Genomic DNA, 180468 nt, shown 5'->3' with positions numbered 1-180468 from the left:
TTCAGGTACTAGCGAGTAACATCGTGGAGGTTCGAGTCCTCTCCTGGGCACCAAACATTAAAAGCCGCTGCGCAATCAGCGGCTTTTTTATTGCCCGAAGCAGGCCCCATTCCAAAGGGCCGATTACCACCCTTCCCAAGCAAAAAAAGCACAAAGCCGCCCTCGAGGCCAATGCCAGTCAGTTAAGCCCTGACCGGCAGCCTTTGAGGCCGCTTGAAACAAAAAAGGAGCGCATTTCGCGCTCCTTCTTGCAGGGTTGGCTGGATCGCAAACGCTTAACTGACTGGCATTGGCCCTCGAGGCGGCTTTGTGCTTTTCTGGCGCCCGGTATCCAGGCACCAGGAAAATTCCAGCAGGCCCGATGCGCGTGGCGTGGAAGGATTTCCCACGCCACCCGGCGGCGGCGCCTGCCGGATCAACGGCCCCACCGACGGGCTACGTGCGCAGCAGCACCTTGAGGGCGTTCTGCAGGCGGCGCGCATTGCCGGCATCGCTGGCGCTGGAGAGCACGCGCGCAGCATCCTGGGCCCAGGTCTGCGCGGGCTGCGGATCGTTGCGGCGGGTGAGCAACTGCAACTGGAGCGCGCGGCGCGCCGGCAGTTGATCCGCCGGCGTCGGCACCTCGGCCGCCATCTCCAGCCGCAGCAGCGCCTCGGAGGCATCGCCCGCCACCGCACCGGAGAGCGCCTGGACCCAGTTGCCGCGCACGCCGGCGGACACCCGCGAGCCCAGCTCCTGCGCGGAGGGCAGTTGCGAGGGGTCGCGCTTTTCCCAGGCCGTCAGCAGTTGGGTAAGCGCCTCGCCATGGGCCTGCGCCGCCAGCTTGCGCAGCGCCAACTGGGCATGCTCCACCGCGTCGCGCTGGGCACGGAAGGCGGCATCGCCCAAGCGCGGGCCCCGCGCTTCCATGGCGCGGTCCCCTCCGCGGCCACCCCGGTCTCCGAAGCGATCGCCCCCCTCGCGTCCGCCACGCGGATCCCTGCGGTCCCGCTCGCCGGGACGGCCCGGGCGCGCTGGGGCCGCGGGCACGTCGCGCTTGGCGCCGGGGCGATCGTCCCCGCGCACGGCCACCACGGGGCGTGCCGGCTTGGGCGCGGGCGCCGGAGCGGCGGAAGCCTCGTCGCCTGCTACATTTTCAGGAGCAGACTGTGCAGTGTTTTCGGCGACTACCGATTGATTTCCTTCGGAAGGGGCGGCTGGGGCAGCGGCTTGCCCCCGCATGGCGGCTTCCAGTGCCGCGAGCGCTGCACGGATCTGCGGCACGTCACCCGAGGCATTGGCCTGCTCCAGCGCCTTGGACGCATCGAGCACGGTGCGATCGCGGGCGCTGACCTCCCCGGCCACCTTGTCACGGTCCGCCGACTTGCGCTGGAACGCTTCGTCGATGGGCTTGCGGAAGGCATCCCAGAGTTTCTGTTCATGCTTGCGGTCGAGCGGCACCACCTGGGCCTCGGCCTGCCAGCGCTGCTGGAGGCCCTTGACGGCATCCACGCGCAAGGAAGGCGCCGCGCCCAAAGCCACCGCCTCGTCGATCATGGCGTGGCGCCGGGCCAGGCTTTCCTTCTGGGCGGCATCCAGCGGCGCGGACGCTGCGGCCAGCGCCTGCTTCCACTGCGGCTGCAGTTCGGCGAACGTCTTCTCGTTCACATGACCGCCTTCGCGCCAGCGGTCGGCGAACTGGTGCAGCGCGCGGTTGATCTGTTTCCAGTCGGGCTTGCCCTGCGCCGCCTGGGCGGCCGCCCAGTCCTGCACCTCCTGGATCAGCGCGAGCCGCTGGGCCTTGTGCTCGGCCGCATCGGCGCGCACTTTCTCCAGCCAGGCCTCCACCACCTTGTGGGCGGCATTGCAGGCCTCGTCGAACTTCTTCCACAGCGCATGGTTGGCCGTGCCACCCTGGTCGGTCTGCTTCCACTGCTCGCGCAACTGGCGCAGGCTCTCCTGGATCTTGCGGCCGCCCAGGGCCTGGCCTTCCGGCCGGTTGAGCAGGGCCTCGGCACGGGCCACCAGGTCCTCGCGCACCTGGTCGGCGCTCCAGCGCTGCCAGCCCTGCAGCTCGCCCGCGGCCACGAGCGCGGTGTGGACTTCGTGCTCCAGCCCGGCGTCGATGTGCCGGCCGTGCTGCTTGAGCACCGTGCGCAGGGCCGCGGCGGCACCGGCCGTGGCCTTGCCATGGCCTTGCGCGGTTTCATTCAGGAGTTTTTCCAGGGCCGCACGCACGGCCTGCACGGCTTTCTCGCGCACGGCCGGATCGGTCTTGGGCCCCCGCGCGGTCGGAGCACCGGCAGCGGCCGGCGCCGCGCCGCCCGCGCCTTCGGCCAGCGGCTCGCCGCCGCGCGCGATGCGCAGCTCCTCGGCCCACACGGGCACGGGCGGCAAGGGGGCCTCGGGGCTCTCGGCCGCAGCGGCCGCCTGGGCGATGGCCGGCTGGAACGCGTTCCAGACCACGAGCAACTGGGTGCGCGATGCGTCGAGCTGGGGCGGGAAGCGGGCCTCGACGCTGGGCCATGCGGCGTCGCCGGCCAGTTCGTCGGCCTGCTGCTGCCAGCGGTCCACGTCGGTGCGCAGGGCATCGAGCGCCGCCAGCGCATCCCGCCAGGGCTTGGTGGACAGCACTTCGATGCGCTGGGCCAGCAGCACGGCGGCCTCGCGCTGGACCTGCACGCGGTGCTGCAGGTCTTCGATGACTTTCATGCGCTCGGTCAGGCGGCCCTTGAGCGACGCGAGCGGCTCGCGCGACAGCGGCGCGCCCGCCTTGGCGGCATCGCGCTGCCAGGCCAGGGCATCGGCGATATGGAACCTGGAGCCCTCCAGCAGCGCCGTGGCCTTGTCGGCCCATTCGGCGGCGATGGCTTCCTGGCCCTTGGCGCGCCGGATTTCGTCGAGGCGTTCGCGCACCGCGCGCGCGGCGCCCTTGTCGCGGCCGCTGAGCTCTTTGAACACTTCCTGCAACTGCTCGGGTGCGGGCTGCGTGGCCAGCCAGTCGCGGATGCGCGAGGCGCGTTCACCCGACGTGGCCGCCGAGAAGGCGCCGCCCGTCAGCGTGTCCAGCGGATGCGGCTCGGAGGCTTTGGCCGGGGCCGGGTTCACTTCGGGTGCGTCGGACATTTTGTTGCGAGAAGAAAAAGGAAACATGGTTCGGATCAGGAGGAGGCCGGTGCCGGCGGCACCAGCGCCGGCACACGGCGCCAGTGGCTCCGCGAAACGGCAAGGGCGCTATTTTGGCCCGGTTTTGGCAGCCCCCTCGAACGGGACGGACTCGCCGGCCGGGGAATCGGCCCCGGAGCCTGCATATGGGGCGGACTCGGCGCACTGCAACCGGGTCTTCGGCGGGCACTGTCAGCCCCTCGCCCCTGTCAGCGGGTGGACAGCACCAGCTCCGCCTGCACGGCCCCCTGGGCGGCGGACTCGTCCACGCGGGGCGCGCCCACGAACAGCCGCTCCATGGGCAGGCCGCGCTGGGCCAGATAGTCCCGCACCGCCACGGCGCGCGCCTGCGCCAGCTCGCGCATCGCATCGGCGGGCACGGGCATCTGCGACAGCAGCAGCGCCTCCATTTCCGGCACCGGCAGATCCTTGGCCAGCCCCAGAAGGTTGCGCGGCTTGGCGATGTCGGAGCGGCGGTAGAGATCCTTGAGCGCATCGGCATACGCCGGGGCGTCGGCGGCCTCCCCCGGGCGCGCCGCCACGGCAGCGCCATCGGCCGACGCGCGCGCGGGCTGGCGCCGCTGCTGCAGGGCGAGCACCTGCGACTTCAGCCGCTCGCGCTTCCACGCGTCGCGCTCGCCGTCGGCCAGGGCATGGCCCACCACCGTCAGCCGCAGGGCCGGCCGCTCCCCGAGCACCCGCGCGACCTTGTCGAGCCCCTCGCGCGCGGCGCCATCGAGCGCGCTGCTGCCCGGAGCGAACGCCACCGCCCCCTGCTCCGCCTCGCCCCCCGCGAAGGCATTCGCGAGCAGCGAGAACGGCGAGGTGATGGCCTTCAAAACCAGGCTCCCCAGCGCCCGCAGGATGACGGGGCCCAGCCGGAACTGCGGGTCGTTGAGGGAGCCGCTGATGGGCAGGTCCAGGTCGATCACGCCGTTGCGGTCGGCCAGCAGCGCCGCAGCGAGCCGCACCGGCAGGCTGGCGGGCGCGCCCTGCACCGGCTCGCCGAAGGCCAGCTGGTGCAGCACGAGCTTGTTGCCGGCCGTGAGCTGCCCGTCCGGCAGCACCCGGTAGTTCACGTCCATGCTGAGCTTGCCGCGCTCGATTCCGTGCCCCGCGTACTTGACGGCGTAGGGCGAGAGCGGCGGCAGCTCCAGATCGCGCACACGCCCCTGGATGTCCAGCGCCATGGGCCGGGCCAGCGGATTGAGCCGCCCCGTGATCTCCAGCGAGGCCGAGCCCTGGGCACGCCCCCGCAACTCCAGCTCGGCCATCTCCGGCGCAGCGCCGCCGGCCTGCGGCTCGGAGGAGAAAGCGCTGAGCCGGCCGGCCAGCTCGCTCAGGTCGGCGGAGTAATTGGGCTCGATGAAATAGTCGGTGAACCGCACCGCCCCCGCGGACACCGCCACGGGGCCGAAGCGCACGATGGGCGCGGGACGTGCCGGCGCCGCGGCGGCCTGCGCCGGTGCATCGCCAGCCGTGGCGCCCGTGGCAGCGGGCCGCGCCTGCGCGCGCACCAGCTCCTGCAGGTTCAGGCGGCCGCTCTTCTGGAGCACCACGCGCGCGAAGAAATCGCTCAGCGCGGTCTCGCGCACATCCACGCGGACCGGAAGGCCCGGCGCGGCAGCCACCTCCACGCCCTGCAGGGCGAGGCTGCGCCAGCGCAGCAGCTCCTCCCCGCGCGCGGCCCCGGCCGGCTCGGCGCGCTCCGGCTGCTCCGGGGCCACGGCGCGCACGCGCAGTTCGTCGAGTGCCGCGTTGCCGCGCACCGAGACCGTGGGCCCTCCGGGCGTGCCCGCATAGCGGACGTCACCCTCGAAGCCGCCTTCTGCGCGCACGATGTTCACGTTCAGCCAGGGGGCCACATAGGGCTCGAAGGCATGCAGCGGGACATGCTGCGCCTGCAGCTTTCCCTGCGCGGCCCACGGCGCCATCGACAGGGTGCCCTCGTAGGCGATGCGGCCCGGCTCGCGGCGGCCCGCGCCGACCTGCGCGGAAAGGCTCACCTGCGCGGGCACCGCCGGGCCCTCGGAGCGGCCCGATGGCGGAACCACCGGCCGCGCCTGCAGCCGCAACCCCGACAACTGCACTTCCACCGCAGAAGCCGGCAGGGCATCGCGGAATGCCAGGGCGCCCTCGTCCACCGCCACCTCCTCCAGGCGGACCGACCACGGCATCGCGGCCGCCCCGCCGCGTGCCACGCCATGTGCCGCGCCCTCCGCCGGCGCGGTGGGCTGCCAGTCCTCGAACATCCAGCGCCCCTGAGCGCTCCGCTCGACGCGCAGCCGGGGCCCGCTGGCGCTAGCGCGGCCGATCGCCACCGTGCGCTCGGGCAGGCGGACCCAGGCCTCCTCGAACTGGAGCCGCCGGGCCTCGGCCCACGCTCCGGCCACCCGGGCCTGGGGCAGCGCGGCGGCCGGTGCCCCGCAGGGCCCGGCGCCTGGGCACGACAGCGCAACGCCGTCGGCGGACAGGCGGGCCACTTTCGCGACCATGGCGCCCGCGTTCCAGGCGAAGCCGCCATCGGCGTCCACCATTCCCTGGATCTGCGGCGCCAGCGCCCCGGCCCAGTAAGGGCCGAAGGGCGACAGGGGCAGGCCGCGCACTGAGACCGCCACCTGCCCCCGGCCCGGCAACGCCTGCCCGGCGATGCGCAGCGACGCCGCATGCGGCGCCTTCGCCGCAACCGTGCCCGGCGCATCGGGTGCGGAAGGCGCGCCCTCCACGGGAGCCGCCACCCGTGCGTTCAATGCGAAGGGAATGGCACGCTGCCAGGGCCATGCCACAGACGATGCACGCACCAGCACGCCGTCCAGCGCCAGCGCGACTGGCTTCGCGGCGCCCTCGTCCCGCCAGCCGATCCGGCCGCCATCCACCGCCACATGATCGACCGCGACGCGCCAGGGCGGCGATACCGCGGCAGCCGGACCGCCGGACGCCGCAGGCTGCCCGGCCCCGGGCCACGCGATGCGGCCCTGCGCATCGCGCCGCAGATCCAGGCGCGGCGCCGTCCATTCGACCGAGGCCAGATGGGCGATGCGCTGGAAGGGCTGCACCGACGCGGCCCGCACCCGCAGCGACTGGAACGACACGGGCCCGCCCCCGGCCCGCGCATCCAGGCGAACATCCGACAGCCGGACGTCGCCGCTGACCGTGAGCACGGGCTCTGCGCCCTGGGTGAACGCGAAGTCCAGGCGGGCATCGAGGGTGCCCGCGCCGGGCAGCAGCGGCAGCGCCGCGGGCCAGTAGGCGCGCAGCGGGGCCAGGTCCAGGGCATCGATGCGCAGGCGCGCCTGGGTGTGGCGGTCCTGCGCAAATGGAGTGGCGCGCGCGCCGGAATCGAAGGCGCTGCCATTGAGCGAGAAGGCCAGCCGGGGAGTCACCGTCACCTGCCGGTCCGCCGGCAGGTTGCTCAGGAACGGAATGCCCAGCTCCAGGGCGCGCAGTTCGTGGGTCCGACCAGTCGTGCGGTCGGTGAAGTCCACGGCGCCATCGCGCAGCAGGAGGTTGTAGAGGGCGAAGCGCGCGCCACCACCGCCCGCACCGTCTTCCGCCGCGGGGCGCGCGGCCCAGCGCTCCAGCAGGTCATCGATGTCGTAGCGGTTGTCCACCTCGCGGGTCAGGCGCAGCCGGGGGGCATCGACCTCGGCGGCGTCCAGCACGGGCCCCCATCTCACCAGGGACTGCAGCTCCATGTCTATATAGATGCGGCGGATCTCCAGCAAGGGCGGTGCACCGGGCCGGGCCGATGCGACGGCGATGTCGTGCAGGGCCAGCTCCAGGGTCCAGGGCGTGAAATCCACGCGCCCGATGGTGACGGCCCGCCCCGACCGCTCCGAAGCCCAGCCCTCGATGCCGGCCCGCGCGAGCGGCGGCACGGCCAGCCATGCGACGGCCCAGAACGCCAGCAGCCCCGCTGCGCAGAACGCGACCCACCGGGTCCAGCCCCTGCGCAGGACCCTCGCGCGCCAGCGCGCCCCCACCGCCACGAACTTCATCCTGATTCCCTGAGCACCCATACCCGGATTCCAGCAGAACTGGCTGCGGCGCAAAAGTAACAAAATGCAAAAAGAAAGCCCGGTAGGACCTGTCGGTCGGCTACCGGGCTTGACGGCTGACACAAAGGTCCTTAGCCATCTTTTTTGCTGCATGGAGGGTGAAGGTCCATGGAGCAGGAGGCAAGGTATTGCCTCCAGGGGTTTGCCTTGAAAGTTTCATCCTGCCCTGCCACGGCACTGCATGCCGTCGGCCGGTGGTTTAGCTTCGTCCGGCGATGCCTGATCGCTGTCAGGCACCTCCAATTTATCGGATCCAGCGGAACCGTCCAAATGAGATTGCCAATCATCCCGGAGCCCCCGATTGCCCCACTCTTGCGGGCCCGTTTCAGCCGTAACGGCCGGGCGTTTTCACCAGCGCCAGACCCCTCGGGAGCTGTGTTTGCATCCATTGATTCAAGAAGAAAATGATCTAACGATCAATTTCTTTAGTATTGACCTTGCATTTAGAGCCCCCCTAGAATCCGCCAGCTTCGAAAACCGAGGCTTTGACCACGATCTCCATCGCTGCCGAATCCGGCGAAGTCCGCTCCCGTTTCCCGCATGCCGCGGGTATCCCAGGCGCGCTTGATGGCGTACCAATCCAGGCGAGACGCCTGGCACGGCGGTCCCCCACGGGCTGCCGCAACAGGCCTCGACTCAGAAAGGAAGAGCTATGACAGCGTCAGGAAAGGTGATTGGCGGCGTGCGCACGTTTGCGTCCGACGTGATCGACGGTTTCCTCGAAATCACCCACAGCAGCTTTGCCCTGGTCGGACTGACCGTGGCCTTCGGCGCGATCACGCTCACGGCCCGGCCCGACCTGCGCCAGGCCGGCGAGGAACAGCTCATGGGCTGGCTGCAGGCCCGGCAGGTGGCGCTGATGGGCGTGCCCACGGAGCCGGAGGCCAGCGAGCGCGCCACGGCCACCAATCCCAAGGACCTGCCCAAGGAGCAGGCCGCCGTCGCGTTCTGGCTCAGCAAGAAATACCGCGTGGCCCCCGAGCCCCTGGCCGCGCTCGTCGCCGAGGCCTATGAGATCGGCAGCCGCACCAAGCTCGATCCCACGCTGATCCTGGCGATCATGGCGGTGGAATCCAGCTTCAACCCGTTCGCGCAGAGCGCCGTCGGCGCCCAGGGCCTGATGCAGGTGATGACGCGCGTGCACACCGACAAGTACGAGAACTTCGGCGGCCACTTCGCCGCCTTCGACCCCGTGAGCAACCTGCGCGTGGGCGTGCGGGTGCTGCAGGAATGCATCGCCCGTGCCGGCTCCGTCGAGGGCGGCCTGCGCTTCTACGTGGGCGCCGCGAACCTGCCGGACGACGGCGGCTACGCCACCAAGGTCATGGCGGAGCACATGCGCCTGCGGCAGGTGGCCAGCGGCCGCTCGGTGCCGATCTTCACGCCGCCCGTGCCCGGCGCGCCCATCGCGCCGCCGATGCTGTCCACGCAGGCCCCCGCGCAGACGGTGCCGGCCAAGGCCTCGGGCACCACCGCGGAGGCCGTCCCGACCGCAACGGCCGAAGACAAGGTGGCCCTGCTGTCGCCGGACCTCTGACCGGCGCCCACCAGCGCCATCCCTTGTTCACGGGGTTTACGCCGCCCGCACGGGCCGCCGTCCGCTACACTCGCGGGGTACGCGACTGGCGATAGGCGCGGCGCCCCCGGAACCCCGGGCCGCCGCCGCTGACGTGGAAACCGGCAGGAACTTCTTCCTGTGAACCACTGGGGAGCGTGCCGCGCGGGCTGCAAGGCCCGCTGTGATCCGCCGTTCGCCTGGGCAGCCCTTGTTTTCCAAGGGATACCAATTCACAGGACTGCCACGCCATGTACCAACGCAACAACCTCGTCGAGCAAACCGATCCCGAAGTGTGGGCCGCCATCCAGGCCGAGAACCTGCGCCAGGAGCAGCACATCGAGCTGATCGCCAGCGAGAACTACGCCTCCCCCGCCGTGATGGCGGCGCAGGGCTCGCAGCTCACCAACAAGTACGCCGAGGGCTATCCCGGCAAGCGCTACTACGGCGGCTGCGAACACGTGGACGTGGTCGAGCAGCTGGCCATCGACCGCGTGAAGAAGCTCTTCGGCGCCGATGCCGCCAACGTGCAGCCCAACTCGGGCTCGCAGGCCAACCAGGCCGTGCTGCTCGCCTTCCTCAAGCCCGGCGACACCATCCTCGGCATGAGCCTCGCCGAAGGCGGCCACCTGACGCACGGCATGCCCCTCAACATGAGCGGCAAGTGGTTCAACATCGTCTCGTACGGCCTCAACGAGAAGGAAGAGATCGACTACGACGCGCTGGAAGCCAAGGCCCGCGAGCACAAGCCCAAGCTCATCATCGCCGGCGCCTCGGCCTACAGCCTGCGCATCGATTTCGAGCGCTTCGCGAAGATCGCCAAGGAAATCGGCGCGATCTTCTGGGTGGACATCGCCCACTATGCCGGCCTCGTGGTCGCGGGCGTCTACCCCAACCCCGTGCCGCATGCCGACGTGGTGACCTCCACCACGCACAAGAGCCTGCGCGGCCCGCGCGGCGGCATCATCCTCATGAAGGCCGAGCACGAGAAGGCGATCAACTCCGCCATCTTCCCCGGCCTGCAGGGCGGCCCGCTGGAGCACGTGATCGCGGCCAAGGCCGTGGCCTTCAAGGAAGCGCTCACGCCCGAGTTCAAGGCCTACCAGGAGCAGGTCGCCAAGAACGCCAAGGTGTTCGCCGAGACGCTGGCCGCCCGCGGCCTGCGCATCGTGAGCGGCCGCACCGAGAGCCACGTGATGCTGGTGGACCTGCGCGCCAAGGGCATCACCGGCAAGGAGGCCGAGGCCGCGCTGGGCCAGGCCCACATCACCATCAACAAGAACGCGATCCCCAACGACCCCGAGAAGCCGATGGTGACCAGCGGCATCCGCGTGGGCACGCCCGCCATCACCACGCGCGGCTTCAAGGAAGAAGAGACGCGCATCACGGCCAACCTCGTGGCCGACGTGCTCGACAACCCGCGCGACGAGGCCAACCTGGCCGCCGTGCGCGAGAAGGTGCACGCGCTCACGAGCCGTTTCCCGGTCTACCGCTGATCCGGGCGCCCCGCCCCGCCCGCCGCCCCGATGAAGTGCCCGTTCTGCAGCCATCCCGAGACCCAGGTGGTCGAGACGCGCGTGGCCGAGGACGGGGATTTCGTGCGGCGGCGGCGCCAGTGCGGGGCCTGCGACAAGCGCTTCACGACCTATGAGCGCCCGGAGGTCAACTTCCCCGCCGTGGTGAAGAAGGACGGCCGGCGCATCGAATACGACCGCAGCAAGCTCATCGGCTCGTTCAGCATCGCGCTGCGCAAGCGGCCGGTGAGCACCACGCAGATCGACAGCGCCATCGAGCGCATCGAGGAAAAGCTCCTCAACCTGGGCCAGCGCGAGGTGCTGTCCAGCCGCATCGGCGAGCTGGTGATGCGCGAGCTGAAGAAGCTCGACAAGGTGGCCTACATCCGCTTCGCGAGCGTCTACCGCAGCTTCGAAGACATCGACGAGTTCCGCGCGCTCGTGGATGAGGTGCGCAAGTAGCCGCACGGTCCGACCGGCGCGGCCTTGCGCCGAGTTGCTACTAATTCGATAGCATAAAGCCCATATAAGACGGCGACCCCCGGCCGTTTCGCTACCGCAGGCACCGATCCCGCAGGAGCGACCGCCCCAGGCCCCCGCGCGTCGGGCATGGTCCTACGCGCCGCGGAAGCCACGCCCGGCACAATCGCCGGACGCACTGCCTTGGCCCGGCGGCCGGCGGCCAGCGGCCTCTCCCCCGGCCCGGCACGGCCCGCCACCCCGGCACACGCCGCGCTGCCACGGCCGCTTCCCTTGCCATGCCTTCCGCCCGCCGATCCATGCCGCCTTCCGCAACGCCCTCCTCCCACCCTCCCCACACCTGGCAATTCTTCCGCGCCGGCGGCGTGGACCAGGTCACCATCCGCACCGGCGCCGACATCGCCCATCTGGCCGAGCTGGACCAGAAGCTCTGGGTGGCGCTGGCCTGCCCCACGCGCGGTGTCGAATTCGATCCGCGCACGCTGGACCTGATCGACACCGATGGCGATGGCCGCATCCGCCCGCCCGAGCTGCTGGCGGCCTGCCAGTGGGCCTGCGCGCAATTGCGCGACCCGGACGAGCTGGCACGGCCCGGCGACACGCTGGCGATCGCGGCGCTGGACGACGCCGCCGAAAGCGGCGCGGCGCTGGCCGCGCAGGCGCGCCGCATCCTGGCACTGGCGGGCCGCGAGGGGGCCGGCACGCTGTCGCTGGCCGACGTGCTGGAGCGCAGCGAGCAGCTGAACGCGCAGCGGTTCAACGGCGACGGCGTGGTGGCGCCCGAGACCGCCGAGGGCGATGCCGAGGCCCGCGAGGCGCTGGAGCGCATCCTGGCCACCCAGGGCGGCGTGCCGGCCGTGGCCGGCCAGCCGGCGGGCGTGGACCGCCAGGCGGCCGAGGCCTTCTTCACCGAGGTGGATGCGCTCCAGGCCTGGGCGGACGGCGTGCAGGCGCAGCCGGAGCACCTGCCGCTGGGCGATCGCACCCTGCCGGCCGCGCAGGCGGTCCAGGCCGTGCGCCACAAGGTGGACGATTTCTTCACGCGCGCGCGGCTGGCCGCCTACGACCCGCGCATGCGCGCGGCGATGCACCCCTCGGACGAGGATTGCGCGGCGCTCGCCCGCCAGGAGCTGTCGGCGTCGTCGGAGGCCGTCGCCGCGCTGCCCCTGGCCCCGCCCACGCCGGAGGGGGCGCTGCCGCTCGCGCGCGGCGTCAATCCCGCCTGGAGCGCGGCCGTGCAGGCGCTGCGCGAGAAAGCGCTCAAGCCGCTGCTGGGCTCGGACGCCAGCACGCTCTCCGAGAAGGACTGGCAGCGCGTGCTGTCGGCGCTGCAGCCCTGCCTGCAGCAGCTCTCGGCCCGCCCTGCGACGCGCCTGGGCGCGCTGGACGCGCAGGCCGTGCGCCAGTTGCACGGCGGCGGGGTGCGCGAGCGGGTGATGGCGCTGATCGCGCAGGACGAGGCCGAGAAGGCGCACAACGACCACACGCTGGCGCTGGAGAAGCTGCTGCGCCTCAAGCGCGACCTGCTGCGGCTGCTGAACAACTTCGTCTCGTTCTCGGCCTTCTACCAGCGGGAAGGCGCGATCTTCCAGGCCGGCACGCTCTACCTCGACGCGCGCAGTTGCGACCTGACCGTGCCGGTAGCGGACGCCGGCCGGCACGCCAAGCTCGCGGGGCTGGCCAAGACCTATCTCGCCTACTGCGACTGCACGCGCCCGGGCCGCAAGACGGGCATCGTGGCGGCCTTCACGGCGGGCGACGTGGATTTCCTTTTCGTGGGGCGCAACGGCGTGTTCTACGACCGGGACGGCCTCGACTGGGACGCGACCATCACCCGGATCATCGAGAACCCCACGAGCATCGCGCAGGCCTTCTTCTCGCCCTACAAGAAGTTCCTGCGCATGGTCGAGGAGCAGGTGGCCAAGCGCGCCGCGGCGGGCGATGCGCGCGTGGAGAAGTCGCTGGGCGCCACGGCCGGCGGCCTGGCGAACGCGCCCGGCAAGACCCTGGCGGATGCCGCCGCCCCCGCTGCCGACGGGCAGCGCCGCATGGACGTGGGCACCGTGGCCGCGATCGGCGTGGCGCTGGGCAGCCTGAGTGCCGTGGCGGTGGGCATCTTCGCCAAGTTCGTGGACCTGGGCGCCTGGATTCCGATCGCCCTGCTGGGCATCGTGCTGGCCATCTCCGGGCCGAGCATGCTGATCGCCTGGCTCAAGCTGCGCCAGCGCAGCCTGGGGCCGATCCTGGATGCGAGCGGCTGGGCCATCAACGGGCGCATGCGCATCAACACGCGCCTGGGCGGATCGCTGTCGCAGACGGCCCGCGTACCGGCGGGCGCGCGGCGCATGCCGGGCGACCCCTTCCCGGAATCGCGCCAGCCCGCCTGGGCCGCGGCCCTGGTGGTGGTGGCGCTGGTGCTGTTCGGCGCGCTGGCCTGGCGCCTGGACTGGTTCCACCGGCCGGCGGCTCCGTCGGCGGCCGTGCCAGCCCCGGCGGCATCGCCCATGCCGGCCGCCAGCGGGCCGGCGGCTGCCGCCCCCGCACCCTGACGGGCGGCGGGCCGGTCCGGATTACAGGAACGACGCGCGGATCGGCGCCACCGCCGGCACCACGTCGCCGCACTGGGCGCGGTGCCGCAGGGCGTGGTCCATGAGCACGATGGCCAGCAGCGCCTCGGCGATGGGCGCGGCGCGGATGCCCACGCAGGGGTCGTGCCGGCCCTTGGTGACGACCTCGGTGCTGCGGCCGTGCACGTCGATGGATTCGCGCGGGCTGATGATGGAGCTGGTGGGCTTGATGGCGATCGAGACCTCGATGTCCTGCCCGGTGCTGATGCCGCCCAGCACGCCGCCCGCGTTGTTGCCGGCGAAGCCCTGGGGCGTGAGCGAATCGCCGTGCGTGGTGCCGCGCTGCGCCACGCTCGCGAAGCCCGCGCCGATCTCCACGCCCTTGACGGCGTTGAGGCCCATCATGGCGTGGGCGATGTCGGCATCGAGCTTGTCGTAGAGCGGCTCGCCCAGGCCCACGGGCATGCCGCTCGCCTGCACGCGCAGGCGCGCCCCGCAGGAATCACCCGCCTTGCGCAGCGCGTCCATGTAGTCCTCGAAGCGCGCCACGTCGGCCACGGGCGCGAAGAAGGGGTTGGCCGGCACGTGCTCCCAGCTCTCGAACGGGATCTCCAGCTCGCCCAGCTGGGTCATGCAGGCGCGCAGTTGCACGCCGTATTTCTCGTGCAGCCACTTGCGCGCCACGGCGCCGGCGGCCACGGTGGGCGCGGTGAGGCGCGCGGACGACCGGCCACCGCCGCGCGGGTCGCGCAGGCCGTACTTGTGCCAGTAGGCATAGTCGGCGTGGCCGGGGCGGAAGCTCTCGGCGATGTTGCTGTAGTCCTTGCTGCGCTGGTCGGTGTTGCGGATCAGCAGGGCGATGGGGGTGCCGGTGGTGCGGCCCTCGTACACGCCGGAGAGGATCTCGACGGCATCGGGCTCACTGCGCTGCGTGACGTGGCGGCTGGTGCCGGGGCGCCGGCGGTCGAGGTCGGCCTGGATGTCGGCCTCGGAAAGCGCCATGCCCGGAGGGCAGCCGTCGATCACGCAGCCGATGGCCGGGCCGTGGGATTCACCGAAGTTGGTGACTGCGAATAGGGTACCGAGTGTGTTGCCGCTCATGGGCCGGGATTATCCCAGAGCCTCGCATGGGCTCCGGCGCCCGGGCGGTGGCGACCGCGGGCCCCGCGGCCACTATATTTTCAATAGCAAACTCCATAGCGGGGACGCCGACATGGAACCCCCTGGAGCCTGCAAACCGCCTCAGACCGCCGGGCGGGCATCCTCTTGTTCAGGCCAGTCGCGGATATAGGCCTTGAGCATCTTGTTCTCGAAGTTCTGGCTGTCCACCACGGCCTTGGCCACGTCGTAGAAGCTGACCACGCCCATGAGCATCCGCTTGTCCATCACCGGCATGTAGCGCGCGTGGCGGTTGAGCATCATGCGGCGCACCTCGTCCATCTCGGTCTCGAGCGTGCAGGTGAGGGGCGCGTCGTCCATGGCCGAGCGCACGAGCAGCGTGCCCACGCCGCCGCCGTTCTTCACGACGGCCTGGATGACCTCGCGGAAGGTGAGCATGCCCACGAGGTCGCCGTGGTCCATCACCACCAGGGAGCCGATGTCCTTCTCGGCCATGACCTCGATGGCGTTCGCCAGGGGCTCGTCGGCAATGACGGTGTAGAGGGTGTTGCCTTTGACGCGAAGGATGTCGCTGACTTTCATGGGGGAGGTCTCCTGGGGGGCTCCGCGGCCGGGGCGCGGGCCAGAGGGGGTCGGGTTGTCCGCGCAATATAGCCCACAATGTTGCGCTGCGATCACACACAGGAGACAACGGATGCCCGGCCATTCCGACCCCGGCTTCGACACGCTGGCGCTGCACGCGGGCGCCGTGCCCGATCCGGCCACCGGCGCGCGCGCCGTCCCGATCCACCTCACGACCTCGTTCGTCTTCGAGTCGAGCGACCACGCGGCCTCGCTCTTCAACCTCGAACGCCCCGGCCACGTCTACAGCCGCATCAGCAACCCCACCAACGCGGTGCTGGAGCAGCGCGTGGCGGCCCTGGAGGGCGGCGTGGGCGCCATCGCGGTGGCCAGCGGCCAGGCCGCGCTGCACCTGGCGATCGGCACGCTGATGGGCGCGGGCGGGCACATCGTGGCCAGCACCGCCCTCTACGGCGGCTCGCAGAACCTGCTGCACTACACGCTGCGGCGCTTCGGCATCGAGACCACCTTCGTGCGGCCCGGCGACCTGGACGGCTGGCGCGCGGCCATCCGCCCCGAGACGCGCCTTTGCTTCGGCGAGACCGTGGGCAACCCGGGCCTGGATGTGCTGGACATCCCCGCCGTGGCCGACATCGCGCACGCGGCGGGCGTGCCGCTGCTGGTGGACTCCACCCTCACCTCGCCCTGGCTGATCCGGCCCTTCGAGCACGGGGCCGATCTGGTCCACCACTCGGCCACCAAGTTCCTCTCGGGCCACGGCACTGTGATCGGCGGGGTGCTGGTGGATTCGGGCGGCTTCGACTGGGACGCCTCGGGGCGCTTTGCCGAGCTGTCCGCGCCCTACGCGGGCTTCCACGGCATGGTGTTCTCGGAGGAGTCCACCGTGGGCGCCTTCCTGCTGCGCGCGCGCCGCGAGGGGCTGCGCGACTTCGGCGCCTGCATGAGCCCGCACACGGCCTGGCTGATCCTGCAGGGCATCGAGACGCTGCCGCTGCGCATGGAGCGGCACATGCGCAACACCGAGCGGGTGGTCGAGTTCCTGGCCGCGCACCCGTTCGTGGCGCGCGTGGGCCATCCGCTGCTGGAGTCCCACCCGAGCCATGCGCTCGCGCGGCGCCTGCTGCCGCGCGGCGCGGGCTCGGTGTTCAGCTTCGACCTGCGCGGCGACCGCGCCCAGGGCCGAGCCTTCATCGAGTCGCTCAAGGTGTTCAGCCACCTCGCCAACGTGGGCGACTGCCGCAGCCTCGTGATCCACCCGGCCAGCACCACGCATTTCCGCATGGACGACGAGGCGCTCGCGCAGGCCGGCATCACGCAGGGCACCATCCGCCTCTCGATCGGGCTGGAGGACGCGGACGATCTCATCGACGACCTGAAGCGCGCGCTCAAGGCCGCCGAGAAGGCCGGCCATGGAAAGGTGGGTGCGTGATGCAGGTGACCGTGAACGGCCACGCGGCCTACTGCTACACGGGCGGCAGGCCCTTCGACGCGGCGCGCCCCACCCTCGTGCTGGTGCACGGCGTGGTCAACGACCACAGCGTCTGGGGCTGGCAGAGCCGCCATCTGGCGCACCATGGCTGGAACGTGCTGGCCGTGGACCTGCCGGGCCACGGGCGCAGCCGGGGCGATGCGCCCGAAAGCGTGGAGCAGGCGGCGGATTTCGTGGTGGCGCTGCTGCGCGCGCTGGGCGTGGAGCGCGCCGCGCTCGCGGGCCACAGCTGGGGGTCGCTGATCGCGCTGGAGGCGGCCGCGCGGCTCGGGCCCGCCGCGAGCCACCTCGCGCTGGTGGGCACGGCCTACCCGATGAAGGTCTCGCCCGCGCTCATCGAGGCGTCGCTCCACGAGCCCGAGAAGGCGCTGCGCATGGTGAACGTGTTCTCGCGCGCCAGCCTCGCATCGCCCTCGGGCGCGGGTTTCTGGGCCTTCGGCGTGGGCCTGGCGCTGGGGCGGCGCGTGCTGCGTGGCAACCCGGCGGTGAACGTGTTCCACCGCGGCTTCGTGGCCTGCGACCGCTACGCGGGTGCGGAAGCCGCCATCGCCGCCCTCGCCTGCCCGGTGCTGTTCGCGCTGGGCGCGCAGGACCAGATGACGCCGCCGCGCGCCGCGCAAGGCCTGATCGACGCCGCGCGCGCGGCGGGGCTCGGCGTGCGGGTGGAAATGCTGCCCGTGGGCCACCACCAGATGACCGAAGCGCCGGAAGAGACGCTGGCCGCGCTGCGCGCATTCCTGGGCACGTAAGGCCAGCCGGCGGCACCGCAGATGCATGCTTGAAGCCAAACGAGCCCCATGCCGCCGTATCCATTCAATAATTTGCTATTAATTCAATAGCAATTCATTCTTACTCCGGCCTTCTGCCAGCATGGCGGGGCCGGGCCTGCGGTCAAACCCCTGCCCAACCGGCTGCTTCAAGGGAGTGCACACATGCCTTCATCCGATTCCCCCGTCGCCGCACTGTGGCGCCTGGCCGGGCTGCCCGGGCAGGCGCTCGAATGGCTCGACCTACCGGGGCGCGACCCGGTGTTCCCGTCGTCGTTCGCGGTGGGCACCGCGGCGCAGGCCTCCATCGCCGCCGCGGCATTGGCCGCCTGCGAGCTGGGTCACGTGCGCGGCGGTGAGCGCCAGCGCGTGTCGGTCGATGCGCTGCACGCGGCCGTGGAGTGTTCGGGCTGGTTCGCGCTGGACGGCGTGGTGCCCGACCCGTGGGACACGTTCTCGGGCCTCTACCGCTGCGCGGACGGCCATGTGCGGGTGCACGCCAACTTCGCCCACCACCGGGACGGTGCCCTGCGGCTGCTGGGGCTGCCGCCGGAGACCGCCGCACGCGCCGACGCCGAGCGGGCGATGGCCGGCTGGGGCGCGCTGGATTTCGAGACCGCCGCCGCCGAACGCGGGCTGGTGGCCACCGCGCTGCGCACCTTCGCCGGGTGGGACGCCACGCCCCAGGGACAGGCCATCGCCGCACAGCCGGCAATGTCGATCGAACGCATCGGCGATGCGCCGCCCCTGGCGCTGCCGCCGCTGGCGGACGGCGCGCGGCCGCTGGCCGGCGTGCGCGTGCTCGACCTCACCCGCGTGCTCGCCGGCCCGGTGGCCGGGCGCGCGCTGGCCGCGCTGGGCGCGGACACCCTGCTCATCAATGCGCCGCACCTGCCCAACATCGAGGCGATCGCGGACACGAGCCGCGGCAAGCGTTCGGCACACGCCGAACTGCGCACGCCCGAAGGGCGCGATGCGCTCTGGCAGGCGGCGGAAGGCGCGCACGTGTTCTCGCAGGGCTACCGGCCCGGGGGCCTGGGCGCGCTCGGGTTCTCGCCGCAGGCGCTGGCCGGGCGGCGCCCGGGCATCGTCTGCGTGTCGCTCACGGCCTATGGCACGCAGGGCCCATGGGCCGGCCGCCGGGGCTTCGATTCGCTGGTGCAGACCGCCATGGGCTTCAACCACGCCGAGGGCGAGGCCGACGGCAGCGGCCGGCCGCGCGCGCTGCCGATGCAGATCCTCGACCAGGCCAGCGGCTGGCTCATGGCCTTCGGCGCGGCGGCCGCGCTGCGCCGCCAGCAGCAGGAGGGCGGTAGCTGGCATGTGCAGGTGTCGCTCGCGCAGACGGGGCACTGGCTGCGCGGCCTGGGCCGCGTGCCCGGCGGGCTGCAGGCCGCGAAGCCGGATTTCGGCCCCTACCTGGAAGAAGTGGATTCGGGCTTCGGCCGGTTGCGGGCCGTGCGCCCCAGCGCCGTGCTGGAACGCACGCCGGCGCGCTACGAAAGGCGCTCGGAGCCGCCGGGCAGCTCGCCGCTGCGCTGGTGAGCGGCGCCCAGCGCGGGCGCGAGCAGGCGGCACAGGCCCGTGAGGTCTTCCACGGTGGCCGGGGCCTCGCCCCCGTGCGGCCACGCCGCGCCGCCCCGGTTGATCCAGACGGCCTGCATGCCGGCCTGCCGCGCGCCGCAGGCATCGAGCGTGGCATCGTCGCCCACGTGCAGCACCGCTTCCGGCGCCACGCCGAGGCGCCCGGCCGCCTCATGGAAGATGCGCGGATCGGGCTTGGCCACGCCGAACTCGCGCGCCGTCACGCTGCCCTGGAAGTAGCGGTCGATGCCGATCAGGCCCAGGTTGGCGTTGCCGTTGGTCAACGCCAGCAGCGGATGGCGCATGGCCAGGAATTCGAGCGCAGCGATGGCGTCGTCGTACAGCTCCACGCGCTGGCGCTCGGCGAAGAAAAGATCGAACGCCGCATCGGTGAGCGACTCGTCGTCGCCGGCCCGCCGCAGGGCCGCGCGGATGCTTTCACGGCGCAGGGCGCTCAGGTCGTGGCCGAGGTGGGCATGGGCCTGCACCACCTCGGCGCGGATCTCGGCGGCGGCCCCGGCATCGGCCAGCAGCGCCGCGGTGGCCGGCGCGCGCGGCGTGAGCCAGGCGCGCAGCACCTGTTCGGCACGGCCGATGGTGGGCCAGATCGGCCAGAGGGTGTCGTCGAGATCGAGGGTAATGGCGCGAATGCGGGCGGTGTCGAGCATGGTGGCCGAGAATAGCGCAGCCTTTTGCCACAATGCCTGCGGCCCTTGGCGCACGAACGCCCCTTTCCATTCCGACGCATTCCATGCCCGCACCCGCCGCAGACCGCTTCCAGCCCGCCCCGCCGCCCCGCACCGCCGTGCTGCTGTGCAACCTGGGCACCCCCGATGCGCCCACGGCGCCCGCGCTGCGGCGCTACCTGGCGCAGTTCCTCTCCGATCCGCGCATCGTCGAGATCCCGCGCCTGGCCTGGCTGCCCATCCTGCACGGCATCATCCTGCGCGTGCGCCCCGCCAAATCCGCCGCCAAGTACGCCAGCATCTGGATGCCCGAAGGCTCGCCGCTCGCCGTGTGGACGCAGCGGCAGGCCACGCTGCTGCGCGGCTGGCTGGGCGAGGCCGGCCTGCGCGTGCCGGTGCGCCACGCGATGCGCTACGGCCAGCCGTCCATCGCCGCGCAGCTGCAGGCCCTGCAGGCCGAGGGCGTGGAGCGCGTGCTGGTGCTGCCGCTCTATCCGCAGTATTCGGGCACCACCACGGCCAGCGTGGTGGACGACGTGTGCGCCTATGCCACGCGCACGCGGCGCCTGCCGGAGCTGCGCTTCGTGAACACCTACCACGACCACCCCGGCTACATCGCCGCGCTGGCGCAGAGCGTGCACGCGCACTGGCAGCGCGAGGGCGGCCCCGCCGAGCAACTGGTGATGAGCTTCCACGGCATTCCCGAGCGCGCCGTGCTGCGCGGCGACCCCTACCGGGATGAATGCCTGGCCACCGCGTCGCTGCTGGCCGGGGCCCTGGGGCTGCCGCCGGAGCGCTGGCGCGTGACCTTCCAGTCCCGCTTCGGCAAGGCGAAGTGGCTGGAGCCCTACACCGAGCCCACGCTCGTCGCCATGGCCCGGGGCGGCACGCGCAGCGTGGACGTGATGTGCCCCGGCTTCACCAGCGACTGCCTGGAGACGCTGGAGGAGATCAACCAGGAAGCGCGCGAAGCCTTCCTGCACGCGGGCGGCAGCGAGTTCCGCTACATCCCCTGCCTGAACGGCGACAACGCCTGGATCACCGCCCTGAGCCAGATCGCGCGGCAGCACCTCGCGGGCTGGGAAGAGCCCGCGCCCGTCGCCTAGCCCCAGGAGTCCCCATGTTCCGACTGCGCCTCTCCCTGGCCTTCGCCGCGCTGGTGGCGCTGGTGTGCGCCCAGGCCACCTTCGTCTACTGGGGATCGACCCGCGTCTACAACTTCACCCAGCACAGCCGCCTGGCGAGCGACATCCTCTCCGAGCTGAATGAGCTGGCCGCCAACAAGCAGCGCCTGCGCGTGTGGGCCTCGCAGCGGCTCATGAACGTCGATGCCTCGGTCGAGGTGCGCGACGCGCTGCTGGCCAGCATGAAGAAGAACGCGGCCCAGTTGCGCCAGCTTACGGAGCGCGACACCGCGCTCTGGGCCGAGATGGCCGAGCACGAGGGCATCGAGACACCGCCCGAGGTGCGCGAACTGAACGCCGCCGCGCGGCTGTTCGACAACAACATCGCCGCCGTGCAGGCGCGCCTCATGCTGCTGCAGCCGCTGCAGCCCGGGTCGGAGTTCGCCTCGGTGTGGCAGGAGCTGAACCAGGTGTTCGACATGGCGAACGGCCGCGACCTGCGCGAGCTGCTGAGCGGCGCCATCGAGCGGCAGCGCCGCGCCGTGCCCATCGCCCGCGCCGACACCGAACGCGGCCTGCACGAGCTGCGCACCCAGGCCGTGGGCCTGGCGGTGCTCACGCTGGCCACCGCCATCGTGCTCGCGGTGCACCTCACGCGCCGCCTGCAGCGGCCGCTGGACCGCCTGCTCGCCGGCACCCGCGCCCTGCAGGCCGGCGCGCTCGACCACCGGGTGGAGACCGGCTCGGGCGACGAATTCGACCGCGTGGCCGAGCACTTCAACGCCATGGCTGCCGAGCTGCAGGAGCACCACCGCATGGCCGACGCCGCGCGGCGGCGCCTGGAAGACGCCGTGGAAGCCCGCACCGCCGAGCTGCGCACCGCCCACGAGGCGCTGCAGCGCAGCGACGAGCGCCGCCGGCAGCTCTTCGCCGACCTGAGCCACGAGCTGCGCACCCCCGCCACCGCCATCCGCGGCGAGGCCGAGATCGCCCTGCGCGGCGGCGACCGTCCGGCCACCGAATACCGCCAGACCCTGGCGCGCATCGTGGGCGCCGTGGAGCAGCTCACCGGCGTGGTCGAGGACCTGATGCTCGTGGCCCGCGCGGAGGCCGACCGGCTCGCGATACGGCCCGGCCGCATGTGCCTGGGCGCCCTGCTGCGCGACGCGGCCGAGCAGGCCGAGGCGCTGGGCGCCCTGCACGGCATCCACGTGCGCCTGGAATCCCCCCCCGGCGGATCCCCCTCCCCGGACGACGACGAGCTGGCCGACGCCCCCCTGCTGCACGCCGACGCCGACCGGCTGCGGCAGGCGCTCATGATCGTGCTGGACAACGCCGTGCGCTATTCGCACGACGGCGGCACCGTGCGGCTGGGCTGGCAGCCCGGCGCGGACGGCGGGCTCGACATCGAGGTGCGCGACGAAGGCATCGGCATCGACGCGCAGGAACTGCCGCTCGTCTTCCAGCGCTTCATGCGCGGCAGTCGCGCGCGCGCGCACCGCGCGGACGGCACGGGCATCGGCCTGTCCATCGCCCAGTCGATCGTCGAGGCCCACCGCGGCGCCATCACCATCCACAGCACCCAGCCCGGCGGCACCGCGGTGCGCATCCACCTGCCGCAGGACTGCGTGGAAGCACCCGCCGCGCCGGCGCCCGAGCAACGTACCGCATGACCCCGACCACCCCCTCTCCCCTTCCCGAGCCCCGCCAGGAGGCGACCCGATGAGCATGGCGCACATCCTGATCGTGGAAGACGATCCCCGCGTGTCCGACTTCCTGCAGCGGGGCCTGCGCGCCGAGGGCTACGGCGTGCAGCTCGCGCGCACCGGAACCGAAGGCCTGGAGCTGGCGCGCGGCGGCGGGCATGCCCTGCTGATCCTCGACGTCATGCTGCCCGGCATGACCGGGCTGGACCTGTGCCAGTCGCTGCGGGCCGAGGGCGTGCAGGTGCCGGTGCTGATGCTCACGGCCCTGAGCACCATCGAGGACAAGGTCAACGGCCTGAAGCTCGGCGCCGACGACTACCTCACCAAGCCCTTCGCCTTCGAGGAACTGCTCGCGCGCATCGAGGCGCTGCTGCGCCGGGGCCGCGAGCAGCGGCCCAAGGCCACCTCCCTGCAGGTGGCCGACCTGGTGCTGGACCTGGAACGCATGCAGGCCAGCCGCGCGGGCAGGCCCATCGCCCTCACCGCCAAGGAGCTGGCCTTCCTGGAGCTGCTGATGAGCGCGCCGGGGCGCCTGTGCAGCCGCGAGCGCATCCTCTCCAACGTCTGGGGGCTGCACGAGGACCCGCTCACCAACGTGGTGGACGTGTACGTGCGCCGCCTGCGCGCCAAGATCGACGAGGGCCACCCGGTGGCCCTGCTCAAGACCGTGCGCGGCCTGGGCTACCGGCTCGACGACAGTACGGTTTAAGGGGGCAACCCCCTGTGGCGCTGCGCGCCTTCCCCCTTCTCTCGCGCTGCGCGCGGGAAGGGGGACGACGCCGGTGGCCGGGCGGAGCCCGCTCCACGGCGTCCGCTGGCGTGGCCTGCTCCGCGGCCATCGGACGGGAAGCGCAGCGCGGGCGCCATCCGCCGCGCCATGAAAAACCGAGGCGCGCCATCCTTCGTGCTGCGCGAGAAATGCCGGGCCGGGGGAGCGCGCGCATTCATCCTGCGTTCATGTGCGCGTCAGCGCACTTTCACGCGGCTGTCAGGGCTGGGTTAATGCGCGCGCCGAACAATGAAGTCCTGCCCCGATCGACGGGGCGGCGCCGGAAACGGCGACATCATCGACCTCAAGGAAAGTTTCATGACCATGATCCGCGCAGCTTCCATCGCAGCCACCGTGCTTGGCCTCTCGGCCCCTGTGTTCGCACAGGCCCCGGCCGCCGCAGCAGGCTGCCAGCCCGTCACCGAGCAACAGGTGACGGCCCTCTTCGACCGCTGGAACGCGTCGCTGCAGACGCTCGATCCGGACAAGGTCGTGGCCAACTACGCGCCCGATGGCGTGCTGCTGGCCACCGTGTCCAACCAGCCGCGCACGACGAGCCCCCAGATCCATGACTACTTCGTGAAGTTCCTGAAGGGCCATCCGCAAGGCAAGATCGACAGCCGCGTGGTCAAGATCGGCTGCAACGTGGCGCAGGACGTGGGCACCTACACGTTCACGTTCAAGGACGGCAAGAAGGTGCATGCCCGCTACACCTACGTGTACGAGTACACCGGCGGCGACTGGAAGATCGCCCACCACCACTCCTCGGCCATGCCCGAGAAGGTCGCCGCGAAGTAACGCCCGCCGGCACGGCGCGCCGCCTGGATGGGGCGGCGTGCCGGCCCCCTCCCCGCCCCAGGAACGGAAGACCGCCATGACCCCCGACAACCGGTTCCAGCCCCCCAAGGCCACTCCCTGCGCGCCCACGCGCTACCGCCACCTCTTTTGCGCGCACGCGCCCTGCCATCCCCAGCGCGCGCGCCACCACCAGCGGCCGCACGGCCCGCGCCCGGCCGACGACCGGACCTGACGGGCCCTGCCCTGCGGCTCCGCAATCCAAAAGATCACTGCGTTGCTTCGCTTTGCCGTGCTGCCGCACGGCCTGCCGCTTCGCGCCTGGTTTTCTCCTGGATGGCAAACCCATATCCATTTCCATAGCGCTGCGCGCCACCCGCGACGCATGAAACCGGCGCTGCGTCCCTCGTCCGGAGGCCGCGGAGCAGACCATGCCAGCGGACGCCGTGGAGCGGGCTTGGCCCGGCCACCGGCGTCGTCCCCCTTCCCGCAGGAGAAGGGGCTGAAGGCCGCGGCTCCAAGCCTGCCTGCGCAGGCTTGGACGGCACTGAAGAGCTGCTGCCTCTGGCGGCTGCACCGAGGCGCGCAACGCCACAGGGGGTTGTGGTTTCACCCCAGCGGCGTGCGCGACAGCCGGCGGGCATTCGCCACGGCCGTCTGCCGCACGGGCGCGAGGCCCTTGCCGAGCACGCCGGCGGCGGCATCCTGCCATTGCCGGGCCAGCGCCGGGCCGGCCGCGAGGCTCCAGGGCGTCCACCAGAGCCGCAGCATCGCGGCGCCCAGGGTCTGCTGCGCCCGCAGGGCCTGCATGCCCATGGCGGCCCAGGAGCGGGCGAACGCCCATTGCTTCTCGGCCACCATGCGGCCGAATTCGCGCTGGTCTCTCTCCGAGGGCATGGCGCCCGCCAGCGCCATGCGCGCCACGCGGTGGGCCACGACGGGCGGCACGGCCATCGCCAGGGCGGTGCCCTGGCGGGCCAGGGAGCGGGTTTGCCGGGAAGATCGGACAGGCATGGCGACTCTCCTGAAAGTGGGGCTGCCCCCACTCTAGCCCCGGCCCGCGCCCTGCGGGCCGCAGCAACCCCGCCCCGGGCGGGGGTTTGGCGCGCCCGCGGCGCCAGCGCGCGGCCGCTTCGGGTGCCGTGTCAGTCCGGCACGGAGATCGCGCCGCTCGTGACCGTGATCACGTTGCCCGCGGCCGGCGTGGCCGCGATGGCCGGCACGTTGGCCGCCGTGATGGCGGGCGCGGCGCCGGGCGTGCCGCCGCGCGGCACCGTGCGCACCACCTGGCTCGGCGGTAGGGGCTGGCCGTTGACCAGGTGCTCGTACATCGCGTCGAGCGCGCGGTTCAGGTACACGTGCAGCGGCACGTAGCGCGTGTCGTAGCCGGGCAGCGCGGCCGTGAGGCCGATGAAGCCGTCGAAGTGCTGGGCGTTCGTCACCTCGATGTAGCGCAGCTGGCTGGCCGCGCCCTCGACCCGGCGGTTGAGGGCCGTGTAGGGCCGCGACGTGTGGTTCACGGGCAGCAGCGCGTCGTCGCGGCCGTGCACGATGATCGCGGGCTTGCCGCGCAGGTTGCCGTTGCGCCGCGTCTCGTCGAGCCCCGCCTGCAGGCGCAGCGCCGCCGCGTCGGAGCCGGTCACGAGGTTGCGCAGGCACAGCGCGCCGTCGAAGTTCCAGGTCGGCACGCCGGCCGCGTTGAACGAGAACAGGTCGCGCGCGGGCGCGCCCCGGCTGCGGTCGTTGACGATCTGCACGCCCACCGTGGGCGGAATGCCGCTGCCGGTGGCGAACATGTCGGCCAGCACCGCGGGCGCGAGGGCCGTCACCGCCCCGGTGGCCGACGTGGCCGCGAAGCTGTAGCCGCAGAGGTTGTCCCTCACGCCGGTGCGCGACAGCGCGCTGGCGAAGGTGACGGCGATGGCCGGCGCCACCTCGAATGCCGCGAAGGACGCATGCTGCACGCCGGATTCGGGCTCCCAGCCGTAGGCCACCAGGCGGGCCAGGGCCTCCTCGGCCTGGGCGCTGGTGGTCGTGGCCGTGAGCAGGCCCTGCGCGCGCAGCGCCGCGCAGCGGTTGGGCGCCACGGGGAACGCCGGGTCAGCGAAGCTGGTCGCGAAGGTCGCCGCGAAGGGGGTGGAGGCGAGCGAGGGCGCGAGGGCCGCGCAGGACTGGTAGAGGTGCGCCTCGGTCACGAAGTCGATGAGCGGGCGGCCGTTGACGGCCACGTTGCGCCCGCCGCGCTGCACGGTGACGCCCGCGTTGGCGGGCATCTGCACCGCCGGCTCCGACACGGCCACGCCGTCGATCAGGCCCTGCGTGTCCTGCTCGGCCGCGGCGATGGCCGCGCCGCCGCCGTTGGAGAGGCTCGACGCGATCACGATGGTGTTGGCGGGCTTGTAGTTGCGCAGCCGCTGCCCCCCGGGCGAGAGATCGCCGAAGCGGTCGTTGATCATGTAGAAGGCGAACTCCACCGCCTGCAGCGTGGCGGTGCCCCAGTCCTTCTCGGGGTTCTGGCCCGAGTGTGCGTGCTTGAAGGCCAGCCGCCGGGGCGTGGCCGCGTTGAAGGCGGCCAGCTCGTCGGCCGAGAGGCCCGCGTTGAAGGCCGCGCGCGTGCCCGCGAGCGTGGCCGTCGTGCGGGTGCCGTCGATCAGGGCTACCGTGTCGTTCTGCAGGTCGTGCGGCGACGTGCCCGTGCCCTTGTCGGTGTAGGCCACCGCGCAGCCGCGCTTCAGGCCCCATTCGCCCGTGGCGATGCCGCCGTAGATGCCGCGCGAGCCCGAGGCGGTCGCGGTCACGATGCAGGGCCGCGCGCGGTCGAACGAATCGGGCACCTGGACCATGAGCGTGATGTTGCGCCGCCCGGTGCCGTCGTCCGAATAGGCGATGGCCTCCACGCCGGCGATCAGGCCCTCGCCCGTGGTCACCCGGCCCTGGGCATCCACGTTGGGGCCGTAGAGGGTGCCGTAGCCGCCCGCGTCGGTGATGTCCACCAGCGCGCGGTAGTTCGCGAAGATGGCGTTGCGCCGCAGCTCCTCGGCCGTGGGCTGGCTGCCCTGGTAGCCCGGCGCCTGCGTGTCCTGCAGGCCGGTGCGGCCCATGCCGGCGGTGAGCAGGTCGTCGCCCACGCCGTCGTAGGTGGTCTGCTGCAGCCCGGAGAGGTAGCTGGGGCGGACATTGAAGTCGTAATCGACGTTGGCGCCGCCCCCCCCGCCACACGATGACAGGGCCAGGGCTGCGAGCAGGAGCGGGGTGGTTTTTCCTATGGTCATGGATGGATTCCTCCAAAAAAGGGGGTGGCGGCCGCCAGGGCAGAACGAGCCACCGAACGGCCGACATTCAACCACGGCCGGAGGCGCTCGGCCAGAGCCGCGCACCGTGGAATCTGCCGCAATACCCGGATTTCAATGCGAACCATTCGCAATATCTTTTAGAATGACCGCCTTGCAAAACAGTGCCCTGGTGGGGAGCCCCGGCGGACCGGACGTCCCCGGGGCGCGCTGTGCCGATCCGTGCCGGCGCCTTCTCCTCCCCTCGCACGCCCAAGCCCCCGCCCATGCCTCCTTCCGATCCGACCCCGTCGCGGCCCGCGCCGTCCGCTCCCATGGCCTCCGCCACGCACCGCGCCGGGCGCCTGTGGGGCTGGCCCATCGCCCTGGGCGTGCTGACCACCAGCGGCCTGCTCAGCGCCCTGGTGTCCGAGGGCCTGGGCGACGTGTGGTCGTGGTTCGCGCTGGGCGTGCCGGTCGCCACCATGGCGTGGTTCGGCTGGGTCCAGCGGCCGCACCGGGCCTGACGCCGGTCCGCACCCGATCGCTCCCATTTCAATAGCAAGAAACCCAACAAATACGGCGACATGGAGCCTCCCAGGCACACAAGAAGCCCCGGTACCGCTCCAGCGCCCCTCCTCTTTTCCTCCCCCTCCCGCCCAGGCACCCCGACCATGAACCGCCACCACCCCATCGCCATCGCCGCGTCCCTCGCGCTCGCCCTCCTGGGGCAGCAGGCCGCCGCGCAATCCGCCACGCCGGCCGCGCCCGCCGCCGGCGCCGACACCCCGGCCCTGCCCACGGTGACCGTGGGCGCGAGCGCCGATGCCTCGGCCCAGGGCCTCTCGCCCGCGTATCCGGGCGGGCAGGTGGCGCGCGGCGGCCGCGCGGGCATCCTGGGCACGCGCGACGGCATGGAGACGCCCTTCAGCATCACCAGCTACACCAACGAGCTGATCCAGGACAAGCAGGCCAAGAGCGTCGGCGACGTGCTGCAAAACGATGCCGGCGTGCGCGTGGCGCGCGGCTTCGGCAACTTCCAGGAGTCGTACTTCATCCGCGGCTTCATCCTCGGCTCGGACGACACCGCCTACAACGGCCTCTACGGCCTGCTGCCCCGGCAGTACATCGCCACCGAGCTGTTCGAGCGCGTGGAAGTGCTGCGCGGCGCCTCCACCTTCGTCTCGGGCGCCGCGCCCGCGGGCGGCGGCATCGGCGGCTCGGTCAACCTGCTGCCCAAGCGCGCGCCCAACGAGCCCCTGTCGCGGGTCACGGTGGGCACGGGCTCGGGCGGCCGGGGCGAGGCGGCCGTGGACATCGGCCGCCGCTTCGGCCCCGACGGCGGCACCGGCATCCGCTTCAATGCCGCCTACCAGGACGGCGACACCGCCGTGGACCACGAGAAGGCCCAGCTCGGCCTCGTGGCCCTGGGCCTGGACTGGCGCAGCCGCGACGTGCGCCTCTCGGGCGACATCGGCTGGCAGGAGCACAAGCTCAAGGGATCGCGACCCAACGTGACGCTGAGCGGCCTCTCGTCGGTGCCCGCCGCGCCCGACGCCTCCGCCAACTTCTCCCAGCCCTGGGCCTACTCCAACGAGCGCGACGTGTTCGGCACCTTCCGCGGCGAGGTGGACCTCTCCCCGGACGTGACCGCCTGGGGCGCCTGGGGCCTGCGGCGCGGCGAGGAGGCCAACTCGCTCGCCAACCTCACGGTGACCAACGCCGCCACGGGCGCGGGCAACACCTACCGCTTCGACAACACCCGCAAGGACCGCGTGGACACGGGCGAGCTGGGCGTGCGCGGCAAGCTGCGCACCGGCGCGGTGGGCCATGCCTGGGTGGCCTCGCTGTCGTACTTCGAGGCCGAGAAGGACAACGCCTACGCGATGGACTGGCAGAACACCTTGCCCTCCAGCCTCTACCAGTACACCCCGCGCGGCCTGCCCGCGTTCAGCGCGAACACGCTCTACGGCGGCTCGCTCGCCAGCCCCAACCTCACCGGCCGCACGCGCTTCACGAGCTTCGCGCTGGGCGACACGCTGTCCTTCGCGCAGGACACGGTGCAGCTCACCCTGGGCCTGCGGCACCAGAGGATGGAGGTCTCCGACTACGCCTACGGCACCTCCGCCCTGCTCAGCCAATATGACCAGAGCCACAACAGCCCCCTGGCAGCCCTGGTGTTCAAGGTCGCGCCGCAGTGGTCGCTCTACGGCAACTACGCCGAGAGCCTGAGCCAGGGCGAAACCGCGCCGGCCACCGCCAACGGCACGCCCGTGACCAACCGCGGCCAGCAGCTCTCGCCCTACGTGGCCAAGCAGAAGGAAGTGGGCATCAAATACGACGGCGGCCGCCTGCGCGGCTCGCTGGCGCTCTTCAACATCACCCGGCCCCGCGCCTACGTGACCGCGGCCAACGTGTTCAGCACCGCCGGGCAGGACCGCCACCGCGGCGTGGAACTGGACCTGCAGGGCGAAGCCGCCCGGGGCCTGCGCGTGCTCGGCGGCGTGACCTGGCTGGACGCGAAGCAGCGCGAGACCGGCGTGGCCGCCCTCAACGGCAACCGCGTGATCGGCGTGCCGCGCCTGCAGGCCAATGCCGGCGTGGAATGGGACGTGCCCGGCGTGCGCGGCCTGGCGCTGGACACGCGCCTCGTCTATACCGGCGCGAGCTATGCCGACGCAGCCAACACCCTGCGCGTGCCCGGCTGGACGCGCCTGGACCTGGGCGTGCGCTACGCCACCGAGTGGAGCGGCCGCCTCGTGACCCTGCGCGCCCGCGTGGACAACGTGGCCGACCGCAACTACTGGGCCTCGGCCGGCGGCTACCCCGGCGCGGGCTACCTGGTGGTGGGCGCGCCCCGCACCTTCACGCTGAGCGCCAGCGTGGACTTCTGAGTTCCGCCCCTCCCTTCCACCCTCCCCACGCAGAACGAACGACGACATGACCCCCAGCGCCCTCAAGACCTGGTCCTGGCTGCACAAGTGGAGCAGCCTCGTGTGCACCGTGTTCATGCTGCTGCTGTGCCTCACGGGCCTGCCGCTGATCTTCCACCACGAAATCGGCCACCTGCTGGGCACCGAGGTGGAGGCGCCGGCCATGCCCGCGAACACGCCGCGCGTGAGCCTGGACAAGGTGCTGGAGGTCGCCCGCGCGCAGCACCCGGACCGCATCGTGCAGTTCGTCTCGCAGGCCGAGGACAGCCAGGACCTCTGGTTCGTCACGCTCACCCACACGCCGGAGCCCTCCACCGACTTCCGCTCGGTGGCGGTGGACGCGCGCACCGGGGAGGTGCTGGCGCAGCCGCGCTTCGACGAAGGCTTCATGTACGTCATGTACAAGCTGCACGTGGACCTGTTCGCGGGGCTGGCCGGCAAGCTGTTCCTGGGCTTCATGGGGCTGCTGCTGCTCGTGGCCATCGTGAGCGGCGTGGTGCTGTACGCGCCCTTCATGCGCAAGCTCGAATTCGGCGAGGTGCGGCGCGACCGCTCGGCGCGCGTGAAGTGGCTCGACCTGCACAACCTGCTGGGCATCGTCACGCTGGTGTGGGCCTTCGTCGTGGGCGGCACGGGCATGATCAACACCTGGGCCGACCTGGTCATCAAATACTGGCAGCACGACCAGCTCTCGGCGCTGCTCGTGCCCTACGCGGGCCAGCCGGTCACGCCGCCGGCCGAGCGCGGCTCGGTGCAGAAGTCGCTGGACGCGGCGCTCGAACGCGCGCCGGGCACCAAGCTGTCGTTCATCGCCTTCCCCGGCACGGCGTTCTCCAGCCCGCACCACAACACGTTCTTCCTGCACGGCAGCGAGCCGCTGACCTCCAAGCTCTACCAGCCCGTGCTGGTGGACGCCCGCACCGCGCAGGTCACGGCCGCGCCGGAGCTGCCGTGGTACCTCACGGCCCTGCTCATCTCGCAGCCCCTGCACTTCGGCGACTACGCCGGCATGCCGATGCAGATCCTCTGGGCGCTGCTGGACATCGCCACCATCATCGTGCTGGGCAGCGGGCTCTACCTGTGGCTCAAGCGCGGCAGCAGCGCCACCGCCCCGCAAAAGGACAAGGCCAAGGACAACGGGGCGCCCCAAGGCGCCCCGCTGGAACCGACCGCGGCCCGTACCGCTCGAACCTGAGCGCCGGTCAGGCCGCCTGCGCCATCTGCAGGCGGCGCGCCGCCCAGCCGCGCAGCAGGCGCGGCAGCACCAGCACCGCCACCACGATCACGATCAGCGCGAGCGACATCGGGCGGGTCACGAACACCGACCAGCTGCCCTCGCCGATCGAGATCGCGTTGCGCATCTGCGCCTCGGCGAGCGGCCCGAGGATCATGCCCACCACCACGGGCGCGGTGGGGAAATCGAAGCGCCGCATCATCACGCCCAGCAGGCCGATGCCGTAGAGCAGGAACAGGTCGAACGCGCTCTGGCGCATGCCGTAGGCCCCCACCGTCGCGAAGATCAGGATGCCCGCGTAGAGCTGCGGCTTGGGGATCTTCAGCAGCTTCACCCACAGGCCCACCATGGGCAGGTTCAGCACCAGCAGCATCACGTTGCCGATGTAGAGCGAGGCGATCAGCGCCCACACCAGCGCGGCGGAGCTGGTGAACAGCTGCGGCCCCGGGTTGATGCCGTAGTTCTGGAACGCGCCCAGCAGCACGGCCGTGGTGTTGGAGGTGGGAATGCCCAGCGTGAGCAGCGGGATCAGCGCGGCCGTCACCGTGGCGTTGTTGGCGGCCTCGGGGCCGGCCACGCCCTCGATGGCGCCCTTGGTGCCGAACTCCTCGCGGTTCTCGCCCTTGGCGAGCTTCTTCTCGGCGGCATAGCTCAGGAAGGTCGGGATCTCGGTGCCGCCGGCGGGAATGCAGCCGAACGGCGTGCCCAGCAGCGTGCCGCGCAGCCAGGCCGGCACCGAGCGCTTCCAGTCGCGCGCCGTCATGTGCACGCGGCCCATGGCGTTGCGCGTGTCCACCTGCCGGCCCTCGTACATGGCGGCGTACAGCACCTCGGACACGGCGAACAGGCCCACGGCCACCAGCACGATATCGATGCCGTCCAGCAGCTCAGGCTGGCCCAGCGTGTAGCGCGCCGCGCCGGAGATCTGGTCCATGCCGATGCAGCCCAGCGCCAGCCCCACGAACAGCGCCGTGAGGCCGCGCACCGTGCTCTGGCCCAGCACCGCGCTCACCGTGGTGAAGGCCAGCACCATCAGCATGAAGTACTCGGGCGGGCCCAGCTTCACGGCGAATTCGGCCACCGAGGGCGCGAACAGCGTCACCACCACCGTGGCGATGGTGCCCGCGACGAACGAGCCGATGGCCGCGGTGGCGAGCGCCGCGCCCGCGCGGCCGCTCTTGGCCATCTTGTTGCCCTCCATCGCGGTCACCATGCTCGCCGTCTCGCCCGGCGTGTTGAGCAGGATGGAGGTGGTGGAACCGCCGTACATGGCGCCGTAGTAGATGCCCGCGAAGAAGATCATGGAGGCCGTCACCTCCACCTTGGCCGTGATGGGCAGCAGCATGGCCACGGCCACCGCCGGGCCGATGCCGGGCAGCACGCCCACGGCCGTGCCCAGCGCGCAGCCCACCAGGGCCCACAGCAGGTTGGCGGGCGTGGCCGCCGTCGCGAAGCCCTGCAGCAGGGCGTTGAAAATGTCCATCATCACAGCCACCCCGTTTGCGTCAGGCCCGGCAGGTTGATCGCCAGGAATTGCGTGAACGCCCAGAACACGGGCGCGGAAATCGCCAGGCCCGTGAACGCATCCACGGCCCAGGTGCGCGCCGCGCCCGCCGCCGGCTGGTGGGCCGCGCGGCGCAGGCCCTGCACGGCGAGCAGGTAGCACAGCGTGCAGCTCAGGATGAAGCCCACGGTGCCGATCAGCGCGGCATTGAGCAGCAGCCCGGCCGACACCCAGACGAAGGCCTGCTTGTCGGCGCGCGCGGCACCGCCCGGCTCCCCCATGGAGCGGAAGCCGCCGGAGAGCGCCTCCCACAGCAGGAAACCACCGCACACGGCCAGCACGGCCGCCACCAGCCAGGGCAGGAAATTGGGGCCCACGCCGCCGTAGCCGGCATCGCCGGGGATCTGCAGCGCGCCCGCGGCGAGCGCGGCCGCCGTGAGCAGCACGCCGCAGCCCACGATGGTCTGGGCACGCCGGGAAGGCACGGCGCCCGCGTCGCCGTCGCTGGCGGACACGGCCGTGGGGGAAGGTGCAAGAGGCTCTGTCATGGTGGAAATGTCCTCCGGGGGGAAAACCCGCCCGGGCTCCATGCGCGCAGGCACGCGCCACGGCGGGGTGGCGGCCCTGCGCGCGGGGGCGCGGACGAAGCGGTGGGGGGTAGGCGGCCGGCCCGCGGGTCAGACCATGCCGGCCTTGACCATGGTGGCGCGCATGCTGGCGAACTCCGCGTCCACGAAAGTGCCGAACTCGTCGCCCGCCAGCCAGGCGGCGGTCCAGTCGTTCTTTTCCATGGACTCGGCCCAGCTCTTGCTCTTCATGGCCTGCGCGACCATGTCGATGAGCGCCTTGCGCTGCTGCGCGCTGATGCCGGGCGGGGCATAGACGCCGCGCCAGTTGCCGATCTCGACGTTGATGCCCTGCTCCTTCAGCGTGGGCACCGCGGAGCCCTTGAGGCGCTGGCCCGACGTGACGGCCACGGGCACCATCTTCTTGGTGTTGATGTACTCGGCCATCTCGCTGTAGCCGCCGCCGCCGATGGTCACGTTGCCGCCCAGGATGGCCGCGATGGATTCGCCGCCCCCCCGGAACGCCACGTAGTTGATCCGGGCCGGGTCCACGCCCACCTCGCGCGCGATCATCGCGGCCGCGATGTGCTCGGTGGAACCGCGCGAGCCGCCGCCCCACTTCACGCTGCCCGGGTCCTTCTTGAGCTGGGCGATCACCTCGGCCATGGACTTGTAGGGCGAGTTGGCGGGCAGCACGAACACGTTGTATTCGCTGGTCAGGCGCGCGACCGGCGTGGCCTGCGACAGGTTCACGGGCGGCTTGCCGGTGATGATGCCGCCCACCATCACCGAGCCCATCACCATCAGCGCGTTGGGATCGCCCTTGGCGGAATTGACGAACTGCGCCAGCCCGATAGCGCCGGCCGCGCCGCCCTTGTTGTCGTAGGTGACGGAGGACGCCACGCCGGCATCCTGCATCGCCTTGCCCAGGGCGCGGCCGGTGGTGTCCCAGCCGCCGCCGGGATTGGCGGGCAGCAGCATCCGGATCGCGCTGGCGGCGCTGGCCGGCAGCGGCAACGCCCCCGCTGCGGCGAGGGCCGCCAGGGATTTGAGGAAGGTATCGCGGCGCATGCTTGTCTCCTTGATTTCGTTGTATGCGGAACGGGGCCGATGATGCGCCCGCTTCCTGTCAAACGGCTGTCCTCCGACTCAGGGAAAACACCCATGCGATGCCTCCGCCGGGGCAATGCTATGGTCCCGCGCATGCAACTGCTTCTCGTGGAAGACGACCCCGCCATGCAGGCCACGCTGCAGCGCTCGCTGGCGCGCCGGGGCATGGAAGTGACGGCGCTCGGCGACGGCCGCGCGGCCCTGGCGCAATGGACGGCGCGGCCGCCCGATGCCGTGGTGCTGGACCTCACCCTGCCCGGCCTGGACGGCCTGCAGGTGCTGCAGCAGGCGCGCTCGCAGGGCCTGCGCACGCCCGTGCTGCTGCTCACCGCGCGCGGCACCGTGGGCGACCGCGTGCTGGGCCTCAATGCCGGCGCCGACGACTACCTGCCCAAGCCCTTCGACCTGGACGAGCTGGAGGCGCGCCTGCGCGCGCTGGTGCGCCGCATCGGCGACCTGCCGGAGGCCCGGCCCGCGCCCACCTCGATGGCCCTGGGCGCCATCCGCTACGAAAAGGAAAGCGGTGCCATCTACCTCGGCAACGAGGTCATGGAGCTCACCCCGCGCGAGCTGGCCCTCATGCACGCTCTGCTCGCCCAGCCGGGCCACGCCGTGGCCAAGGAGCGCCTCTACGAGCTGGTCTTCCCGGGCCAGCTCGACGTGCAGTACGAGGCCATCGAGGTGGTCGTCTACCGCCTGCGCAAGAAGCTCGCCGGCACCGGCCTCACGCTGATGACGCTGCGCGGCCTGGGCTACCTGCTCAAGGCCGATCCATGAGCGCCGCCGCACCGCCACGCCGCGCGCACTCGCTGCGCCGCCAGCTGCTGCTGGGCATCCTCGTGCCCGCGGCGCTCTTCATCGCCTACAACACCGCCAGCCTCTACCGACAGACGCTCGCCGCCCTGCACACCGCCTACGACCGCACGCTGCTCGCCTCGGCCAAGACCATCAGCGAGCAGATCGACGTGAACGGCTACGACGAAGCGGCGCGGCTGCGCGCCATCGTGCCCTACTCCGCGCTGGAGGCCTTCGAGGCCGACAACCAGAGCCGCATGTTCTACCGCGTCTCCAACCTGCACGGCGATATGGTGTCCGGCTTCGCGGACCTGCCCTTCTGGCGCGGCAGCATTCCCGCGCGCCCGCCGTACTCGGCGCTGGTGGACTTCTACGACGACGAATTCCGCGGCCGACCCGTGCGCGTGGCCGTGCTGCTGCAGCCCGTGGCCAGCGCCACGGGGCGCGGCATGGCCGTGATCCAGGTGGCCGAAACCCTGGAGCTGCGCCGCACCCTCGCGCTGCAGATCCTCTGGGCCACGCTCGCGCGGCAGGCGCTGCTCGCGCTGGTCATCGCGCTCATCGTGGTGGTGGTGGTGCAGCGCGCCATGCGGCCCGTGCGCCAGCTCAGCGACCACCTGCAGGAGCGCCCCGGCGACGATCTGCGGGCCATCGCCGCGCCGGCCGCGCCGCGCGAGTTGCAGCCGCTCATCGAGGCCACCAATCACGTCATGCAGCGCCTGGCGCACCTGCTCGCGCACCAGAAGCGCTTCGTGCGCGACGCATCCCACCAGTTGCGCACGCCCCTGGCCGTGCTCAAGACGCAGGTGCAGTCGGCCCTGCGCGGCGACGCGCCGCCCCAGCAGGCGCTGCGGGAGATCCAGGACACGGTGGAGCGCGCCACGCAGCTCGCCAACCAGATGCTCGCGCTCGCCAAGGTGGAGCAACTGCGCCAGCAGAGCGAGGCGCCCCGCACGCGCTTCGACGAAGTCCTGCGCAGCGTGGCGCTGGAGATCTCGCCGCTCATCGCCCAGAAGGACCTGGACTTCGGCATCCACACGGACGCGGCGCCCATCCAGGCGCACGAATGGATGCTGCGCGAGCTCACGCGCAACCTGCTGCACAACGCCATCCGCCATTCCCCGTGCTCGGGCGTGCTCTCGGTGGACCTGCGCTGCGATGGCCGGCACGCGGCGCTCACCGTCTCCGACCAGGGGCCGGGCATCGACGCGGAGCTGGCGCAGCGGCTCTTCCAGCCTTTCTCGGCCGGCGACGTGCGCACCGGCTCGGGCCTGGGCCTGGCGATCTGCCAGGAGATCGTGCAGGCGCTGGACGGACACATCGAACTCGCCAACCGGGAGGCCGGCGGCCATGTCATCGGCCTGGACGCCATCGTGCGGCTGCCGCTGCGCCCGGCGGCGGCCCCGGCCGATGGCACGGGCGCGGCGGCTCGGGGACAATCGGGCCCATGACCCCTCCCGAATCGATGCGCCTGGACAAATGGCTGTGGTGCGCGCGCTTCTACAAGACGCGCGCGCTGGCGGTGGAAGAAATCGGCAAGGGCCGCGTCACCGTGAACGGCCAGGCCGCGAAAGCGGCCCGCGAACTGCGCTGCGGCGACACCGTGGCGCTGCGCCAGGGCCAGATCCCGCGCACCGTGATCGTGCGCGGCCTCAGCGGCGTGCGCGGGCCGGCCCCCATCGCGCAGCAGCTCTACGAAGAAACGGCCGAGAGCCTCGCCGCCCGCGAGCGCGCGGCCGAGATGCGCCGCCTAGCCCCCGAGCCCGCGGCCAGCCTGCACGACGGCCGCCCCACCAAGCGCGACCGCCGCGAAATCGACCAGGCGCGCGACTGGGGCAGCCGCTGGAGCGCCGCGATCGACGAGTGATCCTCCACTACCCGAACAGCGCGACCGTCTGCTGGCCGCTCATCGCCAGCCGGCCCTGTTGATCCCACACCTCCATGGCCTGCAGGGTGTAGCCCGAGACGGAATGCACGCTGTGGGAGCGCAGGAGGAACCACTCGCCCGCGGCCGCGGGCTGCGGCAGCTCGAACGACCAGGTCATCGAACTCACCGGAACGAACTCGGTCAGGCACGCCAGGTCCGCTGGCGGCAGGCAATCCGCCAGGGCCACCAGCGCCACCGCGGGATCGACGTGGTCCGCGCCACGGTGCCGGACCCAGGCCACCAGTTCAGGCTCGGGACTGCCCGAGAGGGGGCGCGCCGCGCCCGCGAACCGGATCTCGAAATTCTGCAGCAGCGCGGGCCCCTTCCCGTCGTCGTCGTATGTCGGGCAGGCGTGCGGCGGCGCCACCACCGGGGCCGCGCAGGGCGCACGCTGCAGGCGGCTGGGCCTGGCCTGCGCGAACAGGAAGGTCGAACGCACCGCCACCCCCGAATCCCCCACGCAATCCACCGCCGCAGACCGGGACGACTTGCCCTCGCGCAGCACGGTGGGCTGGAATGTCAGCGCCCCCCCGGCCGGGCCGGCGAACAGGATCTGCGCGGCCTTCAACGGCGGCGCCGTGCCTCGCACGGCACCCAGCGCGGCCTGCAGCGACAGCGCCGCGGTCAGCCCGCCGTACACCGTGCGGCCCTGGGACCACGCCCCGGGCGGGTGAAAGACCAGGGCGGGATCGAAGTCCGCCACGACATGGGAAAGCGATGACATGGGAAAAACCTTTCGTGTGGATGAATGGAAGGACACAGCCTCGTCAGCGCACCACGGGCTGCGGACAGGCCCCGGCACCCGGGCCCTGCCGGATCTGCACGCATGTGGCATCCAGCGGCGGGTGCTGGGTGCCGGGCGCTGACCCGATCGAGGACGGAGTTCTCGCGGTCGCATGGGCCTTCGCCGCACCGGCCGCGAGCCATGCCCGGTCGAAAGCCTTGCCGAGGCCCCTGCCGGCCCCCTTCAACAGCGCCACGCCACCTTGAATCCTCATCGCTTCGCTCCTTCGATGGTTGTCATTGAATGACGTCAATAATATTATCACCATCATCCAAAGAAAAGTACGCACTCCATCCCAGGCGGACGGTGATAGGCTCCATGGCAGCAGTTGAATGACCCCAGCATGCGATACGACGCAGAACACAAGCAGCGCACGCGCGAACGCGTGGTGCGCGAAACCTCCGAAGCCCTCAGGGAGCATGGCCCCGACCAGATAGGTGTCGCCACCCTGATGGCCCGCGCGGGCCTGACCCATGGCGGCTTCTATGCGCACTTCGCCTCCAAGGAAGCGCTGGTGGCCGAGGCCATCGCCAGCATGTTCGAGGACCAGCGCGGCGCCTTCGATCGCGCGATGCAGGACTCGCCACCCGCCGAAGGGCTCGCGGCCTACATCGACAGGTACCTGAGCACGCGGCACCGCGACCACCGGGGACAGGGGTGCCCGGTGGCGGCGCTCTCCGGAGATCTGGCACGGATGCCGGCGAGCATGCGGGAGAGCTTCGACGCCGGCGTGGGCCACATGATCGACCGCATCGCCGGCATCCTCCACCAGTTGGCCCACGAGCATCCCCGGGAACAGGCCGCCTCGGCGGTCGCAGAAATGGTGGGCGCGCTGACCGTGGCACGCGCCATCTCGGACCCGAAGCTGTCGCGGTCCTTGCTGCATGCCTCGAAAGACGGCCTCAAGAAACGCCTGGGCCTCGCGTGAGGCACGGGGCGTAGCGTCTGCGGCACCACACCCGGGCGGTCGAACCGCCCCGGGCTCCGTGAACTCTCCGCGCGCTGCGAATGCGGCCTGAAAACAGAAAAGCCCCAGGTGATGACTCACTTGGGGCTTCTGCGTTTGGCGGAAACGGATGGTTCCGGACGCTACACCTTATTGCTCTTGAGATACTGGCAAGGCTTCGTGACACGGTACACCGCACGCTTAGCAACCTGCACGGACACGCCGTATTTGAGACCCAACGCATGGTAGGTATACAGGCCAGTCAGATACTCGCGCACTAACTCAGCCTCATCATCGACAGACAACGCACGCACACGCCCAGGCTTACGGCCACGATCACGAGCAGCAAGCTGGCCGGCAATTGATCTCTCCCGAATCATAGACCGCTCAAGTTGAGCAACAGCACCAAGCATCTGCAGCATAAAGACCCCCATCGGCGAACCAGTGTCCAATGGCTCAGTAACACTCTTGATAGTCGCCCCAACACGGTCTAACTGACGAAGTATCTCCAAGAGATCGAAAAGACTCCGCGCAATGCGGTCGATCTTGTAAACCACGAGCACATCACCACGCCCCAAACTAGCAAGACAACGCGCCAACTCTTGACGCCCGCGCCGAGTCGCACCACTCGCCTTCTCCTGGTAAATAACCTCACACCTCATCCGACTCAGCGCGTCCAACTGCAGCGCCGTGTCCTGATCCTGAGTGCTGACCCTCGCATACCCCACAAGCATTCTTGCCCCCCCACAAACCGAGCCGTCGCCAATCCCGGTTTGTCATAGCAAACCGAATCTGACTACTCACCAGCTCGTTACGTGAGCAGTCGAGAGCCGATGCTATTGACTGCAGGGCCTCAGCGGTCGAGGCAGGTAAGACCACTTCCACGCGCACATTGCGGGAACGATGCGCAGCAACCCGCGCAGAATCACTTGCATGGACACGGGGGCGCCCAGGCCCGGTAACGATATTCGCCGGATCAGCAGATAAGGTCATGGCACCACCTCACGTATCAGGGGCCTCTACGGCCTCATTTCCGGGCTCGGTGCTAAGCATCCAAAACTTGCCCCACCGACCCACCTTGTGCGCGGCGATACGGTGCCCATCAGGCACACCGAAGGCCAGTGCCACGAGCTCGGCCAAGCTCATCTCAGGCATGTCGTATGTGACTGGCTTAGCGACCTCGATGCCCTGCGTACTGCCCCACCTGTTGCGGCCCTCAACACCGTCAGCGTGATCCTTGGTCAGGTACTTAGACACGTAGCCGGCGAGCTTGGCAAGGGACTCGCTGGTCTTGTGATACTTGCCCGGCAGACCATGGCGCGTACGCCGATGGCCATCAACATCAATGTTGCCGTTGTCCTTGCCAACCACCGACTGCCACAGCCTGCGCAGATAGTCCCAGGACCGCACACGACCATCGACGGTATCCAGGTACACAGGCAGCTTGTCGATAGCCGCATGGACATGCCAAGCACCGCGTGATTGCCGTTCAAAGGCGAAGACAGCGCGGAACCCCGGAATGGCCCTGCGCAGCTTGCGCAGCATCGCCGCCCAGTCAGCCCGGACCCTGTTGAAATCCACCATGTTTTCGCGGTACGTGCAAGTGAGTAACGAGGCAACACCAGCAGACTTGATCTTGTACCGACAGGTACGCTTTGCCCTCGCGGCACTGCGCTCCAGAGCCAAGCGCTTACGCTCAGCCTCACGCTCTTTTTCCAGCTCGGTGCCAGACTGGTCGATCTCAGGAGCTCGCAAATCAGGATCGTCCCAATCGCCCAAAGGCACATAGATTTTGCGAGGCCACGCCATCAACTCAACCTGCCCGGTTTGGGGAGCGCGCCACTCCTTGACCCGCCAACCCTCCTCGAAAACTTGACAATAGACACCCTTGTGCACTACATATCGGTCCACAGCACCTCCCATTGATCTTGCTGTCGGCCCCCGGTGGATTCCAGTCCGCGCGGGGGCAATTTTTTGGATCAGACAAACGTCGCGATCCAGCCGCCTTGCTTGTGCCGCCACTCCCAGCGCCACAGCTCATCCAACCAGCACCACTCACCGTCAGGCCACTCCCACACCAAGGGGACACCAATACCAACCACCAACCGTGCTACGCACGGCAGACGGTAAGCAGGGCGGTAGACGTGGATTCCTTGCATCGGTCGAGATATGTCTTATTGATAAATCTAGGCCGCGCTGCGCGCGGCCCCTACGCTACGCTCCGCTCGCGACGGGGCCGCCGCTACGCGCCGCTATCACCGCTCATACGTGCCCCGGACCTGACTGTTGCGGAGGGCAAGGGACTCGGCCCACCCAGGACGCTGCTGGGCGTGCGGAGGAGCCTGCACAGGCATGTTGATGACCACCGACTGAGGCGCAGGAGTCGGAGAGGCCAAGGCAGCTTGATCAACCCTAGCCATGGGTGGGTCCTGCTTACGCCAATCGACAAAGTAACCGTGCGCCACAATCTGCCGACACACGTCCGCAGGCACCTGCATCAAGGTGGCCTGTTGCGTGTAGCACTTGCAGGCCTTGCCCATGGACATACACGCGGCGGGGTATGGAGCATCCGTGGGAGCGGTCACGCCGTCGTAAACGCCGGCAGTGTGCGGGAAGCCCTCAATACGCGGCACTCGCTGATCCAGATACTCAGCCTTAGTCATCGACTGGCCCCGGCTTGACCCACCACCAGCACCACCCGTGCCAGACACAGCACGCTGGGCAGACGAGGCAGCACTGACACCGCCAGCTTGCTCCGCTTGCTTGACAAGCGTGGACCGCTCACCGACTGCGCCAGATGCTTGGGCAGTCAAAATCCAGACCACGGCTATGACAGACGCAATAGCAGCCAGCAAAGCACCGACAGCCCACCAAACTTTCGCAGGTATGCCCTTCTTTGCGGTATGCAGGCTCGCCGACTCATACCACGCATACACCTCCTTTGGGAACGGCCGAGACTTGATCTCCCCACTCTTACCGCTTCCAGGCTTCTGCGGCTGGTCATTGACGCTGGTCCACCGCAACTCATTGGACGAGTCGCCCATGAACGACGCTTTGAAGTGCCGATGCCAGCCAGGGCTAGCAATCACACGCCGAATGAACGCATCCATGTTCATTGGGTGTTGAGTGATGAAGTAGATATCCATGCCCCGCTTGCGGTGGGTCACAGGAATCATTTCGATCCACTCAGGCGGCTTGCCAGCACCGCGCAAAGGCAACTTCAGGTGGCACTCATCGATGATGAGGATAGAGCCGTCAGGGCAGTCCTGCCAAAGTTCAGGCGCGAACTCCTGCCAACCAAAATCGAACAGCGGCTGTTTCGCAGTGAACCCGCTGAAAAAGACGGGGCGACTAGTCTCTAGCTGCAACGCGCGCACATCAAGCAACGTGAACAACGTCTTACCAGCGCCATTAGCGCCTGTGGACAGATAGAGGAACCCAAGCTGCCGACGCAGCGATCGCACGCGCCTCATTTCGTGACCCACTTCTTGATCGTGTCACCCGTCAGGCCCTGCAGCAACATGCGAGTCGTGATAGCGCTTATGACGATCGACAGGAACGAGCCGACCCCCATGGCAGACAACATGCCAACGACCTGGCCCGGCATGCCAGCGATCGACGACACGACATTGGACTTAGCCCAAGCAAGGGTGGCAGACACACCCGTGATGGTCACCACGCTCATGCCCAACGACAACAACACCCGGCCAGCGAGCGTGCCCGCGATGTTGATAAGCCCACCGAGCAAGGCCGCAAGAAAGACAGGCATGTAGTCACCCCCGGAAAACGATCACGAGCCAAAGCACCGCACCGAAGCCCATCAAAAGCAGGCGGATCATTTCGAGATGCGGGCAAACACGAGACAGCTGTAGCGTGAAAGGCTTGCCGACAACATCAAACGTGACGTCGCTGACGCAGGAGCCAGACAGCAGATTCGTGGAGTCGTAGCGCTGGGCCATCGAGACAGTCTCATTGCCTGGCAAGTCCTTTGTTTGATCGCCAGTCTTACCCTTTGACTCCCCGTACAGCTTGGCCTCTTGTGACTGGGCAGCATCCTCGAACATCTGGCAATTGCGCTGGTGTTGCTCTTTCCCGATAGCACACATGATCGCGTCACCCTCACACGTCCACGCACCACAGGACCCGCCAAACGACTTCTTGTCACCGTCGGCGCAATCGTGACCGACGCAATCACCAGGGGTAGATGCGCCGCCAGCTGGACCGGAGGCACCTCCAGAGGGCGCCGACGCACCTCCAAACGGAGCCGAGGCACTGCCAGACGGCGGACTTGAACCACCGCCCGAGCCGGTGCCGGTGCCGGTGCCGGTGCCAGTGCCCGAGCCGGTGCCAGTGCCCGAGCCGGTGCCGGTGCCGGTGCCAGTGCCAGTGCCGGTGCCGGTGCCGGTGCCGGTGCCAGTGCCAGTGCCAGTGCCGGTGCCGGTGCCGGTACCACTACCACCCGCACCAGTACCGCCGCCAGTACCACCGCCAGCGCCGGTGCCAGTGCCGGTACCACTACCACCCGCACCAGTACCGCCGCCAGTACCACCGCCAGCGCCGGCCCCAGTGCCAGTACCCGTACCAGTACCGCCACCCGTACCACCGCCAGTGCCACCGCCAGTGCCACCGCCAGTGCCAGTACCCGTACCGTTACCAGTACCACTCCCCGCACCACCAGCGCCACTGCCACCAGCCCCGCTACCACCGTTGCCGTTGCCATCACTACCATTGCCAGACCCCGAGCCGGAGCCAGTGCCCGTGCCGGACCCACTACCGGTGCCAGATCCAGACCCGGAACCACTGCCGGAGCTAGGGACACAAGCCTCCAGGCCGTTCACATAGCCGCCGGACATACCAGCAGGGCACGGCGGGGGGTTGCTTGTCGGAGGATCACCAGATGCAGCGTTGCAAGACTCGCCCGTCTGCACACCAGACATGCGGGTCTTGTACGTGCACGCGCTGGTGCTCGCCCCCGAGCACTCAAGCACAGGAGTGCTTGGAGTCATGTCTGTGATGCATCCCGCGACGCAACTGCGAAACGCCCCCCTGGAGCCTGGGTAATCCAAGTCACCAGTGGAAGAGCCGGGAACGCACTGCCGCACCATCGGCACGATGTCGGCCGACCCACCGTTGTACGGCCCGCAACCAATCCAGCAGGTCCGCCCATCGGGCGCAAGCGTAGAGCTGCAGGACTGGCCGTCCATCTTCATACCCGCAGGGACAGCACTACAAGCGGCGGCGGCACTCGAAAACTCACCCTTGCCCGGATGCCCAGCGATCACGTAGACAGTCGTTGCCGCGTAGGACGGCAAGGCACCGGCCAACGCCAGCACCACCGCAAGCATCAACCGGAGAACATGAGCCATGCCGCCCCCAGGATGGCCACAATCACGAACAGGCCCATATCACCCCCTTGACGATGCGCCGCACATCGGCGCATTGGCAAAGGCCCCCGGTCGGCCGCCCGGGGACAGGACGCGAATCAGATCAGCGCAGCACGCCGCGAATCCACGCGAACACGGCAGTCGCGCCACGAACCATCAGACCTGCATTGCCGACGAGCGCAATCGTCGCGATACCGGCGAGGATGTAGGCCACGACCTCAGTGACATCCGGCTGCGCAGCCGCGGCGAACGCGGGCAGGGTCAGAGCCGCCGTGACGGCCACGCCAGTGACGGCGGTCTTGGCGGCGCGTGCGAGCGCTGCGAGCTTGGAGCCCTTGACGGGCAGGGTTTGCAGGGTTTGCATTTCAGTCATCCTTTGAAAGAGCACCACCAGGAAAGAAGGCCCGAGCGACCTCACGGAAGAGGAAGCCCACGGCCCACACTGCGACGATGGCCATCGCAATAAGGCCCCCTTCCTGCAACGTCAACGTCGTGAAGGGAGGAAAAGAAAGCTCGTGCACGACCGTGACCGTGCACGACTGGGAACACTGAATAACGGACGGATCAGCCACGGTCAGCGCCCATAGCGCGGGTCTGGAGTGCCTGCGGCACGTTGTCCCTCAAGCGCGAATGAGCGCCGGGGAGTGCCGAGCCGCCCGGGCGCGGATCGGCGCCACGCTTGATCCAGCGCCCGGCACCATCGGCGGAGGCACCAGAGCCGCTGGCATGGGCACCCGGGCGCGCTGGGCACTCCCCGCCCGGTGGCGGCGGGTACGTCGCGCGGGACGAGTCCACCATGGGGCGTTGCCCCATACCCCGGGACCCAGGCAGGCACGAACTCTCGGGGATCGCATCGATGGCCCGGCACGCAGCGTAGTAGTTACGGAGCAAGCGCCACGCCATGCCAGCGACGACCCCCAAGAAAGGGACGTACAAGAGCCACACAGTACCCATGGTCAAGCGCCAGGAGCCGAGGGAGCCCTGGGAGCCGGAGGACGCTTGTACGGCGTCAGGGCCGTGAGGATCGCCGTGATACGGCGGTCACGCATGCCAGCCTGGAGCGCGAACGCGCCCATGTAGATACCGGGAACAGGGGCGGCATCACCCATGAGGGCCTTGGGCAGTTGCAGCACGCCAACTTGCTCCATCTCGCCTTCATCGGACAGCAAGACGCACTCGGCATCCTGCATCTCCCACGCGCGGCCGTCCTTCGAGCCGCTACGCTTATCGTTGACTTTGAGGACTTGAATCAGAGAAGTCAGAGCCATAAGGTTCCCTTGGTTAGTTAACTACGGCCAGAGCCGGAAATGAGCGACAGCGCTCTGACATACCTACGGGGCATGCCGCAGGGCTGTCAGGACCGCACGATTTGGACGCTGGAGCACGGGAGCCAGCGGGGAGGATCAAAGTGCCCGACGAACTGAACAAGGCAGCGGCCAGTCCGAACACGCAGAACCTCCGCACGCCAACCACCCCAGGACACGGTTAGGCCACGCTTGACCAGCTTGTCGCGCATGTCCAAGTTAGCCTTGGACACAAAGCTTGACTGAGCTTGAGGTTTTGAGGCCATGTCAGCACCCCGCACCAATTGCGTATTCAGCGTGACGACAGAGCCGGTCGTATGCAGCCACACGTTCGCTGTTGGAGAGGTAGCCGCACATATCAGCAGCCTGCTGGAGAGCTATCAAGACAAAACCGCCGGCACTGAAACAACCGTCATGACCGTCACGAGTGGCCCACGACAAACGGTCGAGCTCCCGGCACTCATCCAGCGCGAGCACCCGATCCTCCGAGGGGCACTCCCCACCGCCTACGCTGGACTGAGCTACCAATCCAGCATCCACGCTGGGATCAGGCAGGGACTCGGCGGGGGGAGTGCTTCCGTCGTTGGCAGCGGCGGCGCCAAAAAACTGAGCGGAGTAGGTATCCGGGAAAGACGACGTGACAGAGGACAGCATGGGTAGCTCCATGGATAATGTGTTATCAATCCGGCAACGTACTCAGATCGACAACACAATTTTAGCGGAGCGTACTCAAAATGACAACAGACGAACAATTGATTTTACTTATCACAAAAGCAGAATCAATAGCAGGAGGTATCCGCCCGTTAGCGCGGCTGCTGGACATGAATGCGTCCAACCTGATCGCGATGAAAAAGGGAGAGCGCCCGGCAAACTGGAGGGTACGAGGTGGGCTGCGCGCTATAACCGGCGAAGAACCAGCACGCGCATTCATGGCAGCTATCGCAGAGGACTTAGCCACGTCAGAAAAGCCAGACGAAAAAAAAGCCGCCGAGAGCTTTGCAGCAATCTTGGCAGCTTTCCCAGCAGGTACTGGCGGAAACGGAGGGATTCGAACCCTCGATGAGGCTCTACACCCCATACTCCCTTAGCAGGGGAGCACCTTCGGCCACTCGGTCACGTTTCCAATCTCGCTATTATGCCTCAGATCGAAGGCATTCCAGACGAAATCAGGCCGCTGCGGGCTGGTCGAGTTCGAACGCCTTGTGCAGCGTGCGCACGGCCAGTTCGACGTACTTCTCGTCGATGACCACCGAGGTCTTGATCTCGCTGGTGGAGATCATCTGGATGTTGATGCCCTCCTCGCTCAGCACGCGGAACATCTTGGAGGCCACGCCCACGTGGCTGCGCATGCCGATGCCGACGATGCTCACCTTGCAGATCTTGGCGTCGCCCACCACTTCCTGCGCGCCGAGGGCGGGCACCACTTTCTCCTTGAGCAGATCGACGGTGCGCGCGAAGTCGTTGCGGTTGACCGTGAAGCTGAAGTCGGTCTTGCCGTCCTTGCTCAGGTTCTGGATGATGACGTCCACCTCGATGTTGGCGTCGGCCACGGCGCCCAGGATCTGGTAGGCGATGCCGGGCTTGTCGGGCACGCCCAGCACGGAGATCTTGGCCTCGTCGCGGTTGAATGCGATGCCGGATACGACGGCTTGTTCCATTTTTTCGTCTTCCTCAAAAGTGATGAGCGTGCCGGAGCGGGCTTCTTCCTCGATGTCGATGTCCCAGGGCGTGAAGCTGGAGAGCACGCGCAGCGGCACCTTGTACTTGCCGGCGAACTCCACGGAGCGGATCTGCAGCACCTTGCTGCCGAGGCTGGCCATCTCCAGCATTTCCTCGAAGCTCACGGTGTGCAGGCGGCGCGCCTCCGCCACGACGCGCGGGTCGGTGGTGTAGACGCCGTCCACGTCGGTGTAGATCAGGCACTCGGCGGCCTTCATGGCGGCGGCCACGGCCACGGCGGAGGTGTCGGAGCCGCCCCGGCCCAGCGTGGTGATGTGGCCCTGCTCGTCGATGCCCTGGAAGCCCGTGACGATCACGACCTTGCCGCCGGCGAGGTCGGCGCGCACGCGCTGGTCGTCGATGGATTCGATGCGCGCCTTGGTGTAGGCGCTGTCGGTGCGGATGGGCACCTGCCAGCCCGCGTAGCTCACCGACTCCATGCCTTCGGATTGCAGGGCGATGGCCAGCAGCGCGGAGGAGGCCTGCTCGCCGGTGGCGGCCAGCATGTCGAGTTCGCGGTGGTAGGCGGACGAGGCGCGCGAGGGGGCGAGGTCCTTGGCGAGGCCGAGCAGGCGGTTGGTCTCGCCGCTCATGGCGCTGGGCACCACCACCATCTGGTGGCCCGCCCGCGCCCACTTGGCCACGCGCTTGGCGACGTTGCGGATGCGCTCCGTGGAGCCCATCGAGGTGCCGCCGTATTTATGAACGATCAATGCCATTGGATATCCGGGGTGACGGTACGAAGGCCGCGGCGCGAGAGGGGGAAAACGTCACGGGAGGCGGGCCCATGCGCAGGGGTGTTTTGGCGCGCCGCCGTTATTCGTGCAGTTATGGGGACCAAAACCCATCAATTGTACCAACCGAGCACTTCGCCCTCGCGCACCACGAAGCCCCGCCCCACCTTGATGCGGATGCGGTGGCCGCGCGTGGCGCAGGCCTCGATCTGGTCGAGCAGCTCGCCCAGTTGCGCCGCCGAGGGCGTGGTGCCGTGCGCGCAGCGCAGCCAGTGGCGCAGGGCGTTGGCCCGCCGCTCGCGACCCAGGGCCCGCAGGGCCGCGATGCGCGGGGGCTGGCCCGCCACGAGCAGGTCGGACTCGGCCAGCTCGCGCAGCAGCACGGCCGCCTCCGCCGCGTGCGACGCGCTGCGCGCGAAGGTTTCGCGGAACCGCGGAAACGCGGCGTCCAGCGCGGGCAGCAGGCGCGCGCGGATGCGGTTGCGCGTGTAGCGCTCGTCGGCGTTGGTGGGGTCCTCGATCCAGGCCTCGCCGCGCGCGGCCAGCCAGGCGCGCACGTCCGAGCCCGCCACGCGCAGCAGCGGGCGGTGCCAGTCGATGCCGCCGCGCCGCCAGGATGCGGGCATGGCGGCCAGCCCGGCCACGCCGGCGCCGCGCGAGAGCGCGAGCAGGATGGTTTCGGCCTGGTCGTCGGCGTGCTGCGCGATTGCTATGCTTTGTATAGCAGACTGTGCAGTATTTCCGGCGACCAGGAGCCGCAAAGCCTCATAGCGCGCGCGCCGGGCGGCGTCCTCGGGGCTGTCGCCGGCCGCGTGCCGGGCGTCCACGCGCGCCGTGCGCAGGGGCACGGCCTGGCGCGCGCACAGGGCCGCGCAGTGCGCCTCGAAGGCGTCGGCCGCGGCCTGCAGCCCGTGGTGCACGTGCAGGGCATGGACCTGCCCCGGCCAGCGCGCGGCGCAGGCCAGCAGCAGCGCCGTGGAGTCGGCGCCGCCGCTCAGCGCCACGCCCAGGGGCAACGCCGGCCGGAAGCGGCCGATGGCCGCGTCGAAGGCTTCGGTCATGGGCCGTCCCCGGGCGATGGCGGCGGGCCCCGGAAAACGAAAACGGCCCCGAAGGGCCGTGCACCGCGCGGGCGGAACGGGCTGCTGCCGGCGCGCGGCTCAGCGCTCCGCGCGCGTGTCGTTGAAACGGCCATAGCTCTGCAGGCGCTCGTAGCGGCGCTCCAGCAGGTCCTTGGGCTTGAGGTCGGCCAGCTGGCGGTGGGCATCGCCCAGGGCGCGCTTGAGGAAGGCCGCCATCTGCTTGGGGTCGCGGTGGGCGCCGCCCACGGGCTCGCTCACGATCTTGTCCACGAGGCCCAGGGCCTTGAGGCGGTGCGCCGTGATGCCCATGGCGTCGGCCGCGTCCTGGGCCTTGTCGCTGGTCTTCCAGAGGATGGAGGCGCAGCCCTCGGGGCTGATGACGGAATAGATGGAGTACTGCAGCATGACCACCTGGTCGGCCACGCTGATGGCCAGCGCGCCGCCGGAGCCGCCCTCGCCGATCACGGTGGTGATGATCGGCACTTCGAGCTGCGCCATCTCGAAGATGTTGCGGCCGATGGCCTCGGACTGGCCGCGCTCCTCGGCGTCGATGCCGGGGTACGCGCCGGGCGTGTCCACGAAGGTGAAGACGGGCAGCTTGAACTTCTCGGCCGTCTTCATGAGGCGCAGGGCCTTGCGGTAGCCCTCGGGGCGGCTCATGCCGAAGTTGCGCGCGGCGCGCTCCTTGGTGTCGCGGCCCTTCTGGTGGCCCAGGACCATGCAGGCATGGCCGTTGAAGCGCGCGAGGCCGCCGACGATGGAGAGGTCATCCGCGAAATGCCGGTCGCCGTGCATCTCGACGAAGTCGGTGAAGATCTCGCGCACGTAGTCGAGGGTGTAGGGCCGCTCGGGATGCCGCGCGATCTTGGTGATCTGCCAGGGCGTCAGCTCGCCGTAGATGTCTTTCGTGAGCTGCAGGCTCTTCTTGCTGAGCTGGTCGATCTCTTCGGAGATGTCCACCGCGCTCTCGGTCTGCACGTAGCGCAGCTCTTCGATCTTGGACTCCAGCTCCGCGATGGGCTGCTCGAAGTCCAGAAAAGTCTTTTTCGCCAATTGTTTTCTCCTTGGGCTGTATGCCTGTGCAGGTCCTGCGCGCGATGGGACGGGGCCATCCGCCCGGTCAATAGTCCACCGGCAGGGGGGCGAGCGACCGCCAAATATACCAACTCGCCACGCTGCACCACGGCTTCCAGGCCTCGGCGACCTCGCGGGCATCGCTGCGGCTGACCGGATCGCCCGAGAAGTAGTGCTGGCTGATGCCCTGCAGCAGGGTGGCGTCGTCCAGCGGCAGCACGTTGGGGCGCGCCAGGTGGAAGATGAGGAACATGTCGGCCGTCCAGCGGCCGATGCCGCGGATGGCGACCAGCTCGGCAGCGATGGCCTCGTCGTCCATGGCGTCCCAGTCCTTGACGTGCAGGCGGCCGGAATCGAAGTGCAGCGCGAGGTCCACGAGGTAATCGACCTTGCGCGCGGACAGGCCGGCGGCGCGCATGTCGTCCACCTTGAGCCGGAGCACGGCGGCCGGCGTCATGCTGCGCGGCAGCGCGGCGAAGCGGTCCCAGACCTTCTGCGCGGAGGCCACTGACACCTGCTGGCCGACGATGCTGCGCGCGAGCGTGGTGAACGCGTCGCCGCGCGCGGCCAGCGCCACGTCGCCCAGCTCGGGGATGAGGCGCTTCATGACGCGGTCTTTCTTGACCAGGTGGCGGCAGGCGTCCGCCCAGTAGCCGGGGGCGGCGGACGGCGTGGCCGTCCCCGCGGTTTTCTTGGAGGGGGCCACGGGCTTATTCCGCCTGCACGAGGAACTGGGGACGGTGCGGGAGATGGAAGCGGTGCGTCGTCACTGCGCGGCCTCCCAGGTCGTTCCGGCGGGGGAATCCTTGAGCACGATGCCCTGCGCGAGCAGGTCGTTGCGGATGCGGTCGGCCTCGGCGAAGTCGCGGGCCGCCTTGGCCGCCGCGCGCGCGGCGATGCGCTCGGCGATCGCGGCTTCGTCCAGGCGGGCGCCCGCCTTCAGGAAGGCCTGGGGATCGCCCTGCAGCAGCCCCAGGCAGCCGCCCAGAGCACGGAGCAGGCCCGCCGCGCGCGCGGACCGCGTGCGGTTCACCTCGCCCGCGAGGTCGAAGAGCACGGCGATGGCCTCGGGCGTGCCGAAGTCCTCGTCCATGGCCGCCTTGAAGCGCGCGGCGTGCGGGTCGGCCCAGTCGATGGCGCCGACGGCCTCGGGCGCCGCCAGCGCGAGCGCGGTGTAGAGGCGCTTGAGCGCGGCGCGCGCGTCCTGCAGGTGGACGTCGCTGTAGTTGAGCGGGCTGCGGTAGTGGGTGCGCACGATGAAGAAGCGCACGGTCTCGGCGTCGTACTGCGCCAGCACCTCGCGGATCGTGAAGAAGTTGCCGAGCGACTTGCTCATCTTCTCGTTGTCCACGCGCACGAAGCCGTTGTGCATCCAGAAGCGCGCCAGGGTCTTGCCCGTGGCGCCCTCGCTCTGGGCGATCTCGTTTTCGTGGTGCGGGAACTGCAGGTCGGCGCCGCCGCCGTGGATGTCGAAGCTCTCGCCCAGCGTGGCGCAGCTCATGGCCGAGCACTCGATGTGCCAGCCGGGCCGGCCCTTGCCGAACGGGCTGTCCCACTGCGCCTCGGGCGGCTCCTCGGGCTTGGCGGCCTTCCAGAGCACGAAGTCGAGCGGGTCGTCCTTGCCGTCCTGCACGGCCACGCGCTCGCCGGCGCGCAGCTCGTCGAGCGACTTGCCCGAGAGCTTGCCGTAGCCCTGGAACCTGCGCACGGCGTAGTTCACGTCGCCGCTGCCCGCGCGGTAGGCCAGGCCCTTGCCCTCCAGCGTGCCGATGAGCGAGAGCATCTGCGGCACGTATTCGGTGGCGCGCGGCTCCACCGTGGGCGGCTCGATGGCCAGCGCGCCGATGTCCTGGTGCATCGCCACGGTCATCTCGTCGGTGAGCTGGCGGATGGTGATGCCGCGCTCCACGGCGCGCTTGATGATCTTGTCGTCGATGTCGGTGATGTTGCGCACGTAGGTCACGCGCAGGCCGCTGCACCGCAGCCAGCGCTGCACCACGTCGAAGGCCATCATCATGCGCGCGTGGCCGATGTGGCAGAGGTCGTAGATGGTCATGCCGCAGACGTACATGCGGACGTGACCAGGCTCCAGCGGGGAAAAATCTTCCAGCGCACGCGACAGCGTGTTGTAGATGCGCAAACTCATGGAATGTCGGTGAAGAGGGGTGATCGGGTGCAGCCGGCGCACCCTTTCGGGGGAGGTCCGGCGCCGGGCGGCGCCTGGCGGGCGGGGACGTGCGCGGCGGACGCGCGGCACGGGAATCAGGAGCGGCAACAACGCACCGGCATGACAAAACCCCTCGGCTACAATCCGCCGCAGTATAAGGCCCGTTACCGCTAGACACCTTCACACTCCTGCAGCCACCGCCCATGACGCACGCCCGCCGCCCAATTCCCCATCTCCTGCGACTGCTCGTGCTGTCGGCCTTGCTGGGGGCGCCGCTGGCCCACGCGGACGATTACGCGGACATCACCCAGCTGCTGAAGGCCGGCAAGCCGGCGGACGCGCTCGCCAAGGCCGACCAGCGCCTCGCGGCCAATCCGCGCGATCCGCAACTGCGCTTCCTGCGCGGCGTGGCGCAGGCCGATTCGGGCAAGCAGGCCGACGCGGTGTCCACGTTCACCAAGCTCACCGAAGACTACCCCGAGCTGCCCGAGCCCTACAACAACCTCGCGGTGCTCTACGCCAACCAGAACCAGCTCGACAAGGCGCGCACCGCGCTCGAGATGGCGATCCGCACCAACCCGAGCTACGCCACCGCCCACGAGAATCTGGGCGACATCTACGCCAAGCTCGCGAGCCAGGCCTACAACAAGGCCCTGCAGCTCGATGCCTCCAATGCCAGCACCGTGCGGCCCAAGCTGGCGCTGATCCGCGACCTGTTCTCCGGCGATGCCGGCAAGGCCGTGCCGTCGAAGTCCACCACGCCGGTGGCGGCCGCGCCGGCCCCCGCCACGGCACGCGCCCCCGCGCCCTCGCCCGCCCCGGCGCCGTCCCGCGCCGCCGCGCCGGCACCCGCTCCCACGCCGGCCCCGGCTCCAGCCCCTGCCGCCGCGCCCGCGGCCTCCCCGGCTCCGGCCCCCGCGGCCGCACCCGCGCCGGCTCCGGCCGCCGCCGGCAGCAGCGCCGAGAAGGACGTGGCCGCCGCGGTGCGCGCCTGGGCCAATGCCTGGGAAGGCCAGGACATGCACAGCTACTTGGGCGCCTACGACCCGAGCTTCGCGCCGGCCGGCAAGCAGAGCCGCGACGCCTGGGAGAAAGAGCGCCGCGACCGCATCGTGGGCCGCGCCAAGATCAACGTCACCGTGCACGACCTGCGCATCACCGTCAAGGACGGCAAGGCCCAGGCGCGCTTCCGCCAGGGCTACAGCTCGGGCTCCTACAGCGTGAACAGCCGCAAGACCCTCGATCTGGTCCAGAGCGGCGGCCGCTGGCTCATCGTTCGCGAATCCACCGGCGGCTGATGGCGGCGCGGCGGGCATTGCCATTCCTCTCGCAAGCGCCATGCGCTGGCGGCGGCCGCGCGTGGCCGCGGCCCGGCGCGTCGCGCCCGGAACCGGCCCCCCCAAGGCCCACCCTCCGCTGAGCCACGCATGCACGTGGCGACCCCTTTCCGGAGCCGCGCCATCGCGGCGGCGGCGGCACTGTCGGTGCTCGTCGCCACGCTGCCGCAGGCCGCGCTCGCGCAGGGCGAGAAGGACCGGGCCGTGGCCCGCGCCAAGCGCTCGCATGCCAAGCCCGCGGCCCGGGCGCAGCAGGCGCCGCTGCGCGACGGCCAGGCCGAGCAGCGCCTCATGGAGGTCTATCGCCTGACCGGCGAGGGCCGCAGCCGCGAGGCGCTCGCCAAGGTCGAGAGCCTGGTGCGCGACTACCCCCATTTCCAGCTCGCGCAGCTCACGCTGGGCGACCTGCTCTCGGCGCGCGCGCGGCCCGTGCGCCAGCTCGGCGACGTGCCGGCGGGCCAGGGCGACGCGCCCCAGCCGCCCTCGCCCACCGCGGCCGAAGTGCTGGCCGAGCTGCGCGCCGAATCGCGCCAGCGCGCCGACGCGCTGCGCGTGCGGCCCGGCGCGCGCGCCATTCCCGCGCAGTTCCTCGAACTCTCGCCGCGCTCGCGCCATGCGATCGCGGTGGACGCCTCGCGCTCGCGGCTCTACCTGTTCCAGAACACCGAGCAGGGCCTGGAGCTGATCGCCGACTACTACGCCTCCGTGGGCAAGCTCGGCATCGAGAAGGCCGTGGAGGGCGACCAGCGCACGCCGCTGGGCGTGTACTTCATCACCAGCCGGCTCGACCCCGCCACGCTCAAGGATTTCTACGGCGCGGGCGCGCTGCCCATCAACTACCCCAACCCGCTGGACCTGAGCCGGGGCAAGACGGGCAGCGGCATCTGGCTGCACGGCACGCCGTCCGAGCAGTTCTCGCGCGCGCCGCTGTCCACCGACGGCTGCCTCGCGCTCGCCAACCCCGACCTGGAGCGCATCCTGCGCACGGTGGAGCCGCGTTCCACGCCCGTGGTGATCGCCCGGCAATTGCAGTGGGTGCAGCCCCAGGCCGTGCAGGGCGAGCGCCGCCAGTTCGAGGCCGTGCTCGACGCCTGGCGCGCCGCCAAGTCCCGGGGCGACTCGCAGCGCCTGCTATCGTTCTACGCGCCCGGCTTCCAGAGCTACGGCAAGATGCCGCTGGCCGACTACGCCAAGGGCCTGGAGGCCGAATCCCGCGCGCTGCGCGGCCGCAACCTGCACCTCAAGGACCGCTCGCTGCTGCGCTGGACGGATGCCTCCGACACCATGGTGGTAACGTTCGGCGAAGTCGCCGAAGGCGCCCGCACCGGCCCCGTCAAGCGCCAGTACTGGATGCGCAAGGGCCAGCAATGGCAGATCTTTTTCGAAGGAGTGATTGGATGATGACGACGTTTTCCAGACGACATGCCACCCTGGCCCTGGCCGGCCTCGCGTTCGCGGCACTGACCTCCGCGGCCTCCGCGCAGACCGCCGCGGCCGCGCCGAAGGTCAAGCTGGCGACCTCCCTGGGCGACATCGTCGTGCAGCTCGACCCGGCCAAGGCGCCCAAGACGGTCGAGAACTTCCTGCAGTACGTGAAGGACAAGCACTACGACGGCACGATCTTCCACCGCGTGATGGACGGCTTCATGATCCAGGGCGGCGGCTTCACGCCCGACATGCAGCAAAAGCCCACGCGCCCGCCGATCCCGCTGGAGGCCAAGAACGGCCTCAAGAACGATGCCTACACCATCGCCATGGCCCGCACCGGCAACCCGGACTCGGCCACCTCGCAGTTCTTCATCAACGTGAAGGACAACATCGCCCTCAACGCCCCCAACCCGGACGGCCACGGCTATGCCGTGTTCGGCAAGGTGGTGAGCGGCACCGACGTCGTGGACAAGATCAAGGCGGTGGCCACGGGCAACCGCGGCATGCACCAGAACGTGCCCGCGACCCCCGTGGTGATCAACTCCGCCACCGTGGTCCAGTGACCCGCTGATCCGCCCGGCCGCGCGGCCCCTTCCCCTGCCCGCGGCACCTCCCCGTTTTTTCCCGCAAGGAACCCCCATGAGCAATCCCCAAGTCGAACTCCACATCGCCGGCCACGGCGTGATCCTCGTCGAACTCGATGCCGAGAAGGCGCCCAAGTCCGCCGAGAACTTCCTCGCCTACGTGAAGAAGGGCCACTACGACAACACCATCTTCCACCGCGTGATCCCCGGCTTCATGATCCAGGGCGGCGGCTTCGAGCCCGGCATGAACCAGAAGGGCACCGACGCGCCCATCGACAACGAGGCGCAGAACGGCCTGAAGAACGACAAATACACCCTGGCCATGGCCCGCACCAGCGATCCGCACTCGGCCACGGCGCAGTTCTTCATCAACGTGGCCGACAACGGCTTCCTGAACCACACCGCGCCCTCGGCCCAGGGCTGGGGCTATGCCGTGTTCGGCAAGGTGGTGCAGGGCACCGAGATCGTGGAGGCGATCAAGGGCGTGAAGACCGGCCGCAAGGGCTTCCACGACGACGTGCCCAAGGACGACGTCGTGATCGAGAAGGCCGTCGCGCTGTAAGCCGCGCGGGCGCCTTCCCCACACCATGACCCCGGCCGTGCCCCGGTTCGAGGAGCTTGCCGCTCCTGCGGACTGGCGCGCGGTCGATTTCATTTCCGACCTGCACCTGCAGGCCGAGGAGCCCGCCACCTTCGAGGCCTGGCGGCGCTACATGGAGCGCACCCGCGCCGACGCGCTCTTCATCCTGGGCGACCTGTTCGAGGTCTGGGTGGGCGACGACTGCCTGGACGACGCGGGCGGCTTCGAGGCCCGCTGCTGCGAGGTGCTGCGCGCCACCGCGCGGCGCATGCCGGTGCACTACCTGCACGGCAACCGCGACTTCCTGGCGGGCGAGCGCTTCCTCGCGCACTGCGGGCTGCGCGGCCTGCACGAGCCCACGGTGCTCGCCTTCGGCCCCGGGGCCCGCCAGCGCTTCGTGCTGAGCCACGGCGACCTGCTCTGCCTGGACGACGTGGCCTACCAGCGCTTCCGCGCCGAGGCACGCGGCGCCGCGTGGCAGGCGCGCTTCCTCGCCCAGCCGCTCGCCGTGCGCCGCGAACAGGCGCGCGCCATCCGCCTGCAGAGCGAGGCGAAGCGGCAACAGCAGCAGGCCGGCCCGGGCACGGGCGGCCCCGGCGCCACGGGGCTGGACGGCACGACGGACTACGACCGCCTCGACCTGGACACCGACGCCACCCGCGCCTGGCTCGCCGCCGCGCGGGCCGGCACGCTGATCCACGGCCACACCCACCGCCCCGCCGAGCACGCGCTGGGCCCGATCGATGGCGCGGAGCCCTCGGCCCCGGGGCGGCGCGTGGTGCTCAGCGACTGGGACGCCGCCGCCTCGCCGCCGCGCGCCGAGGTGCTGCGCCTCGCCCTGCGCGAAAGCAGCGCCCCGGCCTTGGAACGGCGGCCGGCCGCCCTCAGCTAACGCCCAGGCGGCTCCCGAGGCGGCCGCGCCCCGGCCCCCGCCGCGAACAAAGCCCCCGCCCGCCGTCCCTTCCGGCCGTCCGCGGGCACACACACGGCAGGCAGGGCGCGCGCCACGGCGCCGCTCCATTTGTCCATCGATCGACCCGTCGTCTTCCACCCTTCTCTTTCCACCGCTCCATGCACGCCCCCTGGAAAAAGCTCTGGTCGCGGCTGCGCTCGCGCGTCGCGCCCGTGCCCGACATCCCCGCCACGCTCTGGCTGCAGACGCTGGAGCTCCACCGCTTCCTCGCCCGCCTGCCGCTGGAAGACCAGTCCAAGCTTCGCGCCCTCGCCGCCCTCTTCCTGCAGCGCAAGGAATTCACCGGCGCCCACGGCCTGGAGGTGACCGACGCCATGGCCATCACCATCGCCGCCCAGGCCTGCCTGCCGCTGCTGCACTGGGGCGATCCGGCCGAGGCCCTCGCCTGGTACGACGACTTCGTGGGCATCGTCGTGCACCCCACCGACGCCGTGGCCCCGCGCCAGAGCGTGGACGAGGCCGGCGTGGTGCGCGACTACACCGAGGTGCTGATGGGCGAGGCCATGGAGCACGGCCCCGTGATGCTGAGCTGGGAGGCCGTGCAGGGCGCGGGCCGCGCGCGGCACCCCGGCGGCGGCCCGGGCGGCGGCCTGAGCGGTACCGGCGCGGGCACGAGCGTGGTGATCCACGAGTTCGTGCACAAGCTGGACATGCGCAATGGCGGGGCGAACGGGTTTCCGCCGCTGCCGGCGGGTTTCATGGGGGCCGCCACGGCCCGCGCGGCGCGCGAGGCCTGGGCGGGGGCGTGGGAGCCGGCGTACGAGGCGTTCCGGGAGAAGGTGATCGTGGCGGAGCGCTTCGGGGGGGAGTGGCCGTGGCTGGATGCGTATGGGGCGACCGCGCCGGCGGAGTTTTTCGCGGTGGCGTGTGAGGCGTATTTTGTGGAGAGGGAGAGGTTTGGGGGGGAGTTTCCGGGGTTGGTGGGGGTGTTGGATGCTTTCTTCTTGAGGGATTGAGGTTCTTTTTTGGGGGGTGTCGGTGGTTTTGCTGGGTTCTTTGCTATTGTTTTTGTAGTTGCTGTTTAGTTAAGTTCCGGGGCCGGGTCTCGGCCCGGCGGCCGAGGTACTTTTCTTTGCTTCGCCAAAGAAAAGTACCCAAAAGAAAGGCGACCCTGCTGTCTGCGACCCCTTCGCTGCGCTACGGGGCAACCTGGGGTGCTCGGTCACGGGGTGCGCCGTGGAACTCGCTACGCGCTGCGCGCTTCGCTCGGACAACCCCGGCGAGCTAGACAACGAAGCGGGTGTGTCCTGCGGCACACCCGCCACCCCGCGCCCTGCGCGCCCCAGGCGCATCCAGAAGGGCGGGGAGCACACGGGCCATCGCTGCGCTCGGCCCCCGGTGCGCGAGCGCTGCGCGCCGCGCACCAGGCCGAGCGAAGCGACGGCCCGTATGGATGGAGGGCCGAGCAACGCGATGGCCCGTGTGGCAGCCTCCCTTCTGGATGCGCCGAGGAGCACAGGGCGCGGGGCGCGCGGGCGTGCCGAAGGACACGCCCGCTTCGTGATCTGACTGGCTGCGGTTGTCCGAGCGGAGCGCGCCAGCGCGCAGCGAGTTCCGCAGCCGCGCCCCGCGACCGAGCACCGCAGGTTGCCCGCAGCGAAGCGGAGGGACGCAGACAGCAGGGTCGCCCTTTCTTTGGTTACTTTCTTTCGGCGAAGCGAAAGAAAGTGACTCGCCCGCCGGGCCGAGACCCGGCCCCGGAACTTAACCAACCAGCAACTACAAAAACAATAGCGAAGAACCCAACAAACACAACGACCTCACCCCAAAACCCTTCTAACCCCCTCCAAAACCCCCTCCACATCCACCCCAAAAAACCCCCTCAACGCCGCCCGCGTATCACTCCTCCCAAACCCATCCGTCCCCAAGGTCACATACCCCCTCCCCTCCGGCACATACGCCCGCACCGCCTCCGGCACCGCCCGCACATAGTCCGTCGCCGCCACCACCGGCCCCCGCGTGTCCGCAAGCACCTGGGCCACCCACGGCACGGCCCCCTCCCGCCGCTCGCACGCCATCCCGTCCCGCGCCAGCTCGCTCCAGCTCGTCACGCTGACCACCGTGGCATCGACGCCCTCGGCCGCCAGCCGGCGGGCGGCCGCGATCACCTCGGTGAGGATCGCGCCGGAGCCCATCAAGGTCACGGCCGGGCGCTCCGGGGCCCCCGGGGCGGGTTTTGAGGGTGTTTTGGGCTCCACGTCGCCGGATTCATTGGCGATGTAGCTATTGAAAACATAGCAACCCCGCAGTACGCCTTCGCGCGCCGATTCAGGCAGGTCAGGCTGGGCGTAGCTCTCGTTCATGAGGGTGACGTAGTAGAAGACGTCCTTCTGCTCCACCAGCATCTCGCGCATGCCGGCGTCGAGGATCACGGCCAGTTCGCCCGCGTGGGCCGGGTCGTAGGCCTTGCAGTTGGGGATGGTGGCGGCCACGAGGTGGCTGGAGCCGTCCTGGTGCTGCAGGCCCTCGCCGCCGAGCGTGGTGCGGCCCGAGGTGGCGCCCAGCAGGAAGCCCCGCGCGCGCTGGTCGGCCGCCGCCCAGATGGCGTCGCCCACGCGCTGGAAGCCGAACATGGAGTAGTAGATGTAGAACGGCAGCATCGCCAGGCCGTGCACGCTGTAGCTGGTGGCGGCGGCGGTCCAGCTCGCGATGGCGCCGGCCTCGCTGATGCCCTCCTCCAGGATCTGGCCGTCCAGCGCCTCGCGGTAGGAGAGCACCGAGCCGATGTCCTCGGGCGCGTAGCGCTGGCCCACGCTGCTGTAGATGCCCACCTGCTTGAAGAGGTTGGCCATGCCGAAGGTGCGCGCCTCGTCGGCCACGATGGGCACGATGCGCGGGCCCAGGGCCCCGTCCTTCAGCAGCGCGCCCAGCATGCGCACGAAGGCCATGGTGGTGCTCATCTCCTTGCCCGCGGCCTGCAGCGCGAACTGCGCATACTGGTCCACGGCGGGTACGGGCACCACGTCGCAGGCCGTGTCGCGGCGCGGCAGGGCGCCGCCCAGGGCCGCGCGGCGCGCGCGCAGGTACTGCATCTCGGGGCTGTCCTCGGCGGGCCGGTGGAAGGCCAGGCCCGTGGCCTGCGCGTCGGTGAGCGGCAGGTTGAAGCGGTTGCGGAATCCGATCAGGTCGGCGTCGTCGAGCTTCTTCTGGCTGTGCGTGGTCATCTTGCCCTGCCCCGCCGTGCCCATGCCGTAGCCCTTCTTGGTGTGGGCCAGGATCACCGTGGGCTGGCCCCGGTGCGCGGCCGCCGCGGCGTAGGCGGCGTGGATCTTCACGAGGTCGTGGCCGCCGCGCTTCAGGCGGTCGATCTGCTCGTCGGTCATGCCCTGGGCGAGCGCGGCCAGCCCGGGGCTCTGGCCGAAGAAGTGGTCGCGGTTGAAGCGCCCGTCCTTGGCGGCGAAGGTCTGCATCTGCCCGTCCACCGTCTCGCCCAGGGTGCGCGCGAGCACGCCGCCGGGGTCGCGCGCGAAGAGGCCGTCCCAGTCGCTGCCCCAGAGCAGCTTGACCACGTTCCAGCCCGCGCCGGCGAAGAGGCGCTCCAGCTCATCGACGATGCGCCCGTTGCCGCGCACCGGGCCGTCGAGCCGCTGCAGGTTGCAGTTGACCACCCAGACGAGGTTGTCCAGCCCCTCGCGCGCGGCGAGCGTGAGCGCGCTCATGCTCTCGGGCTCGTCCATCTCGCCGTCGCCGAACACGCCCCACACCTTGCGGCCCACGCAGTCGAGCAGGCCGCGGTGCGTGAGATAGCGCATGAAGCGCGCGTGGTAGATGCTGCTGATGGGCCCGATGCCCATCGAGCCCGTGGGGAACTGCCAGAAATCGGGCATCAGCCACGGATGCGGGTAGCTGGAGAGCCCCTGCGCGCCCACGCCGGGCGCGGTGATTTCCTGGCGATAGTGCTGCAGGTCGTGCTCGGTTAGCCGGCCTTCGAGGAAGGCGCGCGCATACACGCCCGGCGCGCTGTGCGGCTGGAAGAAGACCAGGTCGCCCCGGTGCTGGCCCGGCCCTGTGCCCTCGCGCGCATGGAAGAAGTGGTTGAAGCCGGTCTCGAACAGGTCGGCGGCGCTCGCGTAGCTCGCGATGTGGCCGCCCAGCTCGCCATAGGCCTGGTTGGCGCGCACCACCATCGCGAGCGCGTTCCAGCGCATGAGCGAGGCCAGCCGCTCCTCGATGGCGAGGTCGCCCGGGAAGGCGGGCTGCGCCTCCACCGCCACGGTGTTCACGTAGGGCGTGTTGAGCGTGGGCTGCCAGCCCGTGCGCTGCTGGCGCGCGAGCCGCGCGAGTTCGTCCAGCACGAAGCGCGCGCGTTCGGGGCCCTGCGCGGCCAGCAGGGCCAGGAAGGCATCGCGCCATTCGGCGGTTTCCTGCGGATCGGCATCGGGCGTGGAGGCGGCCTGCGGGGCCAGGGCATGGAGCGGCGTCGGAGCGTTCATGCCTTGGCACTCTAGCGGGCACGGCCCGGCATGGGCAGCTTTTGCGTATCGGTATCGACCCCAGAATGCAGCACATCGTGCCGCCAGTTTCATAAACTGCGGCACATGAAGCTCGACACCACCGATCTGCGCATCCTGGCCGAACTGCAGGCCGACGGCTCGCTCTCCAACGTGGAGCTGGCGCGCCGCGTGCATCTCTCGCCCTCGCCCTGCCTCGCGCGCGTGAAGGCGCTGGAGACGGCGGGCGTGATCGCGCGCTACGCGGCCCTGGCCAACGCGGCGGCGCTGGGCCTGGGGCTGAACGTGTTCATCAGCATCAGCCTCAAATCGCAGGCCAAGGAGGCGCTGGCGCAGTTCGAGCGCCGCATCGCCGAGCACGAGGAGGTGATGGAGTGCTACCTGATGAGCGGCGACTCCGACTACCTGATCCGCGTGGCCGTGGCCGACATCGGCGCGCTGGAGCGCTTCATCCTGGAGCAGCTCACGCCCATCCCGGGCATCGAGAAGATCCGCTCCAGCTTCGCGCTCAAGCAGGTGCGCTACAAGACCGCCCTGCCCCTGCCGGGCGCGCCGGGCTGAACGCGCGGCGGGCCATGCCGCTCAAAGCGCGGCGTCGAACAACTCCAGTTGCGGCGGGCCCAGGTACAGATCGCGCGTCTGGCCCGCGCCCGCGTGCGCGGCGCGGAAGGCCTCCGAGCGCGTCCAGTCCTCGAAATGCGCGCGCGACTCCCAGACGGTGTGCGAGGCGAACAGCGTGCGCTCGGCCGTGGTGTCGCCGCGCAGCAGGTGGAACGACCGGAAGCCCGGCACCCCGGCCAGATGGCTGTCACGCCGGCGCCAGACCTCGACGAATTCATTCTCGCGGCCGGGGGCGATGCGGAAGCGGTTCATGGCGACGAACAGGGACATGGTCTCGGGTCTTTCTTTCGGTTGCGTTCCGGGAATGGATGGAAGAGCGATAAGCCGGCGCCTCAGAACGTGTTCACGATCTCAGGGCGCCGGGGCGTGCGCCATGCCGGCGGACGCCCCCGGGGCCGCGCCGCTGGCCGCCCGCGCGGGCATCTCGCCCGTGGCGATCCGCCGGCGCAGGTCGGCCAGTACGACCTTCACGCGGCGGGCATGCTCGGGGCCCAGGCGCAGCATGGCCTTCTGCCCGCTGGAGAGGGCCTGCAGGTGCGGGTCGGCGAATTCGTAGCGCACCCAGGGGCGCGTGGAGGGCACCTCCCCCTGCACACGGGTGAGCCGCACGCGCAGCGGCCCGGCCGGCTCGGGGGTCTGCAGCAGGTGGCCCAGCACGGCCACCAGCCGGTCGTTGAAGTAGCCCTTCGGATAGCCCAGATCCATGTAGGCCTGCTGGAACAGCGGGTAGAACTGCCGGTACAGCGCCACCGCGCGGTCGCGGGGCACGGCCTCGGCCAGGACCACCAGGGCCTCGTAGCGCGCCGCGTTGGCCGGGGCGATGGCGGCCTGCAGCGGGGCGCCGCCCTCGCCGGAGTCGTCCAGGGCCTCCTCCCGCGATGCGGCCGCATCCGCCTGCACCAGGAAATGCCCTGGCACCGGCTGCACCGGCCACAGCCGCGACGGCGCCTGCGCGCGCGGCAGGTTGTCCACGGTCACGACGATGCGGCGCACGAAGCTGTCCATGCGCAGCCTGTCGGCCACGCTGCGTGCGCCCAGCCATTCGGCCAGCGCGTGCTCGAACACGGCATCGGAGCCGTCCAGCGAAGGCAGGGCCGCAGAATCGTCCTCGGGCGGCGCCACAGGGTGCTGCGGCCAAGCCACGGGCGCGGGGGTCGCAGCCGGGGCCCGGGCAGACGGCGCCTGCGCCACGGGCGGCTGCGGCGCCTGCTCGCCCAGCGGCAGCCATCCGAACCACCACGCGGCCCCGGCCGCCGCCAGGACCGCGGCGCCGGCGGCCACCCAGGGCAGCGGCGAGGCCCTGGAGGAAATGGAGGAAGGCGGACGGAAGTCCAGCAGATCACGGTCGGGCATGCGGAATCTTTCACGAAATAGCGGAACTGGCGTGCCATGCCCGCCCATATGCCGAGACAACCAAGGCATGCAGCACACCAGCAAACCTTATTGTGAAGGCCGACCACCGCCTATCCGTAAAAGCATGTGACGGCAAAACCACTGCGCGACTCCAGATCGACTCATCTGGATCGCGGTCCTACTCCTGGTGCGCAGCCAGCGTCTCGATCGTCTTTTTCAGGTAATCGTGCCGTTTGTAGTCGATGGATGTGCTCGTCGTCTTCTGGCCTCTCTCCGTGGAGCGCCGGTCCGTGAACCGCTCCTTTCGCGCTGCGAGGGTTTCCGGCTTCCCATCACTGTCTCGGCCCACCACTGCCTCTGCCAGTTCCGGCCGAACTTCGAGAGGGCGTGTCAGCGAGTGCGCATGCTTGAAGAAACTTGCGGGCAGAAGCTTTTGTCCATCGAGCACCTCGACCCCGTTGGGCAATCGATCTCTGCGCAAATTCGTCCCCAGCGGCACATCCTGTGCCAGCTTCTCGTGCCAGCCCTCCAGCAACCCGGCATCCTTGTGCATGCGGGAGGCGAAGCTCAGCCCAAACATCACGCAATCAGCGTCCGACTTCTGGGCTTCCGCGTCGATCACGACCACCCGGGCCTCCTGCATGCCGGGAACACTTCGCAGCTGATCGACAAACTCGGAATAGCTGTCGATGTTGTCACCCGCGCCCATCGTGGCTGTCTCCATGGCGATCACCGTCGGGGGCATGTCCGGCTTGACACGGACATCCACCACCGCGTGGTGCATTCCCTGGGGACGATTGTCGATGCGGAAGATTGCCCTGAACTGATGGTTTTGGCTGGTATCGAGGTTGCGCATTGCATCGACCAGCGACTCGGAACTGCCGTGATATGAAAGCTCCAGCCCTGGCTTGCGCAAATTCTGCGCCTGAACGATGGACCGGATGTTGGAAAGATCAGCCTTCAAGGTATCGGCATCAGGCTGCCTGCGTGCATGGATATCCACCCGGACCTTCCGCATTTCCGTATCCAGTGCAGCGAGCTTCTCGGACTGCGCGCGCACTCTGGGAGCGATTCCAGGACTGGAAAGGGCAGGCAACGAGCCCGAACGCTGGCCACGGGGCTCTTCGACCGGAGGGCTCGGCAGGGACACAGGCAGTTGGATGGAAATCTTGAGGCCGAGGCTGTTGATTTTGCGCATCGTGGGTCATCGCCATTGAAGGCAGCGGAAGGCGGGAATGCAAGCATGCTCAGACACCGGCCGGCGCTGCGCACCACGATGCACGAACGGGCATCAGCTTCTGCGAAACGGGACACGGACTTCCCGTCCATTCCATGCCCACCCATGGAAATACATGAATGCGACAGCCATGCGCAAAGCGCTTTCGGAGCGTCGCCCCCCGCGCCGCATCAGGCACGGTCCGGAGCACCCGCCTCCATCGCATGCGAAGGCCGCAAGCCGTTCAGCCAGCCCATGGCGTCCTGCAATTCAGCGGGACGGATCTCGTGCATGCCCGGGTACTCGCGGTACGTGAGGGACAGCGGCAGCGCGCGCGCATGGTCGCGGATGGCCTGCGCGCTGGCGAGCGGGATCACGTTGTCCTGCACGCCGTGGCTGACCCACAGCGACCGCCCGGCCAGGGCCCCCGGCGCCACGGCATGCGGCAGCACCTGGGGCAGCAGCCGGCTGTGCCAGACCATGGCGGCCTGCAGCAGATCGGGCCGCGTGAGCAGCAGCGACAGGGCCATGATGCCGCCCTGGCTGAAGCCGCCCACCACCACCCGCGCGGGCGGCACGCCCAGCTGCGCGGCGGCCGACTCCACCGCCCGCGCCAGCAGGCTGCGGCTGGCGGCTTCCTGCGCCTCGTGGATCGTGCGGCTGCCGTCGGGGTTGACCGCGAACTCGAACCACGCATGCGCGCCGGGCCCCATGGCATAGGGCGCGCGCAGGCTCAGCAGATGGAAATGCCCGGGCACGTGCGGCGCGAGCGCGAAGAGGTCTTTCTCGTTGCTGCCCACGCCGTGCATGAGCACGAGCAGCCAGGGTTGCGTGGTGCCCGGCGCGGCCGGGCGGTGGAGGAAGGTGAGTGGCAGATCAGGCATCGAAAGAGGACCGGGGGTAAGAGGCGAAGTTCATCGGTCCCGTTGGAGCACGCGGGGCCGAGCGGAGTTTCACACGGCGGCGTGCAGCGCGAAGGCATCCATGGCCAGGTTGCCATGCATCACCTCGCGGCTCAGGTACTGCGGCACGCGGTCGTCGCCCGCCGCCCCCAGCGCGAAGAAGAGCGGCAGGAAATGGTCGTCGCTGGGGTGGGCGCGCACGGCGTGCGGGGCCTGGCGGCGGTAGTCCAGCAGCGCGTCCAGGTCGCCGCGCTGCAGCGCGGACTCGATCCAGCGGCTGAACTCGACCACGTAGGGCAGTGCCTCGCGCGCGCCCCCGAAGAACTCGGAGAGGTTGTGCGTCATGCTGCCCGAGCCCATCACCAGCACGCCCTGCCCGCGCAGGCCGCGCAGCGCGGCGCCCATGGCATGCACCTGCTCCGGCCCCGCCCCGGCGGGCAGCGCGACCTGCACCACGGGCAGGTCGGCCTCCGGAAAGAGGTGCATCAGCGGCACCCATGCGCCGTGGTCGAACGGCCGCCGCGCGTCCCCCTGCGCGGGGATGCCCGCCTCCTGCAGCAGGGCCAGCACCTCGTGCGCCAGTGCCGGCGCGCCCGGTGCCGGGTATTGCAGTTCGTAGAGCGGCGGCGGGAAACCGCCGAAGTCGTGCCACGTGGCCGGCCGCTCGCCGGTCATCACCCAGGCGCCGCGCGCCATCCAGTGGGGCGACATCACCACCACGCCGCGCAGTTGCGGAAAGCGGCCGCGCAGCCCCTGCGCCCAGCGGGCGAGCGCCGGCCCGGTCTCACCGGGCGCCAGCGCAAAGAGAGGCGCGCCGTGCGAAACGAACAGCGCGGGCACGGCCGCATCCGCGGGCAGCGGGGTGGCGGTGGACGACGGGGAGGCAATCGATGGCAGGCCGGACATGGCGTGAAAACCCGTGGATGAACAAAGACGATGTGTCTGAATGTAGGAGCATGGGGCGGGCTTACCAAGGCCCGCGTGGGCGACACATCGTTCCATCCATCGCGCCAATCCTGCCCGTGGACCCTCTCGCCTCCAGCGCGAGATTCAGTCGCGCACCGCGCCGCGCAGCGCCTTCGTGCCGGAGCGCTGGCGCTTGGACTCCAGCCGCCGCTGCTGCGAGCCGCGCGTCGGCTTCGTGGCCCGCCGTGCGCGCGGCACCTGCGCGGCGCCGTCCACCAGCGCCTGCAGCCGCTGCAGCGCATCGGCACGGTTGGCCTCCTGCGTGCGGAACCGCTGGGCCTTGATGAGCACCACGCCCGCCTGCGTGATGCGCGCATCGCGCACCGCCAGCAGCCGCGCCTTGACGGCCTCCGGCAGCGACGAGGCCGGCACGTCGAAGCGCAGTTGCACCGCGCTCGACACCTTGTTCACGTTCTGCCCGCCGGGCCCCTGGGCGCGCAGCGCGGTGAACGCCACCTCGCGCTCGTCCACCCGGGGCGTGCCCGCGTCCATGGCTCAGGCCCCGTGCGCCAGGGCCGCGCGCAGGGCCTCGCCGAACGCCCCGGGCTGCTCGAACTGCACCCAGTGCCCCGCGCGCGGCACCAGCGCCAGCCCCCGGAAATCCGGCGCGGCGGCGCGAAAGGCCCCCTCCAGCGCGGCGATCCAGCCCTTGTAGAGCGCATCGTGCGCGCCATAGACGGCATGCACCGGGCAGCGCACACCAGGCAGCGCGCGGGCCAGGGCATCGGTGTGGGCGAGGCGGCGGCGCGGCATGCGGTCGCGCGCCACGTTCGCCACATGCACCTGCAGGGCCAGCCCCTCGATGAGGGCCGGGTCCGACAGCATCAGCTCCGCGAGGTTGTGGCGGTGCACGGTCCGCTGCGCCTGCGGCGTGGGCAGGTGCCGCCAGGCCTGGAGCGTGAAGAGCTGCCTGGGCACCACGCCCATCGCCGGCGCGCCCACCAGCACCAGCCGCCGCGCCAGCGCCGGCTCGGCCTGCAGCAGCAGTCCGGCCACCAGCCCGCCGAACGAAAACCCCACCAGATCGCAGGGCGCATCGCCCCACAGCGCCCGCATGCCCTCGGCCAGCGGCTGCACCAGCGCATCCGCGTCCGAGCCGCAGGGCGGCACGGCCGAGTCGCCGAAACCGGGCAGGTCGGGCACCCACACCGTGCGCCCCGAGGACACCAGGGCATCGATATTGCGCACCCAGTGCGTCCAGCTGCCGCTGCCGCCGTGCAGCAGCACCAGCGGCGCAGCCCCCTTGGCGGAGCCCCGCCACACGCGCCAGACCATGGAGCCCGCGCCGCAGGGCGTGGCGAGCACCACCGAGCGAGCCGCCAGCGCGGCCACCTCGGGCGGGGCTTTGCCCGCCATGCCGATCGCCGTGGCCTGCGCCGCGGCGTCCGGGGGCGCCGCCCGGCAATCCGTCACCAGGACGCCACGCCGTCGATCGCCAGCGCGTAGCCGCGCACCCCGAAGCCGCACATCACGGCCCGCGCCGCGCTGGCGATATAGGAGTGGTGGCGGAAGCTTTCGCGGGCATGCACGTTGCTGATGTGCAACTCCACCAGCGGCACGCCCGTGCCCTTCACGGCATCGAGCAGCGCCACGCTGGTGTGGGTATAGGCCGCCGCGTTCAGCACCACGCCGGCCAGCTCGCCCGCCGCGTGCAGCCGCCCCGCCTCGTGGAGCCAGTCCACCAGATCGCCCTCGTGGTTGCTCTGGCGGAACTGCAGCGCCAGGCCGTGCCGGGCGCAGGCCTCGGCGCACAGCCGCTCCACGTCGGCCAGGGTCTGGGCGCCATACACCGCCGGCTCGCGCGTGCCGAGCAGGTTCAGGTTGGGGCCATTGAGGACGAAGACGGTACGGGGGGATGTCACGGGACGGTTACTCCAGATCCAGGGGCAGCGGCGAAAAACGCCGGATTATGCGGCCCCACGAAAAATGGCCCCGATCGGGGCCAGAGCAGCGTTCCGCGGAACGCCCCGCGCGGATGGCGGGGCGGGAAGGGTCTCAGCGCCAGTAGCCGCCGCGATGCCAATGCGGCCGACCATAGTAGCCATAGCCACCGCCATACACCACGGGCGGCGGCGGCGCATAGTAAATGGGCCGGGGGGCCACATAGGCCACGGGCGGGGCCGGGTAATAGACGGGTGCCGGGGGGTAGTACACGGGGGGCGGCGCATACACCGGTGGCGCGGCATACACCGGCGGTGCGGCATACACCACGCCCGGGCCGGAGCCGACCCCCAGTGCCACGCCGGGGGAATTGATGCCGATGGACCAGAACACGTCGCGCGCCTGCGCGGCGCCCGAGCCCGCCAGCAGCGCCAGCCCCACACCGGCCGTGGCCGCGATGGCAGCGAGAGAACGGCTTTTGGTCATGGAAATCTCCTTGTAAAGCGGGGGCCACGCTGCGAACGAAGCGCGGGACGCGCGGCCCGGTACGCCAACTAACGCACCACAGGCCCCAAAGGATGGCACAAAGGGCGAACGATCTTGTTTCCGGACGTAGCGACCTTTGTTGCAGAGGGTTACCACCAAGGGGTGCCGCCTAAAATGCGCCCATGAGTTCCCATGCCCCTTCCAGCTCCCCCGCAGAGACCGCCAAACCCAGCCATTTCCTGCGCCAGATCATCGAAGCCGACCTGGCCCAGGGCAAGCACGCGCAGGCCCGCTGGGCCGGCACCCCGGGCGATGCCGCCCACCACGCCGCCGGCCAGCCCGACCCGGCCAAGATCCGCACCCGCTTCCCGCCCGAGCCCAACGGCTACCTGCACATCGGCCACGCCAAGAGCATCTGCCTGAACTTCGGCCTCGCGCGCGACTACGGCGGCGTGTGCCACCTGCGCTTCGACGACACCAACCCCGAGAAGGAAGACCAGGAATACGTCGACAGCATCATCGACGCCGTGCGCTGGCTGGGCTTCGACTGGGCGCAGATCGGCCAGCCCCCCGGCAGCGCCGCGCCCTACCAGGCCAGCGACTACTTCGGCTTCATGTACCGCGCCGCCGAATACCTCGTCGAGGCCGGCCACGCCTACGTGGACGAGCAGACGCCCGAAGAGATGCGCGCCAACCGCGGCGACTTCGGCAAGCCCGGCGTGGACAGCCCCTTCCGCAGCCGCACCCCGGCCGAGAACCTCGCGCGCCTGCGCGAGATGAAGGCCGGCCAGCTGCCCGACGGCGCCGCCGTGCTGCGCGCGAAGATCGACATGGCATCGCCCAACATCAACCTGCGCGACCCGGCCATCTACCGCATCAAGCATGCCGAGCACCACAACACCGGCAACCAGTGGTGCATCTACCCGATGTACACCTTCGCGCACCCCATCGAGGACGCGCTGGAGCGCATCACCCACAGCATCTGCACGCTGGAGTTCGAAGACCAGCGCCCCTTCTACGACTGGCTGCTCGACCGGCTGGCCGAAGGCGGCCTCATCGCTACGCCGCAGCCGCGCCAGTACGAGTTCGCGCGGCTGAACCTCACCTATGTGGTCACCAGCAAGCGCAAGCTCAAGCACCTGGTGGACCAGGGCATCGTGAGCGGCTGGGACGACCCCCGCATGCCCACCATCGTCGGCCTGCGCCGCCGCGGCTACACGCCCGAGGCCCTGCAGCTCTTCTGCGAGCGCATCGGCGTGACCAAGGACTATTCCTGGATCGACTACGCCACGCTCGAAGGCTGCCTGCGCGAAGACCTGGAGAACCAGGCCCACCGCGGCATGGCCGTGCTCGACCCGGTCAAGCTCGTGCTGACCAACTGGGACGAGGTCTTCGGCGCCGGCCACCAGGAGCCCTGCCAGCTCCCTGCCCTGCCCCATCCGCCCGAAGGCACCGAGGCGCCCGTGCGCCACTTCACCCTGGGCAAGGAAGTGTGGATCGAGCGCGAAGACTTCGAGGAAACGCCCCCCAAGGGCTACAAGCGCCTGTTCCCCGGCAACAAGGTGCGCCTGAAGGGCGGCTACGTGATCGAATGCACCGGCTGCGAGAAGGATGCCGGCGGCCAGGTCACGCAGGTGCTCGCCACCGTGGTGCCCGACACCAAGAGCGGCACCCCCGGCGCCGACAGCGTGAAGGTGAAAGCCGCCATCACCTGGGTGGGCGCGGCCGACGGCGTGCAAGCCGAGGTGCGGCTGTACGACCGCCTGTTCACCGACGCCCAGCCGGACGCGGGGGGCAAGGATTTCCTGGCGCTGCTGAACCCGGACAGCCTGAAGGTGGTCACGGCCTACGTGGAGCCTTCGCTGGCGCAGGCGAAGCCCGACGAGAAGTTCCAGTTCGAGCGCTTCGGCTACTTCGTGGCGGACCGCAAGGACCATGCGGCGGGCAGGCCGGTGTTCAATCGGGTGACCGGGTTGAAGGATTCCTGGGGGAAGTAACGGGTCCGGTCGTCCGGCAGGAAAAGCCAGCAAGCCGAGGGGTTTGCTGGCTTTTTTGCTGAAAAGCCCTCCGCTTTTGGTCCATCGGCGACGCCCTCCGCCTGCTGCGAGAACCTGCATCCTGCGATCGCGGGAGAGAGGAAGGGAGACGCTCCGTGTCGGCCGCGCAACAAGCGTGACCACCGATTGACGGGTCCGTCTGGATGTCGCAACCTTCGCGCCCAGAGATACCCCGGATATCAAAGAAACGGCACGGGGCAAGGAGGGGGGGAATGGTAGACGAACGCGTCATCGAGTTCCGCGCGGGCGACGGCCGCGCGTGCAACCTGATCCACATCCGCGGGCCGCGCGAGCCGGACCGCGGTCCGGTGCTGCTGGTGCACGGCGCCGGCGTGCGCGCCAACATCTTTCGACCGCCCAACGACACGCATTTCGTCGATGCCCTGCTCGACCATGGCTACGACGTATGGCTGGAGAACTGGCGCGCCAGCATCGACCTGCCCCCGTGCGAATGGACGCTGGACGACGCCGCGCTGCACGACCATCCCGCGGCGGTGAACAAGGTGCTGGAGCTGACCGGCGCGCGCACACTCAAGGCCGTGGTGCACTGCCAGGGCTCCACCAGCTTCATGCTCTCCGCCGTGGCGGGACTGCTGCCGCAGGTCACCACCATCGTCTCCAACGCGGTGTCGCTGCACCCGCAGGTATCCTGGGTCTCGCACCGGAAGAGCCGCTACGCGGTGCCCCTCGTGGGCTGGATGACACCCTACCTCAATCCCCAGTGGGGCGACAGCGCGCAGGGCTTGGTGCCGCGCATGCTGCAGGGGCTGGTCAAGCTCACCCACCACGAATGCGCCAACGGCGTGTGCCGCTTTTCCAGCTTCACCTACGGCACCGGGTTCCCGGTGCTGTGGCGCCACGAGAACCTGAGCGACCGCACCCATGACTGGGTCCGCCAGGAATTCGCCAATGTGCCCCTGACCTTCTTCCGGCAGATGGCGCGCTGCCTGGACGCCGGCCACCTCGTGTCGCAATTGCCCGGCCTGCCGGCCGATCCGACCGCGGCGCCGCCGCGCACGGATGCGCGCATCGCCTTCATCGCCGGCGAGCTCAACGATTGCTTCCGGTGGCAAAGCCAGCAGGCCAGCTTCGACTGGTTCGAGCGCCACCACCCCAATCACCATTCGCTGCACGTGCTGGGGGGCTACGGCCACCTGGATGTGTTCATCGGCAAGAACGCCGGGCGTGACACCTTTCCGGTGTTGATCTCGGAACTGGACGCCCCGCACTGACTGTCCGGGGAGGGAGGAGAAGACATGGCGATTCCCGCCCGACAACGGCGCCTGGCCGGGCGCCACGCACTGGTCGACGGCATCCCGTTCACGATGCCGGTCAACTCGGAACAGTCACCGGCACTGATGGCGGTGTTCTCGATCGACGCCGATGCGGCCGCGCGGCTGCTGCCCGGCGGCGAGGTGCATCCGCTGCGCCTGTGGAAGCGCGCATTGCTGGTGCTGACCGTGATCCACTACAAGATCACCGACATCGGCGCCTACATCGAGTATTCGATCGCGATCGCCTGCACCCACGGCCGCAGGCCCGCACCGCGGCTGCTGCCCGGGCTGCTGATGAAGACCTTCGGCACCGGCCAGTACGTCTGGGACCTGCCGGTGTCCACCGAGGTGTCCGTCAAGGGCGGCAAGGGCATCTGGGGCATGCCCAAGCACCAGGCCAGCCTGGACTTCGTGGTCGGCGAACGCTGGGTGAGCAGCCAGTACGACCTCGACGGCCAGATGATGATGCGCGTGGACGTGCGCAAGCCCGCTTCGGCGTGGCTGCCGGTGAACATGGGCGCGGCCAATTACTGCGCCTTCCGCGGCATGCTGATGAAGTCCTACATCTACTTCCAGGGCAAGCTGGGTTTCTCGCTGTTCAAGCCGGGGGCGGCGCGCCTGCTGATCGGCGACCACCCGCGCATGGCGCCGCTGAAAACGCTGGACATCGACCCCGACCCGATCGCCGCGGGCTTCTTCCCCTCCACGGCCGGCGTACTGGACGACCACTTCGAGTGCTGGTTCCTGACCGAACAGCAGGTGCCCGCACAATCCATCCAGGGGCTGGAGACGACCTATCCGCTGGGCCAGTCGCAGCAATGGCTGGCGCCCCCCAACCGCCGGGCCGACTGGGAGGGCGCGCCATGAAGAGCCGGCTGCTGATGACCAACCACGTGCTCCTGCTGCTGTGCGCTTCCATGTACCTGGGAACGGGCGGCTCGCTGGTGCTGTTCTCCTTCCCCGTGGCGCCGCAGATGACGCCGGACAACTATTACCTGCAGTTCGTGCCGCAGGTGCAGGCAGCCACCGAGTTCTTCACCACCATGACCAAGCTGATGCTGGCCGCTGCGCTGGTCATGCTGTGGTCGGAATGGCGCCAGCCCACGCGCTGGGTGCCCATCGTGGTGCTGCTGGGCGTGCTGGCCGCCACGGGGCTCACGGTGAAGTGGATTTTCCCTCTCAATGCCGCCATGGCCGGCCACATCCAGGATGCCGGCGAACTGCACCGCGTGCTGGACGAATGGATGCAGCTCAACCGCATCCGGGTGGGCCTGTGGTCCGTGCAATGGGCGGCGCTGGCCTGGTTCTTCGCCCGCTGGGCCTACCGCAGCCGCTACTCGGCCCTGGGGCAATGACATGGACCTGCTGACACTGCAACGCCGCGCCGTCGCCGCCATTGCGGCCATCACCGTGCTGACCGGTGCCGCCCAGATGGCGGCGGGCGGGCCTCTGCTGGCGCTGATCTCCAACGCCCCTACCCCGCTGGGCGCCCACCTGTTCGCCACCGTCGGCATGTTCATGGTGCTGTTCGGCGGGGCCACGCTGCACGCGCAGCGCCAGCGCGAGGCCCTGCCCATCGTGCTGTTGTGGGGCGGCCTGCAGAAACTGCTGGCCGCCGCCCTGGTGGCCTGGGGCGTGGCACGCGGGGCCTTCGTCCCGCTGGCGCTGGCGGTGGCCGCCTTCGATTTCGCCAGCGGGCTGCTGTACTGGAGCCTGCGGCGCAAGGGGGGATGAGCGATGGAGTCGCTGGCACGCATCTTCTTCTGGGGCTACGCACTGATGCTCGTGGGCATCGGCGCCAGCGGCATGCTCATCGCGGGCTGGGAGCTGCCCACCGTGTTCGCCGTCGATCTGCAGGCCATGGGCGAGCCGCAGCGCGCCACGCTGCTGAACCAGTACCGCTTCCTGAAAGCGCTGGAACTCGCCTTCGGCCTGTTTTGCCTGGCCTACCGGCGCGACATCTTCGGGCAGCCGCGTGCGCTTTGCGTGTTCCTGGCCGGGCTGTCGGCCGGCGTGGCGGCACGCGCCGGCAGCTGGCTGGCCGACGGCACGCCGCGCCCCGTCTTCCTGGTCTTCATGGCGCTGGAGTTGGCCACTGGCGTGCTCGTGTGGCTGGCCGCGCGCCGCAGGAGCCCGGCATGAACCGCGAAGCCAGCCACCAGCCGTCCATCGCGGCGGGCGATCCCGGGCTGCGCCGCGCCCTCGTGCTGGCCGGCGGCGGCATGCGGGTGGCCTATCAGGCCGGCGCCGTCAAGGCGCTGTTCGACGACGGCTTGCGTTTCAGCCACGCCGACGGCGCGTCTGGCGGCACGCTCAACCTCGCGGCGCTGCTGTCCGGCGTGAGCCCGGACGCGCTGTGCGACCGCTGGCGCACCCTGCCCTTGGCCGGCTTCGCCGCCTTGCGGCCCGCGCCGGAATACCTGCACATGGCCCACATGCCAGCCCTGGGCAGCGCGCAAGGCATGGTGGAGAAGATCTACCCGGGGCTGGGGATCGACCTGGACCGCATTCGCGCCGCAACCGGCATCGACGCCAGCTTCAATGTCTGCCGCTTCGACGACAAGACCGTGGTGCCCCTGCCGCACGGCGAACTGGACCTGCCGCGCCTGGTGGCTGCGGCCTCGCTGCCGATCTTCCTGCCCGCGGTCCAGGCAGTCGGCAGCACATGGACCGACGCGGTCTGGATCAAGGACGCCAACCTGCTGTCCTGCGTGGAGCGCGGCGCGCGCGAGCTGTGGCTGGTCTGGTGCATCGGCAACACGCCGCAGTACCGCAACGGCGCCTTCAACCAGTACGTGCACATGATCGAGATGAGCGCGCTGGGCGCCTTGAACTGGGAGCTGGCGGCCATCGCCGACATCAACCGGCGCATCGCGGCCGGCGAGGCGGTGCACGGCAGCCGCGAGCCCATCGTGGTGCACGTGATCAAGCCCGAGGTGCCGCTGCCGCTGGACCCCGATTTCTTCCTCGGGCGCATCGATGCCGCCACGTTGATCGACATGGGCTACCGCGACGCCCGGCGCACGCTGCGCGAGCGACGCCCGGCACCGCTGGATCCCAGTGCCACGGCGATGCGCGAACCCGGCATGGGAGTGAGCTTCCGTGAAACCATGGCCGGGCCGTTCAGCCTGGGCCAGGCCGACCCGCAGGCGGGCGCACGCGGCGCCACGCGGCTGGCCATGCATGCCACCATCCACATCGAGGACGTCGCGTCCTTCGTGGCCGATCCGCGGCACCAGGCTGGCTTGACGGGGCACATCGACTTCGAGCCCTGGGGCCGGGCGATCCCCGCTCAGTCCGGCGTGTTCGGGCTGTTCAGCCCCAGCGGCGACCCGGCGCTGACCTACATGGTCTATGAGCTGGGTTTCCGCCACCAGGGCCAGGACTACTACCTGGCCGGCAAGAAGCACGTGCGGCTGGGCGGCCCCTGGCGCCTGTGGGGCGAAACCACCACGCTCCATACGCTGCTGCACAAAGGCTGCGATGCCGGCGGGGAAGTGATCGGCGCAGGAATCCTGAGCCTGGGCGTGGGCGACCTGCTGCGGCTGCTGCGCACCGTGCATTCCACCAACGCCCCGACGGCACGGGCGGGGGCCGGCGCCGTCGGGCGCTTCTTCGGCTTCTTCATGTCCGAGCTGGCGCGTACCTACCTGCGGCGCGCGCCGCGCCCCACGCCATGAAACCCAACGCCTCGCCCCACTCGCGCATCGAGTTCTACACGCACGAGCGCATGGTCAACTGGCTCGGCCCGCTGCAATTGCTGCAGACCGGGCTGCGCACCGCCGTGGCCGTCACGCTGGGTGCCTTCGCCGATCCACGCGAGGTGCAGGCGGCGCTCAAGCCCTCGTCCACCAATCCGCCGGTCGATGTGCCCGCCGACGCCGAGGGCGGCGTCTGGGTCGACTATCTGGCCGACACGGGCGACGGCTGGGATTCGACGTACTCGATGGCCCTGTGCGTCAGCCAGGACGTGCGGCTGCGCGAACCGGACCTGACCCTGCCGCGCGGCCGCGTGCTGCTGCTGGGCGGAGACCAAGTCTATCCCACGCCCGCACGCAACGGCTACCGCACCCGCTTCCTGGACCCGTTCCGCGCCGCATCGCCGGCGCCGGTGCCAACCGATCCGCCCAAAGACCCCGACGAGCCCGTGGCCGTGGCCGATCCGCGCGTGATCGTGGCCACGCCCGGCAACCACGATTGGTACGACGGCCTGCGCGGCTTCGCCCAGCTGTTTTGCAACGGCAAGCCGGTGGGCGACTGGCAGACGCGCCAGCGCACCAGCTACTATGCCTTGCGGCTGCCCGGCGGCTGGTGGGTGTGGGGGCTGGACCTGCAGCTGGAATCCGCGATCGACCGCCCGCAGCGCGAATACTTCGAGCAGATGAAGCTGCTGCTGCAGCCCGGCGACCGCGTCGTGGTCTGCACGCCCGAGCCCAGCTGGGTGGACGAGGCCGAACGCGTGGCGCGCGAGGATCAGAAGACACTGCCGTCCATCGAAACGCAGACCCCGCGCTTTCGCAGCCTGCGCGACATCGAGCAGTTGCTGGGAGCCCACCTCGCCGCCGTGCTGGCCGGCGATTCGCACCACTACGCGCGCTACGCGCCCCAGGCCGGCACGGCCGGACCGCAACGCATCACCTGCGGCGGCGGCGGCGCCTTCCTGCATGGCACGCACCAGCTGCCGGACCCGCCCAAGCCGATCGCGGTGGCAGGGGTTCGCCAGCACTACGCGCTCAAGGGCGTCTATCCGGACAAGCGGACCTCCGAGCGCTTGCGCAACCGCGCATGGCGGCTGCCCACGCGCAATCTCTCGTTCTGCGGCGTGCTGGCCGTGCTCTACCTGCTGTTCGTGTGGATGGTGCAAAGCGCCAGCAAGGTGCCGCATCCCGCACGAGGCTCCCTCAGCCTGATGGAAAAGCTCGCGCAACTGGAGGCGACCTGGGGCCACGTCGGCGAAGCCTGGCACCAGTTGTTCTGGGCGATGGCGCACAGCCCGTCCTCGGTGGTGTTCGCGCTGGCCATCATCGCGAGCTGCGCCGCCCTGTCGGCCAGCGGCGTCAAGCGCGGCACGCAACTGGCCTTCGCGGCCGGCGCATTGCACGGCCTGCTGCACCTGGGCCTGGCGGTCGGCCTCCTGTGGCTCATGGGGCGGGTGAACCTCACGCACCTGGGCTGGAGCGCGGACGACCTGCGGCAGGTGGCGCTGTTCGGCCTCGAGACCCTGCTGCTGGGCGGCGGCTTCGGCGGGCTGCTGTTCGGGATCTGGATGGTGCTGGCCAATGCGCTGTGGGGCCTGCATGGCGAAGAGGTGCTCTCCTCCCAATGCATCGCCGACCACAAGTGCTTTCTGCGCATGCACTTCACGCCCGCCGGCCTGACCATCTACCCGCTCAAGCTGGACAAGGTCTGCCGCCGCTGGTCCATGGGCCACGGCGTGCAGCAGCTGGCGCGCGTGAAGCGCACCTGGCGCCTGCGCGTGGCCGCCGGTGCCGTCGGGCCGCGCTTCGTGCCGGCGGCGGGCCAGGCCTCGCCGGTCGCTTCGCTGCAACTGATCGAACCGCCCATCACCATCCCACGTTGAGGAGCACCCCGTGAGCGCACACGACTTCGATGCGATCGTCATCGGCAGCGGGTTCGGCGGCGCCGTTTCGGCCTGCAGGCTGGCGCAGGCCGGCCTCAAGGTGCTGGTGCTGGAACGCGGGCGGCGCTGGACACCCCAGACCTATCCCCGGGCCGCGGACGACCCCTGGCTCTGGGACCAGGGCAACGCCCACCGCCTCAACGGCTGGGCCGATCTGCGCACCTTCTCCGACATGTGGGTGGTGGCCGCAGCCGGCGTCGGCGGCGGCTCGCTGATCTACGCCAACGTGTCGGTGGAAGCCAAGCCCGAGGTATTCCGGCGCGGCTGGCCGCCGGAGATCACCCATGCAGCGCTGCAGCCCTACTACGACGAGGTGGGCCGCATGCTCGATGTGCAGGAGCTGCCGGACAACCAGCTCACCGCGCGCACCCTGCTCATGCGGGAGGCGGCCCAGGCCTGCGGCTGGGGCGACCGCTTCCGCAAACTGCCGCTGGCCGTGAGCTTCGATCCCAGGTGGGACCCCGCGCGGCCCGAGCCGCGCGATGACCGGCATTCGCAATCATTCGTCAACGCGCACGGCAAGCCGCAGGGCACGTGCGTGCAATGCGGCAACTGCGACATCGGCTGCCAGGTCTCGGCCAAGAACACGCTGGACCTCAACTACCTGGCGGTGGCCGAAGCCCACGGCGCCAAGATACGCCCGCTGCACCTGGTGCACAAGCTGGAGCCGCTGGCGCAGGGCTGGCGGGTGCACTTCGACATCCTCGAGCCCGACGGCCAGCGGCGCGTTCCGGGCTCGCTGAGCGCCGCCAAGGTGCTGCTGGGCGCCGGCTCCATCGGCAGCACCGAGTTGCTGCTGCGCTGCCGCGACGAGCATGGCACGCTGCCCGGGCTGTCCGCGCGCCTGGGCCACGGCTGGGCCCACAACGGCGATTTCGCGACCCCCGCGTTCTACGACGGGCGCACCATCTCGCCCTCGCACGGCGTGACCATCTCGGCGGCCATCGACCTGCTGGACCACAGCGGCCCCGACGGCCAGGGACTGTTCGTGGAGGACGGCGGCGTGCCCAACCTGGCCGGACACTTCGTGCGGCGCCGCCTCGCCAGGCTGCCGCGCGGCAAGCTGCGCGGCTTCTGGCGGGAACTGGGGACGCTGGTGGACGACGGCGACCCGCTGGAGAACATGATGCCCTGGTTCGGCCAGGCGCTGGAGCCCGCCGACGGCCGCTTGCGGCTGGGCCGCAAGTGGTACGCCCCCTGGCAGCGCACGCTGCGCATGGAGTGGTCCAGCCGGCGCTCCGAGCCGGTCATCGAATCCATGATCGCGGCCCACAAGCTGCTGTCTCAAAAGACAGGGGGCCGACCCATGGTCCCGCCGACCTGGACGCTGCTGCGCAACCTGGTGACGCCGCACCCGCTGGGCGGTTGCAACATGGGGCTGACGGCTGCCAACGGCGTGGTAGACGCCCAGGGCCGGGTATTCGGCTATGAAGGCCTGTACGTGATGGACGGCGCCATCGTGCCGCGCGCGCTGGGCCTCAACCCCTCGCGCACGATCGCGGCGCTGGCCGAGCGCAACGTCGACCTGCTGTTGCAGGCGGAGCGCGGTAGCGGCACCGGCATCGGCCCCCGGCGGGCAACGCCCGCCGCGGCATCCCCTGCGGCCAGCGCCATGGCCGGCGGTGTTTCCGGATAGTCGCCGGGTGCCGGGCGGCGCAGGTGCAAGACGGCAGCCACACCAGCGCTGGCGACCTCTCCTCGAACACCCGCACGCGGGCGCCTCAGCCGTTCGACACCTTTTCGCTCAGGCAGGGGGTGCACCACGCACCTGGTGACAGCCCCCTCTCACCTGGACCCGTTGCACCACTGCTGCTCACACGGCACCCCATCCCCATTGCCATCCATCCGCGTGCCAGGGCAGTTCTGCAGGAACAGCTTGGCCTCCTGGCACGAGGTCATCTGGCTGCACATCGTGCGGCCATCGCAACGAAAGCCCGGGGGCACGGACTCCTGGTGGGCGCGGATGGCGGTCTCGGGCGCGGGCAGGGAGGCGCCATGCCGGACGGCGCGGCCCATGTACAGGGTGTAGCTCAGCCAGCCGACAGCCCCCACGACGCACAGCGCCAGTAGCGCGGAGGCAAAGCCCCGGCCCTCCCGTGGCGCGTGGCGTGCCGAATGGCCGGCATGCAGGCCATGGGCCCCCGCCATGGGGCGGCGGCTGGAAGCCCCCAACGATTCCCCCTGACAAAGCACGCGCACGGCGCGCTTGCGGCCATCCTTGGCCGGCTCCACCTCGAAGGTCAGGACTTCGCCCGGGGTGGGAATCCTGTCCCTGCGCCGGAAGGCGGAGATGTGCACGAACAGCTCGGCCCCGCCATCGTCCGCCACGATGAAGCCAAAGCCCCGCTCGGCGTTCCATTGTTTCAGGCGCCCTCCAAAGCGCATCCCCATATCGCTCCCTCCCCGTGCGCCACATGGCTTGGCACTACGACTCGCTGATGAACAGTCCCACAGCCCGCAGTGTCGCATCCGTTCCGCGCCACACGGCACGGGTGGCGACACGGACCGGAGCGGGTCGAACGGGCAGGCAGAAAAAATGCCAAGGGGCCGCGGGGCCAAGGGGCCGAGGGGGCCGGGCTCAATGCTGCGCGCGAAGAGCAAGCCACGCCGGTCGCCACCACGCCATCCTGCGCCGCGCGGGGCGTGGCAAGCCGCCCAGCCGCATCCGGGGCGTTGGCGCGACCTCGACGCTCCATGTGCGGCCATCGTCGAAGAATGAGAAGCGCACCGTGCGCGGGGCTACCTGCACCGCGTCCTTGAAGAGGGCCGGCGTGTACGGCGCCGAAAGCTCCATCACATCCAGCACCCGCCCGTCGCGTGCCAGCCAGTGGATGTGCAGGGCCTCCTCATAAGGCGTGTCTTCCGTCGTGAAGACGAGATATCCATCCTCCGCCTCGAACTGGGCCTCCAGCACGGCGCCATCCACTTCGACGACCTGCGCCATTGCGCTGCATTCCAGGCGAAGCCTGGGCGTCTTCGTTTCATCCGCAGTACGGCTTTGCACCACGAACGCCGAGGAGGGTCTGAGCGGGCGCATCAGAGCCCCTGTCCGAAAGAACGATCCGCCCCCCAGGCACCCGGGGCACTCCCGATGAAGCCCCCGGCAGCGCCATGCCCCCGGGCGCCACCGGCCCCCAGGCCCATCCGGCGGCCACGCCGCCCGCCGCATTCCCGGCGAACCCGCCACGGCCCCGTGCCCGTGCACCGCATCTCCGTCACCATCCTTGATATCCCTTCTGTCCAATCTCTCCTGAATCTGGCAAAACCGGGGTGGCGCGACTCCCCTTCCCCGCCAGCGTGTGCCCTCACCCACCCGAAGCCACCGGCCCGCCCTGCCAAGGGACCCCATGCACATAGCGGCGCTGCATCCCATAAATTAGTTTTCTTCAATAGAAATTGAAACCCAATAAACATATCCTTCACCCCATTGCAGCCCCATCCCACGCACACAGAAAAGGAGTGACCCATGAGCAGTGAACCCAAGTGCCCCTTCCATGCCACCGCCCAAGCCGCCAAGACCAGCGTCGGCTCGCGCTCCAACCGCGACTGGTGGCCCAACCAGTTGAACCTGGGCATCCTGCACCAGCACGCTCCCGCCTCCAATCCGATGGACGCCGGCTTCGACTACGCCGAGGCCTTCCGCAAGCTCGACTACGCCGCGCTCAAGGCCGACCTGAAGGCGCTGATGACCGATTCGCAGGACTGGTGGCCGGCCGACTGGGGCCACTACGGCGGCCTGTTCATCCGCATGGCCTGGCACAGCGCCGGCACCTACCGCACGGCCGACGGCCGGGGGGGCGGCGGCTCGGGCAACCAGCGCTTCGCGCCGCTCAACAGCTGGCCCGACAACGGCAACCTGGACAAGGCCCGCCGCCTGCTCTGGCCGGTCAAGCAGAAGTACGGCAACGCCATTTCGTGGGCCGACCTGATGATCCTGGCCGGCAACGTGGCGCTGGAATCCATGGGCTTCAAGACCTTCGGCTTCGGCGGCGGCCGCGCCGATATCTGGCAGCCCGAGGAGGACATCTACTGGGGCGCCGAGGAGCAATGGCTCGCGACCAGCGACAAGCCCCACAGCCGCTATTCCGGCGAGCGCCAGCTGGAGAACCCCCTGGCCGCCGTGCAGATGGGCCTGATCTACGTGAACCCCGAAGGGCCGGACGGCAACCCCGACCCCGTGGCCTCGGGCCGCGACGTGCGCGAGACCTTCGCCCGCATGGCCATGAACGACGAGGAGACCGTGGCGCTGGTGGCCGGCGGCCACACCTTCGGCAAGGCGCACGGCGCGGGCGACCCGACGCTGGTGGGCCGCGAGCCCGAGGGCGCGGACATCGCCGAGCAGGGCCTGGGCTGGACGAACAAGTTCGAATCCGGCCGGGGCGTGCACACCACCACCAGCGGCATCGAGGGCGCCTGGAAGCCCAACCCGACGACCTGGGACAACGGCTATTTCGACATGCTGTTCGGCTACGAGTGGGAGCTGACCAAGAGTCCCGCCGGCGCCCACCAGTGGGTGGCGAAGAACGTGAAGCCCGAGCACCTGATCCCGGACGCGCACGACCCGTCGAAGAAGCACCCGCCGATGATGACCACGGCCGACCTGTCGCTGCGCTTCGACCCGGCCTACGAGAAGATCTCGCGCCGCTTCCACCAGGACCCGCAGGCCTTCGCCGATGCGTTCGCCCGCGCCTGGTTCAAGCTGACGCACCGCGACATGGGGCCGAAGTGCCTCTACCTCGGCCCGGAAGTGCCGGCCGAGGAGCTGATCTGGCAAGACCCGCTGCCCGCCGTGGACCACGCCCTGATCGACGCCAAGGACATCGCGGACCTGAAGGCCCGCGTGCGGGCCTCGGGCCTGCCGGTGGCCGAGCTGGTGGCCACCGCCTGGGCTTCGGCGTCCACGTTCCGCGGCTCCGACAAGCGCGGCGGCGCCAACGGGGCGCGCATCCGCCTCGCGCCGCAGAAGGACTGGGAGGTGAACCAGCCCGCGCAGCTCGCCCGGGTGCTCTCGGTGCTCGAAGGCATCCAGGCCACCTTCAACGCCGCGCAGGCGGGCGGCAAGAAGGTGTCGCTGGCCGACCTGATCGTGCTGGCCGGCGGCACGGCCGTGGAAGTGGCCGCCAAGGCCGCGGGCCATGCCGTGGAGGTGCCGTTCACGCCGGGCCGCGCCGATGCCACGCAGGCGCAGACCGACGTGGAGTCGTTCGACGTGATGGAGCCGCAGGCCGACGGCTTCCGCAACTACCAGAAGCAGGCCTATGCCGTGCCGGCCGAGGCGCTGCTGGTGGACAAGGCCCAGCTCCTCACGCTGGGCGCGCCGGAGATGACGGCGCTGGTGGGCGGCCTGCGCGTGCTGGGCGCCAACGTGGGCGGCGCGCCGCACGGCGTGTTCACCCGGCGCCCGGGCCACCTCACCAACGACTTCTTCGTCAACCTGCTCGACATGCGCACGGTGTGGCGCCCCGCGTCGGACGCGAACACGCTCTACGAAGGCCGTGACCGCAAGAGGGACGAGGCGAAGTGGACGGCCACGCGCGCGGACCTGGTGTTCGGCTCCAACTCGCAGTTGCGCGCGCTGGCCGAGGTGTATGCGCAGGACGACGCCAAGGACAAGTTCGTGCGCGACTTCGTGGCGGCCTGGGCCAAGGTCATGGACCTGGACCGCTTCGACACGAAGTAAGCCCGCGCCCGGCGCGCCGGTGGAAAGACGGGGCCGTCTTTCCATCGACCCGGGCGGTTTGCGATAAGGTCACGCCTTCGCGTCGCGGGGCCCGTGCCGGCAGGCGCGGGCCCCGCTTTTCTTTTGATCCATCGTCGATTCCATGAACTTCTCCGACCGCCTCCGCCAGCTTCCCTCCGTCGCCCATCTCTCCGGCCTGCACCTGCTCGATGCACAGGGCCGGACGGTCGCCACCCTCGAGAACAAGCCGGGCCAGGCCGGCTCGCTGGCCGTCTACCACGCGCTCGCGGCGCTGTACGGCGGCACGATCACGCCGGAGGCCGCCGGCCTGGGGCTGGAGTGGTACGCCGAGCACACGGCCGATGCGCAGGCGCACCCCGGCAAGCACCCCAACATCGACCGCCTGATCGCCTGGGCGCAGGGCGGCGACAGCCATCCCGTGCGCCTCGTCGCGCAGGCCGGCTGACGCGGGCGGTCCGCCATGGCTGCCACCGCATCCCGCCGCCGCTGCCTCCAGGGCCTGCTGGGGCTCTCCGGCTCCGCGCTGCTGCAGGCCGGCGCGGGGCTCGGCGCCATGGGCGGGCCCGCCCGCCACGCACATGCGGGCCCGCAGGGCGTGTGGCCCCGGCCGCTGGCCGTGCCCGGCGGCGTGGCCCGCCTCTCGCTGGGGCCGGCGGCCGAGCGCCCGCGCGCGTTCGCGGGCGACGTGCCGCTGCTGGTGCTGGGCGATGCCATCGAGTGGACGGCCCTCGTGGGCATCGCGCTCTCCGCGCCCACGGGCCCGGCGCAGATCGCCGTGCAGGGGCCCGATGGCGCCACGCGCCCGGTCGGCTATGCGGTGGAGCCCAAGCGCTACCGCGAGCAGCGCCTGACGGTGGCGCCGCGCACGGTGGATCTCTCGCCCGCGGACAACGCCCGCTACGAGCGCGAGCGCGCCCACCAGCAGCAGGTGATGGCCACCTTCTCCACCCCGCTGCCGCGCGCGGCCGACCTGGCGATGCGCCAGCCGGTGCCGGGCCGGCGCTCCAGCTCGTTCGGGCTGCGGCGCGTGTTCAACGGCCAGGCCCGCAACCCGCACAGCGGCATGGACATCGCGGCGGCCACCGGCACGCCCGTGGTGGCGCCGCTGCCGGGCCGGGTGATCGACACGGGCGACTACTTCTTCAACGGCGGCACGGTGTGGCTGGACCACGGCGGCGGCCTGCTCACGATGGTCTGCCACCTGAGCGCCATCGACGTGCGCGTGGGCGACGTGGTGAAGGCCGGCGAGCCGTTCTGCAAGGTCGGCGCCACCGGCCGCGCGACCGGGCCGCACCTGCACTGGGGGGTGATGCTCAACCGCGCGATGGTGGACCCAGCGCTGTTCCTGCCGGCATGACGCTACACTTTCAATAGCAAACAACATAGCATTCGCGGCGACGTGGACGCGAAAAGACTGCATACCCCCCTCCCATGCCCCCTCCACCTCCTTCGTCCCGTACACCGCGTGCCCCCCGCGCTCCCGCCCGTGCGCCCGCGCGGGCGGCAGGCCCTGGCCCCGCACGCCTGCTGCGCTTCCACAAGCCCTACGGCGTGCTGAGCCAGTTCACGCCCGAGGGGCGCTGGCGCGGGCTCCAGGACTTCATCGACGTGCCGGGTGTGTACGTGGCCGGCCGGCTGGACGCCGACAGCGAGGGGCTGCTGCTGCTCACCAACGACGGCGCACTGCAGGCGCGCATCGCCGATCCGCGATTCAAGATGGAGAAAACCTACTGGGTGCAGGTGGAAGGCGTGCCGGACGAGGCCGCGCTGCAGGCGCTGCGGCAGGGCGTGCAGCTCAACGACGGCCCCACGCTGCCCGCACGGGCGCGGCGGCTGGACGCGGCGCCGCCCGTGGGCGAGCGCGATCCGCCCATCCGCGTGCGCCAGCACATCCCCGACACCTGGATCGAACTCGTGATCCGCGAGGGCCGCAACCGGCAGGTGCGGCGCATGACGGCCGCCGTGGGCCACCCCACGCTGCGGCTGGTGCGCGCCGCCATCGGTCCCCATGCGCTGGACGGACTCGCGCCGGGCACCTGGGCCGATGCCCTGCCGGGGGCGCATCGCCCGTAGCCGCGGCGCGCGGTGGTGTTGCCGCCAACGCCGTGGCGCCGGACCGGCTGGCAGGCGTTTTCAGTCGTTGCGCCCGCCCTCATCGGCCTCCGACCAATCCGGAGCCCCCCGCTCCCGCAGAACCACCCTGACGCCATCGGCGAAATTCACGAACGTGTAGCCGGGCGTCCTTCCTCGGTTGACGATGGGATCGGCAGAAGACGGCCTTTCCACGGGCCCGGGCAAATCGCCCTGGCGTATCTTTCGGAGCAACCCGTGCGGCATCGCGACCACGGCCGTGTAGATGTCGGGGCCGAGGCGAAAAGCCAGCAGCTCCGGTCCGAAGTGCAGTTTGTCGGGCCGGCCCGAAGCGGGAACGATGCGATCGATGTCCTGCAATCCGATGCCCATCTGCACCATCGCAGCGTGGTAGTTGAGCTGCTTCACGGCATTCACGGTCTGGCCGATGCCCGGGTTCTGAGGGCCCATCCGGCCGATCGCGCCACCCGCGCCACCCCCACCACCGGCCACGGGCAGTGTCGGGAATTGCTGGTGCACGCAGGCCATCTCGATCGGCAGGCCCGCCCCGGCGCTGACGTTGAGCGCCGTGCCGAACGAATAGCCCTCGGTGGGCGCGCTCCCGCCGTTCAGGAGCCGGTTGCGAGCGGTATCGATCTGGTGGATGTAGCCCCGTTTTGCCGCATCGTCGGCATCGGCCAGGGCCTTCCCCGTCCCCTTCGCTTCCACGATGGCGAGCTTCGCGCCGTCCGTGAACACGAAATCGGGCTGGGCGACGTTGGACGAAAGCGGCGGGGTGACCGAATCTTCGTAGTGCGCGGACCAGATATAGCCATCGTGCCGCATGCGCAGGTAGGCCATGGCCGCGCCGAGCGTTCCGCTGAAGGCGGTGCCGACGAAGTCCTTCAGTTCGAGAAACGCCGGATCGATCGTCAGGCCTGCGGACACCGGGTGGATGTAATGCGCGAGCCCGCTCCCCAAGGCCCCCGTGGCGTTCGACGACGCCATGCTGACCGTGTGGCCGGCGCAGGCCGTGCGCACGATCGCGCCCAGGAAGGCGGCCGGAGCGATATGCATCGGGCCTGGCAGCGGCGACAAGGCCTTCCAGGTCGATGCCGCCACGGTGGGGCCCGAGGGGGGGTTGCCGGATTTGGATGGTGGCGAGCCCACCGAGACATTTTCAGAAAGCGCCTTGCACGCCACCGGCGAAGTTGCCGAACCTGACCACACCATTTTCGTGCCCTCCAGTGATTCGTTTTGGTGGGGCCGAATGTACTTCGGAGGAGAGAAGAAGCGCGATGCCGCCCACGCCACCGATGCGCGGCCAGCCACGCAACGGTGGCCCGCGCCGTCACGACAGCCGCGCCGCTCGCCGCGGCCGACGGGCAATGGACGGGCTATGGACGAGATATAGTGCGCGGCTTTTTCCCGCGCCATGCCCCTTGCCGCCTCCGCCCTGCTCTGCGTCGTCATCGCCGTGAGCGATGGCGACACCCTCACCGCCCGGTGCGGCGACCGCCGCCCCGTCCAGGTGCGCATCGCCGCCATCGACGCGCCCGAGCGCCGGCAGGCCTTCGGCGAGCGGGCGCGCGACGCCCTGGCGCGCCTGTGCCTGCGCCAGCGGGCGCAGCTGCACACGCTGGCGCGCGACGCCTACGGCCGCACGGTGGCCCGCGTGCGCTGCGGCGGGCAGGACGTGGCCGGCGCGCAGGTGGGCGCCGGGCTGGCCTGGGTGTCCGCGTACCGCGCGCGGCCCGATCCGCACCTGGCCGGCCTGCAGCGGCAGGCCCGGGCGCGCCGCGCGGGCCTGTGGTCGCAGCCCCGGCCGCAGGCGCCGTGGGAGTACCGCAAGCGCCACCCGCGCTGAGAGCGCGTTCACGGTCCGGGGCGGCACGGCAACCCCGGCAACACGGCGCAGACACGCCGCCCGGGCACTCGCCCAACGCGAATCCCTGCGAACCGTTAGCATCCTGCACTTGCGATCGGCCCGCGCGCAGCGCGGCGCCGCCCCCTCCCCACCACCGCCTGCGCGGCCCCGCCGCCGGTTTTCCGCCGGCCCGGGCCGCCCGGGCGCCTCAGGGCCTTCGCGCCCACCGTGCCGTGCCTGTTCCTCCGCCCGCCCCGCCCTCCAGTCCCTCCTCCCCCGCCACGGCCACCCGGGCGCCCAGCATCTACCGGCACTCCGGCTTCCTCGCCTTCATCGTGTCGCGCGTGGCGGCGATGTTCGCCACGCAGGTGCAGGCCGTGGTGGTCGCCTGGCAGGTCTATGACCTCACGCGCGAGCCGCTCGCGCTCGCCTACGTCGGGCTTGCGCAGTTCCTGCCCATGCTGGCGCTGCTGCTGCCGGCCGGCGACCTGATCGACCGCGCGTCGCGCAAGCGCATCCTGGCCGCGAGCTGGGCCGTGGGCGCCGTCTGCAGCGCGCTGCTGTGGTGGCTCTCGGGGCATGGGGCGGCCGGCGTGGCCGGCATCTACGCGGTGCTGGTGCTGTTCGGCTGCTCGCGCGCCTTCTCGGGGCCGGCGCTGCAGAGCCTGCTGCCGCAGGTCGTGCCGCGCGAGCAGCTCGCGCAGGCGATCGCCGCCAACAGCATGCTGATGCGCACGGCCAGCATCGCCGGGCCGTTCATCGGCGGGCTGCTGTACGCGGCCGGCGGCGGCGAGCTGACCTACGCCATCTGCCTGGCCTCGTTCGCGCTGGGCTCGGCGCTGCTGCTGCGCGTGTCGGTGGCCCACGCGGCGCCCCTCGCGCCGGTGCTGGGCACGATGCGCGAGCGCTTCGGCGCGGGCATCCGCTTCATCCGCTCGCGGCCCATCATCCTGGGCACGATCTCGCTGGACCTGTTCGCCGTGCTGCTGGGCGGCGTGGTGGCGCTGCTGCCCATCTACGCGCACGAGGTGCTGCACGTGGGCCCCGAGGGCCTGGGCGCGCTGCGCAGCGCGATGGCCATGGGCGAGGTGGGCACGGGGCTGTACCTGAGCATGCGGCCGTTCAACCGCCGCGTGGGGGCCACCATGTTCACCGCCGTGGCGGTCTTCGGGGTGGCCAATCTGGTGTTCGCGTTCTCCACGGTGTTCTGGCTGTCGTTCGCGGCGCTGATGGTGGCGGGCGCGGCGGACATGGTGAGCGTGTACATCCGCGGCTCGCTGGTGCAGTTCTCCACGCCCGATGCGATGCGCGGGCGGGTGAACGCGGTGAACATGCTGTTCATCGGCTCCTCGAACGAGCTCGGCGAGTTCCGCGCCGGCACCAGCGCCGCCTGGCTGGGCGCCGTGCCCGCCGCCGTGGTGGGCGGCCTGTGCACGCTGGGCGTGGTGGGCGCCTGGGCCCGCATCTTCGCGCCGCTGCGGCGCGTGGACCGCTTCGAGGAAGCGGCCGAGGCGGCGCCCCGGCCCGCGCGCTGAGGCGCGGCGACCCCCGGCCCTAGAATGCGCGCCACCTTCCGCGCAAACTCCCGCGCCATGCCTGCCGCCGTGCCCTCCGTGCCCCCCCGCTCCCCACGCACCGCACCTAGCCCGCCCCGTGCGCGCCGGGGTGCCGGCGCCCTGGCGGCGCTGCTGTGCGCGCTGGCCCTGGCCGCGCCCGCCGGCCCCTCGGCTGCCGCACCGGGCCGCCCCGCCCCCAAGGCCCCGCCGGCCGACGCGCCCCTGCAGATCTGGCACTGCTGGGCCGCGCCCGGCGAACAGGGCCGCAGCGCGGTGCTGGCCCGGCACCTGGCGCGCCACGGCCTGCGCTGGAACGCGGAGGATGCACCCGTCTGCGGCAGCGGCGGCGCGCTCGCCACCTACACGAAGCGCCTGCAGCAGCGCAAGCCGCGCCCCGTGGCGCTGGTGGCCACGGGCGAGACCGCGCCCGCGCTCGCCGCCAGGGGCGTGCTCCTGCCCCTGGATGCCATCGCCCGCGAGCAGGACTGGGACACCCTGGTGCCCCCCGCCGTCCGCGAATGGGCGCAGTACCAGGGCCACTGGATCGCGGCGCCGCTCGCCATCCATGCCACCAACATGCTGCGGATCGACCCGTCCCTGCTCGCCCGCCTGGGCGCCACCCCGCCGCAGACCTGGGAAGAGTTGCTCGCGCTGCTGCGGCGCGCGAAGGCGGCGGGCATCGCGCCGCTCGACGCGGGCAGCGAGGCCGCGGACGCCTCGCTGTGGTTCGACGCCGTGGCCGCCGCGACGGGCGGCGCGGAGTTCTACCGCCGGTTCTTCCTGGAGCACGACCCGCTGGCCTACGACGACGCCGTGGTGCGCCGCATCTTCCAGCGCATGGCGCAGCTGCGCCCCTACCTTCAGCGCGACACCGCCGGCCGCGCCGCGCCGGGCCGCGCGCTGCTGCGGCTGCAGGGCGGCTGGTTCCAGGGCGAATGGCATCCGCGCGGCCCCAGGCCCGGGCGCGGCGACCTCTGCGCGCGCTTTCCCGGCACGCAGGGGATGGTGCTCTTCGTCGGTGAGCAGATCGGCTTCGTGCGCGGCGCGAACGTGGCACCCGCGGCCCGGCAGGCGTTCATGCGCATGGCGATGGACCCCAGCCTCCAGCAGGAGATGGCCGCCGCCGCCGGCACGGCGCCCGCGCGCACCGGCCCGCCCGGCGCCGAGGCGCACACCGAGGCCGGCGGCGAGGGCGCCGATGCCTGCGGCCGGCAGGCGCTCCACGGCGCGCCCGGGGCCGATCCGCAGCCCACGCCGATGGCGGCGTTCTCGGTGCTCTCCCCGCGCTCGGTGCGCCAGCACCTGAACGAGATCGTCACGCAGCACCTGCAGGGGCGCATCGGCGACGCGCGCGCCGCCGCCCGCCTGAAGGATCTGGTGCTGGGCACCGGCCCGGTGGGCCCCGAGCGCTGAGCGCAGCAGCGCGGGGTCGAAGCAAGGCCCCGCCCACCTGCAGCCGATTGCCATCAAGAGCGGCTTACCAAACCCTTGTCCTTGTCAAGTGCATGGCACACACCTGACGACTGACGGGGCAAACCGGAAATAAGGAAACTGGGTAGTCGAGCGTACGCATCCCTGGCTGGTGGGCCTTCGGCAAGCTCAACCCTCTGAAGTTACACCTGAAATCTACGCATGGGATTCATGCGCGCAAGAGCTTCCTGCGACCCACGGCATGACAGCAAATGGTGCAGCACCACCTGCCCAACGGCAACGCATGGGCGCTTCAAGACATGCCAGGTGCGGCCTCCACAACGTGTCAGTTCGTATCTTCGAGGTAGAACACTGTCGAGGAAGCTGGGGCCAGCGTGACGGTCGCCCCGAAGGTCTTGCCCGACACCAGATCCTTACCACCCGAAAAGCCTGCCGGAGCCTTCATCGTGTATGACTGGGTCGGGTGGGCATTGAGCGCCACCAGCCAATGCCCGTAGCGGAGGGTATAGGCATAGCCTCGCCCACCATCGGTGTTGGTCGGCGGTTCTTTGGTCAAATCCGGCCGCATCGCCACCGGATATACCTCGTCCTTGTTTGCCAGCACAGGATTGTCCGGCGGCTGGCGACCGTGCGGTGGAGTGTTGTCCACATATCCGTCGCGGGTGACATTGCGCTTGGCCGAAACGTACTGCACGTCCTCCACAGAGACGTCGGCCAGACGGGCTTGACTCTCAGAGAGCGTGAACACGCGCGCGAGATTATTGATGCCATTCGTGGCACGCCATTGGAGGACTGCCCAAAAACGCTCCTCGCCATGCTTGGCAGCGACTACACGATTCTCCTCGTCCGCCCACGCAAAATCTGGCTGACCGGAGGTCATCGGCAGCTTCATGCCCGTGGTGGCCATTGTCCTGAACGCATTGTACGCAGCCGGCACGTCCACCATGTCAGCGTAACCCTTGTTGGGAACGTTCATCTGCGGCAGCAACTGACCTTCGCTGAATTGCTGTTGCACGTAACCGAGCAGATCGGTGCCGATTTCGTCTGCACCGTAGCGGGCAACCAGCACCGAGGCGATGTCGTAGGCCAGATAGGCCACATGCCAAGTGAACTCATGGTCGTTGCGGCAACCTATAGGCTCGGTCACGTAGGACGTGAGATAGCCATTGCTATCGACTGCGGGATAGCGCAACGCAGCCCGAGCACGCAGCATCTTCAGTCCCTGGTCTACGAGTCGGGAATCACCGATATGCTTGCCCAGCGTGAACGCATCCGCGCCACGCTCGCCGTAGTCGCCGCTCACCAGACACCATTCTCGGGTGGTGCCCTTCGGGGTCACCATGTACCACTGCGGCCCAAAAGGGGCAGCACCGCGGACCGGCACGGCCCCACCTCCAGGTAAATCGCTGCCGAGGTATGGGTTCAGTCCGTAAGACTCGTACACATAACGTCGCGCTTCTTGCTCATTAAGGGCATTGGAAGCATCTATCAGCAACAGTCCGCTGTTGGCCATGTAGATGCTCACCGTGGTGTACATGTCCTGGTTGGCAATGGTGCGGCGGTTAAAACGGCCGTAGTCCACGCTCGCACGCAGCGCCTTCGCCCAAGCGTCCTTGCGCGTGATGGTGCCGAGGCTACCGCCGTAGGACACCGTCTCGCCCATTCGGTCCTGTACCTGCGGCCACACCATGCGCACGGCATCTCCGGCCGGCCCGAGGTAGCCGCCCCAACTGTCGTTGCCGTGCGCGCCGATGTAACTGTCCGGCGCGGCGGCGTATGCAGTCACCAGAGCGTCCATGCCGGCCACAATTTGGTTGATTGCCGTGCTGTTTTGGTAAGCCGTTGTCCAGTCCGCTCCGTAGGCACGCGCCATGTATTGCAAATCACGCGGAGCCAGGGTGCCGACAGCAGCAGTGATCGAGCGTGATAACTGGTCGTTCACGCCTTTCTTCCAGCGAATCAGCCAATTGGACTCGTCGGCGGTTGAGGTAGTCCGAATCTTGTATGCGGGCGGCGTGCCCTGCGGTTCTCCTGCGGTCGCCAGATAGGTGCTGTCGTGGATGTATGCACCATACAAACCAATCGTTGGCGCTTTCATGCGAGCCTGGTAGGCGTCGTAAGCGCCGGAGGCGTAGTAGTACATTTCCCCGACCGAGCGTATGCGGATCTGCACGCTGGTCCGTCCACTGGTGATCTTCTGAGGTATCCGTACCGTGCGGTAGATGAAACGGTTCGGATGCCAGCCACTGCTGTTGAGCAGGATGCTTTCATCCTGGGTCATGTGTCGTCCCCCGACTTCGTAGCCATCTATTTCGAGAACGAGCCAGGATTTGGAAGTATCCGTACCCCAAACTTTCAGCGTGAAATAGTTCTGCTTTTCCGGATCGACCGCCATGGTGAAGCGCATGTCACCGCCATAGTAATCGGCGTCCGGAGTACGAGGTAATAGCCGGCGCGCGCTCTGGGAAAGCCCACCGGAGGTCACGTCGCTGGCCTGCCCGTCGGGGCCCGTGGAGACGGCATATCCGGAGGGAAAGCCTGTGGTCAGCCGATGGGACGATTCCGAGGAGAGATTGCCGAATGCAATGGTGTCAATTGTCCTGGCATGGGACGTTTGGGCGATGGCAAGATGGCTTAAGCCGATCACGACAAAGCAGACACCGTTCCAGAATGATTTTGTCGGCATGGGGAGTGACTCCAAGGTTGGGGAAGCGTCTTGCATTGCGCAGCGATCAGGCAGGTGCTTGGAGCCATCGTATTGCCCTAGCTACCTACCCTGATCAATCTGCATACGCGGGTCGTGGATGTGCCGCTGTTTACGAGACTACCCAGAATAATTGAATCAGCGCCTGTTCTGGTGTCTGTCCGGATTTTTTTGGAAGACCACGAAGGCTATGCGCTCCAGCCTCAATGCTGGCAGCGTTCCTTCCTCGGTTTACAGCTTTTGACTTTGCATCAGCATGCTTGCGTTCTGACATCGCGATCCCTTGCCGGTACGGCAGATGCACCGCAATTCTCAGGCCAATTGATTGCGGTTACACCCGCTGAAAAAGCGCAACATATGCGGGATTCCCGCCGACATGAAGCCATTTTTCCTGGTGGACAACCTGCACGATGCGATACATCTGTGTCGGCTGGGTAAAACCCCTGCCGCCCCCTTGCGGCGCGCCCCGGCGCGTCGCACCATGCACGGCACAGCCACTCTTCCTCCAACACCATGCTGTCCCTTCTGCGCGCCCCCTCCCGCGCGGCCGTGCCGCACGGCCACGAAGACCCGATGCCTTCCCCGCCCCCCATCGGCCGACGGCAATGGCTCGCCACCGCCGCGCTGGGCCTGTGGGGCGCGGCGGGGCTCACGCTGGCGGCCCCGCCCGGCGCCGAGAGCGATCTGGAGGCGGCGGTCCCGGGCCTGGACACCGCCAGCAGCGTGCGCCTGCTGGACCGGCTGACCTGGGGCGCCGATGCCGCATCGCTGGGCACGCTGCAGCGCATCGGCCCGCGCGCCTACGTGGCCGGGCAGTTGCGGCCCGCGCCCCAGGCGCCGCTGCCGCCCGAGGCCCAGGCGCAGATCGACGCCATGGCCATCGCGCGCACGCCGATGGAAACCCTGGCCATCGACATGCAGGCCCGCCAGCAGGCCATCAAGAACGAAACCACCGAAGAGGCCCGCAAGGCCGCGCAGGAGGCCTACCAGCGCGATATGCGCGCGCTGCTGCGCGAGGCCGAGCGCCGCTTCGTGCTGCGCGCCGTGTACTCGCCCGCCCAGCTGCAGGAGAAGATGACCTGGTTCTGGATGAACCACTTCAGCGTCTTCGCCGGCAAGGCCGATCTCCGCGCGATGGTGGGCGACTACGAGGACCGCGCCATCCGCCCGCACGCGCTGGGGCGCTTCCGCGACCTGCTGGGCGCCACCGTGCGCCACCCGGCCATGCTGCGCTACCTCGACAACGCGCAGAACGCCGCGGGCCGCATCAACGAGAACTACGCGCGCGAACTGATGGAGCTGCACACGCTGGGCGTGGACGGCGGCTACACGCAGCGCGACGTGCAGGAGCTGGCGCGCGTGCTCACCGGCCACGGCGTGTCGCTGCGCCCACTGGACGAGGCGCCCCCGAGGCTCAGGCCCGAATGGGCGCGCCACTATGTGCGCCAGGGCCTCTACGAGTTCCACCCGCAGCGCCACGACTGGCAGCCGAAGGAGCTGCTGGGCCAGCCCCTGCAGGGCCAGGGCATGGCCGAGCTGGACGAGGCGCTGGACCGCCTCGCGCGCGCGCCGGCCACGGCGCGCTTCGTGTCGCGCAAGCTCGCGCGCTACCTCGTGGGCGACGCGCCGCCGCCCGCGCTGGAGCAGGCCCTGGCCGAGAGCTTCATGCGCAGCGACGGCCACATCGGCGCCGTGCTGCAGACCCTCATCGCCAGCGAGGCGTTCCAGGCCTCGCTCGGCACGCGGCTGCGCGATCCCGTGCAGTACGTGATGGCCGGCCTGCGCCTGGGCTACTCCGAGCGCGTGCTCACCAACCCCGACCCGGCCCTCTCGTGGATGCAGCGCCTCGCGCAGCCGCTCTACGGCCGCGCCACGCCCGACGGCTATCCGCTGGACGCCGCCGCCTGGACCAGCTCGGGCCAGATGGCCGTGCGCTTCGAGATCGCGCGGGCCCTGGGCGGCGCCGGCACCGGCGCGCTCTACCGCGCCGAGGGGGGGCCGCCGCCGAGGGTGCCGCCCCCGGCCATCGCGCAGAGCGCCGCCTTCCGCGCGCTGGAGCCGCAGCTCGCGCCGTCCACGCGGGTGGCGCTGGCGCGCGCGGCCTCGCCGGCGGAATGGAACACCTTCCTGCTCTCGGCGCCCGAATTCATGTACGCCTGAGAAAGAAAGGCCCCGCCATGACGCACCCCGCCTCCCCCCGCCCGCCCGCCCCCGCCTTCGCGCCCACGCGCCGGCACTGCCTGCAGGCGCTGGCCGCCCTCGCCGCGCCCGGCGTGCTGCAGGCCAGCCTGGCCGCCACGCCGCGCGGCACGGCCGACGCGCGCTTCCTGCTCGTCTTCCTGCGCGGCGGCTACGACTGCGCGAGCCTGCTGGTGCCCGTCGCAAGCGACTACTACTACGAAACCCGCCCCAACATCGCCATCGCCCGCCCCGGCGGCGACGGCGGCGCCCTGCCCCTCACCACCGACTGGGGCCTGCACCCGGCCCTCGCCGGGTCGCTGCAGCCCCTCTACGCGAAGAAGCAGGTGGCCTTCGTGCCCTTCTCAGGCACCGAAGACCTCACGCGCAGCCACTTCGACACGCAGGACAGCATCGAGCTCGGCCAGCCCGTGGGCGGGCGGCGCGACTACCGCTCGGGCTTCCTGAACCGGCTGGCCACCGAACTCGGCGCCCAGCCGCGCTGGCACGAGCAGCTCTCGCCCATGGCCTTCACCGACACCCTGCCCCTGGTGCTGCGCGGCGGCTACGACGTGCCCAACACCGCGCTGGCCGCCGCCGGCGCGGCCAAACCCGGCATCGACGAGCGGCAGGCCGGCCTGATCGCCGCCATGTACCAGGGCACGCCGCTCGCGGGCGCCGTGAGCGAGGGCTTCCAGACGCGCGAAGAGGTGGCCCGCACGATGCAGGGCGAGATGGACGCGGCCAGCCGCAACGCCCTCAGCACCAAGGGCTTCGAGGGCACGGCGCGGCGCATGGCGCGCCTCATGCAGTCGCGCTACGACCTCGGCTTCGTCGATGTCGGCGGCTGGGACACGCACGTGGGCCAGGGCAACGCCACGGGCGCGCTCGCCAACCGCTTCGAGGAACTGGGCCGGGGCCTGGCGGCCTTCGCCGACGAGATGGGCCCGGCCTGGGATCGCACCACGGTGGTGGTCATCAGCGAATTCGGCCGCACTTTCCGCGAGAACGGCAACCGCGGCACCGACCACGGCCACGGCAGCGTAATGTGGGTGCTGGGCGGCGGCATCGCCGGGGGCCGCATCGCGGGCGAGCAGCAGGCGCTCACGGCCACCACGCTGTTCCAGAACCGCGACTACCCGGTGCTCAACGACTACCGCGCCGTGCTGGGCGGGCTCTTCGGGCGCATGTACGGGCTGAACGGCGCGGCGCTGGCGCGGGTGTTTCCGGGGGCGAAGGCGAAAGATCTGCGGCTGGCCTGAACCCGCGCCCCGCCGGGCATCAGCCCGGCGGCCGCTGCGCGCGGCGGAACGCCTCGGCTTCGTCCATCAGCCACGCCGCCAGCGAACGCGCGGCGGCGTTGCGCGCGGCCCGCTTCGACTGCAGCAGGTGGTAGCCCGCCGCCAGCGGCATCCGCACGGGCCAGGCCTCCAGCAGGCGCCCTTCACGCACGTCGTTCTCGATCAGGACCGCATGGCCCACGGCGATCCCGACGCCCGCCACGGCGGCCGCCAGCGTGGCCTCGGTGTCCGGCAGTTTCATGTGCCTGTCGCTGGCGATGCGCTCCGCGCCCTGCGCGGCCAGCCACTGGTGCCATTTGCTGCTGCGCAGGGAGTCGTGCAGCCAGCAGAACCGTGCGAGGTCGTCGATCCGCTCCAGCCCGCGTCCGCCCAGGAGCCGCGGCGAGGCCACGGGAACGAGGCTGTCGTGCATCAGCAGCTTCGCGCCGGGCCATGCGCCGTCTCCGTAGTGGATCGCAATATCGAAGCGCTCCCGGTGGAAGTCCGCATCCCAGATCGAGGTCGCCAGCTCGATCTCGACGTCGATGTGCGCCGCCTGCAGCTTCGTGCACCGCGGTAGGAGCCAGCGGGCCGCCAGCGCGGGCATGGCCAGGATCTTGACCGTGGGCCGCCCGACCGACCGCGACACGCGCGCGGCACCCTGGTCCAGCTCGTCGAGCACCCGCTGCACCGTTTCGAGGTAGGCCTCGCCGGCCGGCGTGAGCTGCACGCGGCGGTGGCCCCGCAGCACGAGCGTCTGCTGCAGATGCGCTTCCAGCGCGGCGATGTGCCGGCTGACCGCGGACTGCGCCTGGCCCAGGTCGCGGGCGGTGGCCGTGAAGCTGCCGCAGCGCGCCAGCGCGCGGAATGTCCGCAGTGCGGAGAGGGGTAGGTCACTCATATGCCATGCGCGATGCAGCAGGGTACGGGCAGGCGGCTTGCCGCCCCGCCCGGAGGCGCACGCTACAGCGACCGCGCATCGAGCAGGGCAACCACCGCCTCGCCGAAGGGTTTGGCCGATGCGGGATTCTGGCCCGTGATCAATCGCCCATCCACCACCACGCGGCTCTGGAACACGCCGGCTTCCTCGAAAACGGCGTTCCCCACCTTCAGGGCCGACTCCAGCTCGAAGGGAACGAGCTTGTCGTACTGCCGGGAAACCTCTTCCTCGTTGGTGAACGCGGTCAGCCGCCGGCCCGCGATCAGGGAGCGGCCATCGGACAGCTTCAGGTCCAGCAGGCCCGCGGGCCCGTGGCATACGGCCCCCACCACCCCGCCCCGCTCGTAGACCGTGCGAACGATCGCATGCAGCTGGCCGTTCTTCACGAAATCCCACATCGGGCCATGCCCGCCCACGAGCATCACGGCGGCGTAGCGCGAGGCATCGACACGCGACAACGGAATGCTGTTCGCCAGCCGGTCGCGCTGCTCCGGCTGGACCCAGAACCAGCGGTTGCCCTCGTCCTTGAGGTCGAAGCCGTCGAAGGGCGGCATGCCCCCGCGCGGGCTGGCGATGTCGTAGGCATAGCCGGCCTCCGACAGCACCTTGGCGGGATGGGTGAGCTCCGGGAACCAGAACCCCGCCACCAGGTCCTGGCCCTTCCTGTCATGGCTCGACACCACGATCAGGACCCGCCGCTCCGCGCCGGAAGAGGCCGTCATTTTGCCGTTGGGGGGACTGGCCGTGGCAGCACGGCCTGGCACGGCCGCGGCCGCCAGTGCAGCGGCTGCCGCCTGGATCGCCGCGCGCCGATTGAATCGTTTCATGTTCAGTTCCTTCCATGGGGGTCCAGCAAGAGGGCGAAGGTGCGGCACCCGAAAGCGCCCGGCACCGCGAACCGCCCCCGTCACCCCCGTGATTGGAAGCCACCGAACCGCCCCCAAGGGTGCGCCATCGGGAAGGCATGCGATCCGTTTTACGGATGGCAGGGGCATCTCTTTCCCGGTGGAATGGCACGGCCCGCCCGGGGCTGAACGCGGGCTGCGGGGAGGCTACGGCGATGCGGAGGGCGAGCTGACCGATCCCCCATGCCCCTCAGCCATCGATGTCCGAATCGCTGTCGGAGTCGTGCTTGAAGGTCAGCCGCCCGCCACGGGCCATGGTGACGGACGTACCCCGCCGCTCGCGCACATTGCGCTCGATGTCCTCCTTGCCCGTCACCCCGGGGCGCGAGGCCTTCGACATGAAGAACGGGCCGCGCGGCCGCTCCGGACCGGCGTCGAGCTCGTCGGCGCAGTTGCCGCAAGGGCGCATGGTTCCTGCCAGGCGGTCGAGTTCGAGCGGTGCATCGAACGCGTCGCGCACGTAGTCCTTGATGCGCCGCTCCGCGTGCAGGAAAGGCGTGGGGCCGGAGTCATAGTCGTGCCGCGGCACCCGGAAGCGCCCCGCGGCGATCGCCTCCAGCACGGCCGTCGATGCCTCCGTCGGATGCGGATCCACACCCTCCATGCGGGACGCCAGCTTCGCCAGGTGGCGCTGTTCACGGGGCGCATGCTTGGACAAGGGCTGCGCGGGCGCTTTCTCGGCCAGCAATGCCTGCAGGCGGCCCCCCATCAGGAACGCCTCCAGATCGGCATTGACCTTGGTCGAATTCGACGACACCACGACCACGCCCTTGTTCTTGCCCTCGCTTTCACGCGGCTCGAAATAGCACTGGACTTCGAGCCCCCCCGGAAACTCCTGCTTCAACACCGTGCTGAGCCAGCGCAGCGGCTGGCGCTGGCGATCGGGCTCGAAGCTGCGCGGGGGCCGCACCAGCGAGGCGTTCTCGTTTCTGTAGATGCGCTTCAGCATGTCGCCCGATCCCACCGAGGGCTGCTCGGTGCGATGGTCCACGATGATCGTGCGGTCCGGCACCCGGGCCACGGAGCGCCCGCGGGGGCGCGGCTGCGGGGCGTCGTCCTCGTCCTGCTCGGTGAGTGCGATGCCGGTCGGAATGTCGTCGATCTCCTGCGAGCCCCCGGCGCCAGGCTCCGCCACTGTCACCGCCGGCTGCGGCTGGCCGGTGCCGGCGCGGGGCCCGTCGGCTCGCGAAGCCACGACGGCCGACGGCTGCAATTTGCTGACGGAATAGCCTTTCAGCAGCATGGTCTTCATGGGGCCGCCCGCCGCAGCGGGCGCGGCCTCGCTCCCCTCCAGCCGCCGAGACAGGCGGTCGAGCAGTTGCGGCAAGCGGGCCGAGGATGCGCTGTCCATGCCGTCGAAATGCCCTTCGATGCTGCGCGCATCGCGCACGGCGCCCCGCCCATCCAGCAAGATGCGCACGGTCGGCTTCGATGCCCCGATCAGGTTCGCCGCCGTGTCCATGTCCATGCCCGGGTTGTCCCGCAGGAGCTTCGCGACATCGGCGATCTGGTCCAGATGCGCCTCCGCCCTGCCCAGGAACGCCGACACCGACATGCGCGCCTGCACGGCCTCGCCAGAGGGCAGCAGCACCTGCGCTGGTGGCTCGCGCAGCGAGGCGGCCACGTCCCCCCGGCCCATGCGCTGCAGCGAGCCGCGGATGGATTCGAAGTGCGTGGCATAGTCGGCCAGGGCCGCGATCCGGTCGAAGTCGAAGTGCGCTCCGTCGCTGCCGATGTATTCCACCAGCGACATGCCGCTCACCCCGAGCTGCGACGCGAACACGCGGGGCAGGCGCGAGCGGTCCTCGGCGATCCATTCCAGCGCGCGCGCAATGACACTGGCCTGCATGTCCTTCTTGCGCTGCGCGACCTTGGGCAAATCATCGGCCGTCTTGTGGTGGCCCAGCGCCCTCAGCAGCTCCTTGATCTCCTCCTGCCAATCGTCGTATTTGGGGAGCCGCGACACGATACCCAGGGACTTGTTCAGGCTGCCATCCGCGAGCATCCAACTGCTCAGCGTCAGCCTGGAGGACATGCCCACCTCCTCATGCAAGGGCTTGGCCAGGCTCGGATCGTTGCGCTTCGTCCTGCCCTCGGCCTTGGCCTGCCTGCGCTCCAGCGTCAGCCGCAGCGCGGAGGCCAGCTTTTCGGCATCGAAGAAGTCCAGGACCTTCTCCGCGGGCTCGGGCAGGCTTTCGTCCGGCCCCAGGATCTTGAGCTGCTTCAGCAACGGCTCGATCCGGTGCTGGTAATCCGCGTAGTCGGGCATCTTGGAGAGCCGCTCCGCCAGGCGCTCCTTCTTCCAGGTCGTCGCCCGCGCCCAGCGCTGCATCGAGGCATTGCTGACGTGCTTCCCGCTCTCGATCCGCTGGACCAGCGAATCATGGACCCCCTGTGCGGTGAGCGTCTTGCGCTCGTGGCTGGCGCCGCCTTCGGCAGCGGGTCCCTCCTGCGGGAGAGGGTGGCCCAGCTTGCGCAGCGATGCCTCGATCGAGGCCTTGTGCTGATCGTAGTCCGCGAACTTCGTCACCACTTGCGGGTCCCTCAGCGCGCCATGGGCGTCGATGTACTTCGACACGTTCTTGTACGTGGACCCGCCCTGGCCCATCACGATCGACCTCAGGCTGCGGTTTTCCCGGTCTGCAGCCTTCAATCCGATGATGTGCGCGATCTCAGCGGCCGAAATCTTGACGTGGTCGCCCCGCGCAGGGGCCTCGGTTTTCGCCCTGGCGATCCCGGCGGGCACCACGGCGCTGTCGGCATGGGGACGCTTGCCCAGCACCTTCGCCCGGGGCGCCATGCTCGATTCCGCCGCGCGTTGCTCCCGCGCCCGGCCCGCAAGGCCCGGCACGGTGCCGGCCGATGCCGATGCCACGGCTCCCGGGCCCGCCGTCGCAGGGCGGTATTCACGCAGGGGCACCGCCGCAATGGCCTGCAGGGGCCGACCCGGCCGATCGCCGACGCCTTTCATCGCGCGCGCCCCCGAATGTGGACTGAACGGCCCGCGGCCGGCGTGGCCCCGGATGCCAGGAACATGGGGGAGTCGGCGGGATGGATCATCCCCTGCATGCTGCCCGCGCGCGCCGCTCCCGCCCGCACGGGCGCGAAGCGATCGCGGGAGACGCGAAGCCCGCGTCCGAGCCTACACGCCGCCCGATCCGAACACGCCGCCCAGCAGCTCCGGCAGCCGCTCCGCCCCCATCCGGAACCCGCACGCCTGCGCATGCCCGCCGCCGCCCATGCGCGTGGCGAGCACCGAGCAGTCGTAGCCGCGCTGCGAGCGCAGGCCCACCTTCACCTGCCCGTCCTTGCCCACGGTCCACATCAGCGCGAAGGTGCCGCTCTTTTGCGACAGCATCTCGCCCACGAGGCTGTGGAAGGCCCCCGGCGCGTTGACCATCAGGCCCTGCTCGCCGTCAAAAGCGAGCGGCTGCGCGCCGCCGGCCACGTCGGCGGCGAGGTGGCGGAACTTCTCGTCCATGGCCTGCCCGCGCGCGACGAAGGCCTGCGTCTCTTGCGGGGTGAAGCCCGCGATGGCGTCCCAGCGCGCGAAGTCGAAGGGTTCCATGTCGAGCGCGGCGACGTAGCCGGCCGTCTCGGGGTATTTCCAGGCCCACAGGTCGCGGTCCTCGATGAAGCGCACGAGGTCGGGCAGGGGCGATTCCGGGTGGAAGAAGTCCCAGGCGAGGCGGGCGCCGGACTTGTCCATGTCGAAATGCACCACGCCGCAGCGGCACGCGAAGCCGGTGAGTTGCTCGGCAGCGCTCTTGTGGTGGTCCAGCATCACCAGGCGCGCGGCGCGGTCGTCGATGGCGCGCAGCAGCTCCGGCGGGAACGAGAAATCGAGCACATAGACGGAGCGGCCCTCCAGCGCGGGCAGGTCGTCCACCGTCTGCGCCTGCCCGTGGGCCAGGCCCACGCATTCCACCTGGCCGCCGTAGTAGCGCCACGCGGCCAGCGCCGCGCCGAAGCCGTCGGCGCAGCGGCCGTGGTAGAGCACCAGCGGGGACGGGTCATCGGGCGAAGGCGCCACCAGCAATTGCCGGGGCAGGAGGGTCCGCGAGGACGGAGCGGGGGCGGGCGGGGCGGGATTCGTCGTGGTCATAGGTGCGCGATTGTCGGCCACCCGCGCCGCCGCCGGGGCTGGCGCGCGGCCCGCATGCGCGGAACAATGGTGGCCTGCGCCCCGCCCGCCCCCCTCCGGGAGACCCGCCATGCCCCTGCCGCCCCACCCTCCCCATGCCCCGCGCCGTCCACCGGCCCTGCTACCCGCGGCCACCCTGGCGCTCGTGCTCGCGGGCTGCGCCACCGCGCCGCCCGGCCCCGGCCCCGGCCCCGGCCCGGAGCCGGGCGAGCAGGCCCGCCACGCGGCCGACCTGGCCGAATGCCAGCGCTATGCGCAGCAGATCGGCGTGGCCACCGAGACGCTGGACGGCATGCTCGCGGGCGCGCTGGTGCTGGCCTCGCTGGCCTGGTCGGGGGGCGGCAGCCGCGACACGGTGCGCGACTGGGCCGTGGCCGGCGGCGCGCTGGGCGCCACGCAGGGCCTGCGGCCGCTGGAGCGCCGGCGGCGCGCGGTGGAAAGCTGCATGCAGGCGCGCGGCCACGCCACCGGCCCCTACCCCGTGGCCATGCCCCTGCCCCAGGAGCCCGCGCCCGCCGCCCCGGTGCCGCTGCCCTCGATCGCCTCGGGCGTGGACGGCTTCAACGCCGGGCGGCTGGCGCGCGCGCAGTCGTGCAGCGCCCAGCCCGTGGCCGCGCTGGCGGCCAAGGGGCCGGGCTTCGAGACCTACACCGTGGCCTGCGAGAACGGCGACGCACTGGCCATCCGCTGCGAATTCGGCAACTGCCGCGTGTTGCGCTGACCGTTCCGGCCGGGCACGCCGCGCCGGCAGCCGGTATGCTGCGCGCCCCATGACCCCGCCGCCCGACGCCCGCCACCCGCCCCTTTCCATCCTCTGGCGCGACGACCACCTCGTGGCCGTGTACAAGCCCGCCGGCTGGCTCGTGCACCGCACGGGGCTGGACGCGGGCGAGACACGCTTCGTGATGCAGGCCCTGCGCGACCAGCTCGGCCGGCACGTGTACCCCGTGCACCGGCTGGACAAGGGCACCTGCGGCGTGCTGGTGATGGCGCTGCACCCGGAGGCCGCCCGCGCGCTCTCGCAGGCCTTCGAGCACCACGCGGTGGAAAAGCGCTACCTGGCGCTGGCGCGCGGCCACGCGCCGGCCGAGGCGCGGGTGGACCACGCCCTGCGCCCCGACGACGCGCCGCCGGACGCCCCCGCCCAGCCCGCGCGCACGGCGCTGCGCTGCCTCGCGCGGCTGGAGCTGCCCGAGCCCAGCGACGCGCGCTTTCCCACCACGCGCGCCTCGCTGGTGGAGGCGCGGCCCGAGACCGGCCGCCGCCACCAGATCCGCCGCCACCTCAAGCACCTCGCCCACCCCATCCTGGGCGACGCCACGCACGGCAAGGGGCCGCTCAACCGCTGGTGGGCCCGGCGGCTGGGGCTGCAGCGGCTCTGGCTGCATGCGTGGCGGCTGACCCTGCCGCATCCGGTGTCGGGACAGCGGCTGGTGCTGGAGAGCGGGCTGCGCCACCCCCTTCTGGGCGTGGACGGCAGCGGCCCCCGGCCCTGCACCGGGCCCGGCGCCATCGCCGATCTGGCCGACTGGCAGGCCCGGGTGCTGGCGCTGGACTGGACGCCCTGCGCCGCCGCGGCTACCAGCGGTGGGTGTAGCTTGCCGTGAGCACCGCGGCCGGCAGGCGGCTGTTGTTGCTGCCGCTGCGCATGAGCTGGCTGTAGAGCGGCAGGTACTGGCGGTTGAAGAGGTTCTGCACCCCCACGGTGACGCTGTTCCTGGGGTCGATGCGGTAGCGGCCCACCACGTCCACCGTGTGGTAGCCGCGCACGTCGGCGCGGGCGAACTGCGTGCGGCCGTCGGCCAGGCGGTAGTCGCGCGAGCCGAACCAGGTGAGCTGCGCGCGCACGCTCCAGCGCTCGCCGGCCTGGTATTGCACGTAGCCGGTGAGCTTGAGCGGCGGGATGCGGTAGCCGGTCATGATTTGGTCCTGCAGCGCGCCCTGCGGCGTCTCGCGGCCCTGCATCCAGGTCAGCGTGCCGCCGGTGGACCAGGCATCGCCATAGACGTCCAGCGTGGCCTCCACGCCCCGGATGCGCTCGCGCGTGCGCAGCAGGCGCAGGCCGTTGTTGAAGGACTGGATGGCGCCCAGGTCGGAGCGCGAGTGGAACACCGCCAGCGTGCCCATGGCATCCCCCCAGCGGCCACGCCAGCCCAGCTCGTAGTTGTCGGTCTTGACCGGCTTCAGGTCGGAGGCGCCGATGTCGAAGCCCGCCCCGGCGTTGCGCAGTTGCAGCCCCACGTCCGGCAGGTCGAACCCCTGGCCGGCCGAGGCATAGACCTCGTGGCCGCGCACGGGCCGCCAGGAGACGCCGGCGTTGTAGAGCAGCGCGTCGTAGCGCACCGCACCGCCGCGCACCGTGGCGGGGTTGGCCAGGCGCGACTGCGACAACGGCTGGAAGTCGTCGAAGCTCGCCTGCGCGCGCTCGTAGCGCAGCCCGCCCTCGGCGGACCATTGCTCGCTGAAGCGGTGCTGCAACTGCCCGAAGGCGCCCAGGCTGCGCGTGGTGGTCCACGGCAGGTAGGTGAGCTGGCCCGTGCGGCGGAACACCAGGCCGTTGCTGGCGTCGTAGGCGGCCGGGTCGAACACGTCGATGGGCATGTTGCTGCGCTCGTGGATGAAGTCCGCGCCCCACACCACGCGCGTGTCGCGCCCGGCGCCCAGGGGCGTGTCGATGGTGAGCCGGCCGCCGAACACGCGGTTGTTCTGCATCACCTGGTCCACGTTGTTGCCCCGGTTGGTGTTGCTGCGCGAATCCGAGGGCGCGAAGCGCGTGAAATTGTCGCGGGCATAGACGGTGGCCGAGAGCGTGCCGCCGGCCAGGTCCTGGTGGTCGTAGCTCACGCTCAGCAGCGTGTTCTCGACCTGGTTCTGCTCGGCCAGCACCAGCCCCCGGATGGCGCGCGCATCGGCGCTGCCCAGGGGCGCGCGGTTCACGGCCGGGTCGCTGGCGTAGTCGGTGTCCTGCCGCGCGCGCAGGTGGCTCGCGGCGAACTGCAGGCGCTGCCGGGCGTCGATGCGCACGCCCAGCTTGCCGCCCAGGCTGTAGGTGTCGGAATCGAACAGGTCGCCCTGGCTCGCGTCGGGCGCGATGCGGTCGCCGTGGCCGTCGTAGGCGCCGCCGGTGCGGCGCCCGGAGACGTCCACCTCGTAGTCGATCGACTCGCCCCGGCCCGAGAAGTAGTGCTGCACCTGTCCGCCCAGCCCCTCGCGGCCCGGGCGCGAAAGCGAGGCATCCATGCCCACGGTGGTCTGCGCCACCGGCTCGCCGCCCACGGGGCGCGTGGTCACCGAGATGATCCCGCCCGAGGCGCCGCTGCCGTAGATGGCATTGCTGCCCCGCAGCACCTCGACGCGTTCGATGCGGGCGGGCTCGATGTTGACCAGGTTGCGCGACGAGTCGCGGTTGATGTTGAGCGGAATGCCGTCCACCAGTACCAGCACGTTGCGCCCGCGCAGCGTCTGGCCGAAATCGGTGAGATTGCGGCTCGAATCCGACAGGCCCGGCACGGCCTTGGTGAGCAGCGCGCCCAGGCTGGGAGAGGTGGCGCGCAGGTCGTCCAGCTCCTGCTCCTCGATCACCGTGACCTGGCGCGTGGGCTGCATGAGTGTGCCCCCCACGCGCGGGGTCTGGACGACCACCGTGGGCAGGGCGGCCTCCGCCGGCACGGCGGCCGCCGCCCCTGGCGCGAGGGCCGGCGCAGGCACGGGCTGGGCCGGGGGCACGGCGGCGTCGGCCAGGGGCCGCACGCGCAGCGCGCCGCCGGGCACCTCGTCCACCGCCAGGCCCGACCCGGCCAGGGCCGCGCGCACGGCCTGCAGCGGCGTCAGCGTGCCGCGCACCGGCGGTGCCGCGCGGCCGGCCAGCAGCGCGGGATCGGCGGCGATGGTGCGGCCGCTGCCCTGGCCGATGCGCGTGAGCGTGGCGGCGAGCGGCCCCGCCGGGATGTCGAGCGCCACGGCGGCGGCCGGTGGCTCGGCGGCCCTCAGCGGCGGGGAAGGCAGCGCGCAGGCCAGCAAGGCGGCGCAGGCCAGCCCGCCCAGGCGGCCGGGCCGGGGGGAAGAAAGTGAAAGGCGCAGGGGGACGTGCATGGAAAAAGGCTCCTTGGTTTCCGGATCTCGAAGCCCTTGTGGAGCGGGCCCGCCCCGACCCCTCATGTTTTTTCGCGGACGAGGCGACCCGATCAGGCGGCGGCCCGGTCGATGGTCGCCAGCCAGGGGCCCAGCCGCCGCACCCGCACGGGCAGCGTGTGGGCCAGGGTCTGCAGCACCTCGTCCACGTCGAGCCGGAAGATGCCGAACACCCGCACCGCCGCCGCCTCGGGCGACACGCGGATCAGGCCGGCGTGGTAGGCCCGCAGGGCCTCCACCACCTCGCCCAGAGGCCAGTCGTCCACGGCCAGCATGCCCTCGCGCCAGGCCGCGCGGTCGGCGGCGCGGCCGGGAATGGCGCGCACGCCCCCGGCGGCCGAGAACCATGCGCCCTCGCCCGCGCGCAGCACCCTGGCGGGGCCGCCCCCGGGACGAATGCGCAGTTCACCCGCCAGCGCCACGGCCTCGGTGGCGTCCGGTAGGCAGCGGCACAGGAAGCGGCCGCCGCCGGAGACGGCCTCGCCATCGCGCGTGCGCACGGCCAGCGGATCGCCGCCGCGCGTGCCCGGGGTGGCGATCAGCGCCCCGGCGCGCAGCCGCAACCCGGGGGCAACGCCGCGGCCCTCCACGTCGGCGGCCGAGCGCGCATCCAGCAGCACGGCCGTGCCGTCGGCGAGCGTGAACTCCCGCCGCTGCCCGGTGCCGGTGCGCAGGTCGGCCGTCCAGTCGCGCACCGGCGCGAAGCGGTCGGCCACCAGCGCGGTGGCGGTGCCCGTGCCGGCCAGCGCCAGGGCGCCGCGCAGCACCCGCCGGCGCCGCGCCTGCGCTTGCGAGAGGGCCTGCAGCGCCGCCTGCGCCCGGCCCGCGCCGCCGGCGTCGGCCGCGCGCACCGTGGCCAGCGGGCCATCGAGCACGCCCGCCACCCGGGCCCAGGCGGCACGGTGGTGATCCGCCGTGGCCAGCCAGCGCTCGAACGCCTGGCGGTCGCGCTCGCCGAAGCGGCCCGACTCCTGCCGCACGCGCCAGTCCACCGCCGCGCGCAGCGCGCTCTCCTCGGCGCCGTCCGCGCTCATGGCGCGCAGCGCAGGCACTGCAGCAGCGCCCGCTTCATGTGCCGCTCGACGGTGGCCAGCGACACGCCCAGCCGGGCCGCGATCTCCGGGTAGCTCAGCCCGTCCAGCCGCGAGAGCAGGAACGCCGTGCGCACCGGCAGGGGCAGCGCGGCCAGCGCGCAGTCGATCTGCTGGATGGCATCCATGAGCTGCGCGTGTTCCTCCGGCGACAGGGCCAGCGCCTGCGGCACGTGGCGCAGGCTCTCCCGATATGCCTGCTCCAGGTCCTGCCGGCGCCAGAGCTGGAACAGCACCCGCTTGGCGATGGTGGTGAGGAAGGCGCGCGGATCGCGGATGGGCGTGCGCCCGCCGTCCTCGCCCAGTTGCACGAAGGTCTCGGAGGCCGCGTCCTCGGCATCGCAGCGGTTGGCCACGCGGCGCAGCAGCCGGCCGAAGAGCCAGGCATGGTGATCCCGGAAGATGGACTCCAGATCGTGCGGGATGGGAGCGGATGGCATCGTTGCGGCAGGCATTGGGAGGTCGGGCGGAAATCAGCCGGCCATTCTAAATAGGAATTGTTCTTGAATGCAGCGCATCCATCGGCCACGTCCTACGCCGTCTCGGGCACGGCGCCCCCGGGGCCCGGCGCGCGGCGCGGCGCACAGTCGCGGCACCGCGCGAGCTGACCGCGCGAGCGCAGCCCACCCATGCCACAGCCCCCCGCCCTCCGCATCGATCCACCTCCCCCGGCCCGCGGTGGCGCAGGCGGTGCGCCATGAGCGGGTGGTGGCAGGTGATCGCCGGCACCGTGGCGGGCGAATTCTCCGACCTGCCCGACCTAGAGCAGGCCACGCGCATCGTGGTGCGCCTGGGCATGGCGGGCCTGCTGGGCGGGCTGCTGGGCTGGGAGCGCGAGCACCAGGGCAAGGCGGCCGGGGTGCGCACGCACATGCTGGTGTCGATGGGCGCGGCGCTCTTCGTGCTGGTGGCCGAACAGGAAGGCATCGTGCCGGCAGACAACAGCCGCGTGCTGCAGGGCATCATCGCGGGCGTGGGCTTCCTGGGCGCGGGCACCATCCTCAAGAGCGACGGCGAGCACCAGATCCGCGGCCTCACCACCGCCGCGGGCATCTGGCTCACCGCCGCCATCGGCGTGGCGGCGGGGCTGGGGCGCGAGGCCACGGCGGTGCTGAGCACCGTGCTGGCGCTGGGCGTGCTGGCCGCCGTGCCGGCGGCCCAGCGCCTGCGGCGCGGCCCGGGCGCTGCGCCCCCCGGCCCGCGGACCGATGGCGGCGGCCCGCCGCGCCCGCCCTGATCCGGCCCCGGGCGATGGCACCCGCCAGCGCCCGTCAGCGCCTGCGCGCGGGCTTGTCCGCCGTGTTCTCTGCCGTGAAATGCGGGCCCGACCCCGTGGTGCCCAGCGTGTCCTCGGGGTTGCGCAGCGGGCAGGCCTTGAGCGAGAGGCAGCCGCAGCCGATGCAGCCGTCGAGCTGGTCGCGCAGCCGCACGAGGGTGGCGATGCGCTCGTCGAGTTCGCCGCGCCAGGCCGCCGACAGCCGGCGCCAGTCGGCCACCGTGGGCGTGCGGCCCTCGGGCAGGGCCTGCAGGGCCTGGGCGATGGTGGCCAGCGGCAGCCCCATGCGCTGCGCCACCTTGATCACCGCCACCCGCCGCAGCACCGAGCGCGGATAGCGCCGCTGGTTGCCGGCGCTGCGCACGCTGGCGATCAGGCCCTTGGCCTCGTAGAAATGCAGCGCGGACACCGCCAGGCCGCTGCGGGCCGCGACGTCGCCCACGGTCAGGTCGGGCGTGGGGGCGCGGGGCGCGCGCGCGGGCCGGGCGGCGGGTGCCGGGGCCAGGGTGATGCGTCGGGTCATGCGGTGTCTCGGAGCAGCAGGAAACAAGGAAAAAACGAGAGGCTTGACCTCAAGTCTAGTTGAGGTCCGATACTGCCCGTCACACGGCCGGGAACCCCGGCCGTGCCGTTCCGGGCGGCCCGCCGCCCGGCTTTCCCCAGGCCGGCCCGGCGCCGCGCCCCCATTTCCCGGACCACGACATGCTGCCCCTGGTGTCCCTGTGCGTCATGCACGCCTACGGTATCGCTCCTTTCCGCACCGGTGCGGAAGGCCCCGCATGCGTGGGAGGCCGTGGCCCGGGGCCGCGGCGCGCGGGCCGGCCTCCATCGCATCCTTCCATGACCCTCGACACCGTTTCGCCCGCCACCCCGTCCTCCACGCCCGCCCCCGCCCAGCCCTTCTCGCTGTCGTTCATCAACCCGCCCGGGCTCTACGACCCCGCGCCCAACGGCTATTCGCACGTCGCGGTGGTGCAAGGCCCCGCCCGCACCGTGTATGTGGCGGGCCAGGGCGGCGAGGACGCCTCCGGCCGGCTGGCCGAGGGCTTCGACGCCCAGGTGCGCCTGGCGCTGGCCAACCTGCGCACCGCGCTGGCCTCGGCCGGCGCCACCCCGCGCGACGTGGCGCGGCTCACCGTGCTGGTGGTGGACCACACCGAAGAGCGGCTGCGCACCTTCGGCGCGGCGCTGCGCGAGTGCTGGGGCGATGCGCCCACGCCCGCCTGCACGCTGATCCCCGTGCCCCGGCTGGCGCTCGACGGCATGCTGTTCGAGATCGACGCCACCGCCGTCCTGCCCGCAGCCTGATCCGCTTCCCCCCGCCCATGCCCCCTTCCACCACCGCCCTCCCCGGCACCACCCCGGCCCCGTCCGCCGGCCTGTCCACCCCGGTGCTGCTGCTCATGGCCACGGCCTGCGGGCTCTGCGCCGGCGCCAATTACTTCAACCAGCCCCTGCTGCACTCCATCGCCCTGCACCTGGGCGTGAGCGAGGCCACCGCCGCGCTCACCGTGACGATGTCGCAGGTGTCGTACGCGGCCGGGCTGCTGTTGCTCGTGCCGCTGGGCGACACGCTGGAGCGGCGGCGGCTGATCGTGGCGCTGATGGTCCTGGCGGCCTGCGGGCTCTTCCTGAGCGGCTTCGCGGACAGCTTCGCGCTGCTGGCCGTGGGCACGCTGATGACGGGGCTGTTCTCGGTGGCCGCGCAGGTGCTGGTGCCCATGGCGGCCACGCTGGCCGCGCCGGGGCGCAGCGGGCGCGCCGTGGGGCTGGTGATGAGCGGCCTGCTCGTCGGCATCCTGGCCGCGCGCAGCGTGGCCGGCCTGCTCTCGGGCGCGGGCGGCTGGAACCTCGTCTACCGCGTGGGCGGCATCGCCCTGCTGGCCGTGGCGCTGGCGCTGTGGTTCGCGCTGCCCGCGCTGCGCGCGCCCCGGTCGCAGGGCTACGCGCAGGTGCTGCGCTCGCTGGGCACGCTCGCCCTGCGCCATCCCCGGCTGCGCAGCCGCGCGCTGCTGGGTGGGCTCTCGTTCGCCTCGGTGAGCGTGCTCTTCTCCACCATGGCGCTGCTGCTCGCGGGCCCTGCGCACCGGCTGGGCGATGCGCAGATCGGCCTCGTCGGGCTGGCCGGCATGGCCGGCGCGCTCATGGCCAACGGGGCGGGCCGGCTGGCCGACCGGGGGCACGAGCAGTGGACCACCCGCGTGTCCGTGGCCCTGGTGCTGGCGGGCTGGGGCGCGCTGTGGCTGGGCGGCACGAGCCTGGCCTGGCTAATCGCCGGGGTGCTGGTGATCGACCTCGCGCTGCAGGGCGTGCACATCAGCAACCAGAACGTGATCTACGCCCTGGCGCCCGAGGCCCGCTCGTGCCTCAACGCCGTCTACATGACCAGCTACTTCACGGGCGCGGCGCTGGGCTCGGCCCTGGGATCGGCCGCGTGGCAGCGCGGCGGCTGGGGCGCCACCTGCGCCGCGGGCACGGCCGTGGCCCTGGCCAACGGGGCTGCCATGTGGCACGACGCGCGCCTGGCCCGGAGCGCGTAGCCCGGCCCCTGAACACTATTTATTTGATAGCAAACTCTGCAGCAATTTCAACGACATGAAGGCAAAATTACTAAAAAAACAAACTGTCGGCCTGCGCTGACACGCCGCGCACCGCTCCCGCCGGTGTAATGGAGGTGCCGGCCCCGCGCGCCGCAGGGCCGGCATCCCCATCTCCCCCATCCCCGCACCCGAGGAGGACCCACCCATGTACGCAGCAGAAAACGCGACCATCCGTGGCGACGTGACCTACCGCGAAGGCGATGGCATGCCCATCCGCATCCCGGAAGGCCCTGTCGAATTGATCCATGCGGACGACAGCGTCACCCTGAGCTGGAAGGAAGCCGACGAGCCCGCCGCCGGCCTGGCCGCCATCCCGCGCGACCAGTTCGAGCGCCACGTGCAAGAAGGCCAGATCGAGATCGAAGCCGGCTGACGCCCCCGGCCGCCGCCCGGCCCGGCGCTTCAGGCGTCCCCGGGCGGCGTTTTCCTCGCGCGGCCCTTGCGCTGCGCCTCGCGCTCCGCCTTCCTGGCTGCGCGGGCGGTTTCCTGCGCGTCGCCCGCGGCCTTCCAGGCCTCGAACTCGGCGGGCGTCTCCAGCGTGACGCGGCCCAGGATGGCGCTGCGGAAATCCGTCATCACCAGCTCCGCCGCCTTCTGCAGGTTGGCCCGGCCGCCCGACATCACGGCGCCACGCTTCTTCGCGATCAGCGCGAGCAGTTCGTCGTCGTGCAGCGCGGCGATGGCGGCGGCGTCCAGGCCCAGCCGGTAGCGCGCGTCCAGCAGCGGCGCGTAGTGCCGCTGCAGGTAGGCCAGCAGTTCCAGCGCCACCTCTTCCTCGTCGTAGGCGTTCTTGCCCACCGCGCCGCTGGCCGCGAGCTTGTAGCCGCTCTCGGGCACGGTGATGCGCGGCCAGAGCATGCCCGGCGTGTCCCACAGGTAGAAATCGTCGGCCAGCGTGATGCGCTGCTCCAGCTTGGTGATGCCGGCCTCGTCGCCCGTCTTCGCCTGGGTCTTGCCCGTGAGGGTGTTGATGAGCGTGGACTTGCCCACGTTGGGAATGCCGCAGATCAGCACGCGCATCGGCTTGGCGAGGCCGCCGCGCTGCGGCGCGAGCTGGTGGCAGCCCTCGATGAGGCGGCGCGCGGGCGCGGCCTCGGAGGCATCGAGCGCGATGGCGCGCGTGCCGGGCCGCGCGTTGTACCAGTCCAGCCAGCCGGGCGTGCGCGCCGGATCGGCCGCGTCCTGCTTGTTCAGCACCTTGAGCGTGGGGCGGTGGCCCGTCAGCTCCGACAGCAGCGGATTGGCGCTGGAGCCCGGCAGGCGCGCATCCAGCAGCTCGATCACCACGTCGATGTCCTTGATGCGCTCGCCGATCGCCTTGCGCGTGGAATGCATGTGACCGGGGAACCACTGGATGGCCATGGGAGGGGGCTTCTTTCTGCTCTGCGGGAAAAGAGGGCGGGACGGGCGGCGGGTACGGGATCGCCGCAGCCGGATGCGGCGAGGGCGCAAGGATAATCGCCTTCGGCGCCTCGCCCGCCACGCTCCCCGACCACCCACCCGCCCGCCGCCCTGGTTCCATCCGCCGCCATGACCCGCCCTCCGTCCACGCCCCCTTCGACCGCTTCTTCCGCCGCCGAGCGCAAGCAGGAGTCCGAACTGCTCTTCAAAGGCGTGACCTGCGCGCTCATCGGCGCCGTGATCCTGCTCGCGCCCCACTATGCGCGCTCGCTCGGCGTGCGCGACCTGATGGCGCAGGCGTCCGTGGTGGGCTGGTTCGCGCTGGTGCTGGGCCTGGCGTTCATGGGGCGCTACGGGTTGCGCCGCCTGCGCGGGCGCGGGCCGCGGTGACGCACGCCGAGCCGGGCAGTGCCCTGGCCGCCGCGCGCGCGGCCTTCAGCCGCCTGCAGGCCGACGCGGCCGGGTGCGGCGTGGCCCTGCGCTCGCCGCCACCAGAGCCCGCCAGCTGCTGCGGCCGCGGCTGCAACGGCTGCGTGTGGGAAGGCTTCTACGCCGCCGCGCAGTGGTGGCGGGAAGACGCCGAGACGGCGCTCGCGCAAGCCGCCGGCGCGGCGGCGGAGCGGCTCAGCGGGATGCCGCCATCCTCAGGCCCAGGCCGATGAACACGGTGCCGGCGATACGGTCCATCCACAGGCCCGCGCGCGGCCAGCGGTTCAGCCAGCCGCCGATGGCCCCGGCGAAATAGCCCAGCAGGCCGAACAGCAAGGCCGCCTGCAGCGTGAACACCAGCCCCAGCACGCCGAGCTGCAGCCCCACGGCGCCCTGCGACGGAACGGCGAACTGCGGCAGGAACGAGAGAAAGAACAGCGCCACCTTCGGATTGACGGCATTCGCCACCATGCCCTTGGCGAACAGCGTGCGCAGCGGCTGCGGCGGCAGGCCCTCGGCGGCCACACGCCCGCCCCCCGCCCCGGCATGGCGCAAGGCCTGGATGCCGAGCCACACCAGATAGGCGCCGCCCGCCCACTTGAGCGCCGTGAAGGCCATGGGCGAGGCCGCGATCATCGCGCTCACGCCCACCACCGCCAGCAGCGTGTGGCTCAGGCATCCCAGCGCGCAGCCCAGTCCGAAGGCAATGCCCTGCACCCGCCCGCGCGACATGCCCATGCCCAGCACCATGAGGTTGTCGGGCCCCGGCGTGGCGGTGATGAACAGGGCGGCGAGGAGAAAGGCGAAGACTTGGGCGGCGGTCAGCATCGCGCGATGATACGGACCCCGCCACCAAGAGACGTCCGCACATGCCCTCCAGCGCCCCCGCCCCGTCCTCCGACGCCCTCGCCCCGCGCACCGGCGGCCAGATCCTCGTGCAGCAACTCATCCTGCACGGCGTGCGGCAACTGTTCTGCGTGCCGGGCGAAAGCTATCTGGCCGTGCTGGATGCGCTGCACGATGCCGACATCGCCGTCACCGTCTGCCGCCAGGAAGGCGGCGCGGCGATGATGGCCGAGGCACAGGGCAAGCTCACCGGGCAGTCGGGCATCTGCTTCGTCACGCGCGGGCCGGGGGTGACCAACGCCTCGGCCGGCATCCACATCGCGCACCAGGATTCGACGCCGCTCATCGTCTTCGTGGGCCAGGTGGCGCGCGGCGCGCTCGGGCGCGAGGCCTTCCAGGAACTGGACTACCCGGCCGTCTTCGGCACCATGGCCAAGTGGGTGGTGCAGGTGGACGATGCGCTCCGCCTGCCCGAGCTGGTGTCGCGCGCCTTCCACGCCGCCACCTCGGGCCGCCCGGGGCCGGTGGTGGTGGCGCTGCCCGAAGACATGCTCACCGACGCGGCGCAGGTGGCCGACGCCCTGCCCTATGCCGTGGCCGAGACGCACCCGGGCGCCGATGCGCTGCACGCGCTGGCCGGGCGCCTCGCCGCCGCCGAGCGCCCGGTGGCCATCCTCGGCGGCAGCCGCTGGTCGGAGCGCGCGGTGCGCGATTTCACGGCCTTCGCCGAGGCGTGGCGCCTGCCGGTCTATTGCTCCTTCCGCCGGCAGATGCTGTTTCCGGCCAGCCATGGGTGCTATAGCGGCGACCTGGGCCTGGGCGTGAATCCGAAACTCGTCGCGCGCATCCGCGCGAGCGACCTGGTGCTGCTGGTGGGCGGGCGGCTGTCCGAGATCCCGTCGCAGGGCTACGAATTGCTGGGCATTCCCGTGCCCGCGCAGCCGCTGGTGCATGTGCATGCCGACGCCGACGAACTGGGCCGGCTCTATCGCCCCGCGCAGGCCATCCATGCCACGCCGCAGGCCTTCGCCGCCGCGCTCGCCCCGGTACGGCCCGCAGCCCCGGTGCGCTGGAGCGCCCACGCCACCGAGGCGCGCGCCGAATACCTCGCGTGGAGCGACCCGGCCCCCATCCGCATTCCCGGCCCGCTGCAGATGGGCGAGGTGATGCGGCACCTGCGCGACGTGCTGCCGGCCGACACCATCTTCTGCAACGGCGCGGGCAACTTCGCCACCTGGGTGCACCGTTTCTGGCCTTTCACCGCCTATGCCAGCCAGCTCGCGCCCACCAGCGGTTCGATGGGCTATGGCCTGCCGGCCGGCGTGGGCGCCAAGCGGCTGTGGCCGCAGCGCGAGGTGGTGGTGTTCTCGGGCGACGGCGACTTCCTGATGCACGGCCAGGAATTCGCCACCGCCGTGCAATACGGCCTGCCCCTCATCGTGGTGCTGCTGGACAACGCCATGTACGGCACCATCCGCATGCACCAGGAGCGCGAATACCCCGGGCGCGTCAGCGCCACGCAGCTGAAGAACCCGAACTTCAAGGCCTACGCCCAGGCCTTCGGCGGCCACGGCGAGCGCGTCGAACGCACCGAGGACTTCGCGCCCGCCCTGGCTCGCGCCCGCGCGAGCGGCCTGCCCAGCGTGCTGCACTGCCTGCAGGACCCGGAGGCCATCACGCCCACGGGCACGCTTTCGGGCATCCGCGGCGCGGCGCGGGCGGCCGGGCGCTGAAGGGCAGCGCGGCCGGTTCCTGGGGCCATCGTGGCGGCGCCGGGTTCGCAAGGGCAGGACTTCCTTCGGGCGCACCCGGTGCCGCCCTCTCCGCTCCCGCCCATGATGGGAAAGGGCATGGCGCGCCTCGCGCAGCAAGCAGGCACCCGGGCACGGGCTTGCGGCGGCGGCATTCCATGCCTCTGCAGGAGTCCACCACCCGGCCGAGGACACTATGTCGTTCCACTTCCCCAAAATTCCCTTTTCGAACATCAAGAGCGCCTTCGGCATGCGCTCCAAGGGCGACGCCCCGCCTGCGCCCCCACCCACGAGCCCCCGCTCCCGGCCCGGCATGGCCCAGGACCACATGCCGCCACGGCGCACCGCGTCCGCCCCCGCCGGCAGCGCCCAGTTCACCGACCGGCGCGGCACCACGTCCGGCAGCCGCCCTGGCGGCAGCACCCACGGAGCCCAGGCCCGCAAGCCCGACTTCCAGGCCGGCTCCGCGCCGGACACACCCGCGATGAAGCTGCTGAGCAAATTCCAACTGAACGAGCTCGACCAGATGAACGACGCCCAGTTGCAGAAAGTCGTGGATTTCCTGGGCGCCAAGGACGAGGGCAAGACGCAAGCGCCCCTGGGTCGGAACTGGCAGCGCCTGCGCAGCGCTTTCAACGATCAGGAAGTCCGCAAGCTGCTCCTGAAAGATACGGCCCAGGTGGTGGATTTCATGCTCCAACCCGCTCAAACCAGCTCCGCGCCGGACGCACCTGCGATGAAGCTGCTGAGCAAGTTCCAGCTGAGCGAAATCGACCAAATGAACGACGCCCAGTTGCAGAAAGTCGTGGATTTCCTGGGCGCCAAGAACGAGGGCAAGACGCAAGCGCCCCTGGGCCAGAATTGGCAGCGCCTGCGCAGCGCATTCAACGATCAGGAAGTCCGCAAGCTGCTCCTGAAAGATACGGCCCAGGTGGTGGATTTCATGCTCCAACCTGCCCAGGACGACAAGCAGGGTGCCGACCCCAAGCCCGATCCGCAACCCGATCCCCGGGCCGGAACCGGCCGCAAGCCCGAACCAGACCCTGGCACGGGCCCGCGCTCAGGCGCGAGGCCCAGCGCCCAGCCACGCCCCAACGCCAGCGCCGGCGGCTTCCGCCAGGAAGCGCCGCGCACCACCGCCAGCGCACCGAAAGCCAGGCCGGCGCCCGCCACTCCGAAGCCAACTTCGATCGTCGGCATGAGCCGCCAGGCGGCGCTCCAGGCCTTGAAGGACCGGGGCATGACGGGCGAGAAGCTGCAAGAGATGCGAAATGACGTGCTCGACCATATCAAGAACGGCAACATGGCATCCGGCACAGCACTGAGCCAGAAATACAAGGCCGTCGTGACGGACGACTTCAGCTTGTCGGACGTCCACAAGCAGTACGCCAAGCTGTTCCTGCTTCGCTCGGGGTAAGTAGCTACCCGCCCCCCCTTGCGGCACGGGCCACGCCGCCCGCCGCTACACCGTCTGCGCCACGGGCGCGTCGCCGGCCACCGGGGCCGCATCTATCGCCATGTAGCGCTCGCGCCATGCCTCGAAGTCCAGTGTGTCCGCAGCCTCGATGGCCTTTTGCTCGGCCAGGGAATCGGCGGCCAGGCGCTCATGGCGGGCCTGCTGGGTATCGGACCACGGCAGGGCCAGCAGCGCATCGCGCGCGGCCTCCGACTGCGCGAGCGCGAAGCCGGTGAAGCTCTGCCCATGCGCCTCGGCCATGCGCGCGAGCACGCGCGCCGACGGGGTGGCTGCGGGCCGCTCCAGCCGCTCGCGGGCCAGGGCCAGCGCGGCAGCGTGCGCCTGCGTGCCCTGGGCGGCATCGAGCGCCGTGGCGATGGGCCCGCATTCCGCGAGGATCTCCAGGCCCCAATCGGCCAGCGGCACTTCGCGGCCACCGCGCTCCAGGCGCAGGCCGGGCTCGCGGCCACGCTCGGCCGTGAGGTGCTGGTTCCGCTTCAGGGCCTCGATCTCGGCGGGCGTGTCCGGCGGGCTGTCGGAGAGCAGGCAGTGCAGCAGGAACACGTCCAGCAGGCGCATGGTGGTGGCATCGATGCCCACCGGCGCGAAGGGGTCGAGGTCCATGAGGCGCACCTCCACGTACTCGACGCCGCGGTCGCGCAGCGCGTGCAGGGGGCGCTCGCCGGGGCGCACCGTGCGCTTGGGGCGGATGGTGCCGTAGAACTCGTTCTCGATCTGCAGCAGGCTGGTGCCGAGCTGGTTGTATTCGCCGCCGGGGTTGCGCACGCCCAGCGCCTCGTAGGCCGGGTAGGGGCGCGTGAGGGCCTCGTGCAGCGAATCGGCGTAGCCCTCCAGCCCGTTGTAGCTCACCGCCAGCGTGGCCTGCGCATCGCTCTGGTAGCCCAGGCGGCCCATGCGCAGCGAGGTCGCGTGGGGCAGATGGAGCGCATCGGCGCCCAGGCGCCGCAGCCCGTGCTCGCGCCCCTGCACGAAGCAGTCGCACAGCGCGGGCGATGCGCCGAAGAGGTAGAGCAGCAGGAAGGCCTGGCGGCGGAAATTGCGGATGAGCGCGAAGTATTCGTCGCTCGCGATGCCGGGCATGGACCAGTTGTAGTGGATGCCCGAGATGGTCTGCATGCGGCGGCCGTAGCGGTGGCCCAGGCCCATGCGGTAGATGCTCTTGGCGCGCCCCACGTTCGACGAACCGAAGCGCGCGATGGGAATGGTCTCGTCCGTGGGCAGGCCGCAGGGCATGCTCGACACCCACAGCATCTCGCCACCCTGCCCGGCCAGCGTGCGCAGCACGAACTGGTGGATCTCGGTCAGCTCGTCCAGGCATTCCTGCACGGACCGCCGCGCGCCGGTGATGAGTTCGATCTGCGACTCGCTGTAGTCGGTGGTGATGTGCGGATGCGTGAGCGCGGAGCCCAGCGCCAGCGGGTGCGGCGTGAGCGCGAGGCCCCCCATGGGCAGCACGCGCAGCCCCTCCTTCTCGATGCCACGGCGCATGCCCGTCAGCCGGCTCGCGGACATCGCGCGGATTTTCTCCTGCAGTTGGCTCGTCATGGTGCGTGTTTTCTTATTACCGGGTTATCTGTGTCGGCCCGGAACTTAGCACGCCCGCAACACTCGCGCTCGCCCGGCCGTCCAAGCCCCTGCTTCGGGCGCCTGCATGGGACTTCGCATTCCCATCGCCGAGCGGATGCCCGGGCCGCGATCATCAGTGCGTCGTGGCCAGCCAACGGACAGCCCCCGGGGGGGCCGCCGTCCAGCCACCTTCATCCCGGACATTCCGACCGGGAGCGCGCACGACACCGATGACCCAACGGACACCATGTCGAAATTCTCCTTGCGCCCCCGCAATTTCACGCTGCTGATTCCCGGCAATTCGCAGAACGTTGCCCATGCGGGCAAACCCGAACCCGGCAAGCAGGCCCACCACAAGCTCCACCAGATCGACCCCGCCCTGGCACAGCGCGAGGCCTTGTCGCCCCACTTCGGCGTGGCCGCGCGCGTGCGCAAGTATCTGGAGGACCCCCTGCCGGAAAGCCCTCCCGCGGAGCCGGTGCCCGAGCCCTCTTGCGCCCCCCGCCCCCGCGCACCGGTCAAGACGCTGCGCCGCTATCTCGGCAAGGCGGGCACGATGCTGGGCATGCGGGCCGGCAAGCCGGTGGCGCAATCCGAACTCACGCGCTACCAGAACAGCCCGTCTGCCTCAGACCGGCCCATCGGCAAGGACGACGCCAAGGACCAGGGCACCTGGCGCAGCGAGGGAGCCGCCCAGGCCCGCGCCTTCGCGGCCGCGGAACACCACCATCAGGCCGACGTGGCAGCCAAGAAGGCCGCAGCGCTCGAACACCTCGTGCTACTGCACATTGAACGGCTGGACGGAGAAATGGCCGAGGACGGTACCCGGGCCGCACACACCACGAAAAAAGCCCATGGTCTGCGGCATCAGCAGTCCATCAGGACCGCACTGCACCAATCGCTGGACAGGGAGATCGCCACATCACGCCAGAAAGTGGCGGTGATCGAGCAACAGATCGAACAGGTTCGCCTCACCCTGGACTCGACGAAAGTGCGCCGGGGTTCCCTGGGAGAACTGCTGTCCCGCACGTCGGACGCCGACCCGCCGCCCGCTGCGGAAGATCCGCATGCGCTGCAAGCCACGCTGGGGGAGCTCAAGGCCCGGCTCGCCAGGCAGCTCGACCGGCAACAGGCGCTGGAACGAAGGTGCGCAGACACCCAGGGCGAGCTGGAGCAACTGGAGCGCACCGCCACGATCATCGCCCGGGATCTCCTGCAGGCCGATGGCGAGGCCACCGACCTGCGCTCGCTGCTGCCCGCCCTGGCGCAGCGGCGCGAAACCCTGGAGGCCGCACTCGACGCCGCCCGCACCGCCGACGAGGCCGCGGCCGCCGCACTGAAGGACCGCGGCCAGGAGATCATCGACCAGCAGGTGGAGACCTTACCGGGCCTGGACGCGAATGCCGACCCCGCCGCCGCGACGGAGCTGCGAAAAACCCTGCGAGGATGGACGGAGGGCCTGGACAAGGCCGCCTTCGGCGCGAACGCCATCGCGCCCTCGGGCGTGCTCGCCGTGGGGCTCAAGGCCTTTGCAATAGCTGCCGGAGGCGATCCCGCCGAGGCGCTGCAGGCCTTCGACGCATTGCGCAGCCATGGATGGGACGATCTCATCCCACCGCCAGCGAAGGACGGCACGGCCGACATCGGGGGCACCGACCTGCCTCCCGCCGCACGGCGGGCGGTGGACCTGCTGGCCCGCGTTCCGCGTGGTCTGCAGGTGCTCGCGCACCTGCTGCGCCCCGAAGACAGCCCGGCTGCATCGCCCGAGCGCCTGGCCGCGGCCCGCCTCGCCCTGCGCGCGGACCACCTGCTGCGCAACGCCGCCCCCGAGGATGCCGCGCTGCGCCAGTGGCTGGGCCATGCGCGCAACGCGGCCCGGGCGGCAACGCATGCCCCCCAGCCGGCCCAGGCCCTCGCGGCCTGCACCGTCGATGAGCGCGCCGCCTACCATGCCCTGCGCAACGGCTACGAAAGCAATGCCCCGGGCTCGCCCTATGAACGTGCCAACAGCCACCTGCAGAGGATCGCGGACGCACTGCACGACGTGGAGCACAACGGCATCCAGCCACAGGTGTTCGGCGGCCAGCCCAACGCGCTGCGCTCGCTGCCCGAAGCGCTGGAGGTCGGCTCTGCCACCGCGCTGCCCACGCCGAGCCGCCGGGCCGACGAGGCCCTGGAAAAAGCGTCCGGGCAGCTCGGCGAAATGCTGAGCGGCCTGCGCGCCGGCATGCCTGCCGGACACATTCCGTCCGGGGCGGAGCGGGCCTGGCGGGCCATTGCCGAAACCATTCAGTGGGCCCCCGAGGGCACGGACCGCACGACCATGGTGCTGGACGATGCGGCACTTGCGCAAGTACGCGAGCGCGCCAAGGAGCTGCACGCCCAGTTCATCAAGACGGCGCGCGAACACGGTGCCACGCCCACCGAGGGCGGCGAGCAACCCGCGCTGCAGGCCGCCTGGAAACGCCTGCGCAGCCGCCCGCACACCGTGCCCGAGGCTCTGTCGATGCTGGACAGCCTGATGCGGGAGCAGCCACCGCAGACGGGCTCGCCCGTGCGCACTGCTGCGGGAGCGGGTCCGTCGCCGGTGTCCTGGAACGACTACGCGCAGCAGCACGGCACGCAGTTCGGTGACGCAGTGCGGGAAGCGGACCGCCTGCTGCGCGACGGAGATCCGGGCAAGGTCACGCACGGTCAGGCGCTTTTCGACCTCACGCGCGACATGGTCAGCCAACTGGAATGGCGCGACCGCCTGCGGCTGATCGGGCAGCAGACCTGGGGCGTGAATACGGGGCCCGTCTCCGCCGCCATGGCATTGGGAGCATCGGTCCTCGGGATGGGGATGCGCCTCAACGCGGCCATGCAGCACAACCAGGATTCCGTGATGGAGTTCTACATGGGCCGCACCGGGATGTATCTGCAGATCGGCGAACAGAAAACCACGCAGATACAGATGGGCGCGGGCGCAAGCACGGGCTATGCCGTCGATCTGGGCACCGAAACGGCGGCGCTGGGCATCACAGGGGCCGCCGACTGGCGCTGGCGCGGCGAACGGGGCGTGGAAAACGGCATCCAGTTGCGCCTGCCCCGCCTCGGCAAGGGCCGCGAGCCCGAACTGAACGTGGAATTCCTCGATTTCTACGAGCATTTCATCCGCCTGGCCACCCCCAACCCCGACGGAACCCCGGCGCGCAAGGACTGGCTGCACGAACTGCTCGCGCACCACCCGGAGCTGAGCGCCGGCCTCATCGACGACGCCCAGCGCTCCAGCATGGGAACCGAAACCAATGCATCCATCAGCGTGGGGGTGCGCGTGGGCGAGGTGGCCGACAAGGGCCGCCGCGCCGGCGTGGCCGCCAGCGCGGGGCTGAAAATGCGGCAGGACAACGGCCAGACCGCCACCACGGTGGCAGGGTACATGACCACGATCTACCGCGATGCGACGGCCACCGCCCGCGTGGAAGTCTCGGGCCGCGCCACGGCCAGCGTGCAGTTCGTCGAAGCGCTGGAGGACAAGCCCTCGGGCAACGGCACCACGCAGCGCGCCAGTGCCAGCCTGAGCGGACTCGACGCGGGCTACGCGCGCGAACTGAGTGCGCACGCCACCACCAATTTCTGCACCCTGTTCCTCTTCGGCGACGAGATCGACCCCGTGCGCAGCGACCGTGCCACCGATTATTCGAAGTTCGGGGATTTCGAGCGCCACGTGCGCGCCGAATGGGACGGCTGGGCCCAGTACGGCACGGGCAAGCTGGGGGACGGCGTGGATGAGACGCTGCACCACCTGCTGGCGGACATCCAGCTCTCGCACTTCATGAAGCAGACCAAGGCGTTCGCGCACGGCAACGGCTTTGCGGCCATGTTTGCCGACAAGGCCATGCGCGCGCCCGCGGCGCCCCTGCTGGACGTGCACCGCGCACTCGCCTCTCTGGCGCGTGAATCGGGCGACACCGAAGGGGCGCAGGCCGAGGACGCCGCCTTCGACGCGCTCCTGCAGGAGGAAGCGATGTGGGAGCCCACCCTGCTGCTGCTGCGCGAGAAAGGCAAGCTGCAGGCGGAGCGCGGCGTGGACTTCTTCATCAAGCACCAGAACAACCGGGGGGCGGAAGCCATGCGCACGGTGGCGCAGTGGATCCCCTACGAGCCCGTGCTGCGCCGCGAGCTGGATCAGGAGCTCAAACCCGCGCGCACCTGGGATGCACCTCCGGAACCACACACCGAAGCGCCCCGATCACCGGCCGCACCGGCCAGCCGTTCGCTCCGCATCAGCGACGAAAACGACAGCAGCAGCCGCTACAGCACCGCGTCGAGCGGCAGCCTCGAATCGTTCCGCTCGGCCAACAGCTTCCTGGAGACGATCCCGGAGGAGGAAGAGCCCACCCCGCCCTCCGGCGAACCTGCGGTGCCCCTTCAACCCCGGAGCTGAAGCACTGGGTGCCTTGCCATCAGCCGGGCGCGCTCTCCTGCCCCGTCGCTTCGCTGGCGGCGGTACGCACCTGCCCGGCATGCTCCACCGCCAGCGCCAGGCGGCGCACCATCCATGGCCAGAGGTCGCCTTCCTGGGGATCGGGCCACAGTTGCGCATCGTCGGCGGGCAAGGCCGACGTGGCCTGCGGCGGAACGGCCTGCGCAGGCCCCTCCAGGAGGTGCGTGATGGCTTGTGCCGCATGCTCCAGCGGTGCCTGCAGCCGCTGCGCGTCCAGCCGCCCCCGGCGCAGCAGCAGCAGGGTCTTGACGGCCGTGAGCTGCGCGAGCAACTGGTAGCAGCGCGCCTGCAGCCGCTCCAGCGCTTCCAGGGGCGGCTGCACCGCGCGCGGCTCGGCCAGCGAGCGCTGCGTGGCCTGCACCAGCGCCGAGAGGCTGTCATAGGCCTCCCGGCGCGCGAGGCGCCAGGCCAGCTCGGGCGCGTTGTCCACCGCCTGCAGTTGCCCCAGCGCGAGCGCCTCGCGCGCATGGCGCGCCTGCGCTGCCAGGGTGCGCGCCACGAGCGCCGGGATCTGTGACCGCTCCCAGGAGGGCAGCACGTACGAGAACGCCCAGGCGATGCCGGTGCCGATGAACGTGTCCGCCAGCCGCTCCAGCAGGTCGAAGGCCGGGCTGGCACCGCCATGCAGCATGTGCGACTGCACCAACCCCAGCACCGTGGCGGCCACGGCCGTGGCCAGGTAACGGCGCACGGCGAAACCATGGGCCACCGCCTGCGCCAGCGTGAGACAGACGATGAGCTGCAGGGCCGAGAGATGCGCCGCGAGCAGGCCCGCCGCCAGCACGCAGCCCAGCAGGGTGCCGGCCACGCGGCTGTTGCGGCGCTCCAGCGTCTGCGCGAGGCTGCCGCGCAGCACCACCACGATGGTCAGCAGCATCCAGTACGCATGGGTGCCCCAGGGCAGTGCCTGGGCCAGCACGAAGCCCGTGGCCATCGCCAGCGCGGCCCGCAGCGCATGGCGCAGCGGCGGAGCATCCCATCGCCACAGCGTGGCCAGCGGCGCCCACGACCAGGCCGTGGGGCTCACGAACATCTGCCAGCTCGCCCGGACCACGGCCAGGTCCGGCGCGGCCTCGCCGCGCGCCATCGCGATCATGCGCAGGGCCTCGTCGTTGATGTGCCCGATGCGATCGGCCAGGCTGCGCGCCATCGCATGCGGGGAAGGCCCCGCGCCAGGCCCCTCCGGGGCCGGCGCATCGCTCCACCGCAGTTGCGCCAGCGCAGGACGCCGGTCGGTGAACGGCGCGGGCTGGCGGCCCCGGAGCAGCGCGTCGGCCAGGCGCGCGACCTCGCGGGCCATGTCATGCAGCACGCCGCGCAGCGCGTTCAGCACCGGCACGTGGCCCGGATGGGCCTTGATCACATCCACGTCGAGTTCGCAGGCCAGCAGGTGGTCGCGCATCTCCAGCACCAGCAGCAACATGCCGGCGAGGCGCTGGCGCGCGGGCGTGGTCGGTGATTCCAGCACGATGTTGCGGGCCGATTGCAGTTGCTCGGCCAGCGCGGCCTGGCGCAGCAGGAGCTGCCCCATGAGCGCGGCGGGCCCGGAAGGAGACCCGGCCCCGGGGGCTTGCGCCTCCGGAGTCCGGGGAGCGGGGTCGAACTGCCGTGCCTGCACGCGCATCAGCGCGGCCAGGGACAGCAGCACGTCCGCCACCGACTGCACCCGGTAGCGCGCGTTCAGCAGCCGGTTGGCCGCCAGCGCGTAGGCGAGGTACAGGCCCGCGCCCAGCGCGAAATGGCCGGTGATCGCCAGCGCGGCCGGCAGCGGATCGCCCTGCGGCCCGCCGTGCGACACGGCGGCCATCGAGAACACCATGGAGAACATCACCGCCACGGCCACGGGAATGCCCCGCTTGCCCCAGGCCATCAGCAGGAACGCCAGGAACGTGCCCGGCACGAGCAGCAGCCCCAATCGCAGCGGGCTTGCATACAGCCACTGCACGGCAAAGAAAAGCGGAATGCCCAGCAACGGCGCGGGCAGCATCTGCAGCAGCTTGCCGCGCCGCGGCCCTGGCAGATCGGGCGGCGAGCAGGCCACGACACCCACCGAGGCCGCGGCCGCCGCCGCCGCGCCCAGCCAGGCATGCACCAGCGCCGACACCAGCAGCAGCCCCAGCGCCACGGACAGGCCATTGGCCACATAGTGGCTCAGGGCCACCCGGGTGATCGCCCGCAGGCGGTGTTCGATACTCCTCATAGCCCGCCGAGATTACTGCAGCAGCCCCACGCGCGCCGGGGCACGGCCGGGTCCAGCCGCCTGACGCGCCGCAGGGGCAAACGGGCCCCGGCGCCGACAGCCGCGCGCAGCCTGTGTAGCATCCTGCGCGCCACCCTCCCGCCAGCTTCCAGACCCCACCGTGCACCTGCGCCTCACCCCCCTCCCGCCCGCCCTTGCCCGGGCGCCCGCCACGGCCACCGCGATCCGCCTCTGCCTGCTCCGATGCATCGGCCTGGTCGGCCTGGCGGCCCTGCTGGGCGGCTGCGCGGGTGTGACCGTCTCCTCCGTCTCTCCCCGGGACTACCTGGTGCAGCGGCGTGGCGACGCCCTGACCACCGGCCGCCTGAGCCCCGCATCCGGGGAGGTGCTGCGCGTGATCGGCAGCAATGCCGACGATTGCGAGCGGGACGCGGCCACCTGCCGCGCGGCGCTGGCCGCATCGACCGGCATCGACGACGAACAGCGCCTGTCCACGCTCTCCGAGCTCTGGCTGCTCGCCGCGCTCAACGCAGAGCGGGATCGCCAGGAAACAGGGCCGACCAGCGAGGACGAGCAGCTTGGCGCCTGGCTCGAGTCCGCGCGCCACGCCTGGGCCTACCTGTTCTTCACCCCCCGCAGCCCGGGCGAACGGGCCTTCGAGGACCGCCAGACCCAGGTACGGGATTACTACAACTTCGCCACGCAGCAGGCCCTGGCCACCATGTTCCAGCGCTACCGCCGGCAGGTGGAGGCCGACGGCCAGGAACCGCCGCCGGATGCGCGGCTCCAGTGGGGCGCGTGGCGCGTGCGCAGCGATGCCTCCGACCTGCGCCTGCCCAGCGATGCGCCCCTGCCCCACGAACTCATCGCGGCCTCCACCCTGCGCTTCTCCGGGCTGCGCAACACATACCGCCGCGACGGTTTCGGCGCCGAGCTGGTGACGGTCATGCAGGCGCCCGACGGGCCCGATCCCGCCAGCGGCCGCAGGCGCACCTCCATCCAGGCCGCGTCGGAGGACGATCCGCCCTTCCGCGAAATGCCCTACCCGTCGGTCACGGCGCTGCTGCGGTTCGATGGCGACACACTGGGCCAGGTACTGAGCACGCGGGATGTGGAGGTGGCGCTCTACGACCCCCACCACACGGCGCAGGTGAATCTGGCGGGGCGCGGCGTGCCGCTGGCGGGCAATTTCACGGCGGGCTACGGCCTCTGGCTGGCGCGCTCGGGCTTCGCGCTGCAGGCACTGCGCACCCTGCTCGGGCAGGAGGACGGCCTGGCCGCGCCACGCATCCACCTCATGCAGCCCTACGATCCGGCACGGCGCACCATCGTCATGCTCCACGGCCTGGCCAGCAGCCCGGAGGCCTGGATCAACGTGGCCAACGAGGTGCTGGGCGACGAACGCCTGCGGCAGAACTACCAGGTCTGGCAGGTCTATTACCCGACCAACATGCCGCTGTGGGTGAACCGGCAGGCCATTCAGGATGCGCTGGAGCGCACGATCGCGCATTTCGATCCGGCCGGCACGGCGCCGGCATCGCGCGACATCGTGCTCATCGGCCACAGCATGGGCGGCGTGCTCTCGCGCCTGCTGGTGTCGGACTCGGGCGACGCACTGTGGAAGATCCTGCTGGAGCACCACCCCCTGTCCGAGGAGGACCAGGATGCGCTGCGCACCGAACTGGACCCGTTCCTGCGCTTCCACCCCATGCCGCAGGTGGGGCGCGCCATTTTCATCGCCGCACCGCACCGGGGCACGCCGTTCGCCAACCAGCGGCTTTCGCGGTGGTTCTCGAACCTGGTCACGCTGCCGCTCGCGATGCTGGAGCGCTTCTCGGGGGTCACGCGCCGGCTGACGCAGGTCACGCCTCCCGAGGGCAGGGACGGCGACATCGTGCGCCTGCCCAACAGCATAGACAACCTGAGCGACACCGACCCGTTCGTGCAGGAGGCCGCCCGGTTCCCGATCTCGCCGCGCGTTCCCTACCACTCGATCATGGGCCGCGAAACGCCGCAAGGCCCCCTGGAGTCATCGAGCGACGGCATCGTTCCCTACGCCAGCGCCCACCTGGACGGCGCGGTTTCCGAGCGCATCATCGCCTCGGGACACAGCGTTCAGGAACAGCCGGCCGCGATCCTGGAGATCCGCCGCATCCTGCGCGATAACCTGCCGCCCCCCGAGAACGCTTTGCCCCCCGCGCCCGCACGCTGAACAGGGCGACGCACCGGGCTAGCCGCCAATGCCGCCCGGGTCAGGCGCTGAGCTGCGGCAACCCCATGTCCATGCGATCCGCCTGCGCGGGCAGGTGCGGCCGCGCGGCCCGCGGTCCGCCGGCAAGGGCATGCGGCGCAGCGCCAGGCCCTGTCGCCGATACACGGAAGACCGCCACGGCCTGTACGAGCTGGTCCGCCTGGGAGCGCAGGGCATTCGCCGCGGCGGCGCTCTGCTCCACCAGCGCCGCATTCTGTTGCGTGACCTGGTCCATCTGCGTGATGGCCTCGCCCACCTGGCCGACGCCCGCGCTCTGCTCGCGGCTGGCCACGCTGATCTCCGCCACGATGTCGGTCACGCGGCGGATGGAATCCACCACCTCGTTCATGGTCGATCCGGCCTTGTCCACGAGCGCACTGCCCTGCTGTACCTGCTGCACGCTCGCCGTGATGAGCCCCTTGATTTCCTTGGCGGCCTCCGCGCTGCGGCCCGCAAGGCTGCGCACCTCGCCAGCCACCACCGCGAAGCCCCGACCCTGCTCGCCCGCGCGCGCCGCTTCCACGGCGGCATTGAGTGCCAGGATGTTGGTCTGGAAGGCGATGCCGTCGATCACGCCGATGATCTCCGCGATCTTCTTGCTGCTCTCGTCGATGCCGCGCATGGTCCGCACGACCTCCGCCACGACTTCGCCGCCCTGCACCGCCACACTGGACGCGCCCTGGGCCAGCTGGCTGGCCTGGTGCGCGTTGTCGGCGTTCTGCCGCACGGTGGCGCCCAGCTCGTCCATGGAAGCCGCGGTCTCCTCCAGCGCGCTGGCCTGCTGCTCGGTGCGCGACGACAGGTCGTGGTTGCCCTGCGCGATCTCTGCCGAGGCCGTGGCCACGCTGTCGGAGCCCTGGCGCACGGTGGAAACCACCCCCGCGAGCGAGTTCTGCATGTCCTGCAGCGCCTGGAGCAACGGGCTGAACTCGTCACGGCTGCCATCCACGACCGGCACGGTGAGGTTGCCGTCGCGCACCCGTTCCGCCACGGAGCGGGAAACCTCCACCCGGCGGCGCAGCACGTTCGCGATGTACCAGGAGAACCCGATGAGCCCCAAGGCGATCACCATCACCAGCACGGAGAGCTGCGTGCGCGACTTGGTCGCCTCCTTCTGGATGCCGCCCAGTTCGCTGCGCAGCAGATCCGTCTGCCGCTCACGCTCCGCCGCCAGCCAGGCCAGCAGCCGGTTGCGCATCGGAATGGTCTCGCCCACCAGCACGTCGAACGCTTCGTCCTTGCGGCCCTCGACGACCAGGCGGATGTTACGGTCCGCGATGGGCTTGAACTCCTGCTCGAGCTTCTGCCATGCGCGGAACGCCTCACGCGACTCCGGCCTCATCAGGGCAACCCCGTAGGCCGCATCGTTCTCGGCGATGCGCTTGTACTTGCTGTCGATGTCGGCCAACGTCTCCTGGAGCGCCTGCGGCGAGCGCACCAGCATGGCGTGGCGGATCTGCAGGGAGATCTGGGTGATGCTGAGCTCGGTGCTCGCGATGCGGGTGAGCTGTGGCACACGGGTCGCACCGGTCTGCTCGGCCAGCATGGCCACGTTCGTCAACTGGGTCCAGGACAGCACCGCCGCTGCCGTCAGAGCCAGGATGAGCACGACGGAAACGCCATAGAGCCGCCGCGCAATTCCCATGCGGGAGAAAAAAGTCATATCAACCTCGTCCGTTATAGCTTTCGCACGGCCCTCCCGTGCGTGTGTCGCCTTGAAGAACGAACAAATGATACAAATTGCATCAAATAGAGACAATTACTTTTATCAATTTATTCTTTTCAAATAGACTATCGGCGTTGTTTTTGCAAGCATTCCCCAGGATGGAACGCAGGTTCAAAGCCGCGCCTGAGCACATCGAGCTGCGCTCATTCTCTCCCCGGAAAAGCCAAACGCCGCCGCAACGAAGCCCAATGGTGGCGTGCAGCAGACACATCGTGGTCCCGGGCCGCGATCTCGATCGTGCGTGCAAGGAGCCCGTCGGCCGGCCGCCCCAGGGTGCGCAGCACGCTGGCCAGGCTGTGGCACAGCCGGCGCAGGGCCGGCAGGTCCCCGATTTCCAACGCGAGGTCGCCCTGGACCGCATCGTGGACGAACTGCGCGATGCAGCCTTCCCGGTAGGCATGGAACAGCTCCGCGTTCCCCGCGAAATACTCCTGGATGGCCGCCTCCTCCGCCGTGATGGTGGCAGCATCGGGCCGCCCTCCACCCACCGGCTGGCCTTTGGCATGCGTGGGTTCCCTATCCGCCAGTGCGGCGGCTGGCGGCGACAAGACATCCGCCAGGGCCTCGCGCACGCAGGCTTCCAGCTCGGCCACCGGCACGGGCTTGGAGAGCGCCCGCCACGCGCCCCAGGAGGCCAGATCCTGCCGGACCAGATGGTCCAGACCGGCGCTGAGCACCACGATGCGCGCTCCCGCGGCCAGGGCCGGCGTGGCATGCAGGCGGCGAAGCAAGCCGGCGCCGGACTCCCCGGGCATCATCAGGTCGGTAATGACCAGCGCGGCACGATGGCACTCCAGCCACGCCAGCGCGGCTTCCACGCTGGCGCAGTTCTGGACGCTGACGGGCAGGGTTTCGAGTGCCATGGCGACGAAGCGCGCCACGGAGGGATCGTCCTCGACCAGCAGGACACAGGGCCGGGCGGCGCCAGGCTCGGTTGACATGGAGTCACCCGCGTGACAGGACCGTCAATGCGCGCAGCGCCTGCGGCAGGTGCGCCACCAGCACCGACTTCTGGATCACCGTGAGGCCCTGGAGCGCGAAGGCATACGGTGCGCGTTCGGCTTCATCCAGCGAAGTCACCACGATGAGCTGCAGCCGGGCGAACTGCGGATGCGAGCGCAGGCTGGTGATGAGCGCGGCGCCATCGAGCCCCGGCAGGAGGATGTCCACGATGAGCACGTCGGGTTCGAGCTTGCCGCACATCGCCAGTCCCGCGATGCCATCGCTGGCGATGTGCAGTTCCACTTCAGGGAACTGCTGCTCGAGCAGCAGGCGGATGAGGTTCTGGTAATGGACCGAATCCTCGATGAGCAGCACCCGGCGCCGGGCCGTGGCGGCCCCGCCGCGCGCAGAGGGCGGCGGCGGCGAGGCATGGGGCTCCGCGCCCACCTCGCGTGAGCGCAACCAGCGCTCGACCGACTCCCGGGAGATCCGCCGATGGCCACCGGGCGTCTTCCACGCCTCCAACTCTCCCCGGTCCACCATGAGCTGTATGGAACGGACGGCCATCCCTAGCAATTTGGCGGTTTCAAGGGTCGTGTAGTGGTCGCGCAGTGAATCGTCGGAATTCGGCATAGCAGGCATTGTGCCCCGCTCCGGACCATAAGTTCGCAGCCGAGGGCAATCACGGAGATGCTGGGCACTTGCAGATATTAAATCTAGTAAATATGATCCATTCACCCCTTTCTTTTTGTATTCGCAGTTTCCATGAAAACCGTACTCATCGTCGATGACCACGCCGAGATTCGCCGGTTGCTGCGCATGACGCTGGAAGGCGGCGACATGGAGCTGCACGAGGCGGACAGCGGTGCCAGCGCCTGGTCCATCGCGCAGGCCGCACGGCCGGACGTGGTGCTTCTGGACGTGATGATGCCGGGGGACCTCGACGGCTTCGAGGTCTGCCGCCGCATCCGGGCCTGCCCCGCGCTGGCGCATACCGAGGTGATCATGCTCAGCGCACGCGACAGCGTCCAGGACCGCGCCGCCGGACAGCAGGCGGGTGCCAGCGGCTTCTTCGCCAAGCCCTTCAGCACCCTGCAGGTCGCCGAAGCCGTTCGGCGGCTCGGCCCGACCATGCCCATGGCGGGCATCTGATTCCATGGGCCCGGACAGGCGGCAGCGGCGACCCCCGCACCCCATCCAGCGGCACCCGCCGCCAGCGCCCTGCCGCAAGCCACGCGCGGGCGCACGGGCCATCCTGCGCCCGTTTTCCCACCGACCCTCGCCCCTCTTTCTGCTCCTCGGGCTGCTGGCCTGGGGGGCCATGCTGTGCCAGACCGGCCCCGTGCATGCCGGCATGGTCCTCGACCGCGTGAAATCCCGGGGAGAAGTGCTCGTCTGCATCTGGCCCGACTACCACGGCATCACGTACCGCAATCCGCGCACGCAGGAGCTGAGCGGCCTCGACATCGAACTCTCCCGGCAGTTCGCGCAGGAACTGGGCGTGCGGGTGCGCTACGTGGACTCGTCGCTCGACCAGGTCGCGCACGACCTGCAGGTCCGGCGCTGCGACGTGGCCATGTTCGCCCTCGGCACGCTGCCGCCCCGATTCCGGGATGTCCAGTTCACCCGGCCCTATCTGCGCAGCGACCTGTATGCCGTCACCACCAAGAGCAACCCGGTGGTCAGGCAATGGGCCGACATCGACCGGCCCGGCGTGGTGGTGGCCGTGCAGAACGGCAGCCTGATCGGGACCGTGCTGGCGGAGCGGCTGAAAAACGCCACCATGGTGACGGTGAAGCCCCCCGGCAACCGCGAGCGCGAACTCATGGCCGGACGCGTGGACGTGTTCATCACCAACTATGCCTACGCCCGGCGCCTGCTGGACAGCGCGGACTGGGTCCGCATCATCCAGCCGCCCGAGCCCTTCTTCGTCATCCCCTCCGCCTACGCGGTGCGTCCGGGCGATGCGGAATGGCTCGCGACGGTGGATGCCTTCGTGGGCCGCATCCAGAGCGACGGACGGCTGCGCGCGGCGGCCGACCACCACGGGCTCGGCCCGCTGGTGATTCCATGATGCGCCAGGTACTGCGCGGCATACCGTTCAACGGAGCCTTCCGGACACTCGCGCGGCGCGCGTCCCGCCAGCCGGCCAGCGCCCTGGTGCTGGCCGCGGGGCTGGCCGCCGCCGCCGGGGCGCTCATCACCACCATCGCGGTGGGGGTGGGCGACATGCGCAGCTCCCTGGCAGCCAGCATCACCCAGGCGCAACTGCTGGCCCGGGTCCTGGAAGACCAGACCACGCGCACCTTCGAGGCCGGCGAGGTGGTGCTGGCCACGCTCGCGCACATGCCGGCGATGTCGGGCAGCCGGGACGACCCCCAGGCCACGGACGACGCCATGCGGCAGGTGCTCGCCGCCCTGCCGTTCATGCGCAGCGTCTCGATCGTGGGCGAAGACGGCCGGGTGCTCTCGAGCACCGATCCCGCCGCCACGGGCATCAAGATCGACCGGGAACGGCTCGGCCCCTGGCTGGAGCCGGGCCGGCAGCACATCGGCGCGCCCCTTTCCGGGCGCGGGCTCGCCAGCCTGCGCCGTGACAGCCCACCCGCCGCCGTCCCCCCAGGACTCTCGTTCGTGCCCATGCTGCAGGGCTTCCGGGACGAGAGCGGCGCCGTGCTGCAGCTCGTCGGGCTCATGAACCCCGACGCGCTCTCGAACTTCCAGTACCTGGCACTCGAATCGCTGAGCTACGACGCGGTGATCGCCACGGACAGCGGCCACGTTCTGGCCTCCTCCATCACCACGCACAACCTCGCGGGGTGGAACCTCTCGAAGCTGCCGGTGTTCACCAGCTACCTGCCGCGCAGCGAGCACGGCAGCTATGTCGGCACCGGCGTGCTGGGCAAGGACCGGATCCTCGCGTACCGGGCGTCGCACGGCAAGCCGCTGGTGGTGATCGTCGAGGAACCCTACGCGGCGGCGCTGCAGCGCTGGTTCTGGGAGGCCTACCAGTTCCTGGCCATGGGGCTGCTGATGGTGCTACTGGCGCTCGCCCTCACCTGGATCGCGTGGCGCAGCCTGCGGGCGCGCGAAGCCGCGCAGCGGGCCGTGGATGCCGCCCAGGCGCGCATCGCCCGCAACGAGCAGGATCTGGCGCTGCTGCTGCGCAGCGTCCAGGAGCTCATCTTCCGCACCGACGAGAACGGCGCGCTCACCTACGTCAACGCCCGCTGGACCACGCTCATCGGCCAGCCCCCCGCGAGTGCCGTCGGCCAGCGACTGCAGGATCTGGTGGCGCCATCGAGCCAGGGCGACATGGCCGCCATGCTGGACCCCCACGCCGACGCGAGCCTGCGCGCCTGCCAGGTGCGCCTGCGCGACCGCTACGGCGACGAGCGCGTGCTCGACGTGGCGATCGTGCCGCTGCGCGACGGCGCCAGGGGCGGCATCAAGGCCTTCGCCGGCAGCGCGGTGGACTCGACCGAGCGCGAGCAGGCCCATCAACGGCTGCGGGCGCAGCTCGCCTTCCAGAACCTGCTGCTGGAGACGAGCCCGCAGCCGATGATGCTCACCAACCGGGAGCACCGGGTGATCCTCGTCAACCGCGCCTGGGAACTGGCGATCGGGCGCCCCCGCGACAAGGTCGTCGGCCGCAGCCTGGAGCTCTACCCCCGCCAGTCCCGCGACGATGCGGCGCTCGCGGAGAGCGGTGGCGGCACGTCGCTGGAGCTGGAGCTGTCCTATGGCGACGGCACGCGCCGCGCCACCCGCGTGCTCAAGGCCGCCGTGCACGACGAGCGCGGCGGCGTGACCGGCGTGCTGAGCATCCTCATGGACATCAGCGAGTTCCGCGAAGCCGAACGCGCCACGCGCGAAGCCCACGATGCCGCCGAAGAAGCCGCGCGCACCCGCGCCGAGTTCGTGGCCAACATGAGCCATGAACTGCGCACCCCGCTGCAGTCCATCATCGGCTTCGCCGAGCTGGGCGTGGCGCGCAGCGGCGACACGCGCCTGGCCCCGATGTTCTCGGACATCCTCGTGGCCGGGCAGCGCATGCTCGCGCTCGTCAACGACCTGCTCGACGTCGCCAAGATCGAAAGCGCCATCGGCACCTTCCACCTGGAGCGGACCGACCTGCGCGGCCACATCCGCTCCGTCGCGCGCGAACTGCAGCCCCTGCTCGCCTCGCGCCGGCAGGAGTTGCGGCTCGACCTCCCGGACCGGCCGCTCGTCGTGCGGGCCGACCCGCTGCGCTTCCAGCAGGTCGTGCGCAACCTGCTGGCCAACGCCATCAAGTTCTCGCCCGAGGAAACGCCCATCCACCTGCGCGCCGACGCGGACGCCGGCGACCACATCCACATCGAGGTGGAAGACCAGGGCCCGGGCATTCCGCCGGACGAGCTCGAGCGCATCTTCGACGCTTTCGCGCAATCGAGCCTCACCAAGGACGGCTCGGGCGGCACCGGCCTGGGCCTCGCGATCTGCCGCAAGATCATCGATGCCCTGGAAGGCCGCATCTACGCCCGCAACGTGCCCGGGGGAGGCGCGGTCTTCCACATCGAGCTGCCCGCGCGCGGCCCGACGGACACGGCCTCGGCCCCGCTGCTCTGAGAATGAGAACACGTTCTGAAGCCCCGCGCGCGCCTGCGGTGGAGCCGCTTCAGTCCGGGGCCCGGCTCCCGTAGTCCACCGGCCGACGCAAGCGCTCGTCGGCATGCCAGGCCCAGTAGGTCGCCACGAACCGCCGCGTGACCGGCCCGACGGCACCGTCGCCCACCGGCCGGCCATCCACGCGGGTGACCGGCATCACGCCGCCGCCGGAGCTGGAGATGAACACCTCGCGTGCGCCGCGCAGCTCGCCGGCCGGCAGGGCACGCTCCTGCAGCGGCACCGCCAGCGCCTGCGCCATCTCGATCACCGTGCGCCGGGTGATGCCCTCCAGCATGCCCTCGGCCGGCGTCACGACCGTGCCGCGCTCGTCCACGCAGAACACGTTGAAGCCCGGCCCCTCCACGACGTGGCCGGCGCCGTCGGTGAGCACCACGGTATCGCCACCCGCGTCCAGCGCGGCCAGCAGGCCCATGGTGAGGTCGTTCCAGTGGTAGTTCTTGGCACGCGGGTCCACGCTGCGCGCGGGGATGCGCTGCACGTCGCTCACCACGAGGTGCAGCCCGCGCTCGCGCTGCTCGGCGCTGGCGATCCAGACATAGGGCACGGCGAAGGCATAGAACTGGTTCACCGCCTCGCGCGGATCGCGCGAGCCCCAGGGCGGCTGGCCGCGCGTGGCGATCATCTCCACATAGGCCCTGCGCAGGCCCGACAGGCGCACGCACTGCTCCAGCACAGCCGCCACGCCCGCCGGGGTGAGGCGCGGGTCGAGCCGGAAGCGCCCGCAGCTCTCGAAGAATCGCTCCAGGTGGGCATCGAGCCGGAAGAACGCGCCATCCCACACCGTGACCACGTCGTAGGCGGCGTCGGAGCGCAGGAAGCCCCAGTCGGTGATCGGGATGGCCGCCTCCGCGATGGGGACATACCGGCCGCGCACGAAAGCGGCGCCCTGGGAGAAATCGGGAAGGGAATGCATGCGGCCATTTCATCCCTACCGGCGCCCGCCCGCAACCCCTCCCGGCAGCCCCGGGACGCCCCCGCCCCACCCGTGCGCCCGGGAGACGCCAAGCACAACCACGGATGACACGATTGCAACGGCATGCAACCCTGCCGGGGCAGGCATGGCGCCCGAGAAGGTGCGGGCCTTCACGGTGCAATCCTTTCGCATCCCGCCCCGGCAATGACCGGCCTCCGGGTTATCCCTGCCCGCACTGGACAATCATGTGGATAACCCGGGAAAGATCCTGTACGGCCACGCCAAGTCGTTGATTTCAAAGGACAACCCTCCCATCGCCTATTTTTTGGGCACCGCGCGAAAACAGGACATACGGTTATCCCGTCCGGCACTGGACAACCATGTGGATAACCCGGGACAAGCGCTGTATGGCACAGGCAAGTGCTTGATTCACAAGGACTTGTCTCGCACTGCCTCTCTTTTAGGCAGTTCCGTGGCGGACCTTGCGGCCCGGAAAACGCTACCAAAACAATAGCAAACAATGCAGCAGAATCGCCGACATACCGCCTTTCTGACCCCGACTCCACATTCCAGGACACTTTTTCGATGACTTCGCCCTCCTCCTCGGCCCCCTTCTTCATCGCCCGCGTCGGCGACGACGGCACCCAGTGCGATGCCTGGCCCGAACAGACGCTGCTGCAATCGCTGGAACAGGGCGGCATCGACTGGCCCAGTTCGTGCCGCAACGGCACCTGCCGCACCTGCATCGGCATGCTCGCGGGTGGCGAGGTGCGCTACGCCATCGAGTGGCCCGGCCTCTCGGCGGAGGAAAGGGCCGAGGGCTGCGTGCTGCCCTGCGTGGCCTATCCACTGAGCGACCTGCACCTGGAAGCCCCCGGAATCTGACACGCCCGGGCACGGGCGCCGCGGCAGCGCCAGGGCAGGAAACGGGCAGGCGGGTGGCGGCGGCGCCACGTCCTTGCCGGCACCGGCCCGCGCCGGCCAGAATGGCCACACAAAAAAATGTTTGCAGAGAGGGAGAGCCATGATCGAGAACGTCCACGCGGCCACCCCGCCGCTTCCTGGCGCGCGCGCCGCCGAAGCCCACGGCGCCGCGCCGGGCGGCTTCCAACCCACGCGCGAGGAGATCCTGCGCCAGTGCGCCGCTGCCGACGCCCGCTGGGCGGCATCGCCCGGCCGCAACCTGGTGCTGCTCTTCGACGGCACCGGCAACATCCTGGGCAACGAGCAGGACACCAACATCGTCAAGCTGCTGCGCATGCTCGACAAGGGCCCCGACCCGCAGGGCCTGGAGCCGGAGCAGCTGGTCTATTACGACCCGGGCGTAGGCACGGCCAACACCTTTCCGGCCGCCAATCCCGCTTCGCGGGCGAACGAGGCCGTGGAGCGGCTGTCCGGCCTGGCGATGGGCAGCGGCGTGTTCCAGAACATCGCCCGCGCGTATGAATTCCTCGTGCGCACCCACCGGGAGGGCGACCGCATCTACCTGCTCGGGTTCTCGCGCGGGGCCTTCACCGCGCGGTCCGTGGCCGGCATGCTCAACCTGTACGGCCTCATGCACCCCGAAGGCCTCCCCCTGCTCGACAGCCTCGTGCGCACCTATTTCGCCCCGCGCGGGCGCCACAACCCGTCCGGCACCCGCCAGCGGGAGGACTTCGCGCGCGACGTATTCGACAACTTCTCCCTCGGCCGCGCGCCCCTCGTGCACTTCGTGGGCGTGTGGGACACGGTGGCGGCCATCGGCAGCGGCGTGCTCGGCGGCATCACCATCACCGACCCCGGCGAATTCGCGCGCAAGCGCTTCGCGCACGTGCGCCATGCGATGTCGCTGCACGAATCCCGCGCGGCCTACGCACCCAGCCGCTACGTCGATCCCCGCTTCACCGCGCAGGAGCGGCCTCACCGCAGCTTCGAGCAACGCTGGTTCCGCGGCGTGCACAGCGACGTGGGCGGCTCCTATGCCCGCGACGGGCTCTCCAACATCACGCTGCGGTGGATGGTGGACGAAGCCCTCGCGCAGGGGCTGCGCGCGGACCGCGCCCGGCTGCGCCCCGGCGACCCCCTCACGCCCATGCATGACCAGGCCTACGACTGCCCCTACTGGGTCTGGACGGGGCTGGACGCGCGCGAGCGCCACCCCAGCGACGTCATCGACGCCAGCGCGCTGCCCGTGGCCGCCGCCGTGCCCGCGCAGCAGGTGCCCCGCACCCAGCCCTGGCGCACCATCGGCCGGGTCCTGCCGCTGGTCGTGGCCGCGCTCTTCGCGGCGGTGATCGGCGTGCAGCGCGATGCCTGCGCGCTGGACGGCGCCCCCGCCTGGGCACGCCTGCTGCCCTCGGCCTACCAGCTCACCGCGCACTGGCATGCCGCCTGGAACCTCTCCTGCGGCGACACCGACGCCCTGCGCCGCGCCATCGCATGGGACTGGGCGCTGATCGCGGCCTACACCCTGTGGCTGGCCTACCCCGTGGCCTGGGCGCTGCGGCGGCTCGTCGCGCGGGCCATCCCCCGGGGCCGCCGCCTGGGATGGCTGCCACGCCACGCGCACTGGCTCATGGCCCTGCTGGTGGTCTCGGACGTGGTGGAAAACCTCGCCATGCCGCACATGCAGGCCCCCGGCTGGGCCACGGTGGTCTCGGCCGCCTGCGCCCTCAAGCTGCTGGGCCTCGCGCTGCTCGCCACCGTCCTGGCGCGCGGCGCGCTGGCACGCTCCCCATACACGCCCGCGCCGCCCACCCCGCGAGAGAGCCGACTGCACTAAAATCGACGGCTCTGGAGCGCCGAGCGCTCCCGCACCGCGCGCCGCCGCACCGCCCGTCCCTCCTGCGAACCCTGCGAAGGGGGCCGCCCGGGGCCCGGGCGCGCGGCGCGCCACCGCGCGAACCACCGAAAGCCTGCCTTCATGAACACCCCCCTCTCCCCCGCGCCCATCTCGCCGGTCGAAGACATCGTGGCCGAGATGCGCGCCGGGCGCATCGTCATCCTCATCGACGAGGAGGACCGCGAGAACGAAGGCGACCTGGTCCTCGCCGCCGACCACGTCACCCCCGAAGCCATCAACTTCATGGCCCGCTTCGGCCGGGGCCTCATCTGCCTGACGCTCACGCGCGAGCGCTGCGAGCGGCTCAATCTCCCCCCGATGGTGGCGCGCAACGGCACCAAGACGGGCACGGCCTTCACCGCCTCCATCGAGGCCGCCGAAGGCGTGACCACCGGCATCTCGGCCGCCGACCGCGCCCGCACCGTGCAGGCCGCCGTGGCGCCGGACGCCCGCGCGAGCGATCTCGTGCAGCCCGGCCACATCTTCCCGCTGCAGGCCGTCGATGGCGGCGTGCTCATGCGCGCGGGCCACACCGAGGCCGGCTGCGACCTCGCCGCCATGGCCGGCTGCAGCCCCTCCTCCGTGATCTGCGAGATCATGAAGGACGACGGCACCATGGCCCGCCTGCCCGACCTGCAGCTCTTCGCCGCCCAGCACGGCCTCAAGATCGGCACCATCGCCGACCTCATCCACTACCGCAGCCGCAACGAATCCCTCGTGCGCAAGGTGGGCACGCGCCCCCTGCAGACGGCCGCCGGCGAATTCATCGCCCATGCCTTCCGCGACGAACCCAGCCAGGCCGTGCACCTCGCGCTGGTCAAGGGCAGCTGGGCCGAGGGCGAGAGCGTGCCCGTGCGCGTGCACGAGCCCCTCTCGGTGCTCGACGCCCTGGAAGTGGGCCGCGCCATGCACTCCTGGGGCCTGGACTCCAGCCTGCAATACATCGCCCAGCAGGGGCGCGGCGTGGCCGTGCTGCTGAACTGCGACGAAAGCGCGGAACAGCTCATCGCCCAGTTCGACGGCACCGCCCGCTCGGCCCACGCGCCCGAGCGCGGCCGCATGGACCTGCGCACCTACGGCGTGGGCGCGCAGATCCTGCGCGAATGCGGCGTCACCCGCATGCAGCTCATGGGCCAGCAGCGCCGCCTGCCCAGCATGACCGGCTACGGCCTCGAGATCACCGGCTACATCCCCAAGGAATAAAACGACCATGTTTGGCGCAGACAAAGGAACCACGGACAAGCTCGACGGCAGGAAGCTGCACATCGGCATCGTGCAGGCCCGCTTCAACGAGAGCATCACCAACGCCCTGGCCGACGCCTGCCTCAAGGAACTGCTGGACCTGGGCGTGCAGGAAAAGAACATCCGCCACGTGCGCGTGCCCGGCGCGCTCGAAGTCCCACTGGCCCTGCAGGCACTGGCCGAGCAGGACGAATACGACGCGCTCATCGCCCTGGGCTGCATCATCCGCGGCGAGACCTACCACTTCGAACTCGTGGCCAACGAATCCGGCGCGGGCGTGACCCGGATCTCGCTGGACTACCAGACGCCCATCGCCAACGCCATCCTCACCACCGAAAATCTCGAACAGGCCATCGCCCGCCAGACCGAGAAAGGCAGCGACGCCGCGCGCGTGGCCGTGGAAATGGCCAACCTGCGGGAGGAGCTGTCGTGAGCGACTCCTTCTCCACGCCTCCGGGCAGCAGCGGCAGCAAGCGCCCGCCACGGCAGTCGCGCACCGGCACCACGAGCACCGGCGCGCGCAAGGCCGGCTCCAAATCCACCCGCAGCCGCGCGCGCGAATTCGCGCTGCAGGCGCTCTACCAGCACCTGGTGGGGCGCAACGAGGCCACGGCCATCGACACCTTCACGCGCGACCTCTCGGGCTTCCACAAGGCCGATGCCGCCCACTACGACGCGCTGCTGCACGGCTGCATCGAGAACGCCGAGGCCCTGGACGCGCTCATCCTGCCGAAGCTCGACCGCAAGATGGCCGAAATCTCTCCCATCGAACACGCGGTCATGTGGATCGGTGTCTACGAGTTCCAGCACTGCCTGGACGTGCCCTGGCGCGTGGTCATCAACGAATGCATCGAGCTGGCCAAGGAATTCGGCGGCACCGACGGCCACAAGTACGTGAACGGCGTGCTCAACGGCCTTGCGCCCTTGCTGCGCGCGGCCGAGATCGAGGCCGACCGGGGACGCGCCGCCCCGGCCCCTGCCCCGGACGCGGAGGCCTGACCGCCGGGCACCGCACGCCCCCTCGCGCACGCCGCGCCGGGGGGCGCTTTCCCTTCCCTTCTCTCCCCTCGCTCCATGAAGTTCTCCTCGCGCGCCGACAGCATCGAACCCTTCTACGTGATGGAAATCGCCAAGGCCGCGCAGGCGCTGGCGCGCGAGGTGGCGGCGGGCCCCGAGCCGATGATCTTCCTCAATATCGGCGAGCCGGACTTCACCGCCCCCGCGCTGGTGCAGGAGGCCGCGGCGCGCGCCGTGCGGGACGGGGTCACGCAGTACACCAACGCCCTCGGGCTGGACGCGCTGCGCGAGCGCATCGCCGGCTGGTATGCCCAGCGCTTCGGCGTGCAGGTGCCGGCGCGGCGCATCGTGGTCACGGCCGGCGCCTCGGCGGCGCTGCAGCTCGCCTGCCTGGCGCTGATCGAGGCGGGCGACGAAATCCTCATGCCCGACCCGAGCTACCCCTGCAACCGCCATTTCGTGAGCGCGGCGGACGGCCGGGCCGTGCTGGTGCCGTCCACCGCCGAAGAGCGCTACCAGCTCAGCGCGCAGAAGGTCGAGGCCCACTGGGGCCCGAAAACGCGCGGCGTGCTGCTCGCCTCGCCGTCCAACCCCACCGGCACCTCGATCGCGCCCGACGAATTGCGCCGCATCCACGCGGCGGTGCAGTCGCGCGGCGGGGTCACGCTGATCGACGAGATCTACCTGGGCCTGTCTTATGAAGAGGCCTTCGGTCGCACCGCTCTGGCGATCGACGAAAACATCATCAGCATCAACAGCTTCAGCAAGTACTTCAACATGACGGGCTGGCGCCTGGGCTGGATGGTCGTGCCCGATGCCATGGTGCCCGTGGTGGAACGACTCGCGCAGAACCTCTTCATCTGCCCCAGCACCGTGTCGCAGCACGCGGCGCTGGCCTGCTTCGAGGCCGAGAGCATCGCCGAGTACGAGCGCCGCCGCACCGAATTCAAGGCGCGCCGCGACTACTTCATCCCGGCGCTCGAATCCCTGGGCCTGCACGTGCCCGTGCGGCCGGACGGCGCCTTCTACGCCTGGGCCGACTGCACCGCCGCCGCCCGGCGGCTGGGCGTCGAGGGGAGCTGGGACTTCACCCACGAGATCCTGCGCCGCGCGCACCTGGCCATCACGCCGGGCCGCGACTTCGGCCGCCATGCGCCGGAGGGCTTCGTGCGCTTTTCCACGGCGAACTCCATGCCGCAGCTCCAGGAGGCGGTGGCGCGGCTGTCCCGCGTGCTGGGCTGACCTTCCGCCTTCCAAGAGAGAGAAGAGCCCGCTCCATGACCTTCGAGTGGCCCGTGCGCATCTACTGGGAGGACACGGATGCCGGCGGCATCGTGTTCTATGCCAACTACCTCAAGTTCTTCGAGCGCGCCCGCACCGAGTGGCTGCGCTCCCTGGGCCTGGGGCAGCAGCATCTGCGGGAACTCACGGGCGGCATGTTTGTCGTAACCGACGCCCGCCTGCGCTACCTGCGGCCCGCCCGGCTCGACGATGAACTGATTGTTACGGCCGTGCTGGAGGAAAGCGGACGGGCATCGCTGACAATACGCCAGCAAGCGCTCCTGAAACCAGAGCACGTGACAGAATCACCGCCTGCGCCGCTGTGCGAAGGCACCATCCGCATCGGGTGGGTCGATGCCGCCACGATGCGCCCCGCCCGCATCCCGGGCCACCTTCTGGAACAACTCTCACCATCATGAATTCGCAAGACATGTCCATCCTGCACTTGGTGCTCAACGCCAGCTGGGTGGTGCAACTCGTCATGGCGCTGCTGATCGGCATTTCCATCGCCAGTTGGGCCGCCATCTTCCGCAAGCTGTTCGCCCTCAAGCGCGTGCGGTCGCTCAACGACGATTTCGAGCGCGAATTCTGGTCGGGCACCAGCCTCAACGACCTCTACGCCGGCGCCACGCAGAACGCCAAGAACGCCGGCCCGATGGAGCGCATCTTCGCCAGCGGCATGCGCGAATTCCACAAGCTGCGCGAGCGGCGCATCACCGATCCCGGCACGCTGCTCGACGGCGCCCGCCGCGCCATGCGCGCCAGCTTCCAGCGCGAGATGGACGTGGTGGAATCGAGCCTCTCCTTCCTCGGCTCCGTCGCCTCGGTGAGCCCGTACGTGGGCCTCTTCGGCACGGTGTGGGGCATCATGCACGCCTTCACCGGCTTCGCGGGCATGGAGCAGGTCACGCTCGCCACCGTGGCGCCCGGCATCGCCGAAGCGCTCGTGGCCACGGCCATCGGCCTCTTTGCCGCCATCCCCGCCGTGGTGGCCTACAACCGCTTCGCGCGCGACATCGACCGCGTGGCCATCCATCAGGAGACCTTCATCGAGGAGTTCTCCAACATCCTGCAGCGCAACCTCGGCGCGCACCCCTCGCCCGCATCGTCGGCCTCCGGCCACTGATCCCCACGCCGCAAGGAGCCCCCCATGCCCGCGATGGCCTCGCGCGGCGGCAGCCGCCGCCGCTCCATGAACGAGATCAACATGGTCCCCTTCATCGACGTGATGCTGGTGCTGCTCATCATCTTCATGGTGACCGCCCCCATGCTCACGCCCAGCAGCATCAACGTGCCCACCGTCGGCAAGGGCGCCAAGGCGCCCAAGACCTTCGGCCAGGTGATCGTGCAGAAGGACGGCAGCCTGCAGCTCAAGACCGGCGACCTGGAGCGCCCCGTCACCCTCAAGGACCTGGGCGCCGCCGCCAAGGCCTGGCAGGCCACACAGCCCGAGGGCACGCCGGTGCTCGTCACCGCCGACAAGAGCGTGACCTACGAAACCGTGGTCAAGGCCATGGACACGCTGCAGCGCGCGGGCGTTCAGCGCGTGGGCCTGACCGTCAAGTCGGGTAGCTGACCCCCCGCCTCTCCGCAGCCGCCCCACCGATCGCGATGTACGCCACCAACGACCGAGACCAGTTCGCCCCCACGCGCCCGCCGGGACGGATGCGCGCCGTTGCCCTCGCCGTACTGGTCCATGCCGCGCTCATCGGAGCGCTGACCTGGGGCGTGCACTGGAAGACCAGCGCCGACCAGCCCTCGGTCGATGCGGAACTGTGGTCCCAGTTGCCCCAGCAGGCAGCCCCCGCCGCCGTGGCGCCGCCACCGCCCCCCGAACCGACCCCGGCCCCCACGCCCGCGCCGCCACCGCCCGCGCCTCCGCCCCCTCCACCGCAGGCAGCGCCCCAGCAGCGCGAGGCGGACATCGCCATCGAGCGCGAGAAAAAACGCCTCGAACAGGAAAAGAAGGAACGCCAGCTCCAGGCCGAGCGCGACCAGCGGGAACGCGAACGCCGTGAACAGGCCGAGCAGGAGCGCAAGGAACGGCTGCAGAAGGAAAAGGACCAGCGCGAGAAAGAGCAGCGCGAAAAGGACCGCCGCGAGCAGCAGGAAAAGCAACAGGCCGAGAAGGAAAAACAGGAGCAGCAGCAGAAAAAGCTGGCGGAAGAAAAGCGCAAGGCCGAGGCAGCCGACGCCAAGCGGATGGAAGCGCAGCGCCAGGAAAACCTGCGCCGCATGCAGGGCCTCGCGGGCGCCACGGGCGGCGAGACGTCCACCGGCACGGCGCAGCGCAGTTCCGGCCCGTCGGGCAGCTACGGCGGCAAGGTGGCGGCCAAGGTGCGCCCCAACATCGTCTATCCGGATGCGATCTCCGACAACCTGCGCACCGAGGTGGAAGTGCGGGCCGCGCCCGACGGTACCATCGTCGGCACGCGCATCACCCGCTCCAGCGGCAACAAGGCCTGGGACGACGCGGTGGTGCGCGCCCTGGAAAAAACCGAAACCCTGCCCCGCGACGTGGACGGCCGCGTGCCCTCCTCGCTCGTGATCGGCTTCCGCCCCAGGGACTGACGGGGGTTCGAGCCCCGAGGAGGCCCCTCGGCCATTCGCCATGCTCCGTCCCCGCCCGCCGCCCATGCCGTGCAGGCGGCCACCCCGGAGCCCCGCGCCCCAAGCCAAAAGGGCCATGCACGCATGCATGGCCCTTTTTTTCATGGGATCAAGGCGCCGCCTCCTGCGGCCGATCCTTCACTCGTCGGCGCGCTGGCGCTCGATCATGCGGTTGATGCGCAGCGCGCCCAGCGTGCAGACCACGCCCGAGAGCAGGTAGAGGCACACGGCCACCAGCCCGAAGCGCGCCGACAACCCCAGGGCCACCAGCGGCGCGAATGCCGCCCCCACCAGCCACGCCAGATCCGCCGACAGCGCAGCCCCCGTGTAGCGGTAACGCGGGGAGAAGTTGGCCGTGACCGTCCCCGAGGCCTGCCCGTAGGAGAGCCCCAGCAGCACGAAACCCACCAGGATGAAGACGTTGTTGCCCGCGGTGCCGCTGCTCAGCAGCCAGGGCGTCACCAAGCTGAAGGCGCCGATCAGGCAGGCCATGGTACCCAGCGTGTTGCGGCGCCCCATCTGGTCGGCCAGGCGCCCCGATATGGCGATGGCGATGGCCGCCAGGAACGCGCCCACGATCTGCATGCCCAGCACGTGGGTGATCGACTGCTCGGAATACATCGAGATCCACGACAGCGGGAACACGGTCACCACATGGAACAGCGCGAAGCTCGCCAGCGCGGCGAATGCGCCCAGCACCACATTGCGCCCCTCGTTGCGCATCAGCCGCAAGGCCCCGACGGGTTCGAGTTCGCGCTGCTGCAGCAGGTCGCTGTACGACTGCCCCACGATGAGGCGCAGGCGGGCGAACAGGGCCACCACGTTGATGGCGAAGGCCACGAAGAACGGATAGCGCCAGCCCCAATCGAGGAACTCGCGCACGCTCAGGCTGCTGTAGAGGTAGGCGAACAGGCTCGCGGCCAGCGCGAAGCCCACGGGCGCGCCCAACTGGCCCACCATGGCGTACCAGCCGCGCCGCTCCGGGGGGGCGGACATGGCCAGCAGCGACGGCAGGCCATCCCAGGAGCCGCCCAGCGCCAGCCCCTGGCCGAAGCGCAGGATGACCAGCGCCACGACGGCCGCGCTGCCGACGCTCTCGTAGCTGGGCAGGAAGGCCATGCCCGCCGTGGAGGCTCCCAGCACGAAGAGCGAGAGGGTGAGCTTGGTGCCCCGGCCCCATCGCCGCTGCACCGCCATGGAGAGGGCCGTGCCGATCGGACGGGCGATGAAGGCGACCGCGAAGATCGCGAACGCCATCAGGGTACCGTCCAGGCGCGAGAGGTACGGAAACAGGAAGGACGGGAACACCAGCACGCAGGCGATGCCGAACACGAAGAAGTCGAAATACTCGGACGACCGCCCGATGATCACGCCCACGGCGATTTCGCTGGGCGTGGCTTCTTCATGGGTGTCCGCATGGGACAAAGATTCCTCGTGATGGAAATTCCCCGAGGGATATGTGGCGGAACCAGCGAGCCCACTCATAGAACGCCTCCTCAAGTCATGCTGAACACAGCACCGTTCTACACCCGCGCCCACCACCGCCACAAGGCGATTTTTCCCCAAACGGGGGCCGGATAAACCCTTACATCCACTCGGGATTTGGAGGGGGCGCGCCGCAAGCCCCTGCCCATGCGGGTTCGGCGCGCGCCTTGACCTTGGACAAAATGTCCAATCGACAAAACTATCCAACGTATTACATTCGGTCAGTTCTGTAATCCGCGTTTATCCCTAAACGCGTTTTTGTCACGCCCCAAGCATGCTGAAAATCAAGAAACTCCGCGGGCCCGCATGGCTCGGCGCGGCCGCCTTGGCAGCCAGTCTGACTGGCTGCAGCAAGGCCGTCGTCCTCAATCCGGCAGGAGACATCGCCGCGCAGCAAGGCCAGCTGGTGGTCACCGCGACCCTGCTCATGTTGATCATCATCGTTCCGGTGATCCTGCTCACCTTCCTCTTCGCATGGAAGTACCGGCAGTCCAACACCCAGGCCGAATACGATCCCGACTGGCACCATTCCACCACGCTGGAGCTGGTGATCTGGACCGTGCCCCTGATGATCATCATCGCGCTGGGCGCCCTGACCTGGATCAGCACCCACAAGCTCGACCCGTACCGCCCGCTGGAGCGCATCGACGCCAACCGCCCGCTGCCCGGCAACGCCAAGCCGCTGGAGATCCAGGTGGTGGCCATGGACTGGAAATGGGCCTTCTTCTACCCGGAACAAGGCATCGCGACGGTGAACGAAGTGGCCGCCCCGGTGGACCGCCCCATCGTCTTCAAGCTGACCTCCTCCTCCACGATGAACGCGTTCTACGTGCCCGACCTCGCCGGCATGATCTACACCATGCCCGGCATGCAGACGGAGCTGAACGCCATCATCAACAAGCCGGGAGTCTTCCACGGCATGTCCTCGCACTACAGCGGCGCGGGCTTCTCGGGCATGACCTTCAAGTTCCACGGCCTGAGCGACGACGACTTCGCCAAGTGGGTCGGCGAGGCCAAGGCGGGCGGCAAGGCGCTCGACAGCAAGACCTACCTGGCGCTGGCCAAGCCCAGCGAGCGCAACCCCGTCGAGCGCTTCGCTTCCGTGGAAGAAGGCCTCTACGACAAGGTGCTGAACCGCTGCGTGGAAGACGGCAAGATGTGCATGCACCACATGATGGCCATCGACGCCAACGGCGGCGAGGCCTTCCTGAAGGCCAGCGGCCTGAATCTGCCCCAGGACGTGTGCACCGCCGAGAACTCGGCCCGCGTGGTCGCCTCCCTGGAAAATCGCGCCACCCCCTCGCAATGACCCTGTCGGGCCGGGCGGCCGCGTGAGCGGCGCCGGGCCCCTTTCCGAAGAGACTCGATATGTCCGAACATACCTCCGCGTCCCACTGGGCCCTGGGACGGATCACCTGGGACTCCGTACCGATGGCGCATGAGCCCATCGTGCTGTGGACCTTCATTGCCGTGGTGCTGGGCGGGATCGCCGTGCTGGCGGCCATCACCAAGTTCCGCCTCTGGGGCCCCCTGTGGCGCGACTGGATCTGCAGCATCGACCACAAGAAGATCGGGATCATGTACATGATCCTCGGCCTCGTGATGCTGCTGCGCGGCTTCGCCGATGCCGCCATGATGCGGCTGCAGCAGGCCATGGCCTTTGGCGACAACATGGGCTACCTGCCCCCACACCACTACGACCAGATCTTCACCGCCCACGGCGTGATCATGATCTTCTTCGTGGCCATGCCGCTGGTGACGGGCCTGATGAACTACCTCGTGCCGCTGCAGATCGGCGCACGCGACGTGTCGTTCCCCTTCCTGAACAACTTCAGCTTCTGGATGACCACGGCCGGCGCGGTGCTGGTGATGATGTCGCTGTTCCTGGGCGAGTTCTCCACCTCCGGCTGGCTGGCGCTGTCCAACCTGGGGGCGCAGAACCCGGGCGTGGGGCTGGACTACTACATCTGGGCGCTGCAGATCGCGGGGGTGGGCACGACGCTATCGGGCATCAACCTGATCGTCACCATCATCAAGATGCGCGCGCCCGGCATGAGCCTGATGCGCATGCCCGTCTTCACCTGGACCGCCCTGTGCACCAACGCGCTGATCGTGGCCTCGTTCCCCGTGCTCACGGCCGCCCTGGTGCTGATGTCGCTGGACCGCTACCTGGGCACGCACTTCTTCAGCAATGACTTCGGCGGCAACGCCATGCTGTACGTGAACCTGATCTGGATCTGGGGCCACCCCGAGGTGTACATCCTGATCCTGCCCGTCTTCGGCGTCTTCTCCGAGGTGGTGGCCACGTTCTGCAAGAAGCGCCTGTTCGGCTACACCTCCATGGTGTATGCCACGGTGTGTATCACCATCCTCTCGTACCTCGTGTGGCTGCACCACTTCTTCACGATGGGCTCGGGCGCGAGCGTGAACACCTTCTTCGGCATCACGACGATGATCATCTCGATCCCCACGGGCGCGAAGATCTTCAACTGGCTGTTCACCATGTACAAGGGCCGCATCCGCTTCGAGCTGCCCATGATGTGGACCGTCGCCTTCATGGCCACCTTCGCCATCGGCGGCATGACCGGCGTGCTGCTGGCCGTTCCCCCGGCCGACTTCGTGCTGCACAACAGCCTGTTCCTGATCGCTCACTTCCACAACGTCATCATCGGCGGCGTGGTGTTCGGCCTGTTCGCCGGCATCAACTACTGGTATCCCAAGGCCTTCGGCTACAAGCTCGACCGCACCTGGGGGGTTCGCTCCTTCTGGCTGTGGGTGGTGGGCTTCTGGGTGGCCTTCACGCCGCTGTACGTGCTGGGCCTGATGGGCGTGACCCGCCGAGCCAACCACTTCGAAGACCAGTCCCTGCAGATCTGGTTCGTGATCGCCGCCATCGGCGCGGCGCTGATCGCCGCCGGCATCGGCTGCTTCCTGATCCAGCTGGTGGTGAGCTACCTCAAGCGCGAGGAGCTGCGCGACGTGACCGGCGACCCCTGGGACGCACGCACGCTCGAATGGGCCACCTCCTCGCCCCCGCCGCAATACAACTTCGCGTTCACGCCCCGCGTGTACGAGATCGATGCCTGGTGGGACATGAAGAAGCACGGCTACCAGCGTCCGCTGTCGGGCTTCCAGCCCATCCACATGCCGGCCAACACCGGCGCGGGTGCCGTGATCTCCGCGTTCAGCCTGGTGATGGGCTTCGCGCTGATCTGGCACATGTGGCTGCTGGCCGGACTGTCGTTCGCGGCGGTGATCCTGGCGTCGATCATCCACACGTTCAACTACAAGCGCGACTTCTACATCCCCGCCGATGAAGTCATCTCGACCGAAGAAGCCCGCACACTCCAATTGGCCCGCCATGTCTGATATCCGTTACCAAGCAGCCGGCGCGGCCGGCGCCCTGGCTTCGCGCGACTACCGCCTCGCGGAGGAGCCCCACCCCGAGAACGGCACCGCGCTGGGCTTCTGGCTCTACCTGATGAGCGACTGCCTCATCTTCGCGGCGCTGTTCGCCACCTATGGCGTGCTGGGCCACAGCTACGCGGCCGGCCCCACGGGCGCGCAGCTCTTCGACCTGACGCTGGTGGCCATCAACACGGCCTTCCTGCTGCTGTCGTCCATCACCTTCGGCTTCGCGATGCTGCAGAAGCAAAAGGGCAACGTGCGCGGCACGCTGGCCTGGCTGGCCGTTACCGGCGTGTTCGGCCTGTGCTTCCTGGGCCTGGAGCTCTATGAGTTCGCCCACCTGCTGCACGAGGGCGCGGGCCCGCAGCGCAGCGCCTTCCTGTCGGCCTTCTTCACGCTCGTGGGCACCCACGGCCTGCACGTGACCTTCGGCCTGATCTGGATGGTGGTGCTGATGATCCAGATCGGCAAGCATGGCCTGATCCCCGAGAACAACCGCCGCCTGATGTGCCTGTCCATGTTCTGGCACTTCCTGGACGTGGTCTGGATCGGCGTCTTCACCTTTGTGTACCTGATGGGGGTGCTGTAAATGAGCGCACAGAATTCGCATGCACACGCACATGCCCACGGCGGGCATGACGACCACCACCACGACGACGGCCCGCACAGCACGTTCTCCGGCTACATGATCGGCTTCGTGCTCTCGGTCATCCTCACCGCCATTCCGTTCTGGCTGGTCATGGCCAAGGTCATCGCCGACCGCAACACGGCCGTGCTGGTGCTGGGCGGCTTCGCCGTGGTACAGATCCTGGTCCACATGGTGTATTTCCTGCACATGAACGGCAAGGTCGAGGGTGGCTGGACCATGCTGTCCACGATCTTCACCGTGGTCTTCGTGGCCATCGCCATCACGGGCACGCTGTGGGTCATGTTCCACATGAACACCAACATGATGCCGGAGCACACCATGCCCGGCACCGCGGCGCCCGCCGCCGCGCCGGCGGTGATCACGCCTTGAGCGTGGCGGCGCACCGCGATGGAGACGCCGCCCCCCGGGGCCGGCGCTCCCGCACCGTTCAAGCGATGCTCATCCTGGTGGGCATCGCCTTGTTTTTGGGCTTTCTGGCCCTGGGCACCTGGCAGGTCCAGCGCCGGGCCTGGAAACTCGCGCTGATCGAACGGGTGGAGCAGCGCGCGCATGCCGCGCCCGTGCCGGTGCCCCCTCCCGCCGAATGGGGCAAGGTCGATGCCGCGGGCCACGAATACCTGCCCGTCACCGCCACCGGTCGCTGGCTGCTGGACAAGACCGTCCTGGCGCAGGCCACCACGGATCTGGGCGCCGGCTTCTGGGTGATGACGCCGCTGCAGCAGGCCGATGGCACGCAGGTGCTGGTCAACCGGGGCTTCGTGCCGCAGGCGCAGCGCGCCCAATGGCTTTCCGGGGCCGGCGATGGCCCGGCGGCACACGCGGTCACCGTGCAGGGCCTGCTGCGCATGAGCGAACCCGGAGGCGGCTTCCTGCGCTCCAACGACCCCGCGCAGCAGCGCTGGTATTCACGCGATGTCACGGCCATCGCCGCCGCGCAGGGGCTGGCGCAGGCAGCGCCCTTCTTCATCGATGCCGGACTCCCCGATCCCCGGGCCGCCGCCTCCGTGGCGCCCGCAGCAGATGCCGCGCAATGGCCCCGGCCGGGCATGACGGTGATCCGCTTCCACAACAGCCACCTCGTCTATGCGCTGACGTGGTACGGGCTTGCGCTGATGGTTGCGGGCGCGGCCTGGTATGTGGCACGCTACGAGTTTCGCCTGCGTTCCGCCGACCGTGCCCCTTCCGCCCCGACGCAGCAGCCCCCGCGCTGACACTGCCCTGCCCTCTTCCAGCACCGCTCCCTCCCCGTCGGCGCGCAACGCGCGCTCCGCCAATGCCGCCGCGGGGCTGAAGAACCTGCATCAGCTCATCCAGCTGCGCTGGGTGGCGGTGATCGGGCAGGTGTTCACCATCGAGGTGGCCTACTACAGCCTCGGCCTCACGCTGCCCGTGCGCGAGATGCTCATGGTGGTGGGCTGCCTCGCGCTCTTCAACATCGTCAGCCTGCTGCGCTGGCGCACCGGCCACGGCGTGCGCCATGTGGAGCTGTTCCTGGCGCTGCTGATCGACGTCGCGGTGCTCACCGTGCAGCTCTACCTGAGCGGTGGCACGGGCAATCCGTTCGTCTTCCTCTACCTGCTGCAGATCGCCGTCGGCGCGGTGCTGCTGCGCGGCGGCTTCATCTGGTCGATCGTGCTCATCACGACCGGCTGCTTCGCCGCGCTCTCGCGCTTCAACCTGCCCCTGCCCCTGCCGGCGGACCTGCACCGGGGCCTCTCCAGCCCCTACCTGCTCGGCCTGCTGGTGTGTTTCCTGCTCAACGCGATCCTGGTGGTGATCTTCATCACCCGCATCGAGCGCAACCTGCGCCAGCGCGATGCCCGCCTCGCGGCCGCCCGGCAGCGCGCCATGGAGGAAGAGCACATCGTGCGCATGGGCCTGCTCGCCTCGGGCGCGGCACATGAACTGGGCACGCCGCTGTCCACCATGGCGGTGATCCTGGGCGACTGGCGGCACGATCCGCGCCTGGCCGGCGACACCGTGCTGCAGGACGAGATCGCCGAGATGCAGATCCAGGTGCAACGCTGCAAGGGCATCGTGAGCGGCATCCTGCTGTCGGCCGGCGAAACACGCGGCGAGGCCTCCGCGCAGACCACCGTGCGCACCTTCGTGGACGCGCTGGCGCGGGAGTGGCGAGCCACGCGGGCCATTGCCGACTTCGACTACGACAACCAGTTCGGCGCAGACACGCCGATGGTGTCCGACACCACGCTCCAGCAGATGGTTTTCAATGTGTTGGACAATGCCCGCGATGCATCGCCCGGCTGGGTGGGCCTCACCGTCGAACGCGACGCCGATACCTTGCGCATCACCGTGGCCGACGCCGGCCCGGGATTCGATCCCGCCATCCTGGCCAACCTCGGCAAGCCCTACCAGTCGAGCAAGGGCCGCGCGGGCGGCGGGCTGGGCCTCTTCCTGGCCATGAACGTGGCGCGCACGCTGGGCGGCAGCGTCACGGCCCGCAACCTGCCGGACCGGGGCGCGGAGGTGACCATCCGCCTGCCGCTGGCGGCGATCGCACTGCAGGAAACCGGACAAGCACACCATGGACGCTGAATGTGAACGCCCGTTGCTGATCGTGGAGGACGACGAGGCCCTCGCGCGCACGCTGGCCCGCTCGTTCGAGCGGCGCGGCTACAGCGTGCTGCAGGCGGACAGCCTGGCCGGCGTGGAAGACCTGCTCGCGCGGCAGCACCCCGACTATGCCGTGGTGGACCTGAAGCTCAAGGGCGAGGCCTCGGGCCTGGCCTGCGTGCAGAAGCTGCACGCCGCCAACCCGGACATGCGCATCGTGGTGCTGACCGGCTTCGCCAGCATCGCCACCGCGGTGGAGGCGGTGAAGCTCGGCGCCTGCCACTACCTCGCCAAGCCCTCCAACACCGACGACATCGAGACCGCCTTCGGCCTGGCCGAAGGCAACACCGAGGTGGAGCTGACCAACCGCTCCAGCTCCATCAAGACACTGGAGTGGGAGCGCATCCACGAGGTGCTGGCCGAGACCGACTTCAACATCTCCGAGGCCGCGCGCCGGCTCGGCATGCACCGGCGCACGCTCACGCGCAAATTGGGCAAGCAGCGCGTCTGAATTGCGCTTTTCTGCCGTGATGGGGGCCTGAAGTTCTGCTTCATGCCGAGTTTTGCCCGGGTGAATCCACTCGGCGGTGGACAGGTCGATACTGCGTTTCCGGGAACCCCGTCCGGGCTTCCCTGTCGCAGCCAGGAACCGCCGCATGCCCTCGTCCCTCATCGATCGCCTCTCCAGCGCCGGCCTTCTGGACCGCATCTTCATCGGCGGCGACTGGGTGCGGCCCCACGGCCAGGACCGCTCCAGCGTCATCGACCCGTCCACCGAAGAACCCGTGGCGGAGATCGTGCTGGGCGACGCGCAGGATGTCTCCGCCGCGGTGCAAGCGGCCCGGCGGGCCTTCGCCGCCTGGTCCGCGACGGCGCCGCGGCAGCGTGCCGCGCTGCTCGATCGCGTACATGGCCTGATTCTGGAGCGGGCCGAGCTTTTCGCCCAGACGATCTCGCTGGAAATGGGCGCCGCCATCGCTTCGGCGCGCAGCGTGCAGGTACCGTCCGCGGCGGAGCACATCCGGGTGGCCCGGGATCTCGCGGCCACCTATGCCTTCGCCACGCGCCGCGGTGACATCGACATCGCGCGCGAGGCCATCGGCGTGTGCAGCCTGATCACGCCGTGGAACTGGCCCCTCTACCAGATCACGGCCAAGGTCGGGCCGGCATTGGCGGCCGGCTGTACGGTGGTCCTCAAGCCCAGCGAACTCTCGCCGTTCAGCGCGGTGCTTCTCGCCGAGGTGCTGCGGGACGCCGGCCTTCCCGCAGGGGTGTTCAATCTCGTGAGCGGCACGGGGCCGGAGGTCGGCGCCGCGCTGGCCTCGCACCCCGACGTGGACATGGTCTCGATCACGGGCTCGACGCGTGCCGGGGTCCTCGTGGCGCAGGCGGCCGCGCCGACGGTCAAGCGCGTGGCCCAGGAGCTGGGCGGCAAATCGCCCAACATCCTTCTTCCGGACGCCGACCTCGCGCGCGCCGTGTCCGGGGGCGTGGCAGCGGCATTCCGCAATGTAGGCCAGTCCTGCAGCGCCCCCACGCGCATGATCGTGCCGCGCGCGCACCTCGGCGCGGTCGAGCAGCTCGCCCGCGAAGCGGTCTCGCGCCTCGTCGTGGGCGACCCACGGTCACCGGAGACCACGCACGGCCCCCTGGCCAACCGCGCGCAGTTCCACCGCGTACAGGAGATGATCGGCGTGGGGATCGCCGAGGGCGCGCGGCTGGTCTGCGGGGGGCCCGGCCGGCCCGAGGGCCTCGCACGGGGCTTCTACGCGCGCCCGACCGTCTTCTCCGACGTCGCGCCGCAGATGCGGATCGCGCAGGAGGAGATCTTCGGTCCGGTGCTTGCCCTGATCCCCTACGACAGCGTGGACGAGGCCGTGGAGATCGCCAACGGCACCGACTACGGCCTGGGCGCGCACGTCCAGAGCCAGGACGCCGGGGCCGCGCGCGCGGTCGCGGCCAGAATCCGCTCCGGGCAGGTGCACATCAACTATCCCGCCTGGAACCCGCAGGCGCCTTTCGGCGGCTACAAGCGTTCGGGCAACGGGCGCGAGTACGGCCAGGAAGGCTTCGAAGAGTACCTGGAGACCAAGGCCATCCTCGGCCTGGAGCCGGCCACCGATGCTGCGCCCGCCGCCGCCGGGCACCGCTGAAAGCGCCGCCCAACCTGTTCGTGGCGCCAGGCCACGGCCCGAAACGATCCACGAAAGCCCCTGATGCGCCAGCCACTGCGTTCCATCGACAACTCACCCGGCCTGCCGGGCCACGCCGACGCCGTGGTGATCGGCGGCGGCATCGTGGGTGTCTTCGCCGCCTACTACCTCGCCCGGCGCGGGCTCTCGGTCGCGCTCGTCGAGAAGGGCCGGATCGGGGCCGAGCAATCGAGCCGCAACTGGGGCTGGTGCCGCCAGCAGAACCGCGACGCGCGCGAGCTGCCCATGGCCACCCGCAGCCTCGATCTCTGGGAGCAGTTCATCGCGGACACCGGCGAGGACACGGGCTTCCACCGCTGCGGGCTGCTGTACCTGAGCGATGACGAGGCCGAGCTGTCCCGCTGGGCGAACTGGCGGGATTTCGCGAAGACCATGGGCGTCACCACCCACATGCTGAGCGGCCCGCAGGCCACGGAACGCGGACGGGCGACGGGCCGGGCCTGGCGGGGCGGCGTCTTCTCGCCGAGCGACGGCACGGCCGATCCCTCCAAGGCCGCGCCGGCGGTGGCCGCGGCCCTGCAGAAGCTCGGCGGCAGCGTGCACCAGCACTGCGCGGCCCGCGGCATCGAGGTGCAGGGCGGCCAGGTCTGCGGCGTCGTGACCGAGGCCGGCACCATCCGCACCCGCTCGGTGGTGTTCTCGGGCGGTGCCTGGGCGTCTTCGTTCTGCCGCCAGCTCGGCATCCGGTTCCCGCTCGCCACGGTGCGCCAGTCCATCGTCCGCGTGCTGCCGCAGGAGGGCGCGGGCCTGCCGGACGCCCTGCACACCGCGCGCGTCTCCGCCACCCGCCGCAGCGACGGCAGCTACGCACTGGCCATCAGCGGCCGGGGGCGCGTGGACCTGACGCCGCAGCTCCTGCGCTTCGCCCCGCAGTTCGTGCCCATGTTCGCGAAGCGGTGGCGCAACATCCGCCCCGGGGGCCTCGAAGGCCTGCGCGCGGGGCACGAGACGCTGGCGCGGTGGCGGCTCGATGCGCCCACGCCCATGGAGCGCGTGCGCGTCCTCGACCCCCGCCCCGACCCCGTGGCCGTCCGGCAGACGCACCAGCGTGCCGTCGAACTGCTGCCGGCCCTGAAGGACGCCGGCATCGCCAACGCCTGGGCCGGATTCGTGGACAGCACGCCCGACGGCGTGCCCGGTATCGGCGAAGTGCCCGGCATCGGGGGCTTCATCCTGGCGGCGGGCTTTTCCGGCCACGGCTTCGGCATCGGCCCCGGGGCCGGGCACCTGATCGCCGACCTGGTCACGGGCGCGATGCCGATCTTCGATCCCGCGCCGTACCGGCCGGAGCGGTTCAGCAGCTCGTCCTGGGGCAAGGTGGCCGACTTCTAGGCCATGCTTGATCCAGCAGGCCGCCGGCGCCCGCCAGCAGAGCGCGCAGGTCTCGCCTACCCCAGCAGCATGCCCAGCCCCAGCACCAGCAGCCCCGCCATGAGGCAGCGCCGGAACGCCTCCGGCGACAGGTGGCGCCGCAGGCGTGCGCCGAGCGCCATGCCCACGATGGCCGGAGCCAGCAGCAGCACCGAGGCTGCCAGCGTGGCGGGAGGCAGGCTGGCCTGCGATGCGAGGCCCGCGCCCAGCGCGATCGTGGAGACCGTGAAGCCCAGCCCCATCGCCTGCACGAGCGCGTCGCGCTGCAGGCCCAGCGCCTGCAGATAAGGTACGGCCGGCACGACGAACACGCCCGTCGCGGCCGTGATGGCGCCCGTCACCGCCCCCACGGGCACCCCCAGCCAGCGCTGGTACCGCCCGGGCACCGGGGGCAGGCGCACGCCCGCGAGCGACCACCCCGCATAGGCGATGAGCGCCGCTCCCAGCGCCATGCGGGCGCCCGCGCCCTGGGGCGCACCCAGCCACCATGCTCCCGCCCAGGTGCCGGCGCAGATGCCCACCTGCAGCCCGGCATGCCGCCGCAGCAGCGCGGGCGCGTCGCGCCAGGGCCGCATCTGCCAGAGGTTGGTGGCGAGCGAGGGCACGACCAGCAGCGCCGCGGCCTGCGCGGGCGGCATCCAGAGCGCGAGCAGCGCCATGGAGACGGTGGGCAGGCCCAGCCCGACCACGCCCTTCACCATGCCCGCCAGCATGAACACCAGTGCCGCCGCGCAGGCCATGCCCAGCGGCATGGCCGCCACCACCGATCCCATCCCTGCCGCTCCTGCCATGCCTGCGCTCCTGCGTCCGCTGCGCCACCAGCAGCGCAGTGCGGCGATTCTGGGAGGCCCGGCGGTCGCGCACCATGCGGATGTTCCGTGGCCCGGCTTCGGCGCCGCCGAAGGCAGGAAGGCACCGGCGTGGTAGCGTGCGGCATGCGCTTCGACCTCACCGACCTGCAGCTCTTCCTCCACGTGCACGAGGCCGGCACGATCACGGCGGGCGCGGAGCGCACCCACCTCTCGCTGGCATCGGCCAGCGAGCGAATCGTCGCCATGGAGCAGGCGCTCGGTGCGCCGCTGCTGGTGCGCGGGCCACGCGGGGTGCGCGCCACGGCCGCGGGCCAGACGCTGGCGCACCATGCGCGCGCCGTGCTGCAGCAGATGGAGCGGCTGCGCGGCGAACTCGGCGCCGGCCTGTCGGGCCACGTGCGCATGCTCTGCAACACCTCCGCGATGAGCGAACACCTGCCCGGGCCGCTCGCCGCCTTCCTGGCGGCGCACCCGAGCACGGCGGTGGACGCCCAGGAGCGCGGCAGCGACGACGTGGCCGATGGCGTGCGGGACGGGCTGTGCGACATCGGCATCGCCTCGCGCGCCGCCGACCTGCAGGGCCTGGCGGTGCGCCCGTTCGTGGCCGACCCGCTGGTGCTCGTCGTGCCCCGGGGACACCGGCTGGCCGCGCGCGGCGCCATCGCCCTGGCGGACGCGGCGGACGAGGACTTCGCCGGCCTGCCCGAAGACAGCGCGCTGCAGACCCACCTCGCGCGCCAGGCACGGCGCCAGGGCCAGCGGCTGCGCTACCGCGCGCGCCTGCAGCACGTCGATGCCGTGTGCCGGCTCGTGGGCCTGGGCGCGGGGCTCGTGGCCATCGTGCCGCGCGCCTCGGCCCTCCGGCTGGCCCGCAGCACCGGCGTGCAGCGCGTGGCTCTCACCGACCCGTGGGCCGCGCGGGAGCTGGTACTTTGCGTTCGCGCCGATGCGCAGGCCCTGTCCACCCACGCCAGGGCGCTGCTGGACCACCTCGCCGCGGGCTGACACAGGCGGTCCGCCCCGCCCGGGGCTTGCCCTGGATCAAGGCACCGGGCGCCACCGCGCCGCAGAATCGCGCGCTTTGCCGCGCGCCCCTGCAGACCTTGCGGACCGCGCGCCCAGACCCAGGACACCCGCCATGCCCAACCCCACCGCCCCCGAACTGCTGCTGCCCGCAGGCTCCCTCGACAAGATGCGCGCGGCCTACGACTTCGGCGCCGACGCCGTCTATGCGGGCCAGCCGCGCTATTCGCTGCGCGCGCGCAACAACGAGTTCCGCCTGGAGCAGATCGGCCAGGGCATCCGCGAGGCGCATGCGCGCGGCCGCAAGTTCTTCGTGACCAGCAACCTGCTGCCGCACGACGACAAGGTGCGCACCTACCTGCGCGACATCGAGCCCGTGATCGCGCTCGCGCCCGATGCCCTCATCATGGCCGACCCCGGCCTCATCATGCTGGTGCGCGAGCGCTGGCCAGAGATGCCCATCCACCTCTCGGTGCAGGCCAACACGGTGAACGCGATGGCGGTGAAGTTCTGGCAGCGCCTGGGCCTCGCGCGCATCATCCTCTCGCGCGAGCTGGGCCTGGACGAGATCGACGGCATCCGCCAGCAGTGCCCCGACATCGAGCTGGAAGTGTTCGTGCACGGCGCGCTGTGCATCGCCTATTCGGGCCGCTGCCTGCTCTCGGGCTACTTCAACCGGCGCGATGCCAACCAGGGCACCTGCACCAACGCCTGCCGCTGGAGCTACGCGGCCGGCGCCGGCACCGACGCCACCGACAGCGGCGAAGTGATGCCCGCGCGGATCGCGGACGGCTTCGACCCGCACGCCGAGCGCGGCGAGGCCGACGCCGCCTTCGCCGCGCGCGGGGGTACGGCCCGCCATCCCCTCGCGGACCAGGTCTATCTGCTGGAGGAGAAGGAGCGCCCCGGCGAGCTGCTGCCGGTGATGGAGGACGAGCACGGCACCTACATCCTCAACAGCCGCGACCTGCGCGCGGTGGAGCACGTGCGGCGCCTGGTGGAGATCGGGGTGGATTCGCTCAAGATCGAGGGCCGCACCAAGAGCCGCTACTACGTCGCGCGCACGGCGCAGGTGTACCGCCGCGCCATCGACGACGCCGTGGCCGGCCGGCCCTTCGACCCGGGCCTGCTCACCGAGCTGGACGGCCTCGCGCACCGGGGCTACACCGCCGGCTTCCTGCAGCGCCGCCCCGCGCAGGACCTGCAGAACTACGAAACGGGCAGTTCCCGGCCGCTGCGCAGCCAGTTCGTGGGCGAGGTGGTCGCCACAGGCGACGGGTGGGCCGAGGTGGAGACCCGCAACCGCTTCGCGGTGGGCGACCTGCTGGAAGTGATCCACCCCGAGGGCAACCGCACCGTGCGGCTGGCGCGGATGCACGCGGCGCTGGACGGCGCCCCGCTGCAGATCGCGGCGGGCAACCCGCTGCGGGTGCGCATCCCCCTAGAAGCCCCCGCGCAAGGGGCCCTCCTTGCACGAATCTTGAATGAAAACGCCCCCATGTCGCCGTAAATATTACATAGTTAGCTATTAAAAATATAGCAAATCAACCCGCCAGCCCCTCCACCGCCGGGGCCGCCATCTGCCGCTCGAAGGCACGCAGGCGCTTGTAGACCGAGATCTGCTCCACCACCGTGCTCCAGTTCAGCACCAGGAACTGGAACGAGTCGAGCACCTTGTCGAAGGCTCGCGCGATCTGCTGCATCACCCCCAGGGTGATCGCGCCCGCCACCAGCGTGGGCCCGAGCGCCACCAGCGGCACGAGCACGCTCACCTGCAGGTACGACCACTTCACGACGTCGAAATACAGGTAGTGGAAGAACAGCCGGAAGTAGTTGCGCCGCACGTCCTGGAACAGCGCGGCGGCCGTGGGCGGCGAGGCGCGCGCGGCGTCGTCCTCGCCCAGCACCAGTTCCTTGCGGTAGGCCGCCTCCACGCGCTGGTTCTGGAACTCCAGCCCCGGCAGCCGCACGCCCACCAGCGCCAGCAGCAGCGTGCCGCCCAGCGCCCAGATGAGCGCCACCCAGACCAGCGAATGCGGCACGGCGCCCAGCACCGGCAGGGCCGTCACCTTGTCCGAGAGCACCCACAGGATGGGCAGGAAGGCCCCCAGCGTCATCAGGCTGCGCATGAAGCTCAGCCCCAGGTCTTCCATGATGCGGGCGAAGCGCATCGTGTCTTCCTGCACCCGCTGCGCCGCGCCCTCGATGTGGCGCAGCCGGGGCCAGGCGGCCATGTAGTGCTCGTTCATCGCCTGGCGCCAGCGGAAGATGTAGTGCTTGGAGAAGAAGTCCACCAGCACCGCCGTCGTCACGTACAGCATGGCCACGTGCGTGAAGGTGGAGAGCTGCCGCCAGAACTCCTCCATCGTGATGCTGCCGGGCTGGCCCAGCCCCTTCTGCACCAGGTCGTAGAAGCTGCCGAACCAGTCGTTGATCTGCACGTCGAGTTCGACGCGATACCACGTGGACAGCAGGATGGCGAGCGAGCCGAGGACCGACCAGGGCCACCAGCGGCGAGACAGGAAGAAGGACTTGAACATGGGGGGGAGCTTGTTGTCGTGGTTCTGCCTCCTGCGACCCGTGCGCCGCAGGTTCGTTCCATCGCCGCGCGGCGCCGCCGGGCCCGCCCGGGGGCGACGCAAAAACGGCCCGGGGATCGCTCCCCGGGCCGTTGCTTGCGCGGCGCTTCAGTCGCAGCCGGGCCTCAGGCCGCGACGGACTTGGCGGCGTCCGCGTATTCCTCGATCTGGTCGAAGTTCATGTAGCGGTAGACGCTGGCCTTGTCGGCGTCGATGACGCCCATCTCCTTGAGGTATTCCTCCTTGGTGGGCAGGCGGCCCAGGCGCGAGGCGATGGCCGACAGCTCCGCCGAGCCCAGGAACACGTTGGTGTTCTTGCCCAGGCGGTTGGGGAAGTTGCGGGTGGAGGTGGAGATCACCGTCGCGCCCTCGCGCACTTGCGCCTGGTTGCCCATGCACAGCGAGCAGCCCGGCATCTCGGTGCGCGCGCCGGCCGTGCCGAAGGCGGCGTAGTGGCCTTCCTTGATCAACTCGTTCTGGTCCATCTTGGTGGGCGGCGCCACCCACAGCTTGACGGGAATGTCGCGCTGGCCGCCCAGCAGCTTGGCCGCCGCGCGGAAGTGGCCGATGTTGGTCATGCACGAGCCGATGAAGGCCTCGTCGATGGGGGTGCCGGCCACTTCGGAGAGGAACTTGGCGTCGTCCGGGTCGTTCGGGCAGCAGACGATGGGCTCCCGGATGTCGGCCAGGTCGATGTCGATCACGGCGGCGTACTCGGCGTCCTTGTCGGCTTCGAGCAGGTCGGGCTTGGCCAGCCAGGCCTCGACCTTCTCGATGCGGCGGGCCAGGGTCTTGGCGTCCGCGTAGCCGTCGGCGATCATGTTCTTCATCAGGACGACGTTCGACTTCAGGTATTCCTTGATCGGCTCCGGATTCAGCTTGATCGTGCAGCCGGCGGCGGACCGCTCGGCCGACGCATCGGACAGCTCGAACGCCTGCTCCACCTTCAGTTCGGGCAGGCCCTCGATCTCCAGGATGCGGCCCGAGAAGATGTTCTTCTTGCCGGCCTTGGCCACCGTCAGCAGGCCGGCCTTGATAGCGTAGAGCGGGATCGCGTGCACGAGGTCGCGCAGCGTCACGCCGGGTTGCATCTCGCCCTTGAAGCGCACCAGCACCGACTCGGGCATGTCCAGCGGCATCACGCCCGTGGCGGCGCCGAAGGCCACGAGGCCGGAGCCCGCGGGGAACGAGATGCCGATCGGGAAGCGCGTGTGGCTGTCGCCGCCCGTGCCCACGGTGTCGGGCAGCAGCAGGCGGTTGAGCCAGCTGTGGATCACGCCGTCGCCGGGGCGCAGGGCCACACCGCCGCGGTTGCTGATGAAGGCCGGCAGCTCGCGGTGGGTCTTCACGTCCACGGGCTTCGGATAGGCGGCCGTGTGGCAGAACGACTGCATCACGAGGTCGGCCGAGAAGCCCAGGCAGGCCAGGTCCTTCAGCTCGTCGCGCGTCATCGGGCCGGTGGTGTCCTGCGAGCCCACGGTGGTCATCTTGGGCTCGCAATAGGTACCGGGGCGCACGCCCTGGCCTTCAGGCAGGCCGACGGCGCGGCCGACCATCTTCTGCGCCAGCGTGAAGCCCGCCGTGGAAGCGGCCGGCGCCTGCGGCAGGCGGAACACGGTGGATGCGGGCAGGCCCAGGAACTCGCGCGCCTTGGCGGTGAGCGAGCGGCCGATGATCAAGTTGATGCGGCCGCCGGCGCGCACTTCGTCCAGCAGCACGTCGCTCTTGAGCGAGAACTCGGCCACGGTGGCGCCGTTCTTCACGAGCTTGCCGTCATAGGGCAGCACGTCGATCACGTCGCCCATCTCCAGATTGGACACCTCGACCTCGATGGGCAGCGAGCCCGAATCTTCCTGCGTGTTGAAGAAGATCGGGGCGATCTTGCCGCCCAGCGTCACACCGCCGAAGCGCTTGTTGGGCACGAAGGGGATGTCCTGGCCCGTGGCCCAGATCACGCTGTTGGTGGCCGACTTGCGGCTGGAACCGGTGCCCACCACGTCGCCCACGTAGGCCACGATGTGGCCCTTCTTCTTCAGGTCCTCGATGAACTGCATCGGGCCGCGCTTGCCGTCCTCCTCGGGCTTGAAGGCCGCGTCGGGGCGCGTGTTCTTCAGCATGGCGAGGTAGTGCAGCGGGATGTCGGGGCGGCTCCAGGCATCGGGCGCGGGCGAGAGATCGTCGGTGTTGGTCTCGCCGGGCACCTTGAACACGGTCACGGTGATCTTCTTCTCGACCTCGGGGCGGCTCGTGAACCACTCGGCATCGGCCCAGCTCTTCATCACTTCCTGGGCCTTGGCGTTGCCGGCCTTGGCCTTGGTCGCCACGTCGTTGAAGAAGTCGAACATCAGCAGCGTCTTCTTCAGCGCGTCGGCCGCCACGCCGGCCACCTCGGCGTCGTCCAGCAATTCGATCAGCGGGTGCACGTTGTAGCCGCCCACCATCGTGCCCAGCAGCTCGGTGGCCTTGGCCTTGGAGACCAGGCCGACGGCGATGTCGCCGTGCGCCACGGCGGCCAGGAAGCTCGCCTTGACCTTGGCGGCATCGTCCACGCCCGGGGGCACGCGGTGCGTGAGCAGATCCAGCAGGAACGCATCCTCCCCGGCGGGCGGGTTCTTGATCAGCTCGATCAGTTCGGCGACCTGCTTTGCATCGAGCGGCAGGGGCGGGATGCCCAGGGCGGCGCGCTCGGCCACATGGTCACGGTAGGCTTTCAACATGGTGTTCTCCGGTGGGTTTCGTTCGTTGGATTTCTAAGGGGGCGGCTCCAGCCGGCGGTGCCAGGGTGCGCACCGCCCGCTTCGTTTTCTCGCAGCTGCTTACTTGGCCGGTGCCTCGGCGGCGGCCGGCGCGGTGGCCGCTGCGGGCGCGGCAGGCGCCGGCGCATCCAGCAGGCCCGGCTGCGGGTTCTTGCGGATGGATTCGGTCACGGCGACCTGCTGCGGGCTCATGCACTCGTCGGCCAGGCGCTGGCCGAGCTTCTGGTTCATGAGCATGGATTTGTTGGCGATCTGGATCCACACGGCGCCGGCCTTCGCGTCTTCCAGGCGCACCGCGCCCGTGCTGGTGGCGACGGGCGTCATGCGGTAGTTGAAGCCCTTGCCGGCGACGTGAAAGTAGCCGGGCGACTTGGGGTCCGCGGCGATGTCCACCGAGGCGCCCAGCTCGCAGGCGATGTGGCCCGTGTGCACGCGCTCGGCGATCGCCAGCTCGGCGGGGCTCAGGGCCGCCTCGGCCGCGATGAGCCCCGAGGCCACCTGGTTGGTCGCGCTCTTGAGCTGCGCGCGGCTGCTCTGGGGCTTGGCCTTGGCCACCGTCGTGGACTTGGACTCCGACGCCTTGGACGCAGCGGTCTTGGCCTTGGCCGCCGGCTTGGCGGCGGAGCTGCCTTCGGCCTTGGCGGTGGCCTTCGTCGCCGTCTTGGCAGCGGCGGGCTTGGTCGTGGACGCGGGAGCATCCTGCGCCATCACCAGGGCAGGAGCCAGCAGCATCAGAGCGGAAGCGGCGAGATTTTTCATGGGGACTCCTGCAAGGGAGAGAGCGTGGGGACGGGAAAAGGCGACAGCCACAGGAACACGGGTCAGGCGGCCCCTGGCGCGGTGGAATCGAACCAGGCCCGCGCCGCCGGAGGCAGCGCGCGGCCGGTCTGGTGTGCACGCTCCAGCACCTGCCAGAAATAGCGGTAGCTGGCGCGGTCGTGCAGAACGCCGTCCACGCTGATGGGAGCCCATGCAGCGCGCTCGGCGGCGGAAACGATGGCGGCGGCCTGGGCGATCTCGTCCTGCGCCGGCGCGAAGGCCTCCAGGATGGGACGGATCTGGCCGGGGTGGATGCTCCACATGCGGGTGTAGCCCAGCTCGCGCGCTGCGCGGCCGGCGGCGGCGCGCAGGGCCTGCGCATCGCTGAACTCGGTCACCACGCAATGCGATGGCACCTTGCTGTGCGCATGGCAGGCGGCCGCGATCTCCAGTTTGGCGCGCACCACCAGCGGGTGCGCGAACTGGCCCTGGGCTCCCATGGCCTGCGCGGGAATGGCGCCGCCGTGCGCGGAGACGAAATCCATCAGCCCGAAGCTGATCGACTCCACGCGCGGATGGGCGGCGATCTCGAAGGCGCGCTGCACGGCGGCGGGTGACTCGATGAGCACGTGCAGGGGCAGGTGGCGCGCACCGGCCGCGTCCAGGGCCCGCTCGGCGCGCAGCACGTCGTCCACCGACTCGACCTTGGGCACCATGAGGTGGCAGAGCCGGTGGCCGGCCTCGCCGGCGATGGTGGCGACGTCGCCCGCGAACGCGGGATGGTCCACGGTGTGCACGCGCGCGGCCACGCGGGCGCCGTCGTGCGCACCGCGCGCCAGCGCCGCGACCAGCGCGGCATGCTCGCGCTCCAGCCCAGCCGGAGCACCGTCCTCGCAATCGAGGGTGACGTCGAACACGCAGCGGCCGAACTCGGCGGCCATGTCGGCCTGCAACTGCAGGCTCTTGCGCATCCGAGCCTCCACGCCGCTGTAGTGGTCGCACACGGGCAGGCGCGAGGACGCCGCCTGGGCGCCCAGCAGCACCTCGGCGGGATGGAGGGAAACGGCCGCCGGGGCATTCATGCAGAACGCCTCGCCACGATGAACATGCGCGGGAACGCCAGCAGGCGCCGGCCGTCCGCGCGGGCGGGATAAGCCGCATCGATGCGGCGCTCGTACTCGGCCAGGAAGCCGGCGCGCGCGCCATCGGCCAGCGGATCGACGAAGGGCTTGAGCCCCGTGCCGCGCACCCATTCCACGATGGCGGCGGCCGAGGGCATGGCATGCTGGTACACGGTGTGCCACACATCGACGCCCTGCGCCCGGGGCGCGAGCAGGTCGTAATAGTCGGCGATGCCGAGGATGCGCGTGCGCAGGGCCGCGACGTCCCCGATGGCATCGCGCCACGGGGCCTGCGCGGCGACCTCGCGCATCAGGCGGTGCGAGGGCTCCTCGCGGTTGTCCGGCATCTGGATGGCCAGCACGCCACCCGGCGCCAGCGCCGCGAAAAGCCTCGGGATCAGGGATTCGTGCCCACCCACCCATTGGAGGGAGGCGTTGGCATAGATCAGGTCGGGCGCCTCGGCGGGTGCCCAGTGCGCGATGTCGGCCTGCAGGAATTCCGCCGCCGGCAGGCGCTCGCGGGCGCTCTGCAGCATGGCGGCGGACGTATCGATGCCGGCCACGTGCGCCTGCGGAAAGCGCCGCGCCAGCAGCTCGGTCGAATTGCCGGGGCCGCACCCCAGGTCCACCACGCGCGATGCCGCGGGCAGCGGCACCCGCGCGAGCAGTTCATGGGCCGGACGCGTGCGCTCGTCCTCGAAACGGCGGTAGAGCGCAGGGTTCCAGTCGTGCATGGACGTCATGCGTGGGGGGTCGCGGCAGCCGGCGGGCCGCTTACAGCAGGTGCTTCACGCCGTCCTGCTCGCCTTGCAGCTCGGCCAGGGTCTTGTTGATGCGCTCCTGGCTGAAGGCGTCGATTTCCAGGCCTTCGACGATCTTGTATTCGCCGTTCTCGGTGGTGACCGGGAAGCCGAACACGATGCCTTCGGGAATGCCGTACTCACCCTTGGACGGCACGCCCATGGTGACCCACTTGCCGTTGGAGCCCAGGGCCCAGTCGCGCACGTGGTCGATGGCGGCGTTGGCAGCCGATGCGGCGGAGGACAGGCCGCGCGCCTCGATGATGGCCGCGCCGCGCTTGCCCACGGTGGGCAGGAACACGTCGGCGTTCCAGACCTGGTCGTTGATGGCGTCCTTCACCGACTTGCCGCCGATGGTGGCGAAGCGGTAGTCGGCATACATCGTGGGCGAGTGGTTGCCCCAGACGGTGAGCTTCTCGATCTCGCCGACCTTGCCACCCGTCTTGGCGGCGATCTGGCTGGCCGCGCGGTTGTGGTCCAGGCGCAGCATGGCGGTGAAATTCTTGGCCGGCAGGTCGGGGGCCGACTTCATGGCGATGTAGGCGTTGGTGTTGGCGGGGTTGCCCACCACCAGCACCTTCACGTTGCGCGATGCGACGGCGTTCAGCGCCTTGCCCTGGGCCGTGAAGATCTGGGCGTTGGCGGCCAGCAGGTCGGCGCGCTCCATGCCGGGGCCGCGGGGGCGGGCGCCCACGAGCAGCGCGTAGTCGGTGTCCTTGAAGGCGGCCAGCGGATCGCTGTGCGCCTCGATGCCGGCCAGCAGCGGGAAGGCGCAGTCTTCCAGCTCCATGATCACGCCCTTGAGTGCCTTCTGGGCCTTCTCGTCGGGGATTTCGAGCAGTTGCAGGATGACGGGCTGGTCCTTGCCGAGCATTTCGCCGGAGGCGATACGGAACAGCAGTGCGTAACCAATTTGGCCGGCTGCGCCGGTGACGGCAACGCGGACGGGCTTCTTGCTCATGAGGAAAACTCCAGAAGAGAGGGAATGAACGGGTGTCGGCACAGGGCGCGCCGGCGCCGGTCGATCCCAGCCGCCGTGCCCTGCAAAACAACTGCCGAGTGTACCGCCGAAAAGCGGCCAGGGTCAATTTGTCTTATGTCTTATATAAGATATGATCCGAGCCACCCGGAGCCCGGGCTCGCCCGACCGCGGGCGGGCCACGGCCACCCATTTTTTCGAGCCGCCCACGATCCGCATGTCCTCCCCTCCGGCCACCACGCCCGACAGCCCCGCCCCACCGGCCGGCGGCACGGGCGCGGCCACGCCGGCCTTCAGCCCCCTCTACCAGCAGATCAAGGGGCTGATCCTGCAGAGCCTGCAGCACGGCGAATGGAAACCCGGGGAGGCCATCCCGAGCGAGATGGACCTCGCGGCCCGCTTCCGCGTGAGCCAGGGCACCGTGCGCAAGGCCATCGACGAGCTGGCGGCCGAGAACCTCGTGATGCGCCGCCAGGGCAAGGGCACCTTCGTCGCCACCCACGCCGAGCGCCACGTGCAGTACCGCTTCCTCAAGCTGCAGCCGGACGTCGGCGACGCGGACACCGAGGGCCCCGCCCAGCGCCGGATCATCGAATGCCGCCGCCTGCGCGCCAGCGCCGACATCGCCCGGGCCCTCGCCCTGCGCAGCGGCGATGCCGTGGTGACGGCCCGGCGCATCCTCTCCTTCGCCGAGGTGCCCACCATCCTGGAGGACATCTGGCTGCCGGGCCAGGCCTTCAAGGGCCTCACCGCCGAGCGGATGGCCGACTACCCCGGCCCCACCTACGCCATGTTCGAGATCGACTTCGGCGTGCGCATGGTCCGCGCCGACGAGAAGATCCGCGCCGTGCTGCCCGATGCCGGCCAGGCCGCGCTGCTGGGCATCGATGCCGGCACGCCCCTGCTGAGCGTGGAGCGCATCGCCTACACCTACAACGACGTTCCCATGGAGTTACGCCGGGGGCTGTATCGAACCGATACCCACCATTACCACAATGCACTGCAGTGATGGCACCCGCGGCGGGCCCCTCCAGATCGCCCGCGATGGAAATCGTAGTACCCACAAACCCGTCGTTGTTGCATTGCAATAGAATTTTGGGCTGTTTCGCCTGCGCGAAATTACAACGCAGTTACATCCACGAAAGCCACCGCCATGACCGAGATCGCAAAAAAGCGGCCTGAATTCCGCAACATCAACGCCCTCAAGGACTTGCCCACCTACCGCATGGCCCCTGCGGCCTGGGTCTCCATCCTGCACCGCGTCAGCGGCGTGATCATGCTGCTGCTGCTGCCTTTCGTGCTGTGGATGTTCGACACCTCCGTGTCCTCGGAAATCTCGTTCGGCAAGTTCACCTCGGCCTTCACGGCGGGCCTGGGCTTCGTTCCCGGATGGTTCGTCAAGCTCGTGGTGCTGGCCCTGATCTGGGCCTACCTGCACCACCTCACCGCCGGCCTGCGCCACCTCTGGATGGACGTGAGCCACGACGCCGTGAGCAAGGAATTCGGCCGCAAGTCGGCCACCGCCACCCTCGCGATCAGCATCGCCCTCACGCTGGTCCTCGGCGCGAAGCTCTTCGGCCTGTACTGACCGGCCCGGCGCACGCCCTCCCCTCTTTCCACGATTCCAAGGATTCCCCCATGTCCGTGAACTACGGCTCCAAGCGCACCGTCGTCGGTGCCCACTACGGCTTGCGCGACTGGCTCAGCCAGCGCGTCACCGCGGCCCTGATGGCCGTCTTCACCTTCGTGCTGCTGGCCCAGCTGGTGCTCACCAAGGGCCCCATCGGCTACGACCGCTGGGCCGCCATCTTCTCCGCGCAGTGGATGAAGGTGCTCACGTTCTCCGTCATCGTCGGCCTGGCCTGGCATGCCTGGGTGGGCATGCGCGACGTGTGGATGGACTACGTCCAGCCCGTCGGCCTGCGCCTGGCACTGCAAGCGATCACGATCTTCTGGCTCGTCGGCTGCGCCGGCTGGGGCATCCAGATCCTCTGGCGCCTCTGACCCGATTCCCCCGCGACTGAAAGAGCACACAACAATGAGCTACACCAAAGCGAACATCACCACGCGCAAGTTCGACGTCGTCATCGTCGGCGCCGGCGGCTCCGGCATGCGCGCCGCGCTCGAACTCTCCCGCGCGGGCCTGAACGTGGCCTCGCTCTCCAAGGTTTTCCCCACGCGCTCGCACACCGTGGCGGCCCAGGGCGGCGTCTCCGCCTCCCTGGGCAACATGAGCGAAGACAACTGGCACTACCACTTCTACGACACCATCAAGGGCTCCGACTGGCTGGGCGACCAGGACGCCATCGAGTTCATGTGCCGCGAAGCACCCAAGGTGGTGTATGAGCTGGAACACTTCGGCATGCCGTTCGACCGCAACCCCGACGGCACCATCTACCAGCGCCCCTTCGGCGGCCACACCGCCAATTACGGCGAGAAGCCCGTGCAGCGCGCCTGCGCCGCGGCCGACCGCACCGGCCACGCCATGCTGCACACGCTCTACCAGCAGAACGTGAAGGCCAAGACCAACTTCTTCGTCGAGTGGATGGCCCTGGACCTGATCCGCGACGCCTCGGGCGACGTGGTCGGCGTGACGGCGCTGGAGCTGGAAACCGGCGAGCTCTACGCCCTGCAGGCCAAGGCCGTGCTGCTGGCCACCGGCGGCGCGGGCCGCATCTTCGCGGCCTCCACCAACGCCTTCATCAACACCGGCGACGGCCTCGGCATGGCCGCGCGCGCCGGCATCCCGCTGCAGGACATGGAGTTCTGGCAGTTCCACCCCACCGGCGTGGCCGGCGCGGGCGTGCTGCTGACCGAGGGCTGCCGCGGCGAAGGCGCCATCCTGCTCAACAGCAACGGCGAGCGCTTCATGGAGCGCTACGCGCCCACCCTGAAGGATCTGGCCCCGCGCGACTTCGTCTCGCGCTCGATGGACCAGGAAATCAAGGAAGGCCGTGGCTGCGGCCCCAACAAGGACTACGTGCTGCTCAAGCTCGACCACCTGGGCGCCGACACCATCCACAAGCGCCTGCCCTCGGTGTACGAGATCGGCGTGAACTTCGCCAACGTGGACATCACGAAGGAACCCATTCCCGTCGTGCCCACCATCCACTACCAGATGGGCGGCATCCCGACCAACATCAACGGGCAGGTCGTGATCCAGAACGGCGACGTGCACAACCAGGTGGTGAACGGCCTCTATGCCGTGGGCGAATGCTCCTGCGTGTCGGTGCACGGCGCCAACCGCCTGGGCACCAATTCGCTGCTCGACCTGCTGGTGTTCGGCAAGTCCGCCGGGCGCCACATCGTCGAGATGATCAAGAAGAGCGGCGAGCACAAGCCCCTGCCCGCCGACGGCGCCGACCGCACGCTGGCGCGCCTCAACCAGTTGCAGGACTCGAACCAGGGCATCTATGCCCAGGAGATCGCGGGCGACATCCGCGCCTCGATGCAGCAGCATGCCGGCGTGTTCCGCACGCAGGAAGGCATGGACGAGGGCGTGGTGAAGATCAACGCCATCCGCGAGCGCGTGGGCTCCATCACCCTCAAGGACAAGTCCAAGGTGTGGAACACCGCCCGCATGGAAGCGCTGGAAGTGGACAACCTCATCGAGGTTGCCCAGGCCACGATGACCTCGGCCGCCGCGCGCAAGGAATGCCGCGGCGCCCACACGGTGTACGACTACGAGCACCCGGCCGACCACCCCGAATTCCCGCTGGGCCGCAACGACAAGGAATGGATGAAGCACACGCTGTGGCACAGCGCCACCAACGGCCTCACCTACAAGCCCGTGAACCTCAAGCCCCTGACGGTGGACAGCGTGCCCCCCAAGGTCCGCACGTTCTGATCCCATCGTTCACGCAGCCTCACGAGAGAAGACACCCATGAAGCGCACCTTTCAAATCTACCGCTACGACCCGGACAAGGACGCCAAGCCCTACATGCAGACCGTCGAGATCGAACTCGACGGCCATGAGCGCATGCTGCTGGACGCCCTGGTCAAGCTCAAGGCACAGGACCCCACCATCTCGTTCCGCCGCTCCTGCCGCGAAGGGGTGTGCGGCTCCGACGCGATGAACATCAACGGCAAGAACGGCCTGGCGTGCCTCACCAACATGAACACGCTCAAGGGCACGATCGTGCTCAAGCCCCTGCCGGGCCTGCCGGTGATCCGCGACCTGATCGTGGACATGACGCAGTTCTTCAAGCAGTACCACTCGATCAAGCCCTACCTCATCACGGAAGGCATCACGCCCGAGAAGGAGCGCCTGCAGTCCCCCGAGGAGCGCGACGAGCTCAACGGCCTCTACGAGTGCATCCTGTGCGCGAGCTGCTCCACGAGCTGCCCGAGCTTCTGGTGGAACCCCGACAAGTTCGTGGGCCCCGCCGGCCTGCTGCAGGCCTACCGCTTCATCGCCGACAGCCGCGACGAGGCCACGGGCGCGCGCCTGGACAACCTCGAAGACCCCTACCGCCTCTTCCGCTGCCACACCATCATGAACTGCGTGGATGTGTGTCCCAAGGGACTCAACCCCACGAAAGCCATCGGCAAGATCAAGGAACTGATGGTGCGCCGCGCCATCTGACCTGGACGATGGCAGAAGACGTGCTCGACGACCGCGAAGTCGCCAAGCTCCGGTGGCGCTGCCGCCGGGGCCTGGTGGAGAACGACCTCTTCATCGAGCAGTTCTTCGCCACCCATGGCTCCCGCCTGACGCATCGCCAGGCGCAGGGCATCACCACCCTGATGGATCTCTCCGACAACGACCTGCTGGACCTGCTGCTGCGGCGCAAGGAACCCGCCGGTGAAGTCGATACGGAGGACGTCAAGGCAGTGCTCGAACTGCTGCGCCGCCGCGCGCCGGCAACTCCACCGCTTGCGGGCTAACTACGAAGGAAATTCAAATGAAACTGGCAGACAACAAAGCAACGCTCTCGTTCAGCAATGGCAGCCCGAGCGTGGAATTGCCCGTGTACCACGGCAGCGTGGGTCCGGACGTGGTGGACATCCGCAAGCTCTACGCCCAGACGGGTATGTTCACGTACGACCCCGGCTTCCTGTCCACGGCCGCCTGCCAGTCGTCGATCACCTACATCGATGGCGACAAGGGCGAACTGCTCTACCGCGGCTACCCCATCGAGCAGCTCGCCACGAACTGCGACTACCTCGAAACCTGCTACCTGCTGCTCAAGGGCGAACTGCCCAACGCAACGCAGAAGCAGGAATTCAGCGACAGCGTGACCAAGCACACGATGGTCAACGAGCAGATGCAGTTCTTCCTGCGCGGCTTCCGCCGCGACGCGCACCCGATGGCCGTGCTGACGGGCCTGGTGGGCGCCCTCTCGGCCTTCTACCACGACAGCACCGACATCAACAACCCGCAGCACCGCGAGATCTCGGCCATCCGCCTGATCGCCAAGATGCCGACGCTGGTCGCCATGGCCTACAAGTACGGCGTGGGCCAGCCCTACATGTATCCGCAGAACCACCTGAGCTATGCCGGCAACTTCCTGCGCATGATGTTCGGCACGCCCTGCGAGGAATACAAGGTCAACCCCGTGCTCGAACGCGCGCTGGACCGCATCTTCATCCTGCACGCCGACCACGAGCAGAACGCCTCCACCTCCACGGTGCGCCTGTGCGGCTCCTCCGGCACGAACCCGTTCGCGGCGATCGCGGCCGGCGTGGCCTGCCTCTGGGGCCCCGCCCACGGCGGCGCCAACGAAGCGGCCCTCAACATGCTGCACGACATCCAGGCCCAGGGCGGCGTGGAGAAGATCGGCGAGTTCATCAAGCAGGTCAAGGACAAGAACTCCGGCGTGAAGCTCATGGGCTTCGGGCACCGCGTGTACAAGAACTACGACCCCCGCGCCAAGCTCATGCAGGAAACCTGCAACGAAGTGCTGGCCGAACTGGGCCTGGAAAAGGACCCGCTGTTCGCGCTGGCCAAGGAGCTGGAGAAGATCGCCCTGGAAGACGACTACTTCGTGCAGCGCAAGCTCTACCCGAACGTGGACTTCTACTCCGGCATCGTGCAGCGCGCCATCGGCATCCCGGTGAACCTGTTCACCGGCATCTTCGCCCTGGCCCGCACCGTGGGCTGGATCGCCCAGCTCAACGAAATGATCGGCGACCCCGAGTACAAGATCGGCCGCCCCCGCCAGCTGTTCGTGGGCGCCGAGCCGCGCACGGTCAAGCCCATCGCGCAGCGCTGATCGGCACGGACGTGCTCCAGGCCCTTTCCCGGGGCCCGGACGCCGCCGCGTCGCGCTTGACGCAGCCCGCACGCCGCCATGGCCTGCGGGCTTTTTTCCGCCCGTCGGATGCGGCGAACCGCGCTCGCGATCCCGCCTGGCCCCTGCGCGATCATGAACTCGTTCTCAGCCGCGCCGGCACGCCGAAACGCTCGCGGTAGGCCTGCGGAGGAATGCCCAGGTGGCGCACGAACAGGTGCCGCAGCGCCTGCTCGGAGCCGAGCCCGACGCGGGCCGCCACGGTCTTGAGCGGCAGCGTGGCCTGTGATTCGAGCAGCCTGCGGGCCTCCTCCAGGCGGGCCGATTCGACGAAGGCCGAGGGCGTCTGCCCCGTCTCCTGCACGAACACACGGCGGAAGTGGCGCTCGCTCATGGCCGCGCGCGCGGCCAGCACCTGCAGGGAGAGCGGCTCGGCCAGATGCTGGAGCGCCCAGTCCTGCACGGCCTTCATGCCCCGGTGCGCCGTGGCCTGGCTTGCCAGCTGCACGCTGAACTGCGACTGCCCGCCAGGCCGCTTGAGGTACATGACCAGGTCGCGCGCCACCTCCAGGGCCAGAGCATGGCCGAAGTCCTCTTCCACCAGCGCCAGCGCGAGATCGATGCCGGCCGTGACGCCGGCCGAGGTCCAGAGGTGCCCGTCGCGCACGTAGATCGCGTCCGGATCGACCTCGATCGCCGGATGGCGCTGCCGCAGCAGATCCGCCACGCCCCAGTGCGTGGCCGCGCGTCGGCCATCGAGCAGGCCCGCCGCCGCGAGGAAGAAGCAGCCCGAGCACAGGGCCACCATGCGGCGCACGCACGGCGCGGCACGCCGCGCCCATTCGACGATGCCCGGCGACGCCGCCAGGGCCCGTTCGATGTCGCGCGAGCCGACGAGCAGGACCGTGTCGGGCGGTGCGCCCCCATCGCCCCCGGCCACCAGTGCCTCGGTGGCCTCCAGCGCCATGAGGGTGTCGGAGCGCACGGGGCCGCGTTCCCGCGCAGCGATGGACACCGCGTAGCCCGCGGGCCGCCCGCGCCGCGCGAGGTGCACGTTGGCGTAATCGAAGACCGACAGCGGCCCCACGGCCTCCAGCGCCTTGAATCCAGGATAGACGACGATGTGGACGGAAAGCGGCGTGGCGGTCATTCTGGAACAACGTGTGGGGTCGTGGAAGGCTGCGCACGGCCCGGGGGTGTCCCAAGGCGTGGGCAAGGGGAGGCTCGGATTCGGACAAACCGGCCCGGTGACCGGCCATCGTCCGCACGCCCCTCTGGTCATGGCGGCCCGCCTTGTCTATAAAGCGGTACTCATCCCTGTCCGCAGCCGCGGCAGGCGGGCTGCGCGGCATTGTCCCCGATCGCCGCGCCCAGCAGCCCCCTTCTCTCCCTCCCTTCCGCGATACGCAACGGAGTCCCATGAAAACCAAAGCCGCCGTCGCCTGGCAATCGGGCCAGCCCCTCACCATCGAAACCGTGGACCTACAGGGCCCCAAGGCCGGCGAAGTGCTGGTCGAGATCAAGGCAACGGGCATCTGCCACACCGACTACTACACCCTCTCGGGCGCCGACCCGGAAGGCATCTTCCCCGCCATCCTGGGCCACGAGGGCGCGGGCGTGGTGGTGGACGTGGGGCCGGGCGTCACCTCGCTCAAGAAGGGCGACCACGTGATCCCGCTCTACACGCCCGAGTGCCGCCAGTGCAAGTTCTGCCTCTCGCGCAAGACCAACCTGTGCCAGCTCATCCGCGGCACGCAGGGCAAGGGCCTGATGCCCGACGCCACGAGCCGCTTCAGCATCGACGGTCAGCCCATCTTCCATTACATGGGCACCAGCACCTTCAGCAACTACACCGTGGCGCCGGAGATCTCACTGGCCAAGATCCGCGAGGACGCGCCGTTCGACAAGGTCTGCTACATCGGCTGCGGCGTCACCACGGGCATCGGCGCCGTGCTGTTCACGGCCCAGGTGGAGGCCGGCGCCAATGTGGTGGTGTTCGGCCTGGGCGGCATCGGCCTGAACGTGATCCAGGGCGCGAAGATGGTGGGCGCCGACAAGATCATTGGCGTGGACATCAACCCGGCCCGCCAGGAAATGGCGCGCCAGTTCGGCATGACCCACTTCATCAACCCGAGCGAGGTGGAGAACGTGGTGGACGCCATCGTGCAGCTCACCGACGGCGGCGCCGACTACTCGTTCGAGTGCATCGGCAACACCAAGGTCATGCGCCAGGCGCTGGAGTGCACCCACAAGGGCTGGGGCCAGAGCATCATCATCGGCGTGGCCGAGGCCGGTGCCGAGATCAGCACGCGCCCCTTCCAGCTCGTCACGGGCCGGCAGTGGAAGGGCTCGGCCTTCGGCGGCGCGCGCGGCCGCACCGACGTGCCCAGGATCGTGGACTGGTACATGGACGGCAAGATCGACATCGACAGCCTCATCACCCACACGATGCCGCTGGAAGACATCAACAAGGGGTTCGATCTGATGAAGCGTGGCGAATCCATCCGCGGAGTCGTCGTTTATTGATCCAGAGCTTCGCATGTCGGCGTGTCCATTACGAAGTTTGCTACACAATCAATAGCAATGACCTACACACCCATTCGCCCCCCTGATGACATCCAAGCGGCGCTGGCCACCGCCCAGTCCCCCCCCGCCGCGCAAGTGCCCGGGCTGGAGCTGCTGAGCGAGCACGCCTGCTTCGGCGGCTCCCAGCGCTTCTATCGCCACGCGTCCACCGAGATCGGCCTGCCGATGAAGTTCTCGGTGTACCTGCCGCCCGCAGCGCTCGCCGAGCCCGCGCGCCCGGTGCCCGTGCTCATGTTCCTCGCGGGCCTGACCTGCACCGAGGAGACCTTCATGGCCAAGGCCGGCGCACAGCGCTTCGCCGCCGAGCACGGCCTTGCGCTCGTCTCGCCCGACACCAGTCCCCGCGGACCCGAGGTGGAGGCCATCGAAGGCGCCACCGCCGACTGGGATTTCGGCATCGGCGCGGGCTTCTACCTCGATGCGACCGAGGAGCCCTGGCGCTCGCACTGGCGCATGGAGAGCTACATCGTGCGCGAGCTGGTGCCCTTGCTGGGCCGCTCCCTGCCGCTGGATACCGGTCGCCTGGGGCTCATGGGCCACTCGATGGGCGGGCATGGCGCGCTCACGCTGTCATTGCGCCACCCGGGCATGTTCCACTCCCTCTCGGCCATCGCTCCGATCTGCGCGGCCTCGCAGTGCGCCTGGGGCGACAAGGCGTTCCGGAACTACTTCGACGTGGTCTGCAAGACCTGGCAGGCGCACGACGCGACCGTGCTGATGCAAAAGCAAGCCAGGCCCCCGTACCCGGACGGCATCCTCGTGGACCAGGGCCTGGCCGACAAATTCCTGGCAGAACAACTGCACCCCCACGTCTTCGAGGCCGCCTGCGCGCTGGTGCAGCAGCCCCTCACCCTGCGCCGACACGCCGGCTACGACCATGGGTATTACTTCATCCAGACGGTGATCGGCGACCACATCGCCCACCACGCGGACCGCCTGGGCTGATCCCCGGCTCCCCGGACGCGCAGGCATGCGGGCCTGCCCGTCCCCCCTCCCGGGGCGAAGCAACCCGTGGATCGTCCCATGGCACTCCCGGGTGTTTTCGGATACCGTTTCGCCTTGCAACAAATGGCCGCGCCCGCTCGCCGGGCCGCCAACAAGAGGGAGGAAACGCATGTCTGGATGGAAGATCACCCCTGGGCCGCTTCGCGGCCCGGCAGGACCGGGAAAGCGACGATGCGGGCACGCAGCACGCCGCCCCCATGCAGCCCATCGCAGAGCCCATCGCGGCGGACCGGCATTAATGCTGCCTTAAGGTGCGGTTTCCACACTAGCCGCCCATGTTTTCCGCCGTATCGCCCTCCCATCGCTCCCTGTCCACCCCTACAACCTCCCCGGCCCCGGACGGCCACAGTCCGCTGGCCATCCTGTGCTGGGCCTGCCTCTGGATGGGCACGGTCTGCAACCTGCCGCTGTGGCGCGAAGTGCTGCACCTGCCCGGAGCGGGCACCGTGCGCGGCGGCTTGTTCCTGATCGCCTTCATGGTGGCCGTGTCGAGCGCGACGGCGGCGGTGCTGGGCCTGCTGGCCTGGGGTCGCGCGCTCAAGCCGGTGCTCGCGGTCGCCGTGCTCAGCGCGGCCTTCGGCGCGTATTTCATGGATGCCTATGGCATCGTGATCGACACCGGCATGCTCATCAACGTCTTCCAGACCGATGCCCGCGAGGCCGCCGACCTGCTGACCTGGAAGATGCCGATTTCGATACTGGCCATGGCCGGTCCGCCGCTCGTGTGGCTGTACCGGGTGCGGGTGCGGCCGCTGGGCTGGCGCCGGAGGGCCCTGCTGCAGAGCGCGTTCGTGCTGGGGGCCTTGGCGCTGGCGGTGGCCTGCGTCCTCGCCGTGTTCCAGGACTTCTCGGCCACCATGCGCAACCACACGCGCATGCGCTACCTCATCAACCCGCTCAACAGTGTCTATGCCGTGGGCAATCTGGCGGCCAAGCCGCTGCGCCGGGACCGCGGGCCGCTGCAGCCCCTGGGCCGCGATGCCAGCCTCGGCGCTAGCTACGCGGGCCAGGCCCGGCCGCCGCTGCTGGTGCTGGTGCTGGTGCTGGGTGAGACCGGCCGCAGCGGCAACTTCGGACTCAACGGCTATGCGCGCGACACCACGCCCGAGCTGTCCGCGCGCCGCGACATCGTGAGCGCACTCGATGCCTGGTCCTGCGGCACGAGCACCGCGGCCTCCGTGCCCTGCATGTTCTCGCACCTCGGCCGCCAGGGCTACGACAAGCGCACGGCCGACCATGAAGGCCTGCTGGACGTGCTCCAGCACGCGGGCCTGGCGGTGCTGTGGGTGGACAACCAATCCGGCTGCAAGGGCGTGTGCGACCGCGTCACGAGCGCAAGCACCTCCGCCAAGCCGGACGATCCGCAATGGTGCGCAGACGGCAAGGATTGCCTCGACGACGTGATGCTCAAGGGCCTGGATGCCCGCATCGCCGCCCTGCCCGCCGCTCAGCGCGAGCACGGCGTGGTGGTGGTGCTGCACCAGATGGGCAGCCACGGGCCGGCCTACTACAAGCGCTCCCTGCCTTCGCAGAAGAAATTCCAGCCCGAGTGCCTCACCTCGGCCCTGCAGGAATGCAGCCGCGAGCAGGTGGTGAACGCCTACGACAACAGCATCGTCTCGACCGACCACTTCCTGAACAGCACCATCCAGTGGCTGGAAGCGCGCTCCAGCAGCGCCCAGGCCGCCATGATCTACGTGGCCGACCACGGCGAATCGCTGGGCGAGAACAACATCTACCTGCACGGCATGCCCTACAGCATCGCGCCCGACGTGCAGAAACATGTGCCGTGGATCACCTGGCTCTCGCCCGCCATGCAACAGCGCACGGGCGTCGCCACCGCCTGCCTGCAGCAGGACCTGAAGGGGCGCCGCATCACGCACGACCACTACTTCCACTCCATCCTCGGTCTGATGGACGTCCAGACAGGCGCCTACCAATCCGAACTGGACATGTTCGCGGACTGCCGGCACCGCGCGGCCCAGGGGTGACGCACGCGGCGACAATGCCGCCATGAATCTGCGCTTCGTCGAGGCCTTCCACTGGGCCGTATCGCTCAAGAGCATCACGCGCGCGGCCGAGAAGCTGCACATCACGCAGTCGGCCCTGTCCAGCCGCATCGCGGCGCTGGAAGAAGAACTCGGCGTGATCCTGCTGGACCGGCGCGAGCGCCAGTTCCGGCTGACGGCGGCAGGGCAGCGCTTCCAGCTGCTGGCAGTGCAACTGCTCGCGCTGCAGCGGCAGATCAAGGAGGAGCTGGGCAGCAGCCCGCACGGGCCCGTGGCGCTGCGCATCGGCGCCATCGTGAACGGGAGTGAGATAAAGGAAGAGAGAGAGGCGCGATAAATGGGAAGAAACGGGCAGAGATGGGGTGATCAGGGGCGGCTCT

The 180468-nt window shown here is 70.1% G+C and carries 153 protein-coding genes, 1 tRNA gene and 1 pseudogene; 91 read left to right on the top strand and 64 right to left on the bottom strand.

Features of this window, described 5'->3' with window-relative positions:
• Window positions 1–435: 435 nt before the first annotated feature.
• Both AX018_RS02150 and AX018_RS02145 read right to left on the bottom strand, forming a co-directional pair.
• Window positions 436–3132: a DUF349 domain-containing protein gene (locus AX018_RS02150; RefSeq protein WP_111875663.1), complete on the bottom strand. Its 2697-nt coding sequence runs from the start codon at window positions 3130–3132 to the stop codon at window positions 436–438.
• A 221-nt stretch (window positions 3133–3353) separates the two neighbouring features.
• The gene (locus AX018_RS02145) at window positions 3354–7163 is read right to left on the bottom strand and encodes a DUF748 domain-containing protein (RefSeq protein ID WP_111875662.1); all 3810 of its coding nucleotides are present in this window, start codon (window positions 7161–7163) and stop codon (window positions 3354–3356) included.
• Window positions 7164–7854: 691 nt separating this feature from the next.
• Here AX018_RS02145 and AX018_RS02140 point away from each other — a divergent pair.
• From AX018_RS02140 to AX018_RS02125, 4 genes are all read left to right on the top strand, one after another.
• On the top strand, window positions 7855–8739 hold the full coding sequence (locus tag AX018_RS02140; RefSeq protein WP_111875661.1) for a lytic transglycosylase domain-containing protein: 885 nt from the start codon (window positions 7855–7857) through the stop codon (window positions 8737–8739).
• 269 nt (window positions 8740–9008) lie between these two features.
• Window positions 9009–10253: a serine hydroxymethyltransferase gene (gene glyA, locus AX018_RS02135; protein WP_111875660.1), complete on the top strand. Its 1245-nt coding sequence runs from the start codon at window positions 9009–9011 to the stop codon at window positions 10251–10253.
• A gap of 30 nt (window positions 10254–10283) precedes the next feature.
• Complete coding sequence (gene nrdR, locus AX018_RS02130) at window positions 10284–10733, top strand: transcriptional regulator NrdR (protein ID WP_111875659.1); 450 nt, start codon at window positions 10284–10286, stop codon at window positions 10731–10733.
• 317 nt (window positions 10734–11050) lie between these two features.
• On the top strand, window positions 11051–13300 hold the full coding sequence (locus tag AX018_RS02125) for a hypothetical protein (RefSeq protein WP_111875658.1): 2250 nt from the start codon (window positions 11051–11053) through the stop codon (window positions 13298–13300).
• Window positions 13301–13321: 21 nt separating this feature from the next.
• On the opposite strand, the gene aroC is transcribed toward AX018_RS02125, so the two are convergent.
• Together aroC and AX018_RS02115 are read right to left on the bottom strand one after the other, a co-directional pair.
• A complete protein-coding gene (aroC, locus tag AX018_RS02120; protein WP_111875657.1) occupies window positions 13322–14419 on the bottom strand; it encodes a chorismate synthase in 1098 nt (365 codons plus the stop codon).
• 141 nt (window positions 14420–14560) lie between these two features.
• Complete coding sequence (locus AX018_RS02115; RefSeq protein WP_111875656.1) at window positions 14561–15019, bottom strand: CBS domain-containing protein; 459 nt, start codon at window positions 15017–15019, stop codon at window positions 14561–14563.
• A gap of 112 nt (window positions 15020–15131) precedes the next feature.
• Here AX018_RS02115 and AX018_RS02110 point away from each other — a divergent pair, with 112 nt between their 5' ends.
• The 3 genes from AX018_RS02110 (at window position 15132) to AX018_RS02100 (ending at window position 18820) form a co-directional block, all read left to right on the top strand.
• Entirely contained in the window at window positions 15132–16448 is a 1317-nt protein-coding gene (locus AX018_RS02110) for an O-acetylhomoserine aminocarboxypropyltransferase (RefSeq protein WP_111875655.1), read from the top strand.
• Window positions 16448–17257: an alpha/beta fold hydrolase gene (locus AX018_RS02105; protein ID WP_111875654.1), complete on the top strand. Its 810-nt coding sequence runs from the start codon at window positions 16448–16450 to the stop codon at window positions 17255–17257. Before AX018_RS02110 ends, AX018_RS02105 begins: the two co-directional genes overlap by 1 nt.
• Window positions 17258–17440: 183 nt before the next feature.
• A complete protein-coding gene (locus AX018_RS02100; RefSeq protein ID WP_111875653.1) occupies window positions 17441–18820 on the top strand; it encodes a CoA transferase in 1380 nt (459 codons plus the stop codon).
• Here AX018_RS02100 and AX018_RS02095 read toward each other — a convergent pair.
• On the bottom strand, window positions 18772–19527 hold the full coding sequence (locus AX018_RS02095) for an HAD family hydrolase (protein WP_111875652.1): 756 nt from the start codon (window positions 19525–19527) through the stop codon (window positions 18772–18774). The two genes, AX018_RS02100 and AX018_RS02095, sit on opposite strands and share 49 nt — an antisense overlap.
• 83 nt (window positions 19528–19610) lie before the next feature.
• Between AX018_RS02095 and hemH the strand changes: the two genes are divergently transcribed.
• The 5 genes from hemH to AX018_RS25125 all read left to right on the top strand — a co-directional run bounded on the left by hemH (window position 19611) and on the right by AX018_RS25125 (window position 24174).
• Window positions 19611–20651 carry a ferrochelatase gene (gene hemH, locus AX018_RS02090; RefSeq protein WP_111875651.1) on the top strand — a complete coding sequence of 347 codons (1041 nt, stop codon included), beginning with the start codon at window positions 19611–19613 and terminating at the stop codon, window positions 20649–20651.
• A gap of 14 nt (window positions 20652–20665) precedes the next feature.
• A complete protein-coding gene (locus AX018_RS02085; protein ID WP_111875650.1) occupies window positions 20666–22342 on the top strand; it encodes a sensor histidine kinase in 1677 nt (558 codons plus the stop codon).
• A 49-nt stretch (window positions 22343–22391) separates the two neighbouring features.
• Window positions 22392–23084: a response regulator transcription factor gene (locus AX018_RS02080; RefSeq protein WP_111875649.1), complete on the top strand. Its 693-nt coding sequence runs from the start codon at window positions 22392–22394 to the stop codon at window positions 23082–23084.
• 378 nt (window positions 23085–23462) lie between these two features.
• Window positions 23463–23942, top strand: a complete 480-nt coding sequence (locus AX018_RS02075; RefSeq protein WP_111875680.1) for an SgcJ/EcaC family oxidoreductase — start codon at window positions 23463–23465, stop codon at window positions 23940–23942.
• Between the two features lie 76 nt (window positions 23943–24018).
• Window positions 24019–24174, top strand: coding sequence for a hypothetical protein (locus AX018_RS25125; RefSeq protein ID WP_170146161.1), 156 nt, complete (start codon window positions 24019–24021; stop codon window positions 24172–24174).
• A gap of 374 nt (window positions 24175–24548) precedes the next feature.
• On the opposite strand, the gene AX018_RS02065 is transcribed toward AX018_RS25125, so the two are convergent.
• Together AX018_RS02065 and AX018_RS02060 are read right to left on the bottom strand one after the other, a co-directional pair.
• Window positions 24549–24953 (bottom strand): polyhydroxyalkanoate granule-associated phasin, encoded by a 405-nt coding sequence (locus tag AX018_RS02065; protein WP_111875647.1) that lies wholly within the window; start codon window positions 24951–24953, stop codon window positions 24549–24551.
• Window positions 24954–25084: 131 nt separating this feature from the next.
• On the bottom strand, window positions 25085–27211 hold the full coding sequence (locus AX018_RS02060) for a D-(-)-3-hydroxybutyrate oligomer hydrolase (RefSeq protein ID WP_111875646.1): 2127 nt from the start codon (window positions 27209–27211) through the stop codon (window positions 25085–25087).
• A 284-nt stretch (window positions 27212–27495) separates the two neighbouring features.
• On the opposite strand from AX018_RS02060, the gene AX018_RS02055 reads away from it, so the two are divergent.
• The 3 genes from AX018_RS02055 (at window position 27496) to AX018_RS02045 (ending at window position 31336) form a co-directional block, all read left to right on the top strand.
• Window positions 27496–27735, top strand: a complete 240-nt coding sequence (locus AX018_RS02055; protein WP_353618463.1) for a hypothetical protein — start codon at window positions 27496–27498, stop codon at window positions 27733–27735.
• A gap of 147 nt (window positions 27736–27882) precedes the next feature.
• Window positions 27883–30102, top strand: a complete 2220-nt coding sequence (locus tag AX018_RS02050; protein ID WP_111875644.1) for a TonB-dependent receptor — start codon at window positions 27883–27885, stop codon at window positions 30100–30102.
• 46 nt (window positions 30103–30148) lie between these two features.
• Window positions 30149–31336 (top strand): PepSY-associated TM helix domain-containing protein, encoded by a 1188-nt coding sequence (locus tag AX018_RS02045; RefSeq protein WP_111875643.1) that lies wholly within the window; start codon window positions 30149–30151, stop codon window positions 31334–31336.
• Window positions 31337–31343: 7 nt separating this feature from the next.
• On the opposite strand, the gene AX018_RS02040 is transcribed toward AX018_RS02045, so the two are convergent.
• The 3 genes from AX018_RS02040 to AX018_RS02030 form a co-directional block, all read right to left on the bottom strand.
• A complete protein-coding gene (locus AX018_RS02040; RefSeq protein ID WP_111875679.1) occupies window positions 31344–32858 on the bottom strand; it encodes a tripartite tricarboxylate transporter permease in 1515 nt (504 codons plus the stop codon).
• Between the two features lie 2 nt (window positions 32859–32860).
• Window positions 32861–33427, bottom strand: coding sequence for a tripartite tricarboxylate transporter TctB family protein (locus AX018_RS02035; protein WP_111875642.1), 567 nt, complete (start codon window positions 33425–33427; stop codon window positions 32861–32863).
• 129 nt (window positions 33428–33556) lie between these two features.
• Window positions 33557–34516 carry a Bug family tripartite tricarboxylate transporter substrate binding protein gene (locus AX018_RS02030; RefSeq protein WP_111875641.1) on the bottom strand — a complete coding sequence of 320 codons (960 nt, stop codon included), beginning with the start codon at window positions 34514–34516 and terminating at the stop codon, window positions 33557–33559.
• A 132-nt stretch (window positions 34517–34648) separates the two neighbouring features.
• Between AX018_RS02030 and AX018_RS02025 the strand changes: the two genes are divergently transcribed.
• Genes AX018_RS02025 through AX018_RS02015 form a run of 3 tightly spaced genes read left to right on the top strand, consistent with a single transcriptional unit; the run spans window position 34649 to window position 37217 of the window.
• Complete coding sequence (locus tag AX018_RS02025; protein WP_111875678.1) at window positions 34649–35332, top strand: response regulator transcription factor; 684 nt, start codon at window positions 34649–34651, stop codon at window positions 35330–35332.
• Window positions 35329–36801, top strand: coding sequence for a sensor histidine kinase (locus AX018_RS02020; RefSeq protein ID WP_111875640.1), 1473 nt, complete (start codon window positions 35329–35331; stop codon window positions 36799–36801). The genes AX018_RS02025 and AX018_RS02020 overlap by 4 nt, the downstream gene beginning before the upstream one ends.
• Window positions 36798–37217 carry an RNA-binding S4 domain-containing protein gene (locus AX018_RS02015; RefSeq protein ID WP_111875639.1) on the top strand — a complete coding sequence of 140 codons (420 nt, stop codon included), beginning with the start codon at window positions 36798–36800 and terminating at the stop codon, window positions 37215–37217. Before AX018_RS02020 ends, AX018_RS02015 begins: the two co-directional genes overlap by 4 nt.
• A 7-nt stretch (window positions 37218–37224) precedes the next feature.
• Here the strand turns inward: AX018_RS02015 and AX018_RS02010 are convergent, their stop codons facing one another.
• On the bottom strand, window positions 37225–38001 hold the full coding sequence (locus AX018_RS02010; protein ID WP_111875638.1) for a thioesterase family protein: 777 nt from the start codon (window positions 37999–38001) through the stop codon (window positions 37225–37227).
• A gap of 403 nt (window positions 38002–38404) precedes the next feature.
• Between AX018_RS02010 and AX018_RS02000 the strand changes: the two genes are divergently transcribed.
• The gene (locus AX018_RS02000; protein WP_111875677.1) at window positions 38405–38989 is read left to right on the top strand and encodes a TetR/AcrR family transcriptional regulator; all 585 of its coding nucleotides are present in this window, start codon (window positions 38405–38407) and stop codon (window positions 38987–38989) included.
• Window positions 38990–39150: 161 nt separating this feature from the next.
• Here the strand turns inward: AX018_RS02000 and AX018_RS01995 are convergent, their stop codons facing one another.
• The 14 genes from AX018_RS01995 to cysS all read right to left on the bottom strand — a co-directional run bounded on the left by AX018_RS01995 (window position 39151) and on the right by cysS (window position 52450).
• Window positions 39151–39741, bottom strand: a complete 591-nt coding sequence (locus AX018_RS01995; protein ID WP_111875636.1) for a recombinase family protein — start codon at window positions 39739–39741, stop codon at window positions 39151–39153.
• A gap of 268 nt (window positions 39742–40009) precedes the next feature.
• Complete coding sequence (locus AX018_RS01990; protein ID WP_146749202.1) at window positions 40010–40903, bottom strand: rolling circle replication-associated protein; 894 nt, start codon at window positions 40901–40903, stop codon at window positions 40010–40012.
• 359 nt (window positions 40904–41262) lie between these two features.
• Window positions 41263–42471 carry a zonular occludens toxin domain-containing protein gene (locus AX018_RS01985; RefSeq protein WP_170146160.1) on the bottom strand — a complete coding sequence of 403 codons (1209 nt, stop codon included), beginning with the start codon at window positions 42469–42471 and terminating at the stop codon, window positions 41263–41265.
• 5 nt (window positions 42472–42476) lie between these two features.
• Window positions 42477–42776 carry a DUF2523 domain-containing protein gene (locus AX018_RS01980; protein WP_111875633.1) on the bottom strand — a complete coding sequence of 100 codons (300 nt, stop codon included), beginning with the start codon at window positions 42774–42776 and terminating at the stop codon, window positions 42477–42479.
• 4 nt (window positions 42777–42780) lie between these two features.
• On the bottom strand, window positions 42781–43071 hold the full coding sequence (locus AX018_RS25120; RefSeq protein WP_170146156.1) for a hypothetical protein: 291 nt from the start codon (window positions 43069–43071) through the stop codon (window positions 42781–42783).
• 1423 nt (window positions 43072–44494) lie between these two features.
• Window positions 44495–44755, bottom strand: a complete 261-nt coding sequence (locus AX018_RS01970; RefSeq protein WP_111875631.1) for a major capsid protein — start codon at window positions 44753–44755, stop codon at window positions 44495–44497.
• A gap of 592 nt (window positions 44756–45347) precedes the next feature.
• On the bottom strand, window positions 45348–45659 hold the full coding sequence (locus AX018_RS01965) for a hypothetical protein (RefSeq protein WP_111875630.1): 312 nt from the start codon (window positions 45657–45659) through the stop codon (window positions 45348–45350).
• A gap of 303 nt (window positions 45660–45962) precedes the next feature.
• Window positions 45963–46349: a hypothetical protein gene (locus tag AX018_RS24560; RefSeq protein ID WP_146749200.1), complete on the bottom strand. Its 387-nt coding sequence runs from the start codon at window positions 46347–46349 to the stop codon at window positions 45963–45965.
• Window positions 46350–46725: 376 nt separating this feature from the next.
• Window positions 46726–46818: transfer RNA gene (locus AX018_RS01955), tRNA-Ser, on the bottom strand.
• A 43-nt stretch (window positions 46819–46861) separates the two neighbouring features.
• Window positions 46862–48133, bottom strand: coding sequence for an aspartate kinase (locus AX018_RS01950; RefSeq protein WP_111875629.1), 1272 nt, complete (start codon window positions 48131–48133; stop codon window positions 46862–46864).
• Between the two features lie 128 nt (window positions 48134–48261).
• Window positions 48262–49209: a tRNA lysidine(34) synthetase TilS gene (gene tilS / locus AX018_RS01945; RefSeq protein ID WP_111875628.1), complete on the bottom strand. Its 948-nt coding sequence runs from the start codon at window positions 49207–49209 to the stop codon at window positions 48262–48264.
• A 99-nt stretch (window positions 49210–49308) separates the two neighbouring features.
• Window positions 49309–50283 (bottom strand): acetyl-CoA carboxylase carboxyltransferase subunit alpha, encoded by a 975-nt coding sequence (locus AX018_RS01940; protein WP_111875627.1) that lies wholly within the window; start codon window positions 50281–50283, stop codon window positions 49309–49311.
• A gap of 67 nt (window positions 50284–50350) precedes the next feature.
• Window positions 50351–51010, bottom strand: a complete 660-nt coding sequence (locus AX018_RS01935) for a DNA-3-methyladenine glycosylase family protein (protein WP_111875626.1) — start codon at window positions 51008–51010, stop codon at window positions 50351–50353.
• Window positions 51011–51070: 60 nt separating this feature from the next.
• The gene (gene cysS, locus AX018_RS01930; protein WP_111875625.1) at window positions 51071–52450 is read right to left on the bottom strand and encodes a cysteine--tRNA ligase; all 1380 of its coding nucleotides are present in this window, start codon (window positions 52448–52450) and stop codon (window positions 51071–51073) included.
• 224 nt (window positions 52451–52674) lie between these two features.
• Here cysS and AX018_RS01925 point away from each other — a divergent pair, with 224 nt between their 5' ends.
• The 6 genes from AX018_RS01925 to AX018_RS01900 all read left to right on the top strand — a co-directional run bounded on the left by AX018_RS01925 (window position 52675) and on the right by AX018_RS01900 (window position 58329).
• Window positions 52675–53769: a L,D-transpeptidase Cds6 family protein gene (locus tag AX018_RS01925; RefSeq protein ID WP_111875624.1), complete on the top strand. Its 1095-nt coding sequence runs from the start codon at window positions 52675–52677 to the stop codon at window positions 53767–53769.
• 129 nt (window positions 53770–53898) lie between these two features.
• On the top strand, window positions 53899–55209 hold the full coding sequence (locus AX018_RS01920) for a L,D-transpeptidase family protein (RefSeq protein ID WP_111875623.1): 1311 nt from the start codon (window positions 53899–53901) through the stop codon (window positions 55207–55209).
• Window positions 55206–55799, top strand: coding sequence for a peptidylprolyl isomerase (locus AX018_RS01915; RefSeq protein WP_111875622.1), 594 nt, complete (start codon window positions 55206–55208; stop codon window positions 55797–55799). The genes AX018_RS01920 and AX018_RS01915 overlap by 4 nt, the downstream gene beginning before the upstream one ends.
• 76 nt (window positions 55800–55875) lie before the next feature.
• On the top strand, window positions 55876–56382 hold the full coding sequence (locus AX018_RS01910; RefSeq protein WP_111875621.1) for a peptidylprolyl isomerase: 507 nt from the start codon (window positions 55876–55878) through the stop codon (window positions 56380–56382).
• Window positions 56383–56407: 25 nt separating this feature from the next.
• Window positions 56408–57292 carry a UDP-2,3-diacylglucosamine diphosphatase gene (locus tag AX018_RS01905; RefSeq protein ID WP_111875620.1) on the top strand — a complete coding sequence of 295 codons (885 nt, stop codon included), beginning with the start codon at window positions 56408–56410 and terminating at the stop codon, window positions 57290–57292.
• A 179-nt stretch (window positions 57293–57471) separates the two neighbouring features.
• The gene (locus AX018_RS01900) at window positions 57472–58329 is read left to right on the top strand and encodes a M90 family metallopeptidase (protein ID WP_111875619.1); all 858 of its coding nucleotides are present in this window, start codon (window positions 57472–57474) and stop codon (window positions 58327–58329) included.
• Between the two features lie 804 nt (window positions 58330–59133).
• Here the strand turns inward: AX018_RS01900 and mdeB are convergent.
• A complete protein-coding gene (gene mdeB / locus AX018_RS01895) occupies window positions 59134–61806 on the bottom strand; it encodes an alpha-ketoglutarate dehydrogenase (protein ID WP_111875618.1) in 2673 nt (890 codons plus the stop codon).
• A gap of 105 nt (window positions 61807–61911) precedes the next feature.
• Between mdeB and AX018_RS01890 the strand changes: the two genes are divergently transcribed.
• Window positions 61912–62385 carry an Lrp/AsnC family transcriptional regulator gene (locus tag AX018_RS01890; RefSeq protein ID WP_111875617.1) on the top strand — a complete coding sequence of 158 codons (474 nt, stop codon included), beginning with the start codon at window positions 61912–61914 and terminating at the stop codon, window positions 62383–62385.
• Window positions 62386–62406: 21 nt separating this feature from the next.
• On the opposite strand, the gene hmuQ is transcribed toward AX018_RS01890, so the two are convergent.
• From hmuQ to AX018_RS01845, 9 genes are all read right to left on the bottom strand, one after another.
• The gene (gene hmuQ, locus AX018_RS01885) at window positions 62407–62715 is read right to left on the bottom strand and encodes a heme-degrading protein HmuQ (RefSeq protein WP_111875616.1); all 309 of its coding nucleotides are present in this window, start codon (window positions 62713–62715) and stop codon (window positions 62407–62409) included.
• Window positions 62716–62796: 81 nt separating this feature from the next.
• On the bottom strand, window positions 62797–63798 hold the full coding sequence (locus tag AX018_RS01880) for a DUF3014 domain-containing protein (protein WP_111875615.1): 1002 nt from the start codon (window positions 63796–63798) through the stop codon (window positions 62797–62799).
• Window positions 63799–63976: 178 nt separating this feature from the next.
• Entirely contained in the window at window positions 63977–64996 is a 1020-nt protein-coding gene (locus AX018_RS01875) for a YopJ family acetyltransferase (protein ID WP_111875614.1), read from the bottom strand.
• Between the two features lie 209 nt (window positions 64997–65205).
• Window positions 65206–65898 (bottom strand): alpha/beta hydrolase, encoded by a 693-nt coding sequence (locus AX018_RS01870; RefSeq protein ID WP_111875613.1) that lies wholly within the window; start codon window positions 65896–65898, stop codon window positions 65206–65208.
• Between the two features lie 69 nt (window positions 65899–65967).
• Window positions 65968–66822, bottom strand: a complete 855-nt coding sequence (locus AX018_RS01865) for a DODA-type extradiol aromatic ring-opening family dioxygenase (RefSeq protein ID WP_111875612.1) — start codon at window positions 66820–66822, stop codon at window positions 65968–65970.
• A 144-nt stretch (window positions 66823–66966) separates the two neighbouring features.
• Window positions 66967–67374: an alternative ribosome rescue aminoacyl-tRNA hydrolase ArfB gene (gene arfB / locus AX018_RS01860; protein ID WP_111875611.1), complete on the bottom strand. Its 408-nt coding sequence runs from the start codon at window positions 67372–67374 to the stop codon at window positions 66967–66969.
• A gap of 3 nt (window positions 67375–67377) precedes the next feature.
• The gene (locus AX018_RS01855) at window positions 67378–68238 is read right to left on the bottom strand and encodes an alpha/beta fold hydrolase (RefSeq protein WP_245951394.1); all 861 of its coding nucleotides are present in this window, start codon (window positions 68236–68238) and stop codon (window positions 67378–67380) included.
• 53 nt (window positions 68239–68291) lie between these two features.
• Window positions 68292–68744 carry a type II 3-dehydroquinate dehydratase gene (gene aroQ / locus AX018_RS01850; RefSeq protein ID WP_111875610.1) on the bottom strand — a complete coding sequence of 151 codons (453 nt, stop codon included), beginning with the start codon at window positions 68742–68744 and terminating at the stop codon, window positions 68292–68294.
• A gap of 133 nt (window positions 68745–68877) precedes the next feature.
• On the bottom strand, window positions 68878–69249 hold the full coding sequence (locus tag AX018_RS01845; protein ID WP_111875609.1) for a hypothetical protein: 372 nt from the start codon (window positions 69247–69249) through the stop codon (window positions 68878–68880).
• 182 nt (window positions 69250–69431) lie between these two features.
• Between AX018_RS01845 and AX018_RS01840 the strand changes: the two genes are divergently transcribed.
• From AX018_RS01840 to AX018_RS01800, 9 genes are all read left to right on the top strand, one after another.
• Window positions 69432–71246 carry a glutamine--tRNA ligase/YqeY domain fusion protein gene (locus tag AX018_RS01840; RefSeq protein WP_111875608.1) on the top strand — a complete coding sequence of 605 codons (1815 nt, stop codon included), beginning with the start codon at window positions 69432–69434 and terminating at the stop codon, window positions 71244–71246.
• Window positions 71247–71518: 272 nt separating this feature from the next.
• Window positions 71519–72538 carry a lipase family protein gene (locus AX018_RS01835; protein ID WP_111875607.1) on the top strand — a complete coding sequence of 340 codons (1020 nt, stop codon included), beginning with the start codon at window positions 71519–71521 and terminating at the stop codon, window positions 72536–72538.
• A 24-nt stretch (window positions 72539–72562) separates the two neighbouring features.
• Window positions 72563–73447 carry an acetoacetate decarboxylase family protein gene (locus AX018_RS01830; protein ID WP_111875606.1) on the top strand — a complete coding sequence of 295 codons (885 nt, stop codon included), beginning with the start codon at window positions 72563–72565 and terminating at the stop codon, window positions 73445–73447.
• The gene (locus AX018_RS01825; protein WP_111875675.1) at window positions 73444–73935 is read left to right on the top strand and encodes a hypothetical protein; all 492 of its coding nucleotides are present in this window, start codon (window positions 73444–73446) and stop codon (window positions 73933–73935) included. Before AX018_RS01830 ends, AX018_RS01825 begins: the two co-directional genes overlap by 4 nt.
• Before the next feature lies 1 nt (window position 73936).
• On the top strand, window positions 73937–74314 hold the full coding sequence (locus AX018_RS01820) for a hypothetical protein (RefSeq protein ID WP_111875605.1): 378 nt from the start codon (window positions 73937–73939) through the stop codon (window positions 74312–74314).
• 3 nt (window positions 74315–74317) lie between these two features.
• Window positions 74318–74722, top strand: coding sequence for a DUF4345 domain-containing protein (locus tag AX018_RS01815; RefSeq protein ID WP_111875604.1), 405 nt, complete (start codon window positions 74318–74320; stop codon window positions 74720–74722).
• Window positions 74719–76260 (top strand): patatin-like phospholipase family protein, encoded by a 1542-nt coding sequence (locus tag AX018_RS01810; protein ID WP_111875674.1) that lies wholly within the window; start codon window positions 74719–74721, stop codon window positions 76258–76260. The genes AX018_RS01815 and AX018_RS01810 overlap by 4 nt, the downstream gene beginning before the upstream one ends.
• Window positions 76257–78161 carry a preprotein translocase subunit YajC gene (locus AX018_RS01805; RefSeq protein WP_111875603.1) on the top strand — a complete coding sequence of 635 codons (1905 nt, stop codon included), beginning with the start codon at window positions 76257–76259 and terminating at the stop codon, window positions 78159–78161. The genes AX018_RS01810 and AX018_RS01805 overlap by 4 nt, the downstream gene beginning before the upstream one ends.
• A gap of 10 nt (window positions 78162–78171) precedes the next feature.
• Window positions 78172–79857, top strand: a complete 1686-nt coding sequence (locus AX018_RS01800) for a GMC oxidoreductase (RefSeq protein ID WP_111875602.1) — start codon at window positions 78172–78174, stop codon at window positions 79855–79857.
• Window positions 79858–80006: 149 nt separating this feature from the next.
• Here AX018_RS01800 and AX018_RS01795 read toward each other — a convergent pair whose 3' ends face one another.
• Both AX018_RS01795 and AX018_RS01790 read right to left on the bottom strand, forming a co-directional pair.
• A complete protein-coding gene (locus AX018_RS01795; protein ID WP_245951391.1) occupies window positions 80007–80612 on the bottom strand; it encodes a cold shock domain-containing protein in 606 nt (201 codons plus the stop codon).
• 187 nt (window positions 80613–80799) lie between these two features.
• Window positions 80800–81165, bottom strand: a complete 366-nt coding sequence (locus tag AX018_RS01790; RefSeq protein WP_245951390.1) for a hypothetical protein — start codon at window positions 81163–81165, stop codon at window positions 80800–80802.
• Between the two features lie 522 nt (window positions 81166–81687).
• On the opposite strand from AX018_RS01790, the gene katG reads away from it, so the two are divergent.
• The 4 genes from katG (at window position 81688) to AX018_RS01770 (ending at window position 85995) form a co-directional block, all read left to right on the top strand.
• Window positions 81688–83901, top strand: coding sequence for a catalase/peroxidase HPI (gene katG / locus AX018_RS01785; RefSeq protein ID WP_111875601.1), 2214 nt, complete (start codon window positions 81688–81690; stop codon window positions 83899–83901).
• Between the two features lie 142 nt (window positions 83902–84043).
• Window positions 84044–84367 carry a DUF2322 family protein gene (locus tag AX018_RS01780; protein WP_111875600.1) on the top strand — a complete coding sequence of 108 codons (324 nt, stop codon included), beginning with the start codon at window positions 84044–84046 and terminating at the stop codon, window positions 84365–84367.
• Window positions 84368–84382: 15 nt separating this feature from the next.
• Entirely contained in the window at window positions 84383–85279 is an 897-nt protein-coding gene (locus AX018_RS01775) for a M23 family metallopeptidase (RefSeq protein ID WP_211322348.1), read from the top strand.
• A gap of 74 nt (window positions 85280–85353) precedes the next feature.
• Entirely contained in the window at window positions 85354–85995 is a 642-nt protein-coding gene (locus AX018_RS01770) for a pseudouridine synthase (protein ID WP_111875599.1), read from the top strand.
• 60 nt (window positions 85996–86055) lie between these two features.
• On the opposite strand, the gene AX018_RS01765 is transcribed toward AX018_RS01770, so the two are convergent.
• Window positions 86056–87429: a hypothetical protein gene (locus tag AX018_RS01765; protein WP_146749199.1), complete on the bottom strand. Its 1374-nt coding sequence runs from the start codon at window positions 87427–87429 to the stop codon at window positions 86056–86058.
• Here AX018_RS01765 and AX018_RS01760 point away from each other — a divergent pair.
• The 3 genes from AX018_RS01760 (at window position 87428) to AX018_RS01750 (ending at window position 90828) form a co-directional block, all read left to right on the top strand.
• Window positions 87428–87859 (top strand): thermonuclease family protein, encoded by a 432-nt coding sequence (locus tag AX018_RS01760; RefSeq protein WP_111875597.1) that lies wholly within the window; start codon window positions 87428–87430, stop codon window positions 87857–87859. The genes AX018_RS01765 and AX018_RS01760 overlap by 2 nt on opposite strands.
• A 233-nt stretch (window positions 87860–88092) precedes the next feature.
• On the top strand, window positions 88093–89394 hold the full coding sequence (locus AX018_RS01755; RefSeq protein ID WP_111875596.1) for an MFS transporter: 1302 nt from the start codon (window positions 88093–88095) through the stop codon (window positions 89392–89394).
• A 57-nt stretch (window positions 89395–89451) separates the two neighbouring features.
• Window positions 89452–90828: an ABC transporter substrate-binding protein gene (locus AX018_RS01750; protein ID WP_111875595.1), complete on the top strand. Its 1377-nt coding sequence runs from the start codon at window positions 89452–89454 to the stop codon at window positions 90826–90828.
• A gap of 343 nt (window positions 90829–91171) precedes the next feature.
• Here the strand turns inward: AX018_RS01750 and AX018_RS01745 are convergent, their stop codons facing one another.
• A complete protein-coding gene (locus AX018_RS01745; RefSeq protein ID WP_111875594.1) occupies window positions 91172–93532 on the bottom strand; it encodes a hypothetical protein in 2361 nt (786 codons plus the stop codon).
• Between the two features lie 531 nt (window positions 93533–94063).
• On the opposite strand from AX018_RS01745, the gene AX018_RS01740 reads away from it, so the two are divergent.
• Both AX018_RS01740 and AX018_RS01735 read left to right on the top strand, forming a co-directional pair.
• Complete coding sequence (locus AX018_RS01740; RefSeq protein WP_111875593.1) at window positions 94064–95710, top strand: DUF1800 domain-containing protein; 1647 nt, start codon at window positions 94064–94066, stop codon at window positions 95708–95710.
• 17 nt (window positions 95711–95727) lie between these two features.
• Window positions 95728–96990, top strand: coding sequence for a DUF1501 domain-containing protein (locus tag AX018_RS01735; RefSeq protein WP_111875592.1), 1263 nt, complete (start codon window positions 95728–95730; stop codon window positions 96988–96990).
• Window positions 96991–97009: 19 nt separating this feature from the next.
• Here the strand turns inward: AX018_RS01735 and AX018_RS01730 are convergent, their stop codons facing one another.
• The 4 genes from AX018_RS01730 to AX018_RS01715 all read right to left on the bottom strand — a co-directional run bounded on the left by AX018_RS01730 (window position 97010) and on the right by AX018_RS01715 (window position 102958).
• Window positions 97010–97909 carry a LysR substrate-binding domain-containing protein gene (locus AX018_RS01730; protein WP_111875591.1) on the bottom strand — a complete coding sequence of 300 codons (900 nt, stop codon included), beginning with the start codon at window positions 97907–97909 and terminating at the stop codon, window positions 97010–97012.
• Window positions 97910–97971: 62 nt separating this feature from the next.
• The gene (locus AX018_RS01725; RefSeq protein ID WP_111875590.1) at window positions 97972–98775 is read right to left on the bottom strand and encodes a type 1 glutamine amidotransferase domain-containing protein; all 804 of its coding nucleotides are present in this window, start codon (window positions 98773–98775) and stop codon (window positions 97972–97974) included.
• A gap of 268 nt (window positions 98776–99043) precedes the next feature.
• On the bottom strand, window positions 99044–101653 hold the full coding sequence (locus AX018_RS01720; protein ID WP_146749198.1) for a hypothetical protein: 2610 nt from the start codon (window positions 101651–101653) through the stop codon (window positions 99044–99046).
• 342 nt (window positions 101654–101995) lie between these two features.
• The gene (locus tag AX018_RS01715) at window positions 101996–102958 is read right to left on the bottom strand and encodes a DHH family phosphoesterase (RefSeq protein ID WP_111875588.1); all 963 of its coding nucleotides are present in this window, start codon (window positions 102956–102958) and stop codon (window positions 101996–101998) included.
• Window positions 102959–103067: 109 nt separating this feature from the next.
• Here AX018_RS01715 and AX018_RS01710 point away from each other — a divergent pair, with 109 nt between their 5' ends.
• Both AX018_RS01710 and AX018_RS01705 read left to right on the top strand, forming a co-directional pair.
• A complete protein-coding gene (locus AX018_RS01710) occupies window positions 103068–103718 on the top strand; it encodes a glycine zipper family protein (RefSeq protein ID WP_245951389.1) in 651 nt (216 codons plus the stop codon).
• A 49-nt stretch (window positions 103719–103767) separates the two neighbouring features.
• Window positions 103768–104604, top strand: a complete 837-nt coding sequence (locus tag AX018_RS01705; protein WP_111875587.1) for a pseudouridine synthase — start codon at window positions 103768–103770, stop codon at window positions 104602–104604.
• Here AX018_RS01705 and AX018_RS01700 read toward each other — a convergent pair.
• From AX018_RS01700 to AX018_RS01690, 3 genes are all read right to left on the bottom strand, one after another.
• Window positions 104576–107089, bottom strand: coding sequence for a TonB-dependent receptor (locus AX018_RS01700; RefSeq protein ID WP_111875586.1), 2514 nt, complete (start codon window positions 107087–107089; stop codon window positions 104576–104578). The two genes, AX018_RS01705 and AX018_RS01700, sit on opposite strands and share 29 nt — an antisense overlap.
• 92 nt (window positions 107090–107181) lie before the next feature.
• Window positions 107182–108162: a FecR family protein gene (locus tag AX018_RS01695; protein ID WP_146749197.1), complete on the bottom strand. Its 981-nt coding sequence runs from the start codon at window positions 108160–108162 to the stop codon at window positions 107182–107184.
• Entirely contained in the window at window positions 108159–108659 is a 501-nt protein-coding gene (locus AX018_RS01690; protein ID WP_111875584.1) for a sigma-70 family RNA polymerase sigma factor, read from the bottom strand. The genes AX018_RS01695 and AX018_RS01690 overlap by 4 nt, the downstream gene beginning before the upstream one ends.
• Before the next feature lie 257 nt (window positions 108660–108916).
• Here AX018_RS01690 and AX018_RS01685 point away from each other — a divergent pair, with 257 nt between their 5' ends.
• Window positions 108917–109456 carry an MgtC/SapB family protein gene (locus AX018_RS01685; protein ID WP_245951388.1) on the top strand — a complete coding sequence of 180 codons (540 nt, stop codon included), beginning with the start codon at window positions 108917–108919 and terminating at the stop codon, window positions 109454–109456.
• Window positions 109457–109490: 34 nt separating this feature from the next.
• On the opposite strand, the gene soxR is transcribed toward AX018_RS01685, so the two are convergent.
• A complete protein-coding gene (gene soxR, locus AX018_RS01680) occupies window positions 109491–110018 on the bottom strand; it encodes a redox-sensitive transcriptional activator SoxR (RefSeq protein ID WP_111875583.1) in 528 nt (175 codons plus the stop codon).
• A 317-nt stretch (window positions 110019–110335) separates the two neighbouring features.
• Here soxR and AX018_RS01675 point away from each other — a divergent pair, with 317 nt between their 5' ends.
• The 3 genes from AX018_RS01675 (at window position 110336) to AX018_RS01665 (ending at window position 112468) form a co-directional block, all read left to right on the top strand.
• Complete coding sequence (locus AX018_RS01675) at window positions 110336–110803, top strand: RidA family protein (protein ID WP_111875582.1); 468 nt, start codon at window positions 110336–110338, stop codon at window positions 110801–110803.
• A 17-nt stretch (window positions 110804–110820) separates the two neighbouring features.
• Window positions 110821–112035 (top strand): MFS transporter, encoded by a 1215-nt coding sequence (locus tag AX018_RS01670; protein WP_111875581.1) that lies wholly within the window; start codon window positions 110821–110823, stop codon window positions 112033–112035.
• Between the two features lie 205 nt (window positions 112036–112240).
• The gene (locus tag AX018_RS01665) at window positions 112241–112468 is read left to right on the top strand and encodes a hypothetical protein (RefSeq protein ID WP_111875579.1); all 228 of its coding nucleotides are present in this window, start codon (window positions 112241–112243) and stop codon (window positions 112466–112468) included.
• A gap of 29 nt (window positions 112469–112497) precedes the next feature.
• On the opposite strand, the gene ylqF is transcribed toward AX018_RS01665, so the two are convergent.
• Window positions 112498–113457 carry a ribosome biogenesis GTPase YlqF gene (gene ylqF, locus AX018_RS01660; protein WP_111875576.1) on the bottom strand — a complete coding sequence of 320 codons (960 nt, stop codon included), beginning with the start codon at window positions 113455–113457 and terminating at the stop codon, window positions 112498–112500.
• 168 nt (window positions 113458–113625) lie between these two features.
• Here ylqF and AX018_RS01655 point away from each other — a divergent pair, with 168 nt between their 5' ends.
• Entirely contained in the window at window positions 113626–113886 is a 261-nt protein-coding gene (locus AX018_RS01655; protein WP_111875574.1) for a hypothetical protein, read from the top strand.
• Window positions 113883–114158, top strand: a complete 276-nt coding sequence (locus tag AX018_RS01650; RefSeq protein WP_111875572.1) for an oxidoreductase-like domain-containing protein — start codon at window positions 113883–113885, stop codon at window positions 114156–114158. Before AX018_RS01655 ends, AX018_RS01650 begins: the two co-directional genes overlap by 4 nt.
• Here the strand turns inward: AX018_RS01650 and AX018_RS01645 are convergent.
• Entirely contained in the window at window positions 114121–114753 is a 633-nt protein-coding gene (locus tag AX018_RS01645; RefSeq protein WP_111875570.1) for a LysE family translocator, read from the bottom strand. The two genes, AX018_RS01650 and AX018_RS01645, sit on opposite strands and share 38 nt — an antisense overlap.
• Window positions 114754–114794: 41 nt before the next feature.
• Here AX018_RS01645 and AX018_RS01640 point away from each other — a divergent pair, with 41 nt between their 5' ends.
• Together AX018_RS01640 and AX018_RS01635 are read left to right on the top strand one after the other, a co-directional pair.
• Window positions 114795–116504, top strand: coding sequence for a thiamine pyrophosphate-binding protein (locus AX018_RS01640; protein WP_111875567.1), 1710 nt, complete (start codon window positions 114795–114797; stop codon window positions 116502–116504).
• Between the two features lie 331 nt (window positions 116505–116835).
• Entirely contained in the window at window positions 116836–117939 is a 1104-nt protein-coding gene (locus tag AX018_RS01635) for a hypothetical protein (protein ID WP_146749196.1), read from the top strand.
• A 45-nt stretch (window positions 117940–117984) separates the two neighbouring features.
• On the opposite strand, the gene gshA is transcribed toward AX018_RS01635, so the two are convergent.
• Complete coding sequence (gene gshA / locus AX018_RS01630; RefSeq protein WP_111875564.1) at window positions 117985–119544, bottom strand: glutamate--cysteine ligase; 1560 nt, start codon at window positions 119542–119544, stop codon at window positions 117985–117987.
• A gap of 268 nt (window positions 119545–119812) precedes the next feature.
• On the opposite strand from gshA, the gene xopZ reads away from it, so the two are divergent.
• Window positions 119813–123991: a XopZ family type III secretion system effector gene (gene xopZ, locus AX018_RS01625; protein ID WP_146749195.1), complete on the top strand. Its 4179-nt coding sequence runs from the start codon at window positions 119813–119815 to the stop codon at window positions 123989–123991.
• A 19-nt stretch (window positions 123992–124010) separates the two neighbouring features.
• Here the strand turns inward: xopZ and AX018_RS01620 are convergent, their stop codons facing one another.
• Complete coding sequence (locus AX018_RS01620; protein WP_111875559.1) at window positions 124011–126251, bottom strand: FUSC family protein; 2241 nt, start codon at window positions 126249–126251, stop codon at window positions 124011–124013.
• 160 nt (window positions 126252–126411) lie between these two features.
• Between AX018_RS01620 and AX018_RS01615 the strand changes: the two genes are divergently transcribed.
• Window positions 126412–128463 (top strand): esterase/lipase family protein, encoded by a 2052-nt coding sequence (locus tag AX018_RS01615; protein ID WP_353618461.1) that lies wholly within the window; start codon window positions 126412–126414, stop codon window positions 128461–128463.
• A gap of 40 nt (window positions 128464–128503) precedes the next feature.
• Here AX018_RS01615 and AX018_RS01610 read toward each other — a convergent pair whose 3' ends face one another.
• The 3 genes from AX018_RS01610 to AX018_RS01600 all read right to left on the bottom strand — a co-directional run bounded on the left by AX018_RS01610 (window position 128504) and on the right by AX018_RS01600 (window position 131803).
• The gene (locus AX018_RS01610) at window positions 128504–130165 is read right to left on the bottom strand and encodes a methyl-accepting chemotaxis protein (protein WP_111875557.1); all 1662 of its coding nucleotides are present in this window, start codon (window positions 130163–130165) and stop codon (window positions 128504–128506) included.
• A gap of 206 nt (window positions 130166–130371) precedes the next feature.
• On the bottom strand, window positions 130372–131169 hold the full coding sequence (locus AX018_RS01605) for a response regulator (RefSeq protein WP_111875555.1): 798 nt from the start codon (window positions 131167–131169) through the stop codon (window positions 130372–130374).
• 4 nt (window positions 131170–131173) lie between these two features.
• Window positions 131174–131803, bottom strand: a complete 630-nt coding sequence (locus AX018_RS01600; RefSeq protein WP_111875553.1) for a response regulator — start codon at window positions 131801–131803, stop codon at window positions 131174–131176.
• 132 nt (window positions 131804–131935) lie between these two features.
• Here AX018_RS01600 and AX018_RS01595 point away from each other — a divergent pair, with 132 nt between their 5' ends.
• From AX018_RS01595 to AX018_RS01585, 3 genes are all read left to right on the top strand, one after another.
• Window positions 131936–132322, top strand: coding sequence for a response regulator transcription factor (locus tag AX018_RS01595; RefSeq protein ID WP_111875550.1), 387 nt, complete (start codon window positions 131936–131938; stop codon window positions 132320–132322).
• Between the two features lie 169 nt (window positions 132323–132491).
• Window positions 132492–133244, top strand: a complete 753-nt coding sequence (locus tag AX018_RS01590; protein ID WP_211322346.1) for an ABC transporter substrate-binding protein — start codon at window positions 132492–132494, stop codon at window positions 133242–133244.
• Entirely contained in the window at window positions 133241–135781 is a 2541-nt protein-coding gene (locus AX018_RS01585) for a sensor histidine kinase (protein WP_245951387.1), read from the top strand. The genes AX018_RS01590 and AX018_RS01585 overlap by 4 nt, the downstream gene beginning before the upstream one ends.
• A 49-nt stretch (window positions 135782–135830) precedes the next feature.
• On the opposite strand, the gene AX018_RS01580 is transcribed toward AX018_RS01585, so the two are convergent.
• Window positions 135831–136754: an aminotransferase class IV gene (locus tag AX018_RS01580; protein WP_111875542.1), complete on the bottom strand. Its 924-nt coding sequence runs from the start codon at window positions 136752–136754 to the stop codon at window positions 135831–135833.
• 585 nt (window positions 136755–137339) lie between these two features.
• Between AX018_RS01580 and AX018_RS01575 the strand changes: the two genes are divergently transcribed.
• The 10 genes from AX018_RS01575 (at window position 137340) to tolA (ending at window position 145686) form a co-directional block, all read left to right on the top strand.
• Window positions 137340–137639, top strand: a complete 300-nt coding sequence (locus AX018_RS01575; RefSeq protein ID WP_111875540.1) for a 2Fe-2S iron-sulfur cluster-binding protein — start codon at window positions 137340–137342, stop codon at window positions 137637–137639.
• Window positions 137640–137778: 139 nt separating this feature from the next.
• Window positions 137779–139515: a T6SS phospholipase effector Tle1-like catalytic domain-containing protein gene (locus tag AX018_RS01570; RefSeq protein ID WP_111875538.1), complete on the top strand. Its 1737-nt coding sequence runs from the start codon at window positions 137779–137781 to the stop codon at window positions 139513–139515.
• 141 nt (window positions 139516–139656) lie between these two features.
• Window positions 139657–140778: a bifunctional 3,4-dihydroxy-2-butanone-4-phosphate synthase/GTP cyclohydrolase II gene (gene ribBA / locus AX018_RS01565; protein ID WP_111875535.1), complete on the top strand. Its 1122-nt coding sequence runs from the start codon at window positions 139657–139659 to the stop codon at window positions 140776–140778.
• A 7-nt stretch (window positions 140779–140785) separates the two neighbouring features.
• Entirely contained in the window at window positions 140786–141250 is a 465-nt protein-coding gene (gene ribH / locus AX018_RS01560) for a 6,7-dimethyl-8-ribityllumazine synthase (protein WP_111875532.1), read from the top strand.
• On the top strand, window positions 141247–141816 hold the full coding sequence (gene nusB, locus AX018_RS01555; RefSeq protein WP_111875530.1) for a transcription antitermination factor NusB: 570 nt from the start codon (window positions 141247–141249) through the stop codon (window positions 141814–141816). Before ribH ends, nusB begins: the two co-directional genes overlap by 4 nt.
• Before the next feature lie 75 nt (window positions 141817–141891).
• On the top strand, window positions 141892–143076 hold the full coding sequence (locus AX018_RS01550; protein WP_111875528.1) for a pyridoxal phosphate-dependent aminotransferase: 1185 nt from the start codon (window positions 141892–141894) through the stop codon (window positions 143074–143076).
• Window positions 143077–143111: 35 nt separating this feature from the next.
• The gene (ybgC, locus tag AX018_RS01545; protein ID WP_111875525.1) at window positions 143112–143534 is read left to right on the top strand and encodes a tol-pal system-associated acyl-CoA thioesterase; all 423 of its coding nucleotides are present in this window, start codon (window positions 143112–143114) and stop codon (window positions 143532–143534) included.
• Window positions 143531–144241, top strand: a complete 711-nt coding sequence (gene tolQ / locus AX018_RS01540; RefSeq protein ID WP_111875522.1) for a protein TolQ — start codon at window positions 143531–143533, stop codon at window positions 144239–144241. The genes ybgC and tolQ overlap by 4 nt, the downstream gene beginning before the upstream one ends.
• Window positions 144242–144265: 24 nt before the next feature.
• The gene (locus tag AX018_RS01535; RefSeq protein ID WP_111875520.1) at window positions 144266–144691 is read left to right on the top strand and encodes an ExbD/TolR family protein; all 426 of its coding nucleotides are present in this window, start codon (window positions 144266–144268) and stop codon (window positions 144689–144691) included.
• Between the two features lie 35 nt (window positions 144692–144726).
• Window positions 144727–145686, top strand: a complete 960-nt coding sequence (tolA, locus tag AX018_RS01530; RefSeq protein ID WP_111875517.1) for a cell envelope integrity protein TolA — start codon at window positions 144727–144729, stop codon at window positions 145684–145686.
• A gap of 177 nt (window positions 145687–145863) precedes the next feature.
• On the opposite strand, the gene AX018_RS01525 is transcribed toward tolA, so the two are convergent.
• Window positions 145864–147210, bottom strand: coding sequence for an MFS transporter (locus AX018_RS01525; RefSeq protein ID WP_111875515.1), 1347 nt, complete (start codon window positions 147208–147210; stop codon window positions 145864–145866).
• 274 nt (window positions 147211–147484) lie between these two features.
• Here AX018_RS01525 and cyoA point away from each other — a divergent pair, with 274 nt between their 5' ends.
• From cyoA to AX018_RS01480, 9 genes are all read left to right on the top strand, one after another.
• Window positions 147485–148519 carry a ubiquinol oxidase subunit II gene (cyoA, locus tag AX018_RS01520; RefSeq protein WP_111875512.1) on the top strand — a complete coding sequence of 345 codons (1035 nt, stop codon included), beginning with the start codon at window positions 147485–147487 and terminating at the stop codon, window positions 148517–148519.
• Between the two features lie 59 nt (window positions 148520–148578).
• Window positions 148579–150579 carry a cytochrome o ubiquinol oxidase subunit I gene (cyoB, locus tag AX018_RS01515; protein ID WP_111875511.1) on the top strand — a complete coding sequence of 667 codons (2001 nt, stop codon included), beginning with the start codon at window positions 148579–148581 and terminating at the stop codon, window positions 150577–150579.
• A complete protein-coding gene (cyoC, locus tag AX018_RS01510) occupies window positions 150572–151207 on the top strand; it encodes a cytochrome o ubiquinol oxidase subunit III (RefSeq protein WP_111875508.1) in 636 nt (211 codons plus the stop codon). The genes cyoB and cyoC overlap by 8 nt, the downstream gene beginning before the upstream one ends.
• Window positions 151208–151636: a cytochrome o ubiquinol oxidase subunit IV gene (cyoD, locus tag AX018_RS01505; protein WP_111875506.1), complete on the top strand. Its 429-nt coding sequence runs from the start codon at window positions 151208–151210 to the stop codon at window positions 151634–151636.
• Between the two features lie 65 nt (window positions 151637–151701).
• Complete coding sequence (locus AX018_RS01500) at window positions 151702–152478, top strand: SURF1 family protein (RefSeq protein WP_111875504.1); 777 nt, start codon at window positions 151702–151704, stop codon at window positions 152476–152478.
• A gap of 7 nt (window positions 152479–152485) precedes the next feature.
• Window positions 152486–153823 carry an ATP-binding protein gene (locus AX018_RS01495; RefSeq protein WP_111875668.1) on the top strand — a complete coding sequence of 446 codons (1338 nt, stop codon included), beginning with the start codon at window positions 152486–152488 and terminating at the stop codon, window positions 153821–153823.
• On the top strand, window positions 153813–154352 hold the full coding sequence (locus AX018_RS01490) for a response regulator transcription factor (RefSeq protein WP_111875501.1): 540 nt from the start codon (window positions 153813–153815) through the stop codon (window positions 154350–154352). The genes AX018_RS01495 and AX018_RS01490 overlap by 11 nt, the downstream gene beginning before the upstream one ends.
• 145 nt (window positions 154353–154497) lie before the next feature.
• Entirely contained in the window at window positions 154498–155994 is a 1497-nt protein-coding gene (locus AX018_RS01485) for an aldehyde dehydrogenase family protein (protein WP_111875498.1), read from the top strand.
• Window positions 155995–156057: 63 nt separating this feature from the next.
• Window positions 156058–157386, top strand: coding sequence for an NAD(P)/FAD-dependent oxidoreductase (locus AX018_RS01480; RefSeq protein WP_111875495.1), 1329 nt, complete (start codon window positions 156058–156060; stop codon window positions 157384–157386).
• A 56-nt stretch (window positions 157387–157442) separates the two neighbouring features.
• On the opposite strand, the gene AX018_RS01475 is transcribed toward AX018_RS01480, so the two are convergent.
• A complete protein-coding gene (locus tag AX018_RS01475) occupies window positions 157443–158216 on the bottom strand; it encodes a sulfite exporter TauE/SafE family protein (protein WP_170146159.1) in 774 nt (257 codons plus the stop codon).
• Window positions 158217–158360: 144 nt separating this feature from the next.
• On the opposite strand from AX018_RS01475, the gene AX018_RS01470 reads away from it, so the two are divergent.
• Window positions 158361–159242: a LysR family transcriptional regulator gene (locus tag AX018_RS01470; RefSeq protein WP_111875490.1), complete on the top strand. Its 882-nt coding sequence runs from the start codon at window positions 158361–158363 to the stop codon at window positions 159240–159242.
• 133 nt (window positions 159243–159375) lie between these two features.
• Window positions 159376–160770, top strand: coding sequence for a prephenate-dependent tRNA uridine(34) hydroxylase TrhP (gene trhP, locus AX018_RS01465; protein WP_111875487.1), 1395 nt, complete (start codon window positions 159376–159378; stop codon window positions 160768–160770).
• A 34-nt stretch (window positions 160771–160804) separates the two neighbouring features.
• Here the strand turns inward: trhP and AX018_RS01460 are convergent, their stop codons facing one another.
• The 6 genes from AX018_RS01460 to AX018_RS01435 form a co-directional block, all read right to left on the bottom strand.
• On the bottom strand, window positions 160805–161800 hold the full coding sequence (locus tag AX018_RS01460) for a putative transporter (protein WP_111875485.1): 996 nt from the start codon (window positions 161798–161800) through the stop codon (window positions 160805–160807).
• Window positions 161801–161964: 164 nt separating this feature from the next.
• The gene (gene acnB / locus AX018_RS01455; RefSeq protein WP_111875482.1) at window positions 161965–164556 is read right to left on the bottom strand and encodes a bifunctional aconitate hydratase 2/2-methylisocitrate dehydratase; all 2592 of its coding nucleotides are present in this window, start codon (window positions 164554–164556) and stop codon (window positions 161965–161967) included.
• Window positions 164557–164655: 99 nt separating this feature from the next.
• On the bottom strand, window positions 164656–165354 hold the full coding sequence (locus AX018_RS01450; protein ID WP_111875480.1) for a hypothetical protein: 699 nt from the start codon (window positions 165352–165354) through the stop codon (window positions 164656–164658).
• A gap of 62 nt (window positions 165355–165416) precedes the next feature.
• Entirely contained in the window at window positions 165417–166436 is a 1020-nt protein-coding gene (locus AX018_RS01445; protein ID WP_111875478.1) for an HpcH/HpaI aldolase/citrate lyase family protein, read from the bottom strand.
• On the bottom strand, window positions 166433–167209 hold the full coding sequence (gene tam, locus AX018_RS01440) for a trans-aconitate 2-methyltransferase (protein ID WP_111875667.1): 777 nt from the start codon (window positions 167207–167209) through the stop codon (window positions 166433–166435). Before tam ends, AX018_RS01445 begins: the two co-directional genes overlap by 4 nt.
• Before the next feature lie 40 nt (window positions 167210–167249).
• Complete coding sequence (locus AX018_RS01435) at window positions 167250–168236, bottom strand: malate dehydrogenase (protein WP_111875476.1); 987 nt, start codon at window positions 168234–168236, stop codon at window positions 167250–167252.
• A 235-nt stretch (window positions 168237–168471) separates the two neighbouring features.
• Between AX018_RS01435 and AX018_RS01430 the strand changes: the two genes are divergently transcribed.
• From AX018_RS01430 to AX018_RS01400, 7 genes are all read left to right on the top strand, one after another.
• Window positions 168472–169263 (top strand): GntR family transcriptional regulator, encoded by a 792-nt coding sequence (locus AX018_RS01430; RefSeq protein ID WP_111875666.1) that lies wholly within the window; start codon window positions 168472–168474, stop codon window positions 169261–169263.
• Between the two features lie 144 nt (window positions 169264–169407).
• Window positions 169408–169842: a succinate dehydrogenase, cytochrome b556 subunit gene (sdhC, locus tag AX018_RS01425; protein ID WP_111875475.1), complete on the top strand. Its 435-nt coding sequence runs from the start codon at window positions 169408–169410 to the stop codon at window positions 169840–169842.
• Window positions 169843–169892: 50 nt separating this feature from the next.
• Window positions 169893–170258: a succinate dehydrogenase, hydrophobic membrane anchor protein gene (gene sdhD / locus AX018_RS01420; RefSeq protein ID WP_111875474.1), complete on the top strand. Its 366-nt coding sequence runs from the start codon at window positions 169893–169895 to the stop codon at window positions 170256–170258.
• Between the two features lie 34 nt (window positions 170259–170292).
• Window positions 170293–172101 carry a succinate dehydrogenase flavoprotein subunit gene (sdhA, locus tag AX018_RS01415; protein WP_111875473.1) on the top strand — a complete coding sequence of 603 codons (1809 nt, stop codon included), beginning with the start codon at window positions 170293–170295 and terminating at the stop codon, window positions 172099–172101.
• Window positions 172102–172138: 37 nt separating this feature from the next.
• Window positions 172139–172840: a succinate dehydrogenase iron-sulfur subunit gene (locus tag AX018_RS01410; protein ID WP_111875472.1), complete on the top strand. Its 702-nt coding sequence runs from the start codon at window positions 172139–172141 to the stop codon at window positions 172838–172840.
• Window positions 172841–172848: 8 nt separating this feature from the next.
• Window positions 172849–173142, top strand: a complete 294-nt coding sequence (locus AX018_RS01405) for an FAD assembly factor SdhE (RefSeq protein ID WP_111875471.1) — start codon at window positions 172849–172851, stop codon at window positions 173140–173142.
• Window positions 173143–173159: 17 nt separating this feature from the next.
• A complete protein-coding gene (locus tag AX018_RS01400; RefSeq protein WP_011795313.1) occupies window positions 173160–174470 on the top strand; it encodes a citrate synthase in 1311 nt (436 codons plus the stop codon).
• 151 nt (window positions 174471–174621) lie between these two features.
• Here AX018_RS01400 and AX018_RS01395 read toward each other — a convergent pair whose 3' ends face one another.
• On the bottom strand, window positions 174622–175638 hold the full coding sequence (locus AX018_RS01395; RefSeq protein WP_111875470.1) for a GlxA family transcriptional regulator: 1017 nt from the start codon (window positions 175636–175638) through the stop codon (window positions 174622–174624).
• A 269-nt stretch (window positions 175639–175907) separates the two neighbouring features.
• On the opposite strand from AX018_RS01395, the gene AX018_RS01390 reads away from it, so the two are divergent.
• The 4 genes and pseudogenes from AX018_RS01390 to AX018_RS01375 all read left to right on the top strand — a co-directional run.
• Window positions 175908–177014, top strand: a complete 1107-nt coding sequence (locus AX018_RS01390; protein ID WP_111875469.1) for an S-(hydroxymethyl)glutathione dehydrogenase/class III alcohol dehydrogenase — start codon at window positions 175908–175910, stop codon at window positions 177012–177014.
• 57 nt (window positions 177015–177071) lie between these two features.
• Window positions 177072–178019: an S-formylglutathione hydrolase gene (gene fghA, locus AX018_RS01385; RefSeq protein WP_111875468.1), complete on the top strand. Its 948-nt coding sequence runs from the start codon at window positions 177072–177074 to the stop codon at window positions 178017–178019.
• 335 nt (window positions 178020–178354) lie between these two features.
• Window positions 178355–180070, top strand: coding sequence for a phosphoethanolamine transferase (locus tag AX018_RS01380; RefSeq protein ID WP_111875467.1), 1716 nt, complete (start codon window positions 178355–178357; stop codon window positions 180068–180070).
• Between the two features lie 22 nt (window positions 180071–180092).
• A pseudogene (locus tag AX018_RS01375) lies at window positions 180093–180383 on the top strand (LysR family transcriptional regulator); the annotation flags it as partial.
• Window positions 180384–180468 lie beyond the last annotated feature (85 nt).

The organism is Paracidovorax anthurii (assembly GCF_003269065.1).
Taxonomy (GTDB): domain Bacteria; phylum Pseudomonadota; class Gammaproteobacteria; order Burkholderiales; family Burkholderiaceae_C; genus Paracidovorax; species Paracidovorax anthurii.
Note: the sequence above shows the minus strand (reverse complement) of the source record. Positions and strands in the feature narration are given on the sequence as shown.

Bases quoted from the DNA above. Each gene is read 5' to 3' on its own strand.
- AX018_RS02085 (WP_111875650.1), top strand. From the start codon at position 20,666: ATGTTCCGACTGCGCCTCTCCCTGGCCTTCGCCGCGCTGGTGGCGCTG.
- AX018_RS01725 (WP_111875590.1), bottom strand. From the start codon at position 98,775: ATGAAACGATTCAATCGGCGCGCGGCGATCCAGGCGGCAGCCGCTGCA.
- AX018_RS01795 (WP_245951391.1), bottom strand. From the start codon at position 80,612: ATGGGGATGCGCTTTGGAGGGCGCCTGAAACAATGGAACGCCGAGCGG.
- AX018_RS01820 (WP_111875605.1), top strand. From the start codon at position 73,937: ATGGACCTGCTGACACTGCAACGCCGCGCCGTCGCCGCCATTGCGGCC.
- xopZ (WP_146749195.1), top strand. From the start codon at position 119,813: ATGTCGAAATTCTCCTTGCGCCCCCGCAATTTCACGCTGCTGATTCCC.
- tilS (WP_111875628.1), bottom strand. From the start codon at position 49,209: ATGACCGAAGCCTTCGACGCGGCCATCGGCCGCTTCCGGCCGGCGTTG.
- AX018_RS24560 (WP_146749200.1), bottom strand. From the start codon at position 46,349: ATGCTGTCCTCTGTCACGTCGTCTTTCCCGGATACCTACTCCGCTCAG.
- hemH (WP_111875651.1), top strand. From the start codon at position 19,611: ATGCCCGCACCCGCCGCAGACCGCTTCCAGCCCGCCCCGCCGCCCCGC.
- sdhD (WP_111875474.1), top strand. From the start codon at position 169,893: ATGTCCGTGAACTACGGCTCCAAGCGCACCGTCGTCGGTGCCCACTAC.
- cyoD (WP_111875506.1), top strand. From the start codon at position 151,208: ATGAGCGCACAGAATTCGCATGCACACGCACATGCCCACGGCGGGCAT.
- AX018_RS02045 (WP_111875643.1), top strand. From the start codon at position 30,149: ATGACCCCCAGCGCCCTCAAGACCTGGTCCTGGCTGCACAAGTGGAGC.
- AX018_RS01620 (WP_111875559.1), bottom strand. From the start codon at position 126,251: ATGAGGAGTATCGAACACCGCCTGCGGGCGATCACCCGGGTGGCCCTG.
- ylqF (WP_111875576.1), bottom strand. From the start codon at position 113,457: ATGGCCATCCAGTGGTTCCCCGGTCACATGCATTCCACGCGCAAGGCG.
- hmuQ (WP_111875616.1), bottom strand. From the start codon at position 62,715: ATGTCCCTGTTCGTCGCCATGAACCGCTTCCGCATCGCCCCCGGCCGC.
- AX018_RS01980 (WP_111875633.1), bottom strand. From the start codon at position 42,776: ATGCCTGTCTTTCTTGCGGCCTTGCTCGGTGGGCTTATCAACATCGCG.
- ribH (WP_111875532.1), top strand. From the start codon at position 140,786: ATGTTTGGCGCAGACAAAGGAACCACGGACAAGCTCGACGGCAGGAAG.
- AX018_RS01460 (WP_111875485.1), bottom strand. From the start codon at position 161,800: ATGTTCAAGTCCTTCTTCCTGTCTCGCCGCTGGTGGCCCTGGTCGGTC.
- fghA (WP_111875468.1), top strand. From the start codon at position 177,072: ATGACCTACACACCCATTCGCCCCCCTGATGACATCCAAGCGGCGCTG.
- AX018_RS01730 (WP_111875591.1), bottom strand. From the start codon at position 97,909: ATGAGTGACCTACCCCTCTCCGCACTGCGGACATTCCGCGCGCTGGCG.
- AX018_RS01435 (WP_111875476.1), bottom strand. From the start codon at position 168,236: ATGAGCAAGAAGCCCGTCCGCGTTGCCGTCACCGGCGCAGCCGGCCAA.
- AX018_RS01840 (WP_111875608.1), top strand. From the start codon at position 69,432: ATGAGTTCCCATGCCCCTTCCAGCTCCCCCGCAGAGACCGCCAAACCC.
- AX018_RS01805 (WP_111875603.1), top strand. From the start codon at position 76,257: ATGAAACCCAACGCCTCGCCCCACTCGCGCATCGAGTTCTACACGCAC.
- AX018_RS01855 (WP_245951394.1), bottom strand. From the start codon at position 68,238: ATGGCGGGCAAAGCCCCGCCCGAGGTGGCCGCGCTGGCGGCTCGCTCG.
- AX018_RS01790 (WP_245951390.1), bottom strand. From the start codon at position 81,165: ATGGCGCAGGTCGTCGAAGTGGATGGCGCCGTGCTGGAGGCCCAGTTC.
- AX018_RS25125 (WP_170146161.1), top strand. From the start codon at position 24,019: ATGACCCCCGACAACCGGTTCCAGCCCCCCAAGGCCACTCCCTGCGCG.
- AX018_RS02115 (WP_111875656.1), bottom strand. From the start codon at position 15,019: ATGAAAGTCAGCGACATCCTTCGCGTCAAAGGCAACACCCTCTACACC.
- AX018_RS01390 (WP_111875469.1), top strand. From the start codon at position 175,908: ATGAAAACCAAAGCCGCCGTCGCCTGGCAATCGGGCCAGCCCCTCACC.
- soxR (WP_111875583.1), bottom strand. From the start codon at position 110,018: ATGACCCGACGCATCACCCTGGCCCCGGCACCCGCCGCCCGGCCCGCG.
- AX018_RS01920 (WP_111875623.1), top strand. From the start codon at position 53,899: ATGCACGTGGCGACCCCTTTCCGGAGCCGCGCCATCGCGGCGGCGGCG.
- AX018_RS01645 (WP_111875570.1), bottom strand. From the start codon at position 114,753: ATGCTGACCGCCGCCCAAGTCTTCGCCTTTCTCCTCGCCGCCCTGTTC.
- AX018_RS01965 (WP_111875630.1), bottom strand. From the start codon at position 45,659: ATGGCTCTGACTTCTCTGATTCAAGTCCTCAAAGTCAACGATAAGCGT.
- AX018_RS01735 (WP_111875592.1), top strand. From the start codon at position 95,728: ATGACGCACCCCGCCTCCCCCCGCCCGCCCGCCCCCGCCTTCGCGCCC.
- AX018_RS02060 (WP_111875646.1), bottom strand. From the start codon at position 27,211: ATGACCATAGGAAAAACCACCCCGCTCCTGCTCGCAGCCCTGGCCCTG.
- AX018_RS01500 (WP_111875504.1), top strand. From the start codon at position 151,702: ATGCTCATCCTGGTGGGCATCGCCTTGTTTTTGGGCTTTCTGGCCCTG.
- AX018_RS02050 (WP_111875644.1), top strand. From the start codon at position 27,883: ATGAACCGCCACCACCCCATCGCCATCGCCGCGTCCCTCGCGCTCGCC.
- AX018_RS01655 (WP_111875574.1), top strand. From the start codon at position 113,626: ATGACCCGCCCTCCGTCCACGCCCCCTTCGACCGCTTCTTCCGCCGCC.
- AX018_RS01870 (WP_111875613.1), bottom strand. From the start codon at position 65,898: ATGCCTGATCTGCCACTCACCTTCCTCCACCGCCCGGCCGCGCCGGGC.
- AX018_RS01765 (WP_146749199.1), bottom strand. From the start codon at position 87,429: ATGGCGCGGGAAAAAGCCGCGCACTATATCTCGTCCATAGCCCGTCCA.
- cysS (WP_111875625.1), bottom strand. From the start codon at position 52,450: ATGAGTTTGCGCATCTACAACACGCTGTCGCGTGCGCTGGAAGATTTT.
- AX018_RS01550 (WP_111875528.1), top strand. From the start codon at position 141,892: ATGAAGTTCTCCTCGCGCGCCGACAGCATCGAACCCTTCTACGTGATG.
- AX018_RS01690 (WP_111875584.1), bottom strand. From the start codon at position 108,659: ATGCCATCCGCTCCCATCCCGCACGATCTGGAGTCCATCTTCCGGGAT.
- AX018_RS01875 (WP_111875614.1), bottom strand. From the start codon at position 64,996: ATGCGCAAAATCAACAGCCTCGGCCTCAAGATTTCCATCCAACTGCCT.
- AX018_RS01700 (WP_111875586.1), bottom strand. From the start codon at position 107,089: ATGCACGTCCCCCTGCGCCTTTCACTTTCTTCCCCCCGGCCCGGCCGC.
- AX018_RS02040 (WP_111875679.1), bottom strand. From the start codon at position 32,858: ATGGACATTTTCAACGCCCTGCTGCAGGGCTTCGCGACGGCGGCCACG.
- AX018_RS01745 (WP_111875594.1), bottom strand. From the start codon at position 93,532: ATGCCGACAAAATCATTCTGGAACGGTGTCTGCTTTGTCGTGATCGGC.
- AX018_RS01635 (WP_146749196.1), top strand. From the start codon at position 116,836: ATGGCCCAGGACCACATGCCGCCACGGCGCACCGCGTCCGCCCCCGCC.
- AX018_RS01910 (WP_111875621.1), top strand. From the start codon at position 55,876: ATGAGCAATCCCCAAGTCGAACTCCACATCGCCGGCCACGGCGTGATC.
- AX018_RS02105 (WP_111875654.1), top strand. From the start codon at position 16,448: ATGCAGGTGACCGTGAACGGCCACGCGGCCTACTGCTACACGGGCGGC.
- aroC (WP_111875657.1), bottom strand. From the start codon at position 14,419: ATGAGCGGCAACACACTCGGTACCCTATTCGCAGTCACCAACTTCGGT.
- AX018_RS01535 (WP_111875520.1), top strand. From the start codon at position 144,266: ATGCCCGCGATGGCCTCGCGCGGCGGCAGCCGCCGCCGCTCCATGAAC.
- AX018_RS02125 (WP_111875658.1), top strand. From the start codon at position 11,051: ATGCCGCCTTCCGCAACGCCCTCCTCCCACCCTCCCCACACCTGGCAA.
- AX018_RS02015 (WP_111875639.1), top strand. From the start codon at position 36,798: ATGACCCCTCCCGAATCGATGCGCCTGGACAAATGGCTGTGGTGCGCG.
- AX018_RS01750 (WP_111875595.1), top strand. From the start codon at position 89,452: ATGCCTGCCGCCGTGCCCTCCGTGCCCCCCCGCTCCCCACGCACCGCA.
- AX018_RS01585 (WP_245951387.1), top strand. From the start codon at position 133,241: ATGATGCGCCAGGTACTGCGCGGCATACCGTTCAACGGAGCCTTCCGG.
- cyoB (WP_111875511.1), top strand. From the start codon at position 148,579: ATGTCCGAACATACCTCCGCGTCCCACTGGGCCCTGGGACGGATCACC.
- AX018_RS01470 (WP_111875490.1), top strand. From the start codon at position 158,361: ATGCGCTTCGACCTCACCGACCTGCAGCTCTTCCTCCACGTGCACGAG.
- AX018_RS01640 (WP_111875567.1), top strand. From the start codon at position 114,795: ATGCCCTCCAGCGCCCCCGCCCCGTCCTCCGACGCCCTCGCCCCGCGC.
- AX018_RS01825 (WP_111875675.1), top strand. From the start codon at position 73,444: ATGAAGAGCCGGCTGCTGATGACCAACCACGTGCTCCTGCTGCTGTGC.
- AX018_RS01900 (WP_111875619.1), top strand. From the start codon at position 57,472: ATGCACGCCCCCTGGAAAAAGCTCTGGTCGCGGCTGCGCTCGCGCGTC.
- AX018_RS02150 (WP_111875663.1), bottom strand. From the start codon at position 3,132: ATGTTTCCTTTTTCTTCTCGCAACAAAATGTCCGACGCACCCGAAGTG.
- AX018_RS01720 (WP_146749198.1), bottom strand. From the start codon at position 101,653: ATGGCGCCCCGGGCGAAGGTGCTGGGCAAGCGTCCCCATGCCGACAGC.
- AX018_RS02010 (WP_111875638.1), bottom strand. From the start codon at position 38,001: ATGTCATCGCTTTCCCATGTCGTGGCGGACTTCGATCCCGCCCTGGTC.
- AX018_RS01705 (WP_111875587.1), top strand. From the start codon at position 103,768: ATGACCCCGCCGCCCGACGCCCGCCACCCGCCCCTTTCCATCCTCTGG.
- AX018_RS01845 (WP_111875609.1), bottom strand. From the start codon at position 69,249: ATGACCAAAAGCCGTTCTCTCGCTGCCATCGCGGCCACGGCCGGTGTG.
- cyoC (WP_111875508.1), top strand. From the start codon at position 150,572: ATGTCTGATATCCGTTACCAAGCAGCCGGCGCGGCCGGCGCCCTGGCT.
- nrdR (WP_111875659.1), top strand. From the start codon at position 10,284: ATGAAGTGCCCGTTCTGCAGCCATCCCGAGACCCAGGTGGTCGAGACG.
- AX018_RS01675 (WP_111875582.1), top strand. From the start codon at position 110,336: ATGACCCTCGACACCGTTTCGCCCGCCACCCCGTCCTCCACGCCCGCC.
- AX018_RS01485 (WP_111875498.1), top strand. From the start codon at position 154,498: ATGCCCTCGTCCCTCATCGATCGCCTCTCCAGCGCCGGCCTTCTGGAC.
- AX018_RS01865 (WP_111875612.1), bottom strand. From the start codon at position 66,822: ATGTCCGGCCTGCCATCGATTGCCTCCCCGTCGTCCACCGCCACCCCG.
- AX018_RS01525 (WP_111875515.1), bottom strand. From the start codon at position 147,210: ATGAGTGGGCTCGCTGGTTCCGCCACATATCCCTCGGGGAATTTCCAT.
- AX018_RS01835 (WP_111875607.1), top strand. From the start codon at position 71,519: ATGGTAGACGAACGCGTCATCGAGTTCCGCGCGGGCGACGGCCGCGCG.
- AX018_RS02140 (WP_111875661.1), top strand. From the start codon at position 7,855: ATGACAGCGTCAGGAAAGGTGATTGGCGGCGTGCGCACGTTTGCGTCC.
- AX018_RS01610 (WP_111875557.1), bottom strand. From the start codon at position 130,165: ATGACTTTTTTCTCCCGCATGGGAATTGCGCGGCGGCTCTATGGCGTT.
- mdeB (WP_111875618.1), bottom strand. From the start codon at position 61,806: ATGAACGCTCCGACGCCGCTCCATGCCCTGGCCCCGCAGGCCGCCTCC.
- AX018_RS01605 (WP_111875555.1), bottom strand. From the start codon at position 131,169: ATGTCAACCGAGCCTGGCGCCGCCCGGCCCTGTGTCCTGCTGGTCGAG.
- AX018_RS02100 (WP_111875653.1), top strand. From the start codon at position 17,441: ATGCCTTCATCCGATTCCCCCGTCGCCGCACTGTGGCGCCTGGCCGGG.
- katG (WP_111875601.1), top strand. From the start codon at position 81,688: ATGAGCAGTGAACCCAAGTGCCCCTTCCATGCCACCGCCCAAGCCGCC.
- AX018_RS01445 (WP_111875478.1), bottom strand. From the start codon at position 166,436: ATGAATGCCCCGGCGGCCGTTTCCCTCCATCCCGCCGAGGTGCTGCTG.
- AX018_RS01405 (WP_111875471.1), top strand. From the start codon at position 172,849: ATGGCAGAAGACGTGCTCGACGACCGCGAAGTCGCCAAGCTCCGGTGG.
- AX018_RS01770 (WP_111875599.1), top strand. From the start codon at position 85,354: ATGCCCCCTCCACCTCCTTCGTCCCGTACACCGCGTGCCCCCCGCGCT.
- AX018_RS01430 (WP_111875666.1), top strand. From the start codon at position 168,472: ATGTCCTCCCCTCCGGCCACCACGCCCGACAGCCCCGCCCCACCGGCC.
- AX018_RS01995 (WP_111875636.1), bottom strand. From the start codon at position 39,741: ATGCTTGTGGGGTATGCGAGGGTCAGCACTCAGGATCAGGACACGGCG.
- sdhC (WP_111875475.1), top strand. From the start codon at position 169,408: ATGACCGAGATCGCAAAAAAGCGGCCTGAATTCCGCAACATCAACGCC.
- AX018_RS01880 (WP_111875615.1), bottom strand. From the start codon at position 63,798: ATGCCCGACCGTGATCTGCTGGACTTCCGTCCGCCTTCCTCCATTTCC.
- AX018_RS02095 (WP_111875652.1), bottom strand. From the start codon at position 19,527: ATGCTCGACACCGCCCGCATTCGCGCCATTACCCTCGATCTCGACGAC.
- trhP (WP_111875487.1), top strand. From the start codon at position 159,376: ATGCCCAACCCCACCGCCCCCGAACTGCTGCTGCCCGCAGGCTCCCTC.
- AX018_RS02030 (WP_111875641.1), bottom strand. From the start codon at position 34,516: ATGCGCCGCGATACCTTCCTCAAATCCCTGGCGGCCCTCGCCGCAGCG.
- AX018_RS01780 (WP_111875600.1), top strand. From the start codon at position 84,044: ATGAACTTCTCCGACCGCCTCCGCCAGCTTCCCTCCGTCGCCCATCTC.
- AX018_RS01380 (WP_111875467.1), top strand. From the start codon at position 178,355: ATGTTTTCCGCCGTATCGCCCTCCCATCGCTCCCTGTCCACCCCTACA.
- AX018_RS01600 (WP_111875553.1), bottom strand. From the start codon at position 131,803: ATGCCGAATTCCGACGATTCACTGCGCGACCACTACACGACCCTTGAA.
- AX018_RS01685 (WP_245951388.1), top strand. From the start codon at position 108,917: ATGAGCGGGTGGTGGCAGGTGATCGCCGGCACCGTGGCGGGCGAATTC.
- AX018_RS01665 (WP_111875579.1), top strand. From the start codon at position 112,241: ATGTACGCAGCAGAAAACGCGACCATCCGTGGCGACGTGACCTACCGC.
- AX018_RS01450 (WP_111875480.1), bottom strand. From the start codon at position 165,354: ATGAAAAATCTCGCCGCTTCCGCTCTGATGCTGCTGGCTCCTGCCCTG.
- AX018_RS01395 (WP_111875470.1), bottom strand. From the start codon at position 175,638: ATGACCGCCACGCCGCTTTCCGTCCACATCGTCGTCTATCCTGGATTC.
- AX018_RS02020 (WP_111875640.1), top strand. From the start codon at position 35,329: ATGAGCGCCGCCGCACCGCCACGCCGCGCGCACTCGCTGCGCCGCCAG.
- AX018_RS01695 (WP_146749197.1), bottom strand. From the start codon at position 108,162: ATGAGCGCGGACGGCGCCGAGGAGAGCGCGCTGCGCGCGGCGGTGGAC.
- AX018_RS01670 (WP_111875581.1), top strand. From the start codon at position 110,821: ATGCCCCCTTCCACCACCGCCCTCCCCGGCACCACCCCGGCCCCGTCC.
- AX018_RS02110 (WP_111875655.1), top strand. From the start codon at position 15,132: ATGCCCGGCCATTCCGACCCCGGCTTCGACACGCTGGCGCTGCACGCG.
- arfB (WP_111875611.1), bottom strand. From the start codon at position 67,374: ATGGACGCGGGCACGCCCCGGGTGGACGAGCGCGAGGTGGCGTTCACC.
- AX018_RS01475 (WP_170146159.1), bottom strand. From the start codon at position 158,216: ATGGCAGGAGCGGCAGGGATGGGATCGGTGGTGGCGGCCATGCCGCTG.
- AX018_RS01410 (WP_111875472.1), top strand. From the start codon at position 172,139: ATGAAGCGCACCTTTCAAATCTACCGCTACGACCCGGACAAGGACGCC.
- ribBA (WP_111875535.1), top strand. From the start codon at position 139,657: ATGAACACCCCCCTCTCCCCCGCGCCCATCTCGCCGGTCGAAGACATC.
- cyoA (WP_111875512.1), top strand. From the start codon at position 147,485: ATGCTGAAAATCAAGAAACTCCGCGGGCCCGCATGGCTCGGCGCGGCC.
- AX018_RS01490 (WP_111875501.1), top strand. From the start codon at position 153,813: ATGGACGCTGAATGTGAACGCCCGTTGCTGATCGTGGAGGACGACGAG.
- AX018_RS01715 (WP_111875588.1), bottom strand. From the start codon at position 102,958: ATGACCACGACGAATCCCGCCCCGCCCGCCCCCGCTCCGTCCTCGCGG.
- AX018_RS01400 (WP_011795313.1), top strand. From the start codon at position 173,160: ATGAAACTGGCAGACAACAAAGCAACGCTCTCGTTCAGCAATGGCAGC.
- AX018_RS01595 (WP_111875550.1), top strand. From the start codon at position 131,936: ATGAAAACCGTACTCATCGTCGATGACCACGCCGAGATTCGCCGGTTG.
- ybgC (WP_111875525.1), top strand. From the start codon at position 143,112: ATGACCTTCGAGTGGCCCGTGCGCATCTACTGGGAGGACACGGATGCC.
- AX018_RS02145 (WP_111875662.1), bottom strand. From the start codon at position 7,163: ATGGGTGCTCAGGGAATCAGGATGAAGTTCGTGGCGGTGGGGGCGCGC.
- gshA (WP_111875564.1), bottom strand. From the start codon at position 119,544: ATGACGAGCCAACTGCAGGAGAAAATCCGCGCGATGTCCGCGAGCCGG.
- AX018_RS01890 (WP_111875617.1), top strand. From the start codon at position 61,912: ATGAAGCTCGACACCACCGATCTGCGCATCCTGGCCGAACTGCAGGCC.
- AX018_RS01950 (WP_111875629.1), bottom strand. From the start codon at position 48,133: ATGGCATTGATCGTTCATAAATACGGCGGCACCTCGATGGGCTCCACG.
- AX018_RS01925 (WP_111875624.1), top strand. From the start codon at position 52,675: ATGACGCACGCCCGCCGCCCAATTCCCCATCTCCTGCGACTGCTCGTG.
- AX018_RS01575 (WP_111875540.1), top strand. From the start codon at position 137,340: ATGACTTCGCCCTCCTCCTCGGCCCCCTTCTTCATCGCCCGCGTCGGC.
- AX018_RS01570 (WP_111875538.1), top strand. From the start codon at position 137,779: ATGATCGAGAACGTCCACGCGGCCACCCCGCCGCTTCCTGGCGCGCGC.
- AX018_RS02055 (WP_353618463.1), top strand. From the start codon at position 27,496: ATGCCTCCTTCCGATCCGACCCCGTCGCGGCCCGCGCCGTCCGCTCCC.
- glyA (WP_111875660.1), top strand. From the start codon at position 9,009: ATGTACCAACGCAACAACCTCGTCGAGCAAACCGATCCCGAAGTGTGG.
- AX018_RS02075 (WP_111875680.1), top strand. From the start codon at position 23,463: ATGACCATGATCCGCGCAGCTTCCATCGCAGCCACCGTGCTTGGCCTC.
- AX018_RS01480 (WP_111875495.1), top strand. From the start codon at position 156,058: ATGCGCCAGCCACTGCGTTCCATCGACAACTCACCCGGCCTGCCGGGC.
- AX018_RS01760 (WP_111875597.1), top strand. From the start codon at position 87,428: ATGCCCCTTGCCGCCTCCGCCCTGCTCTGCGTCGTCATCGCCGTGAGC.
- tolA (WP_111875517.1), top strand. From the start codon at position 144,727: ATGTACGCCACCAACGACCGAGACCAGTTCGCCCCCACGCGCCCGCCG.
- AX018_RS01740 (WP_111875593.1), top strand. From the start codon at position 94,064: ATGCTGTCCCTTCTGCGCGCCCCCTCCCGCGCGGCCGTGCCGCACGGC.
- AX018_RS01590 (WP_211322346.1), top strand. From the start codon at position 132,492: ATGCTGTGCCAGACCGGCCCCGTGCATGCCGGCATGGTCCTCGACCGC.
- AX018_RS02000 (WP_111875677.1), top strand. From the start codon at position 38,405: ATGCGATACGACGCAGAACACAAGCAGCGCACGCGCGAACGCGTGGTG.
- AX018_RS01710 (WP_245951389.1), top strand. From the start codon at position 103,068: ATGCCCCTGCCGCCCCACCCTCCCCATGCCCCGCGCCGTCCACCGGCC.
- AX018_RS02065 (WP_111875647.1), bottom strand. From the start codon at position 24,953: ATGCCTGTCCGATCTTCCCGGCAAACCCGCTCCCTGGCCCGCCAGGGC.
- AX018_RS01810 (WP_111875674.1), top strand. From the start codon at position 74,719: ATGAACCGCGAAGCCAGCCACCAGCCGTCCATCGCGGCGGGCGATCCC.
- AX018_RS01970 (WP_111875631.1), bottom strand. From the start codon at position 44,755: ATGCAAACCCTGCAAACCCTGCCCGTCAAGGGCTCCAAGCTCGCAGCG.
- AX018_RS01905 (WP_111875620.1), top strand. From the start codon at position 56,408: ATGACCCCGGCCGTGCCCCGGTTCGAGGAGCTTGCCGCTCCTGCGGAC.
- acnB (WP_111875482.1), bottom strand. From the start codon at position 164,556: ATGTTGAAAGCCTACCGTGACCATGTGGCCGAGCGCGCCGCCCTGGGC.
- AX018_RS02025 (WP_111875678.1), top strand. From the start codon at position 34,649: ATGCAACTGCTTCTCGTGGAAGACGACCCCGCCATGCAGGCCACGCTG.
- AX018_RS01830 (WP_111875606.1), top strand. From the start codon at position 72,563: ATGGCGATTCCCGCCCGACAACGGCGCCTGGCCGGGCGCCACGCACTG.
- AX018_RS25120 (WP_170146156.1), bottom strand. From the start codon at position 43,071: ATGTTCGAGGATGCTGCCCAGTCACAAGAGGCCAAGCTGTACGGGGAG.
- sdhA (WP_111875473.1), top strand. From the start codon at position 170,293: ATGAGCTACACCAAAGCGAACATCACCACGCGCAAGTTCGACGTCGTC.
- AX018_RS01775 (WP_211322348.1), top strand. From the start codon at position 84,383: ATGGCTGCCACCGCATCCCGCCGCCGCTGCCTCCAGGGCCTGCTGGGG.
- AX018_RS01815 (WP_111875604.1), top strand. From the start codon at position 74,318: ATGGAGTCGCTGGCACGCATCTTCTTCTGGGGCTACGCACTGATGCTC.
- tam (WP_111875667.1), bottom strand. From the start codon at position 167,209: ATGCACGACTGGAACCCTGCGCTCTACCGCCGTTTCGAGGACGAGCGC.
- tolQ (WP_111875522.1), top strand. From the start codon at position 143,531: ATGAATTCGCAAGACATGTCCATCCTGCACTTGGTGCTCAACGCCAGC.
- AX018_RS01915 (WP_111875622.1), top strand. From the start codon at position 55,206: ATGATGACGACGTTTTCCAGACGACATGCCACCCTGGCCCTGGCCGGC.
- AX018_RS01580 (WP_111875542.1), bottom strand. From the start codon at position 136,754: ATGCATTCCCTTCCCGATTTCTCCCAGGGCGCCGCTTTCGTGCGCGGC.
- AX018_RS02035 (WP_111875642.1), bottom strand. From the start codon at position 33,427: ATGACAGAGCCTCTTGCACCTTCCCCCACGGCCGTGTCCGCCAGCGAC.
- AX018_RS02080 (WP_111875649.1), top strand. From the start codon at position 22,392: ATGAGCATGGCGCACATCCTGATCGTGGAAGACGATCCCCGCGTGTCC.